Raw genomic sequence first — 169,607 nt, 5'->3', positions numbered from 1 at the left:
TGTACGGCGGGGTAGGCATGTGCCGGGGAGTGGGGCAGGGGTGGTGGTGGCGTGTAAGGGGGGGGGAGGGAAGAGGGTGGGAGATCTGTTGGTGGCGGTGGCGGGGTTCACCGGGTCGGTGCGGGGTGGGCGGGCGTTGTTCGACGCGGCGGCGGCGCGGCCGGTGCCGATTCCGTTCCACGGGGAATTGGGGTCGCTCAATCCGGTGGTGGTCACGGAGGCGGCGGCGGTGGAGCGGGCGGAGGAGATCGGTGCGGGGCTTGCGGGGTCGATGACGTTGGGCGTGGGGCAGTTCTGTGTGAAGCCGGGGCTGGTGCTGGTGCCGGCGTCGGTGGAGGGGGACCGGTTGGTGGAGGCGTTGGCGAGTGGGGTGGCGCGGGCGGATGCGGGGGTGCTGCTGGACGGGCGGATGCGGGACAGTTTTGTGGCCGGGGTGGCCGAGCGGGCCGGGCTGGCGGGGGTGGAGTGTCCGGTGGTGCCGGGCGCGGAGGGCGAGCGGGGGGTGCGGGCGGGGTTCTTGACCGTGCCGGCCGCCCGCCTGGCCGGGGAGGGTGCGCATGATGTGCTGTTGGAGGAGTGTTTCGGGCCGGTCACGGTGGTGGCCCGTTACCGCGGTCCGGGCGAGGTGGATGCGGTGCTGGGGCGTCTGCCGGGGAACCTGACCGCGACGGTGCACCTGTCGGAGGCCGAGAGCGAGGGGGAGGGGCGGGCCGGTGAGCTGCTGGCCCGGCTGACGCAGCTGGCGGGCCGGGTGCTGGTCAACGGCTGGCCCACCGGTGTCGCCGTCGCCCCGGCCCAGCACCACGGCGGCCCCTATCCGGCCACCACCTCCACCTCCACCTCCGTCGGCGCCACCGCCATCGAACGCTGGCTCCGCCCGGTCACCTACCAGACCACACCCCACGCGCTGCTCCCGCCGGAGCTGCGCGACGACAACCCGCTCGGACTTCCCCGGCGCGTGAACGGCCGCCTGCAACACTGACCCGCATGGAACTGAAGCTGCCCGACCTCCCCTATCCCCTACGGGCATACGGGCCCGAGGCCGACTGGTCCTACGACGACGGTGTGCTGACCGCCTGGGCCGGCCCGCGCCAGGACCGTTTCGTCCCGCCGACCGGCCATGCCCTGGAACCGGCCTCCGACGCGCCCCGCCTGCTCGGCGCGCCGGAGGGCGACTTCCAGCTGATCGCCCGCGTCAAGGCCGGATTCGCCGCGGCCTTCGACGCGGCCGTGCTCTACCTGCACGTCACCGAGCAGGAGTGGGCGAAGCTCTGCCTGGAGCTGTCGCCGGACAGGCCGACGGTCTGCACGGTCGTCACCCGCGGCCACTCCGACGACGCCAACTCGTTCGTCGTCGACGGTGACAGCGTCTGGCTGCGCATCAGCCGCACGGGGAAGGCGTTCGCATTCCATGCCTCCACCGATGGCGAGCAGTGGACCTTCGTCCGCATCTTCACGCTCGGCGACGAGGACCGGGCCGGCGCGGCACTGGTCGGCTTCATGGCCCAGTCCCCCGTGGGCGAGGGCTGTGTGGTCTCCTTCGACCGCATCGAGTACCGCGACAGCTGGCCGGAAGGGCTGCGGGACGGCTCCTGACGCCCGGGAGGCGCCCCTTCCCCGGGCGTCTCACGCCGGTGTCAGCACCGGCGGTCGTCCCGTCGTCCAGACGGCCGCGACCGCCATCCGGCAAAAGCGCCAGCCCTCTTCGGTCCGGCGAAGTCCGGCCTCGTAGCGACCGCCGACGGTGAAACAGCGGATCCTCACCCTCGGGGTGCATGTGGACCATCAGCGCGTTCCAGGACGCCCTGGCCGTGTCCCGCCCTGCGTCGACGTCGGTCAGCAGGTCGGAGGCAATGTGCTGGGTGCGGGCGAACCTCTTGAGAGCCTTCTCCGTGCCGCGCACGGCCTCGGCGCCCTCGAACACCCCGACGGGGGTGACCATGCGCGTGTCGTCGGTCAGACAGCCGCGTGCCCAGCCCGCCGGGAATGCCCGCTCGTCCATGGCCCGGAAGAAACGGGTGACGAGCAGGCTGATCCCGATGTGATCCTGATGGGTGGTCATGCCGTGAGCGTTCACGCTCAACCGCGGTCGAGGTCAAGGGAGCCCGGGCACTTCGGGTAGGGATCTGCAACCGCGCCCGCCCGCAGTCGCGTCCCCCGGCACATGATCAGAACTGCCACGCTCGCGGACCTCGACGCCATAGCCGTCCTGCACGCAGAGGCGCGTGCCACCTACTACCGGGGCCACATCCCCGAGGAGGATTTCGACGGCCCGGCCGAGCGTGCCCGCACCCGGGCCGGCTGGGAGAGGGCGATCAGGCAGGGCAGGGTGCTGTGCGCGGTGCGGGACGGTGTCGTCGCCGGCACGGCCGCCTTCGGTGAGGTGGAAGGCGTCATGACGCTCTCCCAGCTCCACGTCGCCCCCGCGCGCCGGCGCGCCGGTGTCGGGACCGAGCTCCACGCCGCCTGCGTCGAGGCATGGCGGCGCGCGGGCGTGCCGGAGGCCCGCCTCGAGGTGTTCCAGGAGAACAAGCGGGCCCAGGCCTTCTACACCCACCACGGCTGGTACCCGGACCCCGACGAGCCGCTCGCCGGGAACCACCTGGTCCTGCGCTTCACGGTGCCGGCGGCCGAGCGCGGGCAGTGACCCGAGCCGAAGCTGCCGTGGTCCTGGGGCACCTGCCTTGCCGTCGCGGCCGCGACGGCAAGGCAGGCTCCTGCCCGACCGGTCCTGCCGTCCTCATCGCCCGCCGACGGTGAACCGCTGACCGGAGGGGCTCGACCGGCCACCCGCCCCGTGGGGCCTCAGCGGCATCCCAAGGAATGGGACGGGCCCGTCCCCTGTTGAGGTGCCTGCGGAGCGCCCCGGCCCGTCCGGCCCGTCCGTCCTGTCCGACCCGCCCGGCGCCGCCGGCCGGCACGAACCTGGAGTGATGAAGAAGCATGCGCGTCGAGATCTGGTCCGACATCGCCTGTCCCTGGTGCTACATCGGCAAGGTCCGTTTCGAGAAGGGACTCGACGCCTTCGCGCACCGTGACGAGGTCGAGGTCGTGCACCGCTCCTTCGAACTCGACCCCGGCCGCGAGCGGGGCGACACCGCTCCGGTCGTCGACATGCTCGCGAAGAAGTACGGCCGCACCCGCGAGGAGGCGCTTGCCATGGAGGAGCACGTTGCGTCGAACGCCCGCACCGAAGGGCTGGAGTACCGCGTCGAGGGCCGCGACCACGGCAGCACCTTCGACATCCATCGGCTGCTGCATCTCGCCAAGGCCCGCGGCCGCCAGGACGAACTGCTCACTCTCGCCTACCGGGCGAACTTCGCGCAGGAGCGGTCCGTCTTCGACCCGGCCGTGCTGGTGGCGCTCGCGGTGGAGGCGGGCCTCGACGAGCAGGAGGCACGCCGGGTCCTCGCGGATGTGAGCGCCTACGCCGACGACGTACGCGCCGACGAGCGGGAGGCGGCGGAGCTGGGCGCCACCGGCGTGCCGTTCTTCGTGTTCGACCGGCGATACGGGGTGTCGGGCGGGCAGCCCGCCGAGCTGTTCACGCAGGCGCTGGAACAGGCCTGGCAGGGGCGGGAGGTCACGCCCCCCGACGCGGACGCGGTCATCTGCGACGCCGACGGCGCCTGCGAGGTCCCCGCGGCGGCCGACGCCGCCCAGCCGGCTTCGTGAAGCCCCGCTGAACGGTTTCGTCCAGCAAGGCGTGATTGACCCGCAGGGCACGGGACCGCAGGGTGATCCCATGGAGACGCAGATCCTGGAGCCCACGGCCCGTGGCGAGTTCGCGCCCACGACGACGTACCTGAACACCTCGAGCTGCGGGCTGCTCCCGCGCCGTACGGTCCGTGCGGTGGCGGCGCTGGCGCACGAGCTGGCCGACGGACGGCCGGGCGGCGCGGGGGACTTCTCGGCCGTCACCGCCGCCCGGGAGTCCTTCGCCCGCATCGCCGCCGTGCCTCACGAGAGGGTGGCCGTCGGCGGCTCGGTCTCCGTCCATGTGGGGCTGATCGCGGCTTCGCTGGCGCCGGGCTCCGAAGTGCTGTTCCCTGAAGGCGAATACGCCTCCGTGATCACGCCGTTCACCGTGAGAGGCGACCTCAAGACGCGCTTCGCGCCGCTGGAGGGGCTGGCCGCCGCGGTCCGCCCCGGCACCGCGCTCGTCGCGTTCTCGTCGGTGCAGTCCGCCGACGGCCGGGTCGCCGACACGGCGGCCGTGCGCGCCGCCGCCACGGCGCACGGCGCCCGTACACTCCTCGACGCCAGCCAGTCGGCCGGCTGGCAGCCGCTGACGGCGGGGGACTGGGACTATACGGTCACCGGCGGCTTCAAGTTCCTGCTCTGCCCGCGCGGGGTGTCCTTCCTGACCGTGTCGGAGGATGCGCAGGAGGCGCTGCCGCCCCTGCACGCGGGCACCTTCGCCGCCGAACGGCTGTGGGAGACGACGTACGGCCCGATCGAGGAGACCGCCACCTCGGCCCGCCGCTACGACGAGCCGCCGGCCTTCCTCTCGTACCACGGCGCCGAGCAGTCACTCGCCCTGCTGGAGGAGATCGGCATCGACGCGGTCCGGGCGCACGACACCGCGCTGGCACGGCGGTTCAGGGCCGGTCTCGTGGAGCTGGGCCACGAGCCGGTGCCCGCCGACTCGGCGATCGTGGCCGTGCCCGGCCTCGGCCACCGCGCCGGCGAGCTGGCCGGGGCCGGGATCCTGCTGTCCGAGCGCGCGGGCAATCTGCGTGCCTCGTTCCACCTCTACAACTCGCCCGCCGACGTGGAACGGGTGTTGGACCGCCTCTCCGGTTAGGTCCTGCGTGGGCGATCCGAGGATCCGGCCGCGGCGTCGGACGCGGGGCGGCCGGCCGGCTCGCCCGGAGGGTCTCGAACGCCCCGCCCGCTCGGCCCACTGCCGGCCGGGCGGGGCGCCGCTCCGGGCGGCAGCGCACGGGCGAAGGCGGGTCGCCGCTCGAGCGGGGGTCAGCCCCCGCCGCGGCGTTCCGGACAGTCGGCCGTCTCCGTGCACAGGTTGGCCTCGACCATGGACAGCAGGCGCGCCAGCTCCCGCCGGTCGTCCTCGTCCAGTCCGCGGAGCGTGTGCTCCTCCAGCTTCGCCCAGGCTTCCGACACCTCCGACAGGAGCGCGCAGCTCCGCTCCGTCGCCTCCACGAGGACCGCCCGGCGGTCGTCCGGGTCGGGGCATCGGCGGACGTGGCCGGACTGCTCCAGGCGCTGGAGCATCTTGGTCACGGTCGACGGATCGAGGTCGGCCGCCCTGATGAGCTCCGACTGGCGCACCGGCCCGGCGTCCCACAGGCGCATCATCACGAACTCCTGGCCCGGATAGAGGCCCAGCCCCTTGAGCAGCTTGCCCGCGGCGATGCGGTGGAGCCGCGCCACCCGCGAGACGGCGTGGCTCACGGGGCCGCTGCTGGCGGCGTGCGGCAGCGGTCCGGTGCACGCAGGGTCGCCCTGTGCCTCCTCTGCTGTGGACATGGTGCTCTCCTTGGCCGGTTCTCATTGCTTCCAGAATATTACCTTGGTCGGCCAATGAATGCGCTACAGTGGCGTCGCAGTCGATTACTTGGCCGACCACATATTTTTGGGGAGCTCACCGTGACCACCGCATTCGACCCGATCCAGCTCGCCGGCAAGCACCTGCGCAACCGCATCGCCATGGCGCCGATGACCCGCAGTCGCGCCTACGGCCCCGGCCTCACGCCGACGCCTTCCGTAGTCGAGTACTACCGGCAGCGCGCCTCAGCCGGCCTGATCATCACGGAGGGCACCCAGCCCTCCGTGGTCGGCCAGGGCTACCCGGACACCCCGGGGCTGCACAGCGCCGAGCAGGTCACCGCCTGGCGCGAGGTCACCGACGCCGTGCACCGCGAGGGCGGCACGATCTTCGCCCAGCTGATGCACGCCGGCCGGATCGGCCACCCCGTGCTGCTGCCGGACGGGCTCGTCCCGGTGGGCGTGTCCGCCGTCGCCGCGCAGGGGCAGGTCTACACGCACGAGGGCCCCAAGGACTTCGTCGCCCCCAGGGAACTGACCACGCAAGAGATCCGGGCGACCATCGATGACTTCGTGTCCGCCGCGCGCAACGCGATCGAGGCGGGCTTCGACGGCGTCGAGCTGCACGGTGCGAACGGGTATCTCATCCACCAGTTCCTCGCGCCCAACAGCAACCGCCGCACCGACGAGTGGGGCGGGTCCGTGGAGAACCGCATCCGGTTCGCCGTCGACGTGACGGAGGCGGTCGCCGCCGCGATCGGCGCCGAGCGCACCGCCCTGCGGATCTCGCCGTTCAATCCGTACAACGGCATCGAGGAGACGGACTCGGAGGCCGTCTACACCGCGCTCGTCCAGCGGCTCGAGCCGCTCGACCTCGGCTACCTGCACATCACGGAGGCCGTCCCCGGAGGGCGGGAACTCACCCAGACGCTGCGCAAGCAGTTCTCCGGGACGCTCGTCCTCAACCCGGCGACCGACGGGCCGACCGGCCCCGAGGCCCTCACCCTGGTCGAGGACGGCCTCGCCGACGTGATCTCGTACGGCGCTATGTTCCTGGCCAACCCGGACCTCCCGGCCCGCCTCGAGGCCGGCGGCCCGTACAACACCCCGAACCCGGCGTCGTTCTTCGGCGGCGACGACAGGGGCTTCATCGACTACCCGGCGCTGACCGGCTGACCTGCCGGTCGAGGCCGAGCATCCGCGCCGACGCGGACGCGGGCGGGCCGGACTCCCGAGGGAGTCCGGCCCGCCCGCGCGTGTTCCGTGCGGTCACCGCACCGGAGTGAAGTCCCGCGCCCCGATGAAGTCGGGCCGCGGCACCGGCGCCGCGAACGGCTCGACCGCCGTGTTCTCCACGCTGTTGAACACGATGAAGACGTTGCTGCGCGGGTACGGCGTGATGTTGTCGCCGGAGCCGTGCATGCAGTTGCAGTCGAACCAGGTCGCCGACCCGGCCCGGCCGGTGAACAGCCGGATGCCGTGGTCGTCCGCGAAGCGCGTCAGCGCCTCGTCGGACGGTGTGCCGGCGTCCTGCATCTGAAGCGACCTCTTGTAGTTGTCCTTCGGCGTCTCGCCCGCGCATCCGAGGAACGTCTTGTGCGACCCCGGCATGATCATCAGGCCGCCGTTGGTGTCGAAGTTCTCGGTCAGCGCGATGGAGACGGAGACGGTGCGCATGTTCGGCAGGCCGTCCTCCGCGTGCCACGTCTCGAAGTCCGAGTGCCAGTAGAAGCCGGAAGCGCCGAAGCCGGGCTTCACGTTGATCCGGGACTGGTGGACGTACACGTCGGAGCCGAGGATCTGCCGGGCTCTGCCCACCACCCGCTCGTCGCGCACCAGTGCGGCGAACAGCTCGCTGATCTTGTGGACCTCGAAGACCGACCGCACGTCCTGCGACTTGGGCTCGATGATCGAGCGCTCGTCGGCGCGCACCGCCGGGTCGCTGATCAGCCGCTCCAGTTCGGAGCGGTAGACGGCGACCTCGTCGTCCCTGATCAGCTGGTCGACGGTGAGGAAGCCGTCCCGCTCGAACCCCATGAGGTCCGCCGTGGCGATCGGTCCGGGGGCGCCGGGTGCCGACCAGACGACCGGGTCCTTGCGGGGGGTGAGCACCTCACTGGCGCCACGGGTCGGGTACAGGTCGGTGCGTGCGGGTGCGGTGGTCATTTCTCAGCCCTCCTCGGTCAGCAGCGGGTAGACGCCGTTCTCGTCGTGGTCCTCCCGTCCGGTGACGGGGGGATTGAAGACGCAGACGCAACGGAAGTCCGTCTTGGGGCGCATGGTGTGCTTCTCGTGCCCGTCCAGCAGATACATCGTGCCGGGCTCGATCCAGTGGGTCTCGCCCGTCTCGTCGTTGGTCAGTTCGGCCTCACCCTCGACGCAGAGCACGGCCTCGATGTGGTTCGCGTACCACATCGACGTCTCCGTACCCGCGTAGAGCACGGTTTCGTGGAGCGAGAAGCCGGCCTTCTCCTTGGCGAGCACGATGCGCTTGCTCTCCCAGGTGCCGGAAGCGGACTTCACATGGCGCTCGGTGTTCTCGATGTCCTTGAACGATCGGACGATCACGGTGGTTCGTACCTCTCGGTTGTACGGGTGGTCAGGCGGTCTCTCGGACGGAGCGGGCCAGGATGCGCAGGCCCTCGTCCAGCTCGTCGGCGGAGATCGTCAGCGGCGGCAGCAGCTTCACGACCTCGCTCTCAGGCCCGGACGTCTCCAGCAGCATTCCGAGCTCGAAGGCGCGGGCGCAGACGGCGGACGCACGCGCCTTGTCCTCGAACTCCATGCCCCAGACCAGGCCGCGGCCGCGGAAGCTGACGCCCTCGCCGCCCATCTCGTCGACGATGGCGAGCAGCGCCCGCTCGACCTGCTCGCCGCGGGCGATGGTCTGCTTCTCCATCTGCCCGTCGGCCCAGTAGGTGTTGAGCGCCGCGGCGGCGGTCACGAACGCCGGGTTGTTGCCGCGGAACGTGCCGTTGTGCTCGCCCGGCTCCCAGATGTCCAGTTCGGGCTTGAACAGGGTGAGCGCCAGGGGCAGGCCGTAGCCGCTGATGGACTTCGAGACGGTGACGATGTCCGGGACGATGCCGGCCTCCTCGAAGGAGAAGAAGCCGCCGGTGCGGCCGCAGCCCATCTGGATGTCGTCGACGATCAGCAGCATGTCCTGGCGGTGGCACAGGTCCTGCAGCGCGCGCAGCCACTCGGCGCGGGCCACGTTGATGCCGCCCTCGCCCTGGACCGTTTCGACGATCACGGCGGCGGGCTTGTTGAGGCCCGAACCCTGGTCCTCGAGCAGCCGCTCGAACCAGAGGAAGTCGGGGACCTGGCCGTCGAAGTAGTTGTCGAACGGCATCGGGGTGCCGTGCACCAGCGGGATGCCGGCGCCGGCCCGCTTGAAGGCGTTGCCGGTGACGGCGAGTGAGCCGAGCGACATGCCGTGGAAGGCGTTGGTGAACGAGACGACGGACTCGCGGCCCTTCACCTTGCGGGCGAGCTTCAGCGCGGCCTCGACCGCGTTGGTGCCCGTCGGCCCCGGGAACATGACCTTGTAGGGCAGGTCACGCGGCCGAAGGATCACGTTCTGGAACGACTCGAGGAACGCGCGCTTGGCGGTGGTGGCCATGTCCAGGCCGTGGGTGATGCCGTCGCGCTCGATGTAGTCGATCAGGGCGCGTTTCAGGACCGGGTTGTTGTGCCCGTAGTTCAGCGAGCCTGCGCCGGCGAAGAAGTCGAGGTAGGTGTGGCCGTCCTCGTCGTGGAGGTGGCTGCCCTGGGCGCGGTCGAACACGGCGGGCCAGCCGCGGCAGTAGCTGCGCACCTCGGACTCGAGGGTCTCGAAGACGCTCAGGGCGGGCGGGGTGATGGTCACAGCGAACTCCATGGGGGTGGGGTGGGCGCGAGAGGTCAGGGATGACGCGGTGCGCGCGCGGTGCCGTGCGGGCACCGGGCGCACGGCAGCGGTCACGCGGCGACGGGGCCGATGCGGTACAGCACTTCCGGCTGGTGCGTCTCCTCGGGGAACAGCGCACCGTCGAAGAGGACCTCGCGGCTGAGGGATGCTCCGTGGCGCTTGGCGTAGGAGGTGAAGACGGCGTCGGAGGCGGTGTTGTCCGGGGTGATGGTCGTCTCTATCTCGCGGACCCCGTGTCCGCCGGTGACCTTGGCGGTCAGCGCGTCCAGCAGGACGCCGGCCAGCCCCCGGCCCCGGTGCGCACGGTCGACGGCCACCTGCCAGACGACGAGCGCCTCCGGGCGGTCGGGGCGTACGTATCCGGTGACGAAGGCGATGGGCTCGCCGTCACGGCCGCGGGCCACGACGGAGGTGGCCGCGAAGTCGCGACACCACAGCAGGTAGCTGTACGAGGAGTTGAGGTCCAGGACCTCGGAGTCGCGGGCGATGCGCCAGATCGCGGCTCCGTCCTCCACTCGTGGGGTGTCGATCTCAAGGAATTCGTCTCGGGCTCGTACAAGGTCTTCTTGTGCGGCGGTCATGTCGATTCAATTTACCCAGCAAATTCGCGAATTGCATCGGGCCAGGGGGTTGGGTGCCGAGGGCCGTTGTGTTATCGCGCGGGCGCGAGCTCGCTCCAACTCGTCGAGCGATCGCGCGTATATGCCCGGAAATATCCGGGCATATCAACCACCCTGTGGTGTCTGTCACATGGCAGCAACCCGGTTGACACATGCCTGAATCGACCCCGAAAACGATACGAATCCCTACGTTTAACGGTCCCGATCGGGGGCAGCAGAATGCGGGGAGCTATTTACCGGAGTGAATGCGAATTTGCTCTCCACTTTAGTTCGGTGAGTTTAGGCGGACGAATGCGGGGCACCGGGAGCCGATGTGAGAATCCTGCCCCTGGAGCGGCCGCGGAGGCGCGCCGCGGGCGAAGGCCCCGCGCGAGCGGGGCCACTCGGCTCTCAGTCCCAGCTCTCGCCGGCCGCCCGGCGCGCGCCCTCGAGATCGACCGCCCGGCCGTGCTCGGCCAGCGCGCCGCCCAGCGCCGCGAGCGACGACTGCACCACGCCACGGGTCGCGTCCACTCCGTAGTGGTTGATCCGGATCATCTCCGAGGCCAGCGGACCGCCACCGGTCATCACCGGCAGCGACGGGTCGGCGGCGAGCGCCTTCGCCACCAGGTCCCGGGCGTCCACCCCGGCCGGGGCGCGCAGCGTGGTCGCCACCGGGGCGGCGTGCCGTGCCTCGAGTACGTAGGGGGCGATGCCTCCGCCGAGCGCCAGCGCTCCCGCGCGGGTGGCCGCGGCGGCCGCCGCATGCCGGGCCGTCACCGCTTCCAGGCCCTCCGACCCGATCCGCTCGAGGCACGCCTCGAGCGCCAGCATCTCCAGTTGCGCGGGCGCGTGCAGCAGGGCCTTGCGCCCGCCGTCGATCCAGCGCTGCTTCCAGTCGAGCAGCGACAGGTACGAGCCGCGGGGCGCGGTCGGGTTGGCGGCGATGCGCTCCCACGCCCGCTCGCTCACCGACACGGCGGAGACGCCTGCCGGGCCGCCCATCGCCTTCTGCGCGCCGATCACGCACAGGTCCACGCCCCAGGCGTCGGGGAGCAGGGGCTCGGCGGCCACGGACGCGACCGCGTCCAGCATGAACAGCGCGCCGTGCGCCCGTACGACCTCGCCGATCTCGGCGACGGGGTTGGTGTTGCCCGTCGCCGCCTCGGCGTGCACCAGAGAGACGAAGTCGATCTCCGGGTGCTCGGCCAGCGCCCGCGCCACCTGCTCGGCGCTCACCGCCGTGTGGAAGGGCACCTCGAGGTCCACGACATCGGCGCCGCAGTCGCGCAGCCAGTTGCCGAAGGTCTGGCCGTAAGGGCCCGTGACCACGTTCAGCGCCGTCGACCCGGGGTGCGCGCCGCCGCGGATGCAGCCCTCCAGGGGCAGCAGGGCCTCGCCCTGCATCACGACCACGTCCTGCTCGGTGCCGAGCAGCGTCGCGACCCGGCGCTCGATGGACGCGAAGTGCGCGGCGGTCAGCGGGGCGAGGTCCAGCAGCGGGTGTGTCACGGCGGTGCTCGGTTCTCTCATCGGTCCGGACGGCGTTCCCACCGGGGCCGGACGGTGTTCGGACAGTGTTCGGGCTCTCGCTCGAGAGTACCGACGGCCTCGTACAGTTCCTGGCATGAGCGATCACACGGTGCTGCATGTGAAGGGGCGGGTGCTCGTCGGGCCCGAGGAGGTGCGGGACGAACTGTGGGCGGTCGACGGCCGGATCACCTTCGAACGTCCCCGCGCCGAGGCGGTCACCGTGCACGGCTGGGCGCTGCCCGGGCTGGTCGACGCCCACTGCCACGTCGGTCTCGACCACCACGGCCCGGTCGACGCCGCGACCAGCGAGAAGCAGGCCCTCACCGACCGTGAGGCGGGCACACTGCTGATCCGCGACGCCGGATCCCCCTCCGACACCCGCTGGATCGACGAGCGCGAGGACCTGCCGAAGATCATCCGGGCGGGCCGGCACATCGCGCGCACCCGCCGCTACATCCGCAACTACGCGCACGAGATCGAGCCCGAGGACCTGGTGGCGTACGTCGCGCGGGAGGCCCGGCGCGGCGACGGCTGGGTCAAGCTCGTCGGTGACTGGATCGACCGAGACGCAGGCGACCTCACCGCCTGCTGGCCGCGCGGGGCGGTGGAGGCGGCCATAGCGGAGGCCCACCGGCTGGGTGCCCGGGTGACGGCGCACTGTTTCGCGGAGGACTCGCTGCGTGACCTCGTCGAGGCCGGCATCGACTGCATCGAGCACGCGACCGGGCTCACGGAGGAGACGATCCCGCTGTTCGCGGAGCGTGGTGTCGCCATCGTCCCGACCCTGGTCAACATCGCCACCTTCCCCGCCCTCGCCGCGGGCGGGGAGTCCAAGTTCCCCCAGTGGTCCGCCCATATGCGCCGGCTGTACGAGCGCCGCTACGACACCGTGCGTGCGGCCTACGACGCGGGCGTGCCGGTCTTCGTCGGCACGGACGCCGGCGGTTCGCTCGCGCACGGGCTGGTGGCCGAGGAGGTCGCCGAGCTGGTGAAGGCGGGCATCCCGCCGCTGGAAGCACTGTCGGCGACCACATGGGGAGCCAGGAGCTGGCTGGGCCGTCCTGCGCTGGAAGAGGGCGCCCCGGCCGACCTGGTGGTGTACGAAGAGGACCCGCGGGCCGATGTGCGGGTGCTCGCGGCGCCGCGCCGGATCGTGCTCGACGGGCGGATCATCGACTGAGGGACGGGTGACGAGCGTCGCCCGGCTCGGGGTTGATGTCCGACTGCGCCACCGCGCGGCCTTCTGACGCAGTGCGGTGCCGAGACGATCGGAGCCGGTGTCGCCGCCTCCGACATCACCACGTGTCTGCCCTCCGCGGGCACTGCCGGCTGCGCGTGGTTTGCCCTCCGTGAGGTGGGACAAGGGCCGTGGAGACGACTGCCTGATGCGCGATGCTGAAGGCGGACAGGGTGCGCAGGCATGAAACTTTCCAAGACCCCCACTTTCGAGTGAACCGCCCGCAGGCATCTGTCAGTTCACTCTTCGTGCGTAAAGATTTCGGTGTCCCGGTCGCCGCCGTCCACGTGTCCCCGTGGGGCGGCAGGCGACCTCATGTCTCCGTGGGGGTTCCACCACCTTGAACAGCAACACCTTCCGCATGCCCGCACGCAAGGCCGCCGCGGTGACCGCCGCCGTCGCTCTGGCCGCCACGCCGGTCGCGCTCGCCGGCCCTGCCCACGCCACCGGCGGCGGTGAGGGAAGCGCCACCGCGGTCGTGCTCCGTACCGGCCTGGACGTCTCCCTGCTCGACAAGACCGTCCATGTGCCGCTCAGGACGACGCTCAACGAGGTCCGGGCGCCCGGCAGCGCCGAGAAGACCGCGCTGAGCGTCGAGTTGGACGGCGTGGGGAAGGACGGGCAGGTCCAGGTGCTGCGTGCGGACGTGGCGACCGCGAAGGCCACGGTGGAGAGCGGCAGGGCCGAGGCCGGCAGCACCCTCGCCAACGCCAGGGTGCACGTGCCCGGCCTACCGCTGCTGTCGCTGATCGAGGTCGAGCAGGTCACGTCGAAGGCCATCTGCGAGACGGGCCGGCAGCCCGTCGCCGAGTCGAACCTGCTGGGCAAGGTGAGGGTCCTCGGCAAGAAGGTCACACTCAGCACGGGCGGCCCGACGCGCGTCGAGGTGCCGGGCGTGGGCGAGGTGACCCTCGAGCTGTCCAAGACCCGCACCACGTCCCGTACGGCCGCCGCGACGGCCCTCCAGCTGAAGGTCGCCCTCAACCCGCTGGAGCTGAACGTCGCCGAGGTCGACGGCGAGGTCACCCTCGCGGAGGCGACCTGCGAGGCGCCCGGCGCGACGTCGGGCGGGACCGCGAAGCCGGCCGAGCCGACGCCCCCCGTTGACGACGAGCCGACCGACGAGAAGCCCTCCGAGGGCATCTCCGCCCAGTCCGGCGCGCAGCCGGGTGAGGACAACCTGGCGGCGACCGGCGGCAGTTCCACGACGCCGTACCTCGCGGGCGGCGCGGCCGTCCTGCTCGCCGCCGGTGCCGCGGCGACCTTCATCGGCCGTCGCCGCTCCAAGGGCTGACGCCCGGCCACGGCGGCCGCGGGCCCCTCGAGGAGGGGAGAGGGGCCCGGCCGCAACCGCCTCCGTCCCCGGGCAGCGCCCGGTGTGCCCGCCACCGGGGGCCGAGTGCTCGGGAGCGCAACCGCCTCTGCCCCCGGATCCCCTTAGTGGCCGACCATCGTCAGCGCCTGGTCGAGGGCCTGGAGGAAACGGTTCGTCGTGATGCGGTCGCGCACCGCGAGCCGCAGCCACTCGTCGTCCAGGCCCGGGAACGTGTCCCCGCGCCTGGCCGCGAAACCGAGCCGCCGCAGTTGCTGCCGCACCTGCGCGGCACGCCGCACCCGTACGAGGACGAACGGCCCCTCGGCCGCCTCCACCGCCCGGACCTCCTCGAACTCGGCCAGCCCCGCCAGCAGATGGGCACGGTCCGCGGCGATCCGCAGCGATGCCGCCTCCGCCTCCGCCAGCGCCGCCGGGCCCATGCACGCCTCCGCCGCGACCAGCGCCGGCGTCGACACCGGCCACAGCGGCTGCGCCCGCTCCAGTGCCGCGATCGTCCGCGGCTCCGCCAGCACGTAGCCGATCCGCAGGCCCGCGAGTCCCCACGTCTTGGTGAGGCTGCGCAGCACCACGAGGCCGGGCACGTCCGTCCGACCCGCCAGCGCCTCGCGTTCGCCCGGCACCGCGTCCATGAACGCCTCGTCCACCACGAGAAGACGCCCGGGGCGGGCCAGCAGGGCTATGTCCTCCGCGGCGTGCAGCACGGACGTCGGATTGGTCGGGTTGCCGACGACGACCATGTCAGCCTCGTCCGGAACTGACTTCGGGTCGAGCCGGAAGCCGTCCTCCTCCCGCAGCAGCAGCCGCTCCACGGCGTGGCCGGCGTCGCGCAGCGCCGCCTCCGGCTCCGTGAACTGCGGGTGCACCACAAGGGGCCGCCGCACCGGAAGGGCCCGCGCCAACAGCACGAACGCCTCCGCCGCGCCCGCCGTCAGCAGGACGTGGTCCTCCGGCAGCCCGTGCCTGCGGGCGACGGCGGTACGGGCGGCCCGGCCGTCCGGATAGGCCGCGAGCGAGCCCAGCGAAGCCGCGACGCGCTCGCGCAGCCAGCTCGGAGGCGTGCCGGTACGGACGTTGACGGCGAGGTCGATCAGACCCGCCGCGCCGTCCCGTACCTCCGCGTCGCCGTGGTGCCGCAGATCGTGCCCGCCGGAACGCTGCTCCGGATCCTCCGGGCGCTCGGGGTGCTCAGCGTGCCTGTACATGGCTGCCGTGCCGTGGTGGGGGAGAACTGGTCACGGAAGTCTCCTCGGTGTGGGGGCGAACAATGAGGGATCGAACGGAGGTGAACAAACGCACGGACATCATGTCCTCTGCGGCCGCGTCACGGCAGTGGTCGAGGGCGTCCGCGACCCCAGGCGGGCGATCGCGCACGTCGCACCGGCAGGCCGGCCCGGCGGTGCTGACCGCCGTTTGGGGACCAGCAGTTCGCCGCCCTCCGCCAGCGCCGCGGCCTCCGCGACCGACGGCGTCCCCACCGCACGCAGTGCGGCGCGGGACGGGTTCTCCACGGGAACCCGCGCCAAACGCTCCGCGCCGTACGTCCACAGCGGAACACCCAGGCGCTCCGCGGCGCCCAGCACGCCGGGTTCCGCCGCTTTCGTGTCGACGGTCGCCAAGGCCACCACGTCGGCCGCCGGCAGCCCCGCGTCGCGCAGCGCCTCCTCGACCAGGCCGTGCACCTCGTCGGACGGCACACCGCGCGACGCACCGACACCGACGACCAGGCCCCTGGGCCGGGCGTCGTGGCCGGTCGCCTGCCCCGTCGCCGAGCTTGCCGTCGTACCGGTCAGGGGCCTTGCCGTCGTGCCGTCTGCCGACCCCGTCGCAGACCTTGCCGTCGTACCGGTCACGGACCTCGCCCTCGCACAGTCCGCAGGCCCGGTCGGGGAGTCCGGCGTCGGACCGGCCACCGTGCCGCCCCGCGTCCCGCCCACGACGTCGCTCACGAGGCGGCTTCCCTGTCGGCGGCAGGCGGCCCTTCCGACCGTGGCCGACGCCCCGTCAACCGGGTGAACCGGACGCACAGCGATGTGCGGGAGCGCCCCGGGATCGGCTAGCAAGGGCGCATGGCGGTGATCGTCGCGCTCGGCGCGTTCCTGATGACGCTTTTCGGCGGCTGGACGGCCGGTCGCGTCACCGACCGCCGCCACCTCGTACTGGGCCTCGCCGGCGGGCTGATGCTCGGCGTCGTCGGTCTCGAACTGCTGCCGGAGGCGCTGGAGGCCGCGGGCGGACCGGTGCTGGGCGTGCCGCAGGCCCTGCTGCTGTTCGTCGGCGGCTTCCTCACCGCGCACATGGTCGAACGGCTGCTGGCCGTAAGGCAGGCGGCGCACGGGGCGGACCACCGCGTGCCACAGGTGGGTCTGACGGCGGCCGCGGCGATGGTCGCCCACAGCTTGATGGACGGCGTCGCGCTCGGCGTCGCGTTCCAGGTCGGCGGCGGGATGGGTGCCGCCGTGGCGCTCGCCGTCGTCACCCACGACTTCGCCGACGGGTTCAACACGTACACGATCACCAGCCTGTACGGGAACACCCGCCGCAGGGCGAACATGATGCTCCTCGCCGACGCGGCAGCCCCCGTCGTCGGCGCGGCGTCGACCGTGCTGTTCACTCTTCCTGAGGATCTTCTCGGCAGCTACCTCGGCTTCTTCGGCGGTGCGCTGCTGTACCTGGCCGCCGCCGAGATCCTGCCCGAGGCGCACCACGAACACCCGGCCCGCTCCACCCTGTTGTGCACCATCGGGGGAGTGGGCTTCATCTGGCTGGTCGTCGGCGTCGCCGAGTGACACCGTGAAGGAAGCCGTCGCCTCCCTGGGTCTTCCTCCGCTCATGTGCCGCACGCCGCCACGAACCGGGCGGCCACCTCCGGCCGGGACGCCCAGTGCGTGTGCAAGTAGCTGGCGTGCACGCCGCCCTGCACGAAGCCCTCGACCCGACGCTCCGGCCGCACCATGCCCCACGCGGGCACCGGCCCCGCGCCCGGCTCCAGCAACGTGCGATGGAACTCGTGGCCCCGCAACCGCGTTCCCGCCGCCGCGAGAGGGCTGTCGCTCACCGCGACGGCCTCCCGGTAGCCGAGGGTCAGCCGGCCCGACATGCGCGCGTCGGCGTCCAGCACACCGCACATGGGCCTGCCGTCCAGGGACCTGGCCAGATAGAGCAGCCCCGCGCACTCGGCCGCGACCGGCGCGCCCGAGCGCGCCAGTTCGGCTACCGCCTTGCGCAGCGGCTCGTTCGCGGACAGCTCGGGCGCGTACACCTCCGGAAAGCCGCCGCCGATGACGACACCGCTGGTCCCTTCGGGGAGTTGTTCGTCGCGGAGCGGGTCGAAGGCCACGACCTCGGCCCCGGCGGCCCGCAGAAGTTCCACATGCTCCGCGTACGAGAACGTGAACGCGGCGCCGCCGGCGACCGCCACGACCGGCCGCACGGCCCCGGCGCCCGCTGCGGTGGACGCGACCGCGCCCGCGGCGGGCGGCCCTGCCTCGAACGCGGGCTCCCATGCCTGCGCGTGCAACGGGGGCGCGCTGCGCGCCAGCGCCAGCAGCCCGTCGAGATCGCACCCGGCCCGCACCTGCTCGGCCATCGACGCCACCGCGTCCACCGCCTCCGCCTGCCGTTCGGCGACCGGTACCAGGCCCAGGTGACGCGACGGCGTCGCCACCTCGGCCGCCCGCCGCAGCACGCCGAGCACCGGCACGCCCGAACCGCCGAGGGCCTCCCGCAGCAGGTGCTCGTGCCGGTCGGTGGCGACCTTGTTGAGGATCACCCCGCCGATCCGTACCTCCGGGTCCCACGACGCGAACCCGTGCACCAGCGCCGCCACCGACCGGGACTGCGACGACGCGTCCACCACCAGCACCACGGGGGCGCGCAGCAGTTTCGCGACCTGCGCGGTCGAGGCCAGCTCGCCCTGGTCGGCGGCTCCGTCGTACAGCCCCATCACGCCCTCGACGACGGCGAGTTCGCAGCCGTCGGCACCGTGCCGGAACAGCGGGGCGACCAGCTCCGTGCCGCACAGGTACGCGTCGAGGTTGCGGCCCGGTCGGCCGGTGGCCAGCGCGTGATAGCCGGGGTCGATGTAGTCAGGGCCCACCTTGTGCGGCGAGACCGTGAGACCGGCCGCCGTGAACGCGGCCATCAGGCCCGTCGCGACAGTGGTCTTGCCCGCGCCGGAGGACGGCGCGGCGATGACGAGACGTGCTACCACTCGATGCCCCGCTGGCCCTTCTGACCCGCGTCCATCGGGTGCTTGACCTTCGACATGTCGGTGACCAGGTCGGCGAAGTCGATCAGCTTCTGGGGCGCGTTGCGGCCGGTGATCACCACATGCTGGGTGCCGGGCCGCCCGCGCAGCACCTCGATCACCTCGTCGGTGTCGATCCAGCCCCAGTGCAGCGGGTAGGCGAACTCGTCGAGCACGTACAGCTTGTGCGTCTCGGCGGCGAGGTCCCGCTTGACCTGCTCCCAGCCCTCACGGGCCTTGTCCTCGTTGGACTGCTCGCCCTCCGCGGGGGCGCGCTGGATCCACGACCAGCCCTCGCCCATCTTGTGCCAGGCCACCGTGCCGCCCTCGCCGCTCGCGCCCAGCACCTTGAGCGCGTTCTCCTCTCCGACCTTCCACTTCGCCGACTTGACGAACTGGAACACCCCGACCGGCCAGCCCTGGTTCCAGGCCCGCAGCGCCAGCCCGAAGGCGGCCGTCGACTTGCCCTTGCCGATGCCCGTGTGCACGAACACCAGCGGGCGGTTGCGGCGCTGGCGGGTGGTGAGTCCGTCGTCCGGTACGACGGACGGCTGTCCCTGCGGCATTACGCGGCCCTCCTTGTGGCGGATACGTCCCGGACGTCCTTGACGAGCCCGGCGATCGATTCGGCCCGCAGCTCGTCGAGAGTGACGGCGCTGCCGCCCAGCTCCCGCGCGAGTGTGCCGGCCAGGCCGAGCCGCACCGGCCCGGCCTCACAGTCCACGACGACGGCCGCGGTTTTCTCCGCGGAGTGCAGACGTGCGGCGCGCAGGGCCGGCGTGAACGCGTCCCCGGACCCTGTGGCAGTGGCCCGTCCATCGGTTACCACGACCATCAGCGGACGGCGCGACGGATCACGCAGCCGCTCGATGCGTAGCACGTCGTGCGCCTTGAGCAGTCCCTGTGCCAGCGGTGTACGGCCACCCGTCGGCAGGGACTCCAGCCGGGCCGCCGCCGCGTCCACCGAGGACGTGGGCGGCAGCGCCAGCTCCGCGCCCTTGCCGCGGAAAGTGATCAGCCCCACCTTGTCGCGCCGCTGGTACGCGTCGAGCAGCAGCGACAGCACCGCGCCCTTGACGGCGCCCATCCGCTTCCTGGCCGCCATCGAACCGGACGCGTCGACCACGAACAGCACGAGGTTCCCCTCACGCCCCTCGCGGGTCGCCTGTCGCATGTCGTCCCGGCGGACCACCAGCCCGGGACCGCTGCGCCCGCGGGCGCGCTGGTGCGGAGCGGCCGCTTGCACGGTGGCCGTCAGGTGCAGCTTGGTGAGCGCGCCCTGGGGCCGTCGTGCGCCGGTGGTACGGCCGTGCTCGGTACGCGCCCGCGACCTGCGTCCCGCCGCGCCCTCGCCCAGGCCGGGCACGCTGAGCATCTTGGTACGGAAGGGCTCCGTGGCGCGCGCGGGCTGTTGTTCGGCACCCGCGCCCGGCGCCACTTCCGGTGCCTGACCGGCCTCCGGCGCGGACCCGGCCGCCTCACCGCTGTCCGGTCCGCCGCGCTGCGGCGGCACCCCGCCGCCTCCGCCGTCGGGCCCGCCCTCCGGACCGGGATCCGGATCGTTCGGGTCCGGGTCCCCGTCCGGCCCGTCGTGCCCGCCGAACTCGTCCAGCGTCTCGTCCAGTTTGCTCTCGTCCAGGCCGGGCGCGTCGAAGGGGTTGCGCCGCCTGCGGTGCGGCAGCGCCAGCAGCGCGGCCTGCCGGACGTCCTCCTCCACGACCTCGTCCCGCCCGGCCCACGCGGCCAGCGCGGTCGCCGTACGGGCCATCACGATGTCGGCACGCATACCGTCCACCTCGAACGCCGCGCAGGTAGCGGCGATCTGACGCAACGCCACGTCACCCAGCACCACGCGCGGCAGCAGCTCCCGCGCCGCCACGATCCGCCCGCGCAGTGCCTCCTCCTCACCGGCCCAGCGCGCCGCGAAACCGCCGGGGTCGTCGTCGTACGCGAGCCTGCGCCGTACGACCTCCACCCGCTGGTCGGGGTCGCGGGAGGCCGCGACCTCCACGGTGAGCCCGAAGCGGTCGAGCAGCTGCGGCCGCAGCTCGCCCTCCTCGGGGTTCATGGTCCCGACGAGCAGGAAGCGGGAGGCGTGCCGTACGGAGACGCCTTCACGCTCGACGTACGAAGCGCCCATGGCGGCGGCGTCCAGCAACAGGTCGACGAGGTGGTCGTGCAGCAGGTTGACCTCGTCGACGTACAGCAGCCCCCGGTGCGCGTCCGCGAGCAGACCGGGCTCGAACGCCTTCACTCCCTCGGCGAGCGCCCGCTCGATGTCTAGCGCCCCGACGAGCCGGTCCTCGGAAGCGCCGACGGGCAGTTCCACCATGCGCGTCGGCCGTGCCACCCCCGGCCCCGCCTCGTGCGGGCCGTCTGGACACGCCGGGTCCGGGGCCGCGGGGGCGCAGGAGAACCGGCATCCCGCGACCACGTCGACGTCCGGCATGAGGGAAGCGAGCGCCCGCACGGCGGTCGACTTGGCGGTCCCCTTCTCGCCGCGCACGAGCACGCCGCCGACCGCCGGACTGACCGCGTTGAGCAGCAGGGCCAGCCGCAGGTCGTCCATCCCGACGACCGCGGTGAACGGATAGGGGGTGCTCATCGCCTGATCACTCCTTCGCTGGAGCCGCGGAGCGGCTCTCCTGTGCCCTGCCGGCTTCGCCGGCGGGCCGATTGCCCGGCGACCGCTCTCACGGCGCGCCCGGAGGGATGAACGGCAGTCCCGCCGGCGCCCCTTCCTCGATCAGCCGCATCAACGCCCCCGTGTCCGCGTGCTCTTCGATCAGATCCCCCAGCCGGTCCAACTGCTCCTCGCGCAGCCCGCCGAAACATGTGTCGGGCGCGGGCACGAAACGGCGGCCCGCCTGTGCGGCGACCTCCCGCAGGAACGCCCGCCGGAAGCCGTCGCTCTCCAGCGACCCGTGCCAGTGCGTGCCCCACACGGCGCCCACCCGGCAGCCGTCGAGGAAGGCGTCGCCGCCGATGACCTCCGCGACGCCGTGATGGATCTCGTAGCCCTCGACGCGTGTGCCGAGCGCCTCGCCGACGGGCCGGGCGAGGGTCTTCTCCGGCGCGAACCGCACCCGTACGGGCAGCAGTCCGAGCCCGTCGACCGCGCCGGCCCTCGACTCGACGTCGTCCTCGATGTGTTCGCCGAGCGCCTGGAAGCCGCCGCAGATGCCGAGCACCGGCCTGCCCTCGGCCGCGCGCCGGACCAGGGCGTCCGCGAGGCCGCGCTCACGCAGCCACGCCAGTGCCTTCACCGTCCCGCGCGTGCCGGGGACCACTACCAGGTCGGCGTCCACGAGCTCCTCCGCGCGGTCCACGAACCGCACCACGACGCCCGGTTCCGCCGCCAGCGCGTCCACGTCCGTGAAGTTCGACATCAGCGGGACGGCGCACACCGCGACGCGCAGCACGTCCTCACCGACGGGCGGGGCCACCACCGACTCCCGCACAGCGCCGCGCAGGGACACCCGCAGCCCGTCCTCCTCGTCGATACCGAGCCCGTGCGCGTACGGCAGCACCCCGAACGTCCGCCGCCCGGTCAGCCCGAGCAGCATCTCGAGCCCCGGCTCCAGCAGCGACACGTCACCGCGGAACTTGTTGACCAGGTAGCCCGCCACCAGGGCCTGGTCCTCCGGGCTCAGCAGCGCCGTCGTACCGAAGAACTGGGCGAAGACGCCGCCCCTGTCGATGTCCCCGACCACCAGCACCGGCAGCCCGGCGGCCCGTGCGATGCCCATGTTGACGATGTCCGTGCGGCGCAGGTTGATCTCGGCCGGACTGCCCGCCCCCTCGCAGATCACGGCGTCATACGTGCCCCGCAACTCCTCCAGGCACGCCATCACCGGCTCGAACAGCTCCCGCTGCCGGCCCCCGTGGTACCCCTTGGCGCTCAGCTCGCCGACCGGCCGGCCCATCAGCACCACCTGGCTGGAACGGTCGCTGCCGGGCTTGAGGAGGACGGGGTTCATCAGCGCGGTCGGCTCCACCCGCGCGGCCTGCGCCTGCATGGCCTGCGCCCGCCCGATCTCCGCTCCCTCGCGCGTCACGAACGAATTCAGGGACATGTTCTGCCCCTTGAACGGCGCGACCTTCACGCCTTGGCGCACGAGCCACCGGCAGATCCCGGCGGTCACGACACTCTTGCCCGCGTCCGAGGTGGTCCCGGCGACGAGCAGCCCCCCACCGGTCATGCCGGCCTCCTTCCGCCGCGGCTCTGCCGCAGCATCCGCCCCGCCACGCAGACGGCGAGGGTGAGCAGGCCGACCCGGCGCGAGAGCCGCACCGCCCGTCCGATGTCACCGAACTCCACCGCGCGCCCGGCCTCGTTGAGTACCGGCCGGTGTTCGACCCGCCCGCCGTACGAGAGGGAACCGCCCAGCCGCACGCCCAGGGCGCCCGCGAAAGAGGCCTCCACAGGGCCGGCATTGGGGCTGGGATGCTTGGCCGCGTCCGCGCGCCAGGCCCGTGCGGCTCCGCGCCGGTCCGGGCCGCAGACGGCCGCCAGGGCCGCGGTCAGCCGGGCGCCCGGCCACCCGGCGACGTCGTCCAGGCGGGCCGAAGCCCAGCCGTACCGCAGGTAGCGGGGGGACTTGTGGCCGACCATCGCGTCCAGGGTGTTCACCGCCCGGAAGCCGACCAGCCCGGGCACGCCCGCCAGCGCCCCCCACACCAGTGCCCCGACGACCGCGTCGGAGGTGTTCTCCGCGACGGACTCGACGACGGCGCGGGCGATCTGCTGCTCGTCCAGGGCGTGCGGGTCGCGTCCGCAGAGGTGGGGCAGCCGCTCGCGGGCCGCTTCGACGTCGCCTGCGGCCAGCGCGTCACCGATGGCCATGGCCTCCCGCCCCAGGGTCGTACCGCCGACGACCGCCCAGGTGGCGCCGGCGGTCAGGGCGACGGACGCGGCGGGGGAGCGGCGTACGGCCCGGGAGGCCAGCACGGCGGCCGCGACGGCGCCACCGGCGCACACAGCAGTGTGCAGGGCGCCCCGGCCGCGGTGGTCACGCCAAAGGACACGCTCGACGGCGCTCGCGGCCCGACCGAACGCGGCGACCGGATGCCCGCGGCGGGGATCGCCGATGAGCAGGTCGCCGGCGAGGCCGGCGGCGGCGCCGTACACGAAGACTCGGTCGGCACGCATGGGATCAGCGATCCCAGGGGTGGTGTCCGACGGACAGGGCTGTACCGCGGCCGGGCATGCGAAAAGTCCTCACTCAGGGTCCGCGCCCTGGTTCGACGTGACCGGCGGTGAGAGTTCCTGGCTCCCCGGGACCGTTCATCCCGGGTGACAGTGGCGGGACCGCGCCGGATTCGCACCGGACTTCCTCTTCTGCCGCCGTTGTTGGCCCCGGCAGTCCACCACGCCCGCGAACGCCCGTCAACTCACCCTTGACCTGCGGCGGGACAGTGTGCCGAGCCCCACACGGGCGGACACACGACGGCCGGGCCGCGAACACCCGAGGGTGTTCGCGGCCCGGCCGTCGAAGGGCGGTGCGGTCGTCAGACGACGATCAGGTAGATCCCGTAGGACACGGCCGCCGCGCAGAGCGCGAAGCAGGCGTACGCGCCGGTGCGGGCCAGTGCGCCGGAGCCTCCGGCCCGGGCGGCCGCCTCCTGCTTGGTGAGGCCCACGACACCCAGGGTGAAGAGTCCCACCAGCGCGACGGTGGCGACGAGGCTCACGCCGAAAACGGAGCCGAGAGCAGTCCAGTCGATCTTCATTCCGTTACTTCCTTACACCGTGGCCGGGCGGGGCGACTCGGTCTCGGGTTCGGCCGGGGCCGCGATGGTGGCCTTCAGGTCACCGACCGGCGGCGGGGTGACGGCCGCGATGGCGGTCGTGACGACGCCCGCGGGCTCGTCATCCACGTCGTTGACGTTGGTGTGGTCGACGACCTGACGGCGCGAGATGAACCAGATCGCGACGCAGGAGGCGACGAGGAAGACTGCGACGGCCGCGACGCCCCAGTCACCCTGCTTGGTGACGTACTCGGAAGCCGCCGCGACGAGACCGGCGGCCGGCAGGGTCAGGCCCCAGGCCACGAACATCCGGGTGGCGGTGGACCAGCGGACCACACCGCCCTTGCGGCCGAGCCCGGCGCCCATGACGGCACCGGAGCACGAGTGCGTCGTCGACAGGGAGAAGCCGAGGTTGGAGGAGGCGAGGATCACGCTGGCCGCGCTGGTCTGGGCGGCGAAGCCCTGCTGCGGCTGGAGGTCGGTGAGGCCCTTGCCCATGGTGCGGATGATGCGCCAGCCGCCGAGGTAGGTGCCGAGCGCGATCGCCACACCGGCGGAGACGATGACCCACATCGGAGGGTTGGAACCGGGGGCGACCACATTGCCGGCCACGAGGGCCAGCGTGATGATGCCCATCGTCTTCTGGGCGTCGTTGGTGCCGTGTGCCAGGGAGACCAGGCCCGCCGAGGCGATCTGCCCGGCGCGGTAGCCCTTCGCCGTGGCCTTCGGGTCCGTGTTCTTGCCGATCTTGTACGTCAGCCGGGCCGCCAGCATCGCGGCGAGGCCGGCGACGAGCGGCGCGGCGACGGCCGGGATCAGGACCTTGGTGACGACGACGCCGCCGTTGACGCCGCCGAAGCCGACCGAGGCGACCGTGGCGCCGATCAGGCCGCCCATGAGGGCGTGCGACGAGCTGGACGGCAGGCCCACCAGCCAGGTGAGCAGGTTCCACAGGATGGCGCCGACGAGCGCCGCGAAGATGACTTCAGGTGTGATGCCTGATTCGTCGACAAGTCCACTGGAGATCGTCTTGGCGACCTCCACGGAGAGAAAAGCACCGACGAGGTTCAGAACGGCGGACATGGCCACCGCGGTTTTGGGCTTCAGAGCGCCGGTCGAGATGGTCGTCGCCATCGCGTTGGCGGTGTCGTGGAAACCGTTCGTGAAATCGAACACGAGAGCTGTCACGATCACAATCGCGAGCAGCAGTGTGATGTGTTCCATTTACCCAGGCAATCGTTTGACGTCATTGACGCGAGGACCGTAAGCAACCTGGATGAACGGAAGGTGAACTGGGTCGGGCGCTGCGGTGTCCCCAAGTGGTGCCGGCCGATTCCGCTTGTCCGTTTTCGAACCCCCGCGGCGCTCCCCGCAGCCACTCGAACACCCTCCGTGTGCCCGCGCCCGGCCGGCCCCGCCTGAAAGGATCGCGGGCATGACTGATGAGGCGCGGCAGAGCGCGGTCGAACGCGCATGGCGGGAGCTCGTGGACACCGCCCGCAGAACGGCGGCAGAAGGTCTTGTGGTGGGCACCTCCGGCAACGTCTCCGTACGGGTGGGCGAACTGATCCTCGTCACCCCGAGCGGAGTCCCCTACGACCGGCTCACCCCGCGGGACACCGTCGCCGTCGACCTCGACGGAAGACAGGTCATCGGCGACCTGAGGCCCACCAGTGAGCTGCCGCTGCATCTCGCGGTCCACCGCCGCACCGACGCGGCCGCCGTCGTGCACACGCACGCCGTGCACGCCACAGCGGTCTCCACGCTCGTCCCCGAGCTCCCGCCCGTCCACTACATGACCGCCGCCCTCGGCGGCCCGGTCCGCGTGGCGGGCTACGCCCTGTACGGCACGGAGGAACTGGCCCGGAACATGCTCCACGCCCTCCGCGACCGCACGGCCTGCCTCCTCCAGAACCACGGGACCGTCACCTACGGCGCCACCCTGTCCGAGGCGTACGACCGCACGGCACAGCTCGAGTGGATGTGCCGCCTCTGGCTGACGGCCTCCTCCGTCCCCGGCCGCACCCCGACGCTGCTCTCCGAGTCCCAGCTCGCGGAGGTCTCCCAGCACCTCCGCGACTACGGCCAGCGCCCCGCCTAGCCACTGCGCCTCGCGGGGCGGGCCGACTCCGCCGGCCTCGCCGGCGTTCGAGGCGCGGGGTCCGGTGGGGGTCCCCACGCCGCCAGGCTTGGGGGGAACCCCCCGGTTTCGGGAAGGGGCGGGGTGCGGAACGAGCGGCGCCCACGGCGCCACACGCGCGGCCCCGCCCACTGGCCCCCTCCCGCACCCGCCCCGACACTGGAACACGTGCGCCCCGCTACAGCGACGGCAGCGGCCGTCACCACCCTGATCGGAGTCGGCGCGGCAGCAGTCGCGGCCGGCCGCTACGCGAGCCACGCCGCCCTGCGGGCGGCCAACAGGCCCCTGCCCGGCGACCCCCGGCTCACCGTCCACGGCACACCCCCCGGCGCCGTCGTCCTGACCCGCAGCCTGGCCTCGCTGCGCCCGGGCACGTACGGGCTGGAAGGGTCCGGCGTCCACGCGGTCGTGGGAGAGGTCCTCGCCGGCGTCCCGCGCGACGCGGACACGGTCGTGCGCCGTCTCGTACGCGTCACCGAAGGCGAACTGGAGCCCGGCACCAAGGTGCGGCTCACTCCGCAGGTCCACCGCGGAGACCCCACCGGTGCGCTCGGCATAGAGCACTCCGAGGTCCTCGTCCCGGGCGAACTCGGGGCGCTCCCCGCCTGGTTCGTGCCCGGCCCGCGCTCCACCTGGGTCATCGCCGTGCACGGGCTCGGCACCACCCGGGAACACACCATGAACGTGCTGGGCTGCCTGCACGCCCTTCAGTTCCCTGTGCTGTCCCTCGCCTACCGGGGAGACTCCGGCGCCCCACGGCCCCCGGACGGGCTGGGCCACCTCGGCGACTCCGAGTGGCGCGACCTCGACGCCGCCGTCCGCCACGCGGTGCGCTACGGCGCCGAGCGCGTCATCGTCCACGGCTGGTCCGTCGGCGCCTCGATGGCACTCCACGCTGCCGCCAACTCCGGTCTGCGGGACCGGATCAGCGGCGTCGTCCTCGACTCGCCGGTCCTCGAATGGGAGGCGACGGTACGGGCACTGGCCGCCGCCCGCAGGACCCCGGCCCTGCTGCTTCCGCTCGCGGTCCGGGCAGCCCAGGGCCGCACGGGAGCACACGGCGGCCGCCTCGCCGAAGCCGGCGACCCGAAGTCGCTGGCCGTGCCGACACTGATCTTCCACGGCCCCGACGACACCCTGGCGCCCTGGCGCGGCTCGCGCCAACTCGCCGCCGGCCGCCCCGACCTGGTCACCCTTCACACCGTTCCGCAGGCGCCGCACGCCGCCATGTGGAACGCCGACCCGAAGGGGTACGAAGAGGTCCTCCGGCGCTTCCTCACGCCCCTCATGTGACCACCGAACGACCCGCCCGGGAGGGCCGTCGAGCGCCGCCCGCCGGGTTCCGTTTGGGCTTTCGGGCTGTCAACGGGAAGACTGCACCCCGTGACGTCCCGAAAGCCTGATGAGCAATTGGCGCGCAACTCCAGACTCCGTCTTGTCCGCTCGCGGTCGCTGGCCACCGCGCGACGGGCCGTGACGACCCGGCGGACCCGTCCGGCGCCCCGGCCGCCGGAGGGCACACCCGCCCCTGCCGAGCTCGCGCGTCAGGCGCGGGCTGTCCTCGCCGACGCCGTCCGCATCGCCCGCTGGGCGGCCTCCGACCGCGATCCCGGCACCACACCGCTGGCGGTCGGCGCCCAGGAACGGGCCGCAGCCGCCCTGGGTCTGAGCATGGACGAGGTGCGGGCCGGCTGGGACCGCGCCCGTCTCGCCGGCCTCGTCGAGCTGCACGGCGACACGGTCCGCCCCGGCTGGCGGCTGCGTGCCTGGGACCGCGACGACATGGCCGTGCTGCGCGGATGGGTGGCCCTCTTCGACGCCTGGTCCCTGATCCACCCGGCGCCGGGCGGCGTCGCTCCGGCCGCGGTCGCCGAGGTGGTCGAGGCGGTGCCTCAGGTGCTCTCCCTCCTTCAGCTGTCGGCAGGCCCCGTGCTCACGCCCGCTCTGCTCGACCTGCTCCAGCAGCGCGTCGCCGAACTCCGCGAGGAACGCTGCGAGGTCCCCTACGGTGCCCCGGCCGAACCGCAGACCGGGGCCGGCGCCGATGAAGCCCCCGTCGCCGCCCTTCTCGACTGGGCGCTCGAAGGCCTGTCCGCCGTCGGCGCCCTGACCCTCGAGCGCGGCGAAGCGACCCTCACCCCGCTCGGCAACTGGGCGGTCTGGGTCAAGCTGGAGCAGATCTGCGTCGCCGCCCAGAGCCCCGCCGGCAACATCGAGCAGTCAGCCGAGGACATGCTCCGTGGCTGTGCCCGCCTCACCCCCGGCCCGGCCCGCGCCGAGTACCGCGCGTGGCTCGCGGCGCGCACCGTGTCGAGTGCCGTCGGGGAACTGCTCACCGTCGCCCGGGGCGAGGACGCGCTGCTGCGCGGCCTCGCCTTCGAGGCGCTGCGCGTGGTCGGCGCACCCGCCGAGAGCGAGGTCCGCGCGGCCGCCACCGAACCGTCCCTTCGCCCTTACGCCTTGCTGTGGCTCGCCGAGCACGAGGGCGCGGACCCGGAGGACGCGGCCGACGTCCTCACCCGGGAGGAAGCGACCTGGCTGTGGGTGGACACCGCCGCGGCCGTCGCGGACCACGGGGAACCCCAACTGCTGCTGCGCCATCTCGATTCCGCTGTGCAGGGCACGGTCCCCGCGCTGCTCGAGGCGGTCCGGGCCGGCGGCCATCCCCGTACGGTGCAGGTCCTGGTCGCCCTGGCGGCGGCGCATCCGGACCCGGCCCTGGCCAAGGCGGTACGCAGGGCCGCGTTCCAGGTGCACACCGGCGGCGTCTGACCCGGCGCGCCACGACCGCGGGGCGGTGCGTCTAGGAGGCCTCCGCCGCCCCCGGCGTGTACGTGCCGAAGCTCCAGATGTGGCCCTCGAGATCGCGGACCATGTAGTCCCGCGAGCCGTAGTCCTGGTCGGTGGGCGGCATCACGACGTCGGCGCCGTGCTCCACGGCTCTGCTGTGGTGGGCGTCGACGTCGTCGACGTGGACGAAGACCCCCGTCGGCCCTGCGCCCTCCATGAGCTTGTCGAACTCGCCACCGGTGCCCTTGCTGCCCAGCATCACCATGCCGTTGCCGTAGGTGAGCTCGGCATGGACCACGCCGCCGTCCTCGTTCTCGTACACCGCGTGTTCGATGAAGCCGAAGGCCTCGGTGAGCTGTCTGATCGCGGCCTTGGCGTCCGCGTACAACAGGGTCGGACAGATGCTCGGCGACTGAGTCATCCCGAACGCTCCCTCACTTGCTCGACGACTCGGATGTGATCTGTGTCTCAGTCTGGCATCCGCGACTGACAACGGGCCTCAGCGGAACGTGTCGCGCGGCGGCGGAATGTCCCGGGGCCGGTGGGCCGGCCGGACCGGTGTCGTGGCCGACCGCGCGGGCGCCGGCCGCCGCCCCGGCATGGCGAGGGCCGGCCACGCCGTGGCCCCGCACGCTGCCGCGGCCCCTCCCGGGCCGCCGTCCGGCCGCGAAAAACACTTGCACGGTCCCGTTAGACTGGGCCGTATGGCAATTCTCCTTGTGCATTAGACGGCGTAGAAGCGTCTCCGCCCGTCCCTTCCGCCGTCCATACCGCCCTGGAGTCTTCCCCCGTGATCACCGCATCCGGTATCGAGCTGCGCGCAGGCGCGCGCGTCCTCATCGAATCCGCTTCCTTCCGCATCGCCAAGGGCGACCGCATCGGCCTCGTCGGCCGCAACGGAGCGGGCAAGACGACTCTCACGAAGTGCCTCGCGGGTGAGGGCATCCCCGCCGGCGGCACCATCACCCGCTCCGGCGAAGTGGGCTACCTCCCGCAGGACCCGCGCACCGGCGACCTCGAAGTCCTCGCCCGCGACCGCATCCTGTCGGCCCGCGGCCTCGACACCCTGATCCGCAAGATGCGGCAGAACGAGGAGCGCATCGCCTCCGGCCAGGGCAGCACCCGTGAGAAGGCCATGCGCCAGTACGAGCGCCAGGAGACCGAGTTCCTTACCAAGGGCGGCTATGCCGCGGAGGCCGAGGCCGCCACCATCGCCGCCGCGCTGGGCCTGCCCGACCGGGTTCTCGGCCAGCCGCTCCATACCCTCTCCGGTGGTCAGCGCCGCCGCGTCGAACTCGCCCGGATCCTGTTCTCGGACGCCGACACGCTCCTGCTCGACGAGCCCACCAACCACCTCGACGCCGACTCGATCGTCTGGCTGCGCGACTACCTGAAGACCTACCGCGGCGGCTTCATCGTGATCTCCCACGACGTCGACCTCGTGGAGACGGTCGTCAACAAGGTCTTCTACCTGGACGCCAACCGCTCGCAGATCGACGTCTACAACATGGGCTGGAAGCTGTACCAGCAGCAGCGCGAGGCGGACGAGAAGCGCCGCAAGCGCGAGCGCCAGAACGCCGAGAAGAAGGCCGCCGCGCTCAACTCGCAGGCCGACAAGATGCGCGCCAAGGCCACCAAGACCGTCGCCGCGCAGAACATGGCCCGCCGCGCCGAGCGTCTGCTGGCCGGGCTCGAGGACGTCCGCATGGCCGACAAGGTCGCCAAGCTCCGCTTCCCGGAGCCTGCGCCCTGCGGCAGGACGCCGCTCAGCGCCGAGGGCCTGTCCAAGTCGTACGGGTCCCTCGAGATCTTCACCGACGTGGACCTCGCCATCGACAAGGGCTCGCGCGTCGTCATCCTGGGCCTCAACGGCGCCGGTAAGACAACGCTGCTGCGGCTCCTCGCGGGCGTGGAGAAGCCGGACACCGGCATGGTCACCCCGGGGCACGGCCTGAAGCTCGGGTACTACGCCCAGGAGCACGAGACCCTCGACCCCGACCGCACGGTCCTGGAGAACATGCGTTCCTCCGCGCCCGACCTCGATCTGGTCGAGGTGCGCAAGACGCTGGGCTCGTTCCTCTTCTCCGGTGACGACGTCGACAAGCCGGCCGGCGTGCTCTCCGGCGGAGAGAAGACCCGCCTGGCACTGGCCACTCTGGTCGTCTCGTCCGCCAACGTCCTGCTGCTCGACGAGCCCACCAACAACCTCGACCCGGCCAGCCGCGAGGAGATCCTCGGCGCGCTGCGGACCTACAAGGGCGCCGTCATCCTCGTCACGCACGACGAGGGCGCTGTCGAGGCGCTCGAGCCGGAGCGGATCATCCTGCTGCCGGACGGTGTCGAGGACCTGTGGGGCGCGGACTACGCGGACCTCGTGGCCCTGGCCTGAGGCCCCTGCGACGGGTTCCGGTCCGGCGCCGGAATCCGTCGATCCACCCCTCTACGATCTTCGTATGGATCTCCGCATGGATCATTCGGCCTACGAGTGATCCATCATCTGTGTGAGTGCGTCTCGTATTGCGGCGTGGCGACTGGTGGACCGCCCTTGCCCGGGCCCCGCTGAACACCTCTCGATCTGCCTGCTCTGAGCTGGCCTTTTCCGTATCCGGCCGTGAATGCGTGGATCAAGCACCGATCGGAATGCGACATTCCGTTCGTGGTGGCCGCGCAGCGCACCGCAAAGCGTTCCGTACTGACCTTGTCGAATGGGTGGCCAGGACGCCCGGAAGGGGTGATCATGAGAAGTCCAGAGCGCACTTCCCATGAGGAGGCACGGGTGGCCGAGACTCTGAAGAAGGGCAGCCGGGTGACCGGCGCCGCGCGCGACAAGCTCGCGGCAGACCTGAAGAAGAAGTACGACTCCGGTGCAAGCATCCGGGCGCTGGCCGAAGAGACCGGTCGCTCCTACGGATTCGTCCATCGGATGCTCAGTGAGTCCGGAGTCGTCCTGCGGGGACGTGGCGGAGCGACGCGAGGCAAGAAGGCCGCTTCGGCCTGACAGTCCCGTCGGCGAGGCTGCTCCTCCGGTTCATCGGTACCTACGGTGGCCACTTGGTCGGCCCTGTGGCCGGCCAGGCGGTTACTGTGCAGTAGCTTACCTTCTGACTCGAAGGCCAGGCCAGACTGCACCGAACCGGAGGCGCCTCATGACTTCGCTCGATCCCGTACTCGACAAGGACGGCGTACGGCTCACCGTCGAAGACGCGGTTGCCACGGTGACCTTGACGAACCCGGACAAGCGCAACGCCCAGAACTTCGCGCTGTGGCGGGCGTTGGCGCAGGCGGGACGTTCACTCCCCGGCAGCGTGCGGATCGTCGTGCTGCGCGGCGAAGGCAAGTCCTTTTCCGCGGGCCTCGACCGGCAGGCTTTCACACCGGAGGGCTTCGACGGCGAGCCGTCGTTCATCGACCTGGCACGCGGCACCGACGCGGAGATCGACGCGTCCATCGCCGAGTTCCAGGAGGCGTTCACCTGGTGGCGCCGCAACGACATCGTCTCCATCGCGGCTGTGCAAGGCCATGCGATCGGAGCGGGCTTCCAGCTCGCCCTCGCCTGCGATCTGAGGGTCGTCGCGCAGGACGTGCAGTTCGCCATGCGCGAGACCGCGCTCGGTCTCGTGCCCGACCTCACCGGCACGTACCCCCTGGTGTCGCTCGTCGGATACGCCCGCGCACTCGAGATCTGTGCGACCGGCCGTTTCGTCCACGCGGAAGAGGCCGAGCGCACAGGCCTCGCCAACCTCGTCGTTCCCGGCGAGGAACTCGACGCCGCGGTACGCGACCTGTCCGCGGCGCTGCTTGCCGCGCCACGGGACGCGGTGAACGAGACGAAGGCACTGCTGCGGGGAGCGGCCGGCCGCTCGTACGACGAACAGCGCGCGGCGGAACGCGCGGCGCAGGGGCGGCGCCTGCGTGACCTGGCGGGCCTGGCGGACTGAGCCCGGTCCGCTGTGCCGCCTGTTCCCCCACCCCTTCCCCACGCGGCGGAGCCGTAGATCGGTACAGCGGGAAGGGGGCGGGGAACGAGCCCCCCGCGGCGGTCAGGCCGTCGCCGTGATCACGATCGTCACCGCGCGGTCGTCCCCCAGCACCCGCGACACCACCCTTCGGACCGTCCGCGCCACGTCCAGCGCCCGGTGGCCCTCCGCCGTGGCCAGTTCGACCCGGACATGGTCCGGCGCGTGATGGACCGCCGCCCCCAGCGTCCTGGTCAGATGCGACACCCCCGCCGTCGCGGCCACGGCCGTGCCCACCGGGTCGGAGGGCTCGACGGCCGCCGGGGCGTCGGGCGACGCAGGACCTTCGGGGGCCGCGTCCAGAAGAGTGTCGACCCGCAGATCGACGACCGTGACCGTGAGGCCCAGCGCCTCCGCCGCCGCGTCGAGCAGTACCGACCGCAACGCCGCCGTGAGTGCGGGCAGCGGTTCTGTGAGGTCCCAGACCGACACCCCCGCCTCGAGGCGCAGCGGGCCCGGCCACAGTGCTGCCGGTGGCGTCGGCACCGTCGGGGACTCCGCCGCCTCCGGGTCCGCCAAGGAGAGTCTGACGTCGTTCAGGGCGGCCCCCGGCACCGAGGCCGCCGCACGGCGCAGGACCGCGGCGGCGGCTGCTTCCGACAGCCACGCGCCGTCCGCCGGCCCGCCGAGGGCGAGGAGTCTGCCGAGACCCAACACACCGCGTACCCGCCGTAGAACCGCATCCGGAGTGGTCATTCCTCCAGCCTGCCGCATCCCTGGCGCGAATGTGGGCAAGGGCACTTAATGTGGGCAACGGGGACGTCACCCGCCCGGAAAGGACCACGGCGATGACAGAAACACCTGGGCGCAGTCTGCCCACGACATCCGGAGACGAGCTGTCCGGCTCCAGCGATGCCACCCGTAAGGGCACAGGCGGCAGGCGACTGCCGGAACCGGGGTCCCGCGGCCGTACGACCATCGCCGACGGAGTGGTGGAGAAGATCGCCGGACTCGCCGCCAAGGACGTTCTCGGCGTACACACGATGGGGGGCGGGCTCTCCCGCACCTTCGGCGCTGTGCGCGACCGCGTGCCGGGCGGCGGCAAATCCAGCGTCACCCGTGGAGTGAAGGCCGAGGTCGGCGAGGTCCAGACCGCGATCGACCTGGAGATCGTCATCGACTACGGCGTATCCATCTCCGATGTGGCCCGCGCGGTCAGGGAGAACGTCGTCGCAGCCGTCGAGCGGATGACAGGCCTCGAGGTCGTCGAGGTGAACATCGCCGTCAGCGACGTGAAGCTGCCGGACGAAGAAGAGGACGAGCCGGAGCCTCGAATCCAGTAGAGGAGCTCAAAATGAGCATGGCGGTGGTCGGACTGCTGGCCGGCATGGCACTCGGGTTCGCCGGATATTTCGGCGGCTTCGGGGCGTTCCTGCTGGTGGCCGCCCTGGGGGTGGTCGGCTTCGTGGTCGGCCGGTTCCTCGAGGGCGACGTCGAGATCGGCGATTTCCTCCGGGGCCGCGAGCGTGGCGACGGGCGGCGGTGACGCGCCGTGGCAGACCCCGTCGCGGTGGCAGGAGCCTCCGGTCGTGACGCACCCGCGGGCCGGGTGCCGCCCTCCGACCGGGGGTCGACCGTGATCGCCGACCGCGTCGTCGCGAAGATCGCCGCGAGGGCGGCACGTGAAGCGCTCCCCGCGGTGCCGGAGGACGGCGCGCCACCGCACGCCATGGTCGTCGTGCACCACGAAACGGCCAGGGTGCGGGTGAGCCTCGAGCTCGAGTACCCGACCGACATCAGCGCGCAGTGCGGCGCGGTGCGTCGGCAGGTCATCGAGCGGGTAAAGGCGTTGGCGGGGATGGAGGTCCCCGAGGTGGCGGTGCACGTCGAGCGGCTGCACTCCGCCCTCTCGCGCGGAACGGCGCAGGGGAGGATCCGATGACCGAACCGGACAGGCCCTCGGGCCCCGAAGAGCCGGCCCGTCAGGAGCGGGAAGCGCGCTCCTCACCGCCCGTCCTCCAAATGGACCAGTCCGCCTCCGCCTCCGCGTACAACCCTGTGGCGGACGATCACGGCGACGCCGGCAAGGCCGGTCGCTTCTGGTCGGTGCGCCGGGTGCCCGCCGGGCTGCTCGCCCTCGTCGTCATCGCGGGCGCGGGGCTGCTGCTCTACGACGTCGCCGCAGTGCGGGCCGGTCGGCCCGCGATGCGCTGGCGGCGATGGCTGGCCGACCACCTCGCCGAATGGCGCCTGGACGAGATCGGGGTGCTCGCCGCGGCCGGCGCGGCGATGCTGCTGGGCCTGTGGCTGGTCCTTCTCGCGGTGACGCCGGGGCTGCGCGCGCTGCTGCCGATGCGGCAGGACCGGCCTCATCTACGGGCAGGGCTGCACAGGGAGGCCGCGGCCCTCGTACTCCGCGACCGGGCCATGGAGGTCTCCGGCGTGCAGTCGGTACAGGTCCGGATGAGGCGGTCCCGGGCGTCGGTTCGGGCGCGGGCGCACTTCCGTGACCTGGACGACGTACGCGCCGACCTCGACGAGGCGCTCGGCGACGCCTTGGAGGAGTTCGGCCTCGCGAAGCCCCCGGCGCTGGCCGTACACGTCGGCAGACCGCCCGCGAAGAAGAGGTGAGGAACGGTGCAGGGGAAGCTTCGAGCCGTCAACCGGGTCTTCCTGGGCCTCGCCGGGCTCGTCCTGCTGTGCGTCGGCGGTGCGGTCCTCGCGGCGGGCACGGGTCTCTCCGTCCCCTCGTGGTGGCCCTACGACGGACGGCACGACGTACTGCTGAGTGACGCCGACCGGACGCGCTGGCGCGACGAGGGCTGGTGGTGGCCGGTCGTCATCGCGGTGCTGGCGCTGCTGCTGCTCCTCGCTCTGTGGTGGTTCTTCGCCCAACTGCGGCGCGCACGACTGGCGGAGGTCCTGGTCGACAGCGGCGACGGGGAAGGGGCGCTGCTGAGGGGCCGGGCGCTGCAGGGTGCGCTGGAGGACGAGGCGGCGGCGCTGGAAGGCGTCTCCCGCGCGTCCGTGCTGCTGACGGGCCGCCGGACCGCGCCGCAGGCGCGGGTGGCACTGCGCCTGGAGCCGGACGCCTCGCCCGGTGGTACGCTCGCGCGGCTCGCGGACGAGGCGGTCGCGCACGCCAGGGACTCGGCGGGGCTCAAGGCGCTGCCGACGGAGGTACGACTGCGGGCGGCGAAACACAGGGCCCGGCGGGTGTCGTGACGGTGGGGGCGTGGCCCCCGTGCGGGTTTCCCTCGCCGCCCCTTCCCGCCGCCGGATCGGCGGCTCCGCCGCGTGACGGCGCAGCCCCCGCGCCCCTTACCGCGCTTCGCGCGGTGCCCTCAGCCTCCCCTACGAGGTGCCCCCGGACGGGCTCGATCTGGCTGCGCGACATCAAGCTCGCCGACGGAAAGCGGACCCGGCCGGCCTCGATCGAGGCGCGCAGCCGGTGGGGGAGGGAGACCCCGTAAGGCAAGCGCTCGGTGGGGAGGGTGGCCCCGTCCGGGAAAGGGCCGGTGGGGAACACACCACGCCGTGTCAGAAACCGTGGCGTGCCCCGCCGTCGATCGGGAGCATGACGCCGGTCAGATAGGACGCCGCCGGCGAGAGCAGGAACGCCGCCGTGCGGCCGAACTCCTCCGGGGTGCCGTAACGCCGCAGCGGGATGGCCGCCTCGTTGGCCCTGCGTGCCGCCTCCGCGTCGCCCGACAGGGCGTCGAGCTCGCGGACGCGGTCCGTGTCGATGCGGGAGGGCAGCAGGCCCACCACGCGGATGCCGCGCGGGCCCAGTTCGTCCGCCAGGGACTTGGCGAAGCCCGCGAGGCCCGGGCGGAGACCGTTGGAGATGGTCAGGCCGGGGATGGGTTCGTGTACGGAACCGGACAGCACGAAACCGATGACACCCCCTTCGTCCAGTTCGGCCGCGGCCGTGCGCGCCATGCGGACGGCGCCGAGGAAGACCGACTCGAACGCGGCGGCCCACTGCTCGTCGGTGTTGTCCGCGGCGAAGCCCGGCGCCGGGCCGCCGACGCTGACGAGGACGCCGTCGAATCGGCCGAAGTGCGCGCGGGCGGCGGCGACAAGGCGTTCCGCGGCGGAGGGGTCGGCGTTGTCGCAGGCGACGCCCACCGCGGCGGGACCGAGTGCGGTGGCGGCGTCGGTGACCGTCTTCTCGTCGCGCCCGGTGAGGACGACCTTCGCGCCGTCGGCGACGAGCGCCCGCGCGGAGGCGTTGCCGAGGCCCCTCGAGGCACCGGTGACGATGTAGACGCGGTCCTTCAGTCCAAGATCCATGGCCCTATCCTGCCGTCCTCTGCCCCGTGAGCGCGAGGGCCGTGGTCACCAGTCCGATGTGGCTGAACGCCTGCGGGAAGTTGCCGAGGTGCTGTCCCGTCGCCGGGTCGTACTCCTCGGAGAGGAGGCCGACGTCGTTGCAGAGGCCGAGCAGCCGCTCGAACAGTTCGCGGGCCTCCTTCTCGCGGCCCGTCATCCGCAGCGCGTCCGCTAGCCAGAAGGAGCAGACGAGGAACGCGCCCTCGCGGCCCGGCAGCCCGTCGACCTGTGTGGCGTTCGGGGTGTAGCGGCGTACGAGCGGTCCACTGCCCAGCTCCTCCCACACGGCGTCGACCGTGCCGACGACCCGGGGGTCGTCCGGGGGTAGGAAGCCGACGCGCGGGATGAGCAGGACCGCGGCGTCGAGTTCCTTGGAGCCGTACGACTGGGTGAAGGTGCCACGGACCGGGTCGAAGCCCTTTTCGCACACCTCGCGGTGGATGTCGTCCCGCATGGCCCGCCAGCGTGCCGCGTCGCCGCGCAGCGACGATTCGCCCTCGAGGGTGCGCACGGCGCGGTCGGCGGCGACCCATGCCATGACCTTGGAGTGGACGAAGTGACGGCGCGGGCCCCGGACCTCCCACAGACCCTCGTCCGGCTCACGCCATTTGGACTCGAGGAAGCCGAGCAGGCTCAGCTGGATGTTCCACGCCTGTGGCTCTGGTGCGAGACCGGCCTGCCTGGCCAGGTAGAGGGACTCGATGACCTCGCCGTAGACGTCGATCTGCAGTTGGCACCTCGCCTCGTTGCCCACGCGGACCGGCGCGGAGCCCGCGTAGCCGGAGAGCCAGTCCAGCTCCATCTCGGGCAGGCGGCGTTCACCGGCCAGTCCGTACATGATCTGAAGATCGGCCGGGTCGCCGGCTACCGCCCGCAGCAGCCAGTCCCGCCAGGCCGCGGCCTCGTCCAGGTATCCGACGGACACCATGGCGCTCAGGGTGAGGGTCGCGTCGCGCAGCCAGCAGAAGCGGTAGTCCCAGTTCCGTACACCGCCGATGTCTTCGGGCAGGGACGTCGTGGGTGCGGCGACGATGCCTCCGGTGGGGGCGTACGTGAGCGCCTTGAGAGTGATCAGGGAGCGCAGCACGGCGTCACGGTAGGGACCTTGGTAGCGGCACTTCGACGACCAGGTCTCCCAGTCCTGGAGGCAGTGCTCCAGGGCCTCGTGCGGGTCCACGAGCGCGGGCCGCGGCTTGTGCGAGGGGTGCCAGGTGAGGACGAACGCCACCTTCTCGCCCTCCTCGACCGTGAACGACGAGCAGGTGCTGTAGTGCTGACCCCACGTCTTGACCTCGGGCTCGCTGCGCAGCCACACGGAGTCGGGCCCCGCGACGGCGACCCGGTGGCCGTCCGTGCGGCGTACCCACGGCACCACGGAGCCGTAGTCGAACCGCAGCCGCAGTGTGCCGGCCATCTCGACCGTGCCGCTGAGGCCCTCGACGATGCGGACGACGTCCGGCGCCTCGTCACGCTGCGGCATGAAGTCGAGGACCCGGACCTTGCCGGTACGGGTCTCCCACACCGATTCCAGCACCAATGACGCGCCGACGTAGCGGCGGCTGGTGCAGGCGCCCGCGTCCTTGGGCGCGATCCGCCAATGACCGTTCTCCTCGTCGCCGAGGAGTGCGGCGAAGCACGCGGCGGAGTCGAAACGGGGAAGGCACAGCCAGTCGATGGAGCCGTCCTTGCCGACCAGCGCAGCGGTCTGCAGATCGCCGATCAGGGCGTAGTCCTCGATACGTTGGGTCACGTTCTGGCGTGTTCCCGCCAGAGACCACGCTAAGCAGCCGCAGGAGCGGGCTCGGGCGTCGTCTTCTCCGCCGCGGCCAGGTCGCGCCTCTCCCGCCGTACGAGAATCGCCCAGCCGACGGGCACCGCCGCGGCGAACAGCCACCACTGCACGGCGTACGCCATGTGGGCGCCGATGGAGTCGTGGTCCGGGTCCGGAATCGTCTCGGGGCTGCCGCCCGCGGGCTTCGGCGCCGTCTGCTCCAGATATCCGCCGAGCACCTGCCGGTCCAGCAGTTGCGCCTGCTGCTCGCTGTTGATCAGCATCACTTGGCGGGGCGGCAGGCCCTTCAGGTCCCTGATGCCGCTGGCGCCGGTCGTCTCGTCGGCCTTCAGCCGGCCCGTGACGGTCACGGTGCCCCCGGGCGCTGCGGGGATCTCGGGGAAGGCCTTCTGGTCGGCGGCGGCGGGGACCCAGCCGCGGTTGACGAGGACGGCACGGCCGTCGGCCAGCACCAGCGGGGTCAGTACGTGGAAGCCGACGCGGTCGTCGGCGTTCGTGCGGCGGCGGACAACCATCTCGTGGTCGGTGTCGAACGTGCCGGTCGCGGTGATCCGCCGCCAGTAGTCGGAGCGCGGGACGGTGTGCCCGGGGGAAGTGAGCTCCTCCATCGGAACCGGCTTCGCCTTGAGGTTCCGTGCGATCAGGGCGTTCTGCTCGACCCTGCGCTCGTGCCGGTGCAGCTGCCAGAAGCCCAGCTCGATCATCGTGGGGATGAGAACGAGGCCGATGAGGGTGAGGATCACCCACTGCCGGGTCAACAGGAAGCGGTACACGGCTTCGACCGTACCTGCTCGGCGCGGGGCCACGGACGGTGGGTCCCCGCCCGTGTCCCGGCCGGGCGCAGGTCACACCCTGTCGACGATGCCCGCCCTCCCCTCGGCGCGTGCGCAGTGGGCGCCGCAGTACCAGTGGCCCTCGACCTCGACGCCCTGGCCGATGATCTGCACCCGGCAGTGCTCACAGATGGGCGCCATCCGGTGGATGGCGCAGGAGAAGCAGTCGAAGACGTGCACCGCGCCCTGCGCGTGCACCTCGAAGGACATGCCGTAGTCGTTTCCGCAAACCTCGCAACGTGCCATGCGCCACAGGGTGAAACGCTTCGCCGCCCCGGGCGAGCGGGCGCCGGGCGAGTCGCGCCCGGTTCACTCCGATGCGGGTGTCCGTCCGGTCTACGCGTCCGGCGCGGGGGCGACGTCCCGCAGCAGCTGGGTGAAGGCGCCCTCGTCGACGACCGGCGTGCCGTACGAGGCAGCCTTGACGGTCTTGGACGTCGCCGCGTCCGGGTCGTTCGTCACCAGCAGACTCGTGAGCCGGGACACACTCGTGGCGACGTGCAGGCCCGCCTCCACGGCCCGGTCCTCGAGCAGTTCACGCTCCACGGAGGTGTCGCCGGAGAAGGCGACCCGCATGCCCTGCACCAGCTGCCCACCCGGCTCGTACCTCCCCGGGTTGGGGTACGGGCACGGCGGCCGCTTGCGCGACGGCCGCCAGCTGCTGTGCCCGTACGACGGCTGGTAGCCGACGCGCGGGGCGGCGGGGGCGTCCGACCACTCCGTCAGCGGCCGGCACTCGAGAAGCGGCAGCCGCACACCGTCGCGGGCCGCGGTGTGCAGGCTCGGCCGGAACGCCTCCGCGAGCACGCGGGCGTCGTCCAGGGCGTGGTGGGCACGCTGCTGCACGACCCCGTAGTGCGCGGCCAGCGACTCGAGCTTGTGGTTGGGCAGCGGGAGCCGCAGCTCCTTGGCGAGCGCGATGGTGCACAGCCGCTGCCGGGTCGGCGCCGCGCCCCGCGCACGCGCGTACTCCCTGGCGATCATGGACCAGTCGAAGGTGGCGTTGTGCGCGACCAGGACCCGGCCGTCCAGCCGCGCGGAGAGCTCGCCCGCGATGTCCCCGAACAGAGGGGCGCCTTCGAGCGCCTCGCTCGTCAGCCCGTGGATCCACACCGGTCCGGGGTCGCGCTCCGGATTGACGAGCGTGTACCAGTGGTCCTCGACGTTGCCGTGGGTGTCGAGGCGGTAGACGGCAGCCGACACTATCCGGTCGTCACGGGCGAGGCCGGTGGTCTCCACGTCGACGACCGCGTACCCCTGTGGGTACGCGGCCGGCCACGTCGTCGCTGCGGTCGTACGGTCGTCGAGCATGGTCACAGAGAATACGGGCAGGGACCGACAGCCCTGTCCCACCCCCACCGCCCGAAGGCCGGGGTGTGGCTCCTCGTCCCCAACTTCCTTGCGTGAGAAGCTCCCCGGATGAGTGAAGCGACCGGCGGTGAACAACAGGACGAGGCGCACCCCGGTGGACTCGGCACGCGCCTCAACTGGCTGCGCGCCGCCGTCCTCGGCGCGAACGACGGCATCGTCTCGACGGCGGGCCTCGTCGTCGGTGTTGCCGGTGCGACGGACTCGCGGCCGGCGCTGCTCACCGCCGGCCTCGCCGGACTGCTCGCCGGTTCGATGTCGATGGCGGCAGGCGAGTACGTGTCCGTCTCCACGCAGCGCGACTCGGAGATGGCCGCGCTCGCGGTGGAGAAGCGGGAGCTGAAGGAGCAGCCGGAGGCCGAACTGGACGAGCTGACCCGCATGCTGGCGGACCGTGGTCTGTCGGAGGAGGTGGCCAGGGAGGCCGCCGTGCAGCTCACCGACCGTGACGCGCTGCGCGCGCACGCGCGGGTGGAACTCGGCATCGACCCCGACCAGCTGGTCAGCCCCTGGCACGCGGCGGGCGCCAGCTTCCTGGCGTTCACGGCCGGTGCGCTGCTGCCGCTGCTGGCCATCGTGCTGCCTCCGGCGTCGGCCCGCCTGTTCGTCACGGTCCTCTCGGTGCTCGCGGCGCTGGCGCTGACCGGCTGGTGGAGCGCTCGGCTGGGCGCCGCCGCGGCCGGGCCCGCCGTCCTGCGCAACGTGTGCGGCGGGGCACTCGCCATGGCGGTGACGTACGCCGCCGGTTCGTCGCTCGACGCGGTCGGTGTCTGAGGCGTTGTCAGGTCCTTACGCGCTTCACCTCGACGCGGTCGGGCGGGAAGCGGTCGATGCCGACGACCGGGGTGTCGTCGGTGACCGTGATCTTCAGGTCGGGCATCGCGACGAGCGGTCCGATGTCGACGGGCGCTCCGGACGGTGAGCACTGCGAGAGCTCCAGTGAGGTGAGCGCGGGCAGCTCGCGCAGCGCGCTGAGGCCGTACGGCAGTTCGCACCGCCAGAGGTACAGCCGCCGCAACGTGCAGTGGTCGAGGAGCGGACGCGGGTCGAGAGGGTCGAGCTCGTACAGGCTCAGACTCGTCAGCGAGGGTGGCAGTGGCAGGCACGGCAGTTGACGCAGCTGTGACTGGCCCGCGATCGACAGCGTCTCCAGCAACGGCCACCGCTCGATGCCCTCCAGGCTCACATAGCGGGTCTGGTGGTGGAGCCCGAGGTGGACGAGTCCCGGTCCGACCGGCAGTTCCGCCAGACTCTCGATGAGCAGCGGCTGCGAGAGCATCACGCTGCGCAGGTCGGGCATGTCCCGCAAGGGCTCGATCGAGACATCCGGATGAACCTCCCAGAGGGAGAGGTGCTCGATTCCGGGCCGCGCCAGCGGCCGCAGGTCGCGCAGTTCCGGGCACCGGCTCAGGCCGACCTCCGTGAGCCGCCGGAACGACGCGAGCGGCGTGAGATCGTCCACCACGCCGTTCTCGTACAGAAAGAGCCACTCCGGGTCCTCCACCGCGAGCAGCGGAGTGAGGTCGTGGTGGTCGCCCGCCACATGCAGGCGCCGGGCCTTGGGTATGTGGCGCAGGGCGTGGAGCTGTTCGGGCGTCTGGACGTGCAGGTACGAGGTGTTCCACGCCCCGGCCGCCAGCACGTCCCTGGCGTACGACTCGGTGTCGAACGAGCCCCACGCCGTCGACACCTGGAACGCCACGGACAGCCGGGCGTCCTGCCGGAAGCGCGCGGCCACCTCGAACGCGGCGTCCCCTTTGATCAGGGCCGCCGTGCGCACCACGGCCGCCGCCGTGTACTCCTCCAGGTCCTCCGGCCCGGGCAGCAGCTCCAGCACCAGTTCGCCGACCTTGGCGAGCTGCGCCGCGTCCTCCTGGGTGCGCGGGGGCAGCAGCTCCTGCGTGCGCGACTGAACTGTCGCGCGGATCTCCGGGTCCAGCTCCGGGGCGTGCTCCAGACAGGCCGCGGCGAGCAGCACCAGACGGTGCCGGTGGCGCTGCGCCCGGTCGGCGCGGCGCAGCAGGTGCCGCAGCAGGCGGACCCGTTCCTCGACGCGGGCGTGACCGACGGCCATCTGCACCACGTCGTCCCACTGGTCGTCGTGCGCGTTCTGCACGAGGACCCCGAAGTCGCGGGCCTCGACCGCGGCCTTGGCGCCCAGATAGTCCTGGAACGTCCGGTGCACGAAGTCGACCGCACCCGGTCGTGGTTCACGCAGCAGACCGCTCCTGATGAGCAGGTGGGAGAACACCTGCTCGGGGCTGCCCTGCACCTGCGGCATGGCGGCCAGCCACTCGCCCACCATCTCCACCGCCTCGGCGCGCTCGGCCTCCACCTGACCGTTGCGGATGAGCCAGTACGCCAGCCGCTGAAGCAGCGCGGTCTGCTCCTCACGCGTCAGATCGACGCCCTCCACACCGACGATCTCCCGCTCGGTGTCCCGCCGCACCAGCAGCATGTCCAGCGCGGCGTCGTACAGCTCCTTGCGGGCGCGCGGCAGTTGCATCCTGCGGTCCCGGTTCAGCGCGCACAGCAGGGCGCACATCAGCGGGTTGGTGGCCAGCCGCCCCAGATCGCGGCGGGTGGAGACAGCCTTGCGCAAGGACGTCTCGTAGGTGTCGAGCTGGGCGCGTTCGCTCTGGGACAGGCACTCCTGGCGGGCGGCCTCGTGCCAGTGGCCGATGAACGAGCGGATGTCGTCGCGCTCCATCGGCAGCAGCGAGTGCCCGACGAATCCCTGGCGGGACAGCCAGTCCTCCGGGACGGCCGACGGCCGGGTCGTCACCACGTAGCGGGCGTCCGGGTAGGCGGCGATGAGCGACTTCAGCCAGTTCTCCGTCCGGTGCCGCTGCCGTGAGGGGATCTCGTCCACCCCGTCGACGAGGATCAGCGCCCGGCCGTCCGTCAGCAGCTTCTCCGTCCAGCCGGCGGGTGCCTCACCGTGCAGCGGGACCCCCGCCGCCCGCAGGAAGGCGTCCGGCATGGGCAGAGTGTCGGACGACGTGAAGGCCCGCAGCCGCAACAGGAAAGGCACGCACCGGTTCCAGTCCTCCAGGTCCTTGCCGAAACTGCGGCGGGCGGCGTTCAGCGCGAGCCACTGCACCAGGGTGCTCTTTCCGGACCCGGCAGGACCGCGCAGGACGAGCCGGTCGGCAGAGGACAGGATCTGCTCCGCCTTCACGGCGACCTGTCCGGTCCGCGGCAGGCCGAAACCCTCCTGGTGGGGCCCGTCGCCGCTGACCGCCAGGGAGATGTACGCCGTGTCCAGCGGCCACTCGCTCCCCGATCTGCCGAGCGTCAGCCCGAACAGCTCCAGACGCCCGTGGGTCTGTGCCACATAGTCCGCGTACCGCCCCTCGAAGCCGAGGGCGACCGCCTCCGGGCGCGGGCCGAGCCGGTCCCTGACGTCCTCGACGAGTGCTTCGGTGCGGCCCGCCCTGCGGGTCTGCTCCACCGCCGCCCGTGCCATGAACGACTGGTCGGCGGTCAGGTTCTCGACCATGTGCGCGCAGCACAGCCGCAGCAGTTCGTCGTAGAGCTCCACGCCCCGCTCGGCCAGGCCGGCCGCGGGGTCCCGCAGCGTCCGGAACAGCCGCTCCGGGTCGAGGTCCAGTGCGAACAGCCGGTCGGGACGGACCGTACCGGCGGCCTGGACGGTGTCCCGTACCGCCTCGACGGCTGCCTCACGCTCGTGGTCGGGCAGGTCGGTGTACGGGTCCGAGAGCCGGCCCGCGAGCTTCCTCGCCACCGGGGCCGGGTCCGGCCGGGGGAGCGGCGCGGCCCTGCGGCCAGTCACCAGGCCCGCACCCGGGCGTGCGGCGATCAGCGATTTCACGACGGTCACGGCCAGCGTCCCGGCCAGTCGTAGGACGACGGCTTCCAACCCCTGCACTGCGGTTCCTCCCCGTGAATCCACCGGCCACCGGATCGTACGGTCCGCGGTCCGTGCAGCACCGGTCATCGGTGCATGCCCGTGGTGCGGACGGCCTACCCTCCGCGGGCGGAGACGGTCGCGTCCCGCGCACGCGCATCAGGGGACCCGCGCCGCCTGTCCGGCGCCCGGCGTGGCGGTCGCCGAAGTGCCGTCAAGCAGTGGTGTCTGCCCACTTCGGCGCGTCCGTGCCCCAAATTCCGGGCGGGCGGGCCCAGTCGGTCGGCCCGCCCTCGTAGCCCACCGCCGGAACGGCGTGACGCAGACGGCCCATGGGGCTGTCCCTCTCGGTGAGCCACCGATCGGCGTCGTACGCCGCCGGGTCCCCGTCCGGTGCCTTGACGAGCCCACCGGTCAGCCAGGCCGCCGTCTGTGTGAGAGCGGCCTCCACCAGGCGCGTTCCGCCCGCGTCGTGCTGTGCGGTCAGCGCGCGCAGCACCCCTGCGGCCAGCAGATACCCGGTGCCGTGGTCGAGGGCCTGGGCGGGCAGTGTGCCCGGTCGGCCCTCGTCGCCCTCCGCGGCGGCGATGCCGCCGGCCGCCTGGACCAGGCTGTCGAAGCCACGCCGCCCTGCCCACGGCCCGTACCCGCCCCAGGCCGACAGCCGGGCCACGACCAGGCCCGGACGGCGCTCGGCCAGCGACTGCGGAGAGAGACCGAACCGGTCGAGGGCGCCCGGCCGGTAACCGGTCACCACCACGTCGGCCCGGGTCAGCAGTTCCTCGAACACGGCACGGTCCGCGACCGCGCCCAGGTCGAGCCGGGTGGACCGTTTTCCCGTCCCGGTGTCGCCGTGGGCGTCCTGACTCTCCGGCAGATACGGGGAGTCGACCCTCAGCACGTCCGCGCCCAGCAGCGCGAGCGACCGCGTGGCGACCGGTCCGGCCAGCACCCGGGTCAGGTCGAGCACACGCAGTCCCGAACAGGGCAGGCAGGTCCCGCCGTTCGCTGCCCGCGGCGGGCAGCCGTCGCCGAGCCGCTCCACCCGCAGCAGGGGCCGCCCGGCGGTGGCCGCCCCCTGCGGATGCTCCGCCCATTCGTCCCCGCTGCGCATGGCCACGGCCAGGCCGCCCGCCGCGTACACGCTCTCCTCGACGTCCACGGCGCGGCGTTCGCCGATCGCGTCGGCGACGGCCTCCACTCCGGCGTCCTCGGGCAGGGACAGCGCGGCGAGCAACCGGGCGCGGTGATGAGGGTAGTTGGCGTGCGTACGCACCCACCCGTCCGACGCGGGCCAGAACCGGGACAGCGGTGCGAACGTGGCCGGCGCCACGCCGTCCACCCGCACCAGCCTGTCACTGAGGAACGCCGTCGTCACCGCACCGTCCTCGACGGTCACGGAGGGGACCGGACCGCCGCCGCGCCGCGCGGCCAGCTCGGCGGCGGCGAGGGAGCAGACCCCGGCGGTGGCGCGCGCCAGCTCCATGACCGGCAGCCGGGACGGCAGCGAGCCGCCACCCTTGTGGACGACACGGCCGAGCAGCGCCGGATCACCACCCAGAGCCGCCCATGCCTGGGCGGTACCGCCGGACGGGAAATCGGAGGGTGAGTGGGCCATGCACTCACTATGGCACCGGCGCCACAACGCAAGGGGCCCGGTGCGGATCGCGCACCGGGCCCCTCACATGAAGCCGCTAGCGGCGGACCGCGTCCAGAGCGTCGGTGACGCCCGTGCCGTAGAAGCCGTTGTCGCGCTCGCCGCCCTCGCAGACCGCGTCGACGGTGCCGTTGCCGTCGATGTCGTACGGGTTGGTGCACGCCGTGTCGTCAGCCTGCGCGTACAGCAGACCCTTGACCAGGGCCGGCGGTGCGTACGGGTGGGTCGACTTGATCAGCGCCGCCACGCCCGCGACGTGCGGGGAGGCCATCGACGTACCGGCCTTGTAGCCGTAGCCGCCCGGAACCGTGGAGAGGATCCGGCCGTCGACCGCCGGCGCGTCCGGCGCCTGGTAGCGCGTCGCGTCGCCGCCGGGGGCGGAGATGTCGACCACGCCGTTGCCGTAGTTGGAGTAGGAGGCCTTGAGGCCCTTCGCACCCAGCGCGGACACCGTGACGACGCCCGGGATCTGCGTCGGGATGTCGAGGCACTCGCGCGGGTTGATGACCCGCTCGACCGGGGTGGTGTCGTTCGGGCTCGTGGTGTCGGTGAGCTCGTCCGCCGCCAGGTCCATGCGGGAGTTGCCGGCCGCTGCGACGTTCACCGCGCCCTTGCCCTCCGCGTAGCGGGTGGCACGGGAGACCGCCTCGACGAGGGCCTTCTGGTCCGCGTCGTTCTTGCAGTTGAACAGCCACGGGTCCGTGTAGTAGCTGTTGTTGGTCACGTCGACGCCGTGCTCCGCCGCCCACACGAAGCCGCAGACGACGGCCTCGGTGTAGAAGAAGCCGTCGGGCTGCGAGACCTTGATGCCGGAGACCTTCACGCCCGGCGCGACGCCGGTGACGCCGACGCCGTTCTTCGCGGCGGCTATCGTGCCCGCGACATGGGTGCCGTGGTCGGACTCGGTCGGACCCGGACGCCATGCGCCGTCCGCCGTGTTCGGCACGCCGCCCACGCAGCTGACGGACGCCTCGCGGTCGAAGTTCGGCGCGAGGTCCGGGTGGGTGTCGTCGACACCCGTGTCGATGACCGCGACCGTGACCTTGTCACTGCCGAGCGTCTTCTCGTGCGCCTTGTCGGCCTTGATGGCCGGGAGGTCCCACTGCAGGGGCTCCAGCGGGTCCTGGCCCGAGGTCGCCACCGCGGCGGAGGCCTTCGCCTCGTCGGCGGTGAGCGGACGCTCCGACTCGATGGCCATGTCGGCCGACGGCGCCAGAGGCGCGGTGCGCGTGGCACCGGCCGACGCCACGCCCCGCACACCGCGGATGGTCGTGGCGAAATCCGGGTTCTGCGAGTGGACGACGATGACGCCTATCTGGTCGTAGGCCATCACCACCGTTCCGCCGGCCTTGGCTATGGCCTTCTTGACCGACTTCGCGGTGCCGTGACCGCCCTTCACGTTCACGACGTACGACAGCTTGGGTCCGTCCGCCTGGACCGCCGCAGGTACGTCGTCGACCGGCGCCGCCGTAGCGGCCCCCGCGGGCAGGAAGCCGAGCGAGGCCGTGAGCGCCAGACCGGCGGGCAGCGCGAGGGCGCGGCGCCGTCTGGATCCCAGATGAGCCATGGGTTCTCCACATCATCCGTGACAACCGCCCAGACACCCCTGTGCGAATGGGCGGGTACATGACGAGTGAAGCTATCGCTGATCAAGGTCCGGATTCAATGAGTTCGCGAAGGAAGTGCAGAAGAAAAAGACCGGGGCTGAACCAGTGCGGCGCGTGCTCCGTGCCGTTGTCAGGGAGTGGAGCAACATCGAACCGCCCCTGCCAGTGGCATCCCCCAGTCCATCCCCACCGCACCCGCGTCGCGAGGAGATTCCGTGACCACCGAGGCACCGCCGCCCGAGCGCGATACGCAGACCAGCACCGCCCAGCCCACGACAGAGTCGTTCGTGCAGGTGCAGCAGAGTACGGAATTCGGCGAACTGCGCCGCACATACCGTTCCTTCGCCTTCCCCCTGACCATCGCGTTCATCGCCTGGTACCTGCTCTACGTCCTGCTCTCGAACTACGCCGGCGGCTTCATGGGCACGAAGCTCTTCGGCAACATCAACGTCGCTCTCGTCTTCGGCCTCGCGCAGTTCCTGACCACGTTCCTCATCGCCTGGTTCTACTCCCGGCACGCCGCCGCGAAGCTCGACCCGAAGGCCGAAACCATCAAGTCCCGTATGGAGGCCGACGCATGAGCCCCGCCCTGCACCTCGCGGCCTCGAGCGCCACGACCGAGCACCGGCCGCTGATCATCACGCTCTTCGCGGCCTTCGTCGTCGGAACGCTGTTCATCACCGTCTGGGCCGGCCGGCAGACCAAGGACGCCGCCGACTTCTACGCGGGCGGACGCCAGTTCACCGGCTTCCAGAACGGCCTCGCCATCTCGGGCGACTACATGTCGGCCGCCTCGTTCCTCGGCATCGCCGGCGCCATCGCCCTCTTCGGCTACGACGGCTTCCTCTACTCGATCGGCTTCCTGGTCGCCTGGCTCGTCGCCCTGCTGCTGGTCGCCGAGCCGCTGCGCAACTCCGGCCGCTACACGATGGGCGACGTCCTCGCCTACCGGATGCGCCAACGCCCGGTCCGTACCGCCGCCGGCGTCTCCACCATCGTCGTCTCGATCTTCTACCTGCTCGCGCAGATGGCGGGCGCCGGCATCCTCGTCTCGCTGCTGCTCGGCATCACCAGCGACGGCGGAAAGATCGCGATCGTCGCCCTCGTCGGTCTGCTGATGATCGTCTACGTGACCATCGGCGGGATGAAGGGCACCACCTGGGTGCAGATGGTCAAGGCCGTCCTGCTCATCGCGGGCACCCTGCTCATCACGTTCCTGGTGCTGTGGAAGTTCAACTTCAACATCTCCGACCTGCTCGGAGAGGCGGCCAAGAACAGTGAGGTCGGGCAGAAGGGCAACCCCGACGCCTTCCTCGAGCCCGGCCTCAAGTACGGCGTCGACGGTATGACGAAGCTCGACTTCATCTCCCTCGGCATCGCGCTCGTCCTCGGCACCGCCGGACTCCCGCACATCCTGATCCGCTTCTACACCGTGCCCACCGCCAAGGCCGCGCGTAAGTCCGTCAACTGGGCCATCGGCATCATCGGCGCGTTCTACCTGATGACCATCGCGCTCGGCTTCGGCGCCGCCGCGATTGTCGGACCCGCGGAGATCAAGGCGTCCAACCCGGCGGGCAACACCGCCGCCCCGCTGCTCGCCCTGCACATCGGCGGCGTCGACTCCGCCTGGGGCGCGATCCTGCTCGCCGTGATCTCGGCCGTCGCCTTCGCCACCATCCTCGCCGTCGTCGCCGGACTCACGCTGGCCTCCTCGTCGTCGTTCGCGCACGACATCTACGCCAACGTCATCCGCAGGGGACAGGCCACGGAGAAGGAGGAGGTCCGCGCCGCGCGCTGGGCGACCGTCTTCATCGGCATCGTCTCCATCGCCCTCGGCGCGCTCGCCCGCGACCTGAACGTGGCCGGCCTCGTCGCGCTCGCCTTCGCGGTCGCCGCCTCGGCCAACCTGCCCACGATCCTCTACAGCCTGTTCTGGAAGAGGTTCACCACCCAGGGCGCCCTGTGGTCCATCTACGGAGGCCTCGCCTCCTCGGTGTTCCTGGTGCTCTTCTCCCCGGTGGTCTCCGGCAGCCCGTCCGCGATGTTCCCGAGCGTGGACTTCGCCTGGTTCCCGCTGTCCAACCCGGGTCTCATCTCCATCCCGCTGGGCTTCCTGCTCGGCTGGCTCGGCTCGATCCTTACCAAGGAGAAGCCCGACGAGGGCAAGTACGCCGAGCTCGAGGTCAAGTCCCTCACCGGCATCGGCGCCCACTGAGAGGAAAGCGACACACGCATGTCAGCGGCCGCGTCGTAGGCTCCTACGACGCGGCCGTGCCGTACCTCGTGCCAATCGGGCCCTGGTGTTGTCGGCGCCGTCGCGTAGGCTCGAAACCGTCGGATCCGCGAATAGGGGAGGGGGCCCACAGTGCTCATCGACACCTACGGCCGAGTGGCCACTGACCTGCGCGTTTCTCTGACGGACCGGTGCAATCTGCGGTGTACGTACTGTATGCCGGAAGAGGGCCTCCAGTGGCTGGCCAAGCCCGATCTGCTCACCGACGACGAAATCGTCCGCCTGATCCGGATCGCCGTCACCGACCTCGGGATCACCGAGGTGCGCTTCACCGGCGGCGAGCCGCTGCTGCGTCCGGGACTGGTCGGCATCGTCGAGCGCTGCGCAGCCCTCGAGCCCCGCCCCAAGATGTCCCTCACCACCAACGGCATCGGACTCAAGCGCACCGCCGCGGCCCTCGAGGCCGCCGGCCTCGACCGGGTCAACGTCTCCCTCGACACTCTGCGGCCCGACGTCTTCAAGACCCTCACCCGCCGCGACCGACACCACGACGTGCTCGACGGCCTCGAAGCCGCCCGCGCCGCCGGCCTGACCCCGGTCAAGGTCAACGCCGTCCTGATGCCCGGCATGAACGACGACGAGGCCCCCGACCTGCTCGCCTGGGCCGTGGAGCACGACTACGAGCTGCGTTTCATCGAGCAGATGCCGCTCGACGCACAGCACGGCTGGAAGCGCGACGGCATGATCACCGCCGGGGACATCCTCCAGTCCCTGCGGACGCGATTCACCCTCACCCCGGAGGGCGACGCCGCGCGCGGCTCCGCGCCTGCCGAGCGATGGATCGTCGACGGCGGGCCGCACCGGGTCGGCGTCATCGCCTCCGTCACCCGGCCGTTCTGCCGCGCCTGCGACCGGACCCGGCTCACCGCCGACGGTCAGGTGCGTACCTGCCTCTTCGCCACCGAGGAGACCGACCTGCGGGCGGCGCTGCGCTCGGAGGCGCCCGATGAGGAGATCGCCCGCATCTGGCGGCTGGCGATGTGGGGCAAGAAGGCCGGATCCGGCCTCGACGACCCGTCGTTCCTGCAGCCGGAGCGGCCCATGTCAGCCATCGGCGGCTGACCCGGCCCCGGCACCCCGCTCCCACTGCTCCAGCGTCACGACGTCCTTCAGGAAACCGCGCACCCCGAGGAACTGGGACAGGTGCTCGCGGTGCTCGTCGCACGCCAGCCACGTCTTGCGGCGGTCCGGAGTGTGCAGCTTCGGATTGTTCCAGGCGAGGACCCAGACGGCGCCGGTACGGCAGCCCTTGGCCGAACAGATCGGGGTTTCGTCACTCACCGGAGGATTCACGGGATCATTGTCCCAGCATGGCGACGCCGAGCAGCCACGGGGGGAGCTGCCCGGCGTCGGTCCGTCGCTCCGACGGGGGATGCGGAGCGCGTACGCAGTATGTCACGGGGGACAGGGTGCGGTGCACCGGAACTTCATGATTGATCTGAGCTTTTCTTGAGCTTCGCGAGCCGCCGGACACCGCTCGTATCAGCGCTGCCCGGCCCCTGGACGGTCCTCCCGGAAGGGCTCCGGCTCCGGTTCCGGCTCCGGTTCCGCCGCGCGCTGCCCGGGGGCGGCCTCGACGGCCGGCCGGACCGGGGGCTCGACGAAGGTCGACGGGAGCGAAGGGGCGTTCTCCCGCCCCGCGTTGGCGATGACGACGGAGATGTACGGCAGTAGTACACCGAGCGCCAGGGCCACGATCGCCACATGGCGTTCCACGTTCCACAGGACCGCCGCGAGGATCACGGCGACCGTCCTGATCGACATCGAGATCACATAGCGCCGCTGCCTGCCGCGGACGTCGTCGGCGAGGCCCTGCCGTGCGCCCGTGATCCGGAAGACCTCGGTCCCACCGTGCTTCCGCATCGTGCTCCACCACCCGATTTCCCGCGCCGGACCTTCGGCGGAATTCCCCTGCTCCGACCCTCCACGGTACGCCTGAGCTGCGCCGCGTTCGAGAGCGGGGCCGCCCGACGTCTGCGTGCCCGGCGCGCGCAGACACACGTACGGCTGACCCCGACATGCGCCGTACGGCCCACGGATCGAGACTGGCGACGTAACTGCTCACGCAGGGCCGTAGAAGGAGGCAGCCATGGGCTGGTTGTGGGCGATCATCGTGGGATTCGTGCTGGGCCTGCTCGCGAAAGCGATCATCCCGGGCAAACAGCACAGTCCGCTGTGGCTGACCACCATCTTCGGCATCATCGGCGCCGTCATCGGCAACGCCGTCGCACGTGGTTTCGGCATCGAGGAGACCAGCGGCATCGACTGGGGCCGGCACGTACTGCAACTCGCGGCTGCCATCGTCATCGTCTTCCTGGGCGACATGGCCTACACCGCCGCCCGCGGCAAGAAACGGCATCACGCCTGACGAACACCCGTGGCCGGGTGGGCGATCACGCCCACCCGGCCACAGTCATGCCCGCTCCGGTCACCCGCACGCGGCATGTCCCGCTTCGGTCAGCCGGCTGCGACCTCGACCGCCGCCAGGTTCTTCTTGCCCCGGCGCAGCACCAGCCAGCGACCGTGCAGCAGGTCGTCACCTGCCACCACGGCGTCCTCGGCGGTCACCTTCACGTTGTTCACGTAGGCGCCGCCCTCCTTCACCGTGCGGCGGGCGGCGGACTTGCTCGGCGCCAGACCGACCTCGGTGAACAGATCGACCACCGGCAGCAGCTCGCCGACCCGTGCGTGCGGCAGCTCGGCGAGGGCGGCACGCAGTGTCGCCTCGTCCAGGTCCGCCAGGTCGCCCTGACCGAACAGCGCCCGGGAGGCGTTGATCACCGCGGCGCACTGGTCCGCGCCGTGCACCAGCGTCGTCAGCTCCTCGGCCAGCGCACGCTGCGCGGCCCGTGCCTGCGGCCGCTCCTCGGTCTGCTTCTCCAGCTCCTCGAGCTCCTCACGGCTCTTGAAGCTCAGGACCCTCATGTAGCGGGAGATGTCCCGGTCGTCCGTGTTCAGCCAGAACTGGTAGAACGCGTACGGCGTCGTCATCTCCGGGTCGAGCCAGAGCGTTCCCGTCTCGGACTTGCCGAACTTGGTGCCGTCCGCCTTGGTCATCAGCGGCGTGGCCAGGGCATGCACCTCGGCGTCCGGCTCGAGCCGGTGGATCAGGTCCAGGCCCGCGGTCAGGTTGCCCCACTGGTCGCTGCCGCCCTGCTGAAGGGTGCAGCCGTGGCGGCGGTACAGCTCCAGGAAGTCCATGCCCTGCAGCAGCTGGTAGCTGAACTCCGTGTAACTGATGCCCTGCTCGGACTCCAGGCGGCGGGCGACCGAGTCCTTGGTGAGCATCTTGTTGACGCGGAAGTGCTTGCCGATGTCCCGCAGGAACTCGATCGCGGACATGCCCGCGGTCCAGTCCAGGTTGTTCACCATGATCGCCGCGTTGTCGCCCTCGAAGGACAGGTAGGGCTCGATCTGCGAACGCAGCCGGTCGACCCAGCGCGCGATCGTCTCCGGATCGTTCAGCGTGCGCTCCGCGGTCGGCCGGGGGTCGCCGATCTGCCCCGTCGCCCCGCCGACCAGCGCGAGGGGGCGGTGCCCGGCCTGCTGGAGACGTCGGATGGTGAGCACCTGCACCAGGTGACCGACGTGCAGGCTCGCCGCGGTGGGGTCGAAGCCGCAATAGAACGTGACAGGACCGTCCGCGAGAGCCTTGCGCAGGGCCTCTTCGTCGGTGGACTGGGCCATCAGCCCGCGCCACTTCAGCTCGTCGACGATGTCCGTCACGGTGTCGTGTCTCCTTGGAACAGGGGAAACCCCGCTGGGTGGTAGCAGGGCGCTACCACCCAGTCTATTGGTGACCGGGACCCGGGCCGACCGGATATCCGGCGCTCACACGCCCTTGCTCACCGAGCTCATGTTGAAGTCCGGCACCCGCAGCGCGGGCATCGAGGCCCGGGTGAACCAGTCGCCCCACTCACGCGGCAGCGTCTTCTCGCTCCGGCCGGCCTCCGCCGCCCGCGAGAGCAGATCGACGGGCGACTCGTTGAAACGGAAGTTGTTGACCTCGCCGACGACCTCGCCGTTCTCCACCAGATACACGCCGTCCCTGGTCAGACCGGTCAGCAGCAGCGTCGCCGGGTCGACCTCGCGGATGTACCAGAGGCACGTCAGCAGCAGCCCGCGGGCCGTGTCGGCCACCATCTCCTCCAGGCTGCGTTCGCCGCCGCCGTCCAGGATGAGGTTCCCCGCGCCGGGCGCGACCGGCAGGCCGGTGAGACCGGCGCTGTGCCGGGTGGTCACCAGGTGATCGAGCTTTCCGTCCCGCACCCAGTCCGTCGCCGTGATCGGCAGACCGTTGTCGAAGACGGAGGCGTCGTCGCCGGAGGAGTGCGCGATCACGAACGGGGCCGACTCGAGGCCCGGCTCGTGGGGGTCGCTGCGCAGGGTCAGCGGAAGGGGGGACAGCGTCTCCCCGACGCGGGTGCCGCCGCCCGGCTTGGAGAAGACCGTACGGCCCTCGGCCGCGTCGCGGGCCGCGGACGACCACATCTGGTAGATCAGCAGGTCGGCCACCGCGGTGGGCGGCAGCAGCGTCTCGTACCGGCCGGCGGGCAGCTCGGTCCGGCGCTGCGCCCACACCAGGCGCTGCGCCAGCTCGGCGTCCATCACGCCCGGGTCGACGTCCTTGAAGTCGCGCGTGGAGCGGCCCGCCCACGCCGAGCGCGTACGGTCCGGGGACTTGGCGTTCAGCTCGAGGGTGCCGTTCGGCTGGTCGTGCCGCAGCCGCAGCCCCGTGGAGGTGCCCACATACGTGGAGGTCATCTCGTGGTTGGCGAAGCCGTACAGCTCCCGGCCGCCGGCCCGGGCCCGCGCGAAGGCCTCGCCGAGGGCGGGTGCGAAGTCGGCGAACACGGCGGAGGTGGTCTCGGCAGGAGCGTCCGTGAAGTCGGGGGACGCCGGGGTGCCCTCGACCAGCGGCTGGGCGTCCTCCGCCGGACCGGCGGCGCGGGCGGCCGCCTCGGCGGCGCGCACCAGCGGCTCGAGGTCGGCGGCGGTCACAGCGGACCGGGACACCACACCGGAGGCGGTTCCCTCGGCGCCGTCGACGGTCGCGACGACGGTGAGGGTGCGGCCGCGGGTCACGCCGTTGGTGGTCAGGGCGTTGCCGGCCCAGCGAAGATTGGCGGACGACTCCTCGTCGGCGATGACGACACACCCGTCGGCGGTGGACAGCTCGAGGGCCCGCTCGACGATCTCGTGCGGCTTGGTCGTACGGGGGCTCATCGGCCGGCCTCCTGGGTGGTGTTCAGAATGTTGACGCCCCGGAAGAGGGCGGAGGGGCAGCCGTGGGAGACCGCGGCGACCTGGCCCGGCTGGGCCTTTCCGCAGTTGAACGCGCCCCCTAGCACATAGGTCTGCGGGCCGCCGACCTGCTCCATGGAGCCCCAGAACTCGGTGGTCGTCGCCTGGTACGCGACGTCCCGGAGCTGTCCGGCCAGCCGGCCGTTCTCGATCCGGAAGAACCGCTGCCCGGTGAACTGGAAGTTGTAGCGCTGCATGTCGATGGACCAGGACCGGTCACCGACCACGTAGATCCCGCGCTCGACCCCGCCGATCAGGTCCTCCGTGGACAGGCCGCCCGGGTCGGGGCGGAGTGACACGTTCGCCATGCGCTGCACCGGGACGTGCGCGGGGGAGTCGGCGTAGGCGCAGCCGTTGGAGCGGCCCAGGTTCGTCAGCTTCGCGATCCGCCGGTCCAGCTGGTAGCCGACGAGCGTGCCGTCCTTGACCAGATCCCAGCTCTGCGCCTCCACGCCCTCGTCGTCGTACCCGATCGTCGCCAGCCCGTGCTCGGCCGTGCGGTCGCCGGTCACGTTCATCACCGACGAGCCGTACGCGAGCTTCCCCAGCTGGTCGAAGGTCGCGAACGAGGTTCCGGCGTACGCCGCCTCGTATCCGAGCGCCCGGTCCAGCTCCGTGGCGTGTCCGATCGACTCGTGGATCGTCAGCCACAGGTTCGACGGGTCGACCACCAGGTCGTAGCGGCCGGACTCGACGCTCGGCGCGCGCATCTTCTCCGCGAGCAGCCCCGGGATCTCCTCCAGCTCACGGTCCCAGTCCCAGCCCGTACCGGTCAGGTACTCCCAGCCGCGGCCGGCCGGCGGCGCGATCGTGCGCATCGAGTCGAATTCGCCGCTGGTGCCGTCGACGGCGACCGCGGTGAGCTGCGGGTGCAGCCGGACCCGCTGCTGGGTGGTGACGGTGCCTGCGGTGTCCGCGTAGAACTTGTTCTCGTGGACGGTGAGCAGCGACGCGTCCACGTGCGCCACGCCGTCCGCCCGCAGCAGCCGGCCGCTGAAGTCGGCGAGCAGCGCGGTCTTCTCCTCGTCGGGTACCTCGAAGGGGTCGATCTCGTACGACGAGATCCACGTCTTGTCCGAGTGCACCGGCTCGTCCGCCAGCTCCACGCGCTCGTCGGACCCGGCCGCGGCGATCACCTTCGCCGAAAGCTTCGCCATCGCCACTGCCTGGCCCGCGACCCGGGCCGCCGCGTCCATGGTGAGATCCACCCCTGAGGCGAAGCCCCACGCACCACCGTGCACGACGCGCACGGCGTACCCGAGCTCCGTGGTGTCGGAGGAACCGGCGAGCTTGGCGTCACGCAGCCGCCAGGCCGCACTGCGCACGCGCTCGAGACGGAAGTCGGCGTGCTCGGCGCCGAGCGCGCGGGCCCGGGCGAGTGCCGCGTCGGCGAGCGCCCGCAGCGGCAGCGCCGTGAAGGCTTCGTCGATGGAATGAGGCACGGATGTCTCCTGTCGTCGCGACGGGTCGCCCCGATCATGTCGCGACCGGGTGCCTGTTGCCCAGCGGGTTGTGAAGGATGCCGTGCCGTCCTCTTCTGTAGGGACCCGACAGTGACTGATCTGCGGCGCTGTCAGGGACCGATTCCCCGTACGACGGACCGGACCGATAGGTTTTCGGGTAGTCGCCTGGCTGCCAGGTGCTCCAGACCACTGACGAAAGGGTGATCCGTTGAGCCGCTCGGTTCTCGTCACCGGAGGAAACCGGGGCATCGGCCTCGCCATCGCCCGCGCTTTCGCCGAGAACGGCGACAAGGTCGCCATCACCTACCGCTCGGGCGAGCCGCCCGCCGAGCTCGTCGAGGCGGGCTGCCTGCCCGTCCGCTGCGACATCACGGACGCCGAGCAGGTGGAGCAGGCCTACAAGGAGATCGAGGAGAAGCACGGCAATGTGGAGGTGCTGGTCGCCAACGCCGGCATCACCAAGGACCAGCTTCTGATGCGGATGTCGGAGGACGACTTCACCTCCGTACTCGACACCAACCTCACCGGCACCTTCCGGGTCGTCAAGCGCGCCAACCGCGGCATGCTGCGCGCCAAGAAGGGCCGTGTCGTGCTGATCTCCTCCGTCGTCGGGCTGCTGGGCTCGGCGGGGCAGGCCAACTACGCCGCCTCGAAGGCCGGCCTTGTGGGCTTCGCCCGCTCCCTGGCCCGTGAGCTCGGCTCACGGAACATCACCTTCAACGTCGTCGCACCCGGCTTTGTCGACACCGACATGACGCAGGTGCTCACCGACGAGCAGCGCGCGGGCATCGTCTCGCAGGTGCCGCTCGGCCGTTACGCGAAGCCGGAGGAGATCGCCGCCGCCGTGCGCTTCCTGGCCTCCGACGACGCCTCGTACATCACTGGAGCCGTCATCCCCGTTGACGGCGGATTGGGCATGGGTCACTGATCACATGAGCGGAATTCTCGAGGGCAAGCGCGTCCTGATCACCGGTGTGCTGATGGAGTCCTCCATCGCCTTCCACACCGCCAAGGTGGCCCAGGAGCAGGGCGCGGAGATCATCCTCACCGCCTTCCCGCGGCCCACCCTGACCGAGCGCATCGCCAAGAAGCTCCCCAGGCCCGCGAAGGTCATCGAGCTCGACGTCACCAATGACGAGCACCTGGCCCGCGTCGAGGGCATCGTGCGCGAGGAACTCGGCGGTCTGGACGGTGTCGTCCACTCGATCGGCTTCGCCCCGCAGGACGCCCTCGGCGGCAACTTCCTCAACACGCCCTTCGAGTCGGTGTCGACCGCGATGCACGTCTCCGCGTTCTCGCTGAAGTCCCTGACGATGGCCTGCCTGCCGCTGATGCAGAACGGCGGCTCGGTCGTCGGTCTGACCTTCGACGCGCAGTTCGCCTGGCCGCAGTACGACTGGATGGGCCCGGCGAAGGCCGCACTCGAGGCCACCAGCCGCTACCTCGCCCGGGACCTCGGCAAGCAGAACGTGCGCTGCAACCTGATCTCGGCCGGTCCGCTCGGCTCCATGGCAGCCAAGTCCATCCCCGGTTTCTCCGACCTGGCGAAGGTGTGGGACGAGCGTTCGCCGCTCGAGTGGGACATGGCCGACCCGGAGCCGGCCGGACGCGGTGTCGTGGCGCTGCTCTCCGACTTCTTCCCGAAGACCACCGGCGAGATCGTCCACGTCGACGGCGGCGTGCACATCATGGGTGCCTGACCAGCACATACGTACGCCAGCGACGCCCCGTCCACCGCCCGGCGCGGTGGACGGGGCGTCCCTCGTTCGGCTCAGCGGCGCGGCGGAGGGTGCCGAGGGCGGCGATGCTGGAGGAGCACATCTTCCTTGTGGTGCTGTTGCGGCGCGTGCGCCGCAGCCCGGCCGAGGAGGTCCTGCTCGTGCGTACGACATGGCGCAAAGCCTCCGCCCTGGCCGCCTCGACGGTCCTGGTGCTGGGGATCACCTGCACCGCCCTTCACTTCCGTCAGGAGACGCAGGACCCCCGCCCGGCGCAGCCGCCGTCCTACGAGGCACGGTGCAGCACCGTGGTGGAAGGCTCTCGGGTCACCGCCTACTGCCACAACCCGTATCCCGCCGCCGACCGGGTGCGGCTGCACGTCGAGTGCGACCGCTGGTGGGACGTCGACGCGGACACCGCCCCGGTCCTGCTCCGGCCGACCGAGTACGGGGAACTGGCCGGGCGGTGCTGGAAAGAGGTCCGCTCGGTGTGGATCAGCCATCAGACGCAGCGGGCCGACGCAGGCACATGAACGGATAGCCGGCCGCCTCCACGGCAGCCGCTTCGCCGTCGCCCGCGCGGATCGCCTCGACCATCCGCGCGTGGTCCATGTGGTGCTCGGGACGCAGGTCCTGGCCGATGTCCTCGCGCAGCCAGTCGCGCAGTACATCCCCGAGGTCGGCGTAGAGCCCGGTCAGCACCTCGTTGTGCGAGGCGGCCACCACGGCCAGGTGGAACGTCGCGTCGGCGGCCACGAACGCCTCCGCGACACCGGACGTCCATGCCTCCTCGCGCCTCGCCAGGAGGGCGTCCAGCTGCCTGAGGTCGCGTTCGGTGCGCCGCTCGGCGGCCAGCCGCGCCGCGGAGGACTCCATGGTGGAGCGCAGTTCCGCGATGTGCCGGGGGTCGGCGCCGGCGAACCGACGGTGCATGACGCCCGCGAGCTCGCTTGTGGCCAGGACATACGTCCCCGAGCCCTGCCGGATGTCGAGCAGCCCGTTGTGGGCCAGTGCCCGCACCGCCTCGCGGACGGTGTTGCGGGCGACGCCGAGCTGTTCGACCAGTTCCGGCTCGGTCGGGATCCGAGAACCCACCGGCCACTCGCCCGAAGTGATCTGGTTCCGCAACTGGGCGATCACCTGGTCGGACAGCGCGGAACGCCGAGGAGAGGACAACGCCATGGTGCTCCTTGTCGTGAAGGGCGTCCGACCGGCGCCCTGGGCGGCCGGTGGCCGAGTGCAGTCCGGGATTGGACAACCAATCATCCCATGATTCTATGATGGCCCGATGTATGACGAGACCCGCACACTGAGCCCCGCCGCGACGGCCCCTGCTCCCCAGGATTCTGCCGCCCGCACGGGTCCGGTGTGGATCACCCGGCTCGTCCTCGTCGGCATCGTCCTCGCCGCGCTCAACCTGCGCCCCGCCATCACCAGCCTCGGAGCCCTGCTCGAAGAGGCCAGGACCGGGCTGCACATGAGCGGCAGTGCCGCAGGGATGCTCACGTCCGTCCCCCCGCTCTGCTTCGCCCTCTTCGGCACCGCGGCACCCCGCCTCGCCCACCGCTTCGGACCCGGCGCCGTCCTCTGCGCCGGCATGGCGGCCATCGCGACGGGACTCGTCGTGCGGCCCTTCGTCGGGGGTACGGCCGGGTTCCTCGCCGCCAGCACCCTCGCCCTGATGGGCATCGCCGTCAGCAACGTGCTGATGCCGGTGATCGTCAAGCGCCACTTCCCCGGCCGGGTCGGCTCCATGACCGGCCTCTACTCGATGGCGCTGGCGCTCGGTACATCCGTGGCGGCGGCCGCGACCGTGCCCATCACGAGCGCGCTCGGCGGCAGTTGGCGGGTCGGTCTCGCCGTGTGGGCGCTGCTGGCCGCCGTCGCCGTACTGCCCTGGCTCGGGCTGGTGCGCGACCGCGACCGCGACGGCACGGACGGCGAGGCGCGACCCGTGCGGTCCGCCCCCGCTCCGCGGGTCACCCGCAGCCCGACCGCCTGGGCACTGGCCTGCTTCTTCGGTCTCCAGGCGACCGGCGCGTACATCACCATGGGCTGGATGCCGCAGATCTTCCGTGATGCGGGTGTCTCCGCGCAGACCGCCGGGGTGCTGCTCGCCGTCACCATGGTCATGGGCGTGCCGCTGGCCTTCGTCATCCCGCGACTGGCGACCCGGCTGACCCAGCAGGGACCGATCGCGATCGGTCTCGGCCTGTGCGGCCTGACCGGCTACCTGGGGCTCCTGCTGGCCCCCGCGGCGGGCGCGTGGGTGTGGGCGCTGCTGCTGGGCATCTCGAACTGCTCGTTCCCGCTGGCACTCACCATGATCGGTATGCGGTCCAGGACCGGTGCGGGCGTCGTGCGGCTCTCCGCGTTCGTCCAGTCGACCGGCTACCTGATCTCCGTCCCAGGGCCCCTCCTCGTCGGCGTGCTCTATCAGCACAGCGGCGGCTGGGGCGTGCCCATCGCTCTGATGGCCGCCCTTCTCGTGCCCCAGACAGCCATGGGCGTCCTCGCGGGCAGGGACCGGACGATCGAGGACGAGACCGGGGTGCGAGACTGAGTCCATGCCAGTGCTCGACCCGAACCCCCAGAACGGCCAGAAGAAGCTCCTCGGGATCTTCGGCCTGATCCTGCTCATCGGCGTGGTCATCTCGATCATCGCCACGATCGCCGCTCCCTGACCCGGCCGGGCACAGGCCCCGTCCCCCCTCGACGAGGAGGGACGGTGGTGCTGGCCCCACCGTCCCCTAGGGGGCCAGGCTCAGGGTGAAGTGGGTGGGCCACCGGATGGGCCCCGCCGTTCATGATCCGTACGTTTGAGGGACTCGACCTCTAGACATACGGAGGCGGCCATGCCGGCCCACACGCACCCTCGGTCCCTCACCCGGTCCCCGGGCGCCGCCGGGGGCGAGCTGCCCTGGTGGGCGCTGGCACTCCCGGTGATCGCCTTCAGCGCGCTGCTCCTGCTGATCGCCGGTCCCGGGCAGGCACACGCCGCGACGGGCGACGAGCAGGGGATCGGCGAGTTCCTCCGGCTCGTGCACCGGATACTGGCCCGTTGACGGAGTCACTCTTCACGGCGGAGCACGTCAACACCCTGCGCCCGCTGGCTCATTTCATGCGAAGCTGGGTGACATGAGCGCCGCTGTGTCTTCCGGTGGGACACCCCCCGGACCTCCCGAAACCCGCAGGATCGTCCTCCTCCGGCACGCGAAGGCCGACTGGCCCCAGGTGTCCGACCATGAGCGCCCGCTCGCCGAGCGAGGCCGGAAGGACGCCCCGGTCGCCGGCCGCCGGCTCGCGGAGACCGGCATCGACTTCGACCTGGCCCTGTGCTCGACAGCGGTCAGGACCCGCGAGACATGGAAGCTCGCGGTGCACGAGCTGCCGCACCGTCCGAAGACGGTCTACGAGGACCGGCTCTACGAGGCCTCCCTCGGTGATCTGCTCGCTCTGCTGACCGAGACCCCCGACGAGGTGAACGACCTGCTGGTCATCGGCCACAACCCCGGTATGCACGCGCTGGCGGACGCCCTCGCGGGCAGCACGGAGGGTGACGCGCTGGCCCGGATGACCCGCGACGGCTTCCCGACCTCGGCGTTCGCCGTCCTGTCCGTCAGCGGACCGTGGAAGTCCGTGGAGCACGGCGTCGGCAAGCTGCTCGACTACTGGACCCCGCACGAGTGATCCGGCCGGCACGAAGAACGGCAGGGCCCCGGGCACACCGAGTGCGCCGGGGCCCTGCCGTTCTTTCTCTCGCGGACGTCAGTGCTCGCCGGTGCCGTCGTCGGCCGCCTCGACCTCTTCGCGGGTGATGCCCAGCAGATAGAGCACCGTGTCGAGGAAGGGCACGTTGACCGCGGTGTGCGCGGCCTTGCGTACGACGGGCTTGGCGTTGAACGCGACGCCGAGACCCGCCGCGTTCAGCATGTCGAGGTCGTTGGCGCCGTCACCGATCGCGACCGTCTGGGCGAGCGGGACCCCGGCCTCCGCCGCGAAGCGGCGCAGCAGCCGTGCCTTGCCGGCCCGGTCCACGATCTCGCCGACGACCCGGCCGGTGAGCTTCCCGTCCTTGATCTCCAGCGTGTTCGCCGACGCGAAATCGAGCCCGAGCCGCTCCTTGAGGTCGTCGGTGACCTGCGTGAAGCCGCCGGACACGACGCCCACTTGGTAGCCGAGCCGCTTCAGCGTCCGGATCAGGGTCCGCGCACCGGGGGTGAGCCGCACCTCCGAACGCACCTTGTCCACCACGGAGGCGTCGAGGCCCTCCAGCAGCGCCACCCGCGCGTGCAGCGACTGCTCGAAGTCCAGCTCGCCGCGCATCGCCGCGGCGGTCACCTCCGCGACCTGGTCCTCGCAGCCGGCGTGGGCCGCGAAGAGCTCGATGACCTCGTCCTGGATGAGCGTGGAGTCCACGTCCATGACGACCAGCCGCTGCGCGCGCCGGTGCAGTCCGGCGGAGACGACGGCCACGTCGACGCCGATCTCGGCGGCCTCCATCGCCAGCGCCGTCCGCAGCGGCCCGGTCTCGACTCCGGAGACCGCGAACTCCACTGCGGTCACCGGATACTTCGCGAGCCGGAAGATGCGGTCGATGTTGCCGCCGGTGCCGGCGATGGTGGCCGCTATGGCCGCGGTCGACTCCGCCGTCAGCGGGTGGCCGAGCACGGTGACGTGCGAACGCCCGCTGCCGCGCGGCCGGTTGTCGCCCGTACCGGAGATGATCTCGGCCTGCAGTTTCAGGGAGTCGGCCCAGCTGTGCACGGTGGCCCGAAGGTCGCCCTCGGTGGCCCCGCCGGCCGTCGGTGCCGTGACGAGCGCGCACAGCACGAGGCGGCCACGGGAGACGACCTGCTCGATGTCGACGACGTCGACGGCGTACGCGGCGAGGGTGTCGAAGAGACCGGCGGTGATCCCCGGGCGGTCCTTCCCGAAGATCTTCACGAGAAGGGTGGGGACATCGGAGTCGGGAGGGGGCTGAGATGCGCTCATGGTGCTACCACCGTATCGGGCGACGGCCAAGAGGAGAGGTTCTGTCCCGCCTGACGGACACCTGAGCGGCCTGCGCACCCCGTGCGGCCGGGGAGCGGCGCATGCGGCCGGCGCGGATTATTCGGTTCACGCATGATCCGTCACCACTCGTGGTGATCGTCGCCTCCGACCGGTCCCGCCGCGTCGGTGAACGTCCCAACTCGGTACCGAACGAGGTCTTCACGCGGCCCGGCTTTCGGATACGGGACCGGGCCTGAAATAGTTCCCCACGATGTTCGCCTTCCCTAGACTCCCGGCGACGGGGGAAGCTCGGGGGACAACTAGTGGGGCATGGAGTGCCGGAACTCGTACTGGAATTGAACGGAAACACCTGGACGCTCGATCCGTCCAGGTCCTACACCCTGGGCCGTGATCCCCAGGGCGATGTGGTGATCGACGACGCCCGGGTCTCGTGGCGGCACGCCACGATCAGCTGGGGCGGGCGCAGTTGGGTCATCGAGGACCACGGCAGCACCAACGGCACCTATGTGCAGGGCCAGCGGATCCACCAGATGGAGATCGGCCCCGGCACAGCGGTGCACCTCGGCAACGCCACCGACGGTCCGCGCCTAGGCCTGAGCGGCGTCGGCGCGGTCGCGGGGGCGGGCGCCTACGCCCAGGGGGCACCGCAGCAGGCCGCGCAGGCGCCGGTGCAGCAGCCGCAGCAGGGCTGGCCGCAGCCGCAGCCGCCGCAGCAGCCGGCGCAGCAGGGCTGGCAGCAGCAGCCTCCGCAGGCGCAGCAGCCGCTGGTCCCGCACCAGCAGGGGGTGCACAGCGCCCAGGGTGTCCCGCCGGTCCACGGCGACCGCAGCCCCACGACGTTCCACCAGCTCTCCCTCGGCCGCGTCATGCGCATCGGCCGTGCGCTCGAGAACGAGCTTGTCGTCTCCGACCTGCAGGTCTCGCGCCACCACGCCGAGTTCACCGCGCACCCCGACGGCCGCTTCGAGATCCGTGACCTCGGCTCCCACAACGGCACCTACGTCAACGGTCAGCCGATCGCCAAGTCCGGCACGGTCCTCATCGGCCCGAACGACATCGTCGGCGTCGGCCACTCCACCTTCCGTATCGTCGGCGGCCAGCTCGAGGAGTTCGTCGACACCGGCGAGGTCTCCTTCTCGGCCCGCCACCTCACGGTCACCGTGGACGGCGGCAAGCAGATCCTGCGTGACGTCTCCTTCGGCGTCCCGGAGAAGTCGCTCATCGGTGTCATCGGCCCGTCCGGCTCCGGAAAGTCCACCCTGCTCAAGGCACTCACCGGCTACCGGCCCGCCAACCAGGGCGACGTCCTCTACGACAACCGCAGCCTCTACAAGCAGTTCGCGGAGCTGCGCCAGCGCATCGGGCTGGTTCCGCAGGACGACATCCTGCACAAGGAACTCACCGTCCGTAAGGCGCTGAAGTACGCGGCCAAGCTCCGCTTCCCCGGCGACACCGCCGAGGCCGAGCGCGAGGCCCGTATCGACGAGGTGCTGCGTGAGCTCAAGCTCGACATCCACAAGGACAAGAAGGTCACCTCGCTCTCCGGCGGCCAGCGCAAGCGCGTGTCGGTCGCCCTCGAGCTGCTGACCAAGCCGTCACTGATCTTCCTGGACGAGCCGACCTCCGGCCTCGACCCGGGCATGGACCGTGACGTCATGCAGCTGCTCCGCGGCCTGGCGGACGACGGCCGTACGGTCCTCGTCGTCACGCACTCCGTGGCCGAGCTGGGGCTGTGCGACAAGCTCCTGGTGATGGCGCCCGGCGGTTCGGTCGCCTACTTCGGTCCGCCGGAGGAGGCGCTCAACTTCTTCGGCTACAGCACCTGGGCCGACGTGTTCTCCGCGTTCGAGAACTACCGCGACTACGACTGGGCGGGCCGCTGGCGCGGTTCGCAGCACTACCAGATGTACGCGGCGGACATCGACGCCGTCGCCGCGCAGTCCGTGAACATGCCGCCGGCGCAGCAGATGCGTCCGCCGAAGCCGCAGAGCTGGGGATCCCAGCTGTTCACCCTGATCCGCCGCTATGTGTCGGTGATCGTGTCCGACAAGGGCTTCATGGCCCTCATGCTGATCCTTCCGGCGGTGCTGGGCGCGGTGAGCCTGCTCATCGACCCGGACAAGGGTCTGCTGGTGAACCAGAACGCGCAGACCGGCCGGATCATCCCGAACGGCACGGCCACCACGGTGCTGCTGATCCTCGCGGTCGGCGCCTGCTTCGCCGGCGCGGCGAACTCCGTCCGTGAGCTGATCAAGGAGCGGGTGATCTACGAGCGCGAGCGCGCGACCGGTCTGTCCCGCTCCGCGTACCTGATGTCCAAGGTCGTCGTCCTGGGCATGATCACCGTGATCCAGGGCGGTCTGGTCGGCGCCATCGGCTTCGCCACCCGTGAGCTCCCGGAAGAGGGCCTGGTCCTCGGCGGGGCGGTCATGCTGGAGCTGTCGCTGCCGATCATGGCTCTCGGCTTCACGTCGATGATGTTCGGTCTGATCATCTCCGCGCTGGTGAAGACCGCCGAGAAGACCATGCCGCTGCTGGTGATGTTCGCGATCATCCAGGTCGTGTTCACCGGCTGCCTGTTCATCCTGCACGGCACCGTCGGCGTCAACGAGTTCTCGTACCTCATGCCGTCGCGCTGGGCGGTCGCGGCCGCCGGTACCACGCTGGACTTCAACAAGATCAACCCGAACACGGACGACCCGACCAGCACCGACCCCCTGTGGGACCACGAGGCTGCCGCCTGGGGCATGGACATGGCCGCACTGATCGCTCTCGGCGCACTGTGCGGTGTGCTCGTCGCCCGCTTCCTGCGCCGCCACGAGCCCGAGGTCATGCGCAAGTAACGCACGTCACGCGGTGACAGCACGACGCCGAAGGGCGCACCCTGCGCGGGGTGCGCCCTTCAGCGTCTGTTGATGTCCGCCGGTTTGTGCTGCCGGCACAGCGCAGCAGTGCCTCAGTAGGCGCTGTTGACGTTGTCCATCGAGCCGTAACGGTCGGCCGCGTAGTTGCAGGCGGCGACGATGTTGGCGACCGGGTCGTACTGGTCCCACGAGGTGCCCGGAACGTGGTACGCGTCGAAGGTCGGCTTGATGACCTGGAGCAGACCCTTCGAGGGGACACCGTTGATGGCGTTGATGTCCCAGTTGTTGATGGCCCGCGGGTTACCGGAGGACTCCCGCATGATGTTGCGGTGGATGCCCTCGTAGCTGCCGGGGATGTCGTGCTTCTTCATGATCGCCATGGCCTCGCGGATCCACCCGTCCAGGTTGTTCGGGTAGGTCACCTTCGCCGGGCGGGCGGCGGAGCGGCTGGCGGCCTGCTCCTTGGCGCGCTTCTCGGCGGCGGCCTTGGCGGCTGCCTTCTTCTCGGCGGCGGCCTTCTCGGCGGCGGCCTTGGCGGCCTTCGCCTTCGCCTCGGCCTTCGCCTTCGCCTCGGCCTTCGCCTTCGCCTCGGCCTTCGCCTTCGCCTCGGCCTCGGCCTTGGCCTTGGCCTGGGTGGCCTTGAGCTGGGCCTCGAAGGCGGACTTCTGGCTGGTGATGCTCTCGTGGACGGCCGAGACCTGCTTGGCGTCGGCCTTCCACGCGACGGGCGCCGCCGCGGCTGCTGCCTCGGTCTTCACGCCGGCCTCTGCCTCGCCCGTCGGGGCGAGCGAGAGTGCGACGGTCGTGGCGGCGACGGCGGCGATGCCGGCCACGGCGGTCTTACGACTCTTGATTCGGCGGCGGATCTCAGGGGTGATGAACGCGGACATACAGACGTACCTCTTCGAATAGCGGAAAGTCGCTCCAGGCCGGTCGGCTCTGCGCTGTTCGGTAGCGACGTCGGCAATTCTTAGCTGGCGCAAAATCGCGTGGCAAAGGTGTGACGTACGATCCGCGGTAGTGGATCACATGTTCCCAATGTCCGGATTCGCCTGCGCTGTCCGCGCTCTAATGCCCCTTTTGTATCAACTAAAGAGTCTCGTAAGTGATCTGGGCCCTATGCGCGGGCTCACACCGCCCGCACTCCGCTCTCACCGACTGTTGCGGCAGCAATTCACTCGGTTAGGGCCTCCGCGGGGAGTACGAGATGGACATCGCCGAACTCGTGCCAGAGGTACCGGTGCCTCAGTGCCTCGTCGTACGCGCAGGTCAGAGCGTCCCGGCCGGCGATGGCCGCCAGCATCAGCAGATGCGACGCCTCCGGCTCGTGCAGCCCGGTCAGCAGACCGTCCACCGCCCGCACACCGCGTCGGGGCGTCACGACCAGGTCCGTCCAGCCGGAGACGGGACGCACCACTCCCTCGCCGTCCGCCGCCGACTCAAGGGCCCGCACGGCCGTCGTGCCGACCGCCACGATCCGGCCCCCGGCCGCTCGTGCCGCGTTCACCAGCCACGCCGTGGTCGCCGGAACCTCGAAGCGCTCCGGGTACGGCGGCTCATGCGCCTCCGCCGACGCCACACCGGTATGGAGCACCAGTGGCGCGAACTGCACCCCCCGGCTCACCAGGTCCGCCACGGCGCCGGACGTGAAGGGGCGGGCGGCGCTCGGCATCTCCGCGGACCCGGAGCCGTCCGGGGAGGGCAGCGCGAAGACCGTCTGATACGCGGACAGGGGCTGGTCCCGTTCCGTGTAGCGGTAGCGGATCGGCCTGCCGTACCGCCGCAGCAGCGTCGGCACGTCCACGGAGGCCCTTGCCCACCACAGGCGCTCGCCGCCCGGCTCGAGCGCCGCCTCGAGCACCAGCTCGCCGCCGCCCGGTACCCGTACGACGGCCCCCACCGGCCCACCGGCGCGTGGCAGGGTGCTGCCCGCGCCGTCGGGCCCGCGCAGCTCCACCGCCCAGCGCCCGAGGTCCCCGCGGGTCGAGAAGTGCACCACGACCGCCTCGCCGCCGAGCCGGCCGTCCACGGCAGCCGCCAGCGTTGCCGACGTGTTGACCACCAGCACGTCACCGGCCCGCAGCTGGCCCGGCAGGTCGCGGAAACGGTGGTGGGACACCTCCGTACCCCGCGAGACCAGCAGCCGTACGTCGTCCCTGCCCGACCCGCGCTCCTCCGCCGGCACCCGGGCGGACAGCTCCTCCGGCACTCGCAGGGTCTCCAGGACCGTGCCCACGCGCCGCCCCGCCCTCATCGGGTCTCCAGCAGCGAGGTGGCCTCGTACCGGCCGCTGTCGGGCCGCTCCTCGAGGAGCCGCAGGAAAGCGGGGACCACGGACCCGGGCGAGGGGCGGGGGTCGTCGTCGTCCGGCACCGCGGCCGCGTACAGGTCCGTCTGCATGTCGCCCGGATCGACGCTCCACACTCGCAGACCCGGCTCCTCCACGGCCAGCACGGCCGCGAGCCGGTCGAGCGCCGCCTTCGAGGCGCCGTAGCCGCCCCAGGTCTCGTACGCCGTGGTCGCTGCGTCCGAGCTGACCGCGACGACCGTGCCACCCGTCCGCGACGCCCGCAGCAGGGGCAGCGCCTCCTGCACCAGGCCCAGCGGAGCGACCACGTTGGTCTCCAGGGCCGCCCGCAACCCCTCCGCGGACAGCGCCTCCAGCCGCACCAGCGGCTCGGCGCCCAGCGCGCTCGCGTTGTTCACCAGCAGGTCGAGACCGCCGAGCCGCGCGGCCGCCGCAACCAGCTCGCCGCGGTGCCCGGCGTCCGTGACGTCGCCCGGCACCGCCACGACCCGGGTGCCGTACCGCGCCGCGTGCTCCGCGCTCTCCTTCAGTACGTCCGCGGTCCTGGCGCCCAGGACCAGGTCCCAGCCCTGCCGCGCGAGAGCCGCCGCCAGTGCCCGCCCCAGACCCTTCGACGCTCCGGTGATCACTGCTACCGCCATGGTGCCCATCCCCTTGCCGCGTGCTGTCCGCTGTCGCTGTCCGTATGGATGGACACAACGTAGGAATGCGGCCGCTGCCGCCGCCTCGTGCACGAGGACCCACTCCACAAGGCACTTCGACCTACGTCCGCGGCCTCAAGCGGATGTGGTCCCCGGACCGATACGGACCGTCACAGCCCGCCGGTACGGTTGATCCATGAGTCACCGACCCGGCTCCGGCCTCGCGGCCGTGAGCACCGCGCTCCTCGCCATGAGCAGGCGCCTCGAGGTGCGCGACGTGCTGAAGACGATCGTGGCCTCGGCGCGCGAACTGCTCGACGCCGAGTACGCGGCGCTGGGCGTGCCCGATGACCACGGAGGCTTCGCCCAGTTCGTCGTCGACGGTGTCAGCGACGCCCAGTGGAAGGCGATAGGACCGCTGCCCCGGCAGCACGGCATCCTCGCCTCGATGCTCCGCGACGCGAAGCCCGAGCGGCTCGCGGACGTCCGCAAGGACCCGCGCTTCGAGGGCTGGCCGTCGGCCCACCCCGACATGTCGGACTTCCTCGGCCTGCCGATCAAGGACGGCGACGAGACCATGGGTGCCCTGTTCCTGGCCAACAAGAGGTGCCCCAAACCGCAGGGCGGCTGCGGTTTCACGGAGGAGGACGAGGAGCTGCTGGGCATCCTCGCCCAGCACGCCGCGATCGCCCTCACCAACGCCCGCCTCTATGAGCGCAGCCGCGAGTTGACCATCGCGGAGGAGCGCTCCCGCCTCGCACACGAACTGCACGACGCCGTGAGTCAGAAGCTGTTCTCCCTGCGGCTGACCGCTCAGGCCGCCGCCGCGCTCGTGGACCGCGACCCGGCCCGCGCCAAGGGCGAACTCCAGCAGGTGGCGGCCCTCGCCGCGGAGGCCGCGGACGAGCTGCGGGCTGCCGTCGTGGAGCTGCGCCCCGCCGCCCTCGACGAGGACGGCCTCGTCAACACCCTCCGGACCCAGATACAGGTCCTCGACCGCGCCCACAGCGCGCGCGTCACCTTCGACACCTGCGGGATCAGGGCGCTGCCCGCCGCCCAGGAGGAGGCGCTGCTGAGGGTCGCCCAAGAGGCCCTGCACAACGCGCTGCGCCATTCCGGCGCGGCTCAGGTGGACGTGGCGCTGATCCGCCGGGACCAGGGCGCCGTCCTCTCCGTCACGGACGACGGCAAGGGCTTCGAGCCCCGGGCGGTCCGCCGGGCCGGACGCCACCTCGGACTCGTCTCCATGCGGGACAGGGCGAGCGGCGTCGGAGGCAGGCTCAAGGTCGAATCGGCGCCCGGCAGGGGCACCACGGTCGAGATGGAGGTCCCCGGTGGCTGACAGGATGATCCGCGTGCTGCTGGTCGACGACCATCAGGTGGTGCGGCGCGGCCTGCGCACCTTCCTGGAGGTCCAGGACGACATAGAGGTCGTCGGCGAGGCCGGTGACGGCGCGGAGGGCGTCGCCCTCACCGAGGAGCTCGAGCCGGACGTCGTCCTCATGGACGTCAAGATGCCCGGCATGGACGGCATCGACGCCCTGCGGAAGCTGAAGGAACTGGCCAATCCGGCCAAGGTCCTCGTCGTGACGAGCTTCACCGAGCAGCGCACGGTGATTCCCGCCCTGCGCGCGGGCGCTTCGGGCTACGTGTACAAGGACGTGGACCCGGACGCGCTGGCCGGTGCCATCCGTGCCGTGCACGCGGGTCATGTGCTCCTCCAGCAGGAGATCGCGGGGGCGCTGCTCTCCGACGGCGATCCGGGCAACGGCACGGGCCGCGGGAGCAGCCTCACCGAGCGGGAGCGCGAGGTACTGGGCCTCATCGCGGACGGACGTTCGAACCGGGAGATCGCGCGGGCGCTGGTCCTCTCGGAGAAGACCGTCAAGACGCATGTCTCGAACATCCTGATGAAGCTGGACGTGGCGGACCGCACGCAGGCGGCGCTGTGGGCGGTGCGGCACGGGATGACGGACTGAGCGGAGCGTCACACTCCGATCCGAGATTCATACTGTCGGGTGTATGTCACCCATACGGCGCATCCTGATCCACTCGCGGGCGTTCTCCATGGCGTGCTGCGGCGGCCGGCCGCAGCGATTGCTCAGGAGGAATGACGAAGTGAAGAACCTGAAGAAGGCCGCAGCCCTCACGATGATCGCCGGCAGCCTCGTCGCCGCCGGCGCGGGCGTCGCGTCGGCCACGACCGGCGGCTCGCACGCCCACGGTGAGGCTGCGCACTCCCCGGGCGTCCTCTCGGGCAACCTGGTCCAGGCGCCGGTGCACGTCCCGGTGAACGTGGTGGGCAACACGGTGAACGTGATCGGCCTGCTGAACCCTGCGTTCGGCAACGTCGGCATCAACGGCTGACGCCTCCCCAGCTCGACCGCACGGCCCCGGGGCGCAGCCCTGGGGCCGTGCGGCGTTTCGACCGTGCCGGGTGGCCGCGGGCCTGTTCTCCTCCCTGCCCCTTCCCGAAACCGGCTCCGCCCGGACCCGTCACCGCGCTCCGCGAGGTGTTTCGGGGGCTCTGCCCCTTGGACCACCGCGCCTCGAACGCCGGCGAGGCTGAAGTTCCCGGTCGGCTTCAGCCCGCCGGGGGCCCCTTCCACGGCCGCCAGGCCGTAGGGGGAGATCGAGGGCACCGCGCGAAGCGCGGTACGCCGCCCGCAGGTGGAACGGGGCCGGGGCCTGCACCGGTTCGGGACGGGTGGGCAGGGGAACACGCCGCAGCTTCAGCTTCGCTCCCGTTCCTCCACGTACGCGTTGTACGCCGCCACCTGCGCCCTCCGTGCCACCCGTTCCACCGGCCGCAGCGCCTCGCCCCTCGCCGCCATCTCCGACGCGCTCACCGCGCCGCCGTGCCCGTTCTCGTACGCCACGGAGATCAGCAGGCCGATCCGCTGCGCGAGCTCCAGCACCCGCACCGCACGCGGCGGATAGCCCGGGGCCAGTGTCTCGGCCCCGCCGCGCCGCGCCCGGGCCCGGTACGCGTCGAGTGCCGCCTCCGCCATCGGCCCCGACGCCGCCACGTCGAGCCGTGTCAGTGTCTCCGTCGCGTCCCGCAGTGCTTCCGCGAGTTCACGCTCCGCCTCGCCGAGCGACGGCACGTCCGCCGGGGGAGCGTCCCGTACCGGCAGGCAGTGCCAGACGACCTCGACGTGGACGTCACCGTCCGGGCCCGCTTCGTAGACCTCGGGCACCAGCCCGTACGCGGCCCCCGTCGCGACGACCGCTTCCTCCGCCTCGAGTGCCCGCGCGTTGAACGCCGGCGGGCCGCTGAGCCCCAGAGGGTGTCCGGGGGCGGGGAGGGCGACCCGGAAGCCGGTCACGCCGAGCCCCCGCAGGCGCCCCAGCGCCAGAGTGAGACCGACCGGCGCCGTCTCCCCGGGCAGGCCCTCGACACGGTGCACCGCGTCGTCGCCGACGATCGCGTGCACTGCGTCGTCCGGTGACACAAGTCCGGCAAGAAGGGCGTTTCCCCATGCCGCCAACCGTCCTGAGCGTGGTTCCGAAAGCATGTCACCAGCCTAGGGACCGGGCCGGGCGATCGGAGCACTCACCCGGTGGCGTAGGTTTTCCCTGGGTGGTGTGCCCACAGGTGCACAAATGCACCCGAATCACACCCGAACACCTCAAGACGACTGCATGGGGAGACTACGCGCTCATGAGCGATGTACTGGAGCTGGTGGACGTATCCGTGGTCCGCGACGGACGCGCTCTGGTGGACGACGTCTCCTGGTCGGTCAAGGAAGGCGAGCGCTGGGTGATTCTCGGCCCCAACGGCGCCGGCAAGACCACCCTCCTCAACCTCGCCTCCAGCTATCTCTTCCCGACCAACGGCAAGGTGCAGATCCTCGGCGACCGCCTCGGTGCCGTCGACGTCTTCGAACTGCGGCCCCGCATCGGCATGGCAGGCATCGCCATGGCGGACAAGCTGCCCAAGCGCCAGACCGTCCTTCAGACGGTGCTGACCGCCGCCTACGGCATGACCGCGACCTGGCACGAGGACTACGACGAGGTCGACGAGCAGCGTGCTCGCGCGTTCCTCGACCGCCTCGGCATGACCGAGTACCTGGACCGCAAGTTCGGAACGCTGTCCGAGGGCGAGCGCAAGCGCACCCTGATCGCCCGCGCCATGATGACCGACCCCGAGCTGCTGCTCCTCGACGAGCCGGCCGCCGGGCTCGACCTCGGCGGCCGCGAGGACCTGGTCCGCCGCCTCGGCAGGCTCGCCCGTGACCCGTACGCCCCCTCCATGATCATGGTTACCCACCATGTCGAGGAGATCGCCCCCGGATTCACGCACGTCCTGATGATCCGCCAGGGCAAGGTGCTCGCCGCGGGCCCGATGGAGACCGAGCTGACCTCCCGTAACCTCTCGCGCTGCTTCGGCCTGCCGCTCGTCGTCGAGCGCAACGGTGAGCGCTGGTCCGCCCAGGGACTCCCGCTCGGCTGAAGTCGGCACAGCCGCCTCAAGGACGACTCCCGGAGGCGCGATTCCTTCACAGGCGACTCCTGCGCGTACAACTCCCTTACGGACGAACGCTTTACGGGCAAGGTGAGACCACCTCGCCCTCTGTCCCGAGCGTGCCCGGCGGACCTACCATGCCCATGTGGACATCGACGCATGGGTGTGGTGGCTGATCGGCGCGGTCGGACTGGGCATTCCGCTCGTGCTGACCGCCATGCCGGAATTCGGAATGTTCTCCGCGGGCGCGGTGGCAGCGGCCGTCGTGGCGGCGGTCGGCGGCGGCACGGTCGCCCAGGTGCTCGTGTTCGCGGCGGTGTCGGTGGCGCTCATCGCCGTCGTGCGCCCGATCGCCATGCGGCACAGATCGCAGAGTCCCGATTTCGCCAGCGGTGTGGATGCCCTGAAGGGTCGTCAGGCCATTGTGCTGGAACGGGTAGACGGCAACGGCGGCCGGATCAAGCTGGCCGGCGAGGTCTGGTCCGCCCGCGCCTTCGACGCGACCATGGCCTACGAAGAGGGCCAGCAGGTCGACGTCATTGAGATCGACGGGGCGACCGCCGTTGTCATGTGACGCACGCTCCACCCGCCCGGCGCACCGTTCCGCACGGATCGAGCATGGAACGGCCTGAAGCCACCGGGCAGAACGGGCCGAACGCCACACAGAGCAGCCCGTGTTCTGGGAAACTGATCATCGGACTCATCCGGCAGCGAAGGGCACAGGGAACGCGATGCAACCGATCATCATCGTCCTGATCATTCTGGTGGTGCTGGTCTTCATCGCCCTGATCAAGACGATCCAGGTCATCCCGCAGGCCAGCGCCGCCATCGTCGAGCGCTTCGGACGCTACACCCGCACCCTCAATGCGGGCCTGAACATCGTCGTCCCGTTCATCGACTCCATCCGCAACCGCATCGACCTGCGCGAGCAGGTCGTCCCCTTCCCGCCCCAGCCGGTGATCACCCAGGACAACCTGGTAGTCAACATCGACACCGTCATCTATTACCAGGTGACCGACGCCCGCGCCGCGACCTACGAGGTCGCCAGCTACATCCAGGCCATCGAGCAGCTCACCGTCACCACCCTGCGCAACATCATCGGCGGCATGGACCTCGAGCGGACCCTGACCTCCCGCGAGGAGATCAACGCGGCCCTGCGCGGCGTTCTCGACGAGGCGACCGGCAAGTGGGGCATCCGCGTCAACCGCGTCGAGCTCAAGGCCATCGAGCCGCCCACCTCCATCCAGGATTCGATGGAGAAGCAGATGCGTGCCGACCGTGACAAGCGCGCCGCGATCCTCACCGCCGAAGGCATCCGGCAGTCGCAGATCCTGACCGCCGAAGGTGAGAAGCAGTCGGCGATCCTGCGCGCAGAGGGTGAGGCCAAGGCGGCCGCGCTCCGGGCAGAGGGCGAGGCCCAGGCCATCCGTACCGTCTTCGAGTCCATCCACGCCGGAGACGCCGACCAGAAGCTGCTCGCCTACCAGTACCTGCAGATGCTCCCGAAGATCGCGGAGGGCGACGCCAACAAGCTCTGGATCGTCCCCAGCGAGATCGGCGACGCCCTCAAGGGTCTCAGTGGCGCCATGGGCAACTTCAACCCCATGGCCGGCATGGGCGGCGGCTCCGTGCCCAAGCAGACCGGCGGCAACGGCACCGAACGCCGCGAGCAGCCCCCCATCGACTGACGCCCACGCGCTTCATGCATGATCGGTGAGGGCCCCTCGACCTTGGAGGCGGGGAGGCGACTCACGGACCATGTAAGGAGATGGCGTTGTCCATCTGGGAAGCACTGGCGGTATTCGCGGCCGGCGTGGGAGCCGGCACCATCAACACCATCGTCGGCTCCGGCACCCTGATCACCTTCCCGGTGCTGATCGCCACCGGGCTGCCACCGATCACGGCGAACGTCTCCAACGCCCTGGGACTCGTACCCGGCTCCATCAGTGGTGCCATCGGCTACCGCGCCGAGCTGCGCGGACAGACCGGCCGGGTCCTTCGCCTCGGAGTCACCGCGCTCCTCGGCGGTCTGGCCGGCGCGATCCTGCTTCTCGCCCTGCCGTCCGAGGCGTTCGACACGATCGTCCCGGTACTCATCGCGCTCGCCCTGATCCTCATCATCGTCCAGCCGCGCCTGACCAAGGCCGTGCAGCGGCGCCACGCGGCACGCGGCACCGAGCCGCGCCCGAACGGCGGCCCAGCCCTCCACACCGGCCTGCTCCTCGCCAGCGCGTACGGCGGCTACTTCGGCGCCGCCCAGGGGATCCTCTACCTCTCCCTCATGGGCCTGCTCCTCGACGACAGCCTTCAGCGGATGAACGCCGTGAAGAACGTCCTCGGCGCCGTGGTCAACGGAGTCGCCGCCGTCTTCTTCCTCTTCGTCGCCGAGTTCGACTGGACCGCCGTCCTGCTGATCGCCGTCGGATCCGCCATCGGCGGACAACTCGGCGCCGGCATCGGCCGCAAGCTCAAGCCGGCCGTGCTGCGCGGCGTCATCGTCGTCGTCGGCACCGTCGCCATCGTGCAGCTCCTGCTCCGCTGACGACGACGAGACCCGCCCCCCTGTCCAAGGGGGGCGGGTCTCGTCTCGTCGTCACTGCTACGCGGCAGGCTGCGCCGCCAGCCAGTCCGGCAGCGCCGCACGCTCACCCGACCGCAGCCCCAGCAGCATCGCGTCCGCCGGCGACGGCACGAACGGCTCGTGCAGCAGCGGCATCCCCGCCTGCTCCGGCGTGCGGTCCGCCTTGCGGTGGTTGTCCTCGGCGCAGGACGCCACCGTGTTCAGCCAGCTGTCCGCGCCACCGTGCGATTTCGGCACAACGTGGTCCACCGTCGTGGCACGCCGCCCGCAGTAGGCGCACCGGTGCTGGTCCCTCACCAGCACACCCCGCCTCGACCACGGCGCCTGTCTTCGGAACGGAACCCGTACGTATCTGCAGAGCCTGATCACCCGGGGCACCGGAAGATCCACCGCCGCCGCACGCACCCGGAGCGCCGGGTGGGACTGCTCGACCACGGCCTTGTCCTGAAGCACCAGCACGACCGCGCGGTTGAGCGTCACCGTCGACAACGGCTCGAAGCTCGCATTGAGCACCAGTGTGTCCCGCATCCTGCCCACCTCCGTTCGCCGGCCCGGCCCCCGTCGGCGGGCATCAGCCTGGATCAACTCTGGCCGGGCGCGCCGAGATGGACAACGCAATATCTGTGCCTTGCCGGGGGAGGACACCTGAACCCCTGGCAACAAAACTGCCCTGCCCTGATCTCTCCAAGACCAGGGCAGGGCAAACTCCGGACGAACTCTCGGCCGACCTCTCGGCCGAAATGTCAGCCCTCCGCGGGGGCTTCGTACTCGCCGATCAGCTGGGCGCGCGCGATCGTGTGGAAGCGCAGATTGAAGCCGACGACCGCGGGAGAGGCATCGGAGTCCGGTCCGAGCTTCTCGGTGTCCACCGCGTACACGGTGAAGACGTACCGGTGCCTCTCGCCCGCCGGCGGAGCGGCCCCGCCGAAGTCCCTCGTCCCGTAGTCGTTACGGGCATGGACCACGCCGTCGGGCAGCCCCTCGAACTTCCCGCCGCCCGCACCCGCCGGCAGCTCCGTCACCGACGCCGGGATGTCGAAGAGTACCCAGTGCCAAAAACCACTGCCGGTCGGCGCGTCCGGGTCGAAGCACGTCACCGCGAAGCTCTTGGTCTCCGCGGGGAAGCCCTCCCAGCGCAGATGCGGCGAGCTGTTGCCCGCCGCCTGGACCTGGGAGTCCTTCAGTACCGACCCCGGCTCGATGTCGTCGCTCACCACGGTGAACGACGGCACCGCCGGATGAAAGTCGTGGGGAAGCGGAGCCCTCTTGAGCTCGGTCACGTCAAACCCTCCGAATCGGCCGTTCTGCGTCTCGCGTACCGCCTCTCGTACCGAGACTAGAGCCAGTTGCGACGGCCGCCGACATCCGCCAGCCACTGGTTGAGGTAGGCCGCCCAGTCGGTCGATCCGAAGTCCTCGTGGTCCACCTTGAAAGCCTTGTACGAGTCGCTGCTCTCACTGAAGAGGCCCGGCTTCTTGTCCATCTCCAAGATGACGTCCATCTCGCGGTCGTCGGCGACGAACGTCAGCTCGACCTGGTTCAACCCGCGGTACTGCTGCGGCGGGAGGAACTCGATCTCCTGGTAGAACGGCAGCCGCTGACGCGTCCCGCGGATGTGACCGCGCTCCATGTCGGCGCTCTTGAAGCGGAAACCGAGCTGGACGAAGGCGTCGAGGATCGCCTGCTGGGCCGGCAGCGGGTGCACATGGATCGGGTCCAGGTCGCCCGAGTCCACGGCGCGCGCGATCTCCAGCTCCGTCGTCACACCGATGTCCATCCCGCGCAGGTGCTGTCCCTCGATGGTGGTGATCGGGGTCTCCCAGGGGATCTCGAGCCCGAAAGGGACCACGTGCACCGCTCCGGCCTTCACCTCGAAGGCACCACCGAGCCGCTGCTTGGTGAACTCGATGTCCTGCTTGACCTCCTGGTCACCGCCCTCGACCTCGACGCGGGCCCGCAGACCGACGGACAGCCCCTCGATCTGCTGGTCCACCGAGCCGCCCTGGATACGAACCTCGCCCTGGACGACACCGCCGGGTACGACGTTCGCCTCGGTCAGCTCCGTCTCCACGGAGGCACCGCCGGCACCCATGCTCGCAAGCAGCTTCTTGAAGCCCATGTCCACTCCTTCTTGGTCCTGACCCCATACATACGCCCGATGACCGTAGTCGGTTCCCCTCGGCATCGAGCGGATCCCCGGTACGCTCGAACGCAATGATCGAGAGCTCCGACCGTACGCCGCTGCCCCGGGACTACTTCGACCGCCCGGTGCTGGAGGTCGCACCCGACCTTCTCGGCTGCACACTGACCCGCCTGACCGACGACGGCCCCATCGAGCTGCGCATCACGGAGGTGGAGGCGTACGCGGGAGAGGCCGACCCCGGCTCGCACGCCTTCCGCGGCAGAACGGCACGCAACGAGGTGATGTTCGGCCCGCCGGGGCACGCATACGTCTACTTCACCTACGGAATGTGGCACTGCCTCAATGTGGTGTGCGGCCCGGAGGGTCGGGCGAGCGGAGTCCTGCTCCGCGCCGGCGAGGTGACAGTGGGAGCCGACCTGGCGCGCAAACGACGACTCTCGGCCCGCCATGACAAGGAACTGGCCAAAGGCCCCGCCCGGCTGGCCACCGCGCTCGACGTGGACCGCAGTCTCAACGGAGCCGACTTCTGCCTCGGCCCGGATGCGCCCCTCTCTCTTCTCCCGGGACGCCGGCCGACGCCCGACCAGGTCAGGAACGGCCCGCGTACAGGTGTGGGCGGTGAAGGCGCATTCCATCCGTGGCGCTACTGGATAGACAGCGACCCGACGGTCAGTCCCTACCGGGCCCACGTGCCGCGCCACAGGCCCTCGACGCAACTTGACTCGGATGCCGGGGACGCCTAACGTAGCCCGAGCCGCTTGAGACGGAGCACTGCTGTTCAGCAGATCCGGAGCGGCCATCCACTACTTACGACATACCCAAAATGGGTGCGGTTTCGGCATGCCGGAATTCAAACCCGGACTCGATTATGAGTCGCCTGGGAAATCCGCTAAAGTAGTGGACACGCCGGAGGGCCGAAAGGCCGGAAAGCACACCGAGGAAATCGGATCGGAAAGATCTGATAGAGTCGGAAACGCAAGACCGAAGGGAAGCGCCCGGAGGAAAGCCCGAAGAGGGTGAGTACAAAGGAAGCGTCCGTTCCTTGAGAACTCAACAGTGTGCCAAAAATCAACGCCAGATATGTTGATACCCCGTCCATCTTCGGATGGTCGAGGTTCCTTTGAAAAAGTCCATCCCGCTTGCGGGGTGGCAATCACAGCGAGGACGCTGTGAACGACCGGTCTTATTCCGACCGGTTGTTCCGCTCTTCGGATGTGCACCCGATCACGGGTGAACATTCATGGAGAGTTTGATCCTGGCTCAGGACGAACGCTGGCGGCGTGCTTAACACATGCAAGTCGAACGATGAACCTCCTTCGGGAGGGGATTAGTGGCGAACGGGTGAGTAACACGTGGGCAATCTGCCCTTCACTCTGGGACAAGCCCTGGAAACGGGGTCTAATACCGGATAACACTGCGGATCGCATGGTCTGCGGTTGAAAGCTCCGGCGGTGAAGGATGAGCCCGCGGCCTATCAGCTTGTTGGTGGGGTGATGGCCTACCAAGGCGACGACGGGTAGCCGGCCTGAGAGGGCGACCGGCCACACTGGGACTGAGACACGGCCCAGACTCCTACGGGAGGCAGCAGTGGGGAATATTGCACAATGGGCGAAAGCCTGATGCAGCGACGCCGCGTGAGGGATGACGGCCTTCGGGTTGTAAACCTCTTTCAGCAGGGAAGAAGCGAAAGTGACGGTACCTGCAGAAGAAGCGCCGGCTAACTACGTGCCAGCAGCCGCGGTAATACGTAGGGCGCAAGCGTTGTCCGGAATTATTGGGCGTAAAGAGCTCGTAGGCGGCTTGTCGCGTCGGATGTGAAAGCCCGGGGCTTAACCCCGGGTCTGCATTCGATACGGGCAGGCTAGAGTGTGGTAGGGGAGATCGGAATTCCTGGTGTAGCGGTGAAATGCGCAGATATCAGGAGGAACACCGGTGGCGAAGGCGGATCTCTGGGCCATTACTGACGCTGAGGAGCGAAAGCGTGGGGAGCGAACAGGATTAGATACCCTGGTAGTCCACGCCGTAAACGTTGGGAACTAGGTGTTGGCGACATTCCACGTCGTCGGTGCCGCAGCTAACGCATTAAGTTCCCCGCCTGGGGAGTACGGCCGCAAGGCTAAAACTCAAAGGAATTGACGGGGGCCCGCACAAGCAGCGGAGCATGTGGCTTAATTCGACGCAACGCGAAGAACCTTACCAAGGCTTGACATATACCGGAAAGCATCAGAGATGGTGCCCCCCTTGTGGTCGGTATACAGGTGGTGCATGGCTGTCGTCAGCTCGTGTCGTGAGATGTTGGGTTAAGTCCCGCAACGAGCGCAACCCTTGTTCTGTGTTGCCAGCATGCCCTTCGGGGTGATGGGGACTCACAGGAGACTGCCGGGGTCAACTCGGAGGAAGGTGGGGACGACGTCAAGTCATCATGCCCCTTATGTCTTGGGCTGCACACGTGCTACAATGGCCGGTACAAAGAGCTGCGAAGCCGTGAGGCGGAGCGAATCTCAAAAAGCCGGTCTCAGTTCGGATTGGGGTCTGCAACTCGACCCCATGAAGTCGGAGTTGCTAGTAATCGCAGATCAGCATTGCTGCGGTGAATACGTTCCCGGGCCTTGTACACACCGCCCGTCACGTCACGAAAGTCGGTAACACCCGAAGCCGGTGGCCCAACCCCTTGTGGGAGGGAGCTGTCGAAGGTGGGACTGGCGATTGGGACGAAGTCGTAACAAGGTAGCCGTACCGGAAGGTGCGGCTGGATCACCTCCTTTCTAAGGAGCACATGGCCGACTGCGAGCGAATGACTCGCACGGTTGCTCATGGGTGGAACGTTGATTATTCGGCACAGTTGATGGATGAATTCACCAGTACTGCTTCGGCGTGGAACGTGATCACCATCCGGGACTGTTCCGGGCACACTGTTGGGTGTCTGAGGGTGCGAGCGTTGCTCGTCCTTCGGGATGCCGGCCCCAGTGAACTCACCTTGAAAAGGGTGGGGTGATGGGTGGCTGGTCGTTGCTTGAGAACTACACAGTGGACGCGAGCATCTGTGGCCAAGTTTTTAAGGGCGCACGGTGGATGCCTTGGCACCAGGAACCGATGAAGGACGTGGGAGGCCACGATAGTCCCCGGGGAGCCGTCAACCAGGCTTTGATCCGGGGGTTTCCGAATGGGGAAACCCGGCAGTCGTCATGGGCTGTCACCCGCTGCTGAACACATAGGCAGTGTGGAGGGAACGAGGGGAAGTGAAACATCTCAGTACCCTCAGGAAGAGAAAACAACCGTGATTCCGGGAGTAGTGGCGAGCGAAACCGGATGAGGCCAAACCGTATGCGTGTGATACCCGGCAGGGGTTGCGCATACGGGGTTGTGGGATCTCTCTTTCATTGTCTGCCGGCAATGAGACGAGTCAGAAACCGTATGAATAGGCGAAGGACATGCGAAAGGTCCGGCGTAGAGGGTAAGACCCCCGTAGCTGAAATTCATGCGGCTCGTTTGAGAGACACCCAAGTAGCACGGGGCCCGAGAAATCCCGTGTGAATCTGGCGGGACCACCCGCTAAGCCTAAATATTCCCTGGTGACCGATAGCGGATAGTACCGTGAGGGAATGGTGAAAAGTACCGCGGGAGCGGAGTGAAATAGTACCTGAAACCGTGTGCCTACAAGCCGTGGGAGCGTCGCTGTATGTGCTTGCACATGCAGTCGTGACTGCGTGCCTTTTGAAGAATGAGCCTGCGAGTTAGCGGTGTGTAGCGAGGTTAACCCGTGTGGGGAAGCCGTAGCGAAAGCGAGTCCGAACAGGGCGATCGAGTTGCACGCTCTAGACCCGAAGCGGAGTGATCTAGCCATGGGCAGGTTGAAGCGGAGGTAAGACTTCGTGGAGGACCGAACCCACCAGGGTTGAAAACCTGGGGGATGACCTGTGGTTAGGGGTGAAAGGCCAATCAAACTCCGTGATAGCTGGTTCTCCCCGAAATGCATTTAGGTGCAGCGTCGTGTGTTTCTTGCCGGAGGTAGAGCACTGGATAGGCGATGGGCCCTACCGGGTTACTGACCTTAGCCAAACTCCGAATGCCGGTAAGTGAGAGCGCGGCAGTGAGACTGTGGGGGATAAGCTCCATGGTCGAGAGGGAAACAGCCCAGAGCATCGACTAAGGCCCCTAAGCGTACGCTAAGTGGGAAAGGATGTGGAGTCGCAGAGACAACCAGGAGGTTGGCTTAGAAGCAGCCACCCTTGAAAGAGTGCGTAATAGCTCACTGGTCAAGTGATTCCGCGCCGACAATGTAGCGGGGCTCAAGCGTACCGCCGAAGTCGTGTCATTCCAGCATGAGGGCCAACGCCCGCTGGGATGGGTAGGGGAGCGTCGTGTGCCGGGTGAAGCAGCCGCGGAAGCGAGTTGTGGACGGTTCACGAGTGAGAATGCAGGCATGAGTAGCGATACACACGTGAGAAACGTGTGCGCCGATTGACTAAGGGTTCCTGGGTCAAGCTGATCTGCCCAGGGTAAGTCGGGACCTAAGGCGAGGCCGACAGGCGTAGTCGATGGACAACCGGTTGATATTCCGGTACCCGCTTTGAAACGCCCAATATCGAATCAGGCGATGCTAAGTCCGTGAAGCCGCCGGCTGAGTCTTCGGACGAGGTCGGAGTGGTGGAGCCGACGAACCAGACTTGTAGTAGGTAAGCGATGGGGTGACGCAGGAAGGTAGTCCAGCCCGGGCGGTGGTTGTCCCGGGGTAAGGGTGTAGGACGTGGGGTAGGCAAATCCGCCTCACACATAGTCTGAGACCTGATGCCGAGCCGATTGTGGTGAAGTGGATGATCCTATGCTGTCGAGAAAAGCCTCTAGCGAGTTTCATGGCGGCCCGTACCCTAAACCGACTCAGGTGGTCAGGTAGAGAATACCGAGGCGTTCGGGTGAACTATGGTTAAGGAACTCGGCAAAATGCCCCCGTAACTTCGGGAGAAGGGGGGCCATCACTGGTGATCCGATTTACTCGGTGAGCTGGGGGTGGCCGCAGAGACCAGCGAGAAGCGACTGTTTACTAAAAACACAGGTCCGTGCGAAGCCGTAAGGCGATGTATACGGACTGACGCCTGCCCGGTGCTGGAACGTTAAGGGGACCGGTTAGTCACTCTTCGGGGTGGCGAAGCTGAGAACTTAAGCGCCAGTAAACGGCGGTGGTAACTATAACCATCCTAAGGTAGCGAAATTCCTTGTCGGGTAAGTTCCGACCTGCACGAATGGCGTAACGACTTCTCGACTGTCTCAACCATAGGCCCGGTGAAATTGCACTACGAGTAAAGATGCTCGTTTCGCGCAGCAGGACGGAAAGACCCCGGGACCTTTACTACAGTTTGATATTGGTGTTCGGTTCGGCTTGTGTAGGATAGGTGGGAGACTGTGAAGCTTGGACGCCAGTTCAGGTGGAGTCGTCGTTGAAATACCACTCTGGTCGTGCTGGATGTCTAACCTGGGTCCGTGATCCGGATCAGGGACAGTGTCTGATGGGTAGTTTAACTGGGGCGGTTGCCTCCCAAAGGGTAACGGAGGCGCCCAAAGGTTCCCTCAGCCTGGTTGGCAATCAGGTGTTGAGTGTAAGTGCACAAGGGAGCTTGACTGTGAGACCGACGGGTCGAGCAGGGACGAAAGTCGGGACTAGTGATCCGGCGGTGGCTTGTGGAAGCGCCGTCGCTCAACGGATAAAAGGTACCCCGGGGATAACAGGCTGATCTTCCCCAAGAGTCCATATCGACGGGATGGTTTGGCACCTCGATGTCGGCTCGTCGCATCCTGGGGCTGGAGTCGGTCCCAAGGGTTGGGCTGTTCGCCCATTAAAGCGGTACGCGAGCTGGGTTTAGAACGTCGTGAGACAGTTCGGTCCCTATCCGCTGTGCGCGTAGGAGTCTTGAGAAGGGCTGTCCCTAGTACGAGAGGACCGGGACGGACGAACCTCTGGTGTGCCAGTTGTCCTGCCAAGGGCATGGCTGGTTGGCTACGTTCGGAAAGGATAACCGCTGAAAGCATCTAAGCGGGAAGCCTGCTTCGAGATGAGGACTCCCACCTCCTTGAGAGGGTAAGGCTCCCAGTAGACGACTGGGTTGATAGGCCGGATATGGAAGCCCTGTAAGGGGTGGAGTTGACCGGTACTAATAGGCCGAGGGCTTGTCCTCATTTGCTCGCGTCCACTGTGTGGTTCCCGGGTTGCGAACAGTCGCACCGGTTGAACCAGTTTCACTTATTAACTAAAAAGTGTGCTTGTTCGCTAGAACCCGATAGGGTTTCGGTGGTCATAGCGTTAGGGAAACGCCCGGTTACATTCCGAACCCGGAAGCTAAGCCTTTCAGCGCCGATGGTACTGCAGGGGGGACCCTGTGGGAGAGTAGGACGCCGCCGAACAATCTTTCAGGACCCTTGGTCCAGCGTTCACGCTGGACCAAGGGTCCTTTTTGTTTTGCCGAGATGACGAAGCGCGGCCGATCGCCGGCTGCGCGAGAATGACTGTGGTACCCGATGACAGGAGTCACGCCGATGTCCCCCAACTCTTCCGACGATCGTCCGGAACGCGAACCGCGTCGCAAGGACGGTGGTGACAGGGGCGGCTTCCGCGGTGGTCGCGACGACAGGGACCGGGGTCCCCGCCGTGACAACGACCGCGGTGACCGCGGTGGCTTCCGTGGTGCCCGCGACGACCGCGGCGGTCGCCCCGCCGGTGGTGGCGGTGGCGGCGGCTTCCGCCGTGACGACCGCCCCGGTGACCGCGACCGTGGCCCGCGCCGCGAGGACGACCGCGGTGGGTACCGAGGCTCCCGCGACGGTGGCGACCGCGGTGGGCGCCCGAGCGGCGGTGGCGGATACGCACCTCGCCCCGCCGGCGGCGGCGGTGGCTTCCGGCGGGATGACCGTCCGGGTGGTTTCCGTCGTGATGACCGTCCCGGTGGTGACCGTGGTGGTTACCGCGGGCCGCGTGACGACCGTCGTGACGAGCGTCCCGCCGGTACCGGTGGCGGTTTCCGCCGCGACGACAGGCGCGATGACCGCCGTGACGACAGGCGTGACGACCGTGGTGGTCGCCCCGCCGGTGGTGGCGGTGCCGGTGGCGGTTTCCGACGTGACGACCGTTCCGGCCAGAGCGGCTACCCGCGTCGCGATGACCGTCCGGGTGGTTTCCGTCGTGATGACCGTCCCGGTGGTGACCGTGGTGGTTACCGCGGGCCGCGTGACGACCGTCGTGACGAGCGTCCCGCCGGTACCGGTGGCGGTTTCCGCCGCGACGACAGGCGCGATGACCGCCGTGACGACAGGCGTGACGACCGTGGTGGTCGCCCCGCCGGTGGTGGCGGTGCCGGTGGCGGTTTCCGACGTGACGACCGTTCCGGCCAGAGCGGCTACCCGCGTCGCGATGACCGTCCGGGTGGTTTCCGTCGTGATGACCGTCCCGGTGGTGACCGTGGTGGTTACCGCGGGCCGCGTGACGACCGTCGTGACGAGCGTCCCGCCGGTACCGGTGGCGGTTTCCGCCGCGACGACAGGCGCGACGACAGGCGTGACGAGCGTCCCGCCGGTGCCGGTGGTGGTTTCCGCCGCGACGACCGCCGCGACGACAGGCGTGACGACCGTGGTGGTCGCCCCGCCGGTGGTGGCGGTGCCGGTGGCGGTTTCCGACGTGACGACCGTTCCGGCCAGAGCGGCTACCCGCGTCGCGATGACCGCCGTGACGACAGGCGTGACGACCGTTCCGGTCAGAGCGGGTACCCGCGTCGCGACGACCGGCAGGGTGGCTTCCGCCGCGACGACCGCTCCGGTGGCGGGGCTTACGCGCGGCGTGACGACGAGCGTGGTGGCTTCCGTGGCCCCCGCCGCGAGGAGCGCGACCGCGGTGGTTACCGCGGCTCCCGTGACGACCGCGGTGACCGTGGTGACCGCGGCGGCTACGGGCGGCGTGACGAGCGGGACCGTCCCGACCGCGAGCCCGTCAAGCGGCTCCCCATCCCCGACGACGTCACGGGCGACGAGATCGACAAGGATGTCCGCCAGGAGCTCCAGAGCCTGCCGAAGGGCCTCGCGGAGGAGGTCGCCCGGAACCTCGTCATGGTCGCGAACCTGATCGACGAGGACCCCGAGCAGGCCTACGCCTACTCCCGTATCGCGCTGCGGCTCGCTTCCCGTGTCGCCGCCGTGCGTGAGGCCTCGGGCTTCGCCGCTTACGCGACGCAGAAGTACTCGGAAGCGCTGGCCGAGTTCCGGGCGGCGCGGCGGATGACGGGCACCGTGGAGCTGTGGCCCGTCATGGCCGACTGCGAGCGTGGGCTCGGACGGCCCGAGCGGGCGCTGGCGATGGCCGGCGAGCCCGAGGTGCAGAAGCTGGACAAGGCCGGCCAGGTCGAGATGCGGCTCGTCGCCGCCGGGGCGCGCCGGGACATGGGGCAGCTGGACGCCGCCATCGTGACCCTGCAGAGCCCCGAGCTCGCCTCCAACTCCGTTCAGCCCTGGACGGCGCGGCTGCGTTACGCGTACGCCGACGCGCTTCTCGCGGCCGGCCGTGAGAACGAGGCCCGGGAGTGGTTCGCCAAGGCGCTCGAGGCAGACAAGGACGGCGCCACCGACGCGTCGGACCGACTCGCCGAGATGGACGGTGTCGAGTTCGTCGACGCGCTGCACGACGACGAGGACGAGGACGCCGAGATCCACGAGGGCGCACAGGGCGACCGGGGCGCAGAGGTCGACGCGGGGGACGACGACCTGAGCGGCGACGGCGGCTCCGAGGCCGTCACCGACCTCGACACCGGCGCCGAAGGCGCCGAGCCGGACGCCGGCTCGGACAGCTCCGGCGACCAGTCGTAACGCGCGCACATGAAATGAGGGCGGCACCCGGTCCACGGGTGCCGCCCTCAGTCGTTTCCGTCCGGATGTCAGTCCAACGCGAGGCTCCGTAGAACCAGTCCCGTCGCCGGCTTCGGTCCGAACGACGTCGACTTGCGGGGCATCGTGACGCCTTGAAGCGCCAGCTCCCGCACGACGTCTTCCCGGACCGGGTGCATCAGCACCGCTGTGCTGCCGTCGCGTTCCGCCTTGGTCACGGCCGACGGGGCGTCGTGGATGTAGGCGATGTGCCCGGGGTCGTCAGGGATCTGCCACACCTGTTCCAGGAGTGTGGAGTGCAGCACCGTGGCGTCCAGGGTGCGCCATGCCTCCGGCGGACCGCTCGGTACCGTGCGGTTCAGCAGTCCGGCGTCCGGACGGTCGACGAGGTGGAACCGGCCGTCCCCGGCGAGGAGGAAGGCATTGCCCTCGCCGGCGGCGTCGGCCAGGGCGTCCAGGGCATGCGGCAGCGGTACGTCGAGGTGCGTGACACGGAAGGAACCGCTCAATGCGGTGAGCGCCCGGTCGACCGGCAGGCCGTGCAGCAAGCGGTGGATGGCCCGTACCTGAAGGGGGTAGCGGGCGGAGTCGACCAGCAGCACCAGGCCGTAGTTCCACGGGCCGGGCGCCGTTTGTTCCGCGCGCAGCCGCAGATAGGTCGCCCAGCGGTGGTGGCCGTCGGCGATCATCGCCTGATGCCGTTTCAGGTCATCCTGGACCTCGGACAGTTCCCCCTCATCCGTGACGCACCACAGGCGGTGGCTGAAGCCGTCCTCCGTGGTCGTGGAAAGCAGCGGCGAGCGCCGGACGGTGCGCTCGATGACGGCCGTCGTGCCCATGGCCTTGCCGGAGCTGCGGTACGTGAGAAGCAGCGGTTCCAGGTTCGCCGCCGTCGTGCGCATCAGGGACGCACGGTCGGCGACGACGTCCGGCATGACGCCCTCGTGGGGCAGGACCACGCCGTCGGACGGCTCCGAGAGCGCCAGCGCCCCGATGACGCCGCGTTGCAGGACATCACCCTTGCGCTGCTCGTAGACGTACAGGGCGGGCTGGTCGTCCGCGGCGAGGACGCCTTCCTCGAGCCAGCGCGTGAGCGTCTGCGCGGCCTGGTGGTGGCGGTCCTCCGGGGTGGTCGCCTGGGGAAGGATCAGGCGCACGATGTTGTGCGGGTCCGCCGACTCCAGGTGGTGCAGGCCGTCCGGTCTGACGACCACGTCGTACGGCGGCGAGGTCACGGCGGCGAGGCTGCCCACCCGCTCGGGGACGTAGCGCAGTCCGCGGAACGGGATCAGACGCAGGCCGCCATCGGCCGCAGGACCTTCGTTGTTCATCAGGGCATCGTAAGCGCGTCACGGCATGAGCGATGATCGGGGGAGCGGACCCGGTCACCGGGAGCGCGGGAACCAGCGAGGAGCGGAAGCGGATGAGTCAGCAGGGCGTGAACCGGCCGAGCGGAAGCACACGGGCGCTGAGCGAGGCGTACGACACCGCCCTCCTCGACCTCGACGGGGTCGTGTACGCGGGCGGGGTGGCGATCGTGCACGCCGTCGAGTCGCTGGCGACGGCCAGGGAGCAGGGCATGCACCTGGCGTACGTGACGAACAACGCGCTTCGCACCCCCGATGTCGTGGCTGCCCATCTGACCGAGCTGGGCATCCCGACCGGGCCCGACGACGTGATCAACTCCGCGCAGGCGGTGGCCCGGCTGATCTCCGAGCAGGTTCCTCCCGGTTCACGGGTGCTGGTGATCGGGGGCGACGGGCTGCGGGTCGCGCTGCGCGAACGCGGTCTCGTGCCGGTGGAGTCGGCGGACGACGACCCCGCCGCGGTCGTGCAGGGCTACGGCGGTCCCGAGCTGGCTTGGGGGCGGTTCGCGGAGGCCTGTTACGCGATCGCGCGGGGTGTGCCGTGGTTCGCCTCCAACACAGACCTGACGATCCCGAGCGCCCGCGGCATCGCGCCCGGCAACGGCGCCGCCGTCGAGGTCGTCCGGATCGCTACAGGGGCCGAGCCGCAGATCGCGGGCAAGCCGCTGCCGCCGATGCACAAGGAGACGATCCTGCGTACCGGCGCCGAGCGACCGCTGGTCGTGGGCGACCGGCTGGACACGGACATCGAGGGGGCGTTCAACGGCGGCGTCGACTCGCTGCTCGTACTGACCGGGGTGACGGACGCGGCGCAGCTGCTCACCGCCGTGCGGCGGCACCGGCCGACCTACGTCGACGCCGACCTGCGCGGCATGCTGACCGGGCAGCCCGAAGTGACCGAGCGCGACGGCGTGTTCGGCTGTGGCGGATGGACGGCGTCGGCGCGCGCGGACGAACTGGCGCTCGACGGCGACGGCGATCCGCTGGACGGCCTGCGCGCGCTGTGCGGTGCCGCGTGGACGAACGCGGGCGACGGTTCCTGCACCCTCGACGCGGGGAAGGCGCTGGCCCGGCTGGGCTTTTAGGACTCCCCGGCCGGCAGCCTCTCTCCGAGAGGTGATGCGAGGGTAGGCTAACCTAACCACCGTGTTGGTCGAGAGTCCCCCGAAACGGAGCGCGGAGCCTGCGTCCGCACCCGCAACACCCAAGCGCCACGCCCTGCGTGCCTTGGGGCTGCTGGTGTCGTGCGGCGTCCTGCTGCTGATCTGCGTCGCGAGTATCGCCGTGGGCGCCAAGTCGATTCCGCTCTCCGACGTGTGGGACGGGCTGTTCCACAGCACGGGCACCAACAACGACGTGATCATCAGGGACGTCCGCGTCCCGCGGACCCTGCTGGGGCTCGTCGTCGGCGCGGCTCTCGGCGTCGCCGGCGCTGTGATGCAGGCTCTGACCCGCAACCCGCTCGCCGAACCCGGCCTGTTGGGCGTGAGCGCGGGAGCGTCGGCCGCGGTCGTCTCAGCCATCAGCTTCCTCGGCGTCACCTCGCTCACCGGCTATGTGTGGTTCGCGTTCCTCGGCGCCGCCGTGGTCTCCGCCGCCGTGTACGTCCTCGGCGGCAGCCGCGGCGCCACCCCCGTACGCCTCGCGCTCGCCGGCACGGCCGCCACCGCCGCGCTGTACGGCTACATCAACGCCGTCCAACTGCTGGACGCGGCCGCGCTCGACCGCCTGCGGTTCTGGACGGTCGGTTCGCTCGCTTCCGCCGACATGGGGACCATCAGCAAGGTCCTGCCGTTCATCGCCGCCGGACTGGCGCTCTCCATGCTGCTGGCCCGGCCGCTGAACGCGATGGAGATGGGCGACGACACCGCCCGCTCGCTCGGCGCGCACCTGACCCGCACCCGCGTCCTGTCGATGCTCGCCATCACCCTGCTGTGCGGTGCGGCGACCGCGGCCTGCGGCCCCATCGTCTTCGTCGGTCTGATGATCCCGCACGTCGTCCGCGCCGTCACCGGCCCGGACATGCGGTGGATCCTGCCGTACGCGGCGGTCCTCGCGCCCGTCCTCCTGCTCGGCGCGGACGTCGTCGGCCGGGTCGTCACCCGGCCCTCCGAGCTTCAGGTCGGCATCGTCACCGCACTGATCGGCGGGCCTGTCTTCATCCAACTCGTACGCCGCAAGAGGATGGCCCAGCTGTGAAGGCCGTGAAAGCAATACGCACGCCGGGCGGGCTGTCCGTACGGCTCGACGCCCGCGCGGCGTCCGTCGTCACGCTGCTCGCGATGGCCGCGGCGGCCGTCGCGGTCGTCCTCATCGGCAGCGGCGACTTCCCGATGTCGTTCGGCGACGTGACCGCCACACTCCTCGGAAACGGCACCGCGGCACAGGAGTTCATCGTCCAGGACGTGCGGCTGCCGCGGGTGCTGGTGGCGATACTCGTCGGAGCGTCGCTCGCCCTCAGCGGCGCGATCTTCCAGTCCCTGTCCCGGAACCCGCTCGGCAGCCCCGACGTCATCGGCTTCTCCCAGGGATCCACCGTCGGCGCGCTCACCGTGATCGTGCTCTTCAGCGGCGGCTCGCTCGCCGTCGCCGGCGGCGCGGTCGCCGGCGGACTCGTCACCGGCATCGCCGTCTACACGCTCGCGTGGAAGCGCGGGGTGCAGGGCTTCCGGCTGGTACTCGTCGGAATCGGCGTCGCCGCCATGCTCACGGCGGTCATCCACTTCTTGATCACCAAGGCCAACCTGGTCGACGCCACCAGGGCCACGCTCTGGATGACCGGCTCTCTCGACGGCCGCGACTGGGCGCAGGTGTGGCCGCTGGCCGGCATGTGCGCGGTCCTGATGCCGGTCGTGTTCGCGCACGGACGGCCGCTGCGGATGCTGGAGATGGGCGACGACGCGGCGTACGCGCTCGGCGTCCCCGTCGAGCGCACAAGAATCGTCCTCATGGGGTCCGGTGTGCTGTTCATCGCCGTCGCAACGGCCGCCGCGGGGCCCATCGCCTTCGTGGCCCTCAGCGCACCCCAGCTGGCCCGCCGGCTCACGCGCTCGCCCGGACCGAACCTGGCCGCGGCCGCCGTCATGGGAGCGGCCCTGCTCCTGATCGCGGACTGGGCCGCCACCAACGCGTTCGGCGACCGCATGCTGCCGGTCGGCGTCGTCACGGCGGTGCTCGGCGGCGGCTACCTGCTCTGGCTGCTCGTCACCGAACGCAAGGCGGGGCGGATATGACGGCGGGTATGGACACGGACAGGGTCAAGCACATGCGTACGGGCGCGGGGGGGACCCCCGCCCGCCTCACAGAGAACTCCAGGAGTACGACGACGATGCAGCGCCTCACCGCGGAATCCGTCACCCTCGGCTACGACCAGCGGGTCATCGCGGAGGACCTGTCCGTCGAGATACCCGACAACTCCTTCACCGTGATCGTCGGCCCCAACGCCTGCGGCAAGTCGACGCTGCTGCGCGCCCTTTCGCGGATGCTCAAGCCCACGAAGGGCAGGGTCCTGCTCGACGGGGAGGCCATCCACTCACTGCCCGCGAAGAAGGTCGCCAGGACGCTGGGACTGCTGCCGCAGTCGTCCATCGCACCCGACGGGATCACGGTCGCGGACCTCGTGGCGCGCGGCCGTTACCCGCACCAGGGACTGCTGCGCCAGTGGTCGCCGGAGGACGAGCGGATCGTCGAGGAGTCGATGGCCGCGACGCGGGTCGGCGAGCTGGCCGACCGATACGTCGACGAGCTGTCCGGCGGACAGCGCCAGCGGGTCTGGATCGCGATGGCGCTGGCCCAGCAGACGCCGCTGCTGCTGCTCGACGAGCCGACCACCTACCTCGACATCCAGCACCAGCTCGAGGTGCTGGACCTGTGCGCGGAGCTGCACGAGTCGCAGGGGCGCACGCTGGTCGCCGTCCTGCACGACCTCAACCAGGCCGCGCGCTACGCCACGCACCTCGTCGCCCTCCGCGACGGGAGGATCGTCGCGGAGGGAGCGCCGTCGGAGGTGGTCACGGCGGAGCTGGTGCAGCAGGTGTTCGGTGTGAAGAGCCAGATCATCGAGGACCCGGAGTCCGGCACACCGCTGGTGATCCCGGCGTCGCGGCGGGGGGTCGGCGCGAAGGTGTCGTGACGGAGGGGTGGGCGGCGGGGCGGGTGCGGGTGCGTGGCCGTGTGGGTCCGCGGCGCGTGCGGGTGCGTGGCGCCTGCGGCGGGCTGTTTCCCCTCCCCTCCCCTCCCCTCCCCTCTCCCTATGGCTTGGCGGCAGTGGGGGACCGCCACTTTCCGAAGCCGGGCTCCGCGGGGGCCCGGCACCGCGCTGCGCGCGGTGTTTCGGGGGCTCTGCCCCCGCACCCCCGCGCCTCGAACGCCGGCGGGGCCGGAGTGGGGGGCACCCCCACGGCCGCCGGGCCGTAGGGGGCAATGGAGGGCACAGCGCGGAGCGCGGTACGCCGCCCGCAGGGTGGTACGGGGTCCGGGTTCTGCCCACCGCGCGGCGGAGCCGCACATCGGTACAGCGGGGAGGGGAGACGCGCCGCGGCTAGAGGAGCGTGCGCAGGCGCAGCAGGTCGCGGAAGCCCGCCTCCAGGCGGACCCGCCCCGACGCCCACGCCTTCGCGAAGTTCAGCGAGCCGTCCACCATCGACACCAGGTCGTCGCCCGTCATCGCGAGGCGGATCTGGGCCTTCTCGCGTGGCGGTCCCTGTGCGGTGTCCGTCACCGTGATCCGGCCGTCCGCCAGCCGGCCGGTGAACGTGACGTCCAGGTCCGTGATGTGGCAGCTGAGGGAACGGTCGAGGGCGGCGGCGGTCCGTACGTCGCCGTTCGCCGTCGCCAGGTTGTCGGAGAGTCTGTCGAGCGCGCCGCGGCACTCCTGCGTTGTGGTCATCGGCGGCGACGTTACCGCAGGGCTTCACGGTAGCGTCTGGGCATGAGCGACTCGATGCCCGCCCCCGGTCCGCAGGAGCCCGACCGCGGCGTACCGGCGGCGGAGGTGTACGACCCGGCGACCCCCGCGCCGCTGGGTGTGCAGCGCGTGCCCACCGGCGACGCCGATGTCGACGCGCTGCTTGAGCGGCTGGCCGATGTCGACCACCTCGCTGCGGACGGACATCTCGAGGTGTACGAGGATGTACACCGGGGGCTCAGGGACGCGCTGACCGCGCTCGACACCCGCCCGGGACCCCAGCCGGAACCGCACAACCACAGGAGCTGAACCGCACGTGGCAGGAGTGGCCCGCCGCCGTCTCGACGCAGAGCTGGTACGCCGGAAACTCGCGCGGTCGCGCGAGCACGCGAGCCAGCTGATCGCCGCGGGGCGGGTGACCGTCGGCCGGAACACGGCCACCAAGCCCGCCACCCAGGTGGAGACGAGTGCGGCCATCGTCGTCGCCGCCGACGACAGCGACCCCGACTACGTGTCGCGCGGCGGACACAAGCTCGCGGGCGCGCTCGCCGCCTTCGTACCGCTCGGTCTGAAGGTCGAGGGTCGCAGGGCCCTCGACGCCGGGGCGTCGACCGGCGGCTTCACCGATGTGCTGCTGCGCTCGGGCGCCCGGCACGTCGTCGCCGTCGACGTCGGTTACGGACAGCTCGCATGGTCCCTGCAGAGCGATGAACGTGTCATCGTCAAGGACCGTACCAACGTGCGAGAAATGACGTTGGAGACGATCGACGGAGAGCCGGTGGACCTTGTGGTGGGCGATCTGTCCTTCATTCCGCTCGGGCTCGTGCTGCCCGCCCTTGTGCGCTGCAGCGCGCCCGACGCGGATCTCGTGCTCATGGTCAAGCCGCAGTTCGAGGTCGGCAAGGAACGCCTCGGCAGCGGGGGAGTGGTGCGCAGTCCCGAACTGCGGGCCGACGCCGTACGCGCCGTCGCGCGCCGGGCGGCGGAGTTCGGTCTCGGCGTGCGGGGCGTCACTGCCAGCCCTCTACCGGGACCCTCGGGCAACGTCGAATACTTTCTGTGGCTCAGGGCCGGGGCGCCCGAGCTGGATCCTGCGGACGTCGACCGCGCAGTGGCGGAGGGACCTCGTTGACCACGACATCAGGAACGACACCGGGCACCAACGGCAACACTTCGAGACGTACTGTTTTTCTGCTCGCCCACACGGGACGGCCCGCGGCGATCCGCAGCGCCGAGCTCGTCGTACAGGGTCTGCTGCGCTGTGGCATCGGCGTACGCGTACTGGCGGCGGAGGCGGTCGACCTGCCGCTGCCCGCCTCGGTCGAGACCGTCGTCGACGCGACGCCGGAGGTCCTCGACGGCTGTGAGCTGCTGATCGTCCTCGGCGGCGACGGGACGCTGCTGCGGGGCGCCGAGTTCGCCCGTGCCTCCGGGGTGCCGATGCTCGGCGTCAACCTCGGGCGGGTCGGCTTCCTCGCGGAGGCGGAGCGCGACGACCTCGACAAGGTCGTGGACCGGGTCGTGACCCGCGCCTACGAGGTCGAGGAGCGGATGACCATCGATGTGATCGTGCGTTCCAACGGCGACGTGGTGCACCGCGACTGGGCGCTGAACGAGGCGGCCGTGCAGAAGGTGTCGCCGGAGCGGATGCTCGAGGTCGTCCTGGAGATCGACGGTCGGCCGGCCACCGGGTTCGGCTGCGACGGCATCGTGTGCGCGACGCCGACCGGTTCGACGGCGTACGCCTTCTCGGCCGGCGGCCCGGTGGTATGGCCCGAGGTGGAAGCGCTGCTGATGGTGCCGATCAGCGCGCACGCGCTGTTCGCGAAGCCTCTCGTGACGTCGCCGACGTCGGTACTGGCGGTCGAGGTCCAGCCGCACACCCCGCACGGTGTGCTGTGGTGCGACGGGCGCCGGACCGTCGAACTGCCGCACGCGGCGCGGGTGGAGGTCCGGCGGGGTGCCGTGCCCGTGCGGCTCGCCCGGCTGCACCACGCGTCGTTCACGGACCGGCTGGTGGCGAAGTTCGCCCTGCCGGTCTCCGGCTGGCGCGGGGCGCCCCAGTAGGGCGCGTCGCACGGTACGGCGTCCTGCGGGCGCGACCGGACCGGAGGTGCTCGCGCGCGGGCACGCCTTCGGCCCGGTCCTGACTGTCCCGGCACGGACGGTAACGGGTCGCGGCGGTCGCCCTCGTGCCTTCCCGGGCTCCGGTATTGCCCGGGAGAGTGAATCGGACGCCGGGGTCCGTCGCACACCGGGGGCCGGACCTCGTATGGTCGTGTCCGTGTTGGAGGAGATGCGGATACGGTCACTCGGGGTCATCGACGACGCTGTTGTCGAGCTGTCGCCCGGATTCACAGCGGTGACCGGCGAGACGGGCGCCGGCAAGACCATGGTCGTCACCAGCCTTGGGCTGCTGCTCGGCGGGCGGGCCGATCCGGCTCTGGTGCGGATCGGCGCGAAGTCGGCCGTCGTGGAGGGCCGGATCAGGGTCTTTGCCGACGCCCCGGCGGCGCTGCGCGCGCAGGAGGCCGGCGCCGAGCTCGACGACGGCACGCTGCTGGTCAGCCGGACCGTTTCTGCCGAGGGGCGCTCACGGGCGCATCTCGGCGGGCGCTCCGTGCCGGTGGGCATGCTGTCCGAGCTCGCCGACGAGCTCGTGGCCGTGCACGGCCAGACCGACCAGCAGGGCCTGCTGCGGCCCGCCCGACAGCGTGAGGCGCTGGACAGGTACGCGGGTGACGCCGTCGCCGTCCCGCATGCCAAGTACGCGGCCGCCTACCGGCGGCTGCGCGCCGTCAGCACGGAGCTCGAGGAGCTGACCACGCGGGCACGCGAGCGCGCCCAGGAGGCGGACCTCCTGCGTTTCGGCCTGAACGAGATCGCCTCTGTGGAACCCCGCGCCGGTGAGGACGTCGAACTCGCGGCGGAGGCGGAGCGGCTCGGCCACGCGGAAGCCCTCGCGTCCGCCGCCTCGGTCGCGCACGCGGGACTCGCGGGCAACCCGGAGGACCCGGAGGTCGTCGACGCCACGACCCTGGTAGCGGGCGCGGGGCGGGCGCTGGACGCCGTACGGTCCCACGATCCCGCGCTGGCGGCGCTCGCCGACCGGATCGGTGAGATCTCCATCCTCCTCGGCGACGTGGCCGGAGAGCTCGCCGGGTACGCCGACAACCTGGACGCCGACCCTCTGCGACTGGCCGCGGTGGAGGAGCGCCGGGCGGCACTGACGCAGCTGACGCGCAAGTACGGCGAGGACATCACCGCCGTGCTCGCCTGGGCGGAGGAGGGCGCGGTCAGGCTCACGGAGCTCGACAGCGACGACGACCGCATCGGCGAGCTGACGGCCGAACGGGACGCGCTGCGCGCCGAGCTGTCCGGCCTCGCCCAGGCGTTGACCGACGCCCGCACGGAGGCCGCCGCGCGTTTCGCCGAGGCCGTCACGGAGGAACTCGCCTCGCTCGCGATGCCGCACGCGCGGGTTTCGTTCGCCGTCCGGCAGACGGAGTCCGCCGACGAGGCCTCCGGCGTCGAGGTCGGCGGCCGCTGCGTGGTGTACGGGCCCTCCGGCGTCGACGAGGTCGAACTGCTCCTGGCCCCGCACCCCGGCGCCCCGCCGCGCCCCATCGCCAAGGGCGCTTCTGGCGGTGAGCTGTCCCGGGTGATGCTCGCCGTGGAAGTCGTCTTCGCCGGGACCGATCCCGTGCCGACGTACCTCTTCGACGAGGTCGACGCTGGGGTCGGCGGCAAGGCCGCGGTCGAGATCGGGCGCCGGCTCGCCAAGCTGGCGAAGTCGGCGCAGGTGGTGGTGGTGACACACCTGCCGCAGGTGGCGGCGTTCGCGGACCGCCAACTGCTGGTCGAGAAGACCAACGACGGCACGGTCACACGCAGCGGTGTCACCGTCCTCGAGGGCGAGGACCGGGTACGGGAACTGTCGCGGATGCTGGCGGGCCAGGAGGACTCGGAGACCGCTCGCGCCCACGCGGAGGAGCTGCTGGCCACGGCACGCGCCGACGGTTAGGGCCGCCCGCCCCCCGGGGGGCTTTCGCCGGGGGCGGGCGCGCCGGGTCCGTGCTTCAAGTCGCTCTCGAGGGCGTCGCCGGGGGGCACGCGCGGCGCGCGCCGGACACTTGCCCGAGGTCAGCCGCCTCGCCGGCTCACCCGTGTGAGTGATCCCGGTCCGCCGGAGCCGCGTACGTACACCGGCACGACACCCGGACGGTGCCGGAACGTCCGTACGGACTGGCATCCTTGGCGGGTGACACAGCTGCGTACGGTCCAAGTGCTGGGCGGCGGCAGTGCGGGCAGCAACGCGCACGTCAGGTCGCTGGCCGCGGGGCTGGTGGCACGGGGCGTGCGGGTGACGGTGTGCGCCCCAGTCCGCATCGACGACGTCTACGACTTCCGGGGCGCCGGCGCACACTTCGCGCCGGTCCCGCGCCGGAGCGACCCTCAGGCCATCGGCGCACTGCGCGCGGCGTGCGCCGGCGCGGACGTGGTGCATGCGCACGGGCTCCACGCCGCCGTGCGCGCCTCGCTCGCCCTCGGCGCACAGCGCTCCCGCATCCCGCTCGTCGTCACCTGGCACACGACGGTTCAGGCCGAGGGCACGAGGGCAGCGGTCCTGCGGCTGCTCGAACGACGGGCCGTACGCGCGGCCGCGGTCGTCCTGGGCACCTGCTCGGAGCTGGTCGACCGGGCCCGTGCCTGCGGCGCCCGCGACGCCAGGCTCGCCCCGGTGGCGACGCCCGCCCCGCAGGTCCCGCCCGCTCCGGACGCGAAGCTCCGTGCCGAACTGGGCGTCGTCGGGCGCCCGTTACTCGTCGCCGTGGGCAGCCTGGAGCGGCACCGCGGCTACGGCACGCTGCTCGACGCCGCCCGGTCCTGGAGCGCCCTGGACCCCGCGCCGCTCCTGCTGATCGCGGGGGAGGGGCCGGAGCGGGCAGCGCTCCAGCGCCGGATCACGGCCGAGGAGTTGCAGGTCCGGCTGCTGGGCCGGCACGACGACGTTCCCGCGCTGCTGTCCGCCGCGGACCTGGCGGTACTGCCCTCCCGCTGGGAGGCCCGATCCCTGCTGGCGCAGGAGGCACTGAGGCTGGGCGTGCCGCTGGTCGCCACGGCGGTCGGCGGGGTGCCGGAACTGGTCGGGGAAGCCGCCGAGTTGATCCCATACGGCGATCCCGTCGCCCTGTCGGCCGCCGTGACCCGCCTGCTGTCCGACCCGGCGCGCCGGGTTTGGCTCTCGCAGGCGGGCCGGACACAGGCGGGGACCTGGCCGACGGAGGACGAGACGGTCGCGCAGGTCCTCAGCGTCTACGACGAGTTGGCGCTCACCGGTTCGTAGCGGCCAAGCCCCTCCCGGTCAGCGGGTGTGGCGGCGGGCCCGTAGCGCCAGGCTGAGGGCCAGGACCGTCTCCGGGTCCTCCAGGTCGGTGCCCAGCAGTTCCCCGATCCGGGCCAGCCGGTTGTAGAGGGTCTGCCGGTTCAGGTGCAGTTCCCGCGCCGTCTCCGCCTTGCGGCCCGCGTGGGCCAGGTAGGTCTCCAGGGTGGGGAGCAGCGGAGGGCGAGACGTCGCGTCATGGGCCCGCAGGGGCCCGATCGCGCGGTCGACGAACGCCGCCAGGTCCGGATGCTCGCGCAGTCGCCACAGCAGCAGGTCGATGTCGAGGCGGCGGGCGTCGTACCAGGGCCGGTCGTCCAGCCCCTGCGCCGCGGCGGCCGTTTCCGCCGCATGGCGCAGCGCGGCGCCGGCGGCGGCCCAGCCGCCCGCGGCGGCGACCACGACGACCGGCGGATGCGCGCCGGCCCTTTCGAGCCCCGCGCGGGCCACCCCCGCGCGCAGCGCCTGGGCCACCCGGTCCGCGACGGCGGTCCGGTCGCCCTCCGCGCGCAGTCCGACGAGGAGCGGCACCCGGCCTTCCACCGGCCGGACGCCGAGCAGCACCGGCACCCCGAGCGACGACAGCTCCTCGGAGACCGCCCGTGCCAGCACGGACCAGTTGCCGCTGGGCGTCAGCTCGGCCGCGATCCGCATCACCACCGGCAGCAGCGGCCCCGCGCCCGGTTTGAAGCCGAGGACCCTCGCCTGCGCGGGGGCGTCCTCCGGCGTGATGCGCCCTTCCGCCAGGTCGGTCAGGAAGTCGCCCCGGCCGCGTGCCGCGAGCTCCTCCTCCTGGCGCGCCTGCATCAGCACCACGGCGAGGATGCCCGCCGCCCGCTCGGCCGCCATCCGGTGCACCTGCAGCACCGGGGACGACACGGCCAGCAGCACCAGCCGGGCACGGACCGCGCCCGTCCCTCGTCCGCCGCCTGGCACGTCGACGAGGACCGCGTTCGCAGGGGGGCCGTCCTGCCGGCCGCCCCGCAGCCCCTGCCACACCTGCAACGGGTCGGCGGCGCCCGGTTCGCCGCCGGGGGTGTCCGCCGCGTACAGGAGCTGCCCGTCGGGGGTCTCGAGGAACACCGGGTCGCCCGTGAAGGACGCGAGGATCGCGAGCACCTGGGGCACCCCGCCGCCGCCGAGGAGGGCCTCCGTGCAGCGGCGGTGCACTTCCTCCGCCTGCTGGAGCAGCGCGTAGTGGCCGTTGACGATCTCGGTGTGGATCTCCTCGGTGACCGTGACGAACGGCACCTCGCGGTGCAGTTGCACCAGAGGCAGACCGGCCGCCCGCGCCGCCTCCACGATCGAGGCCGGCAGCCGGGAGAAACGGGGGCCGAGCTCGACGACCAGCGCGGCGATGCCGCGCTCCGCGAGCCGGTGGACGAACGCCCGCTGCTCCACCGGACGGGTCCCGAGGCCGAGACCCGTCGTCAGCAGCAGCTCCCCGCCCTTGAGCAGGGAGGCGATGTTGGGCACCTCACCGGCGTGGACCCAGCGCACGGTGCGTTCCAGCCGGTCGGCGCCGGCCAGGACCTCCGGGAGTCCGCTGCGGAGGCCCGGGAGTTCCAGTGCCCGCCGCACGGTGATGCCGCCCTGCGTTTCCATGGCCGAGGACGCTACCTGGGCGGCAGTTCCAAGGACAACAGTGGACTCCTAGCCACCGTAGGCCCCGGATGCGGTCAGACGCAGCGCTGTGTCGATCAGGGGGACATGGCTGAAGGCCTGGGGGAAGTTGCCCACCTGCCGCTGCAGCCTCGGATCCCACTCCTCCGCGAGCAGCCCGAGGTCGTTGCGGAGCGACAGCAGCCTCTCGAACAGCCGCCGCGCCTCGTCCACCCGCCCGATCATCGCCAGGTCGTCCGCCATCCAGAACGAGCAGGCCAGGAACGCGCCTTCGTCGCCGGGCAGCCCGTCGACGCCTTCGTGCGCACCCTCGGTCGGGTAGCGCAGGATGAAGCCGTCCTCGGTGGACAGTTCGCGCTGAATCGCCTCGATCGTGCCGATGACCCGCTTGTCGTCGGGCGGCAGGAAGCCCATCTGCGGGATCAGCAGCAGGGAGGCGTCCAGTTCCTTGGAGCCGTAGGACTGGGTGAAGGTGTTGCGCTCCGGGTCGTAGCCCTTCTCGCAGACGTCGCGGTGGATCTCGTCACGCAGATCGCGCCAGCGCTCCAGCGGCCCGTCCGCGTCACCGGACTCGATCAGCTTGATCGTCCGGTCGACAGCGACCCACGCCATCACCTTGGAGTGCACGAAGTGCCTGCGCGGCCCGCGGACCTCCCAGATGCCCTCGTCGGGCTGGTCCCAGTGCTTCTCCAGGTAGCGGATCAGCTTCAGCTGGAGCAGCGAGGCGTAGTCGTTGCGCGCGAGGCCGGTCATGTGCGCGAGGTGCAGGGCCTCCGTGACCTCGCCGTACACGTCGAGCTGGAGCTGGTGCGCGGCGCCGTTGCCGACGCGCACCGGGCCCGAGTTCTCGTAGCCGGGCAGCCAGTCGAGCTCCGCCTCCCCGAGCTCGCGCTCGCCCGCGATGCCGTACATGATCTGCAGGTTCTCAGGGTCGCCGGCGACGGCCCGCAGCAGCCACTCCCGCCAGGCGCGGGCCTCTTCGCGGTAGCCGGTGCGCAGCAGCGAGGAGAGGGTGATCGCCGCGTCACGCAGCCAGGTGTAGCGGTAGTCCCAGTTGCGGACGCCGCCGATCTCCTCGGGCAACGAGGTCGTGGGCGCGGCGACGATCCCGCCGGTCGGTGCGTAGGTGAGGGCCTTCAGCGTGATCAGCGAGCGGACCACGGCCTCGCGGTACGGGCCGTGGTACGTGCAGTGGTCCACCCACTCGCGCCAGAACTCGGCGGTGGCCTCCAGCGAGCCCTGCGGGTCGGGAAGGGCCGGCTGCGCCTTGTGCGAGGGCTGCCAGCTGAGCGTGAAGGTGATCCGGTCGCCGGGGGCGACGGTGAAGTCGGAGTAGGTCGTGAGGTCCTTGCCGTACGTGTCGGTGTCCGAGTCCAGCCACACCGAGTCGGGACCGGCGACGCCGACCGTGCGGTTGTCGATCTTGTGGACCCACGGCACGATCCGTCCGTAGCTGAAACGCATCCGCAGCGCGGAGCGCATCCGCACCCGGCCGGAGACGCCTTCCACGATCCGGATCAGCTGCGGCGCACCGTCACGTGGCGGCATGAAATCGGTCACTCGGACCGTGCCCCGAGGGGTGTCCCACTCGGATTCGAGGATGAGCGAGTCGCCGCGATACGTGCGGCGGGTCGCGGCCGGCGCCTCGCCGTGCGGCTCGAACGCGGGCCCGAGCCGCCAGAAACCGTGTTCCTCGGTGCCGAGCAGCCCGGCGAAAATGGCCTGCGAGTCGAAGCGGGGCAGGCACAGCCAGTCCACTGTGCCGTCCCGGCAGACCAGTGCAGCGGTCTGCATGTCTCCGATGAGTGCGTAATCCTCGATGCGCCCGGCCACGTGCATCTCCAGTCGAACGGCCATGTCCGCCCCGCGGGGCGCTTACTGCGGTCAAGGGTCGTTGACGAGCCGCGGCGACCCCAAAAACACCACGCGGGAGGTGTTGCCACGTGCCTGGTGGGGGGCGCCGTATTCCGGGTGACGGTCTGGGGATGTCGTCCGTGCACAGGTCCGGCTCGGCAGCGAGTTTCGAAGCAGGATACGACGCACGTCAACGATCCGTGTCGGGTCCCCGCAACACAGGTGCGGCGAACGGGTGAGCGGCACGTGGGCCGCGGTGAGCGGTTCCCGCGCGTTGTGGTCACGGTACCTCCGGCGCCGCTGGGACGAGTACACGGGCGCGGCCGGGCGGCGGCCCACCCCCGGCGCTGATACCCTGGTACCCCGTGGACCGGTGGCCGGAAGGCCCCGAAACCGCAGCGACGGCGCCCCCCGATCCGGGTCGGCGGCCGGTACGCACCTCACTTCGCGACCACGGGAGCCCCCTCTTGGCGATGCCGCCCAAATCCATGACGACCAAGCACATCTTCGTCACCGGGGGTGTCGCCTCCTCCCTCGGCAAGGGCCTCACGGCCTCCAGCCTGGGTGCGCTGCTCAAGGCACGGGGCCTGCGGGTCACCATGCAGAAGCTCGACCCGTACCTGAACGTCGACCCCGGCACGATGAACCCGTTCCAGCACGGTGAGGTGTTCGTCACCAACGACGGCGCCGAGACCGACCTGGACATCGGCCACTACGAGCGCTTCCTCGACGTCGACCTCGACGGCTCGGCCAACGTCACCACCGGCCAGGTCTACTCGCAGGTCATCGCCAAGGAGCGGCGCGGCGAGTACCTGGGCGACACCGTGCAGGTCATCCCGCACATCACCAACGAGATCAAGTCCCGTATCCGCCGGATGGCGACCGACGACGTCGATGTCGTCATCACCGAGGTCGGCGGCACGGTCGGCGACATCGAGTCCCTGCCGTTCCTTGAGACCGTCCGCCAGGTCCGCCACGAGGTCGGCCGCGACAACGTCTTCGTCGTGCACATCTCGCTGCTTCCCTACATCGGCCCCTCCGGCGAGCTGAAGACCAAGCCGACCCAGCACTCGGTCGCGGCGCTGCGCAACATCGGTATCCAGCCCGACGCGATCGTGCTGCGTGCCGACCGCGACGTCCCGACCGCGATCAAGCGCAAGATCTCGCTGATGTGCGACGTCGACGAGGCCGCGGTCGTCGCCGCCATCGACGCCAAGTCGATCTACGACATCCCGAAGGTCCTGCACACCGAGGGCCTGGACGCCTATGTCGTGCGCAAGCTCGACCTGCCGTTCCGCGACGTCGACTGGACGGTCTGGGAGGACCTGCTCGACCGGGTCCACAACCCCGACCACGAGGTCACCGTCGCGCTCGTCGGCAAGTACATCGACCTGCCCGACGCCTACCTGTCGGTGACCGAGGCCATGCGCGCCGGCGGCTTCGCCAACAAGGCCCGTGTCCAGGTCAAGTGGGTCACCTCCGACGACTGCAAGACGCCGGCGGGTGCCGCGAAGCAGCTCGGCGAGGTCGACGCGATCGTCATCCCCGGCGGTTTCGGTGAGCGCGGCGTCAACGGCAAGGTCGGCGCCATCCAGTACGCCCGCGAGAACAAGATCCCGCTGCTCGGCCTCTGCCTGGGCCTGCAGTGCATCGTGATCGAGGCCGCGCGCAACCTGGCGGAGATCACCGACGCCAACTCCACCGAGTTCGACGCGGCCACCGCGCACCCGGTGATCTCCACCATGGAGGAGCAACTGGCGTACGTCGAGGGCGCCGGCGACCTCGGCGGCACCATGCGTCTCGGCCTCTACCCGGCGAAGCTCGCGGAGGGTTCCATCGTGCGCGAGGTCTACGGCGACGAGCCCTACGTGGAGGAGCGCCACCGCCACCGCTACGAGGTGAACAACGCCTACCGCGCGGAGCTCGAGAAGAAGGCGGGCATCCTCTTCTCCGGCACGTCCCCCGACAACCGGCTCGTCGAGTACGTCGAGTACCCGCGCGAGGTGCACCCGTACCTCGTCGCCACCCAGGCCCACCCGGAGCTGCGGTCCCGCCCGACGCGTCCGCACCCTCTCTTCGCCGGTCTGGTGAAGGCGGCCGTGGAGCGCAAGTCCGGTCAGTGACATGCCTGACGATACGGTTGACCGGGGTACGGACCTGTGAAGGATCCGTACCCCGGTTTCCGTTGTGTGGTTGGAAGGACGCTTTCGATGGCCATCAAGGACACGCCCGAGCAGTGGCAGGTCACCGCGACCACGACGCCGTTCCGGGGCAACAAGACCAGCGTCCGCACCGACGATGTCGTCATGCCCGACGGCACGGTCGTCAAGCGTGACTACCAGGTGCACCCCGGGTCGGTCGCCGTGCTCGCCCTGGACGGTGAGGGCCGCGTCATCGTGCTCCGCCAGTACCGGCACCCCGTACGGCAGAAGCTGTGGGAGATCCCGGCCGGGCTGCTGGACGTGCCGGGCGAGAACCCGCTGCACGCCGCCCAGCGCGAGCTGTACGAAGAGGCGCACGTCAAGGCCGAGGACTGGCGGGTGCTCGCCGATGTCTACACCACCCCCGGCGGCTGCGACGAGGCGGTGCGGATCTTCCTCGCCCGGGAGCTGTCCGAGGCCGAGGGCGCCCGTTTCGAGGTCTCCGAGGAGGAGGCCGACATGGAGCTGGCCCGGGTGCCGCTCGACGAACTGGTCCAGGGTGTGCTCGCCGGGGATCTCCACAACACGTGCCTGGTGGTCGGCGTGCTGTCCGCGGTGGCTGCCCGTGGGGGCGACGGCTTCGACGCTCTGCGCCCGGCGGAGGCGCCGTGGCCGGCGCGGCCTTTCGAGGCGTGACCACCCCTTCCGGCCGTACGTGATGTGACGATCCGCTGATCCGATCGGGCGACGACTGCGCCGTGCTCCGCACGGATCGTCGCAGAGCGTGAACTACGCTCGAATCGCCCGCACGGAGCCCCGTCGGGCTCGGCTCGTGCACGGCGGACTGGAGCGTGGCCCGTGACGGATCAGGCGCTGGACTTGGACGGCCCCGACCGGTCGGCCCCTCCTGAGCCGGCCCACCGCCCCAAGGGGCCCGACGACCGCTCGGGGACCCCGGCGGGGGCAGGCCCCCGCGCCGTTTCCCTGACCCGCACCCCAGCCACTCCCGACGCGGACGCGGCGCCGGTCGCCGACGCCTTCGAGGGGGCGGACGCCGCCGCGCCCGGCGCCGCAGCTGTCGCCGTCGCTCCGGAAGAGGCGGACCTTGCCGCACCGGTGACTGACGCTCCGTTCGCGGGGCACGCAGTCGTGCCCGGGGCTGCCCCTCCGTTTGAGGCGGACGAAGCTTCGGAGCCCGGCCCGGTGACGGCCGACGAGGCGATGGAGGCCGACCCGGAAGCCGGTGGGCTCCAGGACCTCGAAGGGCCGCGCGGCATCGACGCCTCCCCGCACGCGGACGAGATCGACGCCTCCCCGCGCGCGGACGAGGCGGCCGGGCCCGCCACGAGTGGTCCTGCACGGACCGGTCATGAATCCGGTCCCGACGCCGGCCCCGCGGTCGGCCCCGCGGTCGGTTCCGCGGCGGGTCCCGCCCTCGGGCCCGCCGCAGGTCCGCAGCAGTCCGGAAGGGCCCGGCCGGACGGCGCGCGCACGGGCGCGGTGTTCTTCGGACGGCAGCGGGAGCTGAAGGCGCTCGTCGCAGACATCGAGCGCGCCGGTCTCGACACGCTCGCCGGCCGCAAGGCGCCCCGGGCACGGGTGCTCCTGATCGCGGGGCGGCCCGGCTCCGGGCGCTCCGCGCTGGCGCAACAGCTCGCCCTGAGGCTGGAAGACCGCTACCCCGACGGCATCCTCTATGTCCGGCTCACGGAGCCGGCCGGCCGGTCGGTCCCCATGGACCAGGCGGCACGCGCACTGCTCGACCGGCTCCGGATCTCCTCGCCGCCCGGCGCGGGCGACGACGAACTGACCGAGATGGTGCGCGAGGCCCTCGCCGTGCGCAGGGTGCTGCTGCTCATCGATGACGCCACGGACGCCGAGCAGGTGGACCTGCTGCTGCCGCAGAACCCGGACTGCCTGGTGGTCGCCGTGTCCCAGGGCCCGCTCACCGGCATCCCGGACGTGAGGCCATGCACGCTCGGCGGCATGGACGCCAAGTCCGCGATCGAGCTGCTCACCACTTTCACCGGGTCCGTGCGGATCACGGTGGACCCGCAGGCGGCGGAGGCGATCGCCGAGGAGTGCGGCGGCCAGCCCGCCGCTCTGGTGCTGGTCGGCGGCTGGCTCGCGGCCCGCCCGAACGCCTCCGTCGCCGACGCCGCCAAGCGGCTGCGCACACTCCCCGACGACGTGGGCCGGCCGGCCGGTGCCAGGCCCCTGACCAGGGCGTTCCGGCTGGTGTACGAATCGCTGCCGCAGTCGGCCGCGCGCACACTGCGGCTGCTGGCCCTCGCGCCCGCCGGCCGCGCGGACGCGCACACCGCCTCCGCGCTTGCCGGATGCTCCGTCTCGGCCGCCCAGGAGGCCCTCGACCGTTTCGCCGGGCTCGGACTGCTGCGCCGTGCCGGGGCATCGTTCGAAGTACCGGGCGCGCTCGCGCCGCTGCTGCGCACCCTGATGGAGAGCACCGACCGTCCCGCCGAGGTGCAGTTGGCGCGGGCCAGGATGCTCGAACGGACCGTGCGACGGCTCCAGGCCTGCCGGGCGATCACCGAGCCCGAAGGCTCCCCGGCCCGCAAGAAGCTGGCCGCCCTGCCCCGCGCCCTGCGGTTCACCTCGGCGTGGGCAGCCGGTGAGTGGCTGCGCACCAGCCGGCCGGAGCTGCTGGCCGCCGCCCGGCTCGTCGTCGACGACGGAGAACTGGACACCCTGGCACGCCGGCTCGTCGCCGCCCTGGTCAGGGCGCTGGCGGCGCACTGGGGCACCGAGGCGGCAGCCCCCGAGCTGTACGGGCTGCACCAACTGGTCCTCGATGTCGCCGTGCGGCGCGGACTGCACCGTGAGCAGGCCGCCGCGCTGCTCAACCTCGCCGACCTGGACGCCCAGACCGGACGTACCGCCGAGGCGCTGGCCCGCTACCGGGCCGCGCTCGACGCGGGCCGCGCCGCGAACGACCCGTACGCGACGGGCCGCGCGATGGAATCCGTAGGCGGCGCGTACCAGGCGCTGGGCGACTGGCAGCGGGCGGCCGACTGGTACGGCCGTGCCCTCGCGCAGCGCCAGGCACGCGGTGAGCGTGCCGACGAGGCGCGACTGTACGGACGCCTCGGCACCGCGCACACCTACGCGGGACGGTACGGGGAGGCGCTGCGCAGCTGGCGGGCGGCCGCCGCCGGCCATCGCAAGGTAGGCGATCTCCCGTCCCAGGCGCGGGCGTTGAGCGAGGCGGCCCGCGTCCAGGAGTACGCCGGCCGGCCGGAGGAATGCCTGCGGACCTGCCAGGACGCGGTGGACCTGGCCCAGCGGGCCGGGGACACACGGCTCCAGGCAGCCCTCCGGCTCAGGCTCGCCGACACCCTCGACCGGCTCGGCGACCCGGCGGCGGCCGGGCTGCACCGCACCACTGCGGAAAGAATGCTTGGAACAGAGGATTCAACCTACGAAATCCGTGGCAGTTCGCTCGAAGATTAATGCTTTGCAAGGCTAGACAGCGGGAAATCCTTCATTAGACTGGCAACGCCACAGCTTCTCGTGGTGTGTCCCGGTATGCCTACGTGCATATGGGTACGCGCGTCATCGACCGATAAATCCCCTGAGTCAAGGACCGTGATCGACGTGAAGGTCGGCATCCCCCGCGAGGTCAAGAACAACGAGTTCCGGGTGGCCATCACCCCCGCCGGCGTGCACGAGCTCGTGCGCAACGGGCATCAGGTCCTCGTCGAGCAGAACGCCGGTGTCGGCTCCTCGATCACGGACGACGAGTACGTCGCGGCCGGGGCCCGGATCCTGCCCACCGCCGACGAGGTCTGGGCCACCGCCGATCTGCTGCTGAAGGTCAAGGAGCCCATCGCGGAGGAGTACCACCGCCTCCGCAAGGACCAGACCCTCTTCACCTACCTGCACCTCGCCGCCTCCCGCGAGTGCACCGACGCCCTGCTGGAGTCCGGCACCACGGCGATCGCCTACGAGACGGTCGAGGTGAACCGCGCCCTGCCGCTGCTCGCCCCGATGTCCGAGGTCGCGGGCCGCCTCGCCCCCCAGGTCGGCGCGTACCACCTCATGCGTTCGGCCGGCGGTCGCGGCGTGCTCCCCGGCGGGGTCCCCGGCACCCAGGCCGGCAAGGCCGTCGTCATCGGCGGCGGCGTCTCCGGCTGGAACGCCACGCAGATCGCGGTCGGCATGGGCTTCCACGTGACCCTGCTCGACCGGGACATCAACAAGCTGCGCGAAGCGGACAAGATCTTCGGCACCAAGGTGCAGACGATCGTCTCCAACGCCTTCGAACTGGAGAAGGCCGTCGTCGAGGCCGACCTCGTCATCGGTGCCGTGCTCATCCCCGGAGCCAAGGCGCCGAAGTTGGTCACCAACGAGCTCGTCGCCAAGATGAAGCCCGGAAGTGTACTTGTCGACATTGCAATCGATCAGGGTGGCTGCTTCGAGGACTCCCGTCCGACCACCCACGCCGAGCCGACGTTCAACGTCCACGACTCGGTCTTCTACTGCGTCGCCAACATGCCGGGCGCGGTGCCGAACACCTCCACCTATGCGCTGACCAACGCCACGCTGCCCTACATCGTGTCGCTGGCGAACAACGGCTGGGTCGAGGCGCTGCGTCGTGACCCGGCGCTCGCCAAGGGTCTCAACACCCATGACGGCAAGGTGGTTTACCGTGAGGTCGCCGAGGCGCACGGCCTCGAGAGCATCGAGCTCAGCACGCTGCTCGGCTGATCGGTCAACCAGCGGCGTCAACCTCAGGAGTCCGGCCGGACCTTGCTCAGCAAGGTCCGGCCGCACTCGTCTCCGCCCGCTTTGCGGGGCTCGTTCAACTCGCCTCGAACGTAACCCTTTAACCGTTTCGCGAACCTCCGAAACGTGCGGGCGGAGGCACGCGGAACGGCCCGTGCGCCCTTGACAGAGGGGTGTTCGATTGCCGACACATCGGCCCGGGTCCGGCGGATTGTGTTGCTGCGGACCGGTGACACGCCATAGAGTCGCAAACCGTCGGCATGGTGCCACGCTGACCTATCGATAAGTTTCCTGGTCACGGTCCAAGGAGGTAAGACGACTTGTGAATGAGTCGACATTTACTCCCGGGGGTGGTCGGCCAGGAACGGTTCCGGCGGGCCAGGGCCCGTCGTCCGGTCTCGAGGATGTCGGCTCCGTCGCTGTCCGCACCTTCGCGACGCACCAGCACACGACGCACATGACGACAGCCCACACGATGAAGATGATGGACGGCCAACACGTGAACGCCATGGCCGGCAACGAGAGTGGCCGAGAGTCCACCCACTTCGCCGCCTACGAGGAAGTCCCCGAGGGGCACTTCTACGACCCCGATGCCGAGTACGAGCCCGATCCCGAGTACGCGGCCACCCTCGCGCCCGACGCTGCCCGCCAGCGCCGCGAGCGAATCGGCCCCACCGGGCGTCCGCTGCCGTACTTCCCGATCCCGGGCCCGCTGACCGACCACGGCCCCGCCAAGATCATCGCGATGTGCAACCAGAAGGGCGGCGTCGGCAAGACGACGTCGACCATCAACCTGGGCGCCGCGCTCGCCGAATACGGACGGCGGGTGCTGCTCGTCGACTTCGACCCGCAGGGCGCGCTGTCGGTGGGCCTCGGAGTCAACCCGATGGAGCTCGACCTCACCGTCTACAACCTGCTCATGGAGCGGGGCATGTCGGCCGACGAGGTCCTCCTGAAGACCGCCGTGCCCAACATGGACCTGCTGCCGAGCAACATCGACCTCTCGGCCGCGGAAGTGCAGTTGGTGAGCGAGGTCGCGCGCGAGTCGACGCTCCAGCGCGCGCTGAAGCCGCTGATGTCCGACTACGACTACATCGTGATCGACTGTCAGCCGTCGCTCGGCCTGCTCACCGTCAACGCGCTGACCGCGGCGCACAAGGTGATAGTGCCGCTCGAGTGCGAGTTCTTCGCGCTCCGTGGTGTCGCTCTGCTGACCGAGACGATCGAGAAGGTCCAGGAGCGGCTCAACCCGGACCTGGAACTCGACGGCATCCTCGCCACGATGTACGACTCGCGGACCGTGCACAGCCGCGAGGTGCTGGCGCGGGTCGTCGAGGCGTTCGACGACCACGTCTACCACACGGTCATCGGGCGGACCGTCCGCTTCCCGGAGACCACGGTCGCCGGTGAGCCGATCACGACCTACGCGTCGAACTCCGTCGGCGCCGCCGCATACCGCCAGCTTGCCAGGGAGGTGCTCGCCCGGTGTCACGCCGAGTGAGTCTGCCCGGGGCCGACGAGCTGTTCCGTACGACCGGGGGCATGGCGCTGCAGTCGTCGTCCCCGCGCAAGCAGGGGAACCCGAACACCCCGAACAACGCTCAGAACACGTCGAACGCCAACGGTGAACCGCGGGTGCCGGCGCAGGGCGAACCGGACGAGGCGGGGGCCGACCCGGCCTCCTCGTCCGCGTCCGCCTCGTCGCCCGAGGAGCACTCCGCGGCCGACGCGGACCCCTCCGAGGAGGGCCGCAGCCGGGCCACGGACGCCGCGGCCGCCGCCGGACGGGGGATGACGCCCCAGGCGCGCCGCCCCCAGGAGGGCGGGGCCGCGGGCCCCGCAGCCGGCGCCGCACCGCGCAGGCGTGGACGCGGCGCGAACCGCCGGCCCAGCGGGCGCGAGCGCCACGACGAGAAGATCACGGTCTACGTCTCCGCCGAGGAACTCATGGACCTCGAGCACGCGCGGCTGGTGCTGCGCGGCGAGCACGGCCTGGCCGTGGACCGCGGCCGGATCGTCCGCGAGGCGGTGGCGGTGGTCCTCGCGGACCTCGAGCAGCGGGGCGACGCGAGCATCCTCGTGAGACGCCTGCGGGGTCGCTGAGCGGGTAGCCTGCGGGCGCGCCTGTTCCTCCCGCTCCCTGGACCGCCATGCCCCCGAACGACGACCCGCCCGGCCCGTCCCGCCGCCGTGCCTTGGGGCGAGGGCCGGGCGCGTCGCGCCAGGGAGCGGTTCCCCCCACCCCGCCCCACCCCGAAACCGGCGGCGAGCCCCCGGCTTCCGAGCCCCGTGCGCCGCACGACGACGACACGGCGGCGGAGCGGGCGGCTGATTCCCCGGCCCCGTCCCTCCCCGATGCCGAGGGCGAGTCCCCGGAGCGGGAGCCCCGTGCGCCGCACGACGGCGACGGCGACGGCGACCGGTCAAAGGGGCCGGTGTCGCCGGAAGGTGCCTCCGTCGCGTCCGCGGAGGCGCTCGATTCTCCGAACCCGCCCCTTTCCGAGACCGTGGGCGAGCCCCCGGAGCCCGGGCGTCGTGCGCCGCGTGACGACGAGGAGGCCGGCAGGAGCTCGGCCGGCCCGGACGGCAACGACGACGGCCCCGTAGGCGTGCAGCGGCCAAAGGCGGGCCTTGGCGCGCAGGCCGGGGGAGTCGATTCCCCGCCCCCGCTCGTTCCCGGGACCGGGGCCGACCCCCGGGAGCCCGAGGCCGTCGATTTCCCGACTTCGCCCCTTGCCGGAGCCGAGGGCGACTCTCCGGAGCGGGAGGCCCGTGCGCCGCACGACGGCGGACCGGAGGCGGCCCTCGGCGCGCCGTCGGCCGCCGGGGGTGCGGGACGCGCTGGAGCCGGTTCCGAGGAGCAGCAGGCGAGCGAGGCCGTCGGTGGTGGGGATGGGCGGTTCACCGTGCGGCTCGTCAACTTCGAGGGGCCGTTCGACCTGCTGCTGCAGCTCATCTCCAAGCACAAGCTCGACGTGACCGAGGTCGCACTCTCCAAGGTCACCGACGAGTTCATGGCGTACATCCGCGCCATGGGGCCCGACTGGGACCTCGATCAGACCACCGAGTTCCTCGTGGTCGCGGCGACGCTGCTCGACCTCAAGGCCGCACGGCTGCTGCCCGCGGCCGAGGTCGAGGACGAGGCGGACCTCGCGCTGCTGGAGGCCCGCGACCTGCTCTTCGCCCGGCTGCTCCAGTACCGCGCGTACAAGCAGATCGCCGACATCTTCGACCGGCGCCTCGACGAGGAGGCGCGGCGGTACCCCCGTACCGTCGGGCTCGAGGCCCACCTCGCGGAGCTTTTGCCCGAGGTCGTCATCAGCATCGGCGCGGAGGGCTTCGCCAAGCTCGCCGTGAAGGCCATGCAGCCGAGGGCGAAGCCGCAGGTGTACGTGGACCACATCCACGCGCCGCTGGTCAGCGTCAAGGAGCAGGCGGAGGTCGTGGTCGCCCTGCTCAGGGAGCGGGGCAGAGCGTCGTTCCGTGAGCTCTCCGAGGACGCTCCCGACACCCTCACCGTCGTCGCCCGCTTCCTCGCCCTGCTGGAGCTCTACCGGGAGAAGGCGGTCGCCCTCGACCAGGAGGAGGCGCTGGGCGAGTTGACGGTGGTGTGGGCCGGGGGCGGGACCGGAGCGGTGGCCGTCACGGACGAGTTCGATCAAGTCGTGGAGGAGAAGCAGTGAGCGAGCTCAAGCCCGCGCTCGAGGCGGTCCTCATGGTCGTCGACGAGCCGGCGACGGAGGAGCACCTGGCCAAGGTGCTGGATCAGCCCCGGAGGGCCGTGGCGGAGGCGCTGCGGGAGCTCGCGGACGAGTACACGATCCAGGGTCGCGGCTTCGAGCTGCGGCTCGTCGCCGGCGGCTGGCGCTTCTACAGCCGCCCGGAGCACGCCGCGGCGGTCGAGCGTTTCGTGCTCGACGGGCAGCACGCCCGGCTGACCCAGGCCGCTCTGGAGACACTCGCGGTCGTCGCGTACCGGCAGCCGGTGAGCCGTTCCAGGGTCTCCGCGGTGCGTGGAGTGAACTGCGACGGCGTCATGCGCACCCTCCTTCAGCGGGGTCTGGTCGAGGAGGCGGGCACGGAACCCGAAACAGGTGCGATCCTGTACAGGACGACGAACTACTTTCTGGAGCGGATGGGCCTGCGCGGCCTGGACGAGCTTCCGGAGCTCGCGCCCTTCCTACCGGAGGCGGACGCGATCGAGGCCGAGACGCAGGAAGGCGTTCCGTCGTTCGATCCGGATGCACCGGATCGTGAGGACGCAGACGACAAGACGGAAATTTGATGCGAAGCAGCAGCGGCAGGAACAGCAGCGGAAACAACGGCGGGAGCCGTGGTGGCAACAGCGGCGGCCGCGGCAGCAGCGGCGGCGGGCGCGGTAACTACCGCGGTGCCGGCAACGACCGCGACGACAAGCAGAAGCGCGCCGGGAAGCCCCGTCCCGAGGAGCGTCGCTACGACGTGGGCGGCACCCCCGAGGCGCCCAGGAAGGGGCGCGGCGGCGCCGCCCGCGGCGGCGCGAAGGGGGGCCCGAGGCAGTCGCCGCAGCGCGGTGGCGGCCGTACCGCACCCGCGCGTTCGCGTGAGTACGACGCCCGCTCCGAGGAGCGCAACCGCGAGCGTTACGCGAACAAGCCGGAGATCAAGACCCCCAAGACCTTCGGTGACCAGGAGGGGGAGCGTCTGCAGAAGGTGCTCGCCCGGGCCGGCATGGGCTCGCGCCGGGCGTGCGAGGAGCTGATCGACGCCGGCCGTGTGGAGGTCAACGGCAAGATCGTGATCGAGCAGGGTGTCCGGGTCGACCCGGAGCAGGACGAGATCAAGGTCGACGGCCTGACCGTCGCGACCCAGTCGTACCTCTTCTTCGCGCTGAACAAGCCCGCCGGTGTCGTGTCCACGATGGAGGACCCCGACGGGCGGCAGTGCCTCGGCGACTACGTCACCAACCGTGAGACCCGGCTGTTCCACGTCGGCCGGCTCGACACGGAGACCGAGGGCATCATCCTGCTCACCAACCACGGGGAGCTGGCCCACCGGCTGACCCACCCCAAGTACGGCGTGAAGAAGACCTACCTCGCCGCCATCCAGGGGCCGCTGCCGAGGGAGCTGGGCAAGCGCCTCAAGGAGGGCATCCAGCTCGAGGACGGCTACGCCCGCGCCGACCACTTCCGGGTCGTGGAGAACACCGGCAAGAACTACCTCGTCGAGGTCACCCTCCACGAGGGCCGCAAGCACATCGTGCGGCGCATGCTCTCCGAGGCGGGGTTCCCGGTCGACAAGCTCGTGCGGACCGCGTTCGGGCCGATCTCGCTGGGCGACCAGAAGTCCGGCTGGCTGCGCCGGCTGACCAACACCGAGGTCGGCATGCTGATGAAGGAAGTCGGACTGTAACGGCACAAACGCACGAAAAAGGGCCCGCGACCTGCCAGGTCGCGGGCCCTTCGCCGTTGTAAAAGCCTTGTGGCGGTCGTCGCGGGTCCTTTATAGTCAACATGACTATTAAGGAGGAGGGCGTGAGTCTCTCAGACATCCTCGGGCCCTTGCAGCAGCCGCTGTTCACCGTGCTCGGGACCCCGGTGAGCTGGACCGAGTTCCTCGGTTTCGGCAGCGGCGCCCTCTGTGTGTGGCTCGTCGCCCGCCAGCACATCGCGAACTGGCCGATCGGCATCGCCAACAACGTCTTCTTCATCCTTCTCTTCACCCAGGCGGGCCTGTACGCCGACGCCGGCCTGCAGGTCGTCTTCATCACCCTCGCCGCCTACGGCTGGTGGACCTGGGCCCACGGGGGTGGACCAGGTTCTTCCGTCCTTCCGGTGCGGCGCACCACCCGCACCGAGTGGACCTGGCTGCTCGCGGCGGGGGTGATGGGGACACTCACCCTCACCCTCCTCCTCGACCGCGCCACCGACTCCACCGTCCCCTTCTGGGACGCGCTGACCACGGCCCTGTCGCTGATGGCGACGTACGGGCAGTGCCGGAAGCGCCTGGAGTCGTGGTGGCTGTGGATCGCCGCCGACGTGGTGTACGTGCCGCTGTACGCGTACAAGGAGCTCTATCTGACGTCACTGCTCTACATCGGCTTCATGGCGCTGTGCGTCGCCGGGCTGCGGGGCTGGTCGCGCGACCTGTCCGCACCGCGTGAGGCGGTGGCCGTATGAGGCGCTACGGACACGGCCTGGTCCTCGGCAAGTTCTACCCGCCGCACGCCGGCCACCACCACCTCGTACGGACGGCGGCCGACCGCTGCGAACGGCTCACCGTCCTCGTGTGCGCCTCGTCCGTCGAGACGATCCCGCTGGCTGATCGCGTGGCGTGGATGCGCGAAGTGCACCCCGGAGTACGCGTCGTGGGCACCATGGACGAAACCCCGGTGGACGTGCACGACCCCGATGTGTGGGACGCCCACATGGCCGTCTTCCGCGCCGCCGTCCCCGGCCGGGTGGACGCCGTCTTCACCTCGGAGGCGTACGGCGCGGAGCTCGGCCGCCGCTTCGGCGCCGCAGCCGTCTGCGTCGACCCCGACCGGAGTGTCTTCCCGGTCTCCGGCACCGCCGTGCGCAAGGACCCCCTCGGCTGCTGGGACTTCCTCGAGCCGCCGGTGCGCGCCGCGCTCGCCCGGCGGGTCGTCGTCCTCGGTGCCGAGTCCACCGGCACGACCACGATGGCCCGGGCGCTCGCCGAGCACTACCGGCGGCGCGGCGGAGTGTGGGCGCCGACTCGCTGTGTGCCCGAGTACGGACGGGAGTTCAGCGAGCACAAGCTGGCCGCCCTGCGCGCACGGCGCCCCGGCGCCGGCTGGGACGAGGTCACGTTCTCCTCCGACGAGTTCCCGCTGATCGCACGGCGACAGGCGGTGCTCGAGGAGCACGCCGCGCGGGCCGGCTCCCCCGTCGTCGTCTGCGACACCGACGCCTTCGCCACGACGATCTGGCACGAGCGCTACATGGGCGGCCCCTACCCGGCGGCCCCCGAGCCGCGCCGCCAGCACCTGTGGCTGCTGACCGACCACACGGGCGTCGACTTCGAGGACGACGGCCTGCGCGACGGAGAGCACCTGCGGCCCTGGATGACCGGCCGCTTCCGCGAGGAGCTCGCCCGCACCGGCCGCCGCACCGTCGAGCTCACCGGACCGCACGAGCGGCGGCTCGCCACCGCGGTCGCCGCCGTGGACGCACTGATCGCCGAGGGCTGGGACCTCGCGGAACCCCTCCCGGAGAAGCGATGAGCGACACCCGCCCGGCGGGCTACGACCCGTACGCCTTCGAACCGTTCGCCGTCACCGTCGACCTCGCCGTCTTCACGGTCAGGGAGAGCCGGCTGCACGTCCTCCTGGTCGAGCGCGGACAGGAGCCCTACCGGGGCGCCTGGGCGCTGCCGGGCGGTTTCCTGCTTCCCAGGGAGTCCGCGGAGACCGCCGCGCGCCGCGAGCTGGCCGAGGAGACCGGCCTTACGGAGCAGACCGCCGCCGACCTCCACCTCGAGCAACTGCGCACCTACAGCGACCCGGACCGCGACCCGAGGATGCGCGTGGTGTCCGTGGCCTACACCGCGCTCGTACCGGACCTGCCGGAGCCGCGCGGCGGCGGTGATGCGGCGCACGCCCGCTGGACACCGCTCTCCTCGGCCACGCCGCTCGCCTTCGACCACGACACGATCCTCGCCGACGCGCACAGCCGCATCGGCGCCAAGCTCGAGTACACCTGTCTCGCCACCGCCTTCTGCCCGCGCGAGTTCACACTCGGCGAACTCCAGCAGGTGTACGAGACCGTCTGGGGCGTCGAACTCGACCGCCCCAACTTCCGGCGCAAGGTGCTGGCGACGCCCGGCTTCGTCAAGGCCGTGGAGGGCGAACCGCGCCGCACCGGCGGCCGCGGGAAACCGGCCGCGCTCTACCGGGCGGGCGCCGCGTCCGCTCTGCACCCACCACTCCTGCGACCCGAGGGACGGCAGCAGACATGACCACGACGAGGAGCACCAGGACCATCACCAAGCAGGCCGCCACCGGGGCGCTGACCGGGCTCGCGCTCGGCGACGCCCTCGGCTTCCCGACCGAGTTCAACGACGTGCCCGCCATCCTCGCCAAGTGCGGGTCCTGGCGGCAGATGGAACTCCCCACGCCCGCGATCGTCACCGACGACACCCAGATGACCCTCGCCCTCGCGCGCGGGATCCGCACGGCCATGTCGCGCGGCCTGCTCGTGGCGTCCCGGCTCGTCAGGCCGGTGCGCGAGGAGTTCGTCGACTGGTACCACTCGCCGGAGAACAACCGGGCCCCCGGCCGCACCTGCCTGGTCGCCTGCCAGAAGCTGGACAGCGACCTGCCGTGGCAGGCGGCCAGCCAGATCGGCTCCAAGGGCTGCGGGGCGAACATGCGCGTCGCGCCCGTCGGCCTCGTACCGGGTCTGAGCGAGGAACAGCGCTCCGGCGCGGCGCAGTTGCAGGCGGCGCTCACCCACGGCCACCCGACCGCCCTCGCCGCGAGCGACCTCACGGCCCGCGCGGTGTTCCTGCTGGCGCAGGGGGCGGAGCCGACCGGTCTGGTGGGCCAGCTGCGCTCGTACGCGTACGAGAACCGCAGCCGGTACCTGCACCGCTGGCTCGGCGATCTGTGGACCTACTCGCACGACGTGACGCCGGAGGCCTTCATCGCGCGCGGCTGGGACGAGTGCCTGCAGATCCTCGAACGGCTCGCCGCCGCCGTGCGCTCACCGGAACCGGAGCTCGACCCCTGCCTGGCCACCGGCGACGGCTGGATCGCGGAGGAGGCGCTGGCCACGGGCCTGTTGTGCTTCCTGATGTTCCCCGAGGAACCGCTCACGGCTCTCCGCCGGGCCGCCTGCACCAAGGGCGACTCCGACTCGATCGCCTGCCTCGCGGGCGCGTTCGCGGGCGCCCACCTCGGCGCCGGCGCGTGGCCGCGCGAGTGGGCGGACCGGATCGAGTACCGCGGGGAGCTCGTCACGCTGGGTGCGCTCTGGGACGCCTGAGCCGGGACCGGCCACGGTCGTGCCCGGCCGGTCACCTCTCAGCCCGCCGACGTCCTCCGGACCCGCACCAGGAAGTCCTCCACCCGGGCCCGGTCCGGGACGGGTGGGAGCGGGGAGGTGTTCGCGGCCGTGTCCGCCTCGGCGGCGAGGTGGGTCATCCAGGACTCGACCCGGTCCCACGGCACCTCGCCCCGTTTGACCTCGAGCAGCCGTTCGCGGTCCGCACCCACGTCGATCACCAGCTCGCCCGTGCGCAGCAGATCGCGGCAACTGCCCAGCAGACGCAGCAGGTGCATGGCGTGCTTCCAGCGCGGTGCGCCGTGCTGCCGCACGTCCGCCTCGAGTTTCCTGCGCTGGCCCGTCGCGTAGCGTACGAACGTCTCGTGGGCGCGGCGCGACAGGAACGCCTCGCGCAGGGACAGCAGTTCGCGACCGGTCTCGTCGACGTGCTCGACGATGGGGGAGTTCAGGCATTCCAGCACGTTCGGGTTGGCGCGCAGCGCCAGTTCGAGGAAGCGCTCAAGCTCCCAGGAGAACTGCTCCTCTGCCGGTCCCTCGACATGCGTCGGCGGCTTCTCGAAGCCCCAGAACAGCGGCGTGGGCGCGAGGAACACGCCGCGCCGGTCGGTGTCGCTGTCGTCGGTGGCCAGCCCGAAGGCGCGCGACCCCATGACACAGGAGTAGACCGTGTGGTCGCGGACGAGGGTCAGCGGCGTCATGCCCGAGAGGCTACGCGAGGCGCCAGGTCGTGCCCGGAGCGGGCCTAGCCCCGCCGGATGGAGTCCCCCGAGACCGTGATCCGCTCCTGCGGCAGGGGCTTCGTGGCGGGGCCCGCCTCCACGGAGGCGTCCGCGAGCCCGAACTTGCTCCCGTGGCACAGGCAGTTGATGGTTCCGTCGGAGACGTTCGCGACCGTGCAGCCCTGATGGGTGCAGACCGCGGAGAACGCCTTGAAGTCGCCGGACTCCGGCTGCGTCACCACGATCTTCTCGTCGGCGAAGACCTTGCCGCCGCCTACCGGGATGTCCGCCGTCCTCGCGAGCTCCTCGCCACCGGGCGCGGGGGAGTCCTGCCCGGGCTCCGTGGGCGTGGCGTCCGGCGGCGAGGTGGCCGGATCCTCCCCACCGTCTCCGTTCCCGCATCCCGCCACCAGCGCGGCCGCGCCCACCGCGCCCACCGCGAGAACCGTCCGTCGGCTCGTGTCCATGACACTCTCCTCTGCTCGTCACCCCGACCGCTGGGGCCACGAGCATCCTGGCCTTGGAGCGGGGGGAGAAGAAGCAACCGGGCAGTCGTGTCCGCCCGGCGGCCCAGGCCCAGGCCCAGTGTGCGCCTCCACACCCGATCGGTCCCGGAGGGCGGCGGACCGGACGGCCCGCGTCCCGTCCGGTCCGCCGTGTCTCGCAGAGCGGTCGCCGCGGCCGCCGCGCCGCGCGCTGACTACGCTGAAACGGAGCACCCGGCCGGCAGGACCGGCAGGTAGGAACGAAGGAGCACGACGTGGCGGTACGAGCGGTCCGCGGAGCCGTCCAACTGGAACGGGACGACGCCGGACACATGGGCGATCAGGTCGGCGAGCTGCTCACCGCCATCCTCGAGCGCAACGGCCTGGCCGTCGACGATCTGATCAGCGTCTGGTTCACCGCCACGCCCGACCTGCACAGCGACTTCCCCGCGGCCGCAGCGCGCGGGCTCGGCATCGTCGACGTGCCGCTGATCTGCGCGCAGGAACTCGACATCGCCGGGGCCATGCCGCGCGTCGTCCGCATCCTCGCGCACGTCGAGTCCGACCTGCCCCGGTCGAAGATCGCCCATGTCTACCTCGGCGCAGCCGCCGCCCTCCGCAAGGACATCGCCCAGTGAGAACCGCGCTCGTCATCGGAACCGGACTGATCGGCACGTCCGCCGCGCTGGCCCTCGCGGGACGCGGCGTCGCCGTGCACCTCGTCGACCACGACGCCGAGCGTGCCCGCACGGCCGCCGCGCTCGGAGCCGGCACGGACGAGCGCCCGGAGGGCCGCGTCGACCTCGCCGTCGTCGCCGTGCCCCCGGCGCATGTCGCCACCACGCTGGCCGATGCCATGCGCGCCGGCGTGGCCCGCGGCTACCTCGACGTGGCCAGCGTCAAGGGAGGCCCCCGCCGGGAGCTCGAGGCGATGGGCGTCGATCTGTCCGCCTACATCGGCACCCATCCCATGTCCGGCAAGGAACGCTCCGGCCCGCTGGCCGCCACCGCCGACCTCTTCGAGGGCCGCCCCTGGGTGCTGACCCCCACCCGGGAGACGGACACCGAGGTCCTCAACCTCGCCCTCGAGCTGGTCGCCCTCTGCCGTGCCGTGCCCGTCGTGATGGACGCGGACGCCCATGACAAGGCGGTCGCCCTCGTCTCCCACACCCCGCAGCTGATCTCCTCCATGGTCGCGGCGCGCCTCGAGGACGCCGACGACACCGCCGTACGGCTGTGCGGACAGGGCATCCGCGACGTGACCCGGATCGCGGCCTCCGACCCCCGGATGTGGGTGGAGATCCTCTCGGCGAACCCCGGGCCGGTGGCCGACGTCCTGGCCGGCGTCGCGGCCGACCTCGACGAGACGGTCCGAGCACTGAGGTCCCTCCAGTCCTCCGACGAGTCCAAGCGCCAGGACGGCGCGGAGGGCATCGAAGACGTCCTGCGGCGCGGCAACGCCGGCCGGGTACGGGTGCCGGGCAAGCACGGCACGGCACCGGCGGCCTACGAGGTCGTCGCCGTACTGATCAGCGACCAGCCGGGTGAGCTGGCCCGCATCTTCGCCGACACCGGCCGCGCCGGCGTCAACATCGAGGACGTCCGCATCGAGCACGCGACCGGGCAGCAGGCCGGACTCGTCCAGCTGATGGTCGAGCCCACGGCGGCGCCGCTGCTCACCGCCGCGCTGCGGGAACGGGGCTGGTCGATCCGTCAGTAGACGACCGGCGGCCCCCGGAGCGCTTGCCGGCCGGGAGGCGGACGGAGCCGTGGCAGGACCCGGCCGCGGCCGGGTCCGGGCGGTCGGCCGGGGGAGCGTCCGGGGCCGTGTCAAGGGGCCGCTCCGGGGCCCCGGCGTACGGGTGCAGAAGTGGTCGTCCGCACTCGGTAACCTTGTGCTGGGCCCCTCGGCACTCCCGCCGTGCCCACTCCCACGAACCAGGAAGGTGTCCGACACCGTGGAATCCGTGATCGTCGCCATCGATGGCCCCTCCGGCACGGGCAAGTCGAGCACCTCCAAGGCCGTCGCCTCCGCGCTGGGGCTGAGCTACCTCGACACCGGCGCGCAGTACCGCGCGATCACCTGGTGGATGATCAGCAACGGCGTCGACGTGTCCGACCCCGCCGCGATCGCGACCGCCTCCGGCAAGCCGGTGATCGAGTCCGGCACCGACCCGTCGGCACCGACGATCACCGTCGACGGCCTCGACGCCTCCGGCCCGATCCGCGAGCAGGACGTCACCGCCAAGGTCAGCGCGGTCAGCGCGGTGCCCGAGGTGCGCACCCGGATCACCGAGCTGCAGCGTTCCATCGCCAAGGCCGCCGAAAAGGGAATCGTCGTCGAGGGCCGTGACATCGGCACCACCGTCCTGCCCGACGCCGATCTGAAGATCTTCCTGACCGCGTCGCCGGAGGCCAGGGCGGCCCGCCGCAGCGGCGAGCTCAAGGGCGCCGACGTCGCGGCCACCCGTGAAGCCCTGATCAGGCGGGACGCGGCCGACTCCAGCCGTAAGACCTCGCCGCTCGCCAAGGCGGACGACGCGGTCGAGGTCGACACCACGGACCTCACGCTCCAGCAGGTCATCGAGTGCGTCGTCACTCTTGTCGACGAGAAGCGGGGCGCGGCCGACAGCACGCGGAAGCAGGCCGCCCGGTGACCGTTCCCTCACAGAAGGGCGCGGCAGTCGGACGGGGCATCGGCATCGGGCTGATGTACGGGCTGTGGAAGCCGCGCGTCCTCGGCGCGTGGCGGGTGCCGGCAGCGGGGCCGGTCATCCTCGCGGTGAACCACTCGCACAACATCGACGGGCCGATGCTGATGGGCACCGCGCCCAGGCCCGTGCACTTCCTGATCAAGAAGGAGGCGTTCGTCGGCCCCCTGGACCCGTTCCTCATCGGGATCGGACAGGTCAAGGTGGACCGTACGACCGCCGACCGCACCGCCATAACGGCGGCGCTCGGCGTGCTGGACAACGACGGCGTCCTCGGGATCTTCCCCGAGGGCACCCGCGGTGAGGGCGACTTCGCTTCCCTGCGTGCCGGGCTGGCTTACTTCGCTGTGCGCAGCGGCGCCCCGATCGTCCCGGTCGCGGTGCTGGGAAGCACCGAGCGCCGCGGACGGTTGATGAAGGGGCTGCCTCCGCTGCGCAGCAAGGTGGACGTCGTCTTCGGCGACGCGTTCGAGGCCGGCGACGGCAGCGGACGCCGTACGCGCAAGGCGCTCGACGAGGCGACGGTGCGCATCCAGGAGCACCTGACCGCCCACCTGGCGGACGCGAAGCGCCTCACCGGGCGCTAGGACAGACTTGAGTAATGGGCCGCGCGACTGACACGGTCCAGTGACGAACGAGGAACGGACTTCATGAACGACCAGCACGACCACGGAGCGCTCGGCGACGCCGAGTACGCGGAGTTCATGGAGCTCGCCGCGGAAGAGGGCTTCGACGTCGAGGACGTCGAGGGCGCGATCGAGGAGGCCGGGCACGGCCCGCTGCCCGTCCTCGCCGTCGTCGGCCGCCCGAACGTCGGCAAGTCGACCCTGGTGAACCGCATCATCGGCCGCCGCGAGGCGGTCGTCGAGGACAAGCCCGGCGTCACCCGCGACCGCGTCACCTACGAGGCCGAGTGGGCCGGCCGCCGCTTCAAGGTCGTCGACACCGGCGGCTGGGAGCAGGACGTCCTCGGCATCGACGCCTCCGTCGCCGCCCAGGCCGAGTACGCCATCGAGGCCGCCGACGCGGTCGTCTTCGTCGTCGACTCGACGGTCGGCGCGACCGACACCGACGAGGCGGTCGTCAAGCTGCTCCGCCGGGCCGGCAAGCCCGTCGTGCTCTGCGCCAACAAGGTCGACGGTCCCAGCGGCGAGGCCGATGCGACGGCCCTGTGGTCCCTCGGCCTCGGCCAGCCGCACCCGGTCTCCTCGCTGCACGGCCGCGGTACGGGCGACATGCTCGACGCCGTCCTCGAGGCGCTGCCGGAGGCGCCGGCCCAGACCTTCGGCACCGCCGTCGGCGGTCCGCGCCGGATCGCCCTGATCGGCCGTCCGAACGTCGGCAAGTCGTCGCTGCTCAACAAGGTCGCCCGCGAGGAGCGGGTCGTCGTCAACGAGCTCGCGGGCACCACTCGCGACCCGGTCGACGAGCTCATCGAACTCGGCGGCGTGACCTGGAAGTTCGTCGACACCGCCGGTATCCGCAAGCGCGTCCACCTCCAGCAGGGCGCCGACTACTACGCCTCGCTGCGCACGGCCGCCGCCGTCGAGAAGGCGGAGGTCGCGGTCATCCTGATCGACGCGACGGACACCATCAGCGTCCAGGACCAGCGCATCATCACCATGGCCGTCGAGGCCGGTCGCGCCATCGTCGTCGCCTACAACAAGTGGGACGACCTCGACGAGGAGCGCCGCTACTACCTCGAGCGCGAGATCGAGACCGAGATGCAGCAGGTCGCCTGGGCGCCCCGGGTGAACGTCTCCGCGCTCACCGGCCGCCACATGGAGAAGCTGGTCCCGGCGATCGAGACGGCGCTGGCGGGCTGGGAGACACGTGTCCCGACAGGCCGGCTGAACGCGTTCCTCGGCGAGATCGTCGCCGCGCATCCGCACCCGATCCGGGGCGGCAAGCAGCCGCGCATCCTGTTCGGCACGCAGGCCGGCACCAAGCCGCCGCGGTTCGTGCTGTTCGCGTCCGGCTTCCTCGAGCACGGCTACCGCCGCTTCGTCGAGCGCCGGCTGCGTGAGGAGTTCGGCTTCGAGGGCACCCCGATCCACATCTCGGTGCGGGTGCGGGAGAAGCGCGGCCGCAAGAAGTAGCCGACGAGGCATCGACGCCGCTGCCCCCGGATCGTGAACACGATCCGGGGGCAGCGGCGTTCGCTGACGGCCGGTCAGGATCCCTTGCGGGGAGTGGGGGGCAGCGCCGCGGGCTGGTGGACCGCGTGCCGACCGGTCTGGTGCGAGTGCCTGCCGCCCTGCTGACCGGTGGAGTAGCCGGAGTGGCCGCTCGTGTGCCCTGTGTGGCTCGTATGGCTCCCGTAGCCGAGGAAGCCGCCGCGGACGCCGTGGAGCCCCGCCCCGAACCCCTTGAAGTCCAGATCCTCCTCCCCGCTGCGGTCACCCGGCAGCGTCTTGAACGCCCTGAGGTACTCGGAGTACAGCGCGTCGTAGATCGGCGTGGCCGAGCGGCCCGGCGAACCGTCGCGCGCGGGGCGCATGGAAGGGATCTGGCTCTGGAAGGGCTGGGGGGAGGGGTCGTATGAGTGCACGTACCTGCAACGACGCCGCAGTCCCACGGATGCGGGCTGCGGCGAGCTGCATTCTTCCGGGGGACGGTACGAGCCGCCGGCCGGCGCGCGCGGACGTACGCCGGGGCAGGAGAGTGGCCCCGGCGTACGTCTGTGCCCGCCGGGCCGGTCGGCGGCACGCTGTGGTCCCTGGCGCCGGCGGACCGGATCCGGGCGGCGTCGGGGCGGCTCAGGTGCCGGCGAGCGGCATCGCCGCGGCGACCAGACGGCCGTTGGCCGCCGCCTTCTCCAGCGCGTCCCGCAGCAGGTCCTCCCGGGGCTGCTGGCCGATCGAGCCGACCGGGGCGGCGTAGACCAGGACCGTGTTCGTCTTGTTGGCGGCCGTCCGCCAGCCCTCGGTGACCTGGAGCGGCTGGTGCGCCTGCCACCAGGCGACCGGGCTGCCACCGCCGGTACCGGGCTGGAGCACGGCGTGCAGCTGCCCCATGGCGATCAGGACCGACCAGCCGGGCAGCTGGGACGGGCGCCGGTTCACGTCCCCGACGGGCAGGAAACCCTGCTCGATCAGGAGCGGCAGGAAGTCGTCGCCGCCGTGGCCCATGGTGCCGGGGCGGGCGATCGGCGCGGTCGGCTCCACGACGAGGGCGGGGTGCACGTCCCCGTCGAGGAGGATGAGGCCGCTGGTGACACCGAGCACCGCCTGCTGCGGAGCCGCGCCCTGGATGTGCGGCTCCTCGCCGGTGATGGAGCGGACGGCGCCCTGGAGCTGGTCCTCCGCCACCTGCACCACCTGTGAGGGGATGCAAGTGGCGTGGGCGAAGGCGAGCACGGCCGTATCGTCGCCCACGAACAGCACGGTGCTGGTCCGCTCCTGGTCGGAATCGCCCGGGGTGCGGCAGGAGGTGCAGTCGTAGCTGCCCGGGGCGTTCAGGCCGGCGAGCAGCCGGTCGGCTTCTTCGTCGCCGATCTCGGCGCGTACGTCCTCGCTGACGTCGAGCATGCGCGGCACGGGTGGCTCCTCGGACTTGATCAGGTGTGCCGGGCGGGTCCCGGCACGAAGGTTCAACGTGCGACCAGTCGCGGGGGTCACGCGTGAAACGGCAACGAATCGAACCGCGCCGTGTCACGTCGGCCCACAGGCCCCCGCGGTCACGGCAGGCCGGGAGCGGCTGACGGGCCGGTTCCGGCCGGGGCGAGTTCGCCGGGCTCGCCGCTGAAGACGACGAAGCCGCGGCGCAGTTCGTGCACGACCACAGGGGCTTTGGGCCCCCGCGTCAGGTACTGCGGGAGCCGCTGCTCGGCGACGACGACCGCGGCATCGAGCCCGCGCAGCAGCCGGTAGGCACGGGCCGCCACCGCGGGGGCCATGCCCTGCGCGGGCTCGTCGAGCAGGACGACACAGGCGGGCGCAAGCAGGGCCCGGGAGACGGCGAGCATCCGCTGCTCACCGCCTGACAGGGTGCCCGCGGTGCGGCCGAGCAGCGGGCGGAGCTCCGGGAAGCCGTCCAGGGCGCGGTCGACATCACCTCCCGCGCAGGCGAGTTCGAGATTCTCCGCGACGGTGAGGCTGCCGTGCACCGCGCCGACGTCGGGCACGAAGCGCACACCGAGGCGTGCCCGCTTCTGCGCGTGCAGCCGGCTCACGTCCCGCCCGTGCAGCAGCACGGACCCGGCCGCCGGGAGCACCGTCCCTGCGAGCGCCCGCAGCACAGTCGTACGGCCGGAGCCGTTACGGCCGAGGAGGACCGTCAGCGCCCCGGCCGGTACAGGTAGCCGTACGCCGTGCAGTGCCTCCAGCGGGCCGTACCGCACCCGTACGTCGCGCAGTTCCATGGCGAGGGTCATCGCACGAGCCGCCCCGCTTCCATGACGTGCACGGTGCGGGCGAGGCCGGAGACGAAGCCGAGATCGTGTTCGACGACGAGAACGGCGGTCCCGTCCGCGGCCAGGGCCCGGAGGATACGGGCGAGCGCCTCCGTCTCCGCGGTGTCGAGGCCGGCCGTCGGCTCGTCCAGCAGCAGCGTGTGGGGCCGCGTGGCGAGCGCCCGTCCGAGCTCGGCCCGGCGCAGCACACCGGTGGGCAGTCCGGCGGCGGGGAGCCGCCGCACGGGCCCGTCCAGGCCGAGCAGCCGCAGTACGGGCTCGACGGCGGACGTGTCCCGGTGCCGGCCCTGCTCGGCTCCGACGCGCACGTTCTCCTCGATGGTCAGCGAGGGGAAGACGGCGAGCTGCTGGAACGTCCTCGCGATCCCCAGCCGGGTCCGGGCGTGCGCGGACCGTCGGGTGATGTCGGCCCCACCGAGCCGCACCCGCCCTGCCTCCGGCCGGAGCGACCCGCACAGGCAGTGGAACAGGGTGCTCTTCCCCGCACCGTTGCCCCCGACGAGCGCGGTGATCCGGCCGGGCGCCACGACGAGGTCCACCCCGTCGACGACGACGCGCCCCTGGTACGCGACCCGCAGCCCCTCCGCGCTGAGCCCTCCCGCGGCCGGCCCCGGTGCCCTGCGGACCGGCGGCGCTGGGCCCCCGGCAAAACCTTCGGCTCCTGCCCGCGCCGCGACGTTCCCCGCGCGAGGCCGGTCACGGGCGGGCCTCGCAGCCCACAGGCCCAGGCGGCCGCGGCCCACCAGGACGGCCAGGAGACCGATCACCACGGCCGCGACCCCGCCCCGCGTCCCCGCGTCCAGCGCGACGAGCAGTGCGGCAGCCGGCAGCGGCGCGAGGAGGTTGTCCGCGCCCAGCACGAACACCGCCGCGAACCAGAGCAGACCACGCACCGGATCGAACGCCGCCGGATCGAACGCCCGCACACCCATCGCCAGCAGTCCGCCGCCCAGCGCGGCCAGCGCCGCGCCGGACGAGAAGGCGAAGAGCTTCAGCGCCGGTACCGCGACGCCCGCCGCCTGCGCGCCCTCCTCGTGGTCGCGCAGCGCCGCGAGGGCCCGCCCCGTGCGGCCACGGCGCAGCGCCGCGACCGCGAGCAGCGCACAGGCCAGCACCGCGAGTTCCACCACGTAGTACGCGCGGTCCGGTCCCAGCGCCCGGGGCCGCGACACCGTGAGGCCCGCCGTCGCGTACGGCTGGGCGAAGACGAACCGGCTCACCGCCACCCCGACGGCAAGTGTGACCAGCGCCGGAGCGAGCCCGTGCCGGCGGATCGCCGGCCATCCGGTGAGCAGCCCGAGCGGGGCGACCAGTACCACGGCGGCGGCGAGCGCCACCAGCTCGGGCAGCTCGGGGAAGCCGGGGAACCGCCCCGCCGCCAGGAGCGCGGTGAACAGTGCCCCGAGACCCGCGTACGCGGCCTGCCCCAGCGAGATCTGCCCGCCGCGCCCGGTGACCACCACCAGGGACAGCAGCACCACCGCCAGGGCAGGCACCCGGACCGCTGTCTGCAGGTCCGTGCCGGCGAAACCGAGCGGCAGCAGGAGAAGGATCCCGGCGATCACCCACACGGGCCGCGGGACCCGTACGGCCGTGGCCCACGTCGTCGCACCGCCGAACCCGGGCAGCACCAGGGCGGCGATCAGCAGCGCCACCACGAACAGGTTCGCCTCCACGGCCTGGACCAGAGGCTCCGCCCAGCCGGACAGGTGCAGTCGCGCCATCTGCGCCTGGGCCACCCCGATGGCCAGTGCCGCACCGATCGCGACGGGCAGGCTCCACATCCGTGCGACGACCGCGACCGCGATCACCTCGACGACCAGCAGCGGCATCCCGTACGGGTCGAGCCGTACGTACGGAGCGAGCAGTATGCCCGTCAGCCCCGCGGTGAACGACCCGAACGCCCATCCCGCGGCCGCCACCCGGTCCGAGTCGATGCCGCCGAGCGCCGCGAGCGCGCGGTTGTCGACGACGGCGCGCAGCTCCCTGCCGAACCGGGTCCACCGGGTCACCGCCGTCACCAGCGAGGCCAGCAGGACGACAGCCGACAGCTGCACCCATGGGCTGTCCGGCAGCAGCACGGGCGCGTCGGCCCTGGCCCCCTCTCCCCACAGCAGCGCCGCCGCACCCACCAGCAGCACGAAGACGCCGATCGAGGCGACCAGCGTCCGGGCCGGGTCGGGGGAGGGCACCGAAAGCGGCCGGAAGACGAGCCGCTCCAGCAGCAGACCGATCCCGGGGGCGACCACGAGCAGCGTCACCATGGCGGCGAGCGGTACCGGCCAGTCCCACTCCACGGCGAACTGCCGCATCACATAGGCGCACACCATGGCGATCGCCCCGTGCGCGAGATTCAGCACGCCGGTCGCCCGGTAGGTGACGATCAGTCCGATGCCGGTCAGTGCGGCGGCGCTGCCGACGGCGAGCCCCGCGAGGGTGAGGTCGTACGTCAGGCTCGCCACGGCTCGCACACCGGACAGGGGTCGAGTTCCGCGTCGCCGGCCGGCAGGGCCTCGGGTTTGCCTGCGACGAGGGGGCAGTCGGGCCGGTGCGCCAGCGTGCCGCCCGGGACTCGCAGCGGAGGTCCGTTCGACGAGGGTCCGTCCCGCACGGGGACCGGCAACCGGGCCGCATCGGCGCGGGCCGATCCTGATCCGCCGTCGTCCGACGGACCGTCATCGGGCCGCGCCGGGCCGCCTTCTGACCGGACTCTCCCCGTCCGCACGGCTCCGGCCGCGATCAGGACCGCACCAGCGACCAGGAGCGCCGCCCCCGGCACGGTGGCGGACGCGAGATAGGGCAGCTGCCGCTCGGCCACCGGCTCGCCGGAGACGCCGTACCAGCCGACGACGCAGAGCACGGCACCGCAGGCCACAGCGGCGAGCCCACCCCACCACAGCAATCGGGACGTCGGCATCGAAACGCCTCCTTTCTTGCACTATGCCCCGAACCGTCGGACGCTGGAAGCCGAGATACGGGTGGTGAGCGACATGTTCAGCACAAGGAACTCCCGACCCGCGGCCTGGGCCGCCGCAGCGGTTCTGGTCCTCGGACCACTCGCCGCCGCATGCGGGGACGACGGTGACGGAGGCTCCCAGCCGGCGACGTCGCCCCCGACGACAGCAGCCACTCCCGAGAGCCCTACTGACGGTGCGGAACCCGCCGACCCGGCGGCGGCCGAGGAGCAGATCAAGAAGAACTGGACGGACTTCTTCGACCCCTCCGTGCCGACGGACGAGAAGGTGAAGCTCCTCGAGAACGGCGAGGCGCTGCGTCCCGTCCTCGCAGCCTTCGGCAATGACAAGAACGCCGCCCGGGTGTCCGCGGAGGTGACCGGCGTCCAGTTCACCTCGCCCACGCGGGCGACCGTGACCTACAACCTCATGGTCGACGGCAATACGGCCCTGCCGGACGCCAAGGGCACGGCCGTCCTCGAGGGCGACACCTGGAAGGTGTCCCAGAAGGCGCTGTGCGCCCTGGTGGAGCTCAGCCCGAATGCCGGCGCTGTTCCGGGCTGCTGAGGCGCTGCTCGTCGCGGCGCTCCTCACCGTGGCGACGGCGTGCGGCAGCAGGCTGCCCGAGGGCGCCTTCGAAAGCTCACGGGCGCCGGGCGAAAGCGCCCGTGAGCCCGTCCGCGTCGGTGTCATCACCAGCGCCACGAGCCCGGTCGGGGGCGCCGCGTTCGACGGGCCGGGACAGGGAGCCCACGCCTATTTCGACGCGCTCAACGCACGCGGCGGCCTCGACGGCCGCCGCGTCGAGGTGATCACCTGCGACGACGGGGGCAGCGGCGCGGGCAACAACGAGTGCGTGCACCGCCTGGTCGATGAGAAGAAGGTCTTCGCCCTCGTCGCCACCACCGTCCTCGACTACGCCGCCGCGCCCCGGGTGTCCCGTGCCGGCGTCCCAGACATCGGCGGTCAGCCGATCGGCCCCGCCTATGACACCTATCCGCACCTCTACGGCATCTACGGCAGCCAGGCGCCGCGTACCGGCGGCGAGCCGGGCTGGGACGGTGTCCTGTACGGCGGCACCGAGGTCTACCGCTGGTTCAAGCGCGCCGAAGGCGCCCGGACCGCCGCCGTCGTCTCCTACAACCAGGCGTCGTCAGCCGCCTACGCGCGGCTGATCACCCGGGGCCTCGAGGCAGAGGGCTACCGCGTGGTGTCCGAACAGCTCGACTTCGCACTGCCCAACTTCCGGGCCGTGGCCGCCGACATCGGACGCAGCGGGGCCGACCTGGTGTTCGATGCCCTGGACGCGCACGGCAACGCGCAGCTGTGCGAGGCGATGGACGAGGTCGGCACCCGCGTGACCGCCAAGGTCACCAACGTGCAGAACTGGAACTCCGCCGTCCCTCGTGAGTACAAGGACGCCCCGGGCTGCCGCAACGCCCTGTGGGTGACCGGCTCGAGCCGCAACTACGAGGACACCGGCCACCCGGCGGTACGTGAGTTCCGGCGGGCCATGCGGGGAAAGGAGCTGTCCCAGTGGCAGCTCGAGGGCTGGGCGGCGGCGATGTGGTTCACCGACGCGGCCAAGGCGTGTGCCGGCGACCTCACCAGGGCATGCGTCGAGCGCTATCTGAACCGCCCCGAGCCGTACACCGCGCGCGGACTTCTGCTTCCCGTCTCCTTCCGGCCCCTCGACGAACCGCCCGCCTCGCGACGGGCCTGCCTGTCCGTCGCGCGCTGGCAGGACGGCCGTGGCTGGGTCACCCAGGGTGGCGACATGGACGGGAACTGCTACGACGTCCCGCAGATCCCGTACCACCCCCAATAGGCGGTTAAAGTCTTGGGTCAGACCTCCTGACCAGGAGGGCATTCGCGCGACCAGGGGGGACGCGGGAGCGCCATGCGCATCTCATTTCTGCTCCACAACGCCTACGGCATCGGCGGGACGATCCGTACGACGTTCAACCTCGCCTGCGCGCTCGCGGAACGGCACGACGTGGAGATCGTCTCCGTCTTCCGCCACCGCGACCAGCCGTCCATGGGCGCCCCTGCCGGTGTGACCATGAAGCACCTGGTCGACCTGCGGAAGAAGAGCCCCGGCTACGACGGGGACGACCCGCTCGCCCGGCTTCCCGCGAAGGTCTTTCCCCGCGGCGACGGCCGGCACCGGCAGTACAGCCGCCTCACCGACATCCGGATCGCCGCCCACCTGGCCACCCTCGACGCGGACGTCGTCGTCGGCACCAGGCCCGGCCTCAACGTCCACATCGCCCGACAGGCCCGCCGCGGCGTCCTGCGCGTCGGCCAGGAACATCTGACGCTCGACAGCCACGGATACCGCCTGCGCCGTGAGATCGGCCACCGCTACGCTCTGCTCGACGCCGTCACCACCGTCACGGAGGCAGATGCCCGCGCCTACCGGGAGCGGCTCAAGCTGCCCGGCGTACGTATCGAGGCCGTGCCGAACAGCGTGCCGGCCCCGGGCGTCGCCCCAGCCGACTGCACCGCCAAGTGGGTCGTCGCGGCGGGGCGCCTCACCCGGGTCAAACGCTACGACCTGCTGATCAAGGCCTTCTCCAAGGTGGTCGCGGCCCGCCCCGACTGGCGGCTGCGGATCTACGGCAGCGGTGACGCGACCGGCAACGAGAAGCAGGCGCTGCGCGACCTCATCGAGGAACGCGGCCTCCACAACCACGTCTTTCTCATGGGCCCCGCCAGCCCGCTGGAGCCGGAGTGGGTCAAGGGCTCTGTCGCCGCCGTGACCTCCAGCCTGGAGTCGTTCGGCATGACGATCGTCGAGGCGATGCGCTGCGGCCTGCCCGTCGTCTCCACCGACTGCCCGCACGGACCCCGCGAGATCATCGACGACGGCGCCGACGGCCTGCTGGTCCCGGTCGGCGACGTGGACGCGATCGCCGACGCGCTGCTCCGACTGATCGGCGACGACGAACTGCGCCGGAGCGCGGGCCGCGCCGCGCTGGTGTCCTCCGCACGGTTCGACCCCGCGCCGATCGCGGAGCGCCACGAGGCGCTGTTCACCCAGCTCGTCGCCCACGGTGAGGGGGGACGCTCGCGCAGCGCGCTGCGCGAGGCGCTGCACCGGGCGCGGAGCTCGCTGTACGACGGGGCCTACGCACTGCGTTACGTTGCCGCGGACCTGATCCGCAGGGGGAGGAAGAGCGGATGACCACCCCGACGGCCGAGGAGCACCCGGCGCCGCGCGCCGACTGCCTCGCCGCGAGCGACGGCGGCATCACCTTCGACGTCTCCGGGCCGGCGGCATTTGGCGCGGTCCTCGTCCTGAGACGGCGCGGCGGCAAGAGCCCCGCGGACGAGCTGCGGCTGCAGCTGACACCACTCGGCGACCGCGCCGCCGCACGGGCCGTGCTGCCCGCCACGGCGGAGCTCGCCGAGGGCCGCTGGGACGCGTACACGGAGAGGGGGCAGGCCGTGCAGCCCGGCATCCGCGACCTGCGGGTCCTCGTGGACCGGGCGCCGGCTTCCGGCCCGGTCGCCGTACACCTCCCGTACCCGACCGCCGACGGCCGGCTCGCGGTGCGCTGCTGGCGGCGGGCACCGCACGCCGAGGCCGGCGAGCTCGCCTTCGCCGTCGAGCAGGGCGCCATGTCCGTGACAGGCGTGCTGTACGGGGCGGAGCTGGGCGAGGGCGCGCGGGCGCAGGCCCGGCTCCGGGCGGGGGAGCGGACGCACGAGGTCCCCGTCGCCGGCGAGGGCCGTGCGTTCGGTTTCACGCTGCCGTACGGGCCGCTGGCCGCGGGCGCCGAGGACGCCGGCGCCGGCAAGGAACGGCTGTGGGAGCTCTGGCTGCGGCCGGTCGCGGGAGCGGCTCCGATGCGGATCTCCCGCATCCTGGACGACGTCTGGGACAAGAAGTCGATCTTCGTCTATCCGAAGCAACGCATCGCCGGGTACACCGTCGCCCCCTGCTACACCGGCGACAACGACCTCTGCGTCCGCGTCACCCCGGCCGGCTGAAGCGCCCGCAGCGGCGGCCCGAGAAGTTCATCATCGCGGACAGAAGCTGTCCGCGATCCCTGGGAGACTCGGTCGCATGTTGGAGACCTCGGCACGACTGCTGCGCCTGCTGTCCCTGCTCCAGGCCCACCGCGAATGGTCCGGCGCCGACCTGGCCGACCGGCTCGGTGTCACGCCCCGGACGGTCCGCAGGGACGTGGACCGGCTGCGCGAGCTCGGCTATCCGGTCAACGCCAGCCCGGGCACCGGCGGCGGCTACCAGCTCGGTGCGGGCGCCGAACTGCCGCCGCTCCTGCTCGACGACGAGGAGGCCGTCGCCGTCGCCGTCGGCCTGCGCACGGCGGCGGGCCAGGGCATCGAGGGCATCGGCGAGAGTTCCGTACGGGCGCTCGCCAAGCTGGAGCAGGTGCTGCCGAACCGTCTGCGCCGGCGGGTGAGCGCGCTCAACGCCTTCACCGTTCCCATGCTGCGCGGACAGCAGCGTTCCACCGTCGACCCCGGTGTGCTCACCGAGCTGGCGAACGCCTGCCGGGACAGCGAGCGACTGCGCTTCGAGTACCGCGACCACGGCGGCGCCGCCACCCGCCGCACCGTCGAGCCGCACCGCCTGGTGTGCACGGAGCGCCGCTGGTACCTGGTCGCCTGGGACGTGGAGCGGGGCGACTGGCGTACGTTCCGGGCCGACCGGATCGTCCCCAGGCCGCCGCACGGTCCCCGCTTCGCCCCGCGCACGCCCCCGGCCGACGACCTCGCGGCCTACGTCTCCAAAGGCGTCTCCATCGGCGCGTACGCCGCCCACGCGGTCGTCCTGCTGCACACCTCCGCCGAGCAGGCGGCCGGGACCATCGGCCCGTCCGACGGGGTGCTGGAGGCGGTGGACGACAGCCGCTGCCTGCTGCGGACCGGGGCCGCGCGCCTGGATGTGATGGTGGTCCACCTGATGCTCCTGGGCGTCGACTTCGAGGTGGTCGAGCCGCCGGAACTGACCGGGCACATCCGGGCGATCCGTGACCGGCTCTCGCGGGCCCTTGATACGGACGGGCCGGCAGGCCTGGAGGATTCTGTAAAGGAAATGTGAATTCCTCGCGTTGAGAAATGTCCTGCCGACCAGAATTCGCCGGAATCCGATGCGTCGATGGAAAGCAATTGGCCATGATCCGCAGGCGCGTGCCGAATGACACATGAACGCACCCGAAACGCCCGTTCGGGTGAACCTGTTCGAAGCGATCATGTGTCGTGAAGCTGTGACAGAAGCGTGACCCCCGAGGTATGTGGGGCTGCTGGGGTCATTGCCGTCCCGGCTTCCGTCACCGTCCGCTGCCGCCTACGGTGGTGAGCATGGCACCCATACCGACTCCTCCCGCACAGCCCGACGACAGCCCCGAGTCGTACGTCGGCCTCGACGCGGCGGCAGCCGAGCAGCAGGCCCGCGAGCGGGGCTGGTCGACCGTCAGGGCGCTGCCGCCCGGTTCGATCATCACCATGGAGTACCTGGCGGGCCGGCTGAACTTCGAGGTGAAGGACGGCTCGGTGATCCGCTGCTGGAAGGGCTGACCGGGCCCGTTCCCCCCAGGCGACGGGTGAACGACGGACATGGAACACGTGTGGGCCCCGGTACTCGTCGAGTACCGGGGCCCACACATCTTCCGTGTCCGATCTGTGCGTCAACCGCCCGTCATGGGCCGCGAACGCGGTGGACGCCTGCTGCCCGACGGGGTCACCGGTGTCCGCTCCGAGCGCGCGTGCGCCCGCGACCGGTCGTGGGTCGCCGTCCTGGTGCCCGCCGCGGGCCGGCCGGGCGTGGGGCCGACCCCGGCCACCGGCTCGCGTGCGGTGCCGTCCGCCGGAGCGGCCTCGGTCCCACGCTGCGGGAACACCGCGGGCCGCGGTCCTCCCGAGGCGACGGGCAGCGAGGGGGCGGACGCCCGGCGCGTGCGCCACTGCTCGCGCAGACCGAGGATGAAGGCCTCCGCGCGCGCGATCAGCGGCTCGCACCAGGGCAGGCCGAGCAGGATCAGCAGTCCCGCCGCCCAGCCCAGCAGCACGTCGCTCAGCCAGTGCGTGCTGAGATACACGGTGGTCAGGCCGACGCCCAGGGAGACCACCGCCGAGAGCGCCGACAGATAGCGCCGAGCCCTCGGAGTGGTGGCCAGATAGGCCAGGATTCCCCAGGTCACCACCGCGTTGGCGGTGTGTCCGGAAGGAAATATATCGCCGCCGGCGAAGAGTTCGGCGGAGCCGATCTGCGTCGCGTAGTGAGGGCCGAGACGGCCGAGCCCGATCTTGACCGCGCCCACGGTGACGTTCAGCAGCAGCAGGGCCGCGCCGAGCGTGAGCAGGGGCCGCAGGGTGTGCTGGCGCCAGGAGCGCCAGCCCAGCCATGCTGCGACCATGACGGCCGTCGGGCCGCGCTGGCCGAGGGTCACGAAGTAGTCGAGAAACGCGTGCTGCTCCGGCCATTGCTCGTAGGGCCGGAAGAGCATGAGCTTCCAGTCGAGGGCCACGAGCGGCGTCGACGCCAGCACGGCGACGACGATGGCCAGATAGAACGCCGACGTCCCGCCGAAGAGGGCGAGACGCGTGCGGGTCATCCGCGGGATCTCTATCTTCGGCGGTTCCGGCTCCCGGTCCAGCCGGGCAAAGATGTCGGTACGCACGCAATCGACGTTACAGCGAGTGAGTGTGTGGTCCGGTCGATCCACTCTCTTCGTGATGCCTATGTGATGTGGAGTTTGTCTCAGGTCCAGTTTCATTTTGGGACCTCCAGGAAAAGCAGATGACCTTGTTCCCTATTTATCGGACGCTCCTCTCGGAGCGCTTCCTTCCGTAGGTCGCCATTGGTTCACCGCGACAGCGCGCGCAATTCCCGGGGCGTTCAGGGAGTGCGGGATTTCCCTCGGAGGCGACGCCGAGTGGCGTACGCCACACCGGCCCGCCGGGACCGGTGAGAGATCGACCACGCGCACCGCGCGCGAACTCGCGTACGCTGACCACTCGCTCGCCCGTCGACGCCGGGCCGCCCAGTCGGGACACCCCCGTACCACCGTCCCGGTCGGCCCGCCGAGCGCGAGGGATCACCCGGGAGGTACGTACATGTCCGTGACGCCCACGGCCGGCGCACGCCTGCGCTCCGTCGGCGGCGGCGCCAATCGCTGGGTCGTCCTCTTCGTCCTCTGCGTCAGCCTGCTGCTCGTCGCCCTCGACGCGACCGTGCTGCACGTCGCGGTGCCCGCGGTCACCGAGGACCTGCGGCCGAGCGGCGTCGAGCTGCTGTGGATCGTGGACGCCTATCCCCTTGTCTGTGCGGCGCTGCTGATCCTGTTCGGCACGCTCGGCGACCGGGTCGGCAGACGCCGGGTGCTGCTGCTCGGGTACGGCATCTTCGGCGCCGCCTCCGCTGTCGCCGCTTTCGCGCCCGACCCGCAGATCCTGATAGGCGCCCGCGCCCTGCTCGGCGTCGGCGGCGCGATGATCATGCCGGCGACGCTGTCGATCCTGCGGGCGGTCTTCCCCGACCGGCGGGAGCGGGCGACCGCGATCGGCATATGGACGGCGGTCGCCGCGGTGGGCGCCGCCACCGGACCCGTACTCGGCGGCTTCCTGGTCGAGAACTTCTGGTGGGGCTCCGTCTTCCTGATCAACATCCCGCTGATGGCCCTGATCCTCCCCGTCGGCCGCTGGCTGCTGCCCGAGTCCAGGGGTGGGGCGGGCGGCCCGTGGGACGTGCTCGGCGCGCTGATGGCCGCGGCCGGAGTGCTCGGCGTCGTCCTCGGGGTGAAGCGGCTGGGGGTGGGCGCCGGTCCGCTGGACCTGGGTGCCATGGTTCCGCTGCTCCTCGGCGCGGCACTGCTGGTGCTCTTCGTGGGACGGCAGAAACGCCGCCGGCATCCGCTCGTCGACATGCGGATGTTCGCCAGGGCCGCCTTTTCCACCTCCGTCGGCTGCATCGTCCTCGCCATGCTGGCGCTGGTGGGTCTGGAACTGATAGCCGTCCAGTACCTCCAGCTGATCCTCGGGCTCGGCCCGCTGGAGACCGGGCTGCGGTTGCTGCCGCTGACCTTCGCCGCCATGGCCGCGGGCGCCACCGGCTCCCACACCCTGAACCGTCTCGGCCCCCGCCGTATGGTCGGCTGGGGATTCGCCCTGACCGCCGCCGCGGTGCTGCTGCTGACCGTGATGGGCCAGCACGACCGCCCTTGGCTTCTGACCGGCGCGTTCGTCCTGCTCGGCTTCGGGCTCCAGACGACGCTGTTCGGCGCGTACGAATCGATGCTCAGTGAGGCACCGGCCGACCAGGCGGGCGGCGCGGCCGCGATAGGCGAGACCTCGTACCAGCTCGGCGCCGGCATGGGCATCGCCCTGCTCGGCAGCGTGATGAACGCCGCGTACGCTCCCGCGGTCGCCTCGCTGTCCGGCGTCCCGGCGTCCGCGAGCTCGGCGGCGGCGCATTCGCTCGGCGAGGCCTATCAGGTGGCCGACCGCCTCGGCGGCCCGGCGGGGGAACTGCTGCGATCCACCGCCCGTCACTCCTTCGTGCAAGGCCTGCACATCACGCTGGTGGTCAGCGCGGGACTGCTGCTCCTCGGCGCGGTCGCCGCGCTGCGGCTGCCGCGGATCATGGAGTGCGGTACCTCGGAGAAGTGCCCGCAGCCGGCGCAGGCCGAGCCGGTGTCGCTTCCCGCGACGCGTGAGTCGGGCGCCTCCGCTGCCCGGAGCGCCGGCGCGGTGGTTCCGCGCGCCGGGGCCGGGGTGCCCGCGGGCCGCAGGCCGCAGGTTTCCAAACGGCCCGCCCCCGCCGAGGCGGCTGGGTCTGGACGCACGGCACACTGACCCGTAACGTCTGGCAAGGCCGCTGACTAGCACTGCTAGTTTTCGGCCGCGCCACCATTCCTCCCCGCACGGCCCACGCCGGGGGAGACGTCCAGTGCCAGAGCCGCCGGAGGTCAGGTCATGTCCGCAACGTCGAAGCTTCCGCCCTTCGATCCCGGTGACCCGCTCGGCATCGACGACCTCCTTCACGACGAGGACCTCGCGATCCGCGACACCGTCCGCGCCTGGGCCACCGACCGCGTCATGCCCCACATCGCCGACTGGTACGAGCGCGGCGAACTCCCCGGCATCCGTGACCTCGCCAAGGAACTCGGCTCCATCGGCGCACTCGGCATGTCGCTCGAGGGCTACGGCTGCGCGGGCGCCACCGCCGTCCAGTACGGACTGGCCTGCCTCGAACTCGAAGCCGCGGACTCCGGCATCCGCTCCCTCGTCTCCGTGCAGGGCTCGCTCGCCATGTACGCGATCCACCGTTTCGGATCCGAGGAGCAGAAGCAGCGCTGGCTGCCCGGGATGGCCGCGGGCGAGATCATCGGCTGCTTCGGTCTGACCGAGCCCGACCACGGCTCCGACCCGGCCGCCATGCGCACCCGCGCCGCGCGCGACGGCTCCGACTGGGTCCTCACCGGCCGCAAGATGTGGATCACCAACGGCTCCGTGGCCGGTGTGGCCGTCGTCTGGGCGCAGACCGGCGACGGCATCCGCGGCTTCGTCGTGCCCACCGACAGCCCGGGCTTCTCTGCGCCGGAGATCAAGCACAAGTGGTCCCTGCGCGCCAGCGTGACGAGCGAGCTCGTGATGGACGAGGTCCGGCTGCCCGCCGACGCGGTCCTCCCGGACGTCACCGGGCTGCGCGGACCGCTCAGCTGCCTGAGCCACGCGCGCTACGGAATCGTGTGGGGCTCGATGGGTGCCGCGCGCTCCAGCTTCGAGGCGGCGGTGTCGTACGCGCGGACACGGGAGCAGTTCGGCCGGCCGATCGGCGGGTTCCAGCTCACTCAGGCCAAGCTCGCGGACATGGCCGTCGAACTGCACAAGGGGATCCTGCTCGCCCACCACCTCGGTGTGCGGATGGACGCGGGAAAGCTCCGGCCGGAGCAGGTCAGTTTCGGAAAGCTCAACAACGTGCGCGAGGCGATCGAGATCTGCCGCACCTCCCGCACCATCCTGGGCGCGAACGGGATCTCGCTCGAGTACCCCGTGATGCGGCACGCGACCAACCTCGAGTCGGTGCTGACCTACGAGGGCACCGTCGAGATGCACCAGCTCGTGCTGGGCAAGGCGCTCACCGGTCTCGACGCCTTCCGATAGGCCGGCGCGGCCCGGCGGGACCGGCGAGCTCCCCCGGCCGTCCGCCGGGAGGTGCCCCCACTCAGCTCTGGTTGAAGAAGCCGTCCTGCGAACGGCCCGCAGGGTCGCCGCTGACGATCTCGGTGTCGGCGGGGGTCAGCAGGAAGACCCGCGTCGCGACCCGCTCGATGGAGCCCCGCAGTCCGAAGGCGAGACCCGCGGCGAAGTCCACGACCCGCTTGGCGTCGCCGGGCTCCATCGACGTCAGGTTCACGATGACGGGAACACCGGACCGGAACAGCTCGCCGATCCCACGGGCGTCACGGAAGCCGTCCGGGGAGACGGTGGCGATCCGGCGGCCCTCCTGCTGCGCGGACTCGGAGGCGACACGCACCCGCGGGTCGGTGACCCATGCGTCACCCGTCTCAGCACCCTCGGCGTACTCGTCGTCGTAGTAACGCCCGTCGTCCTCGACGAGTCCCAGCCAGGCGCTCGCCTTACGCACCGATCCCATGGACGCCTCCTTTCATCGCGGTCACTTGTCGTTCCGCATATCCCCTATCGTCGTCCATGATGCGGATCGGGCGCCAAGTGGATAGTCGCCGCGCAGGGGATTCGTGACGGTACTGGTGCAGAAGTTGTGGCGATTCGTCAAGGTCCGGGCGCTGTAGGGGGCATGACGGGATGAAAATATAAAAGTCGGGCCGGACGGGTGACCTTGGGGACGTACGGGTGAACGGCCGGGTCGATACGATGCCCACCGCACATCTCAGCGACTCGCGGGGGGCCGTCGTGTTCGGAATCGTCAGACCATGCTCGCACCGGCTCACGGACGGTCTGAAGGCCGAGTGGATGGCCCATCTGTGCGGGCTGTGTCTGGCACTTCGCGCGGACCACGGACAGTTCGCCCGTGTCGTGACGAACTACGACGGCCTGATCGTCTCGGTCCTGACGGAGGCTCAGGCCGAGCGCACGCCGGCGCAACGCCGTACGGCCGGGCCCTGCCCGCTGCGCGGCATGCGCACCGCTCCCGTCGCGCGCGGCGAGGGCGCGCGCCTGGCCGCCGCCGTCTCGCTGGTCCTCGCCTCCGCGAAGATCCGCGACCACGTCGCCGACGGGGACGGCGTGTTGGCCCACAAGCCCGTGGCCGCCGCGGCCCGCCGGATCGCCGGCGGCTGGGACAGGGCGGGCGCACGCTCGGGCACCGCGCTCGGCTTCGACACGGCGGTGCTGCTGGAGGCCGTCGACCGGCAGGCGGGGCTCGAGACGCTGGCCGGGCCCGGCACGCCGGTCCTCACGGTCACGGAGCCGACAGAGACCGCGACGGCGGCCGCCTTCGCGCACACCGCCGTGCTCGCCGGCCTCCCCGAGAACGCGGCACCGCTCGCCGAGGCCGGGCGGCTCTTCGGCCGGCTGGCGCATCTGCTGGATGCCGTGGAGGACAGGCAAGCTGACGTAGTGTCGGGTGCGTGGAACCCGCTCACGGCCACAGGCACCTCGCTCACCGAGGCGCGCCGGCTCGCCGACGACGCGCTCCACGGGATCCGGCTGGCGCTGCGGGACGCGCACTTCGTCGACGACAAGCTGGTGCATGTCCTCCTCGTGCACGAACTTCGCACCTCCGTCGACCGGGCATTCGGCACCGCCACCTGCGCGCATCAGGGGTACGGGGCCCAGCCGCCCTCGCACGGGAGCCCTCGGAATCCGTACGAGGGTGGCACCGCGGGCCCGTACGGCTCGAATCCGTACGGCTCGAATCCGTACGGCTCGAATCCGTACGGCGGTGGCCCCTACGGCGGCGGGGCGGGGGCGCCCGGCGGCCCCGGCGGGATGCCGCCCGGTCCAGGAGGGCACCAGGGGCGCCCGCCGCGCCGGGGGTTCTGGGCCGGTTGCGCCGTTTTCATCGGTCTGTGCTGCACCTGCCGGCTGTGCTGCGCCAAGGAGTACGAAGGCCCCTGGTCCCGCAAGAAGCGCGAGGGCTGCTGCCGCGACTGCGACTGCCCGGACTGCGGCTGCGACTGCTGACACACCGTCACCCACCTGTCGGTGCCCGCGGGGCGGCGGAAGTGATCCGTCCGTCCCGCGGTCTTGTGTGTCCGGTCCCCGGGAGCCACTATCTCTGGCAGTGCATGTCAGGAACACGCCATCCTGGCCGGCGCCTCACGGGCCCGCCACCGCGGGCTCTTCCCCTCTTCCCAGGAGGAGCACAGTGAGGATCAACCGCACCAGAGCACTGCTCGCCGCGAGCGCGGCCCTGGCGGTCACCGCCGCCGTCGCGCCGTCCACCGCCCAGGCCACCCCCACGCACGGCCCTGCCCCGGCGGCCCAACTTGCCCGTGCCGACGCCGCAGTCCTCGCGGCCGGTGTGGAGGGGACCGCATGGTACGTCGACCGGACTCTCGGCCGTGTCGTCGTCACCGCGGACTCCACCGTCTCCGACACCGAGATCGCCTCGATCCGCTCGGCCGCCGCCGCGGACGCCGGCGCGATCACGGTCAAGCGCACGCCCGGAGTGTTCAAGCCGCTCCTCGGCGCGGGCGACGCCATCTACGGAAGCGGATACCGCTGCTCGCTGGGCTTCAACGTGCGCAGCGGCAGCACGTACTACTTCCTCACCGCCGGCCACTGCGGCGACGAGGTGCCGACCTGGTACGCCAACTCCGCGCAGTCCACGCTCATCGGGCCGACCGTCGGGTCCAGCTTCCCGGGCAACGACTACGCCCTCGTCCGCTACGACAACACCTCGCTCAGCCACACCGGCGGCTTCACCGCCGCCGAAGCCTACGTCGGCGAGTCCGTCAGGCGCTCCGGCTCCACCACCGGTACCCGCAGCGGCACCGTGACCGCCCTGGGCGTCACCGTCCACTACTCCGGCGGTGGCACGGTCCGCGGCATGATCCAGACGAACGTCTGCGCCGAACCCGGCGACTCCGGCGGCGCGCTCTACGACGGGACCAAGGCCCTCGGCCTCACCTCCGGCGGCAGCGGCAACTGCACCACCGGCGGCACGACGTTCTACCAGCCCGTGACAGAGGCCCTCGCCAAGTACCGGGTCAGCCTCTACTGACCTCCCCGTGCTCCCGCCGCCCTGCGCGGCGGGGAAGCCGTACGGCCCGAAAGCACCCTTGCGGGCATGTGGCCGTATGGCTTGAAACTCCCCCACAGCGCCGGCCTCAGGGCCGCGCCTCACGGGCCCGGCACCCCCACTGCGGGCCCCTGATTCCCCTCTGGAGGAATGACAAGTGAGGACCAAGCGCACCACCCCCCGCACCCCCACCACCGCCAGACGCACCCGGCTGCTCGCCGTCGCCACCGGCCTGACAGCCGCCGCGGCCCTGGCCGTCCCCACCGCCAACGCCGAAGAGACACGGACCTACAGCGCGCACCAGCTCACCGCGGCGGGCGACGCCGTGCTCCAGGCGGACGTCCCCGGTACCGCCTGGCACGTCGACGAGGCCACCGGCACGCTCGTCGTCACGGCCGACAGCACCGTCTCCCGGGCCGAGATAGCGAAGATCAAGCGCGAGGCCGGAACCAATGCCGGCGCACTGCGCGTCGAACGCACCCCCGGCACCTTCTCCAAGCTGATCTCCGGCGGCGACGCGGTCTACGCGTCCGGCTGGCGCTGCTCGCTGGGCTTCAACGTCCGAAGCGGCACCACCTACTACTTCCTCACCGCCGGTCACTGCACCGACGGAGCGGGCACCTGGTACACCAACTCCTCGCGGACCACGAGCATCGGTCCCACGACCGGCTCGAGCTTCCCGGGCAACGACTACGGCATCGTCCGCTACTCCAACACGTCGCTGTCCCACCCCGGCACCGTCGGCGGCACGGACATCACCGGCGCGGCCAACGCCACCGTCGGTATGTCGGTCACCCGCCGCGGGTCCACCACGGGCACCCACAGCGGCACCGTGACGGGCCTCAACGCCACGGTCAACTACGGCGGCGGCGACATCGTCTACGGGATGATCCGCACGAACGTCTGCGCGGAGCCGGGCGACAGCGGCGGCCCGCTCTACTCCGGCAGCCGGGCGATCGGCCTGACCTCCGGCGGCAGCGGCAACTGCAGCACCGGCGGTACGACGTTCTTCCAGCCGGTCACCGAGGCACTGAGCCGCTACGGGGTCAGCGTCTACTGACGCGTCGTGCCCGGCACGGCAGCCTGAGACCGTCGAGCCCTCGTCCGTATGACAGGACGAGGGCTCGACGTATGGTCCTGGTTTGAGAGGATGTCAGGACGGCGGGGGAGCGCAGTGACGGGGGTTGCGACGCAGTGAAACGCATCGGAGTGACGGGCCACCGAGGCATCCCGGCCGAGGCCCGTGCCCATATCCGCGCCGGGATGCGCGCCGTGCTGTGCGGTCATCAGGGCTCGATGGAGGCCCTGTCGAGTCTCGCGGTGGGTGCCGACCAGCTCTTCGCGGACATCGCCCTGGACTGCGGCGCGGAACTGACCGCCGTCATCCCCAGCGGCGACTACGAACAGGGCTTCACGGTCCCGGAGGAACTGGCCCACTACCGCCGGCTCAAGGCCCTGGCCACCCGGGAGGTCAGGCTGGCCTTCCCGTACTCGACCGACGAGGCCTACTACGCGGCCGGCGCCTACATCGCCGACCACTGCGACCGGCTTCTCGCGGTCTGGGACGGGCTGCCCGCCCGGGGGCACGGCGGGACCGGCGACATCGTGCGGTACGCCAGGGACCTCGGCAAACCCGTGACCGTGATCTGGCGCGAGGGCCTCGAGAGGGACTGACACGCGCCTCCGGCCGAGGCTCAACTACGGTGTCTGACCAGCCAGTCGGTGTGCTGCGGGGAGACGATGCGCTCGGTCTCGTAGACGGCCGAGGGCCACTGGGCGTCGGTCACCGTCGTCTCCATGGCCGTGTGCATGGCCGCCAGGTCCTCCTCCACGAGCGAGTGGGCGGCGATCAACGGCTGGTGGCGGCGGATCTCCCCCCAGGCCAGACACGCAGCGGCGGCAGTGGACAGCACGCCCTGGGCGTGGAAGGAGTCCGCCACGGAGAAGGTGCGCAGCGTCGCGAAGAACAGTGCGAAGAGGGTGAGCAGGGCGATCGACGCGGACCAGAGCGCGGTCGCGCGACGGGACATCTCCGTACGCCGGTGGTACCAGTTGCGTTGCTCGATCAACCGGTCCCTGACATAGGTCTCCTTGCGGACGCTGAAGGGCTTGGCCCGCAGGCGGCGCATCGGGGTGGTGATCAGGTCGCCCGCCGCGGACTCCCCGTCCCCCGTGCGCGGATCCTCCCAGCCGACCTTGGCCAACTCCCTTAACCCTTCCTCCAGACGGGTGGAGAACAGGTCATCGGCACCACGGTCAACGACATGCGAGTCGAAGGGAGCGCCGTGCACCGCGTACCGCCAGCACATCGACTTGATGAACTCCGCTGCGGAGCGGTTCAGTTGCCAGTGCGACTTTGCTCGACGCCGGGAGGAGCGGTACCCCAGCACGAGTACCCCGGCGTACGCCAACGCGCTCAAGAAGGCGGCGACTTGGAAGGACTCGCCGACCTTCAGCGAGGCGGGGAGCGAGGCCAGAGCGGCGCCTGCCACCAGCAGGAGCAGCTGGGACCGGGTGGCCGTGACGGCCTCCCGCTGGCGGGCGACGGCGATGGCGTCCGTGCGGTGGTAGAGAACCGGTAGATCGCCGTTGCGGAAGACCATGCTGTGCAAAGGGCTGGAAAGCTCGCTCATACACACCCCCGTCTGCGGTTTTGTGTTCACTCATTAGGCGGAATCGCGTGTTCCTTGCGGCCCTGCGAGAATGTGGTGCAACTCTTTTGTTGCTTATCCCCGTGCTGAGTTGCTGAGAGTGGCCATGAGAGTAAAGTCGTGCCGCCGGCATCGCAACGGTGCGTGGTATCCCCGCAGACACAGCTTTGAGCTGGACACAACATCAAGGACGGCCCCCCGATGACCCTTCACTCCTCCGCATCCTTCGCCGCTGCGAAGAAGAATCGTGTTCCGCTGGCGCAGATCGACGTCCGTGGTGCCGATGCCGCTCAGAAGCTCGCCCGCGTCCTTCCCGCTTCCGAAGCGCGCGGTTTGCGCGTCACCACCTTCAACTCGTCGCTCTGAGGGCTCCGCAGGGCATCGGACCGGCCCTAGACTGGTGGAATGACAGGACCCACACTGGTCCCCTTCCAGCAGATCGTTGTGAAGGTCCACAGCAGGTGCGATCTTGCCTGCGATCATTGCTACATCTATGAACACGCTGATCAGAGCTGGCGTACCCGCCCGAAGGCAATCTCTGACGAAGCGATTCCTGGACAGCTCTGCGACTGGCCGAGCATGCCAAGAGTCATGCCCTGCCCTCCGTGTCAGTGATCCTGCACGGAGGGGAGCCTCTGCTGGCAGGCCCTGAGCGTCTGCGCCGCGTCTGCGAGGAGTTCACCGCAGCCCTTGATCCGGTCGCCGCGCTCGATTTACGGATCCACACCAATGGCATTCAGCTGAGCAGCCGTTTTCTCGACCTGTTCGACGAATTCGACGTCCGGGTCGGCATCTCCCTCGACGGGGACCGCAGCGCCAACGACCGTCACCGCCGCTACGCGGACGGCCGCACCAGCCACCCGCTCGTCCTGCGGGCCGTGGACCTCCTCCGCCAGGAGCGCTACCGCCACCTCTACCTCGGCCTGCTGTGCACCATCGACGTCGCCAACGACCCGGTCGCCGTGTACGACGCCCTGGCCGAACTCGAACCTCCCCGCATCGACTTCCTGCTGCCCCACGCCACCTGGGACGACCCGCCGGCCAGACCGGACGGCTCGCCCACCGCCTACGCCGAGTGGATCCTCGAGGTCTTCGACCGCTGGGACGCCCGGGGCCGACCCGTGCCGGTGCGGCTCTTCGACTCGGTGTTCTCCACCCTGGCAGGCGGCCCCAGCCTCACCGAATCCCTGGGCCTCGCCCCGTCCGACCTCGTCGTCGTCGAGACCGACGGCACCCTGGAGCAGGTCGACTCCCTGAAGAGCGCCTACGAGGGCGCGGCCGCCACCGGGTTCGACGTCTTCCGGCACCGCTTCGACGAGGTGGCCCTGCACCCGGGCGTCCAGGCACGCCAACTCGGCCTCGCGGGCGTGAGCGGGACGTGCCGTCAGTGCCCGGTCGTCCGCTCCTGCGGCGGCGGCCTCTACACACACCGCTACGCCACGGGCTCCGGCTTCGACAACACCTCCGTGTACTGCAACGACCTCAAGGCGCTCGTCCGCGGCATCGAGGAGCGCACTGCGCAGTCCACCGCGTCCCCGGCCGTGAGCGACCCGGAGGCGCTGCTCATCCTCCAGCAGGACCTGACCCGCTACACCCTCGCCCGGCTCAACGAGGAGCTCGGCGGCCGCGGCGGAGAGCGGTGGTCGGCCGCCTGGGAACTCGCGTCGGCCATCGAGGAGACATCGCTCGGCCTCGACGAGATCTACGCCCACCCCTACACCCGCACCTGGCTTCACACCTGCCTCGACGCCCTGCGCGAGCAACGCCCCGACGCGGTCGGACTCGCCCTGCGCCTGGAGTCCTACGTGGCCGCGGCCGCCGTACGGAGCCGGCTCGGCGTCCCCGTACGGGTGGGCTGCCCCACCGGCACGCTCGTCCTGCCGACCCTCGGCGAGCTCCGGCTGACCGCCGACGGCGGCCCGTGCGAGGCCGAGGTCGTCGGCGGGCCCGACGAAGTGCTCGTGAGCGTGCCGGGACGCGAGGCGCTACGCGTGCGTCCCGGCGAGGCCGCGCCCGGCTGGCGGTCCCCGCGGCGTCCCGGACTCGAGGGCTGGCCCGGGCTCGTGCTGGAGGACGTCGACCCCTTCCGGGACTGCTACGACGAGCCGGTGAGCGCCGTGGCCGACACGGCTGCGCTCTCCCGGGCGTGGGCCCTGCTGCGGGACGTGGCGCCGGGGCAGGCGGCCGAGATCGCGGCCTCCCTCACTACCCTGACACCCCTGCGGAGCGGAGGTCCTTCGGTCGGACGGCACGCCTACGGCGCCCTGGGCCTCAGCCTGGAGGGAAGCCCCGTGGAACTGGCGGCCGCGCTGCTGCGGGGCTTCTCCCGGGCCAAACTGCGCGCGATCGGGGAAGTGGCCGACCTCCTGGCCGAGGACGGCGCCTGGCTTCACCCGGCGCCCTGGCAGGACGAGCCGCTGCCCGCCTCGCGGTTGCTGGCCGGAGCGTACGAACGCGTCCTGCTCGCGCCCCTCGAACCGTCAGCCGCCGCCCACGCCGTCCTCGCCCTCAAGGCTCTGCGCGACGCACCGGAACCGACCGTCAGCGGCAAGCGGCTCATCGCCGCTCTGCAGAAGGAGGCAGCCCATGGCTGATCCGCCAGGCGACCGCGAACCGTTACGGGCCCTGCGCGCCCTGGGAGTGCGCAGCGGCATGACGCTCCTCGTCCATGCCTCCCTGCACGCCACCGGGCTCGGCGCCCGCCGGCTGCGGGAGGCGCTCCTCAAGGCCCTCGGCCCCGAGGGGACCCTGGTCGTACCGACCTTCACGGAGGAGAACTCGGACACCTCGACCGCGTACCTGGCCCGGGTGCGCGGCATGACACCCGAGCAGGCGGCGGCCTTCCGGGCGGACATGCCGGCCTTCGACCCGGCCACCACGCCCGCTCAGGGGATGGGCCGGCTGGCCGAATCCGTACGGACCGCCCCGGGGGCGCTGCGCAGCGCCCATCCGCAGACATCGTTCGCGGCGCTCGGCCGGCGTGCGGCGGAACTCGTCGCCGAGCATCCGCTGGACTGCCATCTCGGAGAGCGCTCACCGCTCGGCGCGCTCGACCGCGCCGGAGCGCACGTATTGATGATCAACGTTGGATTCGCCAAATGCACCGCGTTCCATCTCGCCGAATACCGCGTCGAATCTCCGCTGCGCACCTACCGTTGTGTGGTGCGGCGGCCGGACGGCGGCTCCGAATGGACCGAATACACCGATGTCGTGCTGGACGACAGCGATTTCGAGGCGATCGGTGCCGCCTTCTCATGGGGAGTGGAACGAAGCGGACAACTCGGCGGAAGAATCGCAAGGCTGTTCGCGATCAGGGACGCGGTCGACCACGCGAGGGGTTGGATGACCGAAAAGCGGTGATGATTGACCGAACGGCGGGGGGATGGAGCGTGACTCGCTCCGGAATGATTACTTCGCTCGCGTCCTTCACCGAAGGCGGGTGTCGGTCCGGGCGTTCACGCAGGACGGGGGTCGTGTGTCGAATTCAGCGCAGCGGGCGGCGGACCATCGGCCGTACTTCTTCTTGAGCTACGCGCACACACCGCGGTACGGGGCGGGAGGTCCTGACCCCGACATGTGGGTCGAGCGGTTGTTCCGCGACCTGTGCGGCCATGTGATGGCCATGACCGATCTGCCGGCCGGCGCACCTGCCGGCTTCATGGACCGGGAGATACGTTCGGGGGAGGGCTGGTCGGAGCGGCTGGGTGAAGTGCTGGCCAGCTGCCGGGTGTTCGTCCCGCTCTTCTCCCCCCGCTACTTCGCCAGCGAGATGTGCGGCAAGGAGTGGTACGCCTTCGCCCAGCGGGCCATCTACCACCACGCCAAGAGCAACCGCCCCGCGGAGGCGATCGTCCCGGCGTTATGGGTGCCGATGCCGCCCGAACAACTCCCGGGCCCCGCGGAGCGGCTGCAGTTCAACCACCGCGCCTTCGGCGACAGGTACGTGACCGACGGCCTCTATGGGCTGATCAAGCTCCGGATCTTCGCGGAGGAGTACGAGGCAGCCGTCTACGAGCTGGCGAAACGGATCGTCAGCGTCGCCGACACCATACGGCTCGCCCCCGGCAGCCCCGTCGAGTTCCGCCAGGCGCCCAGCGCCTTCGGCAGACCCAGCGTCGGCCCGCGGCCCATGCACGTCACCGTCGCGGCGCCCACGAGCCACGATCTGCCGCCCGGCCGGTCGGCCGACTACTACGGCAAGCAGTCACAGGACTGGAACCCGTACCACCCGGACTCCGCCCGCCCGTTGGCCTATGTCGCGCAGGACCTGGTGCGCTCCCTCAACTACCAGCCGACCGTCTCCTCTTTCGACCACGAGCCGCTGCCGACCGCAGGCCAGCCGCCGACCCGCCCCGAGATCCTGCTCATCGACCGCTGGGCCCTCGAGAACGAGGAACGGCGCCGCAAACTTGCCGCGTTCGACGCTCATCCGCACCCGTGGGTGAGCGTCGTCGTCCCCTGGAACCGCGACGACCCGGACAGCCGCGACGCGGAGGCCGATCTGATCGAGAAACTGGAGCGCACCATGCCGCACCAGATGAGCCACGGCCGGGCGGCCTGCCAGGCGGCGGCCAAGGGCGTCTACAGCATGGAGGCCTTCGGGCACCTGCTGCCACAGGTCGCGGAGGCGGCCGCCCAGGAGTACCTGCGCCACGCCGAGGCCTTCCCACCGGCCCCGCCGGGCGGCGGCAGCCACAGCGAACGGCCCCGGCTGCGCGGTCCGATGGCGGAGTACAGCACCACCCACTACGTCCCGAACGTGCGTGACATCGCCCCTGATGCGGAGGACACGGATGACAGCCAGTCGTGACGGGCGCATCGTCACCTTCTACTCGTACAAGGGAGGTACGGGACGCACGATGGCCATGGCCAACGTGGCCTGGATCCTCGCCGCGAACGGTAAGCGGGTGCTGGCCGTCGACTGGGACCTGGAAGCACCCGGCCTGCACCGCTTCTTCCACCCGTTCCTGGACCCCTCCACGCTGGGCGCCACCACCGGTGTCATCGACCTGATCACCGAGTACGCCTGGGCCGCGACCAATCCCGAGCCGCGCCGCGTCGATTGGCACCTGGACTACGCGCGCATACAGCCGCACGCCGTCTCCCTCACCCCCGAGAGCCTCGGCTGGGAGTTCCCCGAGGGCGGCACGCTCGACTTCGTCTCCGCGGGCAAGCAGAACCGCGAGTACTCCGCGACCGTGTCCACCTTCGACTGGGACAACTTCTACGACCGGCTCGGCGGCGGGCACTTCTTCGACGCGCTGCGCGACGACATGAAGGCCAACTACGACTACGTCCTCATCGACAGCCGCACCGGCCTCAGCGACATCGCCGACATCTGCACCGTCCACCTGCCCGACGTCCTGGTCGACTGCTTCACACTCAGCGACCAGTCCATCGACGGCGCCGCCGCGGTCGCCCGGCAGATCGACGAGCGGTACGGCGGCCGGGGTATCCGGATCTTCCCTGTCCCCATGCGCATCGACGAGGGGGAGAAGGAGAAGGCGGACGCCGGACGGGCCCTCGCGCGCCTCAAGTTCGACCGCTTCCCCACGGGCCTGACCGGCGAGGAGGCCACCGCCTACTGGGGCGCGGTGGAGATCCCCTACCGGCCCTACTACGCCTACGAGGAGACGCTCGCGACCTTCGGCGACGAGGCCGGGCTCACCAGCTCCCTGCTCTCCGCCTTCGAACGCCTCACCGCCGTCGTCACCGACCACCAGGTCACCGCGATGCCGCCGGTCAACGAGGACGTCCGGCTGCGCATCAGGGACGCCTTCACCCGCCGGCGCCCCGCACTGCCCGCCGACCTGTTCCTCAGCTACGTCGCCGAGAACCGCATGTGGGCCGACTGGGTCGAGTACGTGCTCAGCAGAGCCGGCTTCCGGGTCGTGCCGCGTGACGTGTCCGCGGAGCACGATCCCGTGGAGGTCGACGCGGCCGCCGCGGAGAACGCCGCGCGTACCGTCGTGCTGCTGTCCAGCGCCTACCTCAAGTCGGCCCGGGCCGTGGAGGTCTTCCAGCGCGCGGCGGCGGAGGACCCGAGCGGCGGGCGGCGCCACCTGCTGCCGATACGGGTCGGCGACGTCCGCCTCACCACCCCCTACATCGACCGCAACCCGGTCGACCTGTTCCGGCTCGACGAGGTGCACGCCACCGGCGCCCTGCTGCGGGCGCTCGACCGTCCGGTGCAGCTTCCCGAGCCGTCGTCGCCCGGACCGCGGTTCCCCGGAACGGTGCCCAAGATCTGGAACGCGCCGCCCCGCAACCCCGGTTTCACCGGCCGCTCCGTCGTACTGGAGCGGATGCGCGACCAGCTCGGCGGCGGCATGGCCGTGGCCGCGGTCCTTCCGCAGCCCCAGACGCTCTACGGACTCGGCGGCGTCGGCAAGACGCAGGTGGCCCTCGAGTATGTCCACCGGTTCATGGCCGACTACGACCTGGTGTGGTGGATCTCCTCGGAGCAGCCCGACGACGTCGTCGCCGGACTCGCCGAGCTCGCCGTCCGGCTCGGCGCGCAGGGCGGCGAGGACATGGCCGCCGCCTCGCAGGAGGCGATCGACCTGCTGCGGCGCGGAGTGCCGTCGTCACGGTGGCTGCTGGTCTTCGACAACGCCGACGACCCCGAGCAGCTCAAGCGCTTCTTCCCAGCGGGCGGCCCCGGCCACGTCCTGGTCACCTCCAGGAACCAGACCTGGTCGCAGTACGGCGACGCACTGCCCGTCGACGTCTTCCTGCGCGAGGAGTCCATCGAGCACATACAGCGGCGCGCCAGGGGCCTGAGCGCCGAGGACGCCGACCAGGTCGCCACGGCCGTGGGCGACCTGCCCCTCGCCGTCGAGCAGGCGGCGGCCTGGATAGCGGAGACGGCAACACCGGTCGCCTCCTACCTGGAGCAACTGCGTGAGCAGGCCGCCAGCGTGCTGGCGCTCAACCAGCCCGCCGGCTACCCGGAGCCGGTCGCGGCGACCTGGAACGTGTCCATCGAGCGGCTGAAGGAGCGCTCTCCCGCGGCCGTCCGGCTGCTTCAGCTGTGCGCCTTCTTCGCACCCGAGCCGATCTCCGCGAACCTGCTCTACAGCAAGGAGATGATCGACGCGCTCAAGCCGTACGACGCCTCCCTCCAGGAGAAGCTGGTGCTGGGCCGGGTCATCCGGGAGATCGGGCGGTTCGCCCTCGCCAAGGTCGACCAGGTCTCCAACTCGATCCAGGTGCACCGCCTGGTGCAGGCCGTCATCAGGGCGCAGCTGAGCGAGGAGGAGCAGATGGACGCGCGCCACGCCGTCCACCGCATCCTCGCCGGGGCCAGGCCCGACGACGACGAGCCGATAGACAACCCCGAGACCTGGCCGCGGTTCAACACCATCTGGCCTCACCTGGGTCCGTCGGAGGCCAGGTACTGCAAGGAGCCGGAGACCCGCAGGCTGCTGATCGACCGGGTGCGCTACCTGTGGAAGCGCGGCGACTGGAAGACCGCCTACACCCTCGCCAGCGATCTGCGCGAGGCGTGGAAGGAAATGCTCGGCAACGACGACCTCCAGTACCTGTACCTGCGCTTCCACCTTTCCAACATCCTGCGCTCCCAGGGCCGTTACGTGGAGGCGAAGGAGCTCGACGAGGTGACCCTGGAGCGGCAGCGCGCGGTCCTCGGCGCCTCCCATCCGCACACGTACATGACCACCAGCGGTCTGGCGATGGACCTCGGCACGCTCGGCGAGTACGGCAGGGCGATGGAACTGGCGACCGAGGCGCACGAAGGGTTCAGCCAGATCTTCCACGAGTCCCACCCGCGCACGCTCGCCGCCGCCAACAACCTCGCGCTGAACCTGCGGATGGTCGGGCAGTACGCGCGGGCCCGCGAGATCGACCAGGAAGTCTTCGACCGGCGCACGGAGGTGCTCGGCCCGGAGCACCCGTACACGCTCTCCTCGGCGATGAACCTCGCCCGCGACCTCAGGGAGGTCGGACGGTACGACGACTCCGTGTCCGTGCTCAGCCGCACCTACGAGGTCTACAAGGAGCAGCTCGGCCGGGCGTTCCCCGGCACCTTGGCCGCGGGCAAGAGCCTCGCGGTGTCGCTGCGCAGGGCCGGCCGGCTGGAGGACGCGCGACGCCTGACGACCGCGACCCGCAACCGCTACCGCGCCAAGTACACCTCCGCCAACCCCGACTCGCTGGCCTGCGACCTCAACCTGGCGGCGGACCTGTTCGCCGCAGGCGAGCCCGTAGCGGCAAGGGACCTGGCCCAGGAGGTCGTCGACCAGTACCGGCAGGTCCCCGGCGAGCGGCACCCGTACACCCTGGCGGCGATCAACAACCTCGGGATCTACGAGTGGGGCTGCGGAACGCCGGAGACGGCCGAGCGGTTGCTGCGGGACGTGGTCGAGGTGATGCGCGAGGTCCTGGGAGAGGACCATCCGCACGCCCTCTACAGCACGATCAACCTCGCCAACGCCCTTGCGGACCTGGGCCTTTGCGACGAGGCGCTGGCGATCGAGCGGCGGACCGTGGGCCGGCTGCGCGAGGTCCTGGGAGCGCACCACCCGGAGGTGCTCGGCATCGCCTCCAACATGTCCGTCACGCTCGGGCTGCTGGGGCGCAAGGACGAGGCGGCCCAGCTGCGTGTGGAGACGGTCGAGGAACTCCAGCGGCTGCTGGGTGAGGAGCACGCGCTCACCCGCATCGCCAAGGACGAACGCCGCGTCTACCGCGACCTCGAGCCGCTGGCGGTGTGACGGCGGTGTGACGGCGGTGTGAGGGTGCGGGCCGTCGTGCACCGCAGGCGCGCCGGCCCGCAGCCGCCGGCCGGCGGGCTCGGTCAGTCGTCCAGCAGCCAGGTGAGGATGCGGGGCAGCGCGTGCAGGGCGTCGAAGTGCGCGGCGGCCGGTTCCAGGACGGCCGTCGCGCCCGGGATGCGCTGGGCGAGCCAGCGCGAGTGGCCCACCGGGGAGAAGACGTCCTTCTCCCCGTGCCACAGCATCACCGGGCTCTTGATGTCCGCAGGGTCGAAGCCCCACGGGCTGCAGAACGCCAGCGCGTCGTCGATCCAGCCGTACGCCGAAGTCCGCAGCGCCTCCTGGTAGTTGCGCAGCAGCATGGACCTGACGCCGGCGTCGGAGACCACCATCCGGTCGGAGTCGGTGAGCTCCCTGCGCAGGTCGTTCAGCAGCCTGACCGGATCCTGCCTGATCTCGGCGGAGCGCAGCGTGAACCGCTCCACGAGTCCGGCCGGGTCGTCGGAGGCGCTGGTGTACTCGGTGACGTTGGACGCGGCCATGCCCTCGAACCAGTCCAGCCCGTCCGCGTCCCTGGGCGCGAGGGTCACCAGTGCCGCGGCACGGGTCACCCGGTCCGGCATCAGGGCCGCGCACGCCAGGGCGTGCGGCGCGCCTCCGGACCGGCCCACGACCGCGAAGCGATCCAGGCCGAATTCGTCGGCGATCGCCCGTACGTCCTGCGCCACGTCGGCGACGCTGCGGCCCGCGAGCCGGTCCGAACCGCCGTACCCGGGACGGTCGTAGGCGATCAGCTGTGTGCCGCGCTGATAGAGCACCATGCCGCGCGGCGCGGGGCCGAGCCTGCTGCCCGGCGTGCCGTGCAGCAGGAAGACCGGTCTGCCGCGCGGATCGCCGAGACGCTCCACCATCAGATGCCGCCCGTCCGACGCGCGCACCCGACGTCGCACCCGAACGCCCCCTTCGCCGTACATGCCCGTGCAGACATCATGAGCTTCCCCGTCCGGCCGGTGATTACCCATCAAGCGGCCGACTGCCGGGAGCATTCGGTCCGGGTTTCCGGATCCTGTGAAGGGGCTGTGAACGCAGCAGTGTTGTCGTGTGCCCGTCCCGTGGTCGACCTTGTGTGCGACTGCGACGCCTCGGAATAGTGGGCGACTCATCCTCCGCGTCCGGGCACCCCACTTGCCCCTGGCGCGGCCCCCACAGGAGGTCGAAGTTGAAGCACCGACGCATACCCAAGAGGAAAGCGGCAGTAGCGGGCGGCGCGGTCGTCGCCATCGTTGCCGCGGGCGTCACATTCCAGAGCGCGAACGCCAGTGACCGCACCGCGCAGTTCGACGTGAAGGCGCTCACGGCGCCGGCGGCCGGGGACCTCGCCGCCACGCTGAGGGCGGACCTGGGTGCCGAGGAGGCCGGCGCGTACTACGACGCCAAGGCCAAGGCGCTCATCGTGAACGTGCTCAGCGAGGACGCGGCGCAGACGGTGCGCGAGGCGGGCGGCAAGGCCAGGGTCGTCGAGAACACCCTCGTCGAACTGAAGAGCGCCCGGCAGACCCTCACGGACAAGGCGACCATCCCCGGCACGTCCTGGGCGACCGACCCGGTCACCAACAAGGTCGTCGTCACCGCGGACCGCACGGTCGCAGGCGCCGACTGGGCCAAGCTCCAGGAGGTCGTCAAGGGCCTCGGCGCCAAGGCGGAGCTCAAGAAGACCGCGGGCGAGTTCAGGCCCTTCATCGCCGGCGGCGACGCCATCCACTCGGGCGGCGGGCGGTGCTCGCTCGGCTTCAACGTGGTCAAGGACGGCGAGCCGCACTTCATCACCGCCGGACACTGCGGGCAGTCCGGCAGCGAGTGGTCCGACTCGGCGGGCGGCCCGGCCGTCGGCACGATGGTCGACTCGCAGTTCCCCGGCAACGACTTCGCGCTCGTGAAGTACAACGGCGCCACGGAGCACCCGAGCGAGGTGAACCTCTACGACGGCGGGACCCAGGCCATCACCCGGGCGGGCGAGGCGACCGTCGGCATGCAGGTGACGCGCAGCGGCTCCACCACGCAGGTCCACGACGGTGAGGTGACGGGCCTCGACGCCACCGTGAACTACGGCAACGGCGACGTCGTCGAGGGCCTCATCCAGACGAACGTCTGCGCGGAACCGGGCGACAGCGGCGGCTCCCTCTTCTCGGGCGACGCGGCGATCGGCCTCACGTCGGGCGGCAGCGGGGACTGCGGCTCGGGCGGCGAGACGTTCTTCCAGCCGGTGACGGAGGCGTTGTCGGTCCTGGGCGCGGAAATCGGCTGACGCCTTTCTTCTTTCTTCTGCCCGGTCGGCCCCGGCCCCGCCGCTGCCACATGGCCCTGGCGGGGGCGGGGCCGCGGTTCTTGGGGGCGCGGGGCGGGTGCGGGTCGGGTGCGGGTCGGGGGCGTGACGCCTGCGGCGGGCCTGTTCCCCACCCCGCCCCTTCACGAACGGGCTCCGCCCGGACCCGGTACCGCGCTTCGCGCTGTGTCCTCAAACGCCGGACGGGCCGACTTTGTCAGGCCCGCCCCGTTCCTGCGCCCCGCGTCGACTCCTCCACGCGGCGCTTTTGCGCCACCGCGTATGCCAGCGTGACCGCCGAGCCCGCCACTGCCCACGCGGCAAGCACCAGCATCGGTCCACCCGCCCCGTACCCCCTGAAGTACGCGATGGAGCGCGCCGCATACGTGCCCGCTCCCGGTGGCAGTGCCGGGCCGATCGTGCGCCAGAACGGCGGGAGGAGCGGGTACGGGTAGGCCCCGCCCGCGCTCGGGTTGCCGAGGACGACCACGAGCAGGATCGCGAGGCCGATGCCGACGATCCCCGCCAGTGCCTGAAGCGCCAGCGTGAGCGCTCCGACCGCGAAGACGAGCAGCGTGCCGAGACCCCACAGTTCCCAGACGCTGCCGGGGAGGGCCTCCAGGACCGGGCCGGCGATCACCGTGCCGAGCAGTCCCGCGGTGATCGAGTAGAGCAGCAGCGCGCCGAGCCGGATGACGGCGCGCGCCCCGTAGGCGGGCCGGGCCCCCGCGCTGATGGCGAGGATCGCCGCGCACAGGTAGCCGCCCACGCACCAGCCGACCACCAGGTAGAACGAGGAGAGGCCGCGCGCGTCGCCCTGGGCGCCCGGGACGATGTCCACGACCTCGATCGTGCGCTGCTGCGACTGCTCCGCCTTTCCGACGACTGCGGCGAGCGCCTCGGAGAGCGCTCCCCCGGCGCCGCCCGCGACCAGCAGGCGGTCGGTGGTGCCGCGTGGGTCGATGACGAGCGCCCCGTCGACCTCGCGTTCCAGGATCTGCCGCCGGGCGGCCGCCTCGTCGCCGACGGTGCGTGGTTCCAGAGGGTCGCCCGGCAGCCGGGCGAACAGGTACAGGGCCTCGTCGGCGATCTGTGTGTCGGGAGAGGTGATCGCCAGCGGGATCATGTGCGGCTTCGGCTGGTGGAAGGCGCCGATGTACGACGTGATGAACGCGAGCTGGAGCGCCAGCACCCCGATGACCAGGATCGCGGCCCGCACGGTCACCGCTTCCTTGACCTCGTCGAGGAACCCCTTGCGCGGCTCGCCGTCCGCCTGTGCCGTCTGTGCCATGGCCCAACGCTCGACGGCACCCGCCGCCCGCGCAGGCGGTAGCGTCCGAACGGCTGAAGTAGACACTGTCTACCAACTGCGGTAGACAGTGTCTATGAGTGCTGCGACGCAACACGACGAGAGTCTCCGGGCGAGGCTGGTGGCCGCTGGGGTCGAGCTGGTGACCGCCCGGGGAGTGGAAGCGCTCTCCCTTCGGGAGATCGCCCGCACCGCGGGGGTCTCGCACGGCGCCCCGCGCCGCTACTTCCCGACTCACCTGTCCCTGCTGTCCGCGATCGCGCGGGAGGGTTTCACCGACCTGGCGCGCAGGGCCGCTGAAATCGTCGACGGCCGTGATCAGGACCCCCGCGCCCGGGTCGCCGCACTGTGCCGTCTCTATCTGGACTTCGCGCGGACCGACGGCGGCATGTTCGAGCTGATGTTCCGCCACGACCTCCTCAAGAGCGGTCATCTCGGTCTGCGGGAGACCAGCCTGCCGCTCTTCGGCACCTTCGTGGACGCGGTGGCGCGCGTGCGGCCGCGGCGCGGCGACGCCCCGCCGCAGGTCGTCGCGACCGCGTTGTGGGCGAACCTGCACGGCATCGCCCAGCTCTGGGGCTGGGGCAGCCTCCAGCTCGCGACGGGCACCGACGACGTCGAACCGCTCCTGCGCACCGTGCTGGACGCCCACCTCGGGCAGGCCCCCCGGTGAGTACGGCCCCGAGGCCGGGCCGCGCGGGCCGAAGCGCGGGCACGGGCACGCACCCGGACACGCGAGCCCCGGCCTCGGGCCGGAGCGCCGCCCCGAGCATGGGCCGGAGCGCGGCCCATCGGCGGGTCATGCTCGCCGGCAGTGTCGTCGGCGCCTCGGTCGTCGCCCTGGACGGCACCGTGCTGACCATCGTGCAGCCCGTCATGCAGCGGGATCTGCAAGCGTCGTTCGAACAGATCCAGTGGACCGGCGCCGGTTATCTGATCGCGGTGGCTAGCCTGCTGGTCCTCGCCGGGCGCATCGGGGACCGGTACGGCCACCGGCGCGTCTTCGCCGTCGGGATGCTGGGCTTCGGCGCCGCGTCCGCCGGGATCGGCCTGGCGCCGGACATCGGCTGGGTGATCGCGCTGCGCGTCGCGCAGGGTGCCTTCGGCGCGCTGCTGCAGCCGGCCACCCTCGGCATGCTGCGGGCCGCCTTTCCGCCCGACCGGCTGGGCATGCCCATCGCGCTGCGCACCAGCGCGATCGGAGCGGCGGCCGCCGCGGGGCCAGTCGTCGGCGGGGCGCTGGCCGCCGAGCTGGGGTGGCGGTCCGTCTTTCTGCTCAATGTCGCACCGGCGCTGGTGATCGGACTGCTCGTCCTCGTCGTGCGGGACCCGGAGCCCGCCCCGGCGCCAAGGACCGGGCTCGACCCGGTCGGGGCCTGCCTGCTCGCGGTGACCCTGGTCTGTCTCGTGCACACGCTCGTCGGCATGCCGGGCACCGGCCGGGCGGCCCTGACCGTGGCGGGGTGCGGCGCGGTGGTCGTCGCAGGCGGCGCGTTCGTACGGCACGTACGGCGCGGCCGGGACCCGCTGGTGCCGCCGGAGATGCTCGGGTCGGCCGCCGTCGCCTCGGCGCTCGGGGTGCTGGTGTGCGCGTCGGCAGTGCTGTCCGGGGCCCTGTTCGCCGGTGTCTACTTCCTTCAGGACGTCCTCGGTCTCGATCCCTTCCGCAGTGCTCTGCGGGCACTGCCGGGTGCGGTCGCGGTGGTCCTGGGCGCACCGGTGTCCGCGGTGGCGCTGCGGCGGTACGGTCCACGCCGCACGACCGTGGTGGCGATGTCCCTCCTCGTCGTCGGCGTCCTCGCCCTCTCCCGCCTCGACCGGGCGGCGGGCGCGGTGCCGGTCGGTGTCGGTTTCTTGCTGGTGGGCGCCGGTTTCGGCGCCGCGATGGTCGCCGCGACGGCGGTCGTCGTACGTGGCGCGCCCCCGGAGCACGCCGGGGTCGCGGGCGGGCTCCAGCAGACCGCCATGAACATCGGTCCGGCGCTGGGGGTGGCCGTGGCGACCGCGCTGATGGCGTTCGCCGCACCGGACGCGGGACCGGTGGGGTCCGTGGTGATGTCCGTCCCGGCGACGGGGCCGGCGCTGACCGTCCTCGCGGCCGTGGCGGCGGCCGGTGCGCTCCTGGCGGCGGCGCTGCCGGGCCGCCGTACCGTCACCGGCCCGCCGCGACCGGGCGCCACTCCGTAGTCCCGCGGGCCCTCACTGCCGCCACGCGGGAGCGGAAAGGCGGGGCTGTGGGAAGGCTCCGGGAATGTGTCGTACGCATGTTCGAAACTGGTCTATGGTTGGAGGTGGGGGAGGTGAGAACGTCTGATTCAGGAGGTGCGGATGCCTTACTTCACGCATCTGCACACCGTTTCCGGGTTCTCTGTGCGGTACGGGGCCTCCCACCCGGAGCGGCTGGCCGGCCGCGCCGCCGAGCGCGGCATGGACGCCCTCGCGCTGACCGACCGCGACACACTTGCGGGCGCGGTCCGTTTCATCACCGCCTGCGCCAAGGAAGGTGTACGGCCGCTGTTCGGTGTGGACCTCGCAGTGGGAGAGCGGGCGCGACAGGAGGGACCCGCCGAGCGGCGCCGCACGCCGGTGCGCGGCGGGGCATTCGTCGACGAGTCGGCGCCCCGCGCCGTCTTCCTGGCCCGCGACCGCCGCGGCTGGGCCGACCTGTGCCGGATGATCACCGCTGCCCACGCCACCGACCCGCGCAGCCCCCTGCTGCCCTGGGACGACAACCACGGCGACGGGCTGACCGTGCTGCTCGGCCCCTCGTCCGAGGTGGGCAGGGCACTGGCCGCCGGCCGGCCCGACCGTGCGGCCAAGCTGCTCGTTCCCTGGCGGGAGCGGTACGGCGACCGGCTGCGCCTGGAGGTCGTGCACCACGGCGGGGGCGGTACCGGTCCGGGCTCGCTGCGCCATGCCGCCCGTACCCTCGGCCTCGCCGCCGAGCAGGGCGTACGGCCCGTGCTCACCAACGCCGTCCGCTACGCCGACCCCGGCCAGGGCCCGGTCGCCGACGTCCTCGACGCCGCCCGCCGCCTGGTGCCGGTCGACCCGCGCAAGGGCCTCGACAGCGGTGAACGCTGGCTGAAGGACCCGGCGGCGATGGCCGCCCTCGCCGCCCGGGTCGCGGAGGCCGCCGGTTTCCGGCGCGAACTCACTCACCGGCTGCTCGCCGTGACGGAGGAGACGGCCGCCGAATGCCTGGTCGACCCCGAGGACGACCTCGGGATCGGCAGTGTCCACTTCCCGGAGCCGGCCCTCGTCGGCGCCGAGTACCGCACCGCGCAGCGGGTGCTGGCCTCCCGGGCCGCCGCCGGAATGGTGCTGCGTGGTTACGACGGACGGCGCGAGTACTGGGAGCGGATGCACCACGAGCTGGACATCATCGCCCACCACGGTTTCGCCTCCTACTTCCTGACGGTCGCTCAGGTGGTGGACGACGTGAAGGGTATGGGCATCCGGGTCGCGGCGCGCGGTTCAGGGGCCGGTTCCCTGGTCAACCACGTCCTCGGTATCGCGCACGCCGACCCGGTCGAGCACGGGCTGCTGATGGAGCGCTTCCTGTCCAAACGGCGGCGTGTCCTGCCCGACATCGACATCGATGTGGAGTCCGCCCGCAGGCTCGAGGTCTACCGGGAGATCATCGGCCGCTTCGGCGAGGAGCGGGTCGCGACCGTCGCCATGCCGGAGACCTACCGGGTCCGGCACGCGATCCGGGACGTGGGTGCCGCCCTGTCCATGGACCCCGCGGAGATCGACAAGCTTGCCAAGTCCTTCCCGCACATCCGGGCCCGCGACGCCCGCGCGGCCCTGGCCGAGCTGCCGGAACTGCGCGAGGTGGCAAGGGAGTCGAAGCAGCGGGAACGGATGTGGGAGCTGGTCGAGGCACTGGACGCGCTGCCCCGCGGGGTCGCCATGCACCCGTGCGGCGTGCTGCTCTCCGACGCCTCGCTGCTCACCCGCACGCCGGTGATGCCGACCAGCGGCGAAGGCTTCCCCATGTCCCAGTTCGACAAGGACGACGTGGAGGAGCTCGGTCTGCTCAAGCTCGACGTCCTCGGGGTGCGGATGCAGTCGGCGATGGCGCACGCGGTCGCCGAGGTGCGCAGGGCCACCGGCGAGGAGGTGGACGTCGACGCCGTGCCGCCGGGCGACCCGGCCACCTATCGGCTCATCAAGTCGACCGAGACGCTGGGCTGCTTCCAGATCGAGTCGCCCGGTCAGCGCGACCTGGTGGGACGGCTTCAGCCGGAGACCTTCGGCGACCTGGTGGTCGACATCTCGCTGTTCCGGCCGGGGCCGGTCGCGGCCGACATGGTGCGGCCGTTCATCGAGGCCAGGCACGGCCGGGCACCCGCCCGCTATCCGCATCCCGACCTGGAAGGGCCGCTGCGGGAGACGTACGGAGTGGTCGTCTTCCACGAGCAGATCATCGAGATCCTGGACATCATGACCGGCTGCGGCCGGGACGAGGCCGACCGGGTGCGGCGCGGTCTCTCCGATCCGGAGTCGCAGGGGAAGATCAAGGCCTGGTTCGCGCAGAACGCCGGGGCCAAGGGCTACGCGCCCGAGGTGATCGGCCGGACCTGGGAGATCGTCGAGGCCTTCGGGTCGTACGGCTTCTGCAAGGCGCATGCGGTCGCTTTCGCCGTGCCCACGTACCAGTCGGCCTGGCTCAAGGCGCACCATCCGGCGGCCTTCTACGCCGGGCTGCTCACCCACGACCCCGGGATGTATCCGAAGCGGTTGCTGCTGGCGGACGCGCGGCGGCGCGGGGTGCCGGTGCTGCCGCTGGATGTGAACCGGTCGGCGGTCGCCCACCGAATCGAACTGGTGTCTGATGATGTGCCGTCCCGGACCGGTGCCGGGACCGGCCCTGGCCCCGGCGCCCGGCCCGGCTCGGATCCCGGTTCCGGCACTGCCGCCGGCTCCCGTCCCGGACGGGGCCGTTGGGGGCTGCGGCTCGCGCTCTCCGACGTCCACGGCATCAGCGAGGCGGAGGCGGCGCGCATCGAGGCGGGGCAGCCGTACTCCTCACTGCTGGACTTCTGGCAGCGGGCCTGCCCCTCACGTCCGGTCGCCGAGCGGCTGGCCCAGGTCGGCGCGCTCGACGCCTTCGGCGCCAACCGCCGTGATCTGCTGCTGCACCTCGCCGAACTGCACCGCACCCAGCGCGGCGCCGCGTCCTACGGCAGCCAGCTCCCTCTGGCCCAGGGGCAGAAGACCGCACCGGTCGGGCTGCCCGACCTGGGGGACGCGGAACGCCTCAGCGCCGAACTGGGCGTGCTCGGCATGGACGCCTCCCGTCATCTGATGGCGGATCACCATGCCTTCCTGGCCGAGCTCGGCGTGCTCTGCGCGCAGCGGCTGCGCGATGCCCCGCACGGGCGGACGGTGCTCGTCGCGGGTGCCAAGGCGGCCACCCAGACCCCGCCGATCCGCTCCGGCAAGCGGGTCATCTTCACCACGCTCGACGACGGCACCGGCCTGGTGGACCTCGCCTTCTTCGACGACAGCCACGCCGCCTGCGTCCACACCGTCTTCCACTCCTGGCTGCTGCTGGTGCGCGGTGTGGTGCAGCGGCGCGGGCCGCGCAGCCTCAGCGTGGTCGGCTCGGCCGCCTGGAATCTGGCGGAGCTGGTGGAACTGCGGCGCACCGGCGGCCTCGACGCGGTCGCCGCCCGGCTGGCCGCCCCGGCGCCGGAGCCGGACGGCGAGGCCGGATCGGACAACGGCCGCCGGATCCAGCTGCCGACGGGTTACGAGCTCAACCCCTGGGCGGATCTGAAGCCCGCCGGGGAAGCGGCGGCAGGCGGAAGGAAGTTGTGGCATCAGAGTCCCGGGAGTGCCGGATGATCCTCTACGTGCGTTTCCTGCTGCCGCCCATGTACGAGGCGGCGCTGCCCGCGCTGCTCGCCGTGGCGGAGGACATCAGCCCCGTCGTCCAGGCGCTGCCGCCGGACGCCGCGCTCGTCGACGTCCGGGGTGCGGAGCGGTACTTCGGGCGGGACGCGGCGCAGCTCGCCTCCCTGCTGCGGGTGCGGGCGCTCGCGCACTGCGGCGTGGACTGCGTCATCGGCGCCGGACCCGTACCCATGATCGCCAGGATGGCCGCGCGCGAGGCGGTGCCGGGCACGACCCTGGTGGTGACTGAGGAGGGGACCGCGGCCTTCTTGGCCGACAAGCCGGTCGCCGCGCTCGACGGGGTGGGGCCGGTGACCGCCCGCACCCTGTGCGCGTACGGTCTCGACTCCGTCGGCCGTGTCGCCGGCGTGCCGCTCGCCGTGATCCAGCGGATCCTGGGCGCACGGGCCGGGCGCGAGGTGTGGGAACGGGCCCGCGGCATCGACCGCACGGCGGTCGTCCCGAACGCCCTCTCACGCTCGATGGCCGCCGAGCGGACCTTCGACCTCGACGAGTTGGACCAGGTCGAGCACCGGCGGGCGCTGCTCTCGCTGGCGGAGGAGCTGGGTTCGCGGATGCGGGGCGAGCATCAGGTCTGCAGGTCCCTGACGCTCACGGTGCGCTATGCCGACCGGTCCACAACCACCCGTACCCGCACCCTGCGGGAGCCGACCGCCCACTCGGCGGCGATCGCCGACGCCGCATACGGGCTCCATCGGGCGCTCGGGCTTCAGCGGGCCAGGGTGCGAGGGCTGTCGCTGCGCGCCGAGGACCTGACGGCGGCCGAACGGGCAGCGCGGCAGCTGACGTTCGACCCTGCCGACGAGCGGGCGCGCCGGATCGAGGAGGTCGCGGACCGGGCCCGCGCGAAGTTCGGTCCCGGGGCGGTCGTACCGGGATCGCTGGCGGCGTAGGGCGCCGGGTCGGCCGAGCCGTCGCCTCCTGTCCGTGCACCCGGCTGCCGGGGCGGTGCTTGCCCGTACACCTTCCTCCGGGGCACGGTCCGCCTCCGCCGCCCGGCGGCCGCCCGCCCGCCGTCGCGGAGCCGGTGCATAGCAGATCCGCTCCATAAGAAGGGGCAGTCTTTACCGACGCGTAACTTCCCAGTTCCGGTTACCCGCCCGTAAGTTGACGTGAGCACAGCAAATCCAGCCATCGCAACTCCCTTGAGCCGCAAGGAGACAGATCGATGCTGCCTTGGAAACGTGCGCTCAGACCACTGTCAGCCCTCATGCTCGCAGTGGCCGTCGCCCTCACCCCGGCCGCCACCGCCACCGCGGGAACCACCACTGCCGCCCCCAGCAGTGGCTGGAACAACTACGACTGCAAGCCCTCCGCCGCCCATCCCCGCCCCGTCGTCCTCGTCCACGGAACCCTCGGGAACTCCGTCGACAACTGGCTCGTCCTCGCCCCGTATCTGGTGAAGCGCGGCTACTGCGTCTTCTCCCTCGACTACGGGCAACTCCCGAACGTGCCCTTCTTCCACGGCCTCGGACCCATCGACAAGTCGGCGGAGCAACTCGACGCCTATGTCGACAAGGTGCTCGCCGCGACCGGCGCGCCCAAGGCCGACATCGTCGGCCACTCCCAGGGCGGCATGATGCCGCGCTACTACCTCAAGTTCCTGGGCGGGGCAGAGCAGGTGAACGCCCTCATCGGCATCGCCCCCAGCAACCACGGCACCACCCTCAACGGCTTCACCGGGCTGCTGCCGTACTTCCCCGGCGCGGCGGACCTGCTCGGCCGGCACACCCCGGCGCTCGCCGACCAGGTCACCGGATCCGCCTTCCTCACCAAGCTCAACGCGGACGGTGACACCGTGCCCGGTGTCCGCTACACGGTCATCGCCACCCGCTACGACCAAGTGGTCACCCCCTGGCGGTCGCAGTACCTCAGCGGGCCGAACGTCCGCAACGTGCTGCTCCAGGACCTCTGCCCACTCGATCTGTCGGAGCACGTCGCGATCGGCGTGCTCGACCTGATCGCCTACCACGAGGTGGCCAACGCGCTCGACCCGGCGCACGCGAGACCCACCACCTGCGCGTCCGTCTTCGGCTGACCCGGCGCACGCCTGAAGGCCGCCGCCCGTGCCCGGCCTCCCGGGCACGGGCGGCGGCCCCGCCGTGGCGAACTCAGCGGCTGTGACGTCCGCCCGGCGTCACGGTCCTGCGCCGGCCCAGCCCGAACAGCGCAGCCGCGCCGACCGCGAGCGCCGACGCACCGCCGATCGCCATGTAGGTGGTGCTGCTGTCACCACCTGTCGCGGCGAGATTCTCGCCCGACGTCTCCGAGGCGGCCGGGGCCGCCGCGGGCTCGTCGGCGCCCTTCGCCTCCGGGGCGTTCTTTGCCGGCTGCTCCGCAGGCTTCCCGGCCTCGTCGCCCGTGCCCTCACTCGTCCCGGCGCCTGTGCCCGCTCCCGCGCCCACCTGCTCGCCGTGGTCGTCACCGCCGTGACCGCCGTGGTCGACCGTGGACTTGTCGGCACCCTTCTCGATGTCCTGCTCGGAGGGCGCACTCGCGGCGGGGGCCGCCGCACTTCCACCGCTGTCCTTGCCGAAGACCACGTCGGAGCAGGTGTAGAAGGCCTCGGGGGAGTCCGAGCGCTGCCAGATCGAATACACCAGGTGCCGGCCCGACTTGTTCGGCACGATGCCGTCGAAGACATACGCGCCGTTCTCCAGCCCGGGGTTCGTGACCTTCGCGAACGGCTTCTCCTCCAGGTCCGACCACTTGAGCGGCTTCGTGGGGTCGTAGCCGTCCTTCGTCAGATACAACTCGAAGGTGCCCTTGTGCGGTGCGGTCGCCTTGTAGCGGAAGGTGTGGTTGCCGGAGGCGAGCGGCGAGGAGGGCCAATCGGCGCGCGGCAGATCGAGACCCTTGTACTTGTCGCGGCCCGCGCTGCACAGCTTGCCGTCCGGTATCAACTGCTTGTGGTTGCCGGCCGCATTGGCGATGTTGACCTCGTTCCAGTCGTACAGCGGCTGCGTGCCGCCCGCCGCGACCAGCGCCTTGCACGCCGCCGAGTCCGGGCTCTCCGGCCCCTCCGCGAAACAGGCCGAGATCCGGCTGACCGGGTCCGTCATCGATCCGTGGGCGGACGCCGGCGCCGTGGCGAGACCGGCGAGGGCGAGCGGCGCGAGGCCGAGCGCGGCGACCGTGGTGACCTTGCGGCGAGCGGTCATGGGGACGTTCTCCTTCAGACGGCTATGGGGGGACACCGGGGCCGGTTCGAGCAGGCGGCGCGGCCCCCCGCGGACTACGGCACCGACTGCTCGAACCGGCCCCGGCGATCTGCAAGTTAGCCGCTCCCGCCGCCTGAAATCGCCTGCTGGGTGAGGGTGTGCCGATCCTTATGGCCCTCTTAAGGCGACGCTAAGCGGCCGCTGAGGATGTGGGGCGGCAGCGATGGTGACGCGCCCGTCCCATGACGAACCGCCCTCAAACCGCCGGGGCGGCACGCTTCGTGTAGGAGGTGATCATCACCGTCTCCGTGCGGTCGATGCCGTCGAGCGAGCCGATGCGGTCGGTGAGGTAGGTGTGCAGAGCGCCGGCGTCCCGGCAGACGGCGATCGCGACCAGGTTGTGAGGGCCGGTTGTGCTGCCCACGAAGGCCGCTTCGGGATGACCCGCCAGCGTCCGGGCGATGCCGTCGAGCCGGGAGGGCACGACGGTCAGCCAGAGCAGACACTGCACGGTGAAGCCGAACAGACCCGAGTCGACCTCGACGTCGAACTGGAGAACGCCTGACCGGCGCAGCTCGTCCAGGCGGCGGCGGACGGCGGATTCCGACCAGCCGACGTGCCGGGCGAGTTCCGGAAAGGCGGCACGGCCGTCAGCGGCGAGGGCGGGCAACAGGCGGCGGTCGAGGTCGGTCAGGGCGACCGGAGCGGTCTCCGTGCTGACGGCCGGCCTCAGTGCGGTGATCTGTTCGTCGGTGAGCGCAGAGGTCCGGCCGATCCAGCGGTGGCTCATCACCGGGCGCAACAGCCGCTGAGCGTCGACCTGCGTGACCTGCGGAAGACGGCCCAGCGCACCGAGGGGCGCCGGCCCTTCCCCGATGACACGGAAGACGCAGATGACCTCGGTACCGCTGGAAGCAACGGTCACCCAGGCGGTGTCGGCGCGACGGGCCAGCGCGTGGGCGAGCGGGGCGACGGCGGGAGGCAGGGCACGCAGGCGCACGAGCCATTCGGCATGCCCGACACGGTGGCTGCTGGTCACACCGGCCACCCGCGCGATGCCCGTGCCGCGGAGCCTGCTGAAACGGCGGGCCACGGTGCGGTCGGAAACACCGAGAACCTCGGCGATCCTGCTGAAGGCGGCGCGTCCGTCGAGTTGGAGAGCGTGCAGGAGCCGCAGATCGAGTACGTCCAGCGTGGCCGAATCCACCGGATCAGTGTAGGTCGATGTCGGAAAGCGGCGTAGCGACGGCAGTCGGAGGCTCCGGGGAGGGTGGCCGGCGGAGCATCGATCCCGACTCGTCCTGCACGTCCCGTCCCGTCGGAGGACACCCATGTTCGGAACTCTCATGCTTCTCGCCGTACCGGCGGCCGGCTTTCGTCTCCTCGGCATGCTCGGCATCAGCCGGTTCGCGACCTGGCGGGCCGCAGTCACGCACGGCCTCGCCGTCATGCTGGTCTTCACCGCAGCGGCGCACTTCAACCCGGTGAGCATGGTCCTGATGCCCGGTCATGAGGATCTGGTCGCCATGGTGCCGCCCTTCGTCCCGTTCCCCAGGGCGACGGTCTACCTGACCGGCGGGCTGGAACTCCTCGGCGCCGCAGGGCTCGTCCGTGCCGCGACACGTCCGACGGCCGGTGCCTGCCTGGCGGTGCTCTTCGTGCTGATGCTCCCCGCGAACATCTTCGCCGCCGTCCAGGACATCCCTCTGGGCGGTGATCCCGCCACGCCGTTGTGGTTCAGGATTCCCGAGCAGTCGGTCTTCATCGCCGTCGCGCTGTGGGCGGGCGGCCGGCGACGCAGCCGGTCCTTCCATCCGCCGATGTCCGGGCGGGAGAACGGGACCTTGGTGAGGCCGGGCCG

The 169,607-nt window shown here is 71.2% G+C and carries 149 protein-coding genes, 3 rRNA genes, 3 pseudogenes and 1 riboswitch (1 of these 156 running past the window's edge); of the genes and pseudogenes, 97 read left to right on the top strand and 58 right to left on the bottom strand.

All coding sequences use genetic code 11. The annotated features are described in order from the left end of the window. Positions 1-982: aldehyde dehydrogenase family protein (locus MDN94_RS30700; RefSeq protein ID WP_482729077.1), on the top strand; the 982-nt coding region annotated here is incomplete at its 5' end. A 5-nt stretch (positions 983-987) separates the two neighbouring features. After that, complete coding sequence (locus MDN94_RS30695) at positions 988-1,596, top strand: DUF1349 domain-containing protein (RefSeq protein ID WP_482729076.1); 609 nt, start codon at positions 988-990, stop codon at positions 1,594-1,596. Here the strand turns inward: MDN94_RS30695 and MDN94_RS30690 are convergent. Continuing rightward, positions 1,499-2,002 (bottom strand): nuclear transport factor 2 family protein, encoded by a 504-nt coding sequence (locus tag MDN94_RS30690; RefSeq protein ID WP_482729131.1) that lies wholly within the window; start codon positions 2,000-2,002, stop codon positions 1,499-1,501. The two genes, MDN94_RS30695 and MDN94_RS30690, sit on opposite strands and share 98 nt — an antisense overlap. A gap of 162 nt (positions 2,003-2,164) precedes the next feature. Here MDN94_RS30690 and MDN94_RS30685 point away from each other — a divergent pair, with 162 nt between their 5' ends. From MDN94_RS30685 to MDN94_RS30675, 3 genes are all read left to right on the top strand, one after another. Continuing rightward, positions 2,165-2,647: a GNAT family N-acetyltransferase gene (locus MDN94_RS30685; RefSeq protein ID WP_482729075.1), complete on the top strand. Its 483-nt coding sequence runs from the start codon at positions 2,165-2,167 to the stop codon at positions 2,645-2,647. Positions 2,648-2,943: 296 nt separating this feature from the next. Continuing rightward, positions 2,944-3,675, top strand: a complete 732-nt coding sequence (locus MDN94_RS30680; RefSeq protein WP_482729074.1) for a DsbA family oxidoreductase — start codon at positions 2,944-2,946, stop codon at positions 3,673-3,675. A gap of 70 nt (positions 3,676-3,745) precedes the next feature. Beyond that, entirely contained in the window at positions 3,746-4,807 is a 1,062-nt protein-coding gene (locus MDN94_RS30675; protein WP_482729073.1) for an aminotransferase class V-fold PLP-dependent enzyme, read from the top strand. A 170-nt stretch (positions 4,808-4,977) separates the two neighbouring features. Here MDN94_RS30675 and MDN94_RS30670 read toward each other — a convergent pair whose 3' ends face one another. Then, the gene (locus MDN94_RS30670) at positions 4,978-5,493 is read right to left on the bottom strand and encodes a MarR family winged helix-turn-helix transcriptional regulator (protein WP_482729072.1); all 516 of its coding nucleotides are present in this window, start codon (positions 5,491-5,493) and stop codon (positions 4,978-4,980) included. Between the two features lie 120 nt (positions 5,494-5,613). Here MDN94_RS30670 and MDN94_RS30665 point away from each other — a divergent pair, with 120 nt between their 5' ends. Next, positions 5,614-6,687: an alkene reductase gene (locus tag MDN94_RS30665; protein WP_482729071.1), complete on the top strand. Its 1,074-nt coding sequence runs from the start codon at positions 5,614-5,616 to the stop codon at positions 6,685-6,687. A 93-nt stretch (positions 6,688-6,780) separates the two neighbouring features. Here the strand turns inward: MDN94_RS30665 and thpD are convergent, their stop codons facing one another. From thpD to MDN94_RS30640, 5 genes are all read right to left on the bottom strand, one after another. Continuing rightward, positions 6,781-7,677, bottom strand: a complete 897-nt coding sequence (gene thpD, locus MDN94_RS30660) for an ectoine hydroxylase (RefSeq protein ID WP_482729070.1) — start codon at positions 7,675-7,677, stop codon at positions 6,781-6,783. A gap of 3 nt (positions 7,678-7,680) precedes the next feature. Next, the gene (locus MDN94_RS30655) at positions 7,681-8,079 is read right to left on the bottom strand and encodes an ectoine synthase (RefSeq protein ID WP_482729069.1); all 399 of its coding nucleotides are present in this window, start codon (positions 8,077-8,079) and stop codon (positions 7,681-7,683) included. A 31-nt stretch (positions 8,080-8,110) separates the two neighbouring features. Continuing rightward, a complete protein-coding gene (gene ectB / locus MDN94_RS30650) occupies positions 8,111-9,379 on the bottom strand; it encodes a diaminobutyrate--2-oxoglutarate transaminase (protein WP_482729130.1) in 1,269 nt (422 codons plus the stop codon). A gap of 92 nt (positions 9,380-9,471) precedes the next feature. Continuing rightward, positions 9,472-10,002, bottom strand: coding sequence for a diaminobutyrate acetyltransferase (ectA, locus tag MDN94_RS30645; protein ID WP_482729068.1), 531 nt, complete (start codon positions 10,000-10,002; stop codon positions 9,472-9,474). Positions 10,003-10,431: 429 nt separating this feature from the next. Beyond that, the gene (locus MDN94_RS30640; RefSeq protein ID WP_482729067.1) at positions 10,432-11,532 is read right to left on the bottom strand and encodes a pyridoxal-phosphate-dependent aminotransferase family protein; all 1,101 of its coding nucleotides are present in this window, start codon (positions 11,530-11,532) and stop codon (positions 10,432-10,434) included. 115 nt (positions 11,533-11,647) lie between these two features. Between MDN94_RS30640 and MDN94_RS30635 the strand changes: the two genes are divergently transcribed. Together MDN94_RS30635 and MDN94_RS30630 are read left to right on the top strand one after the other, a co-directional pair. Beyond that, a complete protein-coding gene (locus tag MDN94_RS30635) occupies positions 11,648-12,733 on the top strand; it encodes an amidohydrolase family protein (protein WP_482729066.1) in 1,086 nt (361 codons plus the stop codon). Between the two features lie 397 nt (positions 12,734-13,130). Then, positions 13,131-14,084 (top strand): SCO1860 family LAETG-anchored protein, encoded by a 954-nt coding sequence (locus tag MDN94_RS30630; protein ID WP_482729065.1) that lies wholly within the window; start codon positions 13,131-13,133, stop codon positions 14,082-14,084. 143 nt (positions 14,085-14,227) lie between these two features. Here the strand turns inward: MDN94_RS30630 and cobC are convergent, their stop codons facing one another. Both cobC and MDN94_RS30620 read right to left on the bottom strand, forming a co-directional pair. Further along, on the bottom strand, positions 14,228-15,328 hold the full coding sequence (gene cobC / locus MDN94_RS30625; RefSeq protein WP_482729064.1) for an Rv2231c family histidinol phosphate aminotransferase CobC: 1,101 nt from the start codon (positions 15,326-15,328) through the stop codon (positions 14,228-14,230). A 141-nt stretch (positions 15,329-15,469) separates the two neighbouring features. Then, positions 15,470-15,862, bottom strand: a pseudogene (locus tag MDN94_RS30620) (cobalamin biosynthesis protein); the annotation flags it as partial. A 330-nt stretch (positions 15,863-16,192) separates the two neighbouring features. On the opposite strand from MDN94_RS30620, the gene MDN94_RS30615 reads away from it, so the two are divergent. Beyond that, positions 16,193-16,912 (top strand): ZIP family metal transporter, encoded by a 720-nt coding sequence (locus tag MDN94_RS30615; protein WP_482729063.1) that lies wholly within the window; start codon positions 16,193-16,195, stop codon positions 16,910-16,912. A gap of 41 nt (positions 16,913-16,953) precedes the next feature. On the opposite strand, the gene MDN94_RS30610 is transcribed toward MDN94_RS30615, so the two are convergent. From MDN94_RS30610 to MDN94_RS30580, 7 genes are all read right to left on the bottom strand, one after another. Further along, positions 16,954-18,336, bottom strand: coding sequence for a cobyrinic acid a,c-diamide synthase CobB (locus tag MDN94_RS30610; RefSeq protein WP_482729062.1), 1,383 nt, complete (start codon positions 18,334-18,336; stop codon positions 16,954-16,956). Continuing rightward, complete coding sequence (cobO, locus tag MDN94_RS30605; RefSeq protein ID WP_053557448.1) at positions 18,330-18,938, bottom strand: cob(I)yrinic acid a,c-diamide adenosyltransferase; 609 nt, start codon at positions 18,936-18,938, stop codon at positions 18,330-18,332. Before cobO ends, MDN94_RS30610 begins: the two co-directional genes overlap by 7 nt. Further along, a complete protein-coding gene (locus tag MDN94_RS30600; protein ID WP_482729061.1) occupies positions 18,938-20,977 on the bottom strand; it encodes a putative cobaltochelatase in 2,040 nt (679 codons plus the stop codon). Before MDN94_RS30600 ends, cobO begins: the two co-directional genes overlap by 1 nt. Before the next feature lie 88 nt (positions 20,978-21,065). After that, entirely contained in the window at positions 21,066-22,574 is a 1,509-nt protein-coding gene (locus MDN94_RS30595; RefSeq protein WP_482729060.1) for a cobyric acid synthase, read from the bottom strand. Then, the gene (locus tag MDN94_RS30590; RefSeq protein ID WP_482729059.1) at positions 22,571-23,524 is read right to left on the bottom strand and encodes a cobalamin biosynthesis protein; all 954 of its coding nucleotides are present in this window, start codon (positions 23,522-23,524) and stop codon (positions 22,571-22,573) included. Before MDN94_RS30590 ends, MDN94_RS30595 begins: the two co-directional genes overlap by 4 nt. 89 nt (positions 23,525-23,613) lie before the next feature. Beyond that, positions 23,614-23,759, bottom strand: a riboswitch (cobalamin riboswitch). 124 nt (positions 23,760-23,883) lie between these two features. After that, positions 23,884-24,105, bottom strand: coding sequence for a hypothetical protein (locus MDN94_RS30585; RefSeq protein WP_360045485.1), 222 nt, complete (start codon positions 24,103-24,105; stop codon positions 23,884-23,886). Between the two features lie 12 nt (positions 24,106-24,117). Then, positions 24,118-25,347 carry an inorganic phosphate transporter gene (locus tag MDN94_RS30580; protein ID WP_482729058.1) on the bottom strand — a complete coding sequence of 410 codons (1,230 nt, stop codon included), beginning with the start codon at positions 25,345-25,347 and terminating at the stop codon, positions 24,118-24,120. Positions 25,348-25,558: 211 nt separating this feature from the next. On the opposite strand from MDN94_RS30580, the gene MDN94_RS30575 reads away from it, so the two are divergent. The 3 genes from MDN94_RS30575 to MDN94_RS30565 all read left to right on the top strand — a co-directional run bounded on the left by MDN94_RS30575 (position 25,559) and on the right by MDN94_RS30565 (position 29,035). Continuing rightward, positions 25,559-26,224: a class II aldolase/adducin family protein gene (locus tag MDN94_RS30575; protein WP_482729057.1), complete on the top strand. Its 666-nt coding sequence runs from the start codon at positions 25,559-25,561 to the stop codon at positions 26,222-26,224. A gap of 207 nt (positions 26,225-26,431) precedes the next feature. After that, complete coding sequence (locus MDN94_RS30570; RefSeq protein ID WP_482729056.1) at positions 26,432-27,556, top strand: alpha/beta hydrolase; 1,125 nt, start codon at positions 26,432-26,434, stop codon at positions 27,554-27,556. A gap of 90 nt (positions 27,557-27,646) precedes the next feature. Next, a complete protein-coding gene (locus MDN94_RS30565; protein WP_482729055.1) occupies positions 27,647-29,035 on the top strand; it encodes a hypothetical protein in 1,389 nt (462 codons plus the stop codon). 31 nt (positions 29,036-29,066) lie between these two features. Here MDN94_RS30565 and MDN94_RS30560 read toward each other — a convergent pair whose 3' ends face one another. Then, on the bottom strand, positions 29,067-29,474 hold the full coding sequence (locus MDN94_RS30560; RefSeq protein ID WP_482729054.1) for a VOC family protein: 408 nt from the start codon (positions 29,472-29,474) through the stop codon (positions 29,067-29,069). 369 nt (positions 29,475-29,843) lie between these two features. On the opposite strand from MDN94_RS30560, the gene MDN94_RS30555 reads away from it, so the two are divergent. The 3 genes from MDN94_RS30555 to MDN94_RS30545 all read left to right on the top strand — a co-directional run bounded on the left by MDN94_RS30555 (position 29,844) and on the right by MDN94_RS30545 (position 32,991). Further along, the gene (locus MDN94_RS30555; protein WP_159693237.1) at positions 29,844-31,442 is read left to right on the top strand and encodes an ABC-F family ATP-binding cassette domain-containing protein; all 1,599 of its coding nucleotides are present in this window, start codon (positions 29,844-29,846) and stop codon (positions 31,440-31,442) included. A 387-nt stretch (positions 31,443-31,829) separates the two neighbouring features. Then, on the top strand, positions 31,830-32,051 hold the full coding sequence (locus tag MDN94_RS30550; RefSeq protein ID WP_005319113.1) for a helix-turn-helix domain-containing protein: 222 nt from the start codon (positions 31,830-31,832) through the stop codon (positions 32,049-32,051). A 148-nt stretch (positions 32,052-32,199) separates the two neighbouring features. Continuing rightward, a complete protein-coding gene (locus MDN94_RS30545) occupies positions 32,200-32,991 on the top strand; it encodes an enoyl-CoA hydratase/isomerase family protein (protein ID WP_482729053.1) in 792 nt (263 codons plus the stop codon). Positions 32,992-33,093: 102 nt separating this feature from the next. On the opposite strand, the gene MDN94_RS30540 is transcribed toward MDN94_RS30545, so the two are convergent. Further along, positions 33,094-33,765: a hypothetical protein gene (locus MDN94_RS30540; RefSeq protein ID WP_482729052.1), complete on the bottom strand. Its 672-nt coding sequence runs from the start codon at positions 33,763-33,765 to the stop codon at positions 33,094-33,096. 92 nt (positions 33,766-33,857) lie between these two features. Here MDN94_RS30540 and MDN94_RS30535 point away from each other — a divergent pair, with 92 nt between their 5' ends. From MDN94_RS30535 to amaP, 5 genes are read left to right on the top strand one after another with little or no spacing between them, the layout of a single operon-like run. Then, entirely contained in the window at positions 33,858-34,352 is a 495-nt protein-coding gene (locus MDN94_RS30535; RefSeq protein WP_482729051.1) for an Asp23/Gls24 family envelope stress response protein, read from the top strand. 11 nt (positions 34,353-34,363) lie between these two features. Further along, positions 34,364-34,555 carry a hypothetical protein gene (locus tag MDN94_RS30530; RefSeq protein WP_482729050.1) on the top strand — a complete coding sequence of 64 codons (192 nt, stop codon included), beginning with the start codon at positions 34,364-34,366 and terminating at the stop codon, positions 34,553-34,555. Between the two features lie 6 nt (positions 34,556-34,561). Further along, positions 34,562-34,951 (top strand): Asp23/Gls24 family envelope stress response protein, encoded by a 390-nt coding sequence (locus MDN94_RS30525; RefSeq protein ID WP_482729049.1) that lies wholly within the window; start codon positions 34,562-34,564, stop codon positions 34,949-34,951. Continuing rightward, on the top strand, positions 34,948-35,640 hold the full coding sequence (locus MDN94_RS30520) for a DUF6286 domain-containing protein (protein WP_482729048.1): 693 nt from the start codon (positions 34,948-34,950) through the stop codon (positions 35,638-35,640). Before MDN94_RS30525 ends, MDN94_RS30520 begins: the two co-directional genes overlap by 4 nt. A gap of 6 nt (positions 35,641-35,646) precedes the next feature. After that, complete coding sequence (gene amaP / locus MDN94_RS30515) at positions 35,647-36,234, top strand: alkaline shock response membrane anchor protein AmaP (protein ID WP_482729047.1); 588 nt, start codon at positions 35,647-35,649, stop codon at positions 36,232-36,234. A 315-nt stretch (positions 36,235-36,549) separates the two neighbouring features. On the opposite strand, the gene MDN94_RS30510 is transcribed toward amaP, so the two are convergent. The 5 genes from MDN94_RS30510 to MDN94_RS30490 all read right to left on the bottom strand — a co-directional run bounded on the left by MDN94_RS30510 (position 36,550) and on the right by MDN94_RS30490 (position 41,280). Continuing rightward, complete coding sequence (locus tag MDN94_RS30510; protein ID WP_482729046.1) at positions 36,550-37,305, bottom strand: SDR family oxidoreductase; 756 nt, start codon at positions 37,303-37,305, stop codon at positions 36,550-36,552. 4 nt (positions 37,306-37,309) lie between these two features. Next, positions 37,310-39,094, bottom strand: a complete 1,785-nt coding sequence (locus tag MDN94_RS30505) for a glycoside hydrolase family 15 protein (RefSeq protein WP_482729045.1) — start codon at positions 39,092-39,094, stop codon at positions 37,310-37,312. A gap of 29 nt (positions 39,095-39,123) precedes the next feature. After that, the gene (locus MDN94_RS30500) at positions 39,124-39,909 is read right to left on the bottom strand and encodes an SURF1 family cytochrome oxidase biogenesis protein (RefSeq protein WP_482729044.1); all 786 of its coding nucleotides are present in this window, start codon (positions 39,907-39,909) and stop codon (positions 39,124-39,126) included. 72 nt (positions 39,910-39,981) lie between these two features. Then, positions 39,982-40,215, bottom strand: a complete 234-nt coding sequence (locus MDN94_RS30495) for a hypothetical protein (protein WP_100106509.1) — start codon at positions 40,213-40,215, stop codon at positions 39,982-39,984. Positions 40,216-40,305: 90 nt separating this feature from the next. Further along, positions 40,306-41,280, bottom strand: a complete 975-nt coding sequence (locus MDN94_RS30490; RefSeq protein WP_482729043.1) for a DEDDh family exonuclease — start codon at positions 41,278-41,280, stop codon at positions 40,306-40,308. Between the two features lie 108 nt (positions 41,281-41,388). On the opposite strand from MDN94_RS30490, the gene MDN94_RS30485 reads away from it, so the two are divergent. Next, positions 41,389-42,111: a VIT1/CCC1 transporter family protein gene (locus MDN94_RS30485; protein WP_482729042.1), complete on the top strand. Its 723-nt coding sequence runs from the start codon at positions 41,389-41,391 to the stop codon at positions 42,109-42,111. Positions 42,112-42,118: 7 nt separating this feature from the next. Here MDN94_RS30485 and MDN94_RS30480 read toward each other — a convergent pair whose 3' ends face one another. The 3 genes from MDN94_RS30480 to MDN94_RS30470 form a co-directional block, all read right to left on the bottom strand. Further along, entirely contained in the window at positions 42,119-45,229 is a 3,111-nt protein-coding gene (locus MDN94_RS30480; RefSeq protein ID WP_482729041.1) for an NACHT domain-containing protein, read from the bottom strand. Between the two features lie 193 nt (positions 45,230-45,422). Next, on the bottom strand, positions 45,423-46,826 hold the full coding sequence (locus tag MDN94_RS30475) for a CoA transferase (protein WP_482729040.1): 1,404 nt from the start codon (positions 46,824-46,826) through the stop codon (positions 45,423-45,425). A 76-nt stretch (positions 46,827-46,902) separates the two neighbouring features. Further along, positions 46,903-48,432: a S8 family peptidase gene (locus MDN94_RS30470; protein ID WP_482729039.1), complete on the bottom strand. Its 1,530-nt coding sequence runs from the start codon at positions 48,430-48,432 to the stop codon at positions 46,903-46,905. A 255-nt stretch (positions 48,433-48,687) separates the two neighbouring features. Between MDN94_RS30470 and MDN94_RS30465 the strand changes: the two genes are divergently transcribed. From MDN94_RS30465 to moaA, 3 genes are all read left to right on the top strand, one after another. Then, entirely contained in the window at positions 48,688-49,053 is a 366-nt protein-coding gene (locus MDN94_RS30465; RefSeq protein WP_482729038.1) for a DUF485 domain-containing protein, read from the top strand. Then, positions 49,050-50,687 (top strand): solute symporter family protein, encoded by a 1,638-nt coding sequence (locus MDN94_RS30460; RefSeq protein ID WP_307705703.1) that lies wholly within the window; start codon positions 49,050-49,052, stop codon positions 50,685-50,687. Before MDN94_RS30465 ends, MDN94_RS30460 begins: the two co-directional genes overlap by 4 nt. 150 nt (positions 50,688-50,837) lie before the next feature. Beyond that, positions 50,838-51,827 (top strand): GTP 3',8-cyclase MoaA, encoded by a 990-nt coding sequence (moaA, locus tag MDN94_RS30455; protein WP_441267229.1) that lies wholly within the window; start codon positions 50,838-50,840, stop codon positions 51,825-51,827. Here the strand turns inward: moaA and MDN94_RS30450 are convergent. Together MDN94_RS30450 and MDN94_RS30445 are read right to left on the bottom strand one after the other, a co-directional pair. Beyond that, positions 51,810-52,046: a hypothetical protein gene (locus tag MDN94_RS30450; protein ID WP_482729037.1), complete on the bottom strand. Its 237-nt coding sequence runs from the start codon at positions 52,044-52,046 to the stop codon at positions 51,810-51,812. The genes moaA and MDN94_RS30450 overlap by 18 nt on opposite strands. A gap of 201 nt (positions 52,047-52,247) precedes the next feature. After that, on the bottom strand, positions 52,248-52,628 hold the full coding sequence (locus MDN94_RS30445; protein ID WP_482729036.1) for a DUF3099 domain-containing protein: 381 nt from the start codon (positions 52,626-52,628) through the stop codon (positions 52,248-52,250). A 226-nt stretch (positions 52,629-52,854) separates the two neighbouring features. Here MDN94_RS30445 and MDN94_RS30440 point away from each other — a divergent pair, with 226 nt between their 5' ends. After that, positions 52,855-53,133 carry a GlsB/YeaQ/YmgE family stress response membrane protein gene (locus MDN94_RS30440; protein WP_482729035.1) on the top strand — a complete coding sequence of 93 codons (279 nt, stop codon included), beginning with the start codon at positions 52,855-52,857 and terminating at the stop codon, positions 53,131-53,133. Between the two features lie 89 nt (positions 53,134-53,222). On the opposite strand, the gene tyrS is transcribed toward MDN94_RS30440, so the two are convergent. The 3 genes from tyrS to MDN94_RS30425 all read right to left on the bottom strand — a co-directional run bounded on the left by tyrS (position 53,223) and on the right by MDN94_RS30425 (position 57,511). After that, positions 53,223-54,491, bottom strand: a complete 1,269-nt coding sequence (gene tyrS / locus MDN94_RS30435) for a tyrosine--tRNA ligase (protein ID WP_482729034.1) — start codon at positions 54,489-54,491, stop codon at positions 53,223-53,225. A gap of 105 nt (positions 54,492-54,596) precedes the next feature. Then, positions 54,597-55,991, bottom strand: a complete 1,395-nt coding sequence (locus MDN94_RS30430) for a metallopeptidase TldD-related protein (RefSeq protein WP_482729033.1) — start codon at positions 55,989-55,991, stop codon at positions 54,597-54,599. Next, positions 55,988-57,511: a TldD/PmbA family protein gene (locus MDN94_RS30425; RefSeq protein ID WP_482729032.1), complete on the bottom strand. Its 1,524-nt coding sequence runs from the start codon at positions 57,509-57,511 to the stop codon at positions 55,988-55,990. Before MDN94_RS30425 ends, MDN94_RS30430 begins: the two co-directional genes overlap by 4 nt. Positions 57,512-57,740: 229 nt before the next feature. Between MDN94_RS30425 and fabG the strand changes: the two genes are divergently transcribed. The 3 genes from fabG to MDN94_RS30410 all read left to right on the top strand — a co-directional run bounded on the left by fabG (position 57,741) and on the right by MDN94_RS30410 (position 59,783). Continuing rightward, complete coding sequence (gene fabG / locus MDN94_RS30420; RefSeq protein WP_189475710.1) at positions 57,741-58,460, top strand: 3-oxoacyl-[acyl-carrier-protein] reductase; 720 nt, start codon at positions 57,741-57,743, stop codon at positions 58,458-58,460. Between the two features lie 4 nt (positions 58,461-58,464). Then, a complete protein-coding gene (gene fabI, locus MDN94_RS30415; RefSeq protein ID WP_364597825.1) occupies positions 58,465-59,232 on the top strand; it encodes an enoyl-ACP reductase FabI in 768 nt (255 codons plus the stop codon). A gap of 104 nt (positions 59,233-59,336) precedes the next feature. After that, positions 59,337-59,783 (top strand): hypothetical protein, encoded by a 447-nt coding sequence (locus MDN94_RS30410; protein ID WP_482729031.1) that lies wholly within the window; start codon positions 59,337-59,339, stop codon positions 59,781-59,783. Here the strand turns inward: MDN94_RS30410 and MDN94_RS30405 are convergent. After that, positions 59,746-60,432 carry a FadR/GntR family transcriptional regulator gene (locus MDN94_RS30405; RefSeq protein WP_482729030.1) on the bottom strand — a complete coding sequence of 229 codons (687 nt, stop codon included), beginning with the start codon at positions 60,430-60,432 and terminating at the stop codon, positions 59,746-59,748. The two genes, MDN94_RS30410 and MDN94_RS30405, sit on opposite strands and share 38 nt — an antisense overlap. Before the next feature lie 106 nt (positions 60,433-60,538). Here MDN94_RS30405 and MDN94_RS30400 point away from each other — a divergent pair, with 106 nt between their 5' ends. The 4 genes from MDN94_RS30400 (at position 60,539) to MDN94_RS30385 (ending at position 62,940) form a co-directional block, all read left to right on the top strand. Next, a complete protein-coding gene (locus MDN94_RS30400) occupies positions 60,539-61,813 on the top strand; it encodes a CynX/NimT family MFS transporter (protein ID WP_482729029.1) in 1,275 nt (424 codons plus the stop codon). A gap of 4 nt (positions 61,814-61,817) precedes the next feature. After that, the gene (locus MDN94_RS30395; protein ID WP_086025608.1) at positions 61,818-61,934 is read left to right on the top strand and encodes an SGM_5486 family transporter-associated protein; all 117 of its coding nucleotides are present in this window, start codon (positions 61,818-61,820) and stop codon (positions 61,932-61,934) included. 171 nt (positions 61,935-62,105) lie between these two features. Beyond that, entirely contained in the window at positions 62,106-62,315 is a 210-nt protein-coding gene (locus tag MDN94_RS30390) for a hypothetical protein (protein WP_482729028.1), read from the top strand. Positions 62,316-62,388: 73 nt separating this feature from the next. After that, positions 62,389-62,940 carry a SixA phosphatase family protein gene (locus MDN94_RS30385; RefSeq protein WP_482729027.1) on the top strand — a complete coding sequence of 184 codons (552 nt, stop codon included), beginning with the start codon at positions 62,389-62,391 and terminating at the stop codon, positions 62,938-62,940. Positions 62,941-63,018: 78 nt separating this feature from the next. Here MDN94_RS30385 and serB read toward each other — a convergent pair whose 3' ends face one another. After that, on the bottom strand, positions 63,019-64,245 hold the full coding sequence (gene serB, locus MDN94_RS30380; protein ID WP_482729026.1) for a phosphoserine phosphatase SerB: 1,227 nt from the start codon (positions 64,243-64,245) through the stop codon (positions 63,019-63,021). A 323-nt stretch (positions 64,246-64,568) separates the two neighbouring features. Here serB and MDN94_RS30375 point away from each other — a divergent pair, with 323 nt between their 5' ends. Next, on the top strand, positions 64,569-67,109 hold the full coding sequence (locus tag MDN94_RS30375; protein ID WP_482729025.1) for an ABC transporter ATP-binding protein/permease: 2,541 nt from the start codon (positions 64,569-64,571) through the stop codon (positions 67,107-67,109). 113 nt (positions 67,110-67,222) lie between these two features. On the opposite strand, the gene MDN94_RS30370 is transcribed toward MDN94_RS30375, so the two are convergent. From MDN94_RS30370 to MDN94_RS30360, 3 genes are all read right to left on the bottom strand, one after another. Then, complete coding sequence (locus tag MDN94_RS30370; RefSeq protein WP_482729024.1) at positions 67,223-68,020, bottom strand: transglycosylase SLT domain-containing protein; 798 nt, start codon at positions 68,018-68,020, stop codon at positions 67,223-67,225. A 284-nt stretch (positions 68,021-68,304) separates the two neighbouring features. Further along, a complete protein-coding gene (locus tag MDN94_RS30365; RefSeq protein WP_482729023.1) occupies positions 68,305-69,384 on the bottom strand; it encodes an S-adenosylmethionine:tRNA ribosyltransferase-isomerase in 1,080 nt (359 codons plus the stop codon). Beyond that, the gene (locus MDN94_RS30360; protein WP_482729022.1) at positions 69,381-70,079 is read right to left on the bottom strand and encodes an SDR family NAD(P)-dependent oxidoreductase; all 699 of its coding nucleotides are present in this window, start codon (positions 70,077-70,079) and stop codon (positions 69,381-69,383) included. The genes MDN94_RS30365 and MDN94_RS30360 overlap by 4 nt, the downstream gene beginning before the upstream one ends. 196 nt (positions 70,080-70,275) lie before the next feature. Between MDN94_RS30360 and MDN94_RS30355 the strand changes: the two genes are divergently transcribed. From MDN94_RS30355 to MDN94_RS30345, 3 genes are all read left to right on the top strand, one after another. Further along, a complete protein-coding gene (locus MDN94_RS30355) occupies positions 70,276-71,421 on the top strand; it encodes a GAF domain-containing sensor histidine kinase (RefSeq protein WP_482729021.1) in 1,146 nt (381 codons plus the stop codon). Beyond that, positions 71,414-72,058 carry a response regulator gene (locus tag MDN94_RS30350; RefSeq protein WP_482729020.1) on the top strand — a complete coding sequence of 215 codons (645 nt, stop codon included), beginning with the start codon at positions 71,414-71,416 and terminating at the stop codon, positions 72,056-72,058. The genes MDN94_RS30355 and MDN94_RS30350 overlap by 8 nt, the downstream gene beginning before the upstream one ends. 139 nt (positions 72,059-72,197) lie before the next feature. Further along, a complete protein-coding gene (locus tag MDN94_RS30345; RefSeq protein ID WP_482729129.1) occupies positions 72,198-72,446 on the top strand; it encodes a chaplin in 249 nt (82 codons plus the stop codon). 365 nt (positions 72,447-72,811) lie between these two features. On the opposite strand, the gene MDN94_RS30340 is transcribed toward MDN94_RS30345, so the two are convergent. Then, the gene (locus tag MDN94_RS30340; protein ID WP_482729019.1) at positions 72,812-73,597 is read right to left on the bottom strand and encodes a hypothetical protein; all 786 of its coding nucleotides are present in this window, start codon (positions 73,595-73,597) and stop codon (positions 72,812-72,814) included. A gap of 146 nt (positions 73,598-73,743) precedes the next feature. Here MDN94_RS30340 and MDN94_RS30335 point away from each other — a divergent pair, with 146 nt between their 5' ends. From MDN94_RS30335 to MDN94_RS30320, 4 genes are all read left to right on the top strand, one after another. Beyond that, complete coding sequence (locus MDN94_RS30335; protein ID WP_482729018.1) at positions 73,744-74,535, top strand: ABC transporter ATP-binding protein; 792 nt, start codon at positions 73,744-73,746, stop codon at positions 74,533-74,535. Positions 74,536-74,692: 157 nt separating this feature from the next. Further along, a complete protein-coding gene (locus MDN94_RS30330) occupies positions 74,693-75,121 on the top strand; it encodes an NfeD family protein (RefSeq protein ID WP_482729017.1) in 429 nt (142 codons plus the stop codon). 157 nt (positions 75,122-75,278) lie between these two features. Continuing rightward, entirely contained in the window at positions 75,279-76,235 is a 957-nt protein-coding gene (locus tag MDN94_RS30325; protein WP_100106479.1) for an SPFH domain-containing protein, read from the top strand. Positions 76,236-76,315: 80 nt separating this feature from the next. Continuing rightward, on the top strand, positions 76,316-77,089 hold the full coding sequence (locus tag MDN94_RS30320; protein WP_482729016.1) for a sulfite exporter TauE/SafE family protein: 774 nt from the start codon (positions 76,316-76,318) through the stop codon (positions 77,087-77,089). A gap of 57 nt (positions 77,090-77,146) precedes the next feature. On the opposite strand, the gene MDN94_RS30315 is transcribed toward MDN94_RS30320, so the two are convergent. From MDN94_RS30315 to MDN94_RS30305, 3 genes are all read right to left on the bottom strand, one after another. Further along, complete coding sequence (locus MDN94_RS30315; RefSeq protein WP_159693308.1) at positions 77,147-77,656, bottom strand: HNH endonuclease; 510 nt, start codon at positions 77,654-77,656, stop codon at positions 77,147-77,149. A 215-nt stretch (positions 77,657-77,871) separates the two neighbouring features. Next, positions 77,872-78,408: a YbhB/YbcL family Raf kinase inhibitor-like protein gene (locus MDN94_RS30310; RefSeq protein WP_482729015.1), complete on the bottom strand. Its 537-nt coding sequence runs from the start codon at positions 78,406-78,408 to the stop codon at positions 77,872-77,874. A 56-nt stretch (positions 78,409-78,464) separates the two neighbouring features. Then, positions 78,465-79,247 carry a sporulation protein gene (locus MDN94_RS30305; RefSeq protein ID WP_482729014.1) on the bottom strand — a complete coding sequence of 261 codons (783 nt, stop codon included), beginning with the start codon at positions 79,245-79,247 and terminating at the stop codon, positions 78,465-78,467. 95 nt (positions 79,248-79,342) lie between these two features. On the opposite strand from MDN94_RS30305, the gene MDN94_RS30300 reads away from it, so the two are divergent. From MDN94_RS30300 to MDN94_RS30275, 6 genes and pseudogenes are all read left to right on the top strand, one after another. Continuing rightward, on the top strand, positions 79,343-80,014 hold the full coding sequence (locus tag MDN94_RS30300) for a DNA-3-methyladenine glycosylase (protein ID WP_482729013.1): 672 nt from the start codon (positions 79,343-79,345) through the stop codon (positions 80,012-80,014). Positions 80,015-80,508: 494 nt separating this feature from the next. Next, positions 80,509-82,036, top strand: a 16S ribosomal RNA gene (locus MDN94_RS30295). A gap of 280 nt (positions 82,037-82,316) precedes the next feature. Next, positions 82,317-85,441: ribosomal RNA gene (locus MDN94_RS30290) — 23S ribosomal RNA — on the top strand. 109 nt (positions 85,442-85,550) lie between these two features. After that, positions 85,551-85,667 (top strand): 5S ribosomal RNA (gene rrf / locus MDN94_RS30285). Together the 16S, 23S and 5S rRNA genes form the textbook arrangement of a ribosomal RNA operon. A 114-nt stretch (positions 85,668-85,781) precedes the next feature. Next, a pseudogene (locus MDN94_RS30280) lies at positions 85,782-86,981 on the top strand (hypothetical protein); the annotation flags it as partial. Between the two features lie 378 nt (positions 86,982-87,359). Beyond that, complete coding sequence (locus MDN94_RS30275; RefSeq protein WP_482729128.1) at positions 87,360-88,112, top strand: tetratricopeptide repeat protein; 753 nt, start codon at positions 87,360-87,362, stop codon at positions 88,110-88,112. Positions 88,113-88,180: 68 nt separating this feature from the next. On the opposite strand, the gene MDN94_RS30270 is transcribed toward MDN94_RS30275, so the two are convergent. After that, positions 88,181-89,461, bottom strand: a complete 1,281-nt coding sequence (locus MDN94_RS30270) for a DUF1015 domain-containing protein (RefSeq protein ID WP_482729012.1) — start codon at positions 89,459-89,461, stop codon at positions 88,181-88,183. A 92-nt stretch (positions 89,462-89,553) separates the two neighbouring features. Here MDN94_RS30270 and MDN94_RS30265 point away from each other — a divergent pair, with 92 nt between their 5' ends. From MDN94_RS30265 to MDN94_RS30250, 4 genes are all read left to right on the top strand, one after another. Beyond that, entirely contained in the window at positions 89,554-90,582 is a 1,029-nt protein-coding gene (locus MDN94_RS30265; RefSeq protein WP_482729011.1) for an HAD hydrolase-like protein, read from the top strand. Between the two features lie 61 nt (positions 90,583-90,643). Next, complete coding sequence (locus tag MDN94_RS30260; protein WP_482729010.1) at positions 90,644-91,696, top strand: FecCD family ABC transporter permease; 1,053 nt, start codon at positions 90,644-90,646, stop codon at positions 91,694-91,696. Beyond that, positions 91,693-92,730 (top strand): FecCD family ABC transporter permease, encoded by a 1,038-nt coding sequence (locus MDN94_RS30255; RefSeq protein WP_482729009.1) that lies wholly within the window; start codon positions 91,693-91,695, stop codon positions 92,728-92,730. The genes MDN94_RS30260 and MDN94_RS30255 overlap by 4 nt, the downstream gene beginning before the upstream one ends. 95 nt (positions 92,731-92,825) lie before the next feature. Further along, a complete protein-coding gene (locus MDN94_RS30250) occupies positions 92,826-93,629 on the top strand; it encodes an ABC transporter ATP-binding protein (RefSeq protein ID WP_482729127.1) in 804 nt (267 codons plus the stop codon). A gap of 408 nt (positions 93,630-94,037) precedes the next feature. Here the strand turns inward: MDN94_RS30250 and MDN94_RS30245 are convergent, their stop codons facing one another. After that, positions 94,038-94,385 carry an SCP2 sterol-binding domain-containing protein gene (locus MDN94_RS30245; protein WP_482729008.1) on the bottom strand — a complete coding sequence of 116 codons (348 nt, stop codon included), beginning with the start codon at positions 94,383-94,385 and terminating at the stop codon, positions 94,038-94,040. 42 nt (positions 94,386-94,427) lie between these two features. On the opposite strand from MDN94_RS30245, the gene MDN94_RS30240 reads away from it, so the two are divergent. The 5 genes from MDN94_RS30240 to MDN94_RS30220 all read left to right on the top strand — a co-directional run bounded on the left by MDN94_RS30240 (position 94,428) and on the right by MDN94_RS30220 (position 99,750). Further along, on the top strand, positions 94,428-94,712 hold the full coding sequence (locus tag MDN94_RS30240; protein WP_482729007.1) for a hypothetical protein: 285 nt from the start codon (positions 94,428-94,430) through the stop codon (positions 94,710-94,712). Positions 94,713-94,719: 7 nt separating this feature from the next. After that, positions 94,720-95,535, top strand: coding sequence for a TlyA family RNA methyltransferase (locus MDN94_RS30235; RefSeq protein WP_482729006.1), 816 nt, complete (start codon positions 94,720-94,722; stop codon positions 95,533-95,535). Then, entirely contained in the window at positions 95,532-96,470 is a 939-nt protein-coding gene (locus MDN94_RS30230) for an NAD kinase (protein ID WP_441266586.1), read from the top strand. The genes MDN94_RS30235 and MDN94_RS30230 overlap by 4 nt, the downstream gene beginning before the upstream one ends. 211 nt (positions 96,471-96,681) lie before the next feature. After that, a complete protein-coding gene (gene recN, locus MDN94_RS30225) occupies positions 96,682-98,427 on the top strand; it encodes a DNA repair protein RecN (RefSeq protein ID WP_482729005.1) in 1,746 nt (581 codons plus the stop codon). A 237-nt stretch (positions 98,428-98,664) separates the two neighbouring features. Further along, positions 98,665-99,750: a glycosyltransferase family 4 protein gene (locus MDN94_RS30220; RefSeq protein ID WP_482729004.1), complete on the top strand. Its 1,086-nt coding sequence runs from the start codon at positions 98,665-98,667 to the stop codon at positions 99,748-99,750. 18 nt (positions 99,751-99,768) lie between these two features. Here MDN94_RS30220 and MDN94_RS30215 read toward each other — a convergent pair whose 3' ends face one another. Together MDN94_RS30215 and MDN94_RS30210 are read right to left on the bottom strand one after the other, a co-directional pair. Continuing rightward, on the bottom strand, positions 99,769-101,391 hold the full coding sequence (locus MDN94_RS30215; RefSeq protein WP_482729003.1) for a PucR family transcriptional regulator: 1,623 nt from the start codon (positions 101,389-101,391) through the stop codon (positions 99,769-99,771). 48 nt (positions 101,392-101,439) lie between these two features. Further along, positions 101,440-103,266 carry a glycoside hydrolase family 15 protein gene (locus MDN94_RS30210; RefSeq protein ID WP_482729002.1) on the bottom strand — a complete coding sequence of 609 codons (1,827 nt, stop codon included), beginning with the start codon at positions 103,264-103,266 and terminating at the stop codon, positions 101,440-101,442. 470 nt (positions 103,267-103,736) lie between these two features. Here MDN94_RS30210 and MDN94_RS30205 point away from each other — a divergent pair, with 470 nt between their 5' ends. The 13 genes from MDN94_RS30205 to MDN94_RS30145 all read left to right on the top strand — a co-directional run bounded on the left by MDN94_RS30205 (position 103,737) and on the right by MDN94_RS30145 (position 119,137). Next, a complete protein-coding gene (locus MDN94_RS30205) occupies positions 103,737-105,386 on the top strand; it encodes a CTP synthase (RefSeq protein ID WP_482729001.1) in 1,650 nt (549 codons plus the stop codon). A gap of 87 nt (positions 105,387-105,473) precedes the next feature. Continuing rightward, entirely contained in the window at positions 105,474-106,100 is a 627-nt protein-coding gene (locus MDN94_RS30200; RefSeq protein WP_482729000.1) for an NUDIX domain-containing protein, read from the top strand. An 804-nt stretch (positions 106,101-106,904) separates the two neighbouring features. Next, positions 106,905-108,875: a tetratricopeptide repeat protein gene (locus MDN94_RS30195; protein ID WP_482729126.1), complete on the top strand. Its 1,971-nt coding sequence runs from the start codon at positions 106,905-106,907 to the stop codon at positions 108,873-108,875. Positions 108,876-109,019: 144 nt separating this feature from the next. Continuing rightward, positions 109,020-110,132 (top strand): alanine dehydrogenase, encoded by a 1,113-nt coding sequence (ald, locus tag MDN94_RS30190; protein WP_482729125.1) that lies wholly within the window; start codon positions 109,020-109,022, stop codon positions 110,130-110,132. Positions 110,133-110,472: 340 nt separating this feature from the next. Next, positions 110,473-111,651: a ParA family protein gene (locus MDN94_RS30185; RefSeq protein ID WP_159693344.1), complete on the top strand. Its 1,179-nt coding sequence runs from the start codon at positions 110,473-110,475 to the stop codon at positions 111,649-111,651. Then, entirely contained in the window at positions 111,636-112,253 is a 618-nt protein-coding gene (locus MDN94_RS30180; protein ID WP_482728999.1) for a hypothetical protein, read from the top strand. The genes MDN94_RS30185 and MDN94_RS30180 overlap by 16 nt, the downstream gene beginning before the upstream one ends. A 404-nt stretch (positions 112,254-112,657) precedes the next feature. Then, entirely contained in the window at positions 112,658-113,833 is a 1,176-nt protein-coding gene (locus MDN94_RS30175) for a segregation and condensation protein A (protein WP_482729124.1), read from the top strand. A gap of 32 nt (positions 113,834-113,865) precedes the next feature. Next, complete coding sequence (gene scpB, locus MDN94_RS30170) at positions 113,866-114,435, top strand: SMC-Scp complex subunit ScpB (protein ID WP_482729123.1); 570 nt, start codon at positions 113,866-113,868, stop codon at positions 114,433-114,435. Next, positions 114,435-115,541, top strand: a complete 1,107-nt coding sequence (locus MDN94_RS30165; RefSeq protein ID WP_482728998.1) for a pseudouridine synthase — start codon at positions 114,435-114,437, stop codon at positions 115,539-115,541. Before scpB ends, MDN94_RS30165 begins: the two co-directional genes overlap by 1 nt. 122 nt (positions 115,542-115,663) lie before the next feature. Then, complete coding sequence (gene pnuC / locus MDN94_RS30160) at positions 115,664-116,308, top strand: nicotinamide riboside transporter PnuC (protein ID WP_482728997.1); 645 nt, start codon at positions 115,664-115,666, stop codon at positions 116,306-116,308. Further along, positions 116,305-117,375 carry an AAA family ATPase gene (locus MDN94_RS30155; RefSeq protein WP_482728996.1) on the top strand — a complete coding sequence of 357 codons (1,071 nt, stop codon included), beginning with the start codon at positions 116,305-116,307 and terminating at the stop codon, positions 117,373-117,375. The genes pnuC and MDN94_RS30155 overlap by 4 nt, the downstream gene beginning before the upstream one ends. Further along, a complete protein-coding gene (locus MDN94_RS30150; protein ID WP_482728995.1) occupies positions 117,372-118,109 on the top strand; it encodes an NUDIX hydrolase in 738 nt (245 codons plus the stop codon). Before MDN94_RS30155 ends, MDN94_RS30150 begins: the two co-directional genes overlap by 4 nt. Beyond that, positions 118,106-119,137, top strand: coding sequence for an ADP-ribosylglycohydrolase family protein (locus tag MDN94_RS30145; RefSeq protein WP_482728994.1), 1,032 nt, complete (start codon positions 118,106-118,108; stop codon positions 119,135-119,137). The genes MDN94_RS30150 and MDN94_RS30145 overlap by 4 nt, the downstream gene beginning before the upstream one ends. Positions 119,138-119,175: 38 nt before the next feature. On the opposite strand, the gene MDN94_RS30140 is transcribed toward MDN94_RS30145, so the two are convergent. Continuing rightward, positions 119,176-119,856 (bottom strand): nucleotidyltransferase domain-containing protein, encoded by a 681-nt coding sequence (locus tag MDN94_RS30140; protein WP_482728993.1) that lies wholly within the window; start codon positions 119,854-119,856, stop codon positions 119,176-119,178. A 44-nt stretch (positions 119,857-119,900) separates the two neighbouring features. Beyond that, positions 119,901-120,344 carry a Rieske (2Fe-2S) protein gene (locus MDN94_RS30135; RefSeq protein WP_482728992.1) on the bottom strand — a complete coding sequence of 148 codons (444 nt, stop codon included), beginning with the start codon at positions 120,342-120,344 and terminating at the stop codon, positions 119,901-119,903. Positions 120,345-120,637: 293 nt separating this feature from the next. Here MDN94_RS30135 and aroH point away from each other — a divergent pair, with 293 nt between their 5' ends. The 5 genes from aroH (at position 120,638) to der (ending at position 125,172) form a co-directional block, all read left to right on the top strand. Further along, a complete protein-coding gene (gene aroH, locus MDN94_RS30130; RefSeq protein WP_482728991.1) occupies positions 120,638-121,000 on the top strand; it encodes a chorismate mutase in 363 nt (120 codons plus the stop codon). Continuing rightward, positions 120,997-122,082: a prephenate dehydrogenase gene (locus MDN94_RS30125; protein WP_482728990.1), complete on the top strand. Its 1,086-nt coding sequence runs from the start codon at positions 120,997-120,999 to the stop codon at positions 122,080-122,082. The genes aroH and MDN94_RS30125 overlap by 4 nt, the downstream gene beginning before the upstream one ends. Positions 122,083-122,308: 226 nt before the next feature. After that, complete coding sequence (cmk, locus tag MDN94_RS30120; RefSeq protein ID WP_482728989.1) at positions 122,309-123,019, top strand: (d)CMP kinase; 711 nt, start codon at positions 122,309-122,311, stop codon at positions 123,017-123,019. Positions 123,020-123,072: 53 nt separating this feature from the next. Then, entirely contained in the window at positions 123,073-123,660 is a 588-nt protein-coding gene (locus tag MDN94_RS30115; RefSeq protein ID WP_482729122.1) for a lysophospholipid acyltransferase family protein, read from the top strand. 63 nt (positions 123,661-123,723) lie between these two features. Beyond that, positions 123,724-125,172 (top strand): ribosome biogenesis GTPase Der, encoded by a 1,449-nt coding sequence (gene der / locus MDN94_RS30110; RefSeq protein WP_441266568.1) that lies wholly within the window; start codon positions 123,724-123,726, stop codon positions 125,170-125,172. Between the two features lie 74 nt (positions 125,173-125,246). Here the strand turns inward: der and MDN94_RS30105 are convergent, their stop codons facing one another. The 5 genes from MDN94_RS30105 to MDN94_RS30085 form a co-directional block, all read right to left on the bottom strand. Further along, positions 125,247-125,573, bottom strand: coding sequence for a hypothetical protein (locus tag MDN94_RS30105; protein ID WP_482728988.1), 327 nt, complete (start codon positions 125,571-125,573; stop codon positions 125,247-125,249). Positions 125,574-125,832: 259 nt separating this feature from the next. Then, entirely contained in the window at positions 125,833-126,612 is a 780-nt protein-coding gene (locus MDN94_RS30100) for a hypothetical protein (protein WP_482728987.1), read from the bottom strand. A 140-nt stretch (positions 126,613-126,752) separates the two neighbouring features. Next, positions 126,753-127,448 carry an ATP-binding cassette domain-containing protein gene (locus MDN94_RS30095; protein WP_482728986.1) on the bottom strand — a complete coding sequence of 232 codons (696 nt, stop codon included), beginning with the start codon at positions 127,446-127,448 and terminating at the stop codon, positions 126,753-126,755. Beyond that, positions 127,445-129,949, bottom strand: coding sequence for an ABC transporter permease subunit (locus tag MDN94_RS30090; RefSeq protein ID WP_482728985.1), 2,505 nt, complete (start codon positions 129,947-129,949; stop codon positions 127,445-127,447). Before MDN94_RS30090 ends, MDN94_RS30095 begins: the two co-directional genes overlap by 4 nt. Next, on the bottom strand, positions 129,937-130,404 hold the full coding sequence (locus MDN94_RS30085) for a hypothetical protein (protein WP_482728984.1): 468 nt from the start codon (positions 130,402-130,404) through the stop codon (positions 129,937-129,939). Before MDN94_RS30085 ends, MDN94_RS30090 begins: the two co-directional genes overlap by 13 nt. A gap of 73 nt (positions 130,405-130,477) precedes the next feature. On the opposite strand from MDN94_RS30085, the gene MDN94_RS30080 reads away from it, so the two are divergent. From MDN94_RS30080 to MDN94_RS30055, 6 genes are all read left to right on the top strand, one after another. Continuing rightward, on the top strand, positions 130,478-131,008 hold the full coding sequence (locus MDN94_RS30080) for an MTB12 C-terminal domain-containing protein (RefSeq protein WP_482728983.1): 531 nt from the start codon (positions 130,478-130,480) through the stop codon (positions 131,006-131,008). Further along, positions 130,983-132,269, top strand: coding sequence for an ABC transporter substrate-binding protein (locus MDN94_RS30075; protein WP_482728982.1), 1,287 nt, complete (start codon positions 130,983-130,985; stop codon positions 132,267-132,269). Before MDN94_RS30080 ends, MDN94_RS30075 begins: the two co-directional genes overlap by 26 nt. A 72-nt stretch (positions 132,270-132,341) precedes the next feature. Next, positions 132,342-133,628, top strand: a complete 1,287-nt coding sequence (locus MDN94_RS30070) for a glycosyltransferase family 4 protein (RefSeq protein WP_482728981.1) — start codon at positions 132,342-132,344, stop codon at positions 133,626-133,628. After that, complete coding sequence (locus MDN94_RS30065) at positions 133,625-134,437, top strand: hypothetical protein (protein ID WP_482728980.1); 813 nt, start codon at positions 133,625-133,627, stop codon at positions 134,435-134,437. The genes MDN94_RS30070 and MDN94_RS30065 overlap by 4 nt, the downstream gene beginning before the upstream one ends. 76 nt (positions 134,438-134,513) lie before the next feature. Beyond that, complete coding sequence (locus tag MDN94_RS30060; protein WP_482728979.1) at positions 134,514-135,515, top strand: helix-turn-helix transcriptional regulator; 1,002 nt, start codon at positions 134,514-134,516, stop codon at positions 135,513-135,515. A gap of 260 nt (positions 135,516-135,775) precedes the next feature. Beyond that, positions 135,776-135,991, top strand: coding sequence for an I78 family peptidase inhibitor (locus MDN94_RS30055; protein WP_482728978.1), 216 nt, complete (start codon positions 135,776-135,778; stop codon positions 135,989-135,991). A 110-nt stretch (positions 135,992-136,101) separates the two neighbouring features. On the opposite strand, the gene MDN94_RS30050 is transcribed toward MDN94_RS30055, so the two are convergent. After that, a complete protein-coding gene (locus MDN94_RS30050) occupies positions 136,102-137,094 on the bottom strand; it encodes a phosphatase PAP2 family protein (protein ID WP_482728977.1) in 993 nt (330 codons plus the stop codon). Positions 137,095-137,530: 436 nt separating this feature from the next. Here MDN94_RS30050 and MDN94_RS30045 point away from each other — a divergent pair, with 436 nt between their 5' ends. Together MDN94_RS30045 and MDN94_RS30040 are read left to right on the top strand one after the other, a co-directional pair. Further along, a complete protein-coding gene (locus MDN94_RS30045) occupies positions 137,531-139,267 on the top strand; it encodes an MFS transporter (RefSeq protein WP_482728976.1) in 1,737 nt (578 codons plus the stop codon). A gap of 120 nt (positions 139,268-139,387) precedes the next feature. Continuing rightward, entirely contained in the window at positions 139,388-140,578 is a 1,191-nt protein-coding gene (locus MDN94_RS30040) for an acyl-CoA dehydrogenase family protein (protein ID WP_482728975.1), read from the top strand. 61 nt (positions 140,579-140,639) lie between these two features. Here MDN94_RS30040 and MDN94_RS30035 read toward each other — a convergent pair whose 3' ends face one another. Next, positions 140,640-141,071, bottom strand: a complete 432-nt coding sequence (locus MDN94_RS30035) for a cell division protein SepF (protein ID WP_005319308.1) — start codon at positions 141,069-141,071, stop codon at positions 140,640-140,642. Positions 141,072-141,349: 278 nt separating this feature from the next. Between MDN94_RS30035 and MDN94_RS30030 the strand changes: the two genes are divergently transcribed. The 4 genes from MDN94_RS30030 (at position 141,350) to MDN94_RS30015 (ending at position 145,316) form a co-directional block, all read left to right on the top strand. Then, the gene (locus MDN94_RS30030; RefSeq protein WP_482729121.1) at positions 141,350-142,582 is read left to right on the top strand and encodes a DUF5685 family protein; all 1,233 of its coding nucleotides are present in this window, start codon (positions 141,350-141,352) and stop codon (positions 142,580-142,582) included. A 184-nt stretch (positions 142,583-142,766) separates the two neighbouring features. Continuing rightward, positions 142,767-143,624, top strand: coding sequence for a S1 family peptidase (locus MDN94_RS30025; protein ID WP_482728974.1), 858 nt, complete (start codon positions 142,767-142,769; stop codon positions 143,622-143,624). A 175-nt stretch (positions 143,625-143,799) separates the two neighbouring features. Next, a complete protein-coding gene (locus MDN94_RS30020) occupies positions 143,800-144,702 on the top strand; it encodes a S1 family peptidase (RefSeq protein WP_482728973.1) in 903 nt (300 codons plus the stop codon). Positions 144,703-144,836: 134 nt separating this feature from the next. Continuing rightward, positions 144,837-145,316, top strand: a complete 480-nt coding sequence (locus tag MDN94_RS30015; protein ID WP_482728972.1) for a hypothetical protein — start codon at positions 144,837-144,839, stop codon at positions 145,314-145,316. Positions 145,317-145,336: 20 nt separating this feature from the next. On the opposite strand, the gene MDN94_RS30010 is transcribed toward MDN94_RS30015, so the two are convergent. Continuing rightward, the gene (locus tag MDN94_RS30010; protein WP_482729120.1) at positions 145,337-146,245 is read right to left on the bottom strand and encodes a DUF4231 domain-containing protein; all 909 of its coding nucleotides are present in this window, start codon (positions 146,243-146,245) and stop codon (positions 145,337-145,339) included. Between the two features lie 249 nt (positions 146,246-146,494). Between MDN94_RS30010 and fxsA the strand changes: the two genes are divergently transcribed. From fxsA to fxsT, 5 genes and pseudogenes are all read left to right on the top strand, one after another. Then, the gene (gene fxsA, locus MDN94_RS30005; protein WP_441266554.1) at positions 146,495-146,659 is read left to right on the top strand and encodes an FxSxx-COOH cyclophane-containing RiPP peptide; all 165 of its coding nucleotides are present in this window, start codon (positions 146,495-146,497) and stop codon (positions 146,657-146,659) included. A gap of 39 nt (positions 146,660-146,698) precedes the next feature. Beyond that, positions 146,699-148,887: pseudogene (gene fxsBH / locus MDN94_RS30000) on the top strand (radical SAM/SPASM protein FxsBH, inactivated beta-hydroxylase extension form). Continuing rightward, positions 148,880-149,653, top strand: coding sequence for an AAC(3) family N-acetyltransferase (locus MDN94_RS29995; RefSeq protein ID WP_482728971.1), 774 nt, complete (start codon positions 148,880-148,882; stop codon positions 149,651-149,653). Before fxsBH ends, MDN94_RS29995 begins: the two are co-directional and overlap by 8 nt. A gap of 115 nt (positions 149,654-149,768) precedes the next feature. Beyond that, positions 149,769-151,103, top strand: coding sequence for a TIR-like protein FxsC (locus MDN94_RS29990; protein WP_482728970.1), 1,335 nt, complete (start codon positions 149,769-149,771; stop codon positions 151,101-151,103). After that, a complete protein-coding gene (gene fxsT, locus MDN94_RS29985) occupies positions 151,087-155,028 on the top strand; it encodes an FxSxx-COOH system tetratricopeptide repeat protein (protein ID WP_482728969.1) in 3,942 nt (1,313 codons plus the stop codon). Before MDN94_RS29990 ends, fxsT begins: the two co-directional genes overlap by 17 nt. An 83-nt stretch (positions 155,029-155,111) precedes the next feature. Here fxsT and MDN94_RS29980 read toward each other — a convergent pair whose 3' ends face one another. Continuing rightward, on the bottom strand, positions 155,112-155,978 hold the full coding sequence (locus MDN94_RS29980; protein ID WP_482728968.1) for an alpha/beta fold hydrolase: 867 nt from the start codon (positions 155,976-155,978) through the stop codon (positions 155,112-155,114). A gap of 269 nt (positions 155,979-156,247) precedes the next feature. Between MDN94_RS29980 and MDN94_RS29975 the strand changes: the two genes are divergently transcribed. Then, on the top strand, positions 156,248-157,333 hold the full coding sequence (locus MDN94_RS29975) for a S1 family peptidase (RefSeq protein WP_482728967.1): 1,086 nt from the start codon (positions 156,248-156,250) through the stop codon (positions 157,331-157,333). A gap of 235 nt (positions 157,334-157,568) precedes the next feature. Here the strand turns inward: MDN94_RS29975 and MDN94_RS29970 are convergent, their stop codons facing one another. Further along, a complete protein-coding gene (locus tag MDN94_RS29970; RefSeq protein WP_482728966.1) occupies positions 157,569-158,642 on the bottom strand; it encodes a DUF3533 domain-containing protein in 1,074 nt (357 codons plus the stop codon). Between the two features lie 94 nt (positions 158,643-158,736). Here MDN94_RS29970 and MDN94_RS29965 point away from each other — a divergent pair, with 94 nt between their 5' ends. The 5 genes from MDN94_RS29965 to MDN94_RS29945 all read left to right on the top strand — a co-directional run bounded on the left by MDN94_RS29965 (position 158,737) and on the right by MDN94_RS29945 (position 166,623). Continuing rightward, positions 158,737-159,333: a TetR/AcrR family transcriptional regulator gene (locus MDN94_RS29965; protein ID WP_482728965.1), complete on the top strand. Its 597-nt coding sequence runs from the start codon at positions 158,737-158,739 to the stop codon at positions 159,331-159,333. A gap of 128 nt (positions 159,334-159,461) precedes the next feature. Beyond that, positions 159,462-160,847 carry an MFS transporter gene (locus MDN94_RS29960; RefSeq protein WP_482728964.1) on the top strand — a complete coding sequence of 462 codons (1,386 nt, stop codon included), beginning with the start codon at positions 159,462-159,464 and terminating at the stop codon, positions 160,845-160,847. A gap of 141 nt (positions 160,848-160,988) precedes the next feature. After that, the gene (locus MDN94_RS29955; protein WP_482728963.1) at positions 160,989-164,516 is read left to right on the top strand and encodes a DNA polymerase III subunit alpha; all 3,528 of its coding nucleotides are present in this window, start codon (positions 160,989-160,991) and stop codon (positions 164,514-164,516) included. Beyond that, positions 164,513-165,478, top strand: a complete 966-nt coding sequence (locus MDN94_RS29950) for a DNA polymerase Y family protein (RefSeq protein WP_482728962.1) — start codon at positions 164,513-164,515, stop codon at positions 165,476-165,478. The genes MDN94_RS29955 and MDN94_RS29950 overlap by 4 nt, the downstream gene beginning before the upstream one ends. A 275-nt stretch (positions 165,479-165,753) precedes the next feature. Beyond that, the gene (locus MDN94_RS29945; protein ID WP_482728961.1) at positions 165,754-166,623 is read left to right on the top strand and encodes an esterase/lipase family protein; all 870 of its coding nucleotides are present in this window, start codon (positions 165,754-165,756) and stop codon (positions 166,621-166,623) included. 73 nt (positions 166,624-166,696) lie between these two features. Here MDN94_RS29945 and MDN94_RS29940 read toward each other — a convergent pair whose 3' ends face one another. After that, complete coding sequence (locus tag MDN94_RS29940; RefSeq protein WP_482728960.1) at positions 166,697-167,746, bottom strand: lytic polysaccharide monooxygenase auxiliary activity family 9 protein; 1,050 nt, start codon at positions 167,744-167,746, stop codon at positions 166,697-166,699. Positions 167,747-168,002: 256 nt separating this feature from the next. Further along, positions 168,003-168,953 carry an Lrp/AsnC family transcriptional regulator gene (locus MDN94_RS29935; protein WP_482728959.1) on the bottom strand — a complete coding sequence of 317 codons (951 nt, stop codon included), beginning with the start codon at positions 168,951-168,953 and terminating at the stop codon, positions 168,003-168,005. 124 nt (positions 168,954-169,077) lie between these two features. Between MDN94_RS29935 and MDN94_RS29930 the strand changes: the two genes are divergently transcribed. Continuing rightward, positions 169,078-169,607, top strand: partial view of a DoxX family protein gene (locus MDN94_RS29930; RefSeq protein WP_482728958.1) — the 5' portion only. The gene runs 4 nt beyond the window's last position; the window shows 530 of its 534 coding nt (coding positions 1-530); its start codon is at positions 169,078-169,080; its stop codon lies beyond the right edge, outside the window.

Source organism: Streptomyces sp. WAC00040, from assembly GCF_056835925.1.
This window is presented reverse-complemented; position numbering and strand designations above follow the sequence as displayed.

Bases quoted from the DNA above. Each gene is read 5' to 3' on its own strand.
- ectA (WP_482729068.1), bottom strand. From the start codon at position 10,002: ATGACCGCCGCACAAGAAGACCTTGTACGAGCCCGAGACGAATTCCTT.
- fxsA (WP_441266554.1), top strand. From the start codon at position 146,495: ATGACCCTTCACTCCTCCGCATCCTTCGCCGCTGCGAAGAAGAATCGT.
- MDN94_RS30275 (WP_482729128.1), top strand. From the start codon at position 87,360: ATGGTCGCGAACCTGATCGACGAGGACCCCGAGCAGGCCTACGCCTAC.
- MDN94_RS30205 (WP_482729001.1), top strand. From the start codon at position 103,737: ATGCCGCCCAAATCCATGACGACCAAGCACATCTTCGTCACCGGGGGT.
- MDN94_RS30335 (WP_482729018.1), top strand. From the start codon at position 73,744: ATGAGCGATGTACTGGAGCTGGTGGACGTATCCGTGGTCCGCGACGGA.
- MDN94_RS30440 (WP_482729035.1), top strand. From the start codon at position 52,855: ATGGGCTGGTTGTGGGCGATCATCGTGGGATTCGTGCTGGGCCTGCTC.
- MDN94_RS30695 (WP_482729076.1), top strand. From the start codon at position 988: ATGGAACTGAAGCTGCCCGACCTCCCCTATCCCCTACGGGCATACGGG.
- MDN94_RS30210 (WP_482729002.1), bottom strand. From the start codon at position 103,266: ATGGCCGTTCGACTGGAGATGCACGTGGCCGGGCGCATCGAGGATTAC.
- MDN94_RS30215 (WP_482729003.1), bottom strand. From the start codon at position 101,391: ATGGAAACGCAGGGCGGCATCACCGTGCGGCGGGCACTGGAACTCCCG.
- MDN94_RS30325 (WP_100106479.1), top strand. From the start codon at position 75,279: ATGCAACCGATCATCATCGTCCTGATCATTCTGGTGGTGCTGGTCTTC.
- MDN94_RS30165 (WP_482728998.1), top strand. From the start codon at position 114,435: ATGCGAAGCAGCAGCGGCAGGAACAGCAGCGGAAACAACGGCGGGAGC.
- MDN94_RS30635 (WP_482729066.1), top strand. From the start codon at position 11,648: ATGAGCGATCACACGGTGCTGCATGTGAAGGGGCGGGTGCTCGTCGGG.
- MDN94_RS30140 (WP_482728993.1), bottom strand. From the start codon at position 119,856: ATGACGCCGCTGACCCTCGTCCGCGACCACACGGTCTACTCCTGTGTC.
- MDN94_RS30385 (WP_482729027.1), top strand. From the start codon at position 62,389: ATGAGCGCCGCTGTGTCTTCCGGTGGGACACCCCCCGGACCTCCCGAA.
- cobO (WP_053557448.1), bottom strand. From the start codon at position 18,938: ATGCCGCAGGGACAGCCGTCCGTCGTACCGGACGACGGACTCACCACC.
- MDN94_RS30315 (WP_159693308.1), bottom strand. From the start codon at position 77,656: ATGCGGGACACACTGGTGCTCAATGCGAGCTTCGAGCCGTTGTCGACG.
- MDN94_RS30560 (WP_482729054.1), bottom strand. From the start codon at position 29,474: ATGACTCAGTCGCCGAGCATCTGTCCGACCCTGTTGTACGCGGACGCC.
- MDN94_RS30070 (WP_482728981.1), top strand. From the start codon at position 132,342: ATGCGCATCTCATTTCTGCTCCACAACGCCTACGGCATCGGCGGGACG.
- cobC (WP_482729064.1), bottom strand. From the start codon at position 15,328: ATGTACAGGCACGCTGAGCACCCCGAGCGCCCGGAGGATCCGGAGCAG.
- fabI (WP_364597825.1), top strand. From the start codon at position 58,465: ATGAGCGGAATTCTCGAGGGCAAGCGCGTCCTGATCACCGGTGTGCTG.
- MDN94_RS30595 (WP_482729060.1), bottom strand. From the start codon at position 22,574: ATGACCGGTGGGGGGCTGCTCGTCGCCGGGACCACCTCGGACGCGGGC.
- MDN94_RS30485 (WP_482729042.1), top strand. From the start codon at position 41,389: ATGAGTGAAGCGACCGGCGGTGAACAACAGGACGAGGCGCACCCCGGT.
- MDN94_RS30545 (WP_482729053.1), top strand. From the start codon at position 32,200: ATGACTTCGCTCGATCCCGTACTCGACAAGGACGGCGTACGGCTCACC.
- MDN94_RS30245 (WP_482729008.1), bottom strand. From the start codon at position 94,385: ATGACCACAACGCAGGAGTGCCGCGGCGCGCTCGACAGACTCTCCGAC.
- MDN94_RS30305 (WP_482729014.1), bottom strand. From the start codon at position 79,247: ATGGGCTTCAAGAAGCTGCTTGCGAGCATGGGTGCCGGCGGTGCCTCC.
- der (WP_441266568.1), top strand. From the start codon at position 123,724: ATGAACGACCAGCACGACCACGGAGCGCTCGGCGACGCCGAGTACGCG.
- MDN94_RS30055 (WP_482728978.1), top strand. From the start codon at position 135,776: ATGGCACCCATACCGACTCCTCCCGCACAGCCCGACGACAGCCCCGAG.
- MDN94_RS30390 (WP_482729028.1), top strand. From the start codon at position 62,106: ATGCCGGCCCACACGCACCCTCGGTCCCTCACCCGGTCCCCGGGCGCC.
- MDN94_RS30580 (WP_482729058.1), bottom strand. From the start codon at position 25,347: ATGGAACACATCACACTGCTGCTCGCGATTGTGATCGTGACAGCTCTC.
- MDN94_RS30520 (WP_482729048.1), top strand. From the start codon at position 34,948: ATGACCGAACCGGACAGGCCCTCGGGCCCCGAAGAGCCGGCCCGTCAG.
- MDN94_RS30470 (WP_482729039.1), bottom strand. From the start codon at position 48,432: ATGGCTCATCTGGGATCCAGACGGCGCCGCGCCCTCGCGCTGCCCGCC.
- MDN94_RS29955 (WP_482728963.1), top strand. From the start codon at position 160,989: ATGCCTTACTTCACGCATCTGCACACCGTTTCCGGGTTCTCTGTGCGG.
- serB (WP_482729026.1), bottom strand. From the start codon at position 64,245: ATGAGCGCATCTCAGCCCCCTCCCGACTCCGATGTCCCCACCCTTCTC.
- MDN94_RS30540 (WP_482729052.1), bottom strand. From the start codon at position 33,765: ATGACCACTCCGGATGCGGTTCTACGGCGGGTACGCGGTGTGTTGGGT.
- MDN94_RS30670 (WP_482729072.1), bottom strand. From the start codon at position 5,493: ATGTCCACAGCAGAGGAGGCACAGGGCGACCCTGCGTGCACCGGACCG.
- MDN94_RS30460 (WP_307705703.1), top strand. From the start codon at position 49,050: ATGAGCCCCGCCCTGCACCTCGCGGCCTCGAGCGCCACGACCGAGCAC.
- MDN94_RS30400 (WP_482729029.1), top strand. From the start codon at position 60,539: ATGTATGACGAGACCCGCACACTGAGCCCCGCCGCGACGGCCCCTGCT.
- MDN94_RS29995 (WP_482728971.1), top strand. From the start codon at position 148,880: ATGGCTGATCCGCCAGGCGACCGCGAACCGTTACGGGCCCTGCGCGCC.
- MDN94_RS30405 (WP_482729030.1), bottom strand. From the start codon at position 60,432: ATGGCGTTGTCCTCTCCTCGGCGTTCCGCGCTGTCCGACCAGGTGATC.
- MDN94_RS30135 (WP_482728992.1), bottom strand. From the start codon at position 120,344: ATGGACACGAGCCGACGGACGGTTCTCGCGGTGGGCGCGGTGGGCGCG.
- MDN94_RS30095 (WP_482728986.1), bottom strand. From the start codon at position 127,448: ATGACCCTCGCCATGGAACTGCGCGACGTACGGGTGCGGTACGGCCCG.
- MDN94_RS30535 (WP_482729051.1), top strand. From the start codon at position 33,858: ATGACAGAAACACCTGGGCGCAGTCTGCCCACGACATCCGGAGACGAG.
- MDN94_RS30270 (WP_482729012.1), bottom strand. From the start codon at position 89,461: ATGAACAACGAAGGTCCTGCGGCCGATGGCGGCCTGCGTCTGATCCCG.
- MDN94_RS30045 (WP_482728976.1), top strand. From the start codon at position 137,531: ATGTCCGTGACGCCCACGGCCGGCGCACGCCTGCGCTCCGTCGGCGGC.
- MDN94_RS30040 (WP_482728975.1), top strand. From the start codon at position 139,388: ATGTCCGCAACGTCGAAGCTTCCGCCCTTCGATCCCGGTGACCCGCTC.
- MDN94_RS30010 (WP_482729120.1), bottom strand. From the start codon at position 146,245: ATGGTCTTCCGCAACGGCGATCTACCGGTTCTCTACCACCGCACGGAC.
- MDN94_RS30370 (WP_482729024.1), bottom strand. From the start codon at position 68,020: ATGTCCGCGTTCATCACCCCTGAGATCCGCCGCCGAATCAAGAGTCGT.
- MDN94_RS29965 (WP_482728965.1), top strand. From the start codon at position 158,737: ATGAGTGCTGCGACGCAACACGACGAGAGTCTCCGGGCGAGGCTGGTG.
- MDN94_RS30590 (WP_482729059.1), bottom strand. From the start codon at position 23,524: ATGCGTGCCGACCGAGTCTTCGTGTACGGCGCCGCCGCCGGCCTCGCC.
- MDN94_RS30530 (WP_482729050.1), top strand. From the start codon at position 34,364: ATGAGCATGGCGGTGGTCGGACTGCTGGCCGGCATGGCACTCGGGTTC.
- MDN94_RS30445 (WP_482729036.1), bottom strand. From the start codon at position 52,628: ATGCGGAAGCACGGTGGGACCGAGGTCTTCCGGATCACGGGCGCACGG.
- MDN94_RS30395 (WP_086025608.1), top strand. From the start codon at position 61,818: ATGCCAGTGCTCGACCCGAACCCCCAGAACGGCCAGAAGAAGCTCCTC.
- MDN94_RS30320 (WP_482729016.1), top strand. From the start codon at position 76,316: ATGGCGTTGTCCATCTGGGAAGCACTGGCGGTATTCGCGGCCGGCGTG.
- MDN94_RS30075 (WP_482728982.1), top strand. From the start codon at position 130,983: ATGCCGGCGCTGTTCCGGGCTGCTGAGGCGCTGCTCGTCGCGGCGCTC.
- MDN94_RS30675 (WP_482729073.1), top strand. From the start codon at position 3,746: ATGGAGACGCAGATCCTGGAGCCCACGGCCCGTGGCGAGTTCGCGCCC.
- MDN94_RS30360 (WP_482729022.1), bottom strand. From the start codon at position 70,079: ATGGCGGTAGCAGTGATCACCGGAGCGTCGAAGGGTCTGGGGCGGGCA.
- MDN94_RS30340 (WP_482729019.1), bottom strand. From the start codon at position 73,597: ATGCTTTCGGAACCACGCTCAGGACGGTTGGCGGCATGGGGAAACGCC.
- MDN94_RS29960 (WP_482728964.1), top strand. From the start codon at position 159,462: ATGCTCGCCGGCAGTGTCGTCGGCGCCTCGGTCGTCGCCCTGGACGGC.
- MDN94_RS30145 (WP_482728994.1), top strand. From the start codon at position 118,106: ATGACCACGACGAGGAGCACCAGGACCATCACCAAGCAGGCCGCCACC.
- MDN94_RS30060 (WP_482728979.1), top strand. From the start codon at position 134,514: ATGTTGGAGACCTCGGCACGACTGCTGCGCCTGCTGTCCCTGCTCCAG.
- fxsT (WP_482728969.1), top strand. From the start codon at position 151,087: ATGACAGCCAGTCGTGACGGGCGCATCGTCACCTTCTACTCGTACAAG.
- MDN94_RS30615 (WP_482729063.1), top strand. From the start codon at position 16,193: ATGGCGGTGATCGTCGCGCTCGGCGCGTTCCTGATGACGCTTTTCGGC.
- MDN94_RS30495 (WP_100106509.1), bottom strand. From the start codon at position 40,215: ATGGCACGTTGCGAGGTTTGCGGAAACGACTACGGCATGTCCTTCGAG.
- MDN94_RS30300 (WP_482729013.1), top strand. From the start codon at position 79,343: ATGATCGAGAGCTCCGACCGTACGCCGCTGCCCCGGGACTACTTCGAC.
- MDN94_RS30240 (WP_482729007.1), top strand. From the start codon at position 94,428: ATGAGCGACTCGATGCCCGCCCCCGGTCCGCAGGAGCCCGACCGCGGC.
- MDN94_RS30430 (WP_482729033.1), bottom strand. From the start codon at position 55,991: ATGAGCCCCCGTACGACCAAGCCGCACGAGATCGTCGAGCGGGCCCTC.
- MDN94_RS30115 (WP_482729122.1), top strand. From the start codon at position 123,073: ATGTACGGGCTGTGGAAGCCGCGCGTCCTCGGCGCGTGGCGGGTGCCG.
- MDN94_RS30490 (WP_482729043.1), bottom strand. From the start codon at position 41,280: ATGCTCGACGACCGTACGACCGCAGCGACGACGTGGCCGGCCGCGTAC.
- MDN94_RS30475 (WP_482729040.1), bottom strand. From the start codon at position 46,826: ATGGCCCACTCACCCTCCGATTTCCCGTCCGGCGGTACCGCCCAGGCA.
- MDN94_RS29970 (WP_482728966.1), bottom strand. From the start codon at position 158,642: ATGGCACAGACGGCACAGGCGGACGGCGAGCCGCGCAAGGGGTTCCTC.
- MDN94_RS30065 (WP_482728980.1), top strand. From the start codon at position 133,625: ATGACCACCCCGACGGCCGAGGAGCACCCGGCGCCGCGCGCCGACTGC.
- MDN94_RS29950 (WP_482728962.1), top strand. From the start codon at position 164,513: ATGATCCTCTACGTGCGTTTCCTGCTGCCGCCCATGTACGAGGCGGCG.
- MDN94_RS30585 (WP_360045485.1), bottom strand. From the start codon at position 24,105: ATGAAGATCGACTGGACTGCTCTCGGCTCCGTTTTCGGCGTGAGCCTC.
- MDN94_RS30575 (WP_482729057.1), top strand. From the start codon at position 25,559: ATGACTGATGAGGCGCGGCAGAGCGCGGTCGAACGCGCATGGCGGGAG.
- MDN94_RS30600 (WP_482729061.1), bottom strand. From the start codon at position 20,977: ATGAGCACCCCCTATCCGTTCACCGCGGTCGTCGGGATGGACGACCTG.
- MDN94_RS30355 (WP_482729021.1), top strand. From the start codon at position 70,276: ATGAGTCACCGACCCGGCTCCGGCCTCGCGGCCGTGAGCACCGCGCTC.
- MDN94_RS30035 (WP_005319308.1), bottom strand. From the start codon at position 141,071: ATGGGATCGGTGCGTAAGGCGAGCGCCTGGCTGGGACTCGTCGAGGAC.
- MDN94_RS30680 (WP_482729074.1), top strand. From the start codon at position 2,944: ATGCGCGTCGAGATCTGGTCCGACATCGCCTGTCCCTGGTGCTACATC.
- MDN94_RS30690 (WP_482729131.1), bottom strand. From the start codon at position 2,002: ATGGACGAGCGGGCATTCCCGGCGGGCTGGGCACGCGGCTGTCTGACC.
- MDN94_RS30080 (WP_482728983.1), top strand. From the start codon at position 130,478: ATGTTCAGCACAAGGAACTCCCGACCCGCGGCCTGGGCCGCCGCAGCG.
- MDN94_RS30250 (WP_482729127.1), top strand. From the start codon at position 92,826: ATGCAGCGCCTCACCGCGGAATCCGTCACCCTCGGCTACGACCAGCGG.
- MDN94_RS30365 (WP_482729023.1), bottom strand. From the start codon at position 69,384: ATGAGGGCGGGGCGGCGCGTGGGCACGGTCCTGGAGACCCTGCGAGTG.
- MDN94_RS30510 (WP_482729046.1), bottom strand. From the start codon at position 37,305: ATGGATCTTGGACTGAAGGACCGCGTCTACATCGTCACCGGTGCCTCG.
- MDN94_RS30150 (WP_482728995.1), top strand. From the start codon at position 117,372: ATGAGCGACACCCGCCCGGCGGGCTACGACCCGTACGCCTTCGAACCG.
- MDN94_RS30105 (WP_482728988.1), bottom strand. From the start codon at position 125,573: ATGCGCCCCGCGCGCGACGGTTCGCCGGGCCGCTCGGCCACGCCGATC.
- thpD (WP_482729070.1), bottom strand. From the start codon at position 7,677: ATGACCACCGCACCCGCACGCACCGACCTGTACCCGACCCGTGGCGCC.
- MDN94_RS29940 (WP_482728960.1), bottom strand. From the start codon at position 167,746: ATGACCGCTCGCCGCAAGGTCACCACGGTCGCCGCGCTCGGCCTCGCG.
- MDN94_RS30155 (WP_482728996.1), top strand. From the start codon at position 116,305: ATGAGGCGCTACGGACACGGCCTGGTCCTCGGCAAGTTCTACCCGCCG.
- MDN94_RS30200 (WP_482729000.1), top strand. From the start codon at position 105,474: ATGGCCATCAAGGACACGCCCGAGCAGTGGCAGGTCACCGCGACCACG.
- MDN94_RS30085 (WP_482728984.1), bottom strand. From the start codon at position 130,404: ATGCCGACGTCCCGATTGCTGTGGTGGGGTGGGCTCGCCGCTGTGGCC.
- MDN94_RS30685 (WP_482729075.1), top strand. From the start codon at position 2,165: ATGATCAGAACTGCCACGCTCGCGGACCTCGACGCCATAGCCGTCCTG.
- MDN94_RS30410 (WP_482729031.1), top strand. From the start codon at position 59,337: ATGCTGGAGGAGCACATCTTCCTTGTGGTGCTGTTGCGGCGCGTGCGC.
- MDN94_RS30265 (WP_482729011.1), top strand. From the start codon at position 89,554: ATGAGTCAGCAGGGCGTGAACCGGCCGAGCGGAAGCACACGGGCGCTG.
- MDN94_RS29945 (WP_482728961.1), top strand. From the start codon at position 165,754: ATGCTGCCTTGGAAACGTGCGCTCAGACCACTGTCAGCCCTCATGCTC.
- scpB (WP_482729123.1), top strand. From the start codon at position 113,866: ATGGTCGTCGACGAGCCGGCGACGGAGGAGCACCTGGCCAAGGTGCTG.